This window comes from Streptomyces sp. CA-249302 (assembly GCF_050936785.1).
GTDB lineage: Bacteria > Actinomycetota > Actinomycetes > Streptomycetales > Streptomycetaceae > Streptomyces.
In genome coordinates this window covers 5685761-5914045 of record NZ_JBNJMG010000001.1, presented here as the reverse complement: position 1 = coordinate 5914045, position 228285 = coordinate 5685761, and the positions used below count along the sequence as shown (strand labels likewise).

Annotated in this window: 198 protein-coding genes, 3 tRNA genes and 5 pseudogenes (2 of these 206 only partly in view); 90 read left to right on the top strand and 116 right to left on the bottom strand. The window is 70.5% G+C overall.

Features of this window, described 5'->3' with window-relative positions; genetic code table 11:
• The 3 genes in view from ACQEWB_RS26615 to ACQEWB_RS26605 are tightly spaced (at most 2 nt apart) and all read right to left on the bottom strand, a layout consistent with a single transcriptional unit that may run on beyond the window.
• On the bottom strand, positions 1 to 1251 hold the 5' portion of the coding sequence (locus tag ACQEWB_RS26615; RefSeq protein WP_432835165.1) for an NAD(P)/FAD-dependent oxidoreductase. 345 nt of this gene lie to the left of the window's left edge; 1251 of the gene's 1596 nt are visible here — the first part of the coding sequence; the start codon lies at positions 1249 to 1251; its stop codon lies beyond the left edge, outside the window.
• Positions 1252 to 1253: 2 nt separating this feature from the next.
• Complete coding sequence (locus tag ACQEWB_RS26610; protein ID WP_432835163.1) at positions 1254 to 2693, bottom strand: DHA2 family efflux MFS transporter permease subunit; 1440 nt, start codon at positions 2691 to 2693, stop codon at positions 1254 to 1256.
• Complete coding sequence (locus tag ACQEWB_RS26605; RefSeq protein ID WP_242779453.1) at positions 2690 to 3271, bottom strand: NADPH-dependent FMN reductase; 582 nt, start codon at positions 3269 to 3271, stop codon at positions 2690 to 2692. Before ACQEWB_RS26605 ends, ACQEWB_RS26610 begins: the two co-directional genes overlap by 4 nt.
• A gap of 463 nt (positions 3272 to 3734) precedes the next feature.
• On the opposite strand from ACQEWB_RS26605, the gene ACQEWB_RS26600 reads away from it, so the two are divergent.
• Positions 3735 to 4670 carry a hypothetical protein gene (locus ACQEWB_RS26600; RefSeq protein WP_432835160.1) on the top strand — a complete coding sequence of 312 codons (936 nt, stop codon included), beginning with the start codon at positions 3735 to 3737 and terminating at the stop codon, positions 4668 to 4670.
• Between the two features lie 119 nt (positions 4671 to 4789).
• Here the strand turns inward: ACQEWB_RS26600 and ACQEWB_RS26595 are convergent, their stop codons facing one another.
• Genes ACQEWB_RS26595 through ACQEWB_RS26585 form a run of 3 tightly spaced genes read right to left on the bottom strand, consistent with a single transcriptional unit; the run spans position 4790 to position 8494 of the window.
• The gene (locus ACQEWB_RS26595) at positions 4790 to 6562 is read right to left on the bottom strand and encodes an acetyl/propionyl/methylcrotonyl-CoA carboxylase subunit alpha (protein WP_432835158.1); all 1773 of its coding nucleotides are present in this window, start codon (positions 6560 to 6562) and stop codon (positions 4790 to 4792) included.
• Between the two features lie 44 nt (positions 6563 to 6606).
• Positions 6607 to 7518: an NAD-dependent epimerase/dehydratase family protein gene (locus ACQEWB_RS26590; protein ID WP_432835156.1), complete on the bottom strand. Its 912-nt coding sequence runs from the start codon at positions 7516 to 7518 to the stop codon at positions 6607 to 6609.
• 43 nt (positions 7519 to 7561) lie between these two features.
• On the bottom strand, positions 7562 to 8494 hold the full coding sequence (locus ACQEWB_RS26585; protein ID WP_432835153.1) for a ScbA/BarX family gamma-butyrolactone biosynthesis protein: 933 nt from the start codon (positions 8492 to 8494) through the stop codon (positions 7562 to 7564).
• Between the two features lie 460 nt (positions 8495 to 8954).
• Between ACQEWB_RS26585 and ACQEWB_RS26580 the strand changes: the two genes are divergently transcribed.
• Together ACQEWB_RS26580 and ACQEWB_RS26575 are read left to right on the top strand one after the other, a co-directional pair.
• Positions 8955 to 9746: a response regulator transcription factor gene (locus ACQEWB_RS26580; protein ID WP_432835151.1), complete on the top strand. Its 792-nt coding sequence runs from the start codon at positions 8955 to 8957 to the stop codon at positions 9744 to 9746.
• A 143-nt stretch (positions 9747 to 9889) separates the two neighbouring features.
• The gene (locus ACQEWB_RS26575) at positions 9890 to 10600 is read left to right on the top strand and encodes a ScbR family autoregulator-binding transcription factor (protein ID WP_432835149.1); all 711 of its coding nucleotides are present in this window, start codon (positions 9890 to 9892) and stop codon (positions 10598 to 10600) included.
• 139 nt (positions 10601 to 10739) lie between these two features.
• On the opposite strand, the gene ACQEWB_RS26570 is transcribed toward ACQEWB_RS26575, so the two are convergent.
• From ACQEWB_RS26570 to bldG, 13 genes are all read right to left on the bottom strand, one after another.
• Positions 10740 to 11321: a TetR family transcriptional regulator gene (locus ACQEWB_RS26570; RefSeq protein WP_432835147.1), complete on the bottom strand. Its 582-nt coding sequence runs from the start codon at positions 11319 to 11321 to the stop codon at positions 10740 to 10742.
• 339 nt (positions 11322 to 11660) lie between these two features.
• A tRNA-Thr gene (locus tag ACQEWB_RS26565) sits at positions 11661 to 11737 on the bottom strand.
• A 108-nt stretch (positions 11738 to 11845) separates the two neighbouring features.
• Positions 11846 to 13429 carry an alpha/beta hydrolase gene (locus ACQEWB_RS26560; protein WP_432835145.1) on the bottom strand — a complete coding sequence of 528 codons (1584 nt, stop codon included), beginning with the start codon at positions 13427 to 13429 and terminating at the stop codon, positions 11846 to 11848.
• A 117-nt stretch (positions 13430 to 13546) separates the two neighbouring features.
• Positions 13547 to 14752: a DNA polymerase III subunit delta' gene (locus ACQEWB_RS26555; protein WP_432835143.1), complete on the bottom strand. Its 1206-nt coding sequence runs from the start codon at positions 14750 to 14752 to the stop codon at positions 13547 to 13549.
• Between the two features lie 130 nt (positions 14753 to 14882).
• Positions 14883 to 18245 carry a dTMP kinase gene (gene tmk / locus ACQEWB_RS26550; protein WP_432835141.1) on the bottom strand — a complete coding sequence of 1121 codons (3363 nt, stop codon included), beginning with the start codon at positions 18243 to 18245 and terminating at the stop codon, positions 14883 to 14885.
• A gap of 124 nt (positions 18246 to 18369) precedes the next feature.
• Positions 18370 to 21195, bottom strand: a complete 2826-nt coding sequence (topA, locus tag ACQEWB_RS26545) for a type I DNA topoisomerase (RefSeq protein ID WP_432835139.1) — start codon at positions 21193 to 21195, stop codon at positions 18370 to 18372.
• 249 nt (positions 21196 to 21444) lie between these two features.
• A complete protein-coding gene (locus tag ACQEWB_RS26540; protein ID WP_432835137.1) occupies positions 21445 to 21642 on the bottom strand; it encodes a hypothetical protein in 198 nt (65 codons plus the stop codon).
• Between the two features lie 154 nt (positions 21643 to 21796).
• Entirely contained in the window at positions 21797 to 24262 is a 2466-nt protein-coding gene (locus ACQEWB_RS26535; protein ID WP_432835135.1) for a serine/threonine-protein kinase, read from the bottom strand.
• Positions 24263 to 24480: 218 nt separating this feature from the next.
• Positions 24481 to 25998 (bottom strand): DUF7059 domain-containing protein, encoded by a 1518-nt coding sequence (locus ACQEWB_RS26530; RefSeq protein WP_432835133.1) that lies wholly within the window; start codon positions 25996 to 25998, stop codon positions 24481 to 24483.
• 89 nt (positions 25999 to 26087) lie between these two features.
• Positions 26088 to 26678, bottom strand: a complete 591-nt coding sequence (locus ACQEWB_RS26525; RefSeq protein WP_432835131.1) for a small secreted protein — start codon at positions 26676 to 26678, stop codon at positions 26088 to 26090.
• Positions 26679 to 26908: 230 nt separating this feature from the next.
• Complete coding sequence (locus tag ACQEWB_RS26520) at positions 26909 to 29317, bottom strand: sodium-translocating pyrophosphatase (protein WP_432835129.1); 2409 nt, start codon at positions 29315 to 29317, stop codon at positions 26909 to 26911.
• A gap of 326 nt (positions 29318 to 29643) precedes the next feature.
• The gene (locus ACQEWB_RS26515; RefSeq protein ID WP_432835127.1) at positions 29644 to 30075 is read right to left on the bottom strand and encodes an ATP-binding protein; all 432 of its coding nucleotides are present in this window, start codon (positions 30073 to 30075) and stop codon (positions 29644 to 29646) included.
• A gap of 120 nt (positions 30076 to 30195) precedes the next feature.
• On the bottom strand, positions 30196 to 30537 hold the full coding sequence (gene bldG / locus ACQEWB_RS26510; protein ID WP_003975386.1) for an anti-sigma factor antagonist BldG: 342 nt from the start codon (positions 30535 to 30537) through the stop codon (positions 30196 to 30198).
• 161 nt (positions 30538 to 30698) lie between these two features.
• Here bldG and ACQEWB_RS26505 point away from each other — a divergent pair, with 161 nt between their 5' ends.
• Positions 30699 to 33269, top strand: a complete 2571-nt coding sequence (locus ACQEWB_RS26505) for a DEAD/DEAH box helicase (protein ID WP_432835123.1) — start codon at positions 30699 to 30701, stop codon at positions 33267 to 33269.
• Here the strand turns inward: ACQEWB_RS26505 and ACQEWB_RS26500 are convergent.
• From ACQEWB_RS26500 to ssd, 7 genes are all read right to left on the bottom strand, one after another.
• Positions 33163 to 33615 carry an Rv3654c family TadE-like protein gene (locus ACQEWB_RS26500; RefSeq protein WP_432835121.1) on the bottom strand — a complete coding sequence of 151 codons (453 nt, stop codon included), beginning with the start codon at positions 33613 to 33615 and terminating at the stop codon, positions 33163 to 33165. The two genes, ACQEWB_RS26505 and ACQEWB_RS26500, sit on opposite strands and share 107 nt — an antisense overlap.
• A 107-nt stretch (positions 33616 to 33722) precedes the next feature.
• On the bottom strand, positions 33723 to 34091 hold the full coding sequence (locus ACQEWB_RS26495; RefSeq protein WP_432835119.1) for a TadE family type IV pilus minor pilin: 369 nt from the start codon (positions 34089 to 34091) through the stop codon (positions 33723 to 33725).
• On the bottom strand, positions 34078 to 34287 hold the full coding sequence (locus ACQEWB_RS26490) for a DUF4244 domain-containing protein (RefSeq protein ID WP_432835117.1): 210 nt from the start codon (positions 34285 to 34287) through the stop codon (positions 34078 to 34080). The genes ACQEWB_RS26495 and ACQEWB_RS26490 overlap by 14 nt, the downstream gene beginning before the upstream one ends.
• A 66-nt stretch (positions 34288 to 34353) precedes the next feature.
• Positions 34354 to 35142 carry a type II secretion system F family protein gene (locus ACQEWB_RS26485; RefSeq protein WP_432835115.1) on the bottom strand — a complete coding sequence of 263 codons (789 nt, stop codon included), beginning with the start codon at positions 35140 to 35142 and terminating at the stop codon, positions 34354 to 34356.
• A 299-nt stretch (positions 35143 to 35441) separates the two neighbouring features.
• Positions 35442 to 36302, bottom strand: coding sequence for a type II secretion system F family protein (locus ACQEWB_RS26480; RefSeq protein ID WP_432835113.1), 861 nt, complete (start codon positions 36300 to 36302; stop codon positions 35442 to 35444).
• Complete coding sequence (locus ACQEWB_RS26475) at positions 36295 to 37506, bottom strand: TadA family conjugal transfer-associated ATPase (RefSeq protein WP_432835111.1); 1212 nt, start codon at positions 37504 to 37506, stop codon at positions 36295 to 36297. The genes ACQEWB_RS26480 and ACQEWB_RS26475 overlap by 8 nt, the downstream gene beginning before the upstream one ends.
• A complete protein-coding gene (ssd, locus tag ACQEWB_RS26470) occupies positions 37503 to 38612 on the bottom strand; it encodes a septum site-determining protein Ssd (protein ID WP_432835109.1) in 1110 nt (369 codons plus the stop codon). Before ssd ends, ACQEWB_RS26475 begins: the two co-directional genes overlap by 4 nt.
• A gap of 559 nt (positions 38613 to 39171) precedes the next feature.
• On the opposite strand from ssd, the gene ACQEWB_RS26465 reads away from it, so the two are divergent.
• Complete coding sequence (locus tag ACQEWB_RS26465; protein ID WP_432835107.1) at positions 39172 to 40017, top strand: HAD family hydrolase; 846 nt, start codon at positions 39172 to 39174, stop codon at positions 40015 to 40017.
• 335 nt (positions 40018 to 40352) lie between these two features.
• Here the strand turns inward: ACQEWB_RS26465 and ACQEWB_RS26460 are convergent, their stop codons facing one another.
• Entirely contained in the window at positions 40353 to 41177 is an 825-nt protein-coding gene (locus ACQEWB_RS26460; RefSeq protein WP_432835105.1) for an oxidoreductase, read from the bottom strand.
• Positions 41178 to 41278: 101 nt separating this feature from the next.
• Here ACQEWB_RS26460 and ACQEWB_RS26455 point away from each other — a divergent pair, with 101 nt between their 5' ends.
• The gene (locus tag ACQEWB_RS26455; protein ID WP_432835103.1) at positions 41279 to 42259 is read left to right on the top strand and encodes an ATP-binding protein; all 981 of its coding nucleotides are present in this window, start codon (positions 41279 to 41281) and stop codon (positions 42257 to 42259) included.
• 35 nt (positions 42260 to 42294) lie between these two features.
• On the opposite strand, the gene ACQEWB_RS26450 is transcribed toward ACQEWB_RS26455, so the two are convergent.
• Positions 42295 to 43566 (bottom strand): hypothetical protein, encoded by a 1272-nt coding sequence (locus ACQEWB_RS26450; protein WP_432835101.1) that lies wholly within the window; start codon positions 43564 to 43566, stop codon positions 42295 to 42297.
• 337 nt (positions 43567 to 43903) lie between these two features.
• Between ACQEWB_RS26450 and ACQEWB_RS26445 the strand changes: the two genes are divergently transcribed.
• From ACQEWB_RS26445 to ACQEWB_RS26420, 6 genes are all read left to right on the top strand, one after another.
• Positions 43904 to 46453 (top strand): bifunctional SulP family inorganic anion transporter/carbonic anhydrase, encoded by a 2550-nt coding sequence (locus ACQEWB_RS26445; protein WP_432835099.1) that lies wholly within the window; start codon positions 43904 to 43906, stop codon positions 46451 to 46453.
• 190 nt (positions 46454 to 46643) lie between these two features.
• Positions 46644 to 48644, top strand: a complete 2001-nt coding sequence (gene acs / locus ACQEWB_RS26440; RefSeq protein ID WP_432835097.1) for an acetate--CoA ligase — start codon at positions 46644 to 46646, stop codon at positions 48642 to 48644.
• A 159-nt stretch (positions 48645 to 48803) separates the two neighbouring features.
• Positions 48804 to 50240: a Na+/H+ antiporter NhaA gene (gene nhaA / locus ACQEWB_RS26435; protein ID WP_432835095.1), complete on the top strand. Its 1437-nt coding sequence runs from the start codon at positions 48804 to 48806 to the stop codon at positions 50238 to 50240.
• A 40-nt stretch (positions 50241 to 50280) separates the two neighbouring features.
• Entirely contained in the window at positions 50281 to 50775 is a 495-nt protein-coding gene (locus tag ACQEWB_RS26430) for a phage holin family protein (protein WP_432835093.1), read from the top strand.
• Positions 50772 to 51725, top strand: coding sequence for an alpha/beta fold hydrolase (locus tag ACQEWB_RS26425; RefSeq protein ID WP_432835091.1), 954 nt, complete (start codon positions 50772 to 50774; stop codon positions 51723 to 51725). The genes ACQEWB_RS26430 and ACQEWB_RS26425 overlap by 4 nt, the downstream gene beginning before the upstream one ends.
• A 261-nt stretch (positions 51726 to 51986) precedes the next feature.
• The gene (locus tag ACQEWB_RS26420; RefSeq protein ID WP_432835089.1) at positions 51987 to 52166 is read left to right on the top strand and encodes a hypothetical protein; all 180 of its coding nucleotides are present in this window, start codon (positions 51987 to 51989) and stop codon (positions 52164 to 52166) included.
• A 4-nt stretch (positions 52167 to 52170) separates the two neighbouring features.
• Here the strand turns inward: ACQEWB_RS26420 and ACQEWB_RS26415 are convergent, their stop codons facing one another.
• The 3 genes from ACQEWB_RS26415 to nth form a co-directional block, all read right to left on the bottom strand.
• A complete protein-coding gene (locus ACQEWB_RS26415; protein WP_432835087.1) occupies positions 52171 to 53370 on the bottom strand; it encodes a MarP family serine protease in 1200 nt (399 codons plus the stop codon).
• 13 nt (positions 53371 to 53383) lie between these two features.
• Positions 53384 to 54079, bottom strand: coding sequence for an NUDIX hydrolase (locus tag ACQEWB_RS26410; protein WP_432835085.1), 696 nt, complete (start codon positions 54077 to 54079; stop codon positions 53384 to 53386).
• Between the two features lie 169 nt (positions 54080 to 54248).
• The gene (gene nth / locus ACQEWB_RS26405) at positions 54249 to 55130 is read right to left on the bottom strand and encodes an endonuclease III (RefSeq protein WP_432835083.1); all 882 of its coding nucleotides are present in this window, start codon (positions 55128 to 55130) and stop codon (positions 54249 to 54251) included.
• Between the two features lie 251 nt (positions 55131 to 55381).
• Here nth and ACQEWB_RS26400 point away from each other — a divergent pair, with 251 nt between their 5' ends.
• On the top strand, positions 55382 to 56056 hold the full coding sequence (locus ACQEWB_RS26400; protein ID WP_115906767.1) for a Crp/Fnr family transcriptional regulator: 675 nt from the start codon (positions 55382 to 55384) through the stop codon (positions 56054 to 56056).
• 47 nt (positions 56057 to 56103) lie between these two features.
• Here ACQEWB_RS26400 and ACQEWB_RS26395 read toward each other — a convergent pair whose 3' ends face one another.
• The 4 genes from ACQEWB_RS26395 to ACQEWB_RS26380 form a co-directional block, all read right to left on the bottom strand.
• Positions 56104 to 56934, bottom strand: coding sequence for an MBL fold metallo-hydrolase (locus ACQEWB_RS26395; RefSeq protein WP_432835080.1), 831 nt, complete (start codon positions 56932 to 56934; stop codon positions 56104 to 56106).
• Positions 56935 to 56971: 37 nt separating this feature from the next.
• The gene (locus ACQEWB_RS26390) at positions 56972 to 57889 is read right to left on the bottom strand and encodes an NUDIX hydrolase (RefSeq protein ID WP_432835078.1); all 918 of its coding nucleotides are present in this window, start codon (positions 57887 to 57889) and stop codon (positions 56972 to 56974) included.
• Positions 57890 to 57950: 61 nt separating this feature from the next.
• On the bottom strand, positions 57951 to 58418 hold the full coding sequence (locus ACQEWB_RS26385; RefSeq protein ID WP_432835076.1) for a RidA family protein: 468 nt from the start codon (positions 58416 to 58418) through the stop codon (positions 57951 to 57953).
• Entirely contained in the window at positions 58418 to 58576 is a 159-nt protein-coding gene (locus ACQEWB_RS26380) for a DUF4177 domain-containing protein (protein ID WP_019992579.1), read from the bottom strand. The genes ACQEWB_RS26385 and ACQEWB_RS26380 overlap by 1 nt, the downstream gene beginning before the upstream one ends.
• A 95-nt stretch (positions 58577 to 58671) precedes the next feature.
• Here ACQEWB_RS26380 and ACQEWB_RS26375 point away from each other — a divergent pair, with 95 nt between their 5' ends.
• Both ACQEWB_RS26375 and ACQEWB_RS26370 read left to right on the top strand, forming a co-directional pair.
• A complete protein-coding gene (locus ACQEWB_RS26375) occupies positions 58672 to 59649 on the top strand; it encodes an ArsA family ATPase (protein ID WP_432835073.1) in 978 nt (325 codons plus the stop codon).
• Positions 59646 to 60959 (top strand): ArsA family ATPase, encoded by a 1314-nt coding sequence (locus tag ACQEWB_RS26370; RefSeq protein ID WP_432835070.1) that lies wholly within the window; start codon positions 59646 to 59648, stop codon positions 60957 to 60959. The genes ACQEWB_RS26375 and ACQEWB_RS26370 overlap by 4 nt, the downstream gene beginning before the upstream one ends.
• Positions 60960 to 60973: 14 nt before the next feature.
• Here the strand turns inward: ACQEWB_RS26370 and wblA are convergent, their stop codons facing one another.
• Positions 60974 to 61312 carry a transcriptional regulator WblA gene (gene wblA, locus ACQEWB_RS26365; RefSeq protein WP_232649554.1) on the bottom strand — a complete coding sequence of 113 codons (339 nt, stop codon included), beginning with the start codon at positions 61310 to 61312 and terminating at the stop codon, positions 60974 to 60976.
• 408 nt (positions 61313 to 61720) lie between these two features.
• Between wblA and ACQEWB_RS26360 the strand changes: the two genes are divergently transcribed.
• Positions 61721 to 63988, top strand: coding sequence for a transglycosylase domain-containing protein (locus ACQEWB_RS26360; protein ID WP_432835068.1), 2268 nt, complete (start codon positions 61721 to 61723; stop codon positions 63986 to 63988).
• A 137-nt stretch (positions 63989 to 64125) separates the two neighbouring features.
• On the opposite strand, the gene ACQEWB_RS26355 is transcribed toward ACQEWB_RS26360, so the two are convergent.
• The gene (locus ACQEWB_RS26355; RefSeq protein WP_432835066.1) at positions 64126 to 64593 is read right to left on the bottom strand and encodes a GatB/YqeY domain-containing protein; all 468 of its coding nucleotides are present in this window, start codon (positions 64591 to 64593) and stop codon (positions 64126 to 64128) included.
• A gap of 154 nt (positions 64594 to 64747) precedes the next feature.
• Between ACQEWB_RS26355 and ACQEWB_RS26350 the strand changes: the two genes are divergently transcribed.
• From ACQEWB_RS26350 to ACQEWB_RS26330, 5 genes are all read left to right on the top strand, one after another.
• Positions 64748 to 65674 (top strand): metallophosphoesterase, encoded by a 927-nt coding sequence (locus ACQEWB_RS26350; protein ID WP_432835064.1) that lies wholly within the window; start codon positions 64748 to 64750, stop codon positions 65672 to 65674.
• A gap of 545 nt (positions 65675 to 66219) precedes the next feature.
• Entirely contained in the window at positions 66220 to 67014 is a 795-nt protein-coding gene (locus ACQEWB_RS26345) for a Pr6Pr family membrane protein (protein WP_432835062.1), read from the top strand.
• Positions 67015 to 67056: 42 nt separating this feature from the next.
• A tRNA-Pro gene (locus ACQEWB_RS26340) sits at positions 67057 to 67130 on the top strand.
• Positions 67131 to 67421: 291 nt separating this feature from the next.
• Complete coding sequence (locus ACQEWB_RS26335; protein ID WP_432835060.1) at positions 67422 to 67688, top strand: hypothetical protein; 267 nt, start codon at positions 67422 to 67424, stop codon at positions 67686 to 67688.
• Positions 67689 to 68267: 579 nt separating this feature from the next.
• Positions 68268 to 68879, top strand: coding sequence for a hypothetical protein (locus tag ACQEWB_RS26330; RefSeq protein WP_432835058.1), 612 nt, complete (start codon positions 68268 to 68270; stop codon positions 68877 to 68879).
• A gap of 1030 nt (positions 68880 to 69909) precedes the next feature.
• Here the strand turns inward: ACQEWB_RS26330 and ACQEWB_RS26325 are convergent.
• Together ACQEWB_RS26325 and ACQEWB_RS26320 are read right to left on the bottom strand one after the other, a co-directional pair.
• Positions 69910 to 70149 carry a hypothetical protein gene (locus ACQEWB_RS26325; RefSeq protein WP_432835056.1) on the bottom strand — a complete coding sequence of 80 codons (240 nt, stop codon included), beginning with the start codon at positions 70147 to 70149 and terminating at the stop codon, positions 69910 to 69912.
• Entirely contained in the window at positions 70146 to 70658 is a 513-nt protein-coding gene (locus ACQEWB_RS26320) for a hypothetical protein (RefSeq protein ID WP_432835054.1), read from the bottom strand. Before ACQEWB_RS26320 ends, ACQEWB_RS26325 begins: the two co-directional genes overlap by 4 nt.
• A 732-nt stretch (positions 70659 to 71390) precedes the next feature.
• Between ACQEWB_RS26320 and ACQEWB_RS26315 the strand changes: the two genes are divergently transcribed.
• Positions 71391 to 73229, top strand: a complete 1839-nt coding sequence (locus ACQEWB_RS26315; RefSeq protein ID WP_432835052.1) for a GmrSD restriction endonuclease domain-containing protein — start codon at positions 71391 to 71393, stop codon at positions 73227 to 73229.
• Between the two features lie 145 nt (positions 73230 to 73374).
• Here ACQEWB_RS26315 and ACQEWB_RS26310 read toward each other — a convergent pair whose 3' ends face one another.
• Positions 73375 to 74151 carry a TIGR03943 family putative permease subunit gene (locus tag ACQEWB_RS26310; RefSeq protein WP_432835050.1) on the bottom strand — a complete coding sequence of 259 codons (777 nt, stop codon included), beginning with the start codon at positions 74149 to 74151 and terminating at the stop codon, positions 73375 to 73377.
• On the bottom strand, positions 74148 to 75146 hold the full coding sequence (locus ACQEWB_RS26305) for a permease (RefSeq protein ID WP_432844027.1): 999 nt from the start codon (positions 75144 to 75146) through the stop codon (positions 74148 to 74150). Before ACQEWB_RS26305 ends, ACQEWB_RS26310 begins: the two co-directional genes overlap by 4 nt.
• A 640-nt stretch (positions 75147 to 75786) precedes the next feature.
• Between ACQEWB_RS26305 and ACQEWB_RS26300 the strand changes: the two genes are divergently transcribed.
• Entirely contained in the window at positions 75787 to 77706 is a 1920-nt protein-coding gene (locus ACQEWB_RS26300; protein WP_432844025.1) for a potassium channel family protein, read from the top strand.
• 42 nt (positions 77707 to 77748) lie between these two features.
• Here ACQEWB_RS26300 and ACQEWB_RS26295 read toward each other — a convergent pair whose 3' ends face one another.
• Positions 77749 to 79608 (bottom strand): S9 family peptidase, encoded by a 1860-nt coding sequence (locus tag ACQEWB_RS26295; protein ID WP_432835048.1) that lies wholly within the window; start codon positions 79606 to 79608, stop codon positions 77749 to 77751.
• A gap of 188 nt (positions 79609 to 79796) precedes the next feature.
• On the opposite strand from ACQEWB_RS26295, the gene ACQEWB_RS26290 reads away from it, so the two are divergent.
• A complete protein-coding gene (locus ACQEWB_RS26290) occupies positions 79797 to 80609 on the top strand; it encodes a class I SAM-dependent methyltransferase (RefSeq protein WP_432844024.1) in 813 nt (270 codons plus the stop codon).
• 79 nt (positions 80610 to 80688) lie between these two features.
• The gene (locus tag ACQEWB_RS26285) at positions 80689 to 81471 is read left to right on the top strand and encodes an SURF1 family protein (protein WP_432835046.1); all 783 of its coding nucleotides are present in this window, start codon (positions 80689 to 80691) and stop codon (positions 81469 to 81471) included.
• A 33-nt stretch (positions 81472 to 81504) separates the two neighbouring features.
• On the opposite strand, the gene ACQEWB_RS26280 is transcribed toward ACQEWB_RS26285, so the two are convergent.
• The 4 genes from ACQEWB_RS26280 to ACQEWB_RS26265 all read right to left on the bottom strand — a co-directional run bounded on the left by ACQEWB_RS26280 (position 81505) and on the right by ACQEWB_RS26265 (position 86100).
• A complete protein-coding gene (locus tag ACQEWB_RS26280) occupies positions 81505 to 82545 on the bottom strand; it encodes a hypothetical protein (RefSeq protein WP_432835044.1) in 1041 nt (346 codons plus the stop codon).
• A 113-nt stretch (positions 82546 to 82658) separates the two neighbouring features.
• The gene (locus ACQEWB_RS26275) at positions 82659 to 83234 is read right to left on the bottom strand and encodes a SigE family RNA polymerase sigma factor (RefSeq protein ID WP_432844023.1); all 576 of its coding nucleotides are present in this window, start codon (positions 83232 to 83234) and stop codon (positions 82659 to 82661) included.
• A 539-nt stretch (positions 83235 to 83773) separates the two neighbouring features.
• Positions 83774 to 84826, bottom strand: a complete 1053-nt coding sequence (locus ACQEWB_RS26270) for an aspartate-semialdehyde dehydrogenase (RefSeq protein WP_432835042.1) — start codon at positions 84824 to 84826, stop codon at positions 83774 to 83776.
• Complete coding sequence (locus ACQEWB_RS26265) at positions 84823 to 86100, bottom strand: aspartate kinase (protein WP_432835040.1); 1278 nt, start codon at positions 86098 to 86100, stop codon at positions 84823 to 84825. Before ACQEWB_RS26265 ends, ACQEWB_RS26270 begins: the two co-directional genes overlap by 4 nt.
• A 292-nt stretch (positions 86101 to 86392) precedes the next feature.
• Here ACQEWB_RS26265 and ACQEWB_RS26260 point away from each other — a divergent pair, with 292 nt between their 5' ends.
• The 4 genes from ACQEWB_RS26260 (at position 86393) to ACQEWB_RS26245 (ending at position 90414) form a co-directional block, all read left to right on the top strand.
• The gene (locus ACQEWB_RS26260; RefSeq protein WP_432835038.1) at positions 86393 to 87121 is read left to right on the top strand and encodes a tRNA-dependent cyclodipeptide synthase; all 729 of its coding nucleotides are present in this window, start codon (positions 86393 to 86395) and stop codon (positions 87119 to 87121) included.
• Complete coding sequence (locus ACQEWB_RS26255; protein ID WP_432835036.1) at positions 87111 to 88298, top strand: cytochrome P450; 1188 nt, start codon at positions 87111 to 87113, stop codon at positions 88296 to 88298. Before ACQEWB_RS26260 ends, ACQEWB_RS26255 begins: the two co-directional genes overlap by 11 nt.
• 68 nt (positions 88299 to 88366) lie before the next feature.
• Positions 88367 to 89065 carry a response regulator transcription factor gene (locus ACQEWB_RS26250; RefSeq protein ID WP_432835034.1) on the top strand — a complete coding sequence of 233 codons (699 nt, stop codon included), beginning with the start codon at positions 88367 to 88369 and terminating at the stop codon, positions 89063 to 89065.
• A complete protein-coding gene (locus ACQEWB_RS26245; RefSeq protein ID WP_432835032.1) occupies positions 89062 to 90414 on the top strand; it encodes a sensor histidine kinase in 1353 nt (450 codons plus the stop codon). The genes ACQEWB_RS26250 and ACQEWB_RS26245 overlap by 4 nt, the downstream gene beginning before the upstream one ends.
• On the opposite strand, the gene ACQEWB_RS26240 is transcribed toward ACQEWB_RS26245, so the two are convergent.
• Positions 90380 to 90889, bottom strand: a complete 510-nt coding sequence (locus tag ACQEWB_RS26240) for an SgcJ/EcaC family oxidoreductase (protein ID WP_432835030.1) — start codon at positions 90887 to 90889, stop codon at positions 90380 to 90382. The genes ACQEWB_RS26245 and ACQEWB_RS26240 overlap by 35 nt on opposite strands.
• A 135-nt stretch (positions 90890 to 91024) precedes the next feature.
• On the bottom strand, positions 91025 to 93112 hold the full coding sequence (locus ACQEWB_RS26235; protein ID WP_432835028.1) for an NB-ARC domain-containing protein: 2088 nt from the start codon (positions 93110 to 93112) through the stop codon (positions 91025 to 91027).
• Between the two features lie 47 nt (positions 93113 to 93159).
• Between ACQEWB_RS26235 and ACQEWB_RS26230 the strand changes: the two genes are divergently transcribed.
• Entirely contained in the window at positions 93160 to 93894 is a 735-nt protein-coding gene (locus tag ACQEWB_RS26230; protein WP_432835026.1) for a TSUP family transporter, read from the top strand.
• Positions 93895 to 93909: 15 nt separating this feature from the next.
• On the opposite strand, the gene ACQEWB_RS26225 is transcribed toward ACQEWB_RS26230, so the two are convergent.
• From ACQEWB_RS26225 to ACQEWB_RS26210, 4 genes and pseudogenes are all read right to left on the bottom strand, one after another.
• Positions 93910 to 94488, bottom strand: coding sequence for a Uma2 family endonuclease (locus ACQEWB_RS26225; RefSeq protein WP_432835023.1), 579 nt, complete (start codon positions 94486 to 94488; stop codon positions 93910 to 93912).
• Between the two features lie 50 nt (positions 94489 to 94538).
• Positions 94539 to 95480, bottom strand: coding sequence for a hypothetical protein (locus tag ACQEWB_RS26220; protein WP_432835021.1), 942 nt, complete (start codon positions 95478 to 95480; stop codon positions 94539 to 94541).
• Between the two features lie 294 nt (positions 95481 to 95774).
• Positions 95775 to 95957, bottom strand: coding sequence for a DUF397 domain-containing protein (locus tag ACQEWB_RS26215; protein ID WP_432835019.1), 183 nt, complete (start codon positions 95955 to 95957; stop codon positions 95775 to 95777).
• Positions 95954 to 96354, bottom strand: a pseudogene (locus ACQEWB_RS26210) (Scr1 family TA system antitoxin-like transcriptional regulator). The gene ACQEWB_RS26215 and the pseudogene ACQEWB_RS26210 overlap by 4 nt, the downstream one beginning before the upstream one ends.
• Here ACQEWB_RS26210 and ACQEWB_RS26205 point away from each other — a divergent pair.
• On the top strand, positions 96308 to 96532 hold the full coding sequence (locus tag ACQEWB_RS26205; RefSeq protein WP_432844413.1) for a hypothetical protein: 225 nt from the start codon (positions 96308 to 96310) through the stop codon (positions 96530 to 96532). The pseudogene ACQEWB_RS26210 and the gene ACQEWB_RS26205 sit on opposite strands and share 47 nt — an antisense overlap.
• 53 nt (positions 96533 to 96585) lie before the next feature.
• On the opposite strand, the gene ACQEWB_RS26200 is transcribed toward ACQEWB_RS26205, so the two are convergent.
• Genes ACQEWB_RS26200 through ACQEWB_RS26190 form a run of 3 tightly spaced genes read right to left on the bottom strand, consistent with a single transcriptional unit; the run spans position 96586 to position 98237 of the window.
• Positions 96586 to 97245, bottom strand: a complete 660-nt coding sequence (locus ACQEWB_RS26200; RefSeq protein ID WP_432835017.1) for a DUF5063 domain-containing protein — start codon at positions 97243 to 97245, stop codon at positions 96586 to 96588.
• Entirely contained in the window at positions 97238 to 97837 is a 600-nt protein-coding gene (recR, locus tag ACQEWB_RS26195) for a recombination mediator RecR (RefSeq protein ID WP_432835015.1), read from the bottom strand. Before recR ends, ACQEWB_RS26200 begins: the two co-directional genes overlap by 8 nt.
• A 55-nt stretch (positions 97838 to 97892) precedes the next feature.
• Entirely contained in the window at positions 97893 to 98237 is a 345-nt protein-coding gene (locus ACQEWB_RS26190; RefSeq protein ID WP_432844022.1) for a YbaB/EbfC family nucleoid-associated protein, read from the bottom strand.
• Positions 98238 to 98568: 331 nt separating this feature from the next.
• Between ACQEWB_RS26190 and ACQEWB_RS26185 the strand changes: the two genes are divergently transcribed.
• Complete coding sequence (locus ACQEWB_RS26185) at positions 98569 to 99324, top strand: SLATT domain-containing protein (protein ID WP_432835013.1); 756 nt, start codon at positions 98569 to 98571, stop codon at positions 99322 to 99324.
• A 14-nt stretch (positions 99325 to 99338) separates the two neighbouring features.
• Positions 99339 to 100499: a sensor histidine kinase gene (locus tag ACQEWB_RS26180; protein ID WP_432835011.1), complete on the top strand. Its 1161-nt coding sequence runs from the start codon at positions 99339 to 99341 to the stop codon at positions 100497 to 100499.
• A 6-nt stretch (positions 100500 to 100505) separates the two neighbouring features.
• Here ACQEWB_RS26180 and ACQEWB_RS26175 read toward each other — a convergent pair whose 3' ends face one another.
• From ACQEWB_RS26175 to ACQEWB_RS26155, 5 genes are all read right to left on the bottom strand, one after another.
• A complete protein-coding gene (locus tag ACQEWB_RS26175) occupies positions 100506 to 101897 on the bottom strand; it encodes a M20/M25/M40 family metallo-hydrolase (protein ID WP_432835009.1) in 1392 nt (463 codons plus the stop codon).
• A gap of 73 nt (positions 101898 to 101970) precedes the next feature.
• Entirely contained in the window at positions 101971 to 103518 is a 1548-nt protein-coding gene (locus tag ACQEWB_RS26170) for a PstS family phosphate ABC transporter substrate-binding protein (protein ID WP_432835006.1), read from the bottom strand.
• Between the two features lie 92 nt (positions 103519 to 103610).
• The gene (locus tag ACQEWB_RS26165; protein ID WP_432835004.1) at positions 103611 to 105530 is read right to left on the bottom strand and encodes a protein kinase domain-containing protein; all 1920 of its coding nucleotides are present in this window, start codon (positions 105528 to 105530) and stop codon (positions 103611 to 103613) included.
• Between the two features lie 86 nt (positions 105531 to 105616).
• Complete coding sequence (locus ACQEWB_RS26160; RefSeq protein WP_432835002.1) at positions 105617 to 106075, bottom strand: MarR family winged helix-turn-helix transcriptional regulator; 459 nt, start codon at positions 106073 to 106075, stop codon at positions 105617 to 105619.
• Complete coding sequence (locus ACQEWB_RS26155; protein WP_432835000.1) at positions 106072 to 106677, bottom strand: type 1 glutamine amidotransferase family protein; 606 nt, start codon at positions 106675 to 106677, stop codon at positions 106072 to 106074. Before ACQEWB_RS26155 ends, ACQEWB_RS26160 begins: the two co-directional genes overlap by 4 nt.
• 138 nt (positions 106678 to 106815) lie before the next feature.
• On the opposite strand from ACQEWB_RS26155, the gene ACQEWB_RS26150 reads away from it, so the two are divergent.
• The 4 genes and pseudogenes from ACQEWB_RS26150 (at position 106816) to ACQEWB_RS26135 (ending at position 112297) form a co-directional block, all read left to right on the top strand.
• A complete protein-coding gene (locus ACQEWB_RS26150; protein ID WP_432834998.1) occupies positions 106816 to 108171 on the top strand; it encodes an aspartate aminotransferase family protein in 1356 nt (451 codons plus the stop codon).
• Between the two features lie 138 nt (positions 108172 to 108309).
• Positions 108310 to 109011, top strand: coding sequence for a GntR family transcriptional regulator (locus ACQEWB_RS26145; RefSeq protein WP_432834996.1), 702 nt, complete (start codon positions 108310 to 108312; stop codon positions 109009 to 109011).
• A pseudogene (locus ACQEWB_RS26140) lies at positions 109008 to 111556 on the top strand (dolichyl-phosphate beta-glucosyltransferase). The gene ACQEWB_RS26145 and the pseudogene ACQEWB_RS26140 overlap by 4 nt, the downstream one beginning before the upstream one ends.
• Before the next feature lie 90 nt (positions 111557 to 111646).
• A complete protein-coding gene (locus ACQEWB_RS26135; protein ID WP_432834994.1) occupies positions 111647 to 112297 on the top strand; it encodes a hypothetical protein in 651 nt (216 codons plus the stop codon).
• Between the two features lie 9 nt (positions 112298 to 112306).
• Here ACQEWB_RS26135 and ACQEWB_RS26130 read toward each other — a convergent pair whose 3' ends face one another.
• Positions 112307 to 112597, bottom strand: a complete 291-nt coding sequence (locus ACQEWB_RS26130) for a hypothetical protein (RefSeq protein ID WP_432834992.1) — start codon at positions 112595 to 112597, stop codon at positions 112307 to 112309.
• A 153-nt stretch (positions 112598 to 112750) separates the two neighbouring features.
• Here ACQEWB_RS26130 and ACQEWB_RS26125 point away from each other — a divergent pair, with 153 nt between their 5' ends.
• The 3 genes from ACQEWB_RS26125 (at position 112751) to ACQEWB_RS26115 (ending at position 116457) form a co-directional block, all read left to right on the top strand.
• On the top strand, positions 112751 to 113605 hold the full coding sequence (locus ACQEWB_RS26125; protein WP_432834990.1) for an NAD(P)H-binding protein: 855 nt from the start codon (positions 112751 to 112753) through the stop codon (positions 113603 to 113605).
• A 162-nt stretch (positions 113606 to 113767) separates the two neighbouring features.
• The gene (locus ACQEWB_RS26120; RefSeq protein ID WP_432834988.1) at positions 113768 to 115069 is read left to right on the top strand and encodes a DUF3500 domain-containing protein; all 1302 of its coding nucleotides are present in this window, start codon (positions 113768 to 113770) and stop codon (positions 115067 to 115069) included.
• Positions 115066 to 116457, top strand: coding sequence for a HupE/UreJ family protein (locus tag ACQEWB_RS26115; RefSeq protein WP_432834986.1), 1392 nt, complete (start codon positions 115066 to 115068; stop codon positions 116455 to 116457). The genes ACQEWB_RS26120 and ACQEWB_RS26115 overlap by 4 nt, the downstream gene beginning before the upstream one ends.
• Positions 116458 to 116517: 60 nt before the next feature.
• Here ACQEWB_RS26115 and ACQEWB_RS26110 read toward each other — a convergent pair whose 3' ends face one another.
• Positions 116518 to 118338: a bifunctional metallophosphatase/5'-nucleotidase gene (locus tag ACQEWB_RS26110; protein ID WP_432834984.1), complete on the bottom strand. Its 1821-nt coding sequence runs from the start codon at positions 118336 to 118338 to the stop codon at positions 116518 to 116520.
• A 152-nt stretch (positions 118339 to 118490) separates the two neighbouring features.
• Positions 118491 to 119774, bottom strand: coding sequence for an adenylosuccinate synthase (locus ACQEWB_RS26105; protein WP_432834982.1), 1284 nt, complete (start codon positions 119772 to 119774; stop codon positions 118491 to 118493).
• Between the two features lie 196 nt (positions 119775 to 119970).
• Between ACQEWB_RS26105 and ACQEWB_RS26100 the strand changes: the two genes are divergently transcribed.
• Entirely contained in the window at positions 119971 to 120861 is an 891-nt protein-coding gene (locus tag ACQEWB_RS26100) for a diacylglycerol kinase family protein (protein WP_432834980.1), read from the top strand.
• Here ACQEWB_RS26100 and ACQEWB_RS26095 read toward each other — a convergent pair.
• The 3 genes from ACQEWB_RS26095 to ACQEWB_RS26085 are packed head-to-tail and all read right to left on the bottom strand — an operon-like array spanning position 120842 to position 123629.
• Positions 120842 to 121453 (bottom strand): Uma2 family endonuclease, encoded by a 612-nt coding sequence (locus ACQEWB_RS26095; protein ID WP_432834978.1) that lies wholly within the window; start codon positions 121451 to 121453, stop codon positions 120842 to 120844. The two genes, ACQEWB_RS26100 and ACQEWB_RS26095, sit on opposite strands and share 20 nt — an antisense overlap.
• 35 nt (positions 121454 to 121488) lie before the next feature.
• Entirely contained in the window at positions 121489 to 122247 is a 759-nt protein-coding gene (eutC, locus tag ACQEWB_RS26090; RefSeq protein WP_432834976.1) for an ethanolamine ammonia-lyase subunit EutC, read from the bottom strand.
• A complete protein-coding gene (locus ACQEWB_RS26085; RefSeq protein WP_432834974.1) occupies positions 122244 to 123629 on the bottom strand; it encodes an ethanolamine ammonia-lyase subunit EutB in 1386 nt (461 codons plus the stop codon). Before ACQEWB_RS26085 ends, eutC begins: the two co-directional genes overlap by 4 nt.
• 150 nt (positions 123630 to 123779) lie before the next feature.
• Between ACQEWB_RS26085 and ACQEWB_RS26080 the strand changes: the two genes are divergently transcribed.
• A complete protein-coding gene (locus tag ACQEWB_RS26080; protein ID WP_432834972.1) occupies positions 123780 to 125291 on the top strand; it encodes an APC family permease in 1512 nt (503 codons plus the stop codon).
• Between the two features lie 12 nt (positions 125292 to 125303).
• Here the strand turns inward: ACQEWB_RS26080 and ACQEWB_RS26075 are convergent, their stop codons facing one another.
• The gene (locus ACQEWB_RS26075; protein WP_432834970.1) at positions 125304 to 125798 is read right to left on the bottom strand and encodes a GbsR/MarR family transcriptional regulator; all 495 of its coding nucleotides are present in this window, start codon (positions 125796 to 125798) and stop codon (positions 125304 to 125306) included.
• A gap of 73 nt (positions 125799 to 125871) precedes the next feature.
• On the opposite strand from ACQEWB_RS26075, the gene ACQEWB_RS26070 reads away from it, so the two are divergent.
• The 6 genes from ACQEWB_RS26070 to ACQEWB_RS26045 all read left to right on the top strand — a co-directional run bounded on the left by ACQEWB_RS26070 (position 125872) and on the right by ACQEWB_RS26045 (position 130214).
• Positions 125872 to 126768, top strand: coding sequence for an ABC transporter ATP-binding protein (locus tag ACQEWB_RS26070; protein WP_432834968.1), 897 nt, complete (start codon positions 125872 to 125874; stop codon positions 126766 to 126768).
• Positions 126765 to 128333 carry an ABC transporter permease gene (locus tag ACQEWB_RS26065; RefSeq protein ID WP_432834966.1) on the top strand — a complete coding sequence of 523 codons (1569 nt, stop codon included), beginning with the start codon at positions 126765 to 126767 and terminating at the stop codon, positions 128331 to 128333. Before ACQEWB_RS26070 ends, ACQEWB_RS26065 begins: the two co-directional genes overlap by 4 nt.
• 71 nt (positions 128334 to 128404) lie before the next feature.
• Entirely contained in the window at positions 128405 to 128788 is a 384-nt protein-coding gene (locus ACQEWB_RS26060) for a DoxX family protein (protein ID WP_432834964.1), read from the top strand.
• Between the two features lie 30 nt (positions 128789 to 128818).
• The gene (locus ACQEWB_RS26055) at positions 128819 to 129730 is read left to right on the top strand and encodes an RNA polymerase sigma-70 factor (RefSeq protein WP_432834962.1); all 912 of its coding nucleotides are present in this window, start codon (positions 128819 to 128821) and stop codon (positions 129728 to 129730) included.
• A gap of 33 nt (positions 129731 to 129763) precedes the next feature.
• On the top strand, positions 129764 to 130012 hold the full coding sequence (locus ACQEWB_RS26050; protein WP_432834960.1) for a hypothetical protein: 249 nt from the start codon (positions 129764 to 129766) through the stop codon (positions 130010 to 130012).
• A gap of 16 nt (positions 130013 to 130028) precedes the next feature.
• The gene (locus ACQEWB_RS26045) at positions 130029 to 130214 is read left to right on the top strand and encodes a hypothetical protein (RefSeq protein ID WP_432834958.1); all 186 of its coding nucleotides are present in this window, start codon (positions 130029 to 130031) and stop codon (positions 130212 to 130214) included.
• Here ACQEWB_RS26045 and ACQEWB_RS26040 read toward each other — a convergent pair.
• Together ACQEWB_RS26040 and ACQEWB_RS26035 are read right to left on the bottom strand one after the other, a co-directional pair.
• Complete coding sequence (locus tag ACQEWB_RS26040; RefSeq protein WP_432834956.1) at positions 130211 to 131416, bottom strand: cytochrome P450; 1206 nt, start codon at positions 131414 to 131416, stop codon at positions 130211 to 130213. The two genes, ACQEWB_RS26045 and ACQEWB_RS26040, sit on opposite strands and share 4 nt — an antisense overlap.
• Positions 131417 to 131459: 43 nt before the next feature.
• Complete coding sequence (locus ACQEWB_RS26035; RefSeq protein WP_432834954.1) at positions 131460 to 132158, bottom strand: DinB family protein; 699 nt, start codon at positions 132156 to 132158, stop codon at positions 131460 to 131462.
• A 95-nt stretch (positions 132159 to 132253) separates the two neighbouring features.
• Here ACQEWB_RS26035 and ACQEWB_RS26030 point away from each other — a divergent pair, with 95 nt between their 5' ends.
• The gene (locus tag ACQEWB_RS26030) at positions 132254 to 132538 is read left to right on the top strand and encodes a hypothetical protein (protein ID WP_432834952.1); all 285 of its coding nucleotides are present in this window, start codon (positions 132254 to 132256) and stop codon (positions 132536 to 132538) included.
• Here ACQEWB_RS26030 and ACQEWB_RS26025 read toward each other — a convergent pair.
• Entirely contained in the window at positions 132494 to 132712 is a 219-nt protein-coding gene (locus ACQEWB_RS26025; protein ID WP_432834950.1) for a DUF397 domain-containing protein, read from the bottom strand. The two genes, ACQEWB_RS26030 and ACQEWB_RS26025, sit on opposite strands and share 45 nt — an antisense overlap.
• The gene (locus ACQEWB_RS26020) at positions 132709 to 133563 is read right to left on the bottom strand and encodes a helix-turn-helix domain-containing protein (protein ID WP_432834948.1); all 855 of its coding nucleotides are present in this window, start codon (positions 133561 to 133563) and stop codon (positions 132709 to 132711) included. The genes ACQEWB_RS26025 and ACQEWB_RS26020 overlap by 4 nt, the downstream gene beginning before the upstream one ends.
• A gap of 198 nt (positions 133564 to 133761) precedes the next feature.
• Here ACQEWB_RS26020 and ACQEWB_RS26015 point away from each other — a divergent pair, with 198 nt between their 5' ends.
• The 3 genes from ACQEWB_RS26015 to ACQEWB_RS26005 all read left to right on the top strand — a co-directional run bounded on the left by ACQEWB_RS26015 (position 133762) and on the right by ACQEWB_RS26005 (position 134839).
• Complete coding sequence (locus ACQEWB_RS26015; protein WP_432834946.1) at positions 133762 to 134175, top strand: ATP-binding protein; 414 nt, start codon at positions 133762 to 133764, stop codon at positions 134173 to 134175.
• Between the two features lie 62 nt (positions 134176 to 134237).
• Positions 134238 to 134528 carry a hypothetical protein gene (locus ACQEWB_RS26010; protein WP_432834944.1) on the top strand — a complete coding sequence of 97 codons (291 nt, stop codon included), beginning with the start codon at positions 134238 to 134240 and terminating at the stop codon, positions 134526 to 134528.
• On the top strand, positions 134525 to 134839 hold the full coding sequence (locus ACQEWB_RS26005; protein ID WP_432834942.1) for a hypothetical protein: 315 nt from the start codon (positions 134525 to 134527) through the stop codon (positions 134837 to 134839). The genes ACQEWB_RS26010 and ACQEWB_RS26005 overlap by 4 nt, the downstream gene beginning before the upstream one ends.
• Positions 134840 to 134862: 23 nt before the next feature.
• Here the strand turns inward: ACQEWB_RS26005 and ACQEWB_RS26000 are convergent, their stop codons facing one another.
• From ACQEWB_RS26000 to ACQEWB_RS25970, 7 genes are all read right to left on the bottom strand, one after another.
• A complete protein-coding gene (locus ACQEWB_RS26000; protein WP_432834940.1) occupies positions 134863 to 135528 on the bottom strand; it encodes a response regulator in 666 nt (221 codons plus the stop codon).
• Entirely contained in the window at positions 135525 to 136898 is a 1374-nt protein-coding gene (locus ACQEWB_RS25995) for a sensor histidine kinase (protein ID WP_432834938.1), read from the bottom strand. Before ACQEWB_RS25995 ends, ACQEWB_RS26000 begins: the two co-directional genes overlap by 4 nt.
• Positions 136899 to 137016: 118 nt before the next feature.
• On the bottom strand, positions 137017 to 137691 hold the full coding sequence (locus tag ACQEWB_RS25990) for a response regulator (protein WP_432834936.1): 675 nt from the start codon (positions 137689 to 137691) through the stop codon (positions 137017 to 137019).
• The gene (locus tag ACQEWB_RS25985) at positions 137688 to 139151 is read right to left on the bottom strand and encodes a sensor histidine kinase (RefSeq protein ID WP_432834934.1); all 1464 of its coding nucleotides are present in this window, start codon (positions 139149 to 139151) and stop codon (positions 137688 to 137690) included. Before ACQEWB_RS25985 ends, ACQEWB_RS25990 begins: the two co-directional genes overlap by 4 nt.
• Positions 139144 to 140352: an acyltransferase family protein gene (locus ACQEWB_RS25980; protein ID WP_432844021.1), complete on the bottom strand. Its 1209-nt coding sequence runs from the start codon at positions 140350 to 140352 to the stop codon at positions 139144 to 139146. The genes ACQEWB_RS25985 and ACQEWB_RS25980 overlap by 8 nt, the downstream gene beginning before the upstream one ends.
• A gap of 7 nt (positions 140353 to 140359) precedes the next feature.
• Positions 140360 to 141394: an alpha/beta hydrolase gene (locus tag ACQEWB_RS25975; protein ID WP_432834932.1), complete on the bottom strand. Its 1035-nt coding sequence runs from the start codon at positions 141392 to 141394 to the stop codon at positions 140360 to 140362.
• 165 nt (positions 141395 to 141559) lie between these two features.
• Entirely contained in the window at positions 141560 to 142561 is a 1002-nt protein-coding gene (locus ACQEWB_RS25970; RefSeq protein WP_432834931.1) for an alpha/beta hydrolase, read from the bottom strand.
• 386 nt (positions 142562 to 142947) lie between these two features.
• Here ACQEWB_RS25970 and ACQEWB_RS25965 point away from each other — a divergent pair, with 386 nt between their 5' ends.
• Together ACQEWB_RS25965 and ACQEWB_RS25960 are read left to right on the top strand one after the other, a co-directional pair.
• On the top strand, positions 142948 to 144936 hold the full coding sequence (locus tag ACQEWB_RS25965) for an FHA domain-containing protein (protein ID WP_432834929.1): 1989 nt from the start codon (positions 142948 to 142950) through the stop codon (positions 144934 to 144936).
• Positions 144933 to 145292 carry a hypothetical protein gene (locus ACQEWB_RS25960; RefSeq protein WP_432834927.1) on the top strand — a complete coding sequence of 120 codons (360 nt, stop codon included), beginning with the start codon at positions 144933 to 144935 and terminating at the stop codon, positions 145290 to 145292. Before ACQEWB_RS25965 ends, ACQEWB_RS25960 begins: the two co-directional genes overlap by 4 nt.
• Here the strand turns inward: ACQEWB_RS25960 and kynU are convergent.
• Positions 145273 to 146484, bottom strand: a complete 1212-nt coding sequence (gene kynU, locus ACQEWB_RS25955) for a kynureninase (protein WP_432834925.1) — start codon at positions 146482 to 146484, stop codon at positions 145273 to 145275. The two genes, ACQEWB_RS25960 and kynU, sit on opposite strands and share 20 nt — an antisense overlap.
• A complete protein-coding gene (locus tag ACQEWB_RS25950) occupies positions 146477 to 147328 on the bottom strand; it encodes a tryptophan 2,3-dioxygenase family protein (RefSeq protein WP_432834923.1) in 852 nt (283 codons plus the stop codon). Before ACQEWB_RS25950 ends, kynU begins: the two co-directional genes overlap by 8 nt.
• A gap of 164 nt (positions 147329 to 147492) precedes the next feature.
• Here ACQEWB_RS25950 and ACQEWB_RS25945 point away from each other — a divergent pair, with 164 nt between their 5' ends.
• The gene (locus ACQEWB_RS25945) at positions 147493 to 147912 is read left to right on the top strand and encodes a DUF3151 domain-containing protein (RefSeq protein ID WP_432834921.1); all 420 of its coding nucleotides are present in this window, start codon (positions 147493 to 147495) and stop codon (positions 147910 to 147912) included.
• 480 nt (positions 147913 to 148392) lie between these two features.
• Here the strand turns inward: ACQEWB_RS25945 and ACQEWB_RS25940 are convergent, their stop codons facing one another.
• From ACQEWB_RS25940 to ACQEWB_RS25910, 7 genes are all read right to left on the bottom strand, one after another.
• Positions 148393 to 149859: an MFS transporter gene (locus tag ACQEWB_RS25940; protein WP_432834919.1), complete on the bottom strand. Its 1467-nt coding sequence runs from the start codon at positions 149857 to 149859 to the stop codon at positions 148393 to 148395.
• Between the two features lie 63 nt (positions 149860 to 149922).
• Entirely contained in the window at positions 149923 to 150945 is a 1023-nt protein-coding gene (gene fbaA, locus ACQEWB_RS25935; RefSeq protein ID WP_432834917.1) for a class II fructose-bisphosphate aldolase, read from the bottom strand.
• A gap of 174 nt (positions 150946 to 151119) precedes the next feature.
• A complete protein-coding gene (gene pyrE / locus ACQEWB_RS25930) occupies positions 151120 to 151674 on the bottom strand; it encodes an orotate phosphoribosyltransferase (RefSeq protein WP_432834915.1) in 555 nt (184 codons plus the stop codon).
• Between the two features lie 10 nt (positions 151675 to 151684).
• Positions 151685 to 152473 (bottom strand): aldose 1-epimerase, encoded by a 789-nt coding sequence (locus ACQEWB_RS25925; protein ID WP_432834913.1) that lies wholly within the window; start codon positions 152471 to 152473, stop codon positions 151685 to 151687.
• Between the two features lie 37 nt (positions 152474 to 152510).
• Positions 152511 to 153356, bottom strand: coding sequence for an SRPBCC domain-containing protein (locus ACQEWB_RS25920; RefSeq protein ID WP_432834911.1), 846 nt, complete (start codon positions 153354 to 153356; stop codon positions 152511 to 152513).
• A gap of 141 nt (positions 153357 to 153497) precedes the next feature.
• On the bottom strand, positions 153498 to 154196 hold the full coding sequence (locus ACQEWB_RS25915; RefSeq protein ID WP_432834909.1) for a response regulator: 699 nt from the start codon (positions 154194 to 154196) through the stop codon (positions 153498 to 153500).
• Complete coding sequence (locus ACQEWB_RS25910) at positions 154193 to 155350, bottom strand: sensor histidine kinase (RefSeq protein ID WP_432834907.1); 1158 nt, start codon at positions 155348 to 155350, stop codon at positions 154193 to 154195. The genes ACQEWB_RS25915 and ACQEWB_RS25910 overlap by 4 nt, the downstream gene beginning before the upstream one ends.
• A gap of 210 nt (positions 155351 to 155560) precedes the next feature.
• On the opposite strand from ACQEWB_RS25910, the gene ACQEWB_RS25905 reads away from it, so the two are divergent.
• Positions 155561 to 156124 carry a peptidoglycan-binding domain-containing protein gene (locus tag ACQEWB_RS25905; RefSeq protein ID WP_432834905.1) on the top strand — a complete coding sequence of 188 codons (564 nt, stop codon included), beginning with the start codon at positions 155561 to 155563 and terminating at the stop codon, positions 156122 to 156124.
• A gap of 112 nt (positions 156125 to 156236) precedes the next feature.
• Here the strand turns inward: ACQEWB_RS25905 and ACQEWB_RS25900 are convergent, their stop codons facing one another.
• Complete coding sequence (locus ACQEWB_RS25900) at positions 156237 to 157880, bottom strand: polyamine aminopropyltransferase (protein WP_432834902.1); 1644 nt, start codon at positions 157878 to 157880, stop codon at positions 156237 to 156239.
• A gap of 208 nt (positions 157881 to 158088) precedes the next feature.
• Positions 158089 to 158631 carry a DUF2617 family protein gene (locus ACQEWB_RS25895; protein ID WP_432834900.1) on the bottom strand — a complete coding sequence of 181 codons (543 nt, stop codon included), beginning with the start codon at positions 158629 to 158631 and terminating at the stop codon, positions 158089 to 158091.
• An 846-nt stretch (positions 158632 to 159477) separates the two neighbouring features.
• Here ACQEWB_RS25895 and ACQEWB_RS25890 point away from each other — a divergent pair.
• Complete coding sequence (locus ACQEWB_RS25890) at positions 159478 to 160668, top strand: pyridoxal phosphate-dependent aminotransferase (protein WP_432834898.1); 1191 nt, start codon at positions 159478 to 159480, stop codon at positions 160666 to 160668.
• A gap of 67 nt (positions 160669 to 160735) precedes the next feature.
• Here the strand turns inward: ACQEWB_RS25890 and ACQEWB_RS25885 are convergent, their stop codons facing one another.
• A complete protein-coding gene (locus ACQEWB_RS25885; RefSeq protein ID WP_432834896.1) occupies positions 160736 to 161290 on the bottom strand; it encodes a Uma2 family endonuclease in 555 nt (184 codons plus the stop codon).
• An 83-nt stretch (positions 161291 to 161373) separates the two neighbouring features.
• Between ACQEWB_RS25885 and ACQEWB_RS25880 the strand changes: the two are divergent.
• A pseudogene (locus ACQEWB_RS25880) lies at positions 161374 to 161772 on the top strand (aminotransferase class I/II-fold pyridoxal phosphate-dependent enzyme); the annotation flags it as partial.
• A 106-nt stretch (positions 161773 to 161878) separates the two neighbouring features.
• Positions 161879 to 163081 carry a mannosyltransferase family protein gene (locus tag ACQEWB_RS25875; protein ID WP_432834894.1) on the top strand — a complete coding sequence of 401 codons (1203 nt, stop codon included), beginning with the start codon at positions 161879 to 161881 and terminating at the stop codon, positions 163079 to 163081.
• Between the two features lie 13 nt (positions 163082 to 163094).
• Here ACQEWB_RS25875 and ACQEWB_RS25870 read toward each other — a convergent pair whose 3' ends face one another.
• Positions 163095 to 163625 carry a YbjN domain-containing protein gene (locus tag ACQEWB_RS25870; protein ID WP_432834892.1) on the bottom strand — a complete coding sequence of 177 codons (531 nt, stop codon included), beginning with the start codon at positions 163623 to 163625 and terminating at the stop codon, positions 163095 to 163097.
• Positions 163626 to 163700: 75 nt separating this feature from the next.
• Complete coding sequence (gene clpB / locus ACQEWB_RS25865; RefSeq protein ID WP_432844019.1) at positions 163701 to 166298, bottom strand: ATP-dependent chaperone ClpB; 2598 nt, start codon at positions 166296 to 166298, stop codon at positions 163701 to 163703.
• Between the two features lie 113 nt (positions 166299 to 166411).
• On the opposite strand from clpB, the gene ACQEWB_RS25860 reads away from it, so the two are divergent.
• Positions 166412 to 166825, top strand: a complete 414-nt coding sequence (locus ACQEWB_RS25860; protein ID WP_432834890.1) for a pyridoxamine 5'-phosphate oxidase family protein — start codon at positions 166412 to 166414, stop codon at positions 166823 to 166825.
• Between the two features lie 148 nt (positions 166826 to 166973).
• Here ACQEWB_RS25860 and ACQEWB_RS25855 read toward each other — a convergent pair whose 3' ends face one another.
• The gene (locus tag ACQEWB_RS25855; RefSeq protein ID WP_432834888.1) at positions 166974 to 167309 is read right to left on the bottom strand and encodes a hypothetical protein; all 336 of its coding nucleotides are present in this window, start codon (positions 167307 to 167309) and stop codon (positions 166974 to 166976) included.
• A 296-nt stretch (positions 167310 to 167605) separates the two neighbouring features.
• Between ACQEWB_RS25855 and ACQEWB_RS25850 the strand changes: the two genes are divergently transcribed.
• A complete protein-coding gene (locus tag ACQEWB_RS25850) occupies positions 167606 to 168613 on the top strand; it encodes a helix-turn-helix transcriptional regulator (RefSeq protein ID WP_432834886.1) in 1008 nt (335 codons plus the stop codon).
• Positions 168614 to 168628: 15 nt separating this feature from the next.
• Complete coding sequence (locus ACQEWB_RS25845; RefSeq protein ID WP_432834884.1) at positions 168629 to 169606, top strand: helix-turn-helix transcriptional regulator; 978 nt, start codon at positions 168629 to 168631, stop codon at positions 169604 to 169606.
• Here the strand turns inward: ACQEWB_RS25845 and ACQEWB_RS25840 are convergent.
• Positions 169569 to 170609, bottom strand: a complete 1041-nt coding sequence (locus ACQEWB_RS25840; protein WP_432834882.1) for a LuxR C-terminal-related transcriptional regulator — start codon at positions 170607 to 170609, stop codon at positions 169569 to 169571. The genes ACQEWB_RS25845 and ACQEWB_RS25840 overlap by 38 nt on opposite strands.
• A 527-nt stretch (positions 170610 to 171136) precedes the next feature.
• Between ACQEWB_RS25840 and ACQEWB_RS25835 the strand changes: the two genes are divergently transcribed.
• The 4 genes from ACQEWB_RS25835 (at position 171137) to ACQEWB_RS25820 (ending at position 176058) form a co-directional block, all read left to right on the top strand.
• Positions 171137 to 172681, top strand: a complete 1545-nt coding sequence (locus tag ACQEWB_RS25835) for a circularly permuted type 2 ATP-grasp protein (protein WP_432834880.1) — start codon at positions 171137 to 171139, stop codon at positions 172679 to 172681.
• The gene (locus tag ACQEWB_RS25830) at positions 172678 to 173610 is read left to right on the top strand and encodes an alpha-E domain-containing protein (RefSeq protein WP_432834878.1); all 933 of its coding nucleotides are present in this window, start codon (positions 172678 to 172680) and stop codon (positions 173608 to 173610) included. The genes ACQEWB_RS25835 and ACQEWB_RS25830 overlap by 4 nt, the downstream gene beginning before the upstream one ends.
• A 1-nt stretch (position 173611) precedes the next feature.
• Positions 173612 to 174454: a transglutaminase family protein gene (locus ACQEWB_RS25825; RefSeq protein ID WP_432834876.1), complete on the top strand. Its 843-nt coding sequence runs from the start codon at positions 173612 to 173614 to the stop codon at positions 174452 to 174454.
• Between the two features lie 302 nt (positions 174455 to 174756).
• Positions 174757 to 176058 carry an RNA-guided endonuclease InsQ/TnpB family protein gene (locus tag ACQEWB_RS25820; protein WP_432834874.1) on the top strand — a complete coding sequence of 434 codons (1302 nt, stop codon included), beginning with the start codon at positions 174757 to 174759 and terminating at the stop codon, positions 176056 to 176058.
• A gap of 538 nt (positions 176059 to 176596) precedes the next feature.
• Here ACQEWB_RS25820 and ACQEWB_RS25815 read toward each other — a convergent pair.
• A complete protein-coding gene (locus tag ACQEWB_RS25815; RefSeq protein WP_432834872.1) occupies positions 176597 to 177706 on the bottom strand; it encodes a sugar ABC transporter substrate-binding protein in 1110 nt (369 codons plus the stop codon).
• Between the two features lie 308 nt (positions 177707 to 178014).
• Here ACQEWB_RS25815 and ACQEWB_RS25810 point away from each other — a divergent pair, with 308 nt between their 5' ends.
• Entirely contained in the window at positions 178015 to 179727 is a 1713-nt protein-coding gene (locus ACQEWB_RS25810; protein WP_432834870.1) for a fibronectin type III domain-containing protein, read from the top strand.
• A gap of 69 nt (positions 179728 to 179796) precedes the next feature.
• Here the strand turns inward: ACQEWB_RS25810 and ACQEWB_RS25805 are convergent, their stop codons facing one another.
• From ACQEWB_RS25805 to ACQEWB_RS25785, 5 genes are all read right to left on the bottom strand, one after another.
• Entirely contained in the window at positions 179797 to 180243 is a 447-nt protein-coding gene (locus ACQEWB_RS25805) for a heat shock protein transcriptional repressor HspR (protein WP_432844017.1), read from the bottom strand.
• Between the two features lie 5 nt (positions 180244 to 180248).
• Positions 180249 to 181427, bottom strand: coding sequence for a molecular chaperone DnaJ (gene dnaJ, locus ACQEWB_RS25800; protein ID WP_432834868.1), 1179 nt, complete (start codon positions 181425 to 181427; stop codon positions 180249 to 180251).
• A gap of 36 nt (positions 181428 to 181463) precedes the next feature.
• Positions 181464 to 182126, bottom strand: a complete 663-nt coding sequence (gene grpE / locus ACQEWB_RS25795) for a nucleotide exchange factor GrpE (protein WP_432834866.1) — start codon at positions 182124 to 182126, stop codon at positions 181464 to 181466.
• Entirely contained in the window at positions 182123 to 183967 is a 1845-nt protein-coding gene (gene dnaK / locus ACQEWB_RS25790; protein ID WP_432834864.1) for a molecular chaperone DnaK, read from the bottom strand. Before dnaK ends, grpE begins: the two co-directional genes overlap by 4 nt.
• A 94-nt stretch (positions 183968 to 184061) precedes the next feature.
• Positions 184062 to 185081: an MraY family glycosyltransferase gene (locus tag ACQEWB_RS25785; RefSeq protein ID WP_432834862.1), complete on the bottom strand. Its 1020-nt coding sequence runs from the start codon at positions 185079 to 185081 to the stop codon at positions 184062 to 184064.
• A 192-nt stretch (positions 185082 to 185273) separates the two neighbouring features.
• Between ACQEWB_RS25785 and ACQEWB_RS25780 the strand changes: the two genes are divergently transcribed.
• The gene (locus ACQEWB_RS25780) at positions 185274 to 187556 is read left to right on the top strand and encodes a (Fe-S)-binding protein (RefSeq protein ID WP_432834860.1); all 2283 of its coding nucleotides are present in this window, start codon (positions 185274 to 185276) and stop codon (positions 187554 to 187556) included.
• Between the two features lie 3 nt (positions 187557 to 187559).
• Here ACQEWB_RS25780 and ACQEWB_RS25775 read toward each other — a convergent pair whose 3' ends face one another.
• From ACQEWB_RS25775 to ACQEWB_RS25765, 3 genes and pseudogenes are all read right to left on the bottom strand, one after another.
• On the bottom strand, positions 187560 to 187880 hold the full coding sequence (locus ACQEWB_RS25775) for a VOC family protein (RefSeq protein ID WP_432834858.1): 321 nt from the start codon (positions 187878 to 187880) through the stop codon (positions 187560 to 187562).
• Between the two features lie 136 nt (positions 187881 to 188016).
• On the bottom strand, positions 188017 to 188343 hold the full coding sequence (locus ACQEWB_RS25770; RefSeq protein ID WP_432834856.1) for an antibiotic biosynthesis monooxygenase family protein: 327 nt from the start codon (positions 188341 to 188343) through the stop codon (positions 188017 to 188019).
• 156 nt (positions 188344 to 188499) lie between these two features.
• A pseudogene (locus tag ACQEWB_RS25765) lies at positions 188500 to 188708 on the bottom strand (VOC family protein); the annotation flags it as partial.
• A 106-nt stretch (positions 188709 to 188814) separates the two neighbouring features.
• Here ACQEWB_RS25765 and ACQEWB_RS25760 point away from each other — a divergent pair.
• A complete protein-coding gene (locus ACQEWB_RS25760; protein WP_432834854.1) occupies positions 188815 to 190104 on the top strand; it encodes an FG-GAP repeat domain-containing protein in 1290 nt (429 codons plus the stop codon).
• Positions 190105 to 190156: 52 nt separating this feature from the next.
• On the opposite strand, the gene ACQEWB_RS25755 is transcribed toward ACQEWB_RS25760, so the two are convergent.
• Complete coding sequence (locus tag ACQEWB_RS25755) at positions 190157 to 190888, bottom strand: dienelactone hydrolase family protein (RefSeq protein WP_432834852.1); 732 nt, start codon at positions 190886 to 190888, stop codon at positions 190157 to 190159.
• A 312-nt stretch (positions 190889 to 191200) separates the two neighbouring features.
• On the opposite strand from ACQEWB_RS25755, the gene ACQEWB_RS25750 reads away from it, so the two are divergent.
• The 5 genes from ACQEWB_RS25750 (at position 191201) to ACQEWB_RS25730 (ending at position 198373) form a co-directional block, all read left to right on the top strand.
• Entirely contained in the window at positions 191201 to 192604 is a 1404-nt protein-coding gene (locus ACQEWB_RS25750; RefSeq protein ID WP_432834850.1) for an FG-GAP and VCBS repeat-containing protein, read from the top strand.
• Between the two features lie 40 nt (positions 192605 to 192644).
• Positions 192645 to 194105, top strand: a complete 1461-nt coding sequence (locus ACQEWB_RS25745) for an FG-GAP-like repeat-containing protein (RefSeq protein ID WP_432834848.1) — start codon at positions 192645 to 192647, stop codon at positions 194103 to 194105.
• A 194-nt stretch (positions 194106 to 194299) separates the two neighbouring features.
• Positions 194300 to 195781 carry an FG-GAP and VCBS repeat-containing protein gene (locus ACQEWB_RS25740; protein ID WP_432834846.1) on the top strand — a complete coding sequence of 494 codons (1482 nt, stop codon included), beginning with the start codon at positions 194300 to 194302 and terminating at the stop codon, positions 195779 to 195781.
• A gap of 69 nt (positions 195782 to 195850) precedes the next feature.
• Complete coding sequence (locus ACQEWB_RS25735) at positions 195851 to 197284, top strand: FG-GAP-like repeat-containing protein (protein WP_432834844.1); 1434 nt, start codon at positions 195851 to 195853, stop codon at positions 197282 to 197284.
• A 96-nt stretch (positions 197285 to 197380) separates the two neighbouring features.
• Positions 197381 to 198373, top strand: coding sequence for a Yip1 family protein (locus ACQEWB_RS25730; protein ID WP_432834842.1), 993 nt, complete (start codon positions 197381 to 197383; stop codon positions 198371 to 198373).
• Between the two features lie 25 nt (positions 198374 to 198398).
• Here ACQEWB_RS25730 and ACQEWB_RS25725 read toward each other — a convergent pair whose 3' ends face one another.
• The 4 genes from ACQEWB_RS25725 to dcd all read right to left on the bottom strand — a co-directional run bounded on the left by ACQEWB_RS25725 (position 198399) and on the right by dcd (position 201788).
• Entirely contained in the window at positions 198399 to 199145 is a 747-nt protein-coding gene (locus tag ACQEWB_RS25725) for a DUF899 family protein (RefSeq protein WP_432834840.1), read from the bottom strand.
• 353 nt (positions 199146 to 199498) lie between these two features.
• Complete coding sequence (locus ACQEWB_RS25720) at positions 199499 to 199627, bottom strand: hypothetical protein (protein ID WP_432834838.1); 129 nt, start codon at positions 199625 to 199627, stop codon at positions 199499 to 199501.
• 1079 nt (positions 199628 to 200706) lie between these two features.
• Complete coding sequence (locus ACQEWB_RS25715; RefSeq protein ID WP_432834836.1) at positions 200707 to 201216, bottom strand: phosphoribosyltransferase; 510 nt, start codon at positions 201214 to 201216, stop codon at positions 200707 to 200709.
• Entirely contained in the window at positions 201213 to 201788 is a 576-nt protein-coding gene (gene dcd / locus ACQEWB_RS25710) for a dCTP deaminase (protein ID WP_432834834.1), read from the bottom strand. Before dcd ends, ACQEWB_RS25715 begins: the two co-directional genes overlap by 4 nt.
• A 574-nt stretch (positions 201789 to 202362) precedes the next feature.
• Between dcd and ACQEWB_RS25705 the strand changes: the two genes are divergently transcribed.
• Positions 202363 to 202433, top strand: a tRNA-Gly gene (locus ACQEWB_RS25705).
• 331 nt (positions 202434 to 202764) lie between these two features.
• Here the strand turns inward: ACQEWB_RS25705 and ACQEWB_RS25700 are convergent.
• The 4 genes from ACQEWB_RS25700 to ACQEWB_RS25685 all read right to left on the bottom strand — a co-directional run bounded on the left by ACQEWB_RS25700 (position 202765) and on the right by ACQEWB_RS25685 (position 205605).
• Positions 202765 to 203175 carry a PIN domain-containing protein gene (locus ACQEWB_RS25700; protein WP_432834832.1) on the bottom strand — a complete coding sequence of 137 codons (411 nt, stop codon included), beginning with the start codon at positions 203173 to 203175 and terminating at the stop codon, positions 202765 to 202767.
• Positions 203172 to 203393 carry a type II toxin-antitoxin system VapB family antitoxin gene (locus ACQEWB_RS25695; protein ID WP_432834829.1) on the bottom strand — a complete coding sequence of 74 codons (222 nt, stop codon included), beginning with the start codon at positions 203391 to 203393 and terminating at the stop codon, positions 203172 to 203174. The genes ACQEWB_RS25700 and ACQEWB_RS25695 overlap by 4 nt, the downstream gene beginning before the upstream one ends.
• Positions 203394 to 204044: 651 nt before the next feature.
• The gene (locus ACQEWB_RS25690; RefSeq protein ID WP_432844015.1) at positions 204045 to 204413 is read right to left on the bottom strand and encodes a hypothetical protein; all 369 of its coding nucleotides are present in this window, start codon (positions 204411 to 204413) and stop codon (positions 204045 to 204047) included.
• Between the two features lie 133 nt (positions 204414 to 204546).
• Positions 204547 to 205605, bottom strand: a complete 1059-nt coding sequence (locus ACQEWB_RS25685; protein WP_432834827.1) for a LacI family DNA-binding transcriptional regulator — start codon at positions 205603 to 205605, stop codon at positions 204547 to 204549.
• A gap of 150 nt (positions 205606 to 205755) precedes the next feature.
• Between ACQEWB_RS25685 and ACQEWB_RS25680 the strand changes: the two genes are divergently transcribed.
• The 4 genes from ACQEWB_RS25680 to ACQEWB_RS25665 all read left to right on the top strand — a co-directional run bounded on the left by ACQEWB_RS25680 (position 205756) and on the right by ACQEWB_RS25665 (position 209862).
• Complete coding sequence (locus tag ACQEWB_RS25680; protein WP_432834825.1) at positions 205756 to 206883, top strand: substrate-binding domain-containing protein; 1128 nt, start codon at positions 205756 to 205758, stop codon at positions 206881 to 206883.
• A gap of 108 nt (positions 206884 to 206991) precedes the next feature.
• On the top strand, positions 206992 to 208026 hold the full coding sequence (locus tag ACQEWB_RS25675; RefSeq protein ID WP_432834823.1) for an ABC transporter permease: 1035 nt from the start codon (positions 206992 to 206994) through the stop codon (positions 208024 to 208026).
• Positions 208023 to 208805: an ATP-binding cassette domain-containing protein gene (locus ACQEWB_RS25670; protein WP_432834821.1), complete on the top strand. Its 783-nt coding sequence runs from the start codon at positions 208023 to 208025 to the stop codon at positions 208803 to 208805. The genes ACQEWB_RS25675 and ACQEWB_RS25670 overlap by 4 nt, the downstream gene beginning before the upstream one ends.
• A gap of 16 nt (positions 208806 to 208821) precedes the next feature.
• Complete coding sequence (locus ACQEWB_RS25665) at positions 208822 to 209862, top strand: aldose 1-epimerase (RefSeq protein ID WP_432834819.1); 1041 nt, start codon at positions 208822 to 208824, stop codon at positions 209860 to 209862.
• A 679-nt stretch (positions 209863 to 210541) separates the two neighbouring features.
• Here ACQEWB_RS25665 and ACQEWB_RS25660 read toward each other — a convergent pair.
• Positions 210542 to 211314, bottom strand: a pseudogene (locus ACQEWB_RS25660) (alpha/beta fold hydrolase).
• 201 nt (positions 211315 to 211515) lie between these two features.
• On the opposite strand from ACQEWB_RS25660, the gene ACQEWB_RS25655 reads away from it, so the two are divergent.
• Entirely contained in the window at positions 211516 to 211938 is a 423-nt protein-coding gene (locus ACQEWB_RS25655; protein ID WP_432834817.1) for a universal stress protein, read from the top strand.
• 216 nt (positions 211939 to 212154) lie between these two features.
• On the opposite strand, the gene ACQEWB_RS25650 is transcribed toward ACQEWB_RS25655, so the two are convergent.
• A complete protein-coding gene (locus ACQEWB_RS25650; RefSeq protein WP_432834815.1) occupies positions 212155 to 215214 on the bottom strand; it encodes an FG-GAP-like repeat-containing protein in 3060 nt (1019 codons plus the stop codon).
• Positions 215215 to 215377: 163 nt separating this feature from the next.
• Here ACQEWB_RS25650 and ACQEWB_RS25645 point away from each other — a divergent pair, with 163 nt between their 5' ends.
• A complete protein-coding gene (locus ACQEWB_RS25645; RefSeq protein WP_432834813.1) occupies positions 215378 to 215737 on the top strand; it encodes a hypothetical protein in 360 nt (119 codons plus the stop codon).
• Between the two features lie 75 nt (positions 215738 to 215812).
• Here ACQEWB_RS25645 and ACQEWB_RS25640 read toward each other — a convergent pair whose 3' ends face one another.
• Positions 215813 to 217006 (bottom strand): serine hydrolase domain-containing protein, encoded by a 1194-nt coding sequence (locus tag ACQEWB_RS25640; RefSeq protein WP_432834811.1) that lies wholly within the window; start codon positions 217004 to 217006, stop codon positions 215813 to 215815.
• Positions 217007 to 217373: 367 nt separating this feature from the next.
• Between ACQEWB_RS25640 and ACQEWB_RS25635 the strand changes: the two genes are divergently transcribed.
• Positions 217374 to 218648 carry a M23 family metallopeptidase gene (locus tag ACQEWB_RS25635; RefSeq protein WP_432834808.1) on the top strand — a complete coding sequence of 425 codons (1275 nt, stop codon included), beginning with the start codon at positions 217374 to 217376 and terminating at the stop codon, positions 218646 to 218648.
• Positions 218649 to 218735: 87 nt separating this feature from the next.
• On the opposite strand, the gene ACQEWB_RS25630 is transcribed toward ACQEWB_RS25635, so the two are convergent.
• A complete protein-coding gene (locus ACQEWB_RS25630; protein WP_432834806.1) occupies positions 218736 to 219116 on the bottom strand; it encodes a hypothetical protein in 381 nt (126 codons plus the stop codon).
• Positions 219117 to 219409: 293 nt separating this feature from the next.
• Between ACQEWB_RS25630 and ACQEWB_RS25625 the strand changes: the two genes are divergently transcribed.
• The 8 genes from ACQEWB_RS25625 to ACQEWB_RS25590 form a co-directional block, all read left to right on the top strand.
• Entirely contained in the window at positions 219410 to 220780 is a 1371-nt protein-coding gene (locus tag ACQEWB_RS25625) for a diacylglycerol/lipid kinase family protein (RefSeq protein ID WP_432834804.1), read from the top strand.
• Positions 220781 to 220999: 219 nt separating this feature from the next.
• Positions 221000 to 222241, top strand: a complete 1242-nt coding sequence (locus ACQEWB_RS25620; protein WP_432834802.1) for a sensor histidine kinase — start codon at positions 221000 to 221002, stop codon at positions 222239 to 222241.
• Positions 222238 to 222936, top strand: coding sequence for a response regulator (locus tag ACQEWB_RS25615; RefSeq protein ID WP_432834800.1), 699 nt, complete (start codon positions 222238 to 222240; stop codon positions 222934 to 222936). The genes ACQEWB_RS25620 and ACQEWB_RS25615 overlap by 4 nt, the downstream gene beginning before the upstream one ends.
• Positions 222937 to 223067: 131 nt before the next feature.
• The gene (locus ACQEWB_RS25610) at positions 223068 to 223523 is read left to right on the top strand and encodes a hypothetical protein (protein WP_432834798.1); all 456 of its coding nucleotides are present in this window, start codon (positions 223068 to 223070) and stop codon (positions 223521 to 223523) included.
• A 28-nt stretch (positions 223524 to 223551) separates the two neighbouring features.
• Positions 223552 to 224313 (top strand): ABC transporter ATP-binding protein, encoded by a 762-nt coding sequence (locus tag ACQEWB_RS25605; protein WP_432844013.1) that lies wholly within the window; start codon positions 223552 to 223554, stop codon positions 224311 to 224313.
• Positions 224313 to 226925 carry an FtsX-like permease family protein gene (locus ACQEWB_RS25600; RefSeq protein ID WP_432834797.1) on the top strand — a complete coding sequence of 871 codons (2613 nt, stop codon included), beginning with the start codon at positions 224313 to 224315 and terminating at the stop codon, positions 226923 to 226925. Before ACQEWB_RS25605 ends, ACQEWB_RS25600 begins: the two co-directional genes overlap by 1 nt.
• Positions 226926 to 227071: 146 nt before the next feature.
• Positions 227072 to 227575, top strand: a complete 504-nt coding sequence (locus ACQEWB_RS25595) for an RNA polymerase sigma factor (RefSeq protein WP_432844011.1) — start codon at positions 227072 to 227074, stop codon at positions 227573 to 227575.
• 17 nt (positions 227576 to 227592) lie between these two features.
• A protein-coding gene (locus ACQEWB_RS25590; RefSeq protein ID WP_432844009.1) for a zf-HC2 domain-containing protein crosses the window boundary here: on the top strand, positions 227593 to 228285 show its 5' portion. Its footprint extends 156 nt past the window's final position; only the first 693 of its 849 coding nucleotides appear in the window; its start codon is at positions 227593 to 227595; its stop codon lies beyond the right edge, outside the window.

Genomic DNA, 228285 nt, shown 5'->3' with positions numbered 1-228285 from the left:
CAGGGTCACCGTCGGCAGGACGGTGGTCGACTCCCAGACACGGAGCACCGCGTTCCACAGGTCGTAGTGCCGGAAGGCGACGAAGGAGCTGTAGACGACGTCGTCGTGGACGTCGAACAGTCCCTGCTGGAGTACGTCGACGAAGGCGAAGCGCTCGGTCGACCAGTCGCCGTCCTTGGAGGCGGCTATCAGCCGCCAGGCGAGGGCGTTGACGACCTCCAGCGTGTTGGTCAGGCCGCGGGAGTACAGCGCGTCTATGAACCCGGCCGCGTGCGAGGTCAGGGTGAAGCGCTCGCCGACGGTGTCGTGGGCGGAGTACTGGAGCCGTCCGGTGCTGACCCAGGGACGTACCGCCTTGGCCGTCCGGAACTGTTCGGCGATCTCCGGGTAGCGGCGCAGGAAGTCGTCGAACTCCTCCTGGGCGGTGAGGTCCGTCTTGGGGAAGACCCGCTCGTCCAGGGTCAGACCGACGCTGCACAGCGGGTTGAGCGAGTCCTCCTCGTTGTCGAACGGGATGACCCACAGCCAGCCGCCGTCGAAGACGTGGTGCAGCGTGCCCTCGTGCCACGGGCTGCGGTGCCGGTGCGGCCGGGCGGCCTCGGCGTCGTCGAAGGGCGTCACCCCGACCATGTGGGTGAACATCGAGCGGGAGTGGTGGCGGGCCCGGGTCGGCACGTCGCGCAGGCCGAACTTGTCGGCGACCGGCGAGCGGAAGCCGCTGCCGTCCACGAGGTAGCGGGCGCGGAACTCCTCGCCCTTGTCCGAGCGCAGCGTGACGCCCTCGGCCGGGTCGACGTCGATGTCCTGGATGCGGGTGCCGCTGAGCGGCTCGACCCCGTAGGAGACCGCGAGGTGGAACAGGTAGGCGTCGACGTCCTGGCGGAACAGGTGGCTCTCGGTCCGCTGCCAGGCGGGGATCACCATCTGGTTGATCTGCTCGGGGTCGTGCGGGTGCCCCTCGCGGTGGTAGACGAAGCCGAAGTTCTGCTTCTTGCCGCACATCGGGGAGACCTTCTCGATGATCCCCTGGTGGCCGGCGAGCGGCTCCAGCTCCGGCACCGAGTAGCGCTCCGCGATGATCTTCGTGAGTACGGAGGTGTACGGAATCGTCGACTCGCCGACGGCGAACCGGGGATGGACGCCCGCGTCGATCAGCAGCACGCTGACGCCGTTGCGGGCGAGCACGGCCCCGAGCATGCCGCCGGCCATGCCCGAGCCGAGGATGGCTACGTCGTAAACGGTGTCACCCATGTTCAGGCCTTTCCTGGAGAGTGGGGGTGGGCCGGGGTCAGCGGGGCACCGGACACGCGCAGCGCGGCCCACAGCCCGATGGTGCCGAGCAGCGCGGCGACGGCCGTGCCGAACTGCCACCACAGGGCGGTGTGGAAGGCGTGCTCGGCCCCTTCGGACAGGCCGCGGGCGACGATCACCGAGAACAGGGCCGCGCCCAGGGCGCCGCCGATCCGGACCAGGATGTTGATCTGCGCGGTGGCGTCGGGCAGCCGGTCCCGGGGGACGATGCCGAACGCGGCGACCATCATCGGGGTGGTGGCGAGGCCGGTGCCCATCCCGAGCCCGAACAGCAGGAACTGCACGAACACCACGCCGGGGTTGTCGGCCAGCGCGAACGCGCCGGTGACCAGGGTGGTGAGGCCGGCGCCGAGCGCGGCGACGGGCCCTCCCGTGTACTTGTCGGTCAGCCGCCCGCCGAGCGGGAGCATGATCGCGGTGCCCAGGCCCAGCGGCAGCATCTGAAGCCCGGTGGCGACCACGCCGTCGGAGTGCAGGAGCTGGAAGTAGAGCGGGAACAGCAGCGCGCTGCCGAAGCTCAGCGCCCCGTTGAACATGAAGCCCGTGCAGGCCGCCACATAGCCGGGGTCGCGGAAGAGCCGCATGTCCAGCAGCGGGTGCGCACGGCGGGTGGCGTGCCGGACGAAGGCGGCCAGGCCCGCGACGCCGAGCGCGAGCGGCAGCAGCACCCGGGCGCCGTCCGGGGAGCCCAACTCGCCCCAGCTGGTGAGCCCGTACACGGCCAGCGGCAGGCCGAGGCCGATGTAGCCGTAGCCGATCCAGTCCGGCGGTGTGGTGGACGCCCCCTTGTCGAGCGGGAGGTAGCGCCGCCCCAGCAGGATGGCGATCACACCGAGCGGCACGTTGATCAGGAACAGCCAGCGCCAGGACAGCGAGTGCAGCATCAGGCCGCCGAGCGTGGGGCCCAGGGCCGGCGCCAGCGTGACCGCGATGCCGAGCCGGGCCATGACACGGCCGAGCCGGCCCGGTCCCACGGCCTGGCCGAGGATCGTCTGGCCGGTCGGGACGAGCAGGCCGGCGGTGAGTCCCTGGAACACGCGCAGGACGATCAACGACTCGATGTTCGGGGCCAGTCCGCACAGCGCGGAGATCACCGTGAACGCGGCCAGCGCCCACAGGTACAGCCGGCCGGCGCCGACCCGGCGGCCGAGCCAGGCGCAGATCGGCAGCGAGACGGCCAGCGCCAGCAGGTAGCCACTGGCGACCCACTGGGCGGTGCCGATGCCGGCATGGAACTCGCGCTGGATCGTCTCCAGCGCGATGTTGATGAGCGAGGTGTCCAGGCCGCCCGCGAACGCGCCCAGAGCGATCACCCCGGCGAGTCGCCAGATCGCCGGGGTGATCTCCTGGGGTGCTGCGGGCTCGGCCTCTACCCGGGTCACGCGCCCTCGCGCAGCGGCTTCAGCGCCTGCGCCCAGGAGACGGTCTCTTCGAGCATGGTGGTGAGGGTCTGCGCCTGGTGCGCGCCGGGGGTGAACTCGCCCGGCTCGGTCGGGTTGGTGATGGTGAAGTCACCGAAGAGCGACAGCCCGACCTGGGAGCGGACGGTGGCCACCTTCAGCTCGGACAGGATCAGCCGCAGGTGCTCGATGGCACGGGCGCCGCCCTGGAGCCCGTAGCCCACGAAGCCGGCCGCCTTGTTGTTCCACTCGTTGTAGACGAAGTCGAGCGCGTTCTTCAGCACGCCCGGGACCGAGCGGTTGTACTCCGGGGTCACGAACACGAAGCCGTCGAAGCCGTCGATGGCCTCGGCCCACTTCTGGGTGTGCTCCTTGCTGTACTTGCCGAACGCCGGCGGCTGCGGCTCGTCGAGGATCGGAAGGTTGAAGTCCGCGAGGTCGAGGACCTCGAAGACCGCACCCGGGACCTGCTCGGCACCGACCTTGGCCACCCACTCGGCGACGGCCTGGCCCCGGCGGCCCGGGCGGGTGCTGCCGAGGATGATTCCGATCTTGGTCATATGGTTCTGCCTTCTTCCGGTACTGATCCGCGCGGGATCGGCGAAAGGGAATAGATACGGGCGGCGCGAATCGGCGACAATTCAGCGACGTTAGGTTCCATGTTCTTCGCTTCCGACGACGCACTCAACAGTTCCGGATTCAGGATTCTGTGTACTTCGCCAACGGAAGTACAGGAGATACAAGGGAACGTCAGGCGAGGTACAGAGGAATGTCAAGTCCGGCCCCACCAGGTGCGTTTCAGCCAGTCCTCCGACATTAACGAGTAGCTTCTTCGCTTCCGGGGCCGTAGTCAATGCATTCTGTTTCAGGTGAACGTGAAACTACGTCAGGCGAACGAAAAGCCGCGTGCGGATCCCAGAAAAAGGTCAGGCCCTGCACAGGAGTCATTGGTTCCTGTTGCCCGGCCAATACCCTTCGAACTAGCTTTCCCGTTCAAGTGGACAACCACGAATGGGGGATCAAGTGGGGATTGCATCGACAGCAGAAGGAGCCTGTGCGGCCGCCGTCCGGGTGTGCGCGGGAGCGGGCTGCACCGGCAGCGGGGCGACCGGGCACGGCCGGCGCCTCGCGACCGCGGGCGGCCGGCTGTGCCCGGCGTGCCACGAACGGCTGGCCGCGGAACTGGGCCGACTGCCCGGCCTGTACGAGGCCTGCGGCCGACGGCTCGACGGCCGCACCAGTGACACCACCCGCCCGAGGACGTCCGGCGGCCCGCTGCCCGGCGGCATGCCCTTCAACGCCGGAGCGGCCGAGGTACGGGCGGAGGTCCTGGGCGTGCTCGGTTCCTGGGCGGGCGCCGTGGTCAAGGAGCGCCGGGTGACCCCGCCGCGCCGGGCGGTGCTCCCGCTGGCCGCCTTCCTCCACCGGCACCTCGACTGGCTCGCGGGGCACGACGCCGCGGGCGAGTTCTCCGACGAGGTGGCCCGCCTGGTACGGCGCGCCCGCCGGGTGGTGGATCCGGAGATACGTCATCAGGTCCCGATCGGCGGGTGCGTGGAGCCCGGCTGCACGGGCTCACTGGCCGCCGTGGTCAGGCCGCAGCAGCCGCAGCTCCCGGCCGCGATCCGCTGCGACCGCGACCCCGCACACCTCTGGCTCGGCCACGAGTGGCTCCAGCTCAGGCGCCGCCTCAACGGCACCGCCCACGCCGCGAGTTCCGCGTCCGAGGCCGGGCCCCAGGGTGAGGTGGCCCCGGCCGCCGAACGTCCCGCCGCCGCTGAGCCGGAGCCCGTGCGCTGGGTGAGCGCGGCCGACATCGCCCACCTCTGGGGCGTCTCGACCGGCAGCGTGTACCGCCACGCGAGCGAGTCCAGGTGGCGCCGCCGCAGTCGCCAGGGACGCACGTACTACCACGGCGGCGACGTCATGGAGACGCTGGGCGGGCGCGGCACCGCATAGAAGCGGCACCCCTTAGAAGGGGAGAAGGGCGAGGCGCCCGTTGGACCGACTGCTCCGGTCCGGCGGGCGCCTCGTGACATGCGTGCGGGTGCGGGTGGTGGGTGTGGGTGTGGGTGGTGTCAGTCCTTGATTTCGCAGATGGCGGCGCCGGAGCTGATGGAGGCGCCGATGTCGGCGGTCAGGCCCTTGATGGTGCCGGACTTGTGGGCGTTGAGGGGTTGTTCCATTTTCATGGCTTCGAGGACGACGATGAGGTCGCCTTCGTTGACGGGCTGGCCTTCCTCGACGGCGACCTTGACGATGGTGCCCTGCATCGGGGAGGCGAGGGTGTCGCCGGAGGCGAGGGGGCCGGACTTCTTGGCGGCGCGGCGTTTGGGGCGGGCGCCGGCGGCGAGGCCGGTGCGGGCCAGGGACATGCCCAGCGAGGACGGCAGGGACACTTCCAGGCGTTTGCCGCCGACCTCGACGACGACCGTCTCGCGGCCCGGCTCCTCGTCCGACTCGGTGTCGGTGGGGGCGGCGAAGGGTTTGATGTCGTTGACGAACTCGGTCTCGATCCAGCGGGTGTGGACCGTGAACGGCTCCTCACTGCCCGTCAACTCCGGTGCGAAGGCGGGGTCGGTGACGACCGCGCGGTGGAAGGGGATCGCGGTGGCCATGCCCTCGACGGTGAATTCGGCCAGGGCACGCGAGGCGCGCTGCAGGGCCTGTTCGCGGGTGTGGCCGGTGACGATCAGCTTGGCGAGCAGGGAGTCCCAGGCCGGGCCGATCACGCTGCCGGACTCGACGCCCGCGTCCAGGCGGACACCCGGGCCGGTGGGCGGGGCGAAGAGGGTGACGGTGCCGGGGGCGGGCAGGAAGCCGCGGCCCGGGTCCTCGCCGTTGATGCGGAACTCGAAGGAGTGGCCGCGCAGTTCGGGATCCCCGTAGCCCAGTGGTTCGCCGTCGGCGATGCGGAACATCTCCCGGACCAGGTCGAGGCCGGCGACCTCCTCGGTGACCGGGTGCTCCACCTGGAGGCGGGTGTTGACCTCCAGGAAGGAGATCGTGCCGTCCGCGCCGACCAGGAACTCCACGGTGCCCGCGCCGACGTAGCCGGCCTCGCGCAGGATCGCCTTGGAGGAGGAGTACAGCTGCTCGACCTGCGCGTCAGTGAGGAAGGGGGCGGGGGCCTCCTCGACGAGTTTCTGGTGGCGGCGCTGCAGCGAGCAGTCCCGGGTGGAGACGACGACGACGTTGCCGTGGCTGTCGGCCAGGCACTGGGTCTCCACGTGCCGGGGCTTGTCGAGGTAGCGCTCCACGAAGCACTCACCGCGCCCGAACGCGGCGATGGCCTCGCGGACCGCGGACTCATACAGCTCGGGGACCTCGTCGAGGGTGCGGGCGACCTTCAGGCCGCGGCCGCCACCACCGAACGCCGCCTTGATCGCGATCGGCAGGCCGTGCTGCTCGGCGAAGGCGACGACCTCGTCCGCGCCGCTCACCGGGTCAGGGGTGCCCGCCACGAGGGGGGCGCCGGCGCGCTGGGCGATGTGGCGGGCGGCGACCTTGTCGCCGAGGTCGCGGATGGCCTGCGGGGGCGGGCCGATCCAGACCAGGCCGGCGTCCAGGACCGCCTGGGCGAACTCGGCGTTCTCCGACAGGAAGCCGTAGCCGGGGTGGATGGCGTCCGCGCCCGCCTCGCGCGCCGCGTTCAGGACCTTCTCGATGTCCAGGTAACTGCTCGCCGGGGTGTCACCGCCCAGGGCGAACGCCTCATCCGCGGCGCGGACATGCAGAGCGTCCCGGTCCGGGTCGGCGTAGACGGCCACGCTCGCGATGCCGGCGTCCCGACAGGCACGGGCCACGCGGACAGCGATTTCGCCACGGTTGGCGATGAGCACCTTGCGCACGATGAACTACTCCTCAATTTCAGGCAGTTGAAGGGAGCGGCGCTTCAGGCCGCCTGCAAGGTCTTTCGATACCAGTGCGCCGAGCCCTGGAACCCGCGGTCGAAACCCGCCCCGGGAGCCCGGCCGAGGTCGGACCAGAGCGGGTCGCTGCCGAAGAAGTGATCGGTCGCCAGCAGGTCGAGCCCCGACGACGACCGGCCGTTCGCCGCGAGGATCGTGCGGGCCTGTTCGACCGTGAACTCCCGGTCCGGCCAGGGAGTTCCCGTGCAGTCGGCGACGGCCCGCAGGACGGTGCCCGCCGTGACGGGCACCGGGTGGGCCGCGTGATAGACCGGCGCGGTCAGCGCGGAGCGGGGTGCGAGGGCGGTGGCCACCAGGAGCCCGGCCAGGTCCCGCACCGCGATGACCGACATGAGCGAGGACCAGCCGCCGACCGTGCCCGGCAGGGTGCGCAGAATCCGGACCAGCCCGGGACCCACCCAGGTGTCGCCCTCCCCGTAGACCAGATGGGGCCGCAGGACGATGCCGCCGGCCGAGAGGACGGCGTCCTCGGCGACGGCCCGGGTGCGGGACGTGGGCGATCCGGGATTGCGGGTCAGTTCCTCGGGCCTGCTGCCGCGGAAGACTCCGCGGCCGTATACGGACGCCGTACTGAGATGCACGATGCGGGCGACTCCCGCGCGGCGCGCCTCCGCGACGAGGGCGGTCGTACCACGGGCGTTGACGGCCTCGTTGGCCTCGGCGGTTCCGCCGATCTGTGCGGCGCAGTGGATCAGTACGTCGACTCCGTCGCACACGCCGCGCAGGCTCGCGGGGTCGGCCAGATCACCCCGGACGACACGGCGGCCGGAGTCCGGCCCGGTCCGGCGGCGCGCCATGACCCGCAGGTCGAGCTGGAGCTGTTCCGCCTCGCGGACCACATGGCCGCCCACGAAACCGGACGCACCAGTGATCATGATGGTAGGCACTTCGCTACCCTCCCCCCGTCAGGTAGGCCACTCAGCGGGTGCGAGGGCTCAATATCATTTCGGCGCCGAAGACGGCCTCCCCCTGCTGCGTGCCGCGCACCCGCACCAGGACGTCGCCCGTCCCGCCGAGCCGCTCGGGGCGCGCCTCGATCCAGCACGGGGCGTCGAACTCGGCGTACCGCGTGAAGTCGCTCTTCAGTTCGAGCAGAAGAGCGTCGGGCATCCCGGTCGAGGCGTGCGCGGCCTGCCGGGCGGCCTCCAGCAGCACCATCCCGGGAACGTGGTCCACGGGGTGGTCGAAGTAGGTCGGATGGGCGGTGTCGACCCGCAGCTCCCAGCGGTTCGCGGTGCCGGGCGCCGGCTCGGCGAGGACGACGTGCCGGGTGCTGGTGTGGCCCACGGCGGCCGGAGCGATCGCCGGGCGCGGTGTGCGGTCGGTGGTGGTGGGACGTCCGCCGCGCAGCCGGCTGTGCACGCCCGGGCTGATGCAGCGGAAGCCGGCCCCGGCGGTGGCCAGCGCCTTTCCCTCGCGGAGCACGGTGACGCCGTACCGCATTCCGCAGAGGGAACGGCCCCGGCGGACGATGTCGCGGCAGACCGTGCGCAGTTCGACCTCGGTGGGGACGGCGTCGGCGACCAGGAGTTCGGGGGCGGCGGCGAAGGAGATGTCCTCCATCAGGAACTGGTACCCGAAGGGCACCCCGAACTCGGCGTGAGCCAGCAGGGAGCCGACCTGGCGGACGGACTCGATCACCAGCATCGGATCCTGGTAGCCGCCCTCCCGGGCGAAGAGCGAGTGGCTGCGCGGCCACTGGGCTCTGACCACGAAGCCCTCCTGGCCCTCGGGGCTCGGTATCTCGTCGGCTTCCCAGCCGGTGAGGAGGACTTCGGATACGGCGGCGCGATGGACGTACTCGCGCGGCACCGTGGCGGTCAGTCGAGGCAGAGTCTTCAGGTCCCGCATGTGCAGCACTCCTGTCTGTTTCCGGGCAGGGGGCAACACGCCGGACATCGGCACTCCCCCTTGGCCGACCTCTTCGGGCTCCAAGATACAGACAGGTCAGTTCGTTTTTTCAAGTAAAGATTTGACCCCGTAACCGGAAGCCACCCTTCGACACCGGCCGGCAGTAGAGATTTCGCCCGGTTCGCCCTGCCGGACCGGCAAAACAGGCAACTCAGTACGGTAGCGATGGAACTCCGCCATCACCGCCGCCCACCTGCCCGAATGTGGTCCGGTGGACCTGACCTCGACCGAAGCCCGGAAATGCCGTGCCGCCACAGGCCACGAGAGGCCGGGCGGACCCTGGAGCGGCGCCTCACGCGTGGGCTAATCATGGTTGACAATCAGACAAGTCTGTTTGGTATCTTCGCTGTTGTGAGCGTTCAGCAGTCTGTGATGACGAGGCTGTGACTCAGGAGGGGCAATGAATCTGCAGGCCACGGATGTACTCGACGCATCAGACGCATCATCGGAGCACCACCCGCCACACCGGCCCGCGCTCCCGTCGGCCCGGGGAACGACCGCCCCGCAGGGCACGACCCGGGAGGGCGTACTGCGGGTACTGGTCGTGGAGAACGACGCACGGGCCGCCGACACACTCCTCAAGGGCCTCCAGCGCCAGGGCTACGCCGCCCAGAGCGTGGGCACCGGAGCCCAGGCACTGCGCACGCATCACGACGCCGACCTGGTGCTGCTCGACCTCGACCTGCCCGACCTGGACGGCCTCGAGGTGTGCCGCGGCATCCGGGCGGTGAGCAACACCCCGATCATCACGGTCACCGCGCGCGGCTCCGAACTCGACCGGGTGCTGGGCCTGCAGGCCGGCTCCGACGACTACCTGGTCAAGCCGTACGGCTTCCGGGAGTTGCTGGCCCGGATGGACGCGGTGATGCGCCGCGTGCGCTCACAGGCGAGCGCGACCGCGAGGATCATCGACCACGGGCCTCTGCGGATCGACGCGGGCGCCCGGGTGGCCACGCTGGACGGCGAGCCGGTGGACCTGACCCGCAAGGAGTTCGACCTGCTGTACCTGCTGGCCTCGCAGCCCGACACCGTCGTCCCGCGGCGCCAGATCATGGCCCAGGTCTGGGACGACGCGTGGTCCCCGCACGGCCGCACCGTCGACACCCATGTCAGCACCCTGCGCGGCAAGCTCGGCGCGAGTGGATGGATCACCACCGTCCGGGGCATCGGCTTCCGGCTCGGGCGCCCGTAGCGCGCCCGGTCTCACCGGGCCCCCGCCCCGGAGCCCTTACCCGACCAAAATTTTCACCATGCTTGCTGCTGACGCCATATCTGACAGCCACCTAGACGCGATACAATACAGACTAGTCTGTTAATTCATGGTGAGGATCTGGCATGGCTCAACAGGAACGCGGTAAGCGGTCGCGGCAGTCGATCCTGGAGGCTGCGGCCCAGGTGTTCGACGAGTTCGGCTACGACGCCGCGAGCACCAACGACATCCTGGCCCGGACCGGCCTCACCCGTGGTTCGCTCTACCACCACTTCCCCTCCAAGGAAGCCATCGCGCTCGCCCTGGTGGCAGCGCACGGCGAGGCGCTCACGATCCCCGACCAGCAGGTGAAGCTCCAGGCCGTCATCGACCTGACCATGGAGTTCGCCAGGCGGCTCCAGACCGACCCGGTCCTGCGCGCCAGCGTGCGGCTCACCGTCGAGCAGACCTCCTTCTCCGCCCCTCCCGAGACCGCCTACGAGCAGTCCAACGTGGCCATTCTCGGCCTGCTGCGGGAGGCCGAGGAACGGGGCGAGATCCTGCCCGGCGTGGACGCCCGCGAGGCCGCCTCGACCATCGTCGGCGCCTTCACCGGCCTCCAGATCATGTCCCAGGCGTACACCAAGCGGGTCGACCTGCCGGAACGGCTCGGCGTCTTCTGGCGCTTCCTGCTACCGGGCCTGGCCATCCCCGGCCTGATCGGCCGCCTGCGCACCACACCACCACCGGCCACCACGGAGAGCCCGGTCACCGCGGAGAACCCGGTCACCGCGGGAAGCGCGGTGACTGCGGGTAGCCCGGTCGCCGCGGCAGGCTCGGTCGCCACCGAGAGCTGAGAACCATCCGGAACCCGGCCCACCACGCCCTGCCGGTCGACACGTATGGCTGAGGCCAAGTCGCCGGTCGGCGTTCCGGGTTGCCGCTCATAGGGGCGCAACCCGGGGCTAACGCCCGCCCCCGTCCCCTCCCCCGCATTTACTCACTCTCCCGCTCCTCGCCCTCCGGGCTGTACAGCGGACGCAGCAATCCCCACAACCGCCGCGCGGTCTCGGCATCCCACCAGACGCCGTCGCTGTATCCCAGCGACTCCAGCCCGGCGGCCACCACCACGGCCAGATCGGCGAGGTCGGTCAGCTTCTGCGCCGGCCGTACGGTGTCCCGGTGCGCGTCGGAGAGACGCTGGTGGACCATCTTCAGCAGATCGTCACGCAGCCGCGGCGGCCCCGCCGACCCGTCGGCCGCGAGCCGCATCCCCGCCCGGACGACCTCCTCCGTGCGCAGGGACTCGCCCAGCGCCGCGAGGAAACGCTCCGGAGCATCCGCCGCCGGCCCCTCGAACGCCTCTTCCGTCATGACGACGACCCGGCTGCGCGCCTGCTTGTACACGGCGGCGACCAGCGCCGCGGTAGAGGGAAAGTGATGGTAGAGAGCCCCTCGGCTGACGCCCGCCCGATGGCAGATGTTGACCAGTCCCGCGTCGGAGAGCTGGCCGTTCGCGATCAGCTCCGCCGTGGCACGGACGAGAGTCTGACGGGTGGTCTCGGACCGCGTCTGCATCAGGCTGCACCCGCCTACTCTTCCTCAAGCACGAGCAAAACATGAAAGAAACAACAAAACGGCAAGCCAAAGACACCCCAAGGGGCGCCCGGCCGACAACCATCGACGAACCTAAATCATACAACCATGCCTGTTTCAGAGGCAGCCCTCACACCACACCTCGCCCGAAGAGCCCCCGCGATTGCCCAAAGCGACACCCTGAACGCGCCACACGACCGAAGGGAACCCACCCACCCCACGCCCCGAACCAGATAAACCAGACCAGTCTGTATGTTGACGAGGCGGGCACCCTGAAAAACGAAAAAACCGCAGGTCAGATTCCTGACCTGCGGTTTCTCATGGAGCCGCCTTCGGGATTCGAACCCGAGACCTACGCATTACGAGTGCGTTGCTCTGGCCATCTGAGCTAAGGCGGCGTGCTGTCGGCACTCATGGTGCGTTCGGCAACGTCGGAAAGTCTACACAGTTTCCGGGGGTGCTCCGAACCAGCCCCGGAGGCGGGGACTCCGGGGCCGGTCGTACGGCTATGAGCAGCGCTTTCCCTTGGCCGGCGGCGTCCCGCGGAGCAGATACGTGTCGATCGCACCGTCGATGCAGTCGCTGCCCCGCCCGTACGCGGTATGGCCGTCGCCCTCGTACGTGAGCAGCCGGGAAGAGGACAGCTGCCGGGACAGGGACTGCGCCCAGCGGTACGGCGTCGCCGGATCGCGGGTCGTGCCGACCACCACGATCGGGGCCGCGCCCTTCGCCGCGATCCGGTGCGGTTCACCCGTCGGCTTCACCGGCCAGTACGCGCAGTTCAGGGACGCCCACGCGAGGCCGTCGCCGAAGACCGGGGACGCCTTCTCGAAGGAAGGGAGCGCCTTCTCCACCTGGTCGACGGTGGAGAAGGCCGCCGGGAGGTCGAGGCAGTTCACCGCCGCGTTGGCGAACATCAGGTTCGAGTAGCGGCCGTCGGCGTCGCGCTCGTAATAGCTGTCCGAGAGGACCAGCAGACCCGCACCGTCCTTCTCCTTCATCGCCGAGGTCAGCGACTCGCGCAGCTGCGCCCACGAGCCCTCGTCGTACATCGCCGCGATCACACCGGTCGTGGCCAGGGCCTCGCCGAGCTTGCGGCCGTCGGCGTCACCCGTGGCGATGGGGTGCGCGTCCAGCTTCTTGAAGAAGGCGCTGAGGTTCCTGCCGACCTGGGCCGGCGTGGTGCCCTTGTGGCCGAGCGGGCAGTCCGGCTGCTGCACGCAGTCCTTCGCGAAGGACTGGAACGCCGTCTCGAAGCCGGCCGTCTGGTCGAGGTTCAGGCGGCGCGCGGGCAGCGAGGGGTCCATCGCGCCGTCCAGCACCAGCCGGCCCACCCGCTCCGGGAACAGCCCGGCGTACGTCGCCCCGAGGAACGTGCCGTACGACGCCCCCACATACGTCAGCTTCTTGTCCCCCAGCGCCGCCCGCAGGATGTCCATGTCCCGGGCCGCCTCGACGGTGGACACATGCCGCAGCAGATTCGCCGAGCGCGCCCCGCAGCCCTCCGCGAACTTCTTGTAGGCGTCGACGAGTTCGTCGGTCTCCTTCTGGTCGTCGGGCGTCGTGTCCGTCTGCGTGTACGTGTCCATCTGCCGCCCGCTGAGGCATTCGACCGGCTCGCTGCGGGCGACCCCGCGCGGATCGACCGCCACCATGTCGTACCGGGCGCGGACCTCCGCCGGGTAGCCGATCCCGGCGTACTGCTGCAGATACCCGACCGCCGAGCCGCCCGGCCCGCCCGGGTTCACCAGCAGCGACCCGAGCGGCCTGCCCTTCCCGGTGGCCTTCTTGCGGGCGACGGCCAGCCGCACGTCCCCCGCCTCCGGGTGGGCGTAGTCCAGCGGCGCCCTCATCGTGGCGCACTCGAACCCGGGGACACCGCAGGTGCGCCAGCTCAGCTTCTGCCCGTAGTACGGCGCCAGGCCGGCCGGCGTCGACTGCGGCAGCGCGGCCAGCGCCACCTCGGCCGCGCCACTGGCGTCGCTCGCCGAGCCCGAGGAGGAGCAGGCGGAGACGAGCAGGGCGGCGGTGGCGAGGAGAGTGGCGGCGGTTCGGGACCGGCGGGGACGGGAGCTGCGCCTGGTGTACATCAGGCGAGCGTAACTCTGTGAAGTCGAAGGAATGCTGTCCGTGCACACCGTTGCCCGTACGAGTTACATGGTCAACCTCCGTTGATCGTCGGGATCCCTCTCGCCGCGCGGTCCGGCTCAGCCCGCTCTGAGTGCCATGGTCATCGCCTCCACCGCGAGGAGCGGGGCCACATTGCGGTCGAGGGCTTCCCGGCACGCGGCGATGGCCTCGATACGGCGGAGCGTGGACTCGGGGGAGCCGCCGCGGGCGAGGCGCTCCAGGGTGTCCTCGGCGTCCCCGTTGGCGAGGGCGATGCGGGAGCCCAGCTGGAGGGCGAGGACATCGCGGTAGAAGCCGGTGAGGTCGGTCAGGGCGAGGTCGAGGCTGTCGCGCTGTGTTCTCGTCCTGCGCCGCTTCTGCTTGTCCTCCAGGTCCTTCATCACGCCCGCCGTACCGCGCGGCATCCGGCCGCCCTGGACCGCGCCCAGCGCCGCCTTCAGCTCCTCGGTCTCCTTGCCGTCCATCTCCTCGGCGAGCTGCTTGGCGTCCTCGGCGGCGGCGTCCACGAGCTCCTGGGCGGCCTTCAGCGCGCCGCCGATCTCCTCGACCCGCAGCGGCAGCTTCAGCACGGCGGCACGGCGCTCCCGGGCGGCCGGGTCGGTGGCCAGCCGGCGGGCCCGGTCGACGTGCCCCTGCGTGGCCCGGGCCGCGGCGGCGGCGACGGGCGGCTCGATCCCTTCACGCCGTACGAGCATGTCGGCGACGGCGTCCACCGACGGCGTCAGCAGGTTCAGGTGCCGGCAGCGGGAACGGATCGTGGGCAGCACGTCCTCGATGGACGGCGCGCACAGCAGCCACACCGTCCGCGGCGCGGGCTCCTCCACCGCCTTCAGGACGGCGTTGGCCGACTTCTCGTTCAGCCGCTCGGCGTCCTCGACGAGGATGACCTGCCAGCGGCCGTTCGCCGGTGACGTGAACGACTTCCGTACGGTGTCCCGCATGTCGTCGGCGAGGATCTGCGCGCCGACCGCGGCGACGGTGGTGACATCGGCGTGCGTGCCGACGAGGGCCGTATGACAGCCGTCGCAGAACCCGCAGCCGGGCGATCCGCCGAGCGCGCGGTCCGGGGACACGCACTGCAGGGCGGCGGCGAAGGCCCGCGCGGCCTGAGTCCGACCCGAGCCCGGCGGGCCGGTGAAGAGCCAGGCGTGCGTCATCTTCGAGGCCTCGGGCGGCGGCGCGGCGGAGGCGGCCGCGGTGACGAGTGCGTCGGCGTCCCGGGCAGCCGCGTCGAGCTGCCCGGCCACCTTCTCCTGGCCGACGAGGTCGTCCCAGACGGTCATGGGTCACCCCGCCCTTTCGTCATGGTTCACGTTGCGGGATCCATTGTGCGGGGTGCCACTGACAACGGGACGCGGGCGGCGACTCCGTACGGCCACCACAGCCGCGCGCCGCCTGCCGGCCCGGCCGACCTCAGCGCCCGCGACGCCTGCCGCGCCCCGCGTCGTCGTCGCGCTCGTCGCTCCGCGGGCCGAGCAACTCGTCCGCCAGCGAAGGCAGATCGTCCAGCGGCGTCTCCTCGGCCCAGTCCGACCGGGCCCGTCGCCGAGGCGTCCCCTCCGCGTCGACCTGCGGCATCTCCCGCGTACGGTCCTCGCCCCGATCCGCCATCGCACCGGCCTGCTCGTCCCGGAAGTACCCCGGCGGCACCCGATCGGCAGGCCCTTCCCCGCGCACCGGAGGCAGCACGGAGGTCTCGTCCTCGGCCCCGGAAGACACGGGCGGCAGCACGGCAGTCTCGTCCGCCGCACCCGGCACCACAGGCGGCAGTACAGCCGTCTCGTCAGCGGCACGGGGAGCCACCGGCGGAAGGACAGCCGTCTCATCGGCCGCCCCCGGCTTCACGGGCGGCAGCACGGCGGTCTCATCAGCCGCCCCCGCAGGCACCGGCGGCTGCGGCAGCTTCGCCGTCACCTCGGATTCCGACTCACCGCCGGACCGCGCACCACCTCGGGCACCACTGGTACCACCGGCCTCACCCGCACCACGGGCATCACCGGCCCGACCCGCGCCGCCGCCCCCGTTCCCGCCGTCCCGAACCGGCCGCAGAACAGCCGTCTCCTCCGCCGGACCGCCGGACGCGTTCGTCGGCGTCACCACCGGCGTCGGCATGGTCGACGCCTCCGGCGGCACCGCGGGCGCCGTCGGCTGCCCGGGTCCCGCCTCCGCTGCGGCCGTGGCCTGCTCGGCGAGCCGCCTGGCCTCCTCCGCCCGCAGCAACGCCTCCTCGGCCTTGCGCTGCTTCTCCAGCCGCCGGGCCTCGGCCTCGGCGTGCAGCCGGGCCTCCTCCTCGGCCTGCCTGCGCCGCCGCTCCTCCTCGAGCTTGCGGCGGGCCTCCTCCTCGGCGCGCACCTTCTCCTCGGCGAGCAGCCGCTGCCGCTCCTCCTCGGCCCGCCGGTGCGCCTCCTCGGCCCGCTGCCGGGCCTCCTCCGCCTGCCGTTCGGCCTCGCGCCGCTGCGCCTCCTCGAGCTCGCGCCGCTTGCGCTCCTCCTCCTCGGCGCGCAGCTTGGCGAGCTGCTCCTGGCGCTCGCGCTCCAGCCGCTCCTCCTCGGCCTTGCGCGCGGCCTCCTCCTCGGCCTTGCGGCGGGCCTCCTCCTCGGCCTTCTTCCGCGCCTCCTCCTGGGCCTTCACCTCGGCCTCGGAGAGCGGCAGCATCTGGTCGAGCCGATGCCGTACGACGGTGGTGACGGCCTCGGGCTCCTGGCCCGCGTCCACCACCAGGTACCGCCCGGGGTCGGCCGCGGCGAGCGTCAGGAAGCCGGAGCGCACACGCGCGTGGAACTCGGCGGGCTCGGACTCCAGCCGGTCCGGCGCCTCCGTGAAGCGTTCGCGGGCGATCTCCGGGGAGACATCCAGCAGGACGGTCAGGTGGGGTACGAGTCCGTCGGTCGCCCAGCGGTTGATGCGGGCGATCTCGGTCGGGGACAGGTCGCGGCCCGCGCCCTGGTAGGCGACCGAGGAGTCGATGTAGCGGTCGGAGATCACCACGGCGCCGCGCTCCAGGGCGGGCCGGACCACCGTGTCCACGTGCTCGGCGCGGTCCGCCGCGTACAGCAGTGCCTCCGCCCGGTGCGAGAGCCCGGCGCTCGACACGTCCAGCAGGATCGACCGCAGCCGCTTGCCGACCGGCGTCGCACCCGGCTCGCGGGTCACCACGACCTCGTGGCCCTTGGCCCTTATCCACTCCGCAAGGGCCTCGGCCTGGGTGGACTTGCCGGCGCCGTCGCCGCCCTCCAGGGCGATGAAGAAGCCGTCGGCGGCGGGCGCCGTCACCGGGTCGTCGCCGCCGAGCAGCGCGTCCCGCAGGTCGTGCCGCAGCGGTACTCCGGAGCGGTCGTCGACCTTGGCCAGCACCAGCGCGGCCACCGGCAGCAGCAGCGCGCCGACCAGCATGAGGGTGAAGGCCGCGCCGCCGTGCGCGAAGACGAACCTGCCGTTCTCCAGGCGGTGCGGGCCGATCCCCGCGGCGACCACGGGCGCGATGACCGCGCCGAGCGCCACGGAGACCCGTACGACCGCGTGCAGATGTTCCGTCGTGCGCGTGCGCCGGTACTCCTCGGTCTCCTGGTCGAGGAGCGTGTGCCCGGTGTTGGCGGCCACGCCCGCGCCGACGCCGGCCAGCGCGACGATCAGCAGCACGGTGGTGACGTCCGGAACGAGCCCGGCGGCCAGCAGCGCGACGCCGGTGAAGGCGATCGCCAGCGCGAGCAGGCGGCGCCGGGACAGCGAGACCAGCACCTTGGGCGCCGTACGGATGCCGACGACGACCGCGCCGGTCAGCGCGAGCACCAGGAGCCCGTAGAGGACCGGGCCGCCGCCCAGGTCGGTGGCGTGCAGCACGGCCACGGAGACCGCGGCCGAGACCGCTCCGGCGATGGCGGCGCAGGCGAGGACGAGCAGCGGGATCGCTCCGGTGCGGCCCTTGTCGACGCCGGTGCCCGTCTTGGGGCGGCGCAGGCCTTCGAGCGGCGAACGCGCGCGTGGCGTGCGGGTGTCGGGCAGTTCCAGGAAGGTCAGCACGGAGAGCGAGGCGGCGAACAGCCCGGCCGCCACGTACGACCCGAGGGCCGCCTGGTGCTGCTCGAACCACGCGATCCCGGCGCCCAGAAGGTTGTTGAGCAGCCCGGCGACGACGAGCGCGGCGGCAGCCAGGGGGATCGCCACGAAGGAGGTACGCAGCGACAGGCGACGCAGCGCGTCCATGTGGTCCGGCAACGGCCGTACCGTCGCGCCCTCCAGGGGCGGGGCGGGCAGCAGCGCGGGCGCGGCGCTCTCGCGGGACACCGTCCAGAAGCGCTCGGCGACCCCGGTGACGAAGGCGGTGACCAGGAGGACCGCCAGTGCGTCGTCCGGCGTCCAGTCGATCCACAGCGGGGCGACGATGAGCGCGAGCACCCTGACGGCGTCGGCGCCGACCATGGTCCAGCGGCGGTCGAGGGGACCGTCCTGCGAAGTGAGCGAAGTCAACGGGCCGAGGAGTACGGCCCCGAAGAGCAGCGTCGCCAGGATGCGCACCCCGAAAACGGTCGCCACTGCGAATGCCACGCCGCGGTAGTCGCCGCCGAAGGAGCCCTCGCTGATCGCCGCCTGGAGTGCGAGGAGCACCAGCACGAAGAGGGTCAGGGCGTCGCCGATCGAGCCCACCAGGTGGGCGCTCCACAGCCGCCTCAGCTGCGGCTGCCGCAGCAGGGCGCGGACGGCGCGCTCGCGGGAGTCCGCTGCAAGGGCGTCGTCGGGGGCCGGCTGGTGGGCCGTTGGCTGCTCGGCTGGCGTCATGCTTTCAGCCTATCGGGAGCGACTGACAGCCCGCCGCACGCGCCCGAACGTGCGCACGCCCCGACACCAAAGCGATATCGGGGCGTTGGTTTCGCGAAGTCTCCGTGGCGGAACGAGCCTCGGCTCAGTCCTCCGACGCCGTCTTCGCAGCCGTCGCCTTCTTCGCGGTGGTCGTCTTCTTGGCGGGCGCCTTCTTCGCGGCCGCCGTCGTCTTCTTCGCGACGGTCTTCTTGGCAGCCGTCTTCTTGGCCGGGGCGGCCTTCTTGGCGGGCGCCTTCTTCGCCGTCTTCTTGGCGGGCCCCTTCGCCCGCTTCTCGGCGAGGAGTTCGAAGCCGCGCTCCGGGGTGATCTCCTCGACGCTGTCGCCGGAGCGCAGGGTCGCGTTGGTCTCCCCGTCGGTCACGTACGGCCCGAAGCGGCCGTCCTTGACCACGACCGGCTTCTCGCTGACCGGGTCGGTGCCCAGCTCCTTCAGCGGCGGCTTGGCGGCGGCCCGGCCACGCTGCTTGGGCTGGGAGTAGATCTCCAGCGCCTCTTCGAGGGTGATCGTGAAGAGCTGGTCCTCGGAGGTGAGCGAACGCGAGTCCGTGCCCTTCTTCAGGTACGGCCCGTAGCGCCCGTTCTGCGCGGTGATCTCCTGGCCCTCGGCGTCCGCGCCGACGACCCGCGGCAGCGACATCAGCTTGAGCGCGTCGGCGAGCGTCACCGTGTCCGGCGACATCGACTTGAACAGCGAGGCCGTACGCGGCTTCACGGCGTTCTTGCCGGTCTTCGGGGTGCCCTCGGGGAGCACCTCGGTGACGTACGGGCCGTAGCGGCCGTCGCGGGCGATGATCTGGTGGCCCGACTCGGGGTCGGCGCCGAGCTCGAAGTCGCCGCTCGGCTTGGCGAGCAGTTCCTCCGCGAGCTCGATCGACAGCTCGTCCGGGGCCAGATCCTCGGGCACGTCCGCCCGCTGGTGGCCTTCGGAGTCCTTCTCGCCGCGCTCGATGTACGGGCCGTAGCGCCCGACCCGGAGCACGATGCCGCTGCCCACCGGGAACGACGACACCTCGCGCGCGTCGATCGCGCCCAGGTCGGTCACCAGCTCCTTGAGGCCGCCGAGGTGGTCCCCGTCGCCGTTGCCGGCGTCGGCCGCGCCGCCCTCGCCGCCGCCCTCACCGAAGTAGAAGCGCTTCAGCCACGGCACGGACTGCGCCTGACCGGCCGCGATGCGGTCGAGGTCGTCCTCCATGCGGGCGGTGAAGTCGTAGTCGACGAGCCGCCCGAAGTGCTTCTCCAGGAGGTTGACCACGGCGAAGGACAGGAAGGACGGGACGAGTGCCGTGCCCTTCTTGAAGACATAGCCGCGGTCGAGGATCGTGCCGATGATCGAGGCATACGTCGACGGGCGGCCGATCTCGCGCTCTTCGAGCTCCTTGACCAGGCTGGCCTCGGTGTAGCGGGCCGGGGGCTTGGTGGCATGCCCGTCGACCGTGAGCTCCTCGGCGGTGAGCCGGTCGCCCTCGGCGACCTGCGGCAGCCGGCGCTCGCGGTCGTCCAGCTCGGCGTTCGGGTCGTCGGCGCCCTCGACGTAGGCCTTCAGGAAGCCGTGGAAGGTGATCGTCTTGCCGGACGCGGTGAACTCGACGTCCCGGCCGTCGGCGGCGGTGCCACCGATCTTCACGGTCACGCTGTTGCCGGTCGCGTCCTTCATCTGGGAGGCGACGGTCCGCTTCCAGATCAGCTCGTAGAGCCTGAACTGGTCGCCGGTCAGGCCGGTCTCGGCGGGCGTGCGGAAACGATCACCCGAGGGGCGGATCGCCTCGTGCGCCTCCTGCGCGTTCTTGACCTTCCCGGCGTACGTCCGCGGGCTCGACGGCAGGTAGTCGGCGCCGTAGAGCTGGGTGACCTGGGTGCGGGCGGCGGTGATCGCCGTGTCGCTCAGGGTCGTGGAGTCCGTACGCATATAGGTGATGAAGCCGTTCTCGTACAGCTTCTGCGCCACCTGCATGGTCGCCTTCGCGCCGAAGCCGAGCTTGCGCGAGGCCTCCTGCTGGAGGGTCGTCGTACGGAACGGGGCGTACGGCGAGCGGCGGTACGGCTTGGACTCGACCGAGCGGACCGCGAACTGCGTCTGCTCCAGGGCGGCGGCCAGGGCGCGGGCGTTCGCCTCGTCGAGGTGGAGGACCTGCTCGCTCTTGAGTTGTCCCAGGGAGTCGAAGTCGCGGCCCTGCGCGACCCGCCTGCCGTCGACGGTCTGGAGGCGGGCGACAAGGGACGACGGGTCCGACGAGTCCCCCGCGCGGCCGGTCGCGAAGGTGCCCGTCAGGTCCCAGTACTCGGCAGAACGAAACGCGATGCGCTCGCGTTCCCGCTCCACGACGAGCCGGGTGGCGACCGACTGGACACGGCCGGCCGACAGCCGGGGCATGACCTTCTTCCAGAGGACCGGCGAGACCTCGTAACCGTAGAGACGGTCGAGGATGCGGCGGGTCTCCTGAGCGTCGACCAGCTTCTGGTTGAGCTCGCGCGGGTTGGCGACGGCGGCCTGGATCGCGGCCTTGGTGATCTCGTGGAAGACCATCCGCTTGACCGGGACCTTGGGCTTGAGCACCTCCTGGAGGTGCCACGCGATGGCCTCGCCCTCGCGGTCCTCATCGGTGGCGAGGAAGAGCTCGTCGGAGTCCTTCAGCAGGTCCTTGAGCTTCTTGACCTGGGCCCGCTTGTCGGCGTTGACCACATAGATCGGCTCGAAGTCGTGCTCGACGTCCACGCCGAGGCGGCGGACCTCGCCGGTGTACTTCTCCGGCACCTCCGCGGCGCCGTTGGGGAGGTCGCGGATGTGCCCGACGCTCGCCTCGACGACGTAACCAGGGCCGAGGTAGCCCTTGATCGTCTTCGCCTTGGCAGGCGACTCGACGATGACGAGTCGGCGGCCGCCGTGTGCGGTCTCGCTGGTCGGGGACAACTTCGCTCTTCTCTCCGGTCGACACTGGGGCCTCCCCGGAGCCGCTTGGGTCCCGGGGCACGGTCATGGTGACGCTGCGGAGTGTGACGGTACATCCCGCCCCCGTGTCAAACGGGAAAAGCCCGCAACGGCCACTCGAACGGTAACCCGAGTCGCGCCATTCCTGCCGCCCGGAGTGCTCACCGGCCTTTTCGAGCCCATCCGGAACAGCGCCTCCCAATTATCGGAGCCGCAGCTCGGGGGCTGCTTTCAGACGCGGGTGAAGCACCAGGTTCCGAGGGCCAGCGCGATCACCGACGCAAGGCTCGCGAGGGTCACCGATGCGACGGGGTTCACACCGTGGGCGACGGGTTCGCCACGCCGTACCCGGGTCGCGGTCCACACCAGCAGGGCGCCGCCGAACAGGGCGAACACCACTCCCGCGAAGATCGCCGGTCCGCTCTCCATGGCTCCGCCTGCCCCTTTTCCGCCCGTCCGCGAGTGCCCCGCCCGGGGAGACTGGCACGCACGGAAGACGACCGGGCGAACCGGAGGTGAACGCGGAGCCGACGCGCCTGTGGACCGCCCGGCTCCGGCCGCGGGGCCCGCTTCCGGGGCCGGGTCAGACCGAACCCGGCGCGGATATCCTGCCGGTCGTCTGCTCGCCGTCGGACCGGCCCACCGTGCACACCGCCTTGTCGAAACCGAGGTCCCAGTCGTGCTGGTCCGCCACCCAGCCGTACACGACACGGTCGGGACCCGGCGCCCAGGTCGACTCGAATTTGTTGCTGCACAGCTTGTTCGCGTTGTCGATGCCCTTCTTGTAGCTCATTTTGTCGGGGGCTTGAACCGCCCCTATGACCTGGTAGTTGTGGAGTTTGGTGCAGTCGGTGAGCGGGGCTTTGTACTTGTCGCCGACCTGCTTGTAGACCCAGCAGTCACCGACGCTCATCTGGCCGACCCACAGATCCGAGCCCTCGTCCCGGAACCGGCCGACCTCGCCGCCTATCGCGGCATGCCGTCCCAGTACGAGACACGCCGTACCGCCCTTGGCAGCGGCGAACCCCTCCTTGGTCGGCAGGACCGCGTAACCGCCCGCGTCCGGCAGCGCGTCGACGACCGCCCGACTCTGGTTCTCGCAGCGTTTCGCGCCCTGGGCGCTGGCGTCGGCGTAGTCGGTGGCCGTGTCGACGCCGACGACCTGGCCGTCGGGCCAGTCGTCGGGGGTGCAGCCCACCACGCCGAGGTTCGGCGCCGACTTGAACGGCGTCCCCGACCAGACCGCCTTCACACAGTCGCCGGCCTCCAGGGGCGCGCTGAGCCCGACCACGCTTCCGTACGGCAGCACGGGCCCGGTCGGCGTCGGCGACTTCTGCGACGCGCCGGCCGACGGCGACTTCTTGGTCGCGGCGCTGTTCTTGTGGCCACCACCGTCGCTGGTCAGCACGTAGAACCCCCACGCCCCACCGCCGAGGACCAGGACGGCGGCCACGACCAACGCCACGACCGCGAGCTGCTTCTTGCCGGAGGGCGGGGCCGGGGGCCGCGGAGGAGGCGGGTACGACGGGCCACCGGTGCCGGGCGCGGTGGGGGCGGCGGCCCAGTTGGCGCCGGGGGCGGCGGTGCCGTAGGGCGTCGGCGGGGCGGCGCTCCCCGCGTACGGCGGCGGTTGCGCACCACCGGCTCCGCCGCCGGGCGTACCGGGGCCCTGGGCATAGGGGTTGGCCGAAGCAAAGGGATCCTGCGCGGCAGGCTGCCGCCAGACGTCGTACGCCGGCGAACCGGGCGCACCTGCCGGTGTGTCGGGCCCGCGCGCCGGGGTGTGCGGCGTGTTCGGCGTCGCCGGAGGACCACCCGGAGTCCCCGGCGCGGCCCCACCGCTCCAGCCGCCCGGCGGCGAACTCGCGACGTACCCCGGAGGCGGGCTCTCGCCGTACCCCGGAGGCGGACTGCCCCCGTACCCCGCGGACGGGCTCCCGACATACCCGGGCGGCACGCCTTCGCCCCCGCCTCCTGCGGGAGTTCCCGGACCGCCTGGCGTGGCACCACCGCCGCCGTGCCCTGCCGGTGTTCCCGGCCCACCCGGCGTGCCACCGCCACCCGGCCCAGCAGGCGTTCCCGGCCCGCCCGGCGGTGTCCCGTAGCCCGCGCCCGGTGTTCCGTAACCCCCACCGGGCGCTCCGTAGCCCCCGCCCGGCGGACCGAAGCCGGTGGCCGCAACCCCCTGCACCACCCGCTCCAGTCCCCGCGTCACCGCCTCCGGAGAAGACCGGCGCACGGGGTCCTTCACCAGCAACCCCTGGAGCACCGGCGCCAGTTCGCCCGCCCTCAGCGGTGGGGTGGGTTCCTCGCCGAGGAGGGCCGTGAGGGTCGCGTAGTCGCCGTGGCGGTCGAAGGGGCCGCGGCCCTCGACGGCGGCGTACAGCGTGGCGCCCAGCGAGAAGAGGTCGGCGGCCGGGGTCGGCGGCTCGCCACGCGCGCGTTCCGGGGCGAGGTAGCCCGGCGTGCCGAGGATGCCGGCCGTGGCGGTGAGGCGCGGCTCGCGGGACTCGGGCTGGAGGGCGATGCCGTAGTCGGTGAGGAGCACGCGCGCGTAGGGGTCGCCCGAAGCGTCCGACGCCAGAAGGATGTTGGCCGGTTTCACATCCCTGTGGAGGATGCCGATCCGGTGCCCGGCGGTCAGCGCGTCCAGCACGGCGAGCCCGATGCGGGCCACCTGGGCGGGCGGCAGCGGCCCGGAACGCCGTACCACCGCCTGGAGGTCGACCGCGTCCGGGACGTACTCCATGACGATCCAGGGCAGCCCCTCGTGCACCACCACGTCGTGCACCGTCGCCACATGGGGGTGCCCGCGCAGCCGTGCCGCGTGCCGGGCCTCGCTGCGGGCCCGCGCGATGCGCTGGGCGGGCTCGCCCGCGTCCGTCGGCACCTCCGGGAGCGCGATCTCCTTCATCGCGACCTCGCAGGCCAACTCCTCGTCGTGCGCCAGCCATACGCGTCCCATGCCGCCCGCGCCGAGCGTCCGCAGCAGCCGGTACCGCCCGTTGATGACCCTGCCTTCACCCTGCTCCGGCGTCTCCCCCGCCATCGTGCCTCCCCCGAGACGGCGCGCCTCCCCCGAGAACGCGCGAAGTTCGTCCCTCGAAGGTAGCTTCGCACCCACCACTGACAGGAGCCCTTTTCGGCACCAATCCCGCCAGACCGGACACATGGGCATCAGGGGCGCGGGCCTGCATCAGCCGTGACGCACGCCGGCCGGAAGGGGCGGCACCGCCCGGGCCCCACGCCCGGCCCGGGGGAATCACCTCACGCCGGCTCCAGGAACCCCTGCTCCACCAGCACCCTGATCTGCGCCGGCGTCCGGTCCCGCAGCAACACCGGGTCCTCGCCCACCAGTTGGGCGATGGCGTCCAGGATGCGCCCCGCGCTGAGCGAGCCGTCGCAGACGCCCGCGAAGCCCGCGCCGACCGTGTCCACCTTGGTGGCCCGGCGCATGCCGCGGTTCTGGCGCAGTACGACGTGCTCCGGGTCCTCGGCGCCGGGCAGACCGACCTGTTCCTGGACGACCTCGGAGGCGAGCCTGAAGTGGCCCTCCAGCAGGGCCGCGTCGTCGTGCGCCCGCAGGTAGTCCAGGCGGTCGAAGTGTGCCCGCACCGTCTCGCCGAGCGGCTGCTCGACCGGGTGCGGCCACTCCTCCACCGTGATCGAGGGCACCGCGGCCCCCGTCCGGCGCAGGGTGATCCAGCCGAAGCCGACCGCCTTCACCTTGCGCGCCTCGAACTCGTCCAGCCAGGCGTCGTACAGCGCCTGGTACTCGGCCGGGTCGCCCCGGTGGTCCCCGGCGTCCCGCAGCCACAGCTCGGCGTACTGCGTGACGTCCTGCACCTCACGCTGCACGACCCACGCGTCGCAGCCGCGCGGCACCCACGACCTGAGCCGGTCCTGCCAGTCCTCCCCTTCCACGTGCTGCCAGTTGGCGAGGAACTGCGCGAACCCGCCCTCGTTCAGCCGCTCCCCCGCCCCCTGAACGATCGAGCGGCACAGATCGTCCCCGCCCATCCCGCCGTCCCGGTAGGTCAGCCGGGCGCCCGGCGAGATCACGAAGGGCGGGTTCGAGACGATCAGGTCGTACGTCTCCTCGGCGCGGACGGGTTCGAAGAGGGAGCCCTCGCGCAGATCGGCCGCGGGGGCGCCGGAGAGCGCCAGGGTGAGCGCGGTGATGTGCAGGGCGCGCGGGTTGAGGTCGGTCGCCGTCACGCGCGTGGCGTGCCGGGAGGCGTGCAGCGCCTGGATACCGGAGCCGGTGCCGAGGTCGAGGGCGGCCGGGACGGGCGTACGGACCGTGATGCCGGCCAGGGTCGTGGACGCGCCGCCGACGCCCAGGACGACGCCCTCCTCGCGGCTGCCGATGCCGCCGGCCCCGCCGACGGCACAGCCCAGGTCGGAGACGATGAACCAGTCCTCGCCGTCGGGCCCGCCGTACGGCCGTACGTCCACGGTCGCGGCCACCTCGTCGGCGCCGGTCCGCACCAGCCACCCGCTCTCCAGACAGGCGTCGACCGGCAGAACGGCCGCCACGCGCGCGTGGAGCACGGGCTGCTGAAGCAGGAACAGCCGTACGAGCATCTCCAGCGGTGTGTCGCCACGGGTCGCCCGGAGCGCCGGCACGGTCTCGCTGCGGGCCAGCGCCGCGTACGCGGGGGCGCCGAGCAGTTCGAGCAGCCCGTCGGCGGTGAAGGACGCCCCGAGCAGGGCGTCCCGCAGCCGGGCGGCGACATCTGGGCGGTCGGAAGCGGGCAGGGCACGCAGGCCGGAGGTACTCACGCCCCCATTGTGGCCGGGACGGGCGGCCGCCTGCAGCTCTTGACAGGCTCCCGGTACGGCTCTTGGTCAGCTCCGGGTAGGGCTCCTGGTCAGCTCCCGGTCGCGGAGGCCGACGCGGACGCCGACTTGCAGCTGGCCTGCTTCGCCATCGCCTTGCCGACGTCGCCCTCCTCAAGGGTCTTCAGCGCGTCGTTCCCGCTCTGGCTCAGCTTGTCCAGCGAGGTGGCGATGTCCTTGAGGCCGTCGGCGAACTTCGCCTGGTCCTTGACGTTCAACTTGTCGACCTGCGTCTTCAGCGAGGCGTACGCGGCGGAGATGTCGTCGAGCTCCTTGACCGCGTTCTTCTGCTTCGTCGCGCCGTCGTCGACGTTCGGCGCCCCCGCGTTCTGCACCGCGGCCCCGATCGCCTTGTAGGCGTCGGACATGTCCTGGAAGGCCTGCGCGTCGGTCGTGCGGACGGCCGCCGGCGTGCTGTTGTCCGAGGTCTGCTTCTGGATCGCGGCGTTGGCGGCCTCGATCTTCTTGGCCTGCGGCTGTACGGCGTCGCAGACCTGCTTGGCCCAGGCATCCAGCTTGTCGTTGCCGTCGTCGCTGCTGCATCCCGACAGCGCCAGTACCAGTACCGCACCGCCGGACAGTGCGGCCGCGAGCTTCTTGTTCACCGGGTTGGTCCCTTCCATGGCTCTCGGCCCCGGAACATACACGGCGCACAGCCGCCAACCGCATGCCGAGCTTCCACTACGGACCCTTTTGAAGCCATTTGCACCAGGCGAGAGAAGGCTCACCGTGAGGCTGCACACATACCGCGCGCGGATACGAGAACGGGCGGGCGACGCGTCAACACGCGCCTCCCGCCCGCCCTTTGGGCCGAGCCTCGTGGAACTGCCCGGACCGGGTCCCGTAAGACCGCCTACGAAACCACCGCGGGATCCGTCGAATTGGCCACCCGCTCGCTCTTGCCCTCCTCGTCGCCGACGGCGATTCCGCGCCGCTTGGAGACGTAGACCGCCCCGACGATGACGATCAGCGCGAGGACCGCGATCGCGATCCGGACGCCGAGGTTCTTGTCGTCGCCGTAGGAGAACTTGATCACTGCGGGCGCGATGAGCAGCGAGACCAGGTTCATGACCTTCAGCAGCGGGTTGATCGCGGGACCGGCGGTGTCCTTGAAGGGGTCGCCGACCGTGTCGCCGATCACCGTCGCGGCGTGGGCCTCGCTGCCCTTGCCGCCGTGGTGGCCGTCCTCGACGAGCTTCTTGGCGTTGTCCCAGGCGCCACCGGAGTTGGCGAGGAACACCGCCATCAGCGTGCCTGTGCCGATCGCGCCGGCCAGGTACGCGCCGAGCGCGCCCACACCGAGCGTGAACCCGATGGCGATGGGCGCCATGACCGCCAGCAGACCCGGCGTCGTGAGCTCCCGGAGGGCGTCCTTGGTGCAGATGTCGACGACCTTGCCGTACTCCGGCTTCTCGCTGAAGTCCATGATCCCGGGCTTCTCACGGAACTGCCGGCGCACCTCGTAGACCACCGCGCCCGCCGACCGCGACACCGCGTTGATCGCCAGCCCCGAGAAGAGGAAGACGACCGCCGCGCCGGCGATGAGGCCGACGAGGTTGTTGGGCTGCGAGATGTCCATGGACAGGCTCAGCGGCGCGCCCGCGCCGGTGAGCTTCTCGCCGACGTCGTGCACGTTCGTCGTGATGGCGTCCCGGTACGACCCGAAGAGCGCCGACGCGGCCAGGACGGCGGTGGCGATGGCGATGCCCTTGGTGATGGCCTTGGTCGTGTTGCCGACCGCGTCCAGGTTGGTGAGCACCTGGGCGCCGGCGCCCTCGACGTCGCCGGACATCTCGGCGATGCCCTGCGCGTTGTCGGAGACCGGGCCGAAGGTGTCCATGGCGACGATCACGCCGACCGTGGTGAGCAGGCCGGTGCCGGCCAGCGCCACCGCGAACAGCGCGAGCATGATCGACGTACCGCCGAGCAGGAAGGCGCCGTAGACGCTGAGGCCGATCAGCAGGGCGGTGTAGACGGCCGATTCCAGACCCACCGAGATACCGGCGAGGACGACGGTGGCCGGGCCGGTCAGCGAGGTCTTGCCGATGTCCATGACAGGGCGGCGGTTGGTCTCGGTGAAGTAGCCGGTCAGCTGCTGGATGACCGCGGCCAGCAGGATGCCGATCCCCACCGCGACCACCGCGAGGATCCGCGGGTCGCCGTCCTTGGCCTTGATGGCGGCATCGGTGACGCCGTCGAGGTCCGCGTACGTGGACGGGAGATAGATGAAGACCGCCACCGCCACCAGCGCGAGCGAGATCACCGCGGAGATGAAGAAGCCGCGGTTGATGGCCGACATTCCGCTGCGGTCCGTACGGCGCGGGGCCACGGCGAAGATGCCGATCATGGCGGTGACGACGCCGATCGCGGGCACGATCAGCGGGAAGGCGAGACCGGAGTCGCCGAAGGCCGCCTTGCCGAGGATCAGCGCGGCGACCAGGGTCACGGCGTACGACTCGAAGAGGTCGGCCGCCATGCCCGCGCAGTCGCCGACGTTGTCGCCCACGTTGTCGGCGATGGTCGCGGCATTGCGCGGGTCGTCCTCCGGGATGCCCTGCTCGACCTTGCCGACCAGGTCGGCGCCGACGTCGGCGGCCTTGGTGAAGATGCCGCCGCCGACACGCATGAACATGGCGATCAGGGCGGCCCCGAGGCCGAATCCCTCGAGCACCTTCGGCGCGTCGGCCGCGTACACCAGCACCACGCAGGAGGCGCCCAGCAGACCGAGCCCCACCGTGAACATGCCGACGACGCCGCCCGTACGGAAAGCGATCTTCATTGCTTTGTGCGAGACGGCGGTGAGATCCTTTTCCGGCTCACCCTCCGCCGGGGTCGCTTCCCGGGCCGCGGCCGCGACCCGCACATTGCTGCGTACGGCGAGCCACATGCCGATATATCCGGTGGCCGCCGAGAACCCCGCGCCGATCAGGAAGAAGATCGATCGGCCGGCGCGCTGATTCCAGTCGTCCGCGGGCAGCAGCATGAGCAGGAAGAACACGACCACGGCGAATACGCCGAGCGTGCGCAGTTGCCGGGCCAGATAGGCGTTGGCGCCTTCCTGAACGGCTCCGGCGATCTCCTTCATGCTGTCGGTGCCCTCGCCCGCCGCGAGTACCTGGCGCACCAGGACTCCCGCGACCACGAGGGCGGCCAGTGCCACGACCCCGATGACCATCACGATGATCCGGTTGTCGTCGGTCAGGACTGCGGCTGCGAAGGTTGTGGGGTGGTCAAACTGATGAGGGGTAGAAAGCCCCGCCATTCGTCCTCCTTGACGCCTGTGCTGAGCTCAAGATGTGGACGGATTCTAGGTACCTCTTGCTGATCAAAACAGTCCGCGGTAAACGGAATTGGCCTTCTCGTGCTCTTCAGCAAATGATCGACGTCACGCTACAGAACCCGAAAGTGGTAATGCTTCAAAGCCATTGACGCCACCACTGACTTGATCGAATTATCCGGTGATTGATCGTGAAGGAATTCACGAAACCCATCGCACCTGACCAATGTAGGTGCGCGCTCCTGTGCGCCGACATGCCGAAGGGCCCTACGAGGTAGGGCCCTTCGGGTACAGACGTTCAGTGGTGAGGCTCAGGGAAGCACCGCGCTGGGCGGGGCGGTGGGCCAGGTCATCCGGATCTGCCCGCCGTTCTCCCCGGCGGTGACCTCGACGTCGTCGACGAGGCCGCTGATGACCGCGAGGCCCATCTCGTCCTCCTCGGCCTCCAGGTCGTCACCCGCCGCGCCCGGCGCCCGGTCTCCCGGAGCGGTACGCGGCGCCTCGTCGCCGACCTCGATGGAGAACTGCTTCTCCTCCTCGATCAGCTGCACCTTCACCGGCGCGGTGATGCCGGCGTTCTGATGCAGTCCCACGGCCCGCGTGCAGGCCTCGCCGACGGCGAGTCTGACTTCGTCGAGGACGGCCTCGTCCACTCCGGCCCTGCGTGCCACTGCCGCCGCGACCAGCCGTGCGGTCCTGACGTGCTCGGGCAGCGCGCTGAAGCGGAGTTCAACGGTGGCCATGCATCCCCCTCGGAACTACGGGCGTGCTGTCGGGGGACCGGGCCGCCGAAAGCCCGGACCCCCTGTTGGTACTTCTTCCGTCCCGGAGCGGTCTGGTCCCGCTCCCTGTGGGCCGGCCGATCAGTCGGTCGCCGCCACCGCTTCCTCGACCGAGGTGTGGATCGGGAACACCTTGGTGAGGCCGGTGATGCGGAAGATCTTCAGAATGCGCTCCTGGTTGCAGACCAGGCGCAGCGAGCCCTCATGGGCACGCACCCGCTTCAGGCCGCCGACCAGCACGCCGAGCCCGGTGGAGTCGAGGAAGTCGACGCCCTCCATGTCGACGACGAGGTGGAAACTCCCGTCGTTCACCAGCTCGACCAGCTGCTCACGCAGCTTGGGCGCGGTATATACGTCGATTTCGCCACCGACCTCGACGACCGTACGATCGCCGACGGTACGGGTCGACAGGGACAGGTCCACGGATCCTCCAGCACCTTGCTACTCGAGCGGTCGCCCCTCGGGACACCTCGGCAGAGCCCCCGGAACGGTTCGCCAGCCGCGATGGCATTCAATCACTTACGGCAGGCGTGCACGACGCCTTGGTCCCATTGTCCGTCACGCCAGTGACACACTCGGTGCCGATGGCCAAGAATCACCGATCCGATCGATCCCCGACGGAACCCGTTTCCCGGCTCGCACCGGGCACGGTCCTGGGCCGGCTCGCCTCCGGGCCGAGCCGGGCTTCGCGCATCACTCATACGGAGCACTTGCCCCCGCGCGAGGGTCGCCATGCCGTCTGGCCTGACCGGATTCGTTCGGAGGTCATCGCCGCCGTGCAGGCCTGTGGCATCGAGCACCCCTGGGCCCACCAGGCCCTTGCCGCCGAGCACGCCCTGGACGGCGACTCGGTGGTGGTCGCGACCGGCACCGCGTCCGGCAAGTCCCTGGCGTACCTCGTCCCCGTCCTCTCCAGGCTCCTGGACGGCTCTCAGGCCCCGAACGGCCGCGGCGCCACGGCCCTCTACCTGGCCCCCACCAAGGCCCTCGCGGCCGACCAGCGCAGATCCGTGAAGGAACTTTCACAACCGCTGGGAAATGCCGTACGTCCTGCGGTGTACGACGGCGACACCCCGTTCGAAGAACGCGAGTGGGTCCGCCAGTACGCCAACTACGTCCTGACCAACCCGGACATGCTGCACCGGGGCATACTCCCGTCCCACTCCCGCTGGTCCTCCTTCCTGAAGTCGCTGAAGTACGTCGTCATCGACGAGTGCCACACCTACCGGGGTGTCTTCGGCTCGCACGTCGCCCAGGTGCTGCGCCGCCTGCGCCGCCTCTGCGCCCGCTACGGCGCGTCCCCGGTCTTCCTGCTGGCCTCCGCCACCGCCGCCGACCCCGCGGTCGCCGCCCGCCGCCTCACCGGCCTCCCGGTGGTCGAGGTGGCCGACGACGCCTCCCCGCGCGGTGAACTGGTGTTCGCCCTCTGGGAGCCCCCGCTCACCGAGCTGCAGGGCGAGAAGGGCGCGCCGGTCCGCCGCACCGCCACCGCCGAGACGGCCGACCTACTGACCGACCTGACCGTGCAGGGCGTGCGCTCGGTGGCCTTCGTACGCTCCCGGCGCGGCGCCGAACTGATCTCGGTGATCGCCCAGGAACGCCTCGCCGAGGTCGACCGCTCCCTCGCCCGGCGCGTGGCCGCCTACCGCGGCGGCTACCTCCCCGAGGAGCGCCGCGCCCTGGAACAGGCCCTGCACTCCGGCGAGTTGCTGGGCCTTGCGGCGACCACCGCCCTCGAACTCGGCATCGACGTCTCCGGCCTGGACGCGGTGGTCATCGCCGGCTACCCGGGCACGCGCGCCTCCCTGTGGCAGCAGGCGGGCCGCGCCGGACGCGCCGGGCAGGGCGCGCTGGCCGTCCTGGTGGCCCGCGACGACCCCCTGGACACCTTCCTGGTCCACCATCCCGAGGCCCTCTTCGACCAGCCCGTGGAATCGACGGTCCTCGACCCCGACAACCCGTATGTCCTCGCCCCGCATCTGTGCGCGGCGGCGGCGGAGTTGCCGCTGACGGACGAGGACATGGACCTCTTCGGCCCCGCGACCGAGGACCTGCTGGGCCAGCTGGAGGCCGCGAAGCTGCTGCGCCGCCGTACGAAGGCCTGGCACTGGACGCGCCGGGAACGGGCCGCCGACCTCACCGACATCCGCGGCGAGGGCGGCCGACCGGTCCAGATCGTCGAGTCCGGCACCGGCCGCCTGCTCGGCACGGTCGACGCGGGCGCCTCGCACACCACCGTCCACGAGGGCGCGGTCCACCTCCACCAGGGCCGCACGTATCTCGTCCGCTCCCTGGACCTGGAGGACTCGGTGGCCCTGGTCGAGGAGGCGAGCCCGTCGTATTCGACGGTCGCCCGCGACACCACGGCCATCTCCGTCCTGGAGACGGACGTCGAAATCCCATGGGGCGAGGGCCGGTTGTGCTACGGCTCCGTCGAGGTCACCAACCAGGTGGTCTCCTTCCTCCGCCGCCGGCTCATCACCGGCGAGGTCCTGGGCGAGACGAAACTCGACCTCCCTCCGCGTACGTTGAGGACGCGGGCCGTGTGGTGGACGGTCACCGAGGACCAGCTCGACGAGGCCCGCATCAACCCCGAGATCCTCGGCGGCGCCCTGCACGCCGCGGAGCACGCCTCGATCGGCCTCCTCCCCCTCTTCGCGACCTGCGACCGCTGGGACATCGGCGGCGTCTCGATCCCGCTCCACCCCGACACACTCCTCCCCACGGTCTTCGTCTACGACGGCCACCCCGGCGGCGCCGGCTTCGCGGAACGCGCCTTCCACACGGCCCGCGCCTGGCTGACAGCCACCCGCGAGGCCATCGCCTCCTGCGAGTGCGACGCGGGCTGCCCTTCCTGCATCCAGTCCCCCAAGTGCGGCAACGGCAACGATCCGCTGCACAAGCGGGGGGCGGTACGACTGCTCACGGTGCTGCTGCGGGGGGCGCCGGAGGAGACCGGCGGGGAGGCGGAGGGGCGCGGTGGGGAGGCGGAGGGGCGGGGTGGGGAGCCGCCTGTGCGACCTACGCAGGAGGCGCCCGGCCAAGGGCTCAGGGAGCCGTCCCTGCGGGCGGCGCCGTCCGCAGGGGACCCGGAGGAGGTGCGGGCGGAAGGCCCGACGCCGGATCCGGCCCCGGAGGCCCCGCCCGTGCCCTGACCTCCGCCGCGAACGGGCCCCGGCCCGACGCCGCCGTCACGTCCGAGATATCGCCCACGACCACGCACCGCACCAGCCGCACGCCCTGCGCCCGCGCCACCCGCTCGGCCCGCTCACACGCCGCGCTACCCCCGTCCGCCCAGTGGTCCGCCGCGGCGAGCGCCGCGAGATCGGCCCCGCCGGCCGCCCGATGCCGGACCACGACGGCCTGCCCCAGGGCAAGCACGATCCCGAAGACCACACACAGCACGGCGATCGCCCCGAGACTCCAGACGGTGGCGGAGCCTCGGTCGGAACCCAACGCGGCGCCTCTACGGCGAGGCTCGGAGCCCCGGTCAGAACTCAACGCGGTGCTGATACGAGGGGACTCGGAGCCTCGGCCGGAACGCCATGCGGCGGTGATACGACGGCAGCCGGGCGCGGTCACCCGACATCGTCCCCAAGCACTTCCCCTCACGGGACCCTCACCCCCACCGTCTCCTCCGCCGCCGCCACAGCCTCCTCCCGTACCTCGAAGGGCAGGGCGTGCAGGGCCGGTGGCCTCGCCGTGACTGTCACCCGGACCTGGTCGCCCTCCCGGCTGACCGTGACCTTCGCGCCGCGCGGTGCCGCCTCCAGGGCCACCCCGACCACCGCGTCCGGCGGATCCTGGCGGGCCGCCGCCCGGGCCCCCGTCCTCGCCGCGTCCACGCACTGGATCTGCGCGGCCACCACCAGCAGCCCCCACACCAGCGCCGTGGCGAACATCACCAGCACGGGCAGCACCACGGCCGACTCCGCCGTCACGAACCCCCGGTCAGCGCCCCGCTCACATCCGCGCATCGAGCGCCCGCTTCACGATGCCCTCCAGCTCCGCGCTGACGGCCCCGCTCGTCACCACCTTGTAGAGAACCACCGCGAAGGCCACCGCCGCCACGATCCCCATCGCGTACTCGGAGGTGACCATCCCCGCGTCCCTCCGCGCCGCACGCGCCCTGCACACCAGGGCACGCAGCCGCGCCCGTACCGCCTCGTACATCTCAACCCCCGTGAGGTTCCGTTCCGTTGTCCGGTCGTCATCCGCTGCCCGTTCAGCCCTCCGCCGTCATCCGACACCTCCTCCCAGTACTCCGCCCGCGAGTCCGATCACCACGGGCAGTACGCCGACCGCGATGAAGGCGGGCAGGAAGCACAGCCCGACCGGGACGGTGACCATGACGGCCGCCCGCCGCGCCCGTGCCGTCGCGGCACGCCCCCAGTCGGCGCGGGCCTCCCCGGCCAGCCGGGCCACCGGTCCCGCGGCCGGGAGCCCGGACACGTCTGCCCGCTCCAGCAACCGGGCCAGGGCCCCGGCCCCCGGCAGCGCGGCCAACCTCCGCCACGCCTCGGCCGGTTCACCCCCGAGCCGCGCCTCGGCCGCGCCCCGGGCCAGCGCGTCCCCGACGGGCCCTCCGAGCGCCTCGCCCACGGCCTGCGCGGCGACCACCGGACCGGCCCCCGCGGCGATGCAGGCGGCCAACAGATCCGCCGCGAGCGGAAGTTGCCGTACCGCCTCGCCCGTATCGACGTCGTCCCCGACAACCACGGCCGCCTGCCTACGCCGCCAGCGCCACAGCCCGACCGCGCAAGCCAGCCCGACAAGAACCCCGCCGACCCCACCGACCAACACCCACCCGGCACACACCACACCCACCAGGGGCATCCACCGCCGCCCAGCCTCAAGCGCCGCCGCCCGACGAGCAGTTGCCGTCACTTCAGCGAGCGCCACCAACTCGGCAACCCGCCGCCGAACCCTCCGCTCCCGCCGCACCCCCGCCAGCCACCGAACCACCCACCCGGCGACCAACAACATCCCCACGGCCACCCCCAGCCTGTGGACAACTTCCGCACTCACACCAACCTCCATTCCTCGACCCACCCGACTCCTGCAACCAGGCCCGCCTCGCCCCACCCGCATCCCGCCGCAGGGCCCGCCGGCAAGCCCAACCCCTGCTGCCACGCTCGCCATGACGCCTTCAGCCCCGCCGCTCTCCTTCCTGACCCCACCCGACTCCCGCAACCACGCCCGCTTCCCGCAAGCCCGACCCGTGCCACGGCGCTCCCCATGGCACCTCTCTATCCCCGTCGGCCCCCCTTCCTCGGCCCGCCCAACCAACCGCCGCAGGCCTTACCTCGGCCCGCCCATCCCCGCCCTCACACCGCCTCCGCCCCACGCACGATCCACATCGCCCACCACACCCCCAGCCCCTCCAGCAGCGCCCCGACCCCCAGGCAGCCCAGCCCGGCCCCCGTGTGCAGCAGGACATGCAGCGGATCCGCCCCCAGTGCCGCCCCCAGCAGCAGCCCGACCACCGGCAACCCCGCGAGCATCAGTGCCGTGGACCGGGCGCCGGCCAACTGCGCCCGCAGATCCGCACGTTGGTCCCGCTCCGCCCGCAGCGCCCCCGCCAAACGGTCGAGTCCGACCGCGAGGCCCGCCCCCTGGTCCACCGCCACGCGCCAGCACGCCGCGAGCCCCAGCAGCCCCTCGGCGCCCGGTTGCCGTGCCGCCCCGGCGAGCGCGGCGGGGACGTCGCCGCCGAAGCGGGCCGCCGCCAGTACCGCCCCCTGGGCATCCCCGAGCCCGCCGGAGTCCCGCGCGGCGCGCAGCAGCGCCTCCTCCGGCTGCCGCCCGGCCCGGACCTCGCCGGCGACCGCCCCGCACAGCGCGATCACCGCGTCCGCCCGCCGCTCCCGCGCCCGCCGGGCCTCCCCGGCCAGCCGCAGCCTTCGCAGCACCGGCACTCCAGCCGCCCCCGCGACGACCGGCAACACCGAGGCGCCCAGCACCGCCAGCAGCAATCCGGCGGCGGGCGCCCACCACTCGGCCCGCAACCGCCCCCGAAACCGCCGTAGTTTCCGGGCCACCTCCTGCCAGGAAGTCGGCCCGCTCCCCACCACCCCACCGCCCGCGAGCATCAACTCCGCCCGCCGCGCACCGGAGTGCCATCCGCCGAGCAGCAGAGCCGCCGCCCCGACGCACAGCACGGCCGCCCCCATCGCCGTCTCACCCATGCCGTCCCCCTCCCGAGAACTCACCCCGAAGCAGCCCCCGCAGCCGCTCCCACCCCCGCTCGTACGCGAAGGCGTCCGTCCCCCAGCGCAGCGCCGGCACCGTCCGCACCAGCCCCGCCTGGTCCCGTTCCAGCACATGCACCTCGGCGATCCGCCGCCGTCCGGCCCGGTCGCGTACGAGGTGCAGGACCACCGACAACGCCGCCGCCAACTGGCTGTGCAGCGCCGCCCGGTCGAGGCCCGCCGCCGTCCCGAGGGCCTCCAGACGGGCCGGTACGTCGGCCGCCGCGTTGGCGTGGACGGTGCCGCACCCTCCTTCGTGGCCCGTGTTCAACGCGGCCAGCAGATGCACCACTTCGGGCCCGCGCACCTCGCCCACCACCAGTCGGTCCGGCCGCATCCGCAGCGCCTGCCGCACCAGGTCCTGAAGGGTGACCAGGCCCGCGCCCTCCTGGTTGGCCGGTCTGCTCTCCAGCCGTACGACGTGCGGATGGTCCGGCCGCAGCTCCGCCGAGTCCTCGGCGAGCACGATCCGCTCCCCCGGCCCGACCAGCCCGAGCAGCGCACTCAGCAGGGTCGTCTTGCCACTGCCGGTCCCGCCGCTGATCAGGAAGGACAGGCGGGCGTCGAGCAGCGCTCGCAGCACGCGGTCCCCGCCCGGCGGTACCGTCCCCGCCGCCACCAGTTCGGCGAGGGTGAAGGCTCGGGGTCGTACCACTCGGAGGGACAGGCAGGTGCAGCCCACGGCCACCGGTGGCAGCACCGCATGCAGTCGGGTCCCGTCGGGCAGCCGGGCGTCGACCCAGGGGCGGGCGTCGTCCAGGCGTCGTCCGGCCACCGCCGCCAGGCGCTGCGCGAGGCGTCGTACCGCTGCCGCGTCCGGGAAGGAGACGGCGGTCAGCTCCAGGCCGCCGCCCCGGTCCACCCAGACCCGGTCGGGCGCCGACACCAGTACGTCGGTCACCGACGGGTCGGCGAGGAGTGGCTCCAGCGGACCGCTGCCGACCAGCTCGGAGCGCAACTGCCGGGCGGCTCCGAGCACTTCGGCGTCGCCGAGCACCCGCCCCTGTTCACGCAAGGCCTGCGCCACGCGCGCGGGGGTCGGCTCCGCCCCGCTTTCGACGAGCCACTGCCGTACCCCGTCGAGCAGCCCCGGCGGCGCACTGGTGCCGCACCCCGCTTCGAGCTCCGCAGACGCGCTCATGCCGCACCCGCTTCCAGCAGCGCCCGCTCCCAGAACTCCCTGCAGAAGCGCGCCAGCGGCCCCCGTCCGGCCCCGGGCGGCACCCTGCCCTCCCCCGGCCGTGCCAGCCCCGCCTCGACCGGCACCTCGCCGGTCAGCGGCAGTCCGAGCAGCCGGGCCACCTCGCGGTCGTCGAGCCCGGGGGCGTACGGGCCGCGGACCGCCACCCGCAGGTCCCGAACCACCATCCCCACGGCGGAGGCCACCCGTCCGGCCGCGGCGACGGCGCGCAGTTCGCCGGGGACCACGAGGACCCCGAGGTCGAGCTGGGCGAGCGCCTCGGCGACCCCGTCGTCGACACGGCGCGGGAGATCGACGACGACCGTGCCACCGCGCCGTCTGGCCGCCGCGAGCACCGCCCGGACCGCCTGCGCGGGTACGGCGATGCGGTCGCCGCGGTCCCAGCTGAGGACCCGCAGGGAGTGCAGCTCGGGCAGGGACTCCTCCAGCGCGCCCCCGCCGACCCGGCCCCGGGAGGCCGCGAAGGCGGGCCAGCGCAGTCCCTCCGCGGTCTCGCCGCCCAGGAGTACGTCCAGTCCGCCGCCCAGCGGATCGGCGTCCACGAGCAGCGTGCGCAGCCCCTCGCGCGCCGAGGTGACGGCGAGGGCGCACGCGAGCGTGGACGCTCCGGCCCCGCCGCGGCCGCCGATCACGCCGACGGTGAGGGCGGGCCGGCCGACGCCCTCGGCCACGTCGGCGATCCGGTCGACGAGCCACTGTTCGCCGTCCGGCAGCATCAGGACGTGATCGGCGCCGATCTCGACGGCCCGGCGCCACACCCCGGAGTCGTCCTGGTCGCGGCCGACCAGCACCACCCCTCGTCTGCGCGCGGCCCCGCGCACCCGCCGGGCCGCGTCGTCGCCGACCAGGACGAGCGGTGCGGCCTCCCAGCCGCCCGCGCGCTCCGGCACCGAGTGGTGGACCTCCGGTGTCGCTCCGGCCGCGGCGCACAGCCGCAGCAGGTCGTCGAGGAGTTCGACGTCCTCCGTGACGATCAGCGGTCCGGCCTGCCGCCCCGAGGCGGCCGGTGGTGGTTCCTGTGTGACGGCTCCGGCCACGGTGTCCATCCCCCTTCGCTGCAACTCGCCGAGCCCCTGCGGCCCCGCGATTCCCAAACATGTGAAGAACCGGCAACCGGCCTCCATATGAACGGCCGATACGAACCGGCCAAACCCGCCCGACTAACCGAGTCCGCCCATGAACTCGGCGCGGCCGGGACGCGTTGGAATCACGGTGCAGCGATCCCGGAAATCGTGTGGATCTTGGTCGAAAACTGTGGACAACTCGGCGGTTGTGAATATCGCCGTCACCCATACCGGTGAGCCCTGTACCGATCCCTGTACGACTTCCGCGGAGCATCCGGACACTACACAGAGTGACGGATCATGAGCAGACGGAAGAGGCGGCCGCAGCCGCCTCGGGACGGTCGTACGACCGCGAAGAGAGAAGTGAAAACCCACCCGGACATGCGACGACCCCCACCGGGGGGGAGAGTGGGGGTCGTCTCCACGGCCGACTCGGGGGGGAGGAGCCGGACCGGGTTAGCACGGTCGCGAACGATCCGTGACTTCCATGGTGTACCCGAGAGCCCTCTCAGGCAAACCCACGCGCCACACCTTACGCCGAATGGGCTGCACCTATGCTCGGGGTGTGGAAAACCACTCCTTGCCTCGCACAGCGGCCTTCTTTGACCTGGACAAGACGGTCATTGCGAAGTCGAGCACGCTCACGTTCAGCAAGTCGTTCTACCAAGGCGGGCTGATCAACCGCAGGGCCGCCTTGCGTAGCGCGTACACCCAGTTCGTCTTCCTCGTCGGCGGTATGGACCACGACCAGATGGAGCGGACGCGCAAGTACCTCTCGCAGTTGGTCCGCGGCTGGAACGTCCAGCAGGTCAAGGAGATCGTCGCCGAGACGCTGCACGACCTGATCGACCCGCTCATCTACGACGAGGCCGCCTCCCTCATCGAGGAGCACCACACCGCCGGCCGCGACGTCGTCATCGTGTCGACCTCGGGCGCAGAGGTGGTCGAGCCGATCGGTGAACTGCTGGGCGCGGACCGGGTGGTGGCGACCCGCATGGTCGTCGGCGAGGACGGCTGCTACACCGGCGAGGTGGAGTACTACGCGTACGGCCCCACCAAGGCGGAGGCGATCAGGGAGCTGGCCGCGTCCGAGGGATACGACCTGGACCGCTGCTACGCCTACAGCGACTCGGCGACCGATCTGCCGATGCTCCAGTCCGTCGGACATCCGCACGCCGTGAACCCGGACCGCGCCCTACGTCGAGAGGCACTCGCGCGTGGGTGGCCGATTCTCGATTTCCACCGCCCGGTGCGGCTCAAGCAGCGGATCCCGGGATTCTCCGTACCGCCCCGCCCGGCCCTTGTAGCGGTCGCCGCCATAGGTGCCGCGGCAGCCACCGCGGGCCTGGTCTGGTACGCCAGCCGGCGCCGGGCGGCGACTGTCTGACAGCAATGCCCGTTTGAAACCAATTTGAGACTAAAAGTAAAGAAGTACAGCCGGGGGTTCCGCTTGCTTCGGTCCTGGAGTACAAAGGGTTTAACGGCCCGCGAGACCAAGGACATCCGAGAGGATCACCTTAATAACGCATTTGGCCCCACGGACCGATGCATGGACACCGAGCACCCACGCGACGTCGACCCGTCGATTACGGGCCAGCCGCACCAGGTGACGGGCAAAGTTCCCGGCCTGATGGGCGACATATCGAGGACGCTTGGTAACCCGGTGAGCATGCCAGCGGCGGTACGAATCCTCGTACCGCCGCATCCCTGTTCCGGACGTTCCTACGCCGCCCCGCGCTGGAGCGCCTCGCACACGGCCGTCGACTCGCGCACGCCCAGCTCGACGGCGCGGCCGCAGTGGGCGATCCAGGCGGCCATGCCCTCCGGGGTGCCGGACACATACCCGTCGAGCGCCGCCAGATAGGCCGCGCGCCCGAGTTCCGCGTGGCCGACCTCCGCCGGGCAGACCGACTTCGGGTCCAGACCGCTGCCGACCAGGACGATGCGCTCGGCGGTGCGCGCGACCAGGCCGTTGCGGGACGAGAAGGGGCGCAGCGCGAGCAGCTCGCCGTGGACGACGGCGGCGGTCACCAGGGCGGGCGCGGAACTGCCCGCGATGACCAGCTCGGCCAGGCCCTCCAGCCGGCCATGCACCTCGTCCGCGCCCGGCAGCGGCAGCTCGATCAGCGGCTCGTCGACCGGCTCGCCGGCCTGCCGCGGGCGCCCGACCTCGTCGCCATTGGTCGCCGCGGCCACCAGGTGCAGCCGGGCCAGCACCCGCAGCGGCGACTGCCGCCAGATGGACAGGAGTTGGCCCGCCTCGGCGGTCAGCCGCAGGGCCGCGCCGACCACGCGCGCGTCCTCGTCACCGCTGAAGTCGGTACGCCGACGCACCTCCTCCAGGGCCCAGTCGGCGCCGGACAGCGCCGCGGACCCGCGGGCGCCGCGCAGGGCCGCCTCGGAGGTGATCTCGTTGCTGCGGCGCCGCATGACCCGGTGCCCGTAGACCCGGTCCACGGCCTTGCGTACAGACTCCACGGACTCGGCCACACCGGGCAGCGAACCCAGGGTCGCGAGCGGATCGGCGGTCGCGCCTGTCGTACTCATGAGTACGACATTACGCACCTCGCGCGCGTGCCCCACGAATGAGTGGTCTTCTTCACGCACGCCTGCCACTTACAGCTATCCCCCGACTACCCTTCGTGAACATGAAAATTGCTTTCGTCGGGAAGGGCGGCAGCGGCAAGACGACCCTGTCCTCCCTGTTCGTCCGCCATCTCGCGGCCCTCGGGGCACCGGTCGTCGCGGTCGACGCGGACATCAACCAGCACCTGGGCCCCGCCCTCGGCCTCGACGAGGCGGAGGCGGCGGCACTGCCCGCGCTGGGCGACCGGCTGCCGCTGATCAAGGACTACCTGCGCGGCGCCAACCCGCGCATCGCCTCCGCCGCGACGATGATCAAGACCACCCCGCCCGGCGAGGGCTCACGGCTGCTGCGGGTGCGTGAGGACAATCCGGTGTACGACGCCTGCGCGCGGCCGGTGGAACTCGACGGCGGGGCCGTCCGTTTGATGGTCACCGGCCCCTTCACCGACGCCGACCTGGGGGTCGCCTGCTACCACTCCAAGACGGGAGCGGTGGAGCTGTGCCTGAACCACCTGGTGGACGGGCAGGGCGAGTACGTCGTGGTGGACATGACGGCGGGCTCGGACTCCTTCGCCTCCGGCATGTTCACCCGCTTCGACATCACGTTCCTCGTCGCCGAGCCGACCCGGAAGGGGGTCTCCGTCTATCGCCAGTACAAGGAGTACGCCCGTGACTTCGGCGTCGTACTGAAAGTCGTCGGCAACAAGGTGCAGGGTCAGGACGACCTCGACTTCCTCCGCGCCGAGGTCGGGGACGACCTGCTGGTGACCGTCGGGCACTCGGACTGGGTGCGCGCCATGGAGAAGGGCCGGCCGCCCCGGTTCGAGCTCCTGGAGGACGCCAACCACCGTGCCCTGCGCACACTCCAGGTCGCCGCGGACGCGACGTACGAGCTGCGCGACTGGGAGCGCTACACCCAGCAGATGGTGCACTTCCACCTGAAGAACGCCCGGAGTTGGGGCAACGAGCGCACCGGGGCCGACCTGGCGGCGCAGGTCGACCCCGGGTTCGTGCTGGGCGAGGGCCTGGTGGCAACCGCCTGACGGCGGCGGCCGGTTGGCCGGTGCGCGCCCGCCGGCTAGTGCTTGGCGGCCGGTGCCCCGGGCACACCCTTCGGGGCCGGGGCGGGGCGGCCCGTCAGGAAGGACGCCCAGCCCTGCTTCGGCGCCTCGCCGACGTTCAGGGTGCGCAGCTTCGCCAGGACCTGCGGGTCCTGGGCGTCCAGCCAGTCGGCCAGCTGGTGGAAGGAGACGCAGCGCACGTCGGGCTTGTTGCAGACGTTCTCGACGACCTCGTCGACGGCCCGCATGTAGGTGCCGCCGTTCCAGGACTCGAAGTGGTTGCCGATGACCAGCGGCGCGCGGTTGCCGTCGTAGGCCCGGTGGAAGCCGGCGAGCAGGCCGTCGCGCATCTGGTCGCCCCAGTAGCCGTACTTGTCGGGGTCACCCTGGGTCTGTGTGCCCGACTGGTTGACCATGAAGTTGTAGTCCATGGTGAGCTGCTCGTACGAGTGCCCGGGGAAGGGCACGAGCTGCATGGACAGGTCCCAGAGGTTTTCCTTCTTCTTCGGCCAGAGCTGGTCGTTGACCCCGCTGGTGTCGTAGCGGAAGCCCATCTGGCTCGCGGCCTTCATGAAGTTCCTCTGGCCCTCCAGACAGGGCGTGCGGGCGCCGATGAGCTCCTTGTCGTAGTCGAAGGGGAGCGGGGCGGCCTTCTTCATCCCGGCGTTTGTCTTCCAGGACTTCACGAACTGCTTCGCCTGGGAGATCTCGTCCTTCCAGTCCGCGACCGACCACTCGCCGACGCCGCCGCCCTTGCCGCAGAAGTGACCGTTGAAGTGGGTGCCCACCTCGTTGCCCTCCAGCCACGCCAGGCGCAGCTGCTTCACGGTGTCGGCGATGCCCTGCTCGTCGTTGAAGCCGATGTCGGAGCGGCCCGGTGAGTGCTGCGGCGGCTTGTAGAGGTCGCGCTTGTCCTCCGGCAGCATGTACACGCCGCTGAGGAAGTACGTCATCGTCGCGTGGTTGGCCTTGGAGACCTTGCGGAAGTGGGAGAACAGCTTCTGACTGTCCTCGCCCGCGCCGTCCCAGGAGAAGACGACGAACTGCGGGGGCTTCTGGCCGGGCTTGAGACGCTCGGCCCTGGGCAGGTGCGGCTGGGCTCCGGTGTACGCGGTGGAGCCGTCGCCGATCAGGCGGATCACGCTCCCCGGCGCGTGGACCGGCTTGGCCTTCTGCGGACCTGGAACACCTGCCTTGGAACCGTTGGAGCCGGTCGCGCAACCGGCCAGCGACGCGGCACAGGCCGCGGCGATGACGGCGCCCGCGGCGATCCTCTGGGTGGCGGTCATCTTCCGCCCACCTTCTTCCTTCTCTCAGGCCAACGCTGATGAGGGCGTTTTCTGGTGTTCTGCCGGGAAAGCCCGACAGCGCCGCCAAGGTCGCATGGGACCGAGAAGGAATTAGTACGACAAGCCGATCAAATAACCGCATCACTCATCCGAGTGACTCTTTACCCCATTTGCCAGAAAAGTCCATGCCTGGCCTTTACTCTGAATTACGATTCGTTTACCGAGCGTTGATTCATCCCGCCGCTGCACGCCGTGACCCACGGCCGCGACCCGAGCCCCGCCATCGACCGGGGACCACCTGTTCCGCGACCGCGCTGCCCCGGAGGAGACGGGAAACATGTCAGCCTGTGCACCCACCCGCGCGACCGACCCCACTCGGACCGAGCGCATGCATCAGCCCCACAGTCCGCCCCCGGCCCCGCACCGCCGCTTCCGCGTCGCGGGCGCCGACGTGTCGGCCTCCATCGCGGTCTTCCTGATCGCCCTGCCCCTGTCCCTCGGCATCGCCCTCGCCACCGGCGCCCCGCTCCAGGCCGGCCTGGTCGCCGCCGCGGTCGGTGGGCTCGTCGCCGGCCTGCTCGGCGGCTGCCCGCTCCAGGTGAGCGGCCCCGCGGCCGGCCTGACGGTCGTCACCGCCGACCTCATCCACCGCTACGGCTGGCGGACGACCTGTGCCATCACGGTCCTCGCCGGTCTCGCCCAACTCGGCCTGGGCTGCCTGCGCGTGGCACGCACCGCGCTCGCCGTCAGCCCCGCGATCGTGCACGGCATGCTCGCCGGCATCGGCGTCACCATCGCCGTCGCCCAACTGCACATCGTCCTCGGCGGCACCCCACAGAGCTCGGTCCTGGACAACCTCCGTGCGCTGCCCGCCCAGTTGGCGAACCTGCACCCGGCCTCCGTGACCGTCAGCGCGATGACCCTGACCCTGCTGCTGCTCTGGCCCCGCATCCCCGGCCGGGCAGGCCGTCTCCTGCGGAAGGTCCCGGCCGCGCTCGTCGCCGTGGCCGGCGCCACCGCGGCCGCCTCGCTCGCCGGGCTGAGCCTGCCCATGGTCGACCTGCCGTCCTGGAGCAGCCACGCCCTGGCCGGGCTGCCGGACGGCCCGGTTCTCGGTCTTACGGCGGCCGTCCTCACCACCACGCTGGTCTGCAGCGTGCAGTCACTGCTCGGTGCGGTCGCCACGGACAAGATGGCCGCCGCCCGGCCGGGGCTGACCGCCCGCGTCGGCCGCTCCGACCTGGACCGCGAACTGCTCGGCCAGGGCGCCGCCAACATCGTCTCCGGCGCGCTCGGCGGACTGCCGGTCGCGGGGGTGGCGGTGCGGAGTTCGGCGAATGTGAACGCGGGTGCGGTGAGCCGGAACTCCACGATGCTGCACGGCGTTCTCGTAGTAGTCGCCGCGCTGCTGATGGTCCCGATCCTCGAGCTCATCCCGCTCGCCTCGCTCGCCGCCCTGGTGATGGCCGTCGGCATCCAGATGGTGTCCCTGCACCACATCCGCACGGTGACCCGCCACCGAGAAGTGCTGGTGTACGCCGTCACCACACTCGGCGTGGTGTTCCTCGGCGTCCTGGAGGGCGTGACGCTGGGGGTCGCCGTGGCCGTCGCCGTCGCCATGAACCGCCTCGCCCACACCCGCATCACGCACGACGAGAAGGAGGGAGTCCATCACGTACACGTCCGAGGCCAGTTGACGTTCATCGCGGTGCCACGGCTCAGCCGGGCCCTGCACCTCGTGCCCCAGGGCGCCCACGCCGTGGTGGAGTTGGACGGTTCGTTCATGGACCACGCGGCGTACGAGTCACTGCAGGACTGGCAGAAGACGCACACCGCGCAGGGCGGCTCCGTCGACCTGACCGGCCGCCGCGCCGGGGTGAGCACCGCCGAGCCGGCAGCTCCCGCCGACGGGCACACCGACTCCACGACCGGCGCCGGAGCAGGCGGGTCCGGTGCCGGCAAAGGCGTGTCCGTTGCCGGAGCAGGCGGGTCCGGTGCCCGAGCCGATGTGGCCAAGGGCGAGCCGACCGCCTCCGTCGGCTGCCGCTGCCGCCCTTGGACGCCCTGGCGCAACCACCAGTGCGAGCGCCCGCACTCCGCGCCGCCCGCGGGGCACCCCGGTGCGCCCAGTGGGCCCGGCGGGACCGGCGGGACCGGCGGGACCGGTGCGTCCGACGGAGCCAGCACGGGCCACGGGACCGGCACGGGCCGCGGAGCCAGCGGGCACCAACTCGCGCGCGGCATCAGCGCGTTCCAGCGGAACACCGCGCCGCTCGTGCGGGGTGAGCTGGCCAGGCTGGCCCGGGAGGGGCAGCGCCCGTCGCAGCTCTTCCTCACCTGCGCGGACTCGCGGCTCGTGACGTCGATGATCACCTCCAGTGGTCCCGGCGACCTCTTCGTGGTGCGCAACGTGGGCAACCTCGTACCGCTGCCCGGCGAGGAGAGCGGCGACGACTCGGTGGCGGCGGCCATCGAGTACGCGGTCGACGTGCTGCAGGTGCGGTCCATCACGGTGTGCGGGCACTCCGGGTGCGGGGCCATGCAAGCACTGCTCAACTCAGAGCCGGGTGGCGCCCGAACGCCGCTCAAGCGGTGGCTGCGGCACGGGCTGCCGAGCCTGGAGCGTATGGCCGACGACGGGCGGCCGTGGGCGCGGCTCGCGGGCCGGGCACCGGCCGACGCGGTCGAGCAGCTGTGCCTGACCAACGTGGTCCAGCAGTTGGAGCACCTGCACACCCACGAGTCGGTGGCGCGAGCCCTGCGGAAGGGGACCCTGGAACTGCACGGGATGTACTTCCACGTGGGCGAGGCGCAGGCGTATCTGCTGGCCCAGGCGGATGAGGAGCAGGTGTTCGGCCATGTGGGGACGGCGGATCTGACCCCCTGAGAGGGACAGCGGGCGGGTGTGAAGGGGATTACATTCCTGAACCCCGCCCGGCCGGTCTCCGTGGGTACGGATGACCCTGGTTGCGGCAACCGAGGGCCCCTGATCGACTTTGCCGGTCGGGCGACCCGATGACAGGTCTAAACCAATTTTCGGACGACCCTTGTCATCGGCCCCTCGGGTCTGATGAGCTGTGGCCTGGGACACAACGGACACCCCGGGAAAGGCAGATGCCGTGAGCAACGAGAGCCTGGCCAACCTGCTCAAGGAAGAGCGCAGGTTCGCACCCCCCGCCGACCTGGCCGCGAGCGCCAACGTCACCGCGGAGGCGTATGAACAGGCCAGGGCTGACCGGCTCGGCTTCTGGGCCGAGCAGGCCCGCCGACTGACCTGGGCGAAGGAGCCCACCGAGACGCTGGACTGGACGAACCCCCCGTTCGCCAAGTGGTTCGCCGACGGTGCGCTCAACGTCGCCTACAACTGCGTGGACCGGCATGTCGAGGCGGGCAACGGCGACCGGGTCGCGATCCACTTCGAGGGCGAGCCCGGCGACCACCGCGCGATCACCTACGCCGAGCTGAAGGACGAGGTGTCCAAGGCCGCGAACGCCCTGCTGGAGCTGGGGGTTTCGAAGGGTGACCGAGTCGCCGTCTACATGCCGATGATCCCGGAGACCGCGATCGCGATGCTGGCCTGCGCCCGCATCGGCGCCGCCCACTCCGTCGTCTTCGGCGGCTTCTCCGCCGACGCCCTCGCGACCCGCATCCAGGACGCCGACGCCAAGGTCGTCATCACCTCCGACGGCGGCTACCGGCGTGGCAAGCCCTCCGCGCTCAAGCCGGCCGTGGACGAGGCGATCGCCAAGGTCGACAACGTCGAGCACGTCCTGGTGGTGCGCCGTACCGGCCAGGAGGTCGCCTGGTCCGAGGGCCGGGACGTGTGGTGGGACGACATCGTCGAGCGCCAGTCCGCCGAGCACACGCCCGAGGCGTTCGAGGCGGAGCACCCGCTGTTCATCCTCTACACGTCCGGTACGACGGGTAAGCCGAAGGGCATCCTGCACACCTCCGGCGGCTATCTCACCCAGGCCGCCTACACCCATCACGCCGTCTTCGACCTCAAGCCCGAGACGGACGTGTACTGGTGCACCGCCGACGTCGGCTGGGTCACCGGCCACTCCTACATCGTCTACGGGCCGCTCGCCAACGGCGCCACCCAGGTCATGTACGAGGGGACGCCGGACACCCCGCACCAGGGCCGCTTCTGGGAGATCGTGCAGAAGTACGGGGTGACGATCCTGTACACCGCCCCGACCGCGATCCGCACCTTCATGAAGTGGGGCGACGACATCCCCGCCAAGTTCGACCTGTCGTCCCTGCGGGTGCTGGGCTCGGTCGGTGAGCCGATCAACCCGGAAGCCTGGATCTGGTACCGCAAGCACATCGGCGCCGACAAGACACCGATCGTGGACACCTGGTGGCAGACCGAGACCGGCGCCATGATGATCTCCCCCCTGCCTGGCGTGACCGCCACCAAGCCCGGCTCCGCGCAGACCCCGCTGCCCGGCATCTCGGCGACCGTGGTGGACGACGACGCCAACGAGGTGCCCAACGGAGGCGGCGGCTACCTCGTCCTCACCGAACCCTGGCCGTCCATGCTCCGCACCATCTGGGGCGACGACCAGCGCTTCCTCGACACCTACTGGTCCCGCTTCGAGGGCAAGTACTTCGCCGGCGACGGCGCCAAGAAGGACGACGACGGCGACATCTGGCTCCTGGGCCGCGTCGACGACGTCATGCTCGTCTCCGGCCACAACATCTCCACGACGGAGGTGGAGTCGGCGCTCGTGTCCCACCCCTCCGTCGCCGAGGCGGCCGTCGTGGGTGCGGCGGACGAGACCACCGGGCAGGCAATCGTCGCCTTCGTCATCCTCCGCGGCACCGCCAACGCCGACGACGAGAACCTCGTCAACGACCTCCGCAACCACGTCGGCGCCACCCTCGGCCCGATCGCCAAGCCGAAGCGCATCCTCCCGGTCGCTGAACTGCCGAAGACCCGCTCCGGCAAGATCATGCGCCGGCTCCTGCGCGACGTCGCCGAAAACCGCCAGCTCGGCGACGTGACGACGCTGACCGACTCCACCGTCATGGACCTCATCCAGGTCAAGCTCCCCGCCGCACCCAGCGAGGACTGACCCAGCAGGGGACCCACTCCCGAAGGGGCGCCCGGCGCGGAAACGCGCCGGGCGCCCCTTTTAGGTAAACTAAGCAAAACAACGTGACCCCTAGAGGTGTGCCGGGAAGTCTGGTCGGCGAGTAGCCCTGCCCTGCCCACCGACCGGAGGTCTCCCCCGATGGCCGCGCCCCGCTCCCCCGCCCCCCGCAAGTTCCTCGGCCGTCTCTCCCTCCCCGAGCGGACCTTCGTCGCGGACGCGCTGCGCACCGAGACCGTCGGCGGTGTGCTGCTCCTCGTTGCCGCCGTCACCGCGCTGATCTGGGCGAACGTACCCGCCCTGCACGACAGCTACGAGACCGTGAGCCACTACCACCTGGGCCCCGGGGCACTCGGCCTGAACCTCTCCGTCGCGCACTGGGCCGCCGACGGACTGCTCGCGGTCTTCTTCTTCGTCGCCGGCATCGAGCTCAAGCGCGAACTCGTCGCCGGTGACCTGCGCGACCCCAGGGCGGCCGCGCTGCCGGTCGTCGCGGCCCTGTGCGGCATGGCCGTACCGGCGCTCGTCTACACACTCACCAACCTCACCGGCGACGGTCTGCTCGGCGGCTGGGCCGTGCCGACCGCCACCGACATCGCCTTCGCGCTCGCGGTGCTCGCCGTCATCGGGACGTCCCTGCCGAGCGCCCTGCGCGCCTTCCTGCTCACCCTCGCGGTCGTCGACGACCTCTTCGCGATCCTGATCATCGCGGTCTTCTTCACCAGCAGCATCGACTTCGCGGCGCTCGGCGGCGCCGTCGTGGGCCTGGCCGTCTTCTGGCTGCTGCTGCGCAAGGGCGTACGGGGCTGGTACGTGTACGTCCCGCTCGCGCTCGTCATCTGGGCGCTGATGTACAACAGCGGCGTGCACGCCACCATCGCCGGCGTCGCGATGGGCCTGATGCTGCGCTGCCACCGTCACGAGGGCGAGGAGCACTCCCCCGGTGAGCACATCGAGCATCTCGTACGACCCCTGTCGGCGGGCCTCGCCGTCCCGCTGTTCGCGCTGTTCAGCGCCGGTGTCACCGTCTCCGGCGGCGCGCTCGGCGATGTGTTCACCAGGCCGGAGACGCTGGGCGTGGTGCTCGGGCTCGTCGTCGGCAAGGCGGTCGGGATCTTCGGCGGGACCTGGCTGACGGCACGTTTCACCAGGGCGTCGCTCAGCGAAGACCTGGAGTGGGCGGACGTGTTCGCCGTCGCCGCCCTGGCCGGCATCGGCTTCACCGTGTCGCTGCTCATCGGCGAGCTCGCCTTCGACGGCGACGCGACGCTCACGGACGAGGTCAAGGCGGCCGTACTCGTCGGCTCGCTCATCGCGGCGACCCTCGCGACCGTGCTGTTGAAGCTGCGGAACGCCAAGTACCGCCGGCTGTGCGCGGCGGAGGAGCGGGACGACGACCTGGACGGCATCCCGGACATCTACGAGGAGGACGATCCGGCGTACCACCTGAGGATGGCGGAGATCTACGAGAACAAGGCCGCCGAGCACCGCCGGATCGCCGTGATCAAGGAAGCCGAACGACGCGCGCTTGCCGAAGTGGCGGGCGGGGCAGGCGACGAGGACGGCCGTCCGGCATGATCTGACGGGACGGTACAAAAAGACAGTGAGGGAGACCGCGATGAGCGCACCCGACGGCAGCCCGGTCGGCGCCGAACGCAGCATCGGCCAGCTGTTCGCCTCGGCGACGACCGAGATGTCCGCGCTGGTGCACGACGAGATCGCGTTGGCCAAGGCGCAGCTCAAGCAGGACGTGAAGCGCGGCGTGACGAGCGGCGGCGCGTTCACGGTGGCCGCGATGGTGCTGGTGTTCTCCCTGCCGATGCTCAACTTCGCGCTGGCGTACGGGATCCGGACCTGGAGCGACTGGAACCTCGCGATCTGCTTCCTGCTCTCCTTCGCGGCGAACGTGCTGGTCGCGGTCGTGCTCGCGCTGATCGGCGTGGTGTTCGCGAAGAAGGCCAAGAAGGGCCAGGGCCCGCAGAAGGTGGCCGCGTCCATGAAGGAGACGGCGAACGTGCTGCAGAAGGCCAAGCCGCACCCCCGCCCGGAGACGCCGGCCATCGAGGACCGGGCCCCCGCGGCCATCGAGGCTGTGGGACGCTCGACCTCATGACGGATCCCGCCACACCTTCGGCGCAACCGGCCTCGCTCGTACGACCGGACACCCTTCCCGACGGTACGAAGCTGACGCACCGCGACGTCGCCGCCAACGGCGCGCGCTTCCACATCGCCGAGGCCGGCGACGGCCCGCTGGTGCTGCTGCTGCACGGCTTCCCGCAGTTCTGGTGGTCCTGGCGGCACCAGCTGAGCACGCTCGCCGACGCGGGTTTCCGGGCCGTCGCCATGGACCTGCGCGGCGTCGGCGGCAGCGACCGCACCCCGCGCGGCTACGACCCCGTCAACCTCGCCCTCGACGTCACCGGCGTGATCCGCTCCCTCGGCGAGCCGGACGCCGCGCTGGTCGGCCACGACCTGGGCGGCTACCTGGCCTGGACGGCGGCCGTGATGCGCCCGAAGCTGGTACGCCGGCTCGCGGTCGCCTCGATGCCGCATCCCCGGCGCTGGCGCTCGGCGATGCTCTCCGACGTCCGGCAGACCCGCGCGGGCTCCTACATCTGGGGCTTCCAGCGCCCCTGGATCCCCGAGCGGCAGCTCACCGCCGACGACGGTGAGCTGGTCGCCGAGCTGATCCGGGACTGGTCCGGCCTGAACGCACCCGACGACGAGACGCTCACGACGTACCGCCGCGCGATGTGCATCCCCTCGACGGCGCACTGCTCGATCGAGCCGTACCGCTGGCTGGTGCGGTCGATGGCCCGCCCGGACGGCATCCAGTTCAACCGCCGCATGAAGCGGCCGCTGCGGGTGCCGACGCTCCATCTGCACGGCTCGCTCGACCCGGTGATGCGGACGCGGAGCGCGGCCGGATCCGGCGAGTACGTCGAAGCGCCGTACCGCTGGCGGCTGTTCGACGGGCTGGGGCACTTCCCGCACGAGGAAGATCCGGTCACGTTCACGACGGAGCTCGTCAACTGGCTGAAGGATCCGGAGCCCGACCGATGAGGCACACGTCGGCTGAGCCCGGCCGGGGGTCCGGGGGGTGTCCCCCGGGAAAGCACAGCCCGCACGAGGAGGATCCGGTCACTTTCTCCACAGAACTGGTCAATTGGCTGAAAGATCCCGAACCCGATCGGTGACCGAGCCTGTGCGCCCGGTATCCGGAACTGAACATCTGTCCTACGAACAGCCAATTGCCCGGCGCATAGGCCAATTGGGGTCCACGGGGGTGGTTATCGACCATGGGGCAGGGGCAGACGTCGGGGTATGGGCTGGACGCACGACTACAGTGACGCAGCACGCAACCGCCGCTCGGCCAACGGGCTGAGCCACCACCAAGGAGGCGCCCCGCAACTGCCGGGGACGGACCTCCGGGTGGGCATCCCGCGCATCCTGCGCCGCCGGGCCCGCTGGGTCTCGGTACGCCTGCGCCACCCTCGAGGCTGACGCCCTACAGGGCGCAGCTGTCGCTGTCCACCTGCTGGTTCGCGGTACGACCCTTGACGATGTCCTCCTGGATCTCGTCGGCGGTGAGCGCGTACCCGGTGTCGGCGTCGTCGAGCGACTTCGCGAAGACCACGCCGTACACCTTGCCCTCGGGCGTGAGCAGCGGGCCGCCGGAGTTGCCCTGGCGGACGGTCGCGTACAGCGAGTAGACGTCGCGGCGGACGGTGCCGCGGTGGTAGATGTCCGGGCCGTTGGCCGGGATGAGCCCACGCACACGTGCGGCGCGGACGTCGTACGAGCCGTTCTCCGGGAAGCCCGCGATGATCGCGCCGTCGCCGCTCCTGGCGTCCGTGGTGGCGAACTTGAGCGCGGGCGCCCTGAGGTCGGGCACGTCGAGTACGGCGATGTCGCGGTGCCAGTCGTAGAGGACGACCTTGGCGTCGTACTTCCGGCCCTCGCCGCCTATCTGGACGGTGGGTTCGTCGACGCCGCCCACGACGTGTGCGTTGGTCATGACGCGGCGGTCGCCGAAGACGAAGCCGGAGCCCTCCAGGACCTTGCCGCAGCTCGTGGCGGTGCCCATGACCTTGACGATGGAGCTCTTCGCGCGCGTGGCCACCGGGCTGTTCGCCAGGGCCGGGTCGGGGGGCTGCACGTCGGTGATCGGCTCGTTCGAGAACGGGCTGAAGACCTGCGGGAAGCCGTTCTGCGCGAGCACCGAGGAGAAGTCCGCGAACCAGGTGTCGGCCTGGTCCGGCAGCGCGCGGGAGACGCCGAGCAGCACCTTGGAGCTGCGGACCTCCTTGCCGAGGGTCGGCAGCGTGGTGCCGGCGAGGGCGGAGCCGATCAGCCAGGCCACGAGGAGCATCGCGACAACGTTGACCAGGGCGCCGCCGGTCGCGTCCAGGGCGCGGGCCGGGGACCAGGTGATGTACCGGCGCAGCTTGTTGCCGAGGTGGGTGGTCAGGGCCTGGCCGACGGAGGCGCAGACGATGACGACGACGACCGCGACGACGGCGGCTGTCGTACTCACTTCGGAGTTGTCGGTCAGCGCGTCCCAGATGACGGGCAGCGTGTAGACCGCGACGAGTCCGCCGCCCAGGAAGCCGATCACCGACAGAATGCCGACGACGAAGCCCTGGCGATAGCCGACGATCGCAAACCACACGGCGGCGACCAGCAACAGGATGTCCAGCACGTTCACGGCAGACACCCTGTCATGCCCGCCAGTCCAACGAGACCTGCTTGTCCCGGTCCCAGGGGCGCTCCCAGCCGGAGTAGTGGAGCAGGCGGTCGATGATTCCCGCAGTGAAGCCCCAGACCAGGGCCGATTCGACCAGGAATGCCGGACCTCGGTGGCCGCTGGGGTGGACGGTCACGGCGCGGTTGTCCGGGTTCGTGAGATCCGCCACGGGGACGGTGAAGACCCTCGCCGTCTCGTTCGGATCGACCACGCCGACCGGGCTCGGCTCGCGCCACCAGCCCATCACCGAGGTCACCACGAAGCCGCTGACCGGGATGTACAGCTTGGGCAGCACGCCGAAGAGCTGGACGCCGGCCGGGTCGAGCCCGGTCTCCTCCTCGGCCTCGCGGAGAGCGGCCCGCAACGGCCCGTCGGCCTTCGGGTCGCCGTCCTCGGGGTCGAGGGCACCACCGGGGAACGAGGGCTGGCCCGCGTGCGAGCGCAGCGAGCTGGCCCGCTCCATGAGCAGCAGCTCGGGCCCGCGCTCGCCCTCGCCGAACAGCACGAGCACCGCGGACTGCCGCCCCGCCCCGTCCTCGGGCGGCAGGAACCGGCTCAACTGCCGTGGCTCCACGGTCTCCACGGCCCGCACCACCGGGTCCAGCCACCCCGGCAGCCCCTCGGTGCTGAGCGTCACCGCCCCACCCTGTGTCTCACTCGCCCGCGTCATCGCCACCCCCGTCGTCTGCCCGATACAACGCCGGGCAGCTCCTTGATCGTTCCAGGCGACACCCCTGAGGTCGGCCCCGAGATCGACCCTGAGATCGCCCCTGAACCGACATCCGGGTCCCCGGCGAGGCCGGCCGACGCCGGCCCGACCGCCGCCTGCGACCAGGCTGTCATCCGGCCCCCAGCGGCGGAGCCGCCTTGCCACCCGCGTCCAGGTAGGCCTGCGGGGGCCGCAGGCGCTGGCCCGGGAAGCCGCCCTTCTCGTACTTGAGGAGCTTCTTCGCCTTCTCGGGATCCGTCTCGCCCTCGCCGTACGCCGGGCAGAGCGGGGCGATCGGGCAGGCGCCGCACGCGGGCTTGCGGGCGTGGCAGATACGGCGGCCGTGCCAGATCACGTGGTGCGAGAGGTCGGTCCAGTCACTCTTGGGAAAGAGCGCTCCCACCGCCGCCTCGATCTTGTCGGGGTCGGTCTGCTCGGTCCACCGGAACCGCTTCACCAGCCGCTGGAAGTGCGTGTCCACGGTGATGCCGGGGCGCCCGAAGGCGTTCCCGAGGACGACGAACGCCGTCTTGCGGCCGACGCCGGGCAGCTTGACCAGGTCCTCCAGCCTGCCGGGCACCTCGCCGCCGAACTGCTCCACCAACGCCTTCGACAGCCCTATCACCGACTTGGTCTTCGCCCGGAAGAAGCCGGTCGGGCGGAGGATCTCCTCGACCTCCTCGGGGTTGGCCGCGGCCAGGTCCTCGGGGGTGGGGTACTTGGCGAAGAGGCCCGGTGTCGTCTGGTTGACCCTGAGGTCGGTGGTCTGCGCGGACAGCACCGTGGCGACCACGAGTTGGAAGGGGTTCTCGAAGTCCAGCTCCGGGTGGGCGTACGGATACACCTCGGCGAGCTCGCGGTTGATACGGCGGGCTCGGCGGACGAGGGCCGTGTGCGACTCGCCCTTTGCCGGCGCGACCTTCTTCACCGCAGCCCTCTTTGTCGTTTTTGCCGGTTTCTTTCCGCCACCGGAGTCTTGTTCGCCCACAGCGGAATCACGACGTACAACCACCCGCCCAGCCCCCTTGGCCTGTGCTCTCACCGGCGATTTGGACACCCGGCCAGCCTAAAGCCCGGCACTGACATCCGCCCCGGACCCGGAAGATCAGCCCCCAATTGGACCCCTGCCGCTTACCTCGGGACACCTGTGCGGCATCCTTGTGACAGATCACACTGTTTGGACCGTCCGGCAAAATGGGGAGCACGGTCCCCTGGTACCAAGGGGAGCAAGATCCCCTGAGCAGGTCGACAAGGAGAGAACTCGTGGACGACGTTCTGCGGCGGAACCCGCTCTTCGCGGCGCTCGATGACGAGCAGGCCGCGGAGCTCCGCGCCTCCATGAGTGAGGTGACCCTCGCGCGCGGTGACTCGCTCTTCCACGAGGGCGACCCCGGTGACCGGCTGTACGTCGTCACCGAGGGCAAGGTCAAGCTGCACCGCACCTCCCCCGACGGCCGCGAGAACATGCTCGCCGTCGTCGGCCCGAGTGAGCTGATCGGCGAGCTGTCACTGTTCGACCCGGGTCCGCGGACGGCCACCGCCACCGCGCTGACCGAGGTCAAGCTGCTGGGTCTCGGCCACGGCGACCTGCAGCCCTGGCTGAGCGCGCGGCCCGAGGTGGCGGGCGCCCTGCTGCGCGCCGTCGCGCGCCGGCTGCGCAAGACCAACGACGCGATGTCCGACCTGGTCTTCTCCGACGTCCCCGGCCGAGTGGCCCGAGCGCTCCTGGACCTGTCCCGCCGCTTCGGCGTGCAGTCCGAGGAGGGCATCCACGTCGTCCACGACCTGACGCAGGAGGAGCTGGCCCAGCTGGTCGGCGCGTCCCGCGAGACGGTCAACAAGGCGCTGGCCGACTTCGCGCAGCGGGGGTGGCTCCGCCTGGAGGCGCGTGCGGTGATCCTCCTGGACGTCGAAAGGCTCGCCAAGCGGTCTCGCTGACGGGCCGTTCTCCGGCGCCTCCGCGCGGCCACGCGTGCGTGCACGGCCTAGATCAGGCCGTGTTCCTCCAGGTAGTCCAGCTGTGCGCGTACCGACAGCTCGGCCGCCGGCCACAGGGAGCGGTCCACGTCCGCGTACACATGGGCGACGACCTCGGACGGGGTGCCGTAGCCGTCCTCGACGGCCGTCTCGACCTGGGCGAGCCGGTGGGCGCGGTGGGCGAGGTAGAACTCGACCGCGCCCTGGGCGTCCTCCAGGACCGGGCCGTGGCCGGGGAGCACCGTGTGGACGCCGTCGTCGACCGTGAGCGAGCGCAGCCGTCGTAGCGAGTCCAGATAGTCGCCCAGGCGGCCGTCGGGGTGCGCCACGACCGTCGTGCCGCGGCCCAGGATGGTGTCGCCGGTGAGGACGGCCCGGTCGGCCGGGAGATGGAAGCAGAGGGAGTCCGAGGTGTGGCCGGGGGTCGGTACGACCCTGAGCTCCAGGCCGCCGACCGTGACCACGTCTCCCGCGGCCAGCCCCTCGTCGCCGAGCCGCAGTGCCGGGTCCAGGGCCCGCACCTTCGTGCCGGTCAGCGCGGCGAAGCGGGCGGCGCCCTCCGCGTGGTCCGGGTGGCCGTGGGTGAGGAGGGTGAGCGCGACGCGCTTGCCGGCTTTCTCGGCCGTGTCGACGACGTTGCGCAGATGGCCTTCGTCCAGCGGCCCGGGGTCGACCACGACGGCCAGCTCGGAGTCCGGCTCGGCGAGGATCCAGGTGTTCGTGCCGTCGAGCGTCATCGCCGAGGCGTTGGGCGCCAGGACGTTGACGGCCCGCGGGGTGGCGGGGCCGGTGAGGACCCCGCCGCGCGGCTGGCCGGGGAGGGCTGCGGCGTCCGTCATGCGAGGAGACCTTTCGGGGCGGCCGGAGCGGCGTCGGTCATGCGGAGGCTCCCCCGGCCGGGAGGTCGGTCGGAGCCTCCGCCGACGGTGCCGGCGAGCTGTCGGTCGGAATGTGCTTGGTGAACTCGTCGTGCCCCGGCCAGGTCAGCACGATCTCGTCGTCCTCCAGACGGGCCTTCGCCAGTACGGCGGTCATGTCGCGGTCGGGGGCCGCGGCGAGCGTCTCGGCGGCCGAGGCGTACGGGGCCAGTTGGCGCAGGGTCGCGATGGTGGGCGGCATCATCAGCAGCTCGCCCTTGTCGTAGCCGTCGGCGGCCTCTCCCGGCCGGGTCCACACCGTGCGGTCGGCCTCCGTGGAGGCGTTGCGGGTGCGCTGGCCGTGCGGGAGGGCGGCGACGAAGAAGAACGTGTCGTAGCGGCGGGTCTCGAACTCCGGGGTGATCCAGCGGGTCCAGGCACCGAGCAGGTCGGAGCGCAGGACCAGGCCGCGGCGGTCCAGGAACTCGGCGAAGGAGAACTCGCGGGCGACCAGGGCCGCGCGGTCCGCCTCCCAGTCCTCGCCCGTGGTGTCGCCGACCACGGAGTCGGCGGCGGGCCCGGCGAGCAGGACGCCCGCCTCCTCGTACGTCTCCCGGACGGCGGCGCAGACGATCGCCTGGGCGGCCGCCTCGTCCACACCGAGGCGCTGGGCCCACCACGCGCGCGTGGGGCCCGCCCAGCGGATCTGGTGCTCGTCGTCGCGCGGGTCGACGCCGCCGCCCGGATACGCGTACGCGCCTCCGGCGAAGGCCATGGAGGCGCGTCTGCGCAGCATGTGGACGGCGGGGCCGCCGTCGGTGTCCTTCAGGAGCATGACGGTGGCCGCGCGCTTGGGAACGACCGGGGTGAGCGTGCCCTCGGCGAGCGCACGGATGCGTTCCGGCCAGTCCTGCGGAAACCACTGCCCATTCGCCATGGGCGGAGGCTATCCCGTGGTGCGCGAATGTTCGAGAGGTGCCCGACGGCCGTACCAGGGCCTACGCCTCGGTGAGCTCCACCTGGATCTCGACCTCGACCGGCGCGTCCAGCGGCAGCACCGCCACGCCGACCGCACTGCGCGCGTGCACGCCCTTGTCGCCGAGGACCTGGCCGAGCAGCTCGCTCGCGCCGTTGATCACGCCGGGCTGGCCGGTGAAGTCGGAGGCCGAGGCGACGAAGCCGACGACCTTCACCACGCGCGCGATGCGGTCCAGGTCGCCGGTGACGGACTTGACCGCGGCCAGGGCGTTCAGCGCGCAGGTGCGGGCGAGCTCCTTGGCCTCCTCGGCGGTGACCTCGCCGCCGACCTTGCCGGTGACGGGCAGCTTGCCCTCGACCATGGGGAGCTGGCCGGACGTGTAGACGTACACACCCGACTGAACGGCCGGCTGATAGGCGGCCAGCGGCGGAACGACCTCCGGCAGGCTCAGCCCCAGCTCGCCGAGCCTCGCCTCGACGGCGCCCATTACGGCTTCTCCCGCTTCAGGTAGGCCACCAGCTGCTCGGGGTTGTTCGGCCCGGGCACGACCTGAACGAGCTCCCACCCGTCCTCGCCCCAGGTGTCCAGAATCTGCTTCGTGGCGTGGACGAGCAGAGGCACGGTTGCGTATTCCCACTTGGTCATGTGGCCGACTTTAGCCGCTGCCCGGGTACGTCCTGTGGTCGCGTTGTCCACAGGCTGTCGCTTGGTTGGCACACGGACTGGTTAGGCTCGAAGACGTGAGCAGGCTCCAGGTCGTCAGCGGCAAGGGCGGGACCGGAAAGACCACGGTCGCCGCCGCCCTCGCGTTGGCCCTCGCGACCGAGGGGAAGCGGACGCTTCTCGTCGAGGTCGAGGGCCGGCAGGGCATCGCGCAGCTCTTCGAGACGGAAGCGCTGCCCTACGAGGAGCGGAAGATCGCCGTCGCTCCAGGGGGCGGGGAGGTGTACGCCCTCGCCATCGACCCCGAACTGGCCCTTCTGGACTACCTCCAGATGTTCTACAAGCTCGGGAGCGCGGGCAGAGCCCTGAAGAAGCTCGGCGCGATCGACTTCGCCACCACCGTCGCGCCCGGCCTCAGGGACGTACTCCTGACCGGGAAGGCGTGCGAGGCGGTGCGCAGGAAGGACAAGGCCGGACGGTTCGCGTACGACTACGTGGTCATGGACGCGCCGCCCACCGGCCGCATCACGCGGTTCCTGAACGTGAACGACGAGGTGGCGGGCCTCGCGAAGATAGGGCCGATACACAATCAGGCGCAGGCCGTGATGCGGGTGCTGAAGTCCAAGGAGACGGCCGTGCACCTGGTCACGCTCCTGGAGGAGATGCCGGTCCAGGAGACCGCGGACGGCATCGCCGAGCTGCGCGCGGCCAAGCTGCCGGTGGGCCGGATCATCGTCAACATGGTGCGGCCCGAGGTGTTGGACGCGACCGATCTGGAACTCGTCCGGGGCGTGCCGCGTTCTTCTGTCGCGAAGGCGCTGTCGGCGGCGGGCCTGGGCGGCGCGCGGCGCGGTGGGAACGCCGAGAAGCTGGTCGCCCCGCTGCTCCAGCAGGCGGAGGAGTACGCCGAGCGGTACGCGCTGGAGCACGAACAGCGGTCGGTCCTCGCCGAGCTGGGCCTGCCGCTGCACGAACTGCCGCTGCTCGTCGAGGGCATGGACCTGGCGGGGCTGTACGAGCTGGCCACGGAGCTGCGGAAGCAGGGGATGTCATGAGTGCGAACCCGACAGGAGACCAGGACGGCGCCCGCCAGCACCGCCTCTCCCCCGCGCGCGTGCTCGACGTCGACCCGCTGATCGACGACCCGCAGACCCGGATCGTGGTGTGCTGCGGCTCGGGCGGGGTCGGCAAGACCACCACCGCGGCGGCCCTCGGGCTCAGGGCCGCCGAGCGCGGGCGCAAGGTGGTCGTGCTGACCATCGACCCGGCCCGCCGGCTCGCCCAGTCCATGGGCATCGACTCGCTCGACAACACGCCGCGCAAGGTGAAGGGCGTGGACGGCGACGGCGAACTGCACGCCATGATGCTCGACATGAAGCGCACCTTCGACGAGATCGTCGAGGCGCACGCGGACCACGAGCGGGCGGCCGCGATCCTGTCGAACCCCTTCTACCAGTCGCTCTCGGCGGGCTTCGCGGGCACGCAGGAGTACATGGCGATGGAGAAGCTCGGGCAGCTGCGGGCCCGGGACGAGTGGGACCTGATCGTCGTCGACACCCCGCCGTCCCGTTCGGCGCTGGACTTCCTGGACGCGCCCAAGCGGCTCGGCTCGTTCCTCGACGGCCGGCTGATCCGGCTGCTGACCGCGCCGGCCAAGCTCGGCGGCCGCGCGGGGATGAAGTTCCTGAACGTCGGGATGTCGATGATGACCGGCACCCTCGGCAAGCTGCTGGGCGGCCAACTCCTCAAGGACGTCCAGACGTTCGTGGCCGCGATGGACACGACCTTCGGTGGGTTCCGCACGCGCGCGGACGCCACGTACAAGCTGCTGCAGGCGCCCGGGACGGCGTTCCTCGTGGTCGCGGCGCCGGAGCGGGACGCACTGCGCGAGGCCGCGTACTTCGTGGAGCGGCTGGCGGCCGAGGACATGCCGCTGGCCGGACTGGTGCTCAACCGGGTCCACGGCAGCGGCGCCGACCGGTTGTCGGCCGAGCGTGCGCTCGCCGCCGCGGAAAATCTTGTGGACCCCCGCATTGTGGATCAGGACGGCGGGAAAGCTGGACTTCGTAACTCTCCCGACACGTACGGCAGTTCAGAATCTCCCGCATCCGAGCCCCACTCCCCCGGGGCGGATCGGGACGTCGACCAGCTCACCGCGGGCCTGTTGAGGCTGCACGCCGAGCGTATGCAGCTGCTCTCCCGCGAGCAGCGCACGCGCGACCGTTTCACGGCACGCCACCCCGAGGTGGCGGTGGCCGAAGTGGCCGCGCTGCCCGGCGACGTACACGACCTCGCAGGACTGCGGAACATCGGCGACCGGCTCGCGGCCAACCGGCCGGAGCTGCCCGAGGCTGCCGTCGAGTGAGTTGAGGGGTGGCCTCAGCTCACCGCCGCGTAGTTCTCGTACATCTCGTCGTCGTCGAGCGGCAGGATGCCCACGCCGCGCTCGTACTCCACACGAGCCGTCTCGAGCAGCCGGCGCCAGGAGGTGACGGTGGGTCGCCTGCGCAGCAGTGCGCGGCGCTCCCGCTCCGTCATGCCTCCCCACACGCCGAACTCGACGCGGTTGTCGAGCGCATCGGCCAGGCATTCGGTGCGTACCGGACATCCGGTGCACACCGCCTTGGCCCTGTTCTGCGCTGCTCCCTGAACGAACAGTTCATCCGGATCGGTAGTGCGGCAGGCGGCCTGCGCACTCCAGTCGGTTACCCAGCCCATACCGGCGCCGTCCTCTCCCGAATCGAGGCTCCCCCACGGCGGCAGCGGCATATTCACCGCCGCCAGTTGAGGACGTTACGGAAGGTGGGCACAGCGCAACACCCCCTTCGGGCCCAATCTTGAATGGCCCGAACGGACTATGCGTAAGCGGCAGATCACCCGGGGGAGTGAGCTGGTGACATGCGTGACCTTCCCGGCAAACCGGGACAGTTCCATGGAGTCACAACGGACACCGCCCGACACACAAGGCGGATTCGGACACGTCCCCACCAAAAAAGTTGGGGAACCTCCGGAACGATTCGGGGTCGCCGGACGTATTGATACGTGGCCCTACTGCTGTGACAGTTGAGAGCAGCTTAGGCCAAGGCCTTGACGTGTGTCCGGCGAATGAGAACGTAGGCTGCCCTCATGCCAAAGAAGCGCTCGGGCGGTGGTCTGTCGCCAACGCAGCAGGCCGCCAAGTTCCTCGGTGTCAGTGTGCTCGCAGGAGCCGTCATGGCCGGCATCGCGCTGCCCGCCTTCGGCGCGCTGGGGCTCGCGGCCAAGGGATCGGTGGAGAGCTTCGACGAGCTCCCGGCCAACCTCAAGACCCCGCCGCTGAGTCAGCGCACCACGATCCTCGACGCCGACGGCGGCCAGATCGCCACGGTGTACTCGCGCGACCGCACGGTGGTCCCCCTCAAGGACATGTCGCCGTACATGCAGAAGGCGATCGTCGCGATCGAGGACTCGCGCTTCTACCAGCACGGCGCGATCGACCTGAAGGGCGTGCTGCGCGCCCTCAACAAGAACGTGCAGAGCAGCGGGGTCGCCCAGGGCGCCTCCACGCTCACCCAGCAGCTCGTGAAGAACGTGGCCATCGAGGAGGCCGGCGACGACCCGACGAAGGTCGCGCAGGCCACCCAGCAGACCCTCGGCCGCAAGATCAAGGAGCTGAAGTACGCGATCCAGCTCGAGGAAGAGCTCGGCAAGAAGAAGATCCTCGAGAACTACCTGAACATCACGTTCTTCGGCGAGCAGGCCTACGGCGTCGAGGCCGCGTCCCAGCGCTACTTCTCCAAGCACGCCAAGGACCTCAACGTCCAGCAGGCGGCGCTGCTCGCGGGCATCGTCCAGTCGCCGACCCGGTACGACCCGGTCAACGACTCCACTGAGGCCACCAAGCGCCGTAACGTCGTGCTCCAGCGCATGGCCGACATGGGCGACATCTCGCAGGCGGAGGCCGACAAGGCCAAGAAGACGCCGCTGGGCCTGAACCCGAGCCAGCCGAAGAACGGCTGCATCACCGCGGTCAAGGGCGCCGGCTTCTTCTGCGACTACGTGCGCGAGGTCTTCCTGACCGACCCGATCTTCGGCAAGACCAAGGAAGCCCGGGCGAAGGTCTGGAACCAGGGCGGTCTGACGATCCGTACGACCCTCGACCCGCAGTCGCAGGAGTCGGTCCAGTCGTCGATCAAGGAGCACGTCTACAAGAGCGACGCGGTCGCCACCGCCGCCACCATCGTCGAGCCCGGCACCGGCAAGATCCTGGCGATGGGCCAGTCGCGGCCGTACGGCTTCGGCAAGCACGAGACGCAGATCAACCTGTCGGTCAACGCGTCGATGGGCGGTGGCGCCGGCTACCAGCCCGGTTCGACGTTCAAGCCGATCGTGGCCGCGGCCGCCATCGAGGGCGGCACGCCGGCGACGCAGCAGTACTCCTCGCCGTACGAGATGGACTACCCGGCGCCGGTCTCCGCCTGTGACGGCAGGACCTGGGACGAGAAGGGCGTCAAGCTCACGAACGAGAGCGAGTCGGAACACGGCCCGTACTCGATGAAGGAGGCGACCGCCAAGTCGGTCAACACCTACTACGTGCAGCTGATCAGCGACATCGGCATCTGCCCGGTGACCACGATGGCACAGAAGATGGGCGTCCAGCGGGCCGACGGCAAGACGCTCCAGCAGGCGCCCTCCATCGCGCTCGGCACCCAGGAGATGTCCCCGCTGACCATGGCGAACGCGTACGCGACCTTCGCCTCGCGCGGCATGTACTGCACGCCGATCGCCATCGAGTCGATCACCCAGACCGTCGGCACTCAGAAGAAGTCCTTCGAGGTGCCGAAGTCGACCTGCTCGCGCGCCATGTCGGAGAAGACCGCCGACACCGTGACGACGCTGCTGAAGGGCGTGGTCGAGGACGGTACGGGTACCCAGGCCGGCCTCAGCGACCGCCCGAGCGCCGGTAAGACCGGTACGACGGACAACCGCTACGCGGCCTGGTTCGTCGGCTTCACGCCGAACATGGCGGGCGCGGTCTGGGTCGGCGACCCGGCCCACGAGCGCCAGATGAAGAACATCACCATCGGCGGCGTCTGGAACGAGAAGGTCTACGGCGGCCAGGTCCCGGGCCCGATCTGGCGCGACATGATGACCGGCGCACTGGAAGGGCATGCGGTCGAGAACTTCAACCTCGTCAACATCCCCGACGCCAACAAGGGCAAGGGGAACGGCAACGACGACGGCGACAACGGTGACAACGGCGGCACCACCGACGGCGGCCAGAACGACGGCGGCACGGACACCGGCGGCACCGACACGGGCGGCACCAGCTTCCCGACGCCCACCTTCTCCATCCCGGACAACCTGTTCCAGGGCACCAGCAACGGGAACGGCAACGGGGGAGGGCGCGGCTAGCGCAGCGGCCGGCTCAGCAGGCGGCGGCGCGGCCGACGCCGTGCGTTGAATACGCCGACGGCCCCTTTCTCCTCGTAGAAGAGAAGTCTCTACGAGGAGAAAGGGGCCGTTCGTCTGCTCGTCCGGCCTCGGGTCGGTCAGCCGGCCAGGAGCCTCTTGACGACCGCGGCGACCCGGCCGCCCTCGGCCAGGCCCGCGACCTTCGGGTTCACGATCTTCATGACGGCGCCCATGGCCCGCGGCCCCTCGGCGCCGGCCGCCTTCGCCTCCTCGACGGCCGCGGCGACGATCCCGTCCAGCTCCTCGTCGCTGAGCTGCTTCGGCAGGTACTCGGCGAGGACCTCGCCCTCCGCCTTCTCCCGCTCCGCGCTCTCGGCACGACCGCCCTGCGCGAAGGCGTCGGCCGCCTCGCGGCGCTTCTTCGCCTCCTTGGTGATCACCTTGAGGACCTCGTCGTCGGAGAGCTCCCGCTTCTCCTTGCCGGCGACCTCCTCCTTGGTGATCGCGGTGAGCGTCAGCCGGAGCGTCGAGGAGCGGAGCTCGTCGCGCGCCTTGATCGCGGTGTTGAGGTCGTCCTGGAGCTTCGACTTGAGGGTGGTGGTCATGAGTTTGATTGTCGCAGGTGTACGAGGGCCGACGCCCGTTCATTTAAAGGGCCGTGGGGCGCCGGCTGGATCCTCGGCCGGATCCCCGGCTGGGGCGCCGGCGACGAAGGGGTGGTGGGCTCGGCCGGTCCCGCGGGTCTGACACGATGGAGATATGCGCGCTCGATACGGAGTACCTCTGGGGATCGCGGCGGCCGGTGCCGCCGGTGTGGCTTACGCGGCGGGGTTCGAGGCCCGTTCCTTCCGCCTCCGACGGGTCACGGTGCCCGTCCTGCCCAGAGGGATGCGTCCCCTGCGCCTCCTCCAGGTCTCCGACATCCACATGGTCGGCGGCCAGCGCAAGAAGCAGCGCTGGCTGCGCTCGCTGGCGGGCCTGCGCCCCGACTTCGTGATCAACACGGGCGACAACCTGTCCGACCCGGAGGGCATCCCTGAGGTCCTGGACTCGCTGGGCCCCCTGATGGAGTTCCCGGGCGCGTACGTCTTCGGTTCGAACGACTACTACGGCCCCAAGCCCCGTAACCCCGCCCGGTATCTCCTGGAGAAGGTCCAGGGCCGCCACGGCCTGAACGGCAACCCGCCGCCGGTCAACGTGCCCCGCAACCCCTGGGAGGACCTGCGGGACGGCTTCGACGCGGCGGGCTGGCTGAATCTGACGAACACGCGGGGCACGCTGAAGATCGACGGGATGTCGCTGGAACTGACGGGACTGGACGACCCGCACATCAAGCGCGACCGCTACACCCAGGTGGCGGGCGGCCCCTCGGCCGGCGCGGACTTCTCGATGGGCGTGGTCCACGCCCCGTACCTCCGCGTCCTCGACGCCTTCACGGCGGACTCGTACCCCCTGATCCTGGCCGGCCACACCCACGGCGGCCAGGTCTGCATCCCCTTCTACGGCGCCCTGGTCACCAACTGCGACCTCGACACGGACCGTGTGAAGGGACTGTCCCGGCATCGGGCGGAGGGCCGGACGTCGTATCTGCATGTGTCGGCGGGGTGCGGGACGAATCGGTATACGCCGGTGCGGATTGCTTGTCCGCCGGAGGTTACGTTGATGACGTTGGTGGAGCGGGGGTAGGTGGGGTCGGGCTTCGGGGTGCGGGTGGGGCTGCGCTTCGGGGTGGCGGGCCTGTGCTTCGGGGTGGGTGCGGCTGCGCTTCGAGGTGGCGGGCCTGTGCTTCGGAGTGGGTGCGGCTGCGCTTCGAGGTGTGAGGGGCAGGGTGTGTGGTGTGTTGGGTGTGAGGGGCGGAGCTCGGGTCGGCGGCGTGCCGGTGCGGGAGGGCGGGGTGTATGCGCCTCGCCGGGTGTGGGAGGGCGGGGGTACGCGTCCGGTGCGGGGCGCGGTGTGTACGGCGCCCGGTGAAGGAGGGCGGCGTGTACGGCGCCCGGTGCGGGGGCGCGGGATGTGCGGCACGCGGGGTGGAGGCACGCGGGGTGTACGGCGCGCTGGTGGAGGGTCGTGTGGGGTGTACGGCGTCGGGTGCGGGGCTTGAAACTCCGTGCGCGGGGCTTGAACGCGGTGCGAGGTTTGGACACGCTGCGGGGCTTGGGCACGGTGCGGTGACGTAACCCGCACGGCCCGCCCACGTCGCCCCATATGCCGGAGTTGCCTAGCTTGAGGGCATGACCGCCCCGATACCCAGGGACATCCCGGACCTCCCCGCGGTCCCGGGCGTGCCCGCGCTACTGCCCTCACCCGTCCCCGCCACGGCGGTGGTGGCCCCCGTACGGCGGCGCCTCGCCGCCTCGTACCGCCTCCTGGTCGCCCTCGCGGCGGCTGCGGCCGTGACGATCGAGCTGCTGCTCGGCAGCCCAGTCCGCGTCCTGAGCTACTTCACGATCCAGAGCAACATGCTCCTGGCCCTGATCCTCACCCTCTCGGCGCGCCGCGCCTGGACGGCCCGCCGCCCACTCCCGTCGGCCGTGACGGGCGCGGCCCTCCTCTACGTGGTGATCACGGGGTTGGTGTACCACTTCCTCCTGGCGAACGCCTCGAGCCCCTTCTCCATGACAACTGGGCCGGGCGAGACGGCTCCCCCCACCGGCTGGCACTGGGTCACGAACCAGGTCCTGCACACGGCGGTCCCGATCGCCGCCGTACTGGACTGGCTCCTCCTGACCGCCCCCGGCCACCTGCACCTCCGCCAGGCAGCGACCTGGCTCCTCTACCCGCTCGCCTACCTGGCCTTCTCCTTCGGGCGAGGCGAGCTGATCCTCCCCGGCACGCCAGGCCGCTACCTGTACCCGTTCCTGGACGTGGATCTACACGGCTACAAGAGCGTCCTGGGCAACGCCCTCCTCCTCGGCCTCGCCCTCTACGCCCTGGCCATCCTCCTGATCGCCCTCGACCACGCCCGCCCGAACCCCGTCCGCCACCGCGCCAAAACCGGATTTCGCCTACAGCCACCGGTGGGCTAAAGTAAACGACGTCGCCGCGACAAGCAGCACCAGCAGCGACATCGGGGTGTAGCGCAGCTTGGCAGCGCGCTTCGTTCGGGACGAAGAGGTCGTGGGTTCAAATCCCGCCACCCCGACGCTGGTCAGAGGGCCAATCGCATGATCGCGATTGGCCCTCTGTCATGCTCGGGGGCCAAACGGGGGGCCAAACGAAGCAGATCAAGATCAGCATCACTTCAGCCACCGGAAGCGCGGGGTCCCCCCGAACGCTTCGAGTGCTGCGGCCAACAGTTCAGCTTCGGCAGACAAATCCTCACCCTCGGCCTCGCGCGGGCCCGCCGTGCCGACCACATGGGATCGTCATCCGGCGGCCGTCCAGAGGTCCGGACAGGTCCCTTGAGCCGTTCGCTTGTCTGAAGGCGAACGGCGTGTATGAGAACATCACGAGCCTCTTCGATCGGGCGGCGCAACTCAAGCCATGCGTCCTGCCCCATCCGGTCTCCGCGAATGTCCCAGTCGGCACGCCAGAACGCTTCGTCAAGGGCGTAAGCCGCCTCGACAACGGGTTTCTTGCATACGAAAGCGACCTCGGCCAGCGCCTGATTCCATGGGGCCCAATGCAGATCGGGCATCTGGTAACGGCGTATAAGCGCCATAGCGTCGTATATAAGGGCGTACTCCTTCATAAGGTGTGAGCAGGCTTTCACCTGTTCTGCCCGTGTCCACTGGCGATCCCCGCTTCGAGCCGTGAGCCAAGCCCCAACCATGACGCCGACAAGCGCGAAGCCGCTAGTTAACAGTGCTGGAGCCACCTTGCCCATCTGAACATCCCTCGCCCCACAGCAACCGTCTGGAAACGTAGACAGCGTCCTTCGCCATTCGGAGCCGCTCCCACCGAAGCTGATCCGAATGGCGAGCGAAGACCAATATCACTAACAGGCCTGTGCCCAGTGCATTGAGACGAAGGGTCCTAGGCCACTGTGCCATCATCGTCAATAGCGAAGATCTCGTCCATGGCTTCGGCTCCCTGTGTAATGACCGGCCGTAGTTGCTTACGGTAGACAGCTTCCGTCGTCGCCTGACTCGTGTGCCCGACAAGCTGAGCGATGCGCTCCAACGGGATGCCGTGATCGGAGAGCGGCTGGCTCGCCCTACTCGTCGGCTGCGTCGAGTACGACACAGGCGCACGCCACGCTGCCGAGTCGACGCGACAGGCAGCGCTCTCGCTCGCGACCGAGGCCGACCACGCGGAAGTCGCCGGGTGGGCACACGAGATGCGAGCATGGTTCGCACTCACGACCGGCGACTACCGCGGCGTTATTGCGGCGGCACGCGCCGGAGCCGAGACGGCGCAGCACCACAGCGTGGCCGTGCAGCTCGCAGCCCAGGAGGCCAAAGCGTGGGCAAGGATCGGCGACCGCCGCCAAGTCGAGGTGGCCTTGGACAAGGGCCGGCAGTTGCTCGAAGGGATGCCCTACCCCGAGAACCTGGACAACCACTTCGTGGTGGACCCAGCCAAGTTCGACTTCTACGCAATGGACTGCTACCGCCTGGTCGGTGAGGACAAGCTCGCGCGCACGCTCGCCGAAGAAGTGCTGAGGGCGGGAACAGACTTCGACGGCACAGAGCGCTCGCCAATGCGCAACGCGGAAGCGCGGGTCACGCTCGGAGTCACTGCGGCACGTGAGGGCGACTTGGAGCAGGCACTCATCATGGGCGAACGAGCCCTCGAAGGGGACCGGCAGTCAGTGCCATCGCTCATCATGACCAGCCGCGAACTCGCTGCCGAGATGCGGCGCCGATACAGCTCGGAACCAGCAGCGCAGGACTACCTCACTCGGTTGCGTACGCTCGCCGAAGAAAAACCTGGGTTCTTGCCGCGTTGAACTGCTGTCACTGCTATCACTGCAGCATTGCGGTCGGGCTCACGGCCTTCGAGCCCCGCCCCTCAGAAGAGGAGCTTGAGTCCTGGCTCAACCCGCCGCCTACTGTCATGCTGGGGCCTAGCCAGTGCGACCCGATGAAATCAAGGGGGCGGGGCACATGGTGCTTTGGCAGGCATGTATATGGGGCCTTGTGGGCGCTGGTGCCGTCGAGGCATGGGACCTACACACGGCAATTCGCCAGGCGAAGGGCTTCCCGTGGAAAGGGAAGGATCCCCTCACACTCGCTGAGTACCTCGTCTCAGTAGTCATCCGGATGGGCCTAGGCGCTGGCTTAGGCGCCGCTTTCGCGCAGACCGGGCAAGTATCGGGAGCCGTGGGTTTCGTCGCCATCGGTGTTGCGGCCCCAAAGGTCCTCGAACAGCTCGGCGTTCAGGGGCACTCTCAGTCCGCAGCAAGAAATCCCTCCCCGCAGATCGACCGAGATGCCATGTCGCCAGCGCTGGCCTTGGGGGGCGTCGCTACGGCATCAGAGGGTACTGTATCAGCCGATTTGAGAGAGGGAGAATCTACCAATGCCCGTTGATCGTGGTTCTTTCCCCGCCAATGTATGGGCAAACGTCACTCGATCGGGTGGCGTGTTTGGTCAAAACGTAAGTTACCAAGGCGGGCTAAGCGAAGAACTTTCTGGGCGTCTAGCTGAACTTCGACAGCTACTGATGGAGCACCGAGAAGGAGTAGCCGATAGAGAGCAGATGCTAGACATGATTTCCGAGCTAGAGAATCAGCTAACAGACCCGCAGCCAAACCGGACTGTCATTCACAGCCTCCTAACCGCGTTGGTGGCCGGATCAGAAGGCGTTTCCGCGGTCGTTGCATCTGTGAGCGGTATTACCCAACTCGTTTCGAGGCTGCTATAGGAATCTTCGCTTTCCGCCGACCTCGTTGGCGCGAGGACTTAAGGCACATCCGGGCGCATCGTGAACCCAGACGGATTCTGTAGATAATACCTGTTAAGGACACCTGACAAGAATCAGTCATCAGGAGATGACCGCGTGGTGTCGATCGCTTCATCCTGCGTCTTCTCATTGACATGCTTTTGCGTTAGTCGCCTGATACGTTCCGCTTCCATTTCACGGACATGTCGCTCCACATCTTGTTGGGCCTGCTTGCTTGCCCTGGTGGAAAAATAAATGGTTATCAAGGCCCCAATTGCCGCAACCAGACTCGCCCCAATAGTGCCGAGTAGCGACACATACTCCGTAAGCTTCACGGCGTCGCCTCCAGTTCACAGAGATACGTGCTGAACCCGGTACTTACGAGAGTAACAATCAATAGAATCAGAGACTGCACGCCAAGCGCATGCGTATCAACGCCTTGCTGGTCGGTGCCAGCGGCGAGAAATGTAACCAAGGCAAGCATCACAATATTGAAGACGCTCCAGAACTTAAGCGCTCCCGGCATCTTTCCTTCTGTACGCATGAGTGCTTGCCCGATAGCCGTAGCAGTTAACCCCATACAAACAATGTAAAGGTCTGCCCTGCTGGCCAGCTCAAACAGGCCGAGATTTTTATGATTCTTCTGAGTTAAATCCTGAAGGAATCTTGCAACCGTCGGAAGTACAGCAAAAATGACGGCAAATACAAACCACATGCCAAGCTTCTCTAGGGCAATTTGGCGTGCCGATTTATCCTGTTCCTGTACACCCTCACCGGGGGTGCTTGGTTCAGCGGTGCCCGCCTGGGCGCCTTCTCCTGACGGCGACGTTGACGCGGTTGACATACGACCCCCGCTACCCCCTACCTGCAACTGCCCAAAACGAGACAGCGTTGGACTTAGCAGCATAGCGGCAGAGGGCCCGCGACCGGACCCACATCAAGGAGGTTCCAACGCCGATTGAAGCCCTGCTGCTGAGCCCTACAGACCGTTCCCGTGGGGGCCAAACAGGGGGCCAAACGGTGCAGCCGCACGAGGACCGTCCCGGACAGTAATGGACTGATCCGAAGGCGAACGAGCAGGTCAGTATCCTCGAAGCAAGGTCAAAAAGGGCCCGATCGCGTTCGGGACGAAGAGGTCGTGGGTTCAAATCCCGCCACCCCGACAGTGAAGTACCAGGTCAGGGGCCTGATCCGCTTAGCGGGTCGGGTCCCTGAGTGGTTTCGAGGGTGTTTGGGGGGCGCCGACTGCTTCCAGAGTCTGCCGGCGTCGTCCCGGGCTGGTTACGAGAGCGGCCGTGGCGTGGTCTGCTCTGCGTTCCAGATGCGATCGCGACCAGGGGACGATCTTGATGAGTCGGCGCCCATCGGGGCCCGGCTCTGGTCTGGAGGGGCCCACTGGCTCACATCCCGAGTGTGCCAGGAAGAGGGGTGCTTACTGGGGCTTCTGGCCCTGGTCGCGGCTGCAGTTCGTTCTGGAACCCAGGCAACCGCGGCCATGACGGCTAGTAATTTGGTTGTGACACGGAACAGTTGGCCTCGGGCGCCCCTCGATGGCCCGCCGCCCCAAGGAGCCCATGTGGCCGACGAAGCGTTCAGCATCGACAAGAGACCCCTGCGCGATCTGTTGCAACAGGTCGAGGTCGGCAAGGCCCAACTCCCCGAGTTCCAGCGCGGCTGGGTGTGGCCCTACCCGAACATCGCGAGCCTCCTGGCGTCGATCTCGCTGAGCTATCCCGTCGGCACCGTCATGTTGCTGAAGGCCGGCGGCGACGTCCGGTTCAAGTACCGGCCGATCGAGGGAGCCGCCCCGGTCGGTGATCCCGAGCCGGATTCGCTCGTGCTCGACGGCCAGCAGCGGCTGACCTCGCTGTTCCAGTCCCTGAAACTGAAGGGCCCCGTGGTCACTCAGGACTTGCGCAAGCAGCAGGTGTCGGGGTGGTTCTACGTCGACATGGTCCAGGCTCTCGACGAGAACGGCGACCGTGAGGACGCCATCCGTTTCCTGCCCGAATCACGGAAAGTGGTCAACTTCCGGGGCGAGGTAATCGAGGACTACTCAACTCCCGAGCGTGAGTACGAGGCACACCTCTTTCCACTCCACGCGGTCTTCGACGGCGGCGACTGGGGCGACGAATTCACTGACTACTGGGACGGCGACAAAGTCAAGCGCAAGCTGTGGCGCGAGTTCAGCAAGGAATTCGTTCGTCCCTTCGACCTGTATCACGTCCCGGTCATCGAGCTGGGGCAGACGACCCCACGCCAGGCCGTATGCCAGGTCTTCGAGAAGGTGAACACCGGCGGTGTCACCCTGACCGTCTTCGAGCTGCTGACCGCCACCTACGCAGCCGACGAGTTCGATCTGCGCAACCACTGGGAACAGGAGTGTCGGGCCGCCTGGAAGGCGCCCGAGTACCGCATCCTTCGCGAAGTCTCCAACACCGACTTTCTCCAGGCGGTCACTCTGTTGGCCACGGCCGAGCGGCGTAGGCGTGAGGCCGAAGGCGGGACGGAGGAGGAACGGCTGCCGCGCATCGGCTGTAAGCGCAAAGACATGCTCGCCCTCTCGCTGGAGGACTACGTACGCTTCGCCCCGTCCGTCATCACCGGGTTCAAGACGGCGGCGAAGTTCCTGCATCAGCAGTTCCTCTTCGACACGAAGTTCCTGCCGTATGGAACTCAGTTGATACCTCTGGCAGCGATCCTGGCCTTGGCCGGCGATACCGCGCAAAGTGCGGGAGCCCAGCACAAGCTCGCCCGCTGGTACTGGTGCGGAGTGTTCGGTGAGCTCTACGGCGGTTCGACCGAGACCCGCTTCAGCCAGGATCTGCCGGACGTCGTCGACTGGATCCACGGCGATACGGCCGAGCCCCGGACAGTCACTGCCGCACAGTTCTCCCCCGGGCGGCTGCTGACCCTCCGGACCCGTAACAGCGCAGCGTACAAGGGCATTTATGCGTTGCTGCTGAAGGCGGGTGCCGTGGACTGGCGCACCGGCGAGAAGGCCGAGGTCACCGGGTACTTCGACGAGTCCATCGACATCCACCACATCTTTCCCAAGACCTGGTGCGAAAAGGCTGGTTACGACCCCGCCATCTACAACTCGATCATCAACAAGACCCCGTTGACTGCCCGGACGAACCGAATCATCGGAGGCGTGGCCCCCTCCGAATACCTGGGACGGCTGGCAAAGGCCGCGGAGACCGCTCAGGAAGGCGTCGCCGAGCGCGTCCGTTCCCACCTCGCGCACCCGGATCTCATGTCCGCCGACGACTTCGATGGGTTCTTCGCCGCCCGCAAAGCGGCACTGCTCGGAAGCATCTCAGCCGCGATGGGAAAGGTGATCCTGGACGACGAATCAGCCCCAGGTGATCCGGGGATCAGCCTCGACGTCTCGGATGACACCGACGATCTGTGATCACTGAGCCTGTTCCATCCTCACTTTGGGCTGACCCAATGGAGGCCGAGGACAGCTTGGCTGGCGTCGGCCTCGATGACGTACCGGTAGACGTCGAAAGCTCCGATCGCCTCATTGCGCCCGGGGAGGAGTGAGGGGCCAGGTGTCAGTTGTTCCAGCTCTCGTCGTACGGGTCCTTGGGGACGGGGACTGGGGTTGCTGACGTCACCTGGAGGAACGGGATCGGGCCGTTGTTGACCGGGTCCTTGGTTTGTTTGGTGGTGTAAGTGCCTGTTACCTCCAGCCACTTGTCCGGCTGGAGAACCGGGGGGATCTTGCCGGTCAGGGCGATTTTTACCGGCTGGGCGTCTGCTGCGCAGCAGTTGAGGGCCATGCGGACCAGGTAGGGGGCGCCGGAGTGGTCCAGGGCCACGAAGCCGGTGATCTTTATGCGGCGGTCGGTGAGGTGGCGGCCGTGGTCGTAGACCGCTCGGGTCGCGTAGTCGACCACCGTGAGGCTGACGGGGTTGCCGGTTGGCAATGCGTTGTAGCCGTACGGCTGTTGGAGGGCCGTTCCCGTGCGCATCGCGCTGTACGAGCCCAGGGCCGGTGGGGCCACCAGGATGAGGGCGAGGAGGGGGAGGACCAGGAGCCAGGAGATGCGGGGTTCGCGGTGAACGTGGACGTGGTCGTCGCCGTCACCGTGGCCAAGCTCGTCGCCGTGGGCCCCGGCCACTGCCGCCGCCGCGGTCGCCGGCGTCTTTCGGTCCCGCCACTCGTACCAGACCGTCGCCAGTGCCGTCGCGATCAGGACCGCTCCCGACGCCAGCAGCAGGGGTTGGAGGCCCGCCTTGACGTAGCGGAGGTAGAGGTCGGTGACGCCGGCGTGGAGCAGGGCCGCGCCGGTCAGGAACAGGACCGCTGCCTGGGCCTGGCGGTTCACAGGAGGACCGTCCCGGTCACGACCGCGCCGAGGATCGCCAGGGCGAACGTGGCGGGGGCGAAGCGGAGGGCGAAGGTGCGGCCGAAGGTGCCCGCCTGCATCGCGAAGAGTTTCAGGTCGATCATGGGCCCCACCACCAGGAACGCCAGTTTGGCTGTGAGGGAGAACTGGGTCAGCGACGCCGCCACGAACGCGTCCGCCTCCGAGCAGATGGAGAGGAGTACGGCCAGGACCGCGAGGGCGAGGATCGCCACGAACGGGTTGTCCGCCGCCGTGCGCAGCCAGCTCGCCGGGGCCACCGCCTTCAGCGTCGCCGCGGCCATCGCGCCCACCACCAGGAAGCCGCCCGCGTGCATCACGTCATGCCGGACCGAGCCCCAGAAGGCCTCGCCCTTGGTGGCGCCCTCGTAGTGCGGGCGCTCCGGTGGACGCAGCCAGTCCGTGCGGCCCAAGCGGTGCCAGAGCCAGCCCATCGTGCAGGCCACGAGGAGGCTGGCCACGAAGCGGGCCAGGACCATCTCGGGGTTGCGGGGGAAGGCCACGGCGGTGGCGGTCAGGACGATCGGGTTGATCGCGGGCGCGGAGAGGAGGAAGGCCAGGGCCGCGGCCGGGGTGACGCCCCGGCGGACCAGGGCGCCGGCCACCGGGACCGACGCGCACTCGCAGCCCGGCAGTACGGCGCCCGCCATGCCCGCGACCGGGACGGCCAGGGCGGGGCGGCTGGGCAGCGCCCGGGCGAAGAACGACGGCGGGACGAACACGGCGATCGCCGCCGAGAGCAGCACACCGAGCACGAGGAACGGCAGCGCCTGCACCAGCACGGCGACGAACACCGTCATCCAGCTCTGCATCACCGGCGCGGACAGGGCACCGCGGATGGGGCCCTGGAGCAGCACCAGGAGGAGCAGGAGCATGGTCAGGACGAGGGGAGACCGCGACTCGCGACGGCCGACCTCCGCGTGCCCGCCGACCTCCGCGTGCCCATCGGCCTCCAGCCGCCCGCCGACCTCCACATGCCCGTCGACCTCCGCATGCCCGTCGACCTCCGCATGCCCATCGGCCTTCAGCCGCCCGTCGGACTTCGGCTGCCAGTCGACCTTCGGCTGCGACCCCGTCGGCTTCGACTCCGCCCGCTCCCGATCCGCCAGCCTCAGCCCCGCCGACTTCACCCCCACACGCTCGCGAGCCGCCGGCTTCGACCCCGTCGACTTCGGCGCCGGTTCGGCCCGCTCCGGCTCGGATTCGGACGTCGTGCCGGTCGCACGCCCCGCCCGCTTCCCGGACGACCTGTCCGGCACATGCCCGGTCAGGTGCTCGACCAGCTTGTCGGCGGTCTGCTCGGCGCTCCCCTCGAGCGCCTCCTCAGTCACCGTCCCGCCCCGTTCCGGCGCGCGGGTCGTCGGCTCATCGCTGTCCTCCCCCGTGGGGGCTGGTCTGGTGATGGCCACGGGCGTGGTACCTCCGGTGGTGCGGAAGGGCGCTGGTTTCCCTCCCCTTCGGTACGGCGGGGAAGGCGTGAACGTTCAGTGGGTCCGGCCGTTCGTTGGTGGAACCACGCGTCCCGGTGCGGCACTCTTTCCCCTCGTGGGGAGCGTGCCGAATCAGGGACTGCCGGACGGTGATCCGTCCGCGCACATGGTGGTGTGCGGCGACGACGGGCTGGCGCACCGGCTCGCCGCCGAACTGCGCGGGGTGTACGGCGAGCAGGTCACGCTCGTCGTGCCCCCGTCCGAGCGGAGTGTGCGGACGCCGGTGGTCGGACGGGCCCGGGCCACCACGGCCGCGCTGATCGACCGGGTGAGCGCGGCCGTGAACCGGGGCAACGGCAACGGTGAACCCGTCGGCGGCGAACGCCTGGTGGCGGCCGCCGAGCCGACCGAGGAGGTGCTCGGCTCGGCGGGCGTGGCGCGGGCCGCCGCGCTGGCGCTCGTCTATGACGACGACGAGACCAACATCCGCGCCGCCCTCACCGCCCGCCGACTCAACCCCCGGCTGCGGCTCGTGCTGCGCCTCTACAACCGGCGGCTCGGCCAGCACATCGAGGAACTCCTCGATCAGGCAGCCGCGTTGGCCGCGGGCGCCGGTGACGGATCCAACTTCGACGCTTCTACGACCGTGCTGTCCGACGCCGATACGGCCGCACCGGCGCTGGTCGCCACCGCGGTCGCCGGCACCAGCAAGGTCGTACAGACCGATGGGCTGTTGTTGCGGGCGGTGGAGCGGACGCCGCGGCCGGGGCAGGTGGCCGAGCCCGGGCTGGCCACGCTGGCCGTGCTGTCGGCGCCCGGCGTCGGACCCGTCGGTCCCGTCGGTCCCGTCGGCGCAGATGATCCCGAACTCGGCGTGGAGGAAGGGCCGTTGCTGCTGCCGGACGCGGCGGCGGTGGAGGGGGCGACGGGGCGCGGGACCGTGGTCCTCGAGCAGGTGTCCTACTCCGGGCCCGCGCTGCCCCCCGCGCGCGGGGCCGTACCGTTCGCCTCGTTGTTCTCGCGGCGGCTGCGGTGGTCGTTGGCGGGTATGGCGGCGTGTGTGATCGCGCTCGCGGTGGCCCTGTGGGTGGTCACCGGGATGCATCCGCTGAGTGCCTTCTACCTGACGCTGCTCGATCTCTTCGCCATCGACGATCCCGCGATCGGGGCGCCCGTGGGGCGGCAGGTTCTCCAACTCCTGTCCGGGCTCGTCGGGTTGCTGATGCTGCCCGTGCTGCTGGCCGCCGTGCTCGAAGCGCTGGGTACCTTTCGGTCGGCCTCGGCCCTGCGGAAACCCCCTCGGGGGCTGGGTGGGCATGTGGTCCTCCTCGGGCTGGGCAAGATCGGTACGCGGGTGCTGACCCGGCTGCGGGAACTGCACATTCCGGTGGTGTGCGTCGAGTCCGACCCGGAGGCTCGGGGACTGGCCACGGCTCGGCGGTTGCGGGTGCCTGTGGTGTTGGGGGATGTCACTCAGGAAGGTGTGCTGGAGGCGGCCAAGATTCATCGGGCGCATGCGCTGCTGGCCGTGACCAGCGCGGACACGACGAATCTCGAGGCCGCCCTGTACGCGCGGTCCGTGCGGCCGGATCTGCGGGTGGTGCTGCGGTTGTACGACGACGACTTCGCGACCGCCGTTTACCGGACGCTTCGGGCCGCGCATCCTCGGGCGTCCACGCGGAGTCGGAGTGTGTCCCATCTGGCCGCGCCGGCTTTTGCCGGGGCGATGATGGGGCGGCAGATTCTGGGGGCGATTCCGGTCGAGCGGCGGGTGTTGTTGTTCGCCGCGGTGGATGTGGGTGGGCATTCACAGCTGGAGGGGAAGACCGTGGCGGAGGCGTTTCGGGCGGGGGCGTGGCGGGTGTTGGCCTTGGATACGGGGGTGCAGGGGGCCGGGGGTGGTCAGGAGCCCGCGGTCGAGGAGGCGTACGAGGGCGGGCGGGGGTCGGGAGCGGGAGCCGGGCTCGTGTGGGATCTGCCGGATACGTATGTGCTGCGGGCGGAGGATCGGGTGGTGCTGGCGGCTACGCGGCGGGGGTTGGCGGAGTTGCTGGGACGGCGTCCGCGGGAGCGGGCGGGGGCGTGACGGGTACCCGGCCCGGACCCGCAGACGGCGAGGCGTTACAGGCTACGGAGCTGTCGTCCCCAAGTGCCTCTCCGCGAAGTCCAGTTCCAGGCGGACCTGCTTGATGCGTTCGTCGACGACCAATGAGCCGTGGCCCGCGTCGTAGCGGTACACCTCGTGGGTCGCCTCTCTGCTCTCCAGGCGTTTCACGTAGTTCTCGATCTGGCGGATCGGGCAGCGGGGGTCGTTGACGCCGGCCGAGATGTAGACCGGGGCCCTGACCTTGTCCACGTACGTCAGGGGGGACGAGGCCTCGAAGCGGTCGGGGACCTCCTCCGGGGTGCCGCCCAGGAGCGTGCGGTCCATGGCCTTCAGCGCTTCCATCTCGTCGTGGTACGCCGTGACGTAGTCGGCGACCGGTACCGCCGCGATGCCCAGGGTCCACGCGTCCGGCTGGACGCCGAGGCCGAGGAGGGTGAGGTAGCCGCCCCACGAACCGCCGCTGAGGATGAGGCGGTCGGGGTCCGACAAGCCCGAACTCACCGCCCAGTCGCGGACCGCGGCGATGTCCTCGAGCTCGATGAGTCCGACCCGGTGCTTCAGGGCGTCCGTCCACTCGCGGCCGTAACCCGTGGAGCCGCGGTAGTTGACGCGGACCACCGCGTAGCCGTGGTCCACCCAGGCCGCCGGGCCCGCCGCGAAGGAGTCGCTGTCGTGCCAGGTGGGGCCGCCGTGGATGTCGAACACGGTGGGGACGGGGCCCGTCACTCCCGCCGGCTTCTGGACCAGCGCGTGGATGCGGCCGCCGGGCCCCTCCACCCAGACGTCCTGCACCGGGACCGAGCCCGGGGACTTCATGCCCGGCGGGTCCAGGACGACCTTGCCCTCCCCCGCTGCCTCACGGGCCTGGGAGGTGCCCCCGGTCGAGCGGACCGTCGACGGCTCCGCGGCCGAGGACCAGAGGTACTCCACGCTGCCGTCGGGGCGGGCCGTCGCGCCGGAGACCGTGCCGGGCGGGGTCGGGATCTTCGCCAGGGCGGCGCTCTCCAGGTCGTACCGGAAGAGCTCGCTGCGGGCCTCGAAGCTGTGCGCGATGAGCAGGCCCGTGGCGTCCGGGTACCACTCGGCGCCTACGTCGCCGGGCAGGTCCAGGGCGAGGTCGGTCTCCTCCCCCGTCGCCACGTCCCACACCAGCGGCTCCCAACGGCCCCGGCGCTGATGGCCGATGAGCAGGCGGGTGTCGCCGTCGACCGGGGCGAAGCCCAGGACTTCCAGGCCCAGCTCCTCCGTGCCGCCCTTGGTGTCGTCGAGTTCGGCGACCGCCGTGCCGTCGGGGCGCAGGACCCGCAGCGCGGAGTGCATCGCGTCCCCGTGCTCGGTGTGCTCGACGGCGATCAGCGTGCCGTCGTGGGAGAGGTCGCCGACGCCCGCCGACTCGCGGTGGCGGTAGATCTCCACGGGCTCGGAGTCGGTGCGCGCGAGGTGGATCGTCGTACCCTCCTCGTCCGTGGAGCGGCCGACGATCGCCGTGCGGCCGTCGCGGCCCAGGGCCAGGCCCGCCGGGTAGGAGGCGTCCAGGCCGGGCGCGGCGAGGTCGTCCGGGCCGCCCTCGAAGGGCTGTCGGCGCCAGACGCCGAACTCGTCGCCGTCCTTGTCGTCGAACCACCAGATCCACGCGCCGTCCGGGGAGAGCACGCCGTCCGTCGTGCCATTCGGCCGGTCCGTCACCTGGCGCTGCTCGCCGGACGCCCGGTCCCAGGCGTACAGCTCGTACGTCCCCGTCGCGTTCGACACGAACAGGGAGTGGTCCGGTGCGTCCTCCGCCCAGTCGGGCAGCGACACCCGGGGCGCCCGGAAGCGCCTCTCCCAGTCCGGCATCTCCTCGTTCCGCTTGGGCGAAGCGGACCCGTTGCTCTCAGTCATGGCCCCATAGTGCCTGTCCGCACAGACAATTCGCTGGCGAGGTCCTCAGGCTGTGGATAACTTCTACCGGTCACTTACCAAGCGCCCCTCTGAGCAGGCGGAAAAGGTTAGGCAGGCAGACCGTGTCCTCCCCCGTCCCCTCCCCGGCATCCGCCACCCCCGCCGACTGGCGCGAGGCCAACCGCGCCCTGTGGGACGAGCGGGCGCCGCTGCACGCGGCCGGCGGTTTCTACGATCTCGACGGCTTCCGCGCGGGCGCCGAGGCCCTGCGCCACTTCGAACTGGCCGAGGTCGGCGACGTGACCGGCCGGTCCCTCCTCCATCTGCAGTGCCACATCGGCACCGACACCCTGTCCTGGGCCCGGCACGGCGCCGCCCGCGTCGTCGGCCTCGACTTCTCCGAACCCGCCCTCGACGTCGCCCGCGGTCTCGCCGCCGATCTCGGGTTCGGGCCGGAGCGGGCGGCCTTCGTGGCGTCCGACGTGTACGACGCGGCCGCCGCGGTGCCGGAACCCTCGTACGACATCGTCTACACCGGCACCGGCGCCCTGTGCTGGCTGCCCGACCTCGGGCGCTGGGCCGAGACGGCCGCGTCGCTCGTCGCGCCGGGCGGGTTCCTCTATCTCTCCGAGTTCCATCCGCTGACCGACGTGCTGGACGACGAGACCGGCTCGCGGGTGGTGCGGGACTACTTCGACCGCGGGGCCCAGGAGTACGACGAGCCGGGCACGTACGGGTCCGAGGAGACCGGCACGGTCAACAACCGCAGCGTGGAGTGGCAGCATCCGGTCGGCGAGGTGGTCTCGGCGCTGGCCGCGGCCGGGCTGCGGATCGAGTTCCTGCACGAGCACGACGTCTCGCTCTTCCGGCGCTTCGAGAGCTTCGAGCGGCGGGACGGGTACTACCGCTTCCCGGCGGACCGGCCGCGGATCCCGCTCATGTACTCGCTGCGGGCCCGCCGGGACCGACCCGCCCAGCGAGGGCGTTCACACAGCTACTGAGCCGGCGTACCGCACCGAGCGGTGCCGACGGTCCGACCCCCCGGCCCGCCCTCGCGGAGCGCCCCGTACCTTTGATGGCGTGTACCGGTTTCTGCTGACGTCCCGCTGGTGGGGGATCAACGTCTTCGTGCTGCTCGCCATCCCCTTCTGCGTCTTCATGGGGTCATGGCAGCTGAGCCGGTTCGAGGACCGGGTGCAGGACCACCGTGACGCGACCGAGCAGATCTCGCAGGACCGGCACGAGGCGGCCCGTCCGCTGCGGCAGATGCTGCCCGTGGACAAGACGACCTCGGGCCGGCAGGTCACCGCGACCGGGCGGTACGGCAAGCAGCTGCTCGTCCCCGACCGTCAACTCGACGGCCGGAACGGGTACTACGTGCTGACGCTGCTGCGCACCGACGGCGGCAAGGCGCTGCCGGTCGTGCGCGGCTGGCTGCCGGGTTCCGCGAGCGCCGCGAAGGCGCCCGCCGCGCCGACCGGTGAGGTCACCGTCACCGGTGCGCTGCAGGCGTCCGAGACGCCGGGGGACAACGGGGTGAGCGCACAGGGCGGGTTGCCGGACGGGCAGACCGCGGCGATCAGTTCGGCGTCGCTGGTGAACCTCGTGCCGTACGACGTGTACGACGCGTGGGTCACGCTGGACAAGGGCGACACCGGGATGACGGCCGTGCCGGCGACGGTACCCGCGGGCTCCGGGCTGGACCTGAAGGCCTTCCAGAACCTTGGCTACACCGGGGAGTGGTTCGTCTTCGCCGGCTTCGTGGTGTTCATGTGGTTCCGGCTGCTGCGCCGCGAGGTGGAGTTCGCGCGGGACGCGGAGATGGGCCTCGTGACGGAGGAAGAGGAGAAGGTCGCCGTCTGACGCCGGTCCGCGTACCTCCCGTCCTCGGCTCCGTCACGTCCCGGCCAGCACCCCGGTGTAAATGACAGTCCCCGCGCACGCGTCGGACACCGTCGCCGAGACCGTCGGTGAGCCCGCCTCCGTGGTGTGCGACACGGTGACGCTGCCGTCCTGGGTTCCGTCCTCCGTGACCAGCTGCGTGGTGACGCCGCTGTCCGTGCCGGAGGAGGTGGAGCCGGAGGAGCTGGTGTCCTCGGTCGGGGTCGGGCTCGCGGTGGAGCCGCCGTCCGTCGTGCCGCCCGAGCTGGTGCCGGTGCTGGGGCAGGACTCCGAGGGGACCCAGGCGAACTTGACCTCGTAGGCCGAACCCGGCGCCAGCAGGAGCGAGGTGACCTCGGTGGACGGGTCGGGCAGGCCGGACGCCGCGTCCCCGGACACATGGCGGGCCAGGATGATCTTCGTGGCGTCCGCGGCGCCCGCCGCCTGCGTGCTCACCGAGCCGGGGCCGCCGACCGTGCAGGAGGAGGTGGAGGTGTTGACGACGCGGAAGGTGCCGTAGACGGTGTTGGCGGAGTCGGGGGCGTCCACGGTGCCGGTGGGCGAGCCGAGCTGGTCGGCCGTGCAGACCGGGGCCGAGGCGCTGGTGGTCGACGGGTCGGTGCCCGCACTGCCGCCCGTGGCCGTACCGGTGTTCTTGCCCGTGCCGTCGCCCTTGGTGTCGCCCTTGCCCTTGCCCGGCGAGGTACCGGCGCTGCCGCCGGCGGTGCTCTCACTGCCGTCGGCGTTTTTTCCCTGGCTCGACCCGCCCTGGGCCTGGGAGGCCTGGCCGACGGCCGAGGGGTTGACGTCGGAGCCGGTGGAGTTGGACACGTGCACGAGGGCGGGGACGGCGGTGCCGATGAACAGGGCGGCGGCCGCCATGCCGACGACGGCCTGCCGCTTGCGCGCCCGCCGGGCGGGGACGGCCTTGCGCAGGTGGTCGAGGGTGCCGTCGCGCGGCTCGACCGTCTGCACCGCCTGGTGCAGCATCCTGCGCAGCGCCAGCTCGTCCGAGTCGAACCCGTCGGGGTTCCGGTCGTCCTGGCCGTGGTTCACAGTTCCGTTCCCAGCGTGCGATTGCGTGTGCTCTTGTTCGTGCGGTCTCGTCGGCTCGTGCCATGCGTAGGGCTCATGGCGGTCATGGGAGTCACGCCCCTCGCCGTCCTTGTTCATGCCGGCGCCTCCATCGCGATGCGGAGCGCCGCGATGCCGCGGGAGCCGTACGCCTTCACCGAGCCCAGCGATATGCCGAGCGTCTCGGCGACCTGGGCCTCCGTCATGTCCGCGAAGTAGCGCAGCACCAGGACCTCGCGCTGGCGGCGCTGGAGGCCCTTCATCGCCTTGATCAGGGAGTCGCGCTCCAGCTGGTCGTACGCACCCTCCTCGGCGCTCGCCATGTCCGGCATCGGCTTGGACAGGAGCTTGAGGCCCAGGATGCGGCGGCGCAAGGCGGAGCGGGAAAGATTGACGACCGTCTGACGCAGGTAGGCGAGCGTCTTCTCGGGGTCGCGGACGCGTTTGCGCGCGGAGTGCACGCGGATGAAGGCCTCCTGGACGACGTCCTCGCAGGAGGCGGTGTCGTCGAGCAGGAGGGCGGCGAGACCCAGCAGCGAGCGGTAGTGCGCGCGGTAGGTCTCGGTGAGGTGGTCGACGGTCGTCCCGGCCGCCGCTATGTCATCGGCGCCGTCGCGCTGATTCGGTATGCGGGTAGGCCGCGCTGCGGGCATGGGCGCGATCACCGGCATGCCGCCGCCGGGCACACCGGGCATGCGGGGTCGGAGCGACGGGCGGGGCGGCCGTAGAGCCGTACCGCGGGTCGCTGCTTGGAAGTCGAGAACCTCTGCCACGCCAGTTGGACACGCTCCCCCCGTCAGGGTTGTACGTGCCGGGCGTCACTTTTGCGTCATGTGCCGCAGCCGGCCGTCTGGTGTCAGGCAGCACAACCGACCGTGCGTCAAGCGCCCTCATGCCTACCCGCTCTTCCCCTATGTCCTGAATGACCGAGGCGTCCCCACGCCTCACCAAGCATCCCCGCACCCCCGAAGGGCGTTCGCAAAGACGCTCCCCGCCCTTCGCGCGGTTGCGAAGGGCGGGGAGGGAAATCTTCGGACGCCGAGGCGGCACGGGGCAAGTGGTCCGGACTATTGGCCCGACCACACGTCGCCCACAGATCCTACAAACCGTTGAGCCCACAGCCAGGGCTTTTCCGGGGGTAACCCCTTACTCGTGCATGTGTTACAGGCAACACGGCACGTCATGGGAGCGCGACCACGGTCACCTGGTGTCACGCGAACTCGGTGGCCACCAGCTCCGCGATCTGCGCGGTGTTGAGGGCCGCGCCCTTGCGCAGGTTGTCCCCGCAAACAAAGAGTTCCAGGGCCGTCGGATCGTCCAGCGCCCGCCGCACCCGGCCCACCCAGGTCGGGTCGGTGCCCACCACGTCGGCGGGTGTCGGGAACTCGCCGGCGGCCGGGTCGTCGAAGAGGACGACCCCGGGCGCGGTGGCGAGAATCTCACGGGCCCCGTCGACGGTGACCTCGCCCTGGAAGCGGGCGTGCACGGTGAGGGAGTGCGTGGTGACGACCGGGACCCGTACACAGGTCACGGCGACCGGAAGGTTCGGCAGCCCGAGGATCTTGCGGGTCTCGTCCCGCACCTTCATCTCCTCCGAGGACCAGCCGTCCGCGCGCAACGACCCGGCCCACGGTACGACGTTCAGCGCGACCGGCTCCGGGAACGGCCCGGTGTTGTCGCCGACGGCCCGCCGCACGTCACCGGGGTGGGTCCCCAGCTCCGTGCCGGCGACCAGCGCCAGCTGCTGCCGCAGCGTCTCGACGCCGGCCCGCCCCGCCCCGCTGACCGCCTGGTACGAGGAGACCACCAGCTCACGCAGCCCGAACTCGGCGTGCAGCGCGCCCAGGGCCACGATCATGGAGAGCGTCGTGCAGTTCGGGTTGGCGATGATCCCGCGGGGCCGTAGGCGCGCCTTGTGCGGGTTGACCTCGGGCACCACGAGCGGCACCTCGGGGTCCATCCGGAAGGCGCCCGAATTGTCCACCACCACCGCGCCCTTGGCGGCGGCGATCGGCGCCCACTGCGCGGACACCTCGTCGGGTACGTCGAACATGGCGACGTCGACCCCGTCGAAGGCCGCCTCGGTGAGCGCCACCACCTCGACCTCCGCACCGCGCACGGCCAGCTTGCGGCCGACCGAGCGCGGCGAGGCGATCAGACGGATCTCGCCCCAGATGTCCGCGTGCTGCGACAGGATCTGGAGCATGACCGTGCCGACGGCTCCGGTCGCACCCACGACCGCGAGCGTCGGTCGTACGGTCATCGCCCGGTGCCGCCGTACACGACCGCCTCGGCGGTGTCGGAGTCGAGGCCGAAGGCGGTGTGGACGGCCTGGACGGCCTCCGGGACGTCGTCGGCGCGGGTGACGACCGAGATGCGGATCTCGGAGGTCGAGATCAGCTCGATGTTCACGCCCGCGTCGGAGAGCGCCTCGAAGAAGGAGGCGGTGACGCCCGGGTTGGTCTTCATGCCGGCGCCGACCAGGGAGATCTTGCCGATCTGGTCGTCGTAGCGCAGCGAGTCGAAGCCGATGATCGTCTTCGCCTTCTCCAGGGCGTCGATGGCCTTGCGGCCCTCGGTCTTGGGGAGGGTGAAGGAGATGTCCGTCAGCCCGGTGGACGCGGCGGACACGTTCTGCACGACCATGTCGATGTTGATCTCGGCGTCGGCGATGGCGCGGAAGATCGAGGCGGCCTCGCCCGGCTTGTCCGGCACGCCGACGACCGTGACCTTGGCCTCGGAGGTGTCGTGCGCGACACCGGAGATGATGGCCTGCTCCACCTTCTTGTCCCCTTGCTCGATCGGTTCGCTGCTGACCCAGGTGCCCTGCAGTCCGCTGAAGCTGGACCGGACGTGGATCGGGATGTTGTAACGGCGGGCGTACTCCACACAGCGGTGGAGCAGCACCTTGGAACCGGAGGCGGCGAGTTCCAGCATGTCCTCGAAGGAGATCCAGTCGATCTTCTTCGCCTTCTTCACCACGCGCGGGTCGGCGGTGAACACGCCGTCGACGTCGGTGTAGATCTCGCACACCTCGGCGTCGAGGGCGGCCGCGAGCGCGACGGCCGTGGTGTCGGAGCCACCACGCCCGAGCGTGGTGATGTCCTTCTTGTCCTGGCTGACGCCCTGGAAGCCGGCGACGATGGCGATGTTGCCCTTGTCGAGCGACTCGCGAATCCGGCCGGGCGTGACGTCGATGATCCGGGCTTTGTTGTGGACCGAGTCGGTGATGACGCCTGCCTGGCTGCCGGTGAACGACTGGGCCTCGTGGCCCAGGTTTTTGATCGCCATGGCCAGCAGTGCCATGGAGATACGCTCTCCGGCGGTCAGCAGCATGTCGAACTCACGCCCGGCAGGCATCGGGGATACCTGCTCGGCGAGATCGATCAGCTCGTCCGTCGTGTCGCCCATCGCGGAAACCACGACAACCACTTGGTTGCCGTTCTTCTTGGCTTCGACGATCCGCTTGGCGACGCGCTTGATGCCCTCGGCATCGGCTACGGAGGAGCCTCCGTACTTCTGCACGACAAGGCCCACGTGCGCTCCTCGCTCGGTCTGTTGTGTCGGCTCAGTTTAACGAGCGTCCGAAAACGACCTTGGGGGTATCGGATCGTGAGATACGGACACTCGGGGTGGTCTCTGCCCGGTGAGGGGCGGGGGATGCCGGTTAGTGGTACAGGTCACTCGGGGGGCTGAAGGCTCTCACGTAGTGGCCGCCCGGCTTCCGCCATTGACGCTCTCCGTAATCGCCAGCTAACTTCGCGTCGTCGTCGCCACACCAGGAGCACTCGGCTCCATCGGGACTAGCGACGCGAAGGATTCTCCTTCCTTGACGACTGCGACCGTTTCCGAGATCCAGCACGTCACTCCCGCCGACCGATTCCGGGTCCGGCCCTTCACCCCGCACTGCGAGGTCATCCGCACCGCCGCCGACCACGCGGTGATCGGCGTCTCCCCGGGCAACAGCTACTTCTCCGCCCGCCGGGTCCTCGACCTGGCCCGCTGGGGGCTCGCGCTCTTCGAACGCGTGGACTTCGTCTACACCGACCTGCACGTGGCCGAGATGTACGAGGCCTCCGGCTATACCGCCGACGACGCGCGCCGCAAGGCGGTGAAGAACCTGCGCGGCGTACGGGCCAAGGTGCTCGGCGCCGTCCAGGCCGCCGACCCCGGCGGCCGACGGCTGCGGGCCCACGCCATGTCCGACTTCCGTGACAACGGCTCGTACCGCGAGATCCACCAGGACCTGCGGGCCCGCCTCGCCACCGACGACGAGTTCCGCACGACCTGCGAACAGCTCGTCGACGGCTTCCTCGCCACCAAGGACCAGCAGGTGAGCGAGGAGCAGCGCCGGGTCTGCATGGAGTACGTCACCGCCGAGGCGCCCCTCTTCCTCGACACCCCGGCCATCCTGGACGTCCCCTCCTCCCTCAACTGCTACCACCAGCTCCTCCCGATGGCGGAGTTGCTCTACTCCCCCGGCGCCGGCCTGCGCGCCTCCCGCAACCAGGGCCACGCCATCGTCACGCCCGCACAGGAGGTCGACGATGAGCGCTGAGACCCCGCTCGACTTCCCGTTCTCCTGGCGCGGCGACCAACTCCCCGAGGAAGTCGAGGAGTTGCGGGCCACGACACCGGTGCGGCGCGTGCGCACCATCGCCGGTGACGAGGCCTGGCTGGTCTCGTCGTACGAACTCTGCAAGCAGGTCCTCGAGGATCCGCGGTTCAGCCTCAAGGACACCTCCGCGCCGGGTGTGCCCCGCCAGTACGCGCTGACGATCCCGCCCGAGGTCGTCAACAACATGGGGAACATCACCGGCGCCGGCCTGCGGAAGGCCGTACTCAAGGCGCTCAGTCCGAAGAGCCCGGGGCTCGTGGAGTGGCTTCGGGGGTACGCCGGTGAGCTCGTCGACGGGCTGGTGGGTGAGGGTGCGCCGGTGGATCTGCGGGCCGGGTTCGCCGATCCGTACGCGGCGGGGCTGCACTGCCGCATCCTCGGCATCCCGCGCGGCGACGCGCCCCGGCTCATGCGCAGCCTGGACCTCGCGTTCATGAACTCGGCCTGTCCGGTCACCGGCGCACGGCTCAACTGGGACCGCGACATCGCGTACATGGCCGAGCGGCTCGACGACCCGGCCACCACCGGGCTCATGGCCGAGCTCGCCGCCCTGCGGGCCGACCCCGACTACGCCCACCTCACCGACGAGATGCTCGCGACGGTCGGCGTGACGATGTTCGGGGCGGGGGTGATCTCGACGTCCGGCTTCCTGACCATGGCGCTGGTGTCGCTGATCCAGCACCCGGAGCTGCAGAAGGAGCTGGTCGCCGACCCCGGGAAGATCCCCGCGGCCGTCGACGAGTTGCTGCGCGTCAACCTCTCCATCGGGGACGGGCTGCCGCGGCTGGCGCTGGAGGACGTACGGCTGGGAGATGTCGAGGTGCGGGCGGGTGAGCTCGTGCTCGTCCTCGTCGAGGGGGCGAACTTCGATCCGGCCGTCTTCCCCGACCCGCACACCGTCGACCTCTCCCGCGCCAACAGCACGGCCCATCTCTCCTTCGGCGGCGGCCGCCACTACTGCCCCGCCACCGCGCTCGGCCGCAAGCACGCCGAGATCGGGCTTGCGGCGCTGCTGGAGCGGATGCCGGGGCTGCGGCTCGCGGTGCCGATCGAGCAGTTGGTGTGGCGGACGGGGTTCATGAAGCGGATCCCGGAGCGGCTGCCGGCCATGTGGTAGCCGCCGTTTCCACCGGCTGAGGGCTCGGTGACCGGCCGTCTTTAAAGTTCAAGCATTAGGGTTCGCCTGTGCGCGTACTGCTGGTGGAAGACGATGAGCCGGTCGCCGAGTCCCTGCGCCGTGGCCTGATCCGCTACGGCTTCGAGGTCGAGTGGGTCACCACGGGCGGCGCGGCGCTGCGCCACGAGGGCCCCTACGACGTCGTACTCCTCGACCTCGGCCTGCCCGACACCGACGGGCTCGACGTCTGCAAGGCGCTGCGCGAGCGCAGCGACGTGCCGATCATCGTGATCAGCGCGCGCAGCGACGAGACGGACCGGGTGGTGGGCCTGGAGCTGGGCGCGGACGACTACGTGTCCAAGCCGTTCGGGGTGCGCGAGGTCATCGCGCGGATACGAGCGGTCATGCGGCGCGTGCAGCCTCGTAACCCTGGATCGGAGAGCCCGTCCGACGGCGGTCCGGAGCGTTACGGCGCCCGGCTCACCGTCGACCGCAAGGCCGCCCGGGTCCGGCTGGACGGCGAGGAGGTGGCGCTCGCGCCGAAGGAGTACGACCTGCTGTCCTTCCTCACCGAGGAGCCGGGCGCGCTGATGTCGCGCGAGCAGATCATGGAAGCGGTCTGGGACGCGAACTGGTTCGGGCCGACCAAGACGCTGGACGTGCATGTGGCGGCACTGCGGCGGAAGCTCGCGGGGGCGATCACCATCGAGGCGGTGCGGGGGGTCGGGTTCCGGCTGGAGATCGTCCAAGCTGACGGACCGTCATGAACCGGCAGCTCATCAGGAGTTACATCCTGCTGGTCGCGGTGGCGATCTTCCTGTTCACGGTGCCGGTGGCGTTCACGCTGACGAAGCAGCTGCGGGACGACACCTCGGTGTCCGTGCGGCGTGAGGCCAACACCATGGCGCTGCTGCTCGGCAACGGCGACCGGACCTCGTGCGCCGCGCTGGAGAAGGTGGCCGAGGCGTACGGCGAGGAGACTCCCGGCGCCGTCCAGGTGACCCCCATCGGCGGCTGCGCGCCCGACCTGGCGGCGCCCCGGGCCGACGCGGCGCTGACCCGGGCCGTGGCGAAGAACGAGGAGACGACCGACTGGGGCTCCGACTTCATCTGGGGCAGCCATCTGACGGTCACCGTCCCCGCCGAGGGCGACGCGGCGGTACGGATCGTCTACTCGACCTCCGACATGACCACCCGCCTGTGGCAGATCTGGGGCTTCCGGGCCGGCCTCGCCGTCCTGGTGCTGGCGGCCGCCGCCGCGATCGGCGCCTACGCGGCCCGCCGTATCACCGCGCCCCTGCGTGAACTCAACTCCATGGCAAGCAAGTTCAGCGACGGGGACCTCACCGCCCGCTCCCCCGTGACCGGTCCGCCCGAGACGCAGACGCTCGCGCGCACCCTGAACCAGGGCGCGGAGCGGCTCGACACCCTGGTCGCCTCGCAGCGCATCTTCGTCGCCGACGCCTCCCATCAACTCCGTACGCCCCTCACGGCGTTGAGGCTGTCCCTGGACAACATCGCGGACGGGGTGGACGACGAGTTCGTGCGGGAGGACGTGGAGCAGGCGACCGCGGAGGTGGTCCGGATGAGCCGCCTGGTCAACGGCCTGCTGGTGCTGGCGCGGGCGGAGGCCAAGGTGACGGCGGCGGAACCGCTGTCGTTGACGGACATCGTGCGGGAGAGGCTGTCGGTGTGGAGACCGGCCGCCGACGAGCGTGGAGTCACCATCACGCTCAGGGGGAGTGCCGACGGCCGGCCGACCGTGCTGGCCAGCCCCGGTCATCTCGACCAGGTGCTGGACAACGTGCTTTCGAACGCCCTGGAGGTGTCACCCGACGGCGGCACGATCACCGTGGGGGTGGAGTCGAAGGCCGACGAGGTGGTGCTGTCGGTCCTCGACGAGGGTCCGGGCATGTCCGACGCGGAGAAGTCCCGCGCCTTCGACCGCTTCTGGCGCGGTCAGGGCCTGACGGGGCGCTCGGGTTCGGGCCTCGGCCTGTCCGTCGTCAAGCAACTGGTGACGGACGACGGCGGAACCGTGACCCTGCGAGACGCCCCCGACGGCGGCCTCTGCGTCTCGATCACCCTTCGGGCATCTTCGAGGAGTGGTGGTTGACGATCAGCCACTCGCCGCCCCGCTTCTCGTACTCGTACGTGTAGCGGGCCTCGACGGTGCTCTTCGCGCCGGTCTTCGGGTCGGTGAGCGTGAACTCGTAGACACCGGTGTCGATCGCGGAGTTCTTGTCGAGCACGTTGACTATGGTCTGGATCTTCTTGCCGACCGGCTTGTTCTGCAGGAAGTGCTCGAAGTAGTCGACGATGCCGGCGTGGTCGGTACGGACCTTGTTGGAGACGGTGGGAAGCAGCACCGCGTCCTTCGCGTACAGGTCCGCGACCTTCTCCGGGTCGCCGGTCTGCAGCGTTCTGTTCCAGTTGTCGAACAGCCCGGCGATCTGCGCCTTGCTGGGCTTGGCGTTGCCGTCCTTGGGCCCGGCGGTGGCGGCGACGGTGCCGACGGTACCGAGGGTGAGTACGGCGGTGGCGGTGACGACGGCTGCGCGCTTGCTGATGCCGATGGATCGACGGGTCATCGCAACTCCAGTGCGGTGGCGGGTCCTTGTGTCTCTGAACTGACTCCAGACTCGCTTTTCACTGGTTAGGGGCCGTGCAGGCGACGTACAGCGCGGATACAGGAAGCGACCAACTCACGTGGAGTGACCGCTGTATCACTTCTCGTTACGCAGGAGACAGGGCGAGGTGAGGAGGGGGGCGTAGATCCGCTCGAGTTGTCGGACGTACGGGTCGTCGCCGAGGAGTCGGCGGCTGTCGGCGATGAGGGAGACGGCCAGGTCACGTGCCCGGTCCGGGTCGTCGGTCTCGGTCCAGAGAAACGTGACGAGCGCCCCACGACTGTTCATCGTGACCCTGCTGGTCCCACCGTAGAGACGCACCCTGCGCGCGACGCTCTCCTCCATGAGGGCCGTGGCCCTGACGTTGTCGCCCGCCTCGCTGCAGACCCAGATCAGATCCCAGTGAACGGTGTCGTAGATCTTGCTCTCCGTACCCTCGACGGCCTCGATCCTGGAGAGCAACTCCTCGATGGCATCAACCGCCCTGACAGCCGAGAAGTCGTCGACGGCCTGCTCGGCCGAATACCGCAGCGCCCTGCTCCAGACTGACCAGGCCCCCAGGACTACGGGATGGTCCCGCCCCAAGGCCCGTTCAGCGCTCTCTGCGTTCCCCTTCGCCATCGACAGCCCGTCCGTGAGCCGCCCGGCGTCCAGCATTTCCTCGGCCAGTGCGGCCCGGGCTTCGAAGGTCCGCTCGTTGCCGCGCCCCAACTCGCTTATGTGGTCGGCCAGATTCCTTTCCATGAGTCGGATCGCCTGCTCCGGGTCACCCGCGACTCCGTAGGCATGAGCCAGATCCGACCGTAAGGTGAGTGTGATCTCGTGCCGTGGTCCAAAAGAGCGTGCCGCCGCGGCCGCCGCCCGTTCGTGCAGTTCCGTCCTGCGGGCGGGGTCGGCCGAAGACGTCTTGTGACCTCCCATGTTGAACAGCCAGGCTTCGTCCCTGCCGTCGGCCTCCGGGTCGGTGTGGCCGGCCAGTGCATCGAGTTGCGTGAGCCACACCTTCTCCGCGTCAATGCTGCGGAGCGTCCAACTGCTGTGCAGCAGCGGTACGACAGCCTCACGGCACCCACCCGGCGCCTCCGCCCGCGTCACCGCCTGTACCAGCCGATGCACCGAGATCGTGTCATCGTCATGCAGCCTGATCAGACTGTGCGCGGCCAGGCGTCGGACGGCATCCGTGACCTCGACAGGACCGCCCGTTTCCGCCAGGTACCCCCGCGGGATCCCCTCCGGCGCCCACCAGGCGACGACCCCCAGAATCCGCTCCGCGAGCGGCGTGTCCGTCAGCCGGTCCATCGACACCCGCCACACCCGCGCGACCGTCCGCGCCTGGTCGGTCCCCTCCGCCGACTGCGCGAAGACCTCCTGCGGATACGCGGCCAACAGCTCCCGGTACCGCCCCGCCGTGATCCCCGCCTCCGCGCAGTACGCCGCCGCCTGCTCCACGGCCAACGGCAGGAACCCCAGCTCCCGGCAGAGTTCCTCGATGTCCTCGCCCGGCCCGTCGATCCGCTCGAACAGCTCGATGGCCTCCGCAGGTTCCAGCACGTCCAGTGACAGCGACTCCGCGACCTTGTGCCACCCACTGGCCCGCCGCGTGGTGATCAGGAACCGCCCACCCGTGGCCCGCCCGAGCAGCGGCTTCACATCGGCCGGGTCTGAGACATTGTCCAGAACCAGCAACCACCCCTCATGCCCCGCCAGCCACTGAACGGCCCGCTCCCGCAAGGCCTCCCGGGACAGCACGTCCCGCAACGCCGGTGCCAGCGCCACCGCCAGCTCCGCGAGCCCCGCGTCGAGATCGGCGGACGTCTCCGCGGTGATCCACCAGACCGGGTTGTACGAGGCCACCCGCCCCGCCGCCCAGTGCGCCGCCAGCGTGGACTTCCCGATGCCGCCGAGGCCGTGCACGGCCTGCACGACGACTCCGCGCGCTTCGCTGAACGCGGCGTCGAGAAGGGCGAGTTCACGCCCACGACCGACGAACAGGGCTGTCCTGTCCGGCAGGTTGACCAGCCCTGCCGGTGCCGACTCGGGCAGCGCGAACGCCTCCGGCGGCAACACCGTCGAGTTCTCCGCGTACATCGCGACGGAGCCGTCGCCGCTGAGTGCCTGCCGTATCCCCCGCGCCGAGGCGATCGCCCGCTCACCGGACGCCTCGGTCTTCGACTCCCCCGTCATACGACCATGATGGCGCGCGAGACGGCGGAGGCGCAGGATGCGGAGTCATGACGACTCACGGCTGGCCCGGAGACGCACTGCTCGCGGCGATCGTCCTCCTCGGCTCCTCCGTCCAATGGCTCACCGGCATGGGCTTCGCCCTGGTCGCCGTACCCGCGCTGGTGCTGTTGCTGGGACCGGCCCAAGGGGTCGTCCTCGCCAACTGCGCGGCGGGAGCGATCAGTGTCGTCGGCTTGGCGGGTGGTTGGCGGCGGGTGCGGCTGGCCGCGATGGTGCCGCTGTGCGTGGCGGCGGCGTGCACGGTACCGGCAGGGGCGTGGCTGACCCGCCAACTCCCCGAGCCCACTCTCCTGTTGGTGATGGGCGGGCTCGTCACGGTGGCCGTCCTGCTCGTCATGCGCGGCGCCCGGGTGCCGGCCCTGCGGGGCACGAAGGGGGCGGTCGCCGCGGGTGCGGCGGGTGGGTTCATGAACTCCGCGGCCGGGGTGGGCGGGCCGCCGATCTCCCTCTACGCGCTCAACGCGGGTTGGACGGTACGGGAGTTCGTGCCGAACGCGCAGTTCTACGGGGTGGTCGTGAACGCCTTCTCGGTGGCGGCGAACGGGGTACCGCGGCTGGGCGGGGACCAGTGGGGGTCGGTCGTCGGCGCGATGGTGGTCGGGGCGGTCATCGGCCGGGGGCTCGCCGAGCGGATACCCGAGCGGCGAGCCCGCCTGCTGGTGCTGCTGCTGGCGCTGACGGGTGGGGTCACGGCCGTGGCGAAGGGGCTGTGGGGACTGTGACCGGCAGCGGTCGGCTCAGTCCGCGAACTCCTTGAGGGGCTCGGTGTCGAGGGTGATGTTCACGGGTTCGGGAAGCTTCACGGTCGCCCCGAACGGAAGCTTCTCCTCGTGCCGGTAGCGACCGTCCTCAGGTTGGTTGAACACGACGACCGAGCAGTCGTCCCGGTCGATGAGGAGGTAGACGGGGATGCCCGCAGCCGCGTAGCCGTCGGGCTTCTCGACCCGGTCACGCTGATGGGTGTCGGAGTCGTGGGACGTCACCTCCACGGCCATAAGTACGCCTTCCGCGTCGGACCAGTCCCCATGCCCTTTCGCGAACCCGAACGGCGCGAGGACACCGTCGGGACGGGCTCGGCCCTTCCGGTACTCCTCGACCTTCATGCCACGATCGCCGTACAGCCAGAGCTCAGGACGATGCTGCATGCACAGTCTCTGCAACCAGGCGATGATCGTGTCGTGGTTGCCGTCCGTCACGCCTTTGACCTGGACCCTTCCGTTGATGAACTCCAGCCGCACCGTCTCCGGGGCATGGCGTTCAAGCTCCTCGAACTCCTCGACGGACATTTGCGGCTGCTGCTCGGTCCTGGGGGTCATGGCGTCGCCTCCTCGACTCCATGGTGCCCCGACCGGTGCCTCCTGCACGCTCACAACAGCCCCGCCGCGCGGCGAAGGGCGTCCACGCGGTCGGTGACGTCGATGACCTCGTCCGCGCCGGGCGGGGGACCGTCGCCGCCGCGCGGAGTGGGGAGGAACGTGTCGGGAACGGGGTCCTGGTACACGTACACCGGCCCTTCCGCCTCGATCTCCGCCAGACATTCGCCGCACAGCCCGTTCACGATCTCGGTCGTCCGTTCGTCCGCGTCGCACAGCCCGCATGCCATGATCACTCGGGTCACACGGGCCTTTCGGGCGGCCTTCTGCCGGATCTTCGCCTTCTTCGGGGGCATCTTGTTCTCCAGTCGTTTGCGGGCGAGTCCGCCCGGATTACTGACGTCGGGCGGGAGCCCGTCCGTCAGGGCCTTGGTGATGTCCTGGGGCGTGGCGCCTCGGTACAGCCACTCGGCGGCAAGGAATTCGAGCGAGCGGCAGTCGCCGTCGGAAAGCGGCATCCGGGAGTCGACGGCGGGCACCTCGGCGAGGGCCTGGTATGCCTCGCTGGGCTGCTCAGCGGACTCGGCGGGCTCCAGTGCTTCCTCGGCCCGAGCCAGCCCCGGCATGTACTCCTCGGTCACGTCCTTGCCGTGACGGTCCCGCGTGAACTCCGCCCACCACTCCGGTGACCTGGGGGTTCGTGACCAGTACGTACGCGTCACCCACCGCATCGAGTCGTCCTCGACGGTGATGTGCTCCTTGATCCAGCGCAGGTGGCCGGCGACGGCGATACGGCCCATCGAGGTGCGGACCGCCTGCTGGCCGTACATCGGGTGTTCTGCCGCGATCGCCTTGTAGCCCATCGCGTGACCCTCTTCGAGATGGTCCACGAAGACGGCGATCTCGCGGTCACGGGGGCTCAGGTGTGCGAAGTCCGGGTCGGCGTGCGGGTCTTCGTCACCGGCGGGGCGTTTGCCGTAACCCGTTTTGGCCATGGGGTGGGTCGGAGACGGCAGGGCACAGATAGGCTGGGCGTAAGCCACGATCGAAATTCCTCTTCGATCCAGGTCAGGCCCCGGAGCCGGTGTTGGCGCACCGACCGGGGCCGAACTATTTGCTTGTTTGCCGCGAACCTAGAGCGATCTCGCGCTCCGAAGCAAGCCGATCACCCAACGTCACCCTTTCGGATTACGACGCCTCAACTCACGTACAGACATGGTTGGTTGGGTGGGATTTCAACCAACCCAGAACCCAGAAAACCCGGTTTGGAAGAGCTCGAAGCCCGAGGCTCAAGCTGCGGGCTGAACTGCGGAGATGAGCGCATTCCAGGCGGAGGCCGTGACGTGGAGCTCGGGGCTCGCGGGGAGCTTGGAGTCACGAACGTGGATGGCGGTGGCGAACGCGACTTCGACGCAGGCGCCGCCTTCGCTGTCGCTGTAGCTCGACTTGCACCACTCCAGCTGGTCGCTCACGGCTGATCCACCATCCGTTCGATGAAGCGGGCCGACTCGTCCGGGTCGAGAGCCCGCGTGCGGATCATGCCAAGCCGCTCGGTCACACGGCTGACAACCCCCGGATCCGCCGAAAGCTCGCTGACGAACGAGCCTTCCGCGAAGGCGAATCGCTCGTGGTCACGGGTCTCCAGCAGCACCATGGGTCCCATGAGCGCAGCAGGAATGGCACGTTCGAATCCGTGAGGATGGCCTGTCGCTCCATTCGCGCCGCGACCCTCTCCTCCACCGTCTCGTCGTCCAGCGGCGGAATGCGGTTGTCGATGAGTGCCCGCGCGTAGCCCCTCGTCTGCAACAGGCCAGGGATGTAGGTGACTTCGTACCACCAGATACTGGTGGCGTCCCTCTCCCGGTTCATGAACTCCTTCGCGGCGCTCAACATCCCCTTCGCATCGCAGAGTTCGTCCGCGATGTCGAGGACACGGGAGGTGTGCGCGACCGCACCGTCGCCCGTGAGCGCCTGCCGGACCGACCCGGCCGCAGCGATCGATCGCTCCCCGGACGCCTTCGACTCCCCCGGCCTCATACGGCCATGATGACGCCCGGTACCGACAACCGTCAGGAAACCGACCTCACTTGCCCCCGGCCACTACCCCTGCTGCAACCCCAGCGGCCCCGCGATCTCCTCCTGCATGACCCGTCCCGCCTCGAACTCCAGCGTCTCGTCCCCCATGCCCGGCTGGTCCGTGTCCAGGCCGTCCAGTTCCTCCAGGGGCTGGTTCAGGCGGACGTGGATCAGGACCGACTGGAGGGCTCGGAGGGCGGCGGACGCCGTGGGGCCCCAGTTGGAGAAGTAGGAGAACTGCCACCACCACAGGGCCTCCGTGGTACGGCCCGCGCGGTAGTGGGCCATGCCGTGGCGGAGGTCGGTGATGATGTCCGAGAGGTCGTCGGAGAGGCGGGCCGGGACCGGGGCCTTGCGGGGCTCGTAGGGGTCGAAGACCTCGGAGTAGACGTCTACCGGGTCGAGGAGGCGAGCCAGGTTCTCGCGGAGTTCGTCCACGTCGGCGTCCGGGCCCGTGTCGGGCTCGTAGCGCTCATCGGGGACGATGTCCTCGTGCGCGCCCAGGCGGCCGCCGGCGAGAAGCAGCTGGGAGACCTCCAGGAGGAGGAAGGGGACCGCCGAGTCGGGCTCGTCTCCCTTGGCCACCTCGGCGACGGCCACCAGGAAGCTCTCTACCTGGTCCGCGATCTGGACCGCGAAGTCGTCCGGGTCCTGGCTCGTGGCATGCAGCGTGGCGTCAGACATCTAGGAGTCGTCTCCCCTCGAAGGCGCGACCGAGGGTCACCTCGTCCGCGTATTCCAGGTCGCCACCCACCGGGAGGCCGCTGGCCAGGCGGGTGACCTTGAGGCCCATGGGCTTGATCATGCGGGCGAGATAGGTGGCGGTGGCCTCGCCCTCCAGATTCGGGTCCGTGGCCAGGATCAGCTCCGTGACCGTACCGTCGGCCAACCGCGCGAGAAGTTCTCGTATACGCAGGTCGTCCGGTCCGACACCCTCGATCGGGCTGATCGCGCCGCCCAGCACGTGGTAGCGGCCGCGGAACTCGCGGGTCCGCTCGATCGCCACCACGTCCTTCGGTTCTTCCACCACACAGATGACGGTGGCGTCGCGGCGGCTGTCGCGGCAGATGTTGCACAGCTCTTCCTGCGCCACGTTGCCGCAGGTCGCGCAGAAGCGGACCTTCGCCTTGACCTCCATCAGGGCCTGCGCGAGCCGCCGTACGTCGGTCGGCTCCGCCTGGAGGATGTGGAAGGCGATGCGCTGGGCGCTCTTGGGACCGACGCCGGGCAGCCGCCCCAGTTCGTCGATGAGGTCCTGCACCACGCCTTCGTACAACGGACTGCCCTTTCTGGAGTCTTGCAGTACGTACGGTAGTTGGCTCCGGGGCCGATTAGAAAGGCAGGCCGGGAATGCCGCTGCCGCCGCCCAGGCCCTGGGCCAGCGGGCCGAGCTTCTGCTGCTGGAGGTTCTGGGCGTTCTCGTTGGCCGCCTGGACCGCCGCGACGATCAGGTCGGCGAGGGTCTCGGTGTCCTCGGGGTCGACCGCCTTCGGGTCGATCTTCAGTGCGCGCAGTTCTCCGGAACCGGTGACGGTGGCCTTCACCAGGCCTCCGCCGGCCTGCCCGTCGACCTCGGTCCGTGCCAGTTCCTCCTGCGCCTTCTGCAGGTCCTGCTGCATCTTCTGGGCCTGCTGGAGCAGCTGCTGCATGTTGGGCTGGCCACCACCGGGAATCACGATCAGCTCCTGGTTTCGTCGTCTCATCAGTCGTGCACCGGCCGTGCGTCGGTCGTGCATCGCTCGTGTTCGTCCGTTGTGGACGAGCCTACGTGGTCCGCGCAGCCATCGCCCCAGCACTCTTTCGAGTGAGATGCTGCCGAGTCCTATACCTGATCAAGACCCACTTCCGGGCGGAAAAGAGGTGAAACCCGGGGCTTCGCCACCCATTGGGCGGTAGGAAGGGTCGCGGCGCATGAGCAGACGCACGGTCATCAGCAGTCGCTCCACGCGTCACGCTGTCACGCAACGTGATCGGTCGGATCAGGTCTGGATCAGTAGGGAGTGCCGGGTGGGTCAGCCGGAGATGCAGCCCGAGGGTCCGCCTCAGGACGGGCGGGGCGACGGTGCGGCCGGGCTGCGGCCGGGCGATCTGATCGGGCGGACGTTTCCGCTCGGGGACTGGGGCGAGCCGGCCCTGCGGCTGCACGAGCTGTACCGCTGGGCGGAGCGCGGGGCGCTGGAGACGGCGGCCTGGTATCTCGCCGACCGGGTGTGGAAGCGGCGGGGCGCACGGGTGCTGCGCGGCGGGGCCGCGGCGGGGGCGGTGGTCGGGGCCGCGCTGCCGCTGCTGGATCTGACCGGGGCGGTCGGCGGGGTGGCCGCCTGGGGGTACCTGGCGCTGCTGCTCGCGGTGGCGTGCGTGGCCGTGGACCGGTTCTTCGGGGTCACGTCCGGCTGGATAAGGGATGTGGCCACGGCACAGGCGGTGCAGCGGCGGCTTCAGGTGCTTCAGTTCGACTGGGCCTCGGAGAGCGTGCGGGAGGTGCTCGGACCGACGGACGGGACGGCCGGGGAGGCCGCGGAGCGGTGTCTGGCGGTGCTGCGGAGGTTCTCGGAGGACGTGACCGAGCTGGTGCGTACGGAGACGGCGGACTGGATGGTGGAGTTCCGGACCGGGAACGCGCCGATGGGGATCCAGTCGGCGGGGGCCGGGCACGTCGGGCGGCAGGAGGGTGGGGGCGGGCATGGGCGGTTCCCGTTGCCGCCGGGGACGAACAATGCGCGGCCGAACATGCCGCGGCAACGGCCGCCTGAGCCCAGGTAGGCGACAATGCCGACGTGAGTGAGAGGGGTCTGGGGAGTTTTCGGCGGTACACCTGGTGGGCTGTGCCCGGCACCGTCGTGTGCGTGATGGTGCTCGCTTACGGGAGCTGGGCTCTCGATGGTGATGTGCCGCTGTGGGCTCGGGTGCCGGTCGTGCCCGCCGTCGGCTTGCAGGCCGTCGCGAGCGTCGTGCTCCTGAGTGAGGGGCTTGCCGAAGAACGGCGGCGGCCCTCGACCGGCTGGCTGGTCCTCGCCGTCGCCGCCTCCCTCGTCCTCGCCGTCTTCCCGCTCGCCCGGCACAACTACGGGCTGTGGGCCGTCGCCCCGGCCGTCACCGTCGCCATCGGAGCGAGCCTCCTCTCGCCCCGCCCCCGCAGCGCGCTCGTCGCCGGTGCCGTGGTCCTCGCGCTCGTGCCCGGCGGCGCCGTCAGTCTCGCCGCCGGTGACGGGGACACGGCCTACGCCGTCCTCTTCCCGGCGGGGCTCGTCGCCTTCACCGTCTGGACCGTGCTCGGGCCGCTGTGGGCCTGGCGGATCGCGGGGCGGCTGGACAGGGCGCGGCTGCTGGAGGCGGAGCTGGCGGTCAAGGACGAGCGGCTGCGGTTCGCCTCCGATCTGCACGACATCCAGGGGCACCATCTCCAAGTGATCGCACTCAAGGCGGAGTTGGCGTCCCGGCTGACCGAGACGGACCCGGCACGCGCCGCGGCCGAGATGCAGGAGGTACGGCAGCTGTGCGCGGACGCGCTGCGGGACACCCGGGCCGTGGTGAAGGGCATCCGACGTACGACCCTCGACGACGAGGTCGCGGGTGCCGCGAAGGTGCTGGCCGCAGTCGGCATCGACGCCCGGCTGGACTTCGAACCGGCCGCGGAGGCGGCCCAGTTGGACGACCGGGCGCGCGAACTGCTGGGCCTCGTCGTGCGCGAGGCCACCACCAACGTGCTGCGGCACAGCACGGCCCGCCGCGCCGAGCTCGACTACCGCGTCACCGGCGGGCATGTCCGGCTGCGGATCAGCAACGACGGGGCCCGGGCGGCCACCGGTGACGGCGACAGCACGGGGCTGCGCGGGCTGGCCGACCGACTGCGCGCGGCGGGCGGGGAGTTGACGTGGGAACGGGTCGACGGAGGCCGGTTCCAGGTGACGGCGGCACTACCGGTGCAGAAGTCCTAGGGGGACCTACGACTGCGGGTCCGGGAAGGCCACCGGGCTGCGCAGGCCCTTCGCGTCGACCGCCCGCACCCCGAAGAAGACGTTGTCCTTCGAGAGGTCGACCTCGTACGTCGTCACGTCACCGACCGGGATGACATGCGTCCACTCCGGTGCCGTCGTCTCGCGCCACACGATCTCGTAGCCCGCGAGGTCGGGTTCGCCGCCCCGAGTCCACACCAGGGTCGTGGAGTTGGTGAGCGCGGCGGTCAGGATCTTCGCACCCTTCGGCGTCCCCGGCGCCTGCGCCAGCGTCCACAGCGCGGCCGCGTTGACCTTCGCGACCCGCGTGACGAAGCCGAAGTCGCAGAACTCCGGCAGGTCGCCGTACTGCTTGCCGTTCTCGTCGACGCGGACGTTCTGGTGCTGGTGGGCGAAGTCCTCGGCCGGTTCGGTGAAGCGGGCGGCCGGGTAGGCGCGTTCAAGGAAGGGGATGTGGTCGCCGCCGCGGAGGTAGCGGTCGCGCCGGTAGATCACGCGGACGTTCATGCCGGTCGCGTCGTTGTCGGCGACGTCCCTGACGAAGCGGGCGAGTTGGCGGGTCGCGGAGTCGTTCTCGCCGCCGACCGACTTGCGGACAGCGGCCTGCGCCGGGGTCTCCGAGGAGGGGACGCCCTCCGCGAACAGACGGATGGTGTACGGGTCCTTCGTGCCGTCGTCGGCGGTCGGACTGCCCACGATGTCGTTGGTGAACATGCCCTGGACGTCGGTGCCGGCCGCCTTCAACTGCTGGGCCAGGTACGTCGATCCGTACAGCCCCTGCTCCTCGCCGGCCACCGCCGCGAACACGATCGTCGCGGCCGGCCGGCGCTTCGCCATCACCCGGGCCAGCTCCAGGACCACAGCCACCCCGGACGCGTCGTCGTCCGCGCCCGGCGCGTCGGAGGTGGCGTCCATGACGTCGGTGACCCGGGAGTCGTAGTGCCCGGAGACGACGTACACGCGCTCGGGCGTCACCGAACCACGCAGGGTCGCCACGACGTTGGTGATCCTCGTGGCGGTGGGGATGCGGGAGGCCGGTTCCTGGACGTACGACTGGAGTTCAGCCGTCATACGGCCGCCGGAGCCGGCGGCGACGGAGCGGAGTTCGGCGAGGAGCCAGTCGCGGGCGGCGCCGATGCCGCGGGCGGGGTCGTCCTGGGCGGAGAGGGTGTGGCGGGTGCCGAAGGAGACGAGCCTGCGGACCGTCGCCTCGATGCGGGCCGGGTCCAACTCCCTGAGCAGGGCGCGGAGTTCACGGGAGGGGGGCTGGGTGGTCGCCGGTGGTCGGCTGCCCTGCGGGGCGGCTTCCGCCGTACCCCCCGTCGCCAGTGCGGCCGCGCCCGCCGCTGCCGTCAGGACCGTTCTCCTGGTGGGACGCATGTGTCCTCCGTGGCTGCCGATGCCTGGGCCTCCCACATCGTCATGCACACGCCACGACACGGCAAGGGGCCCTTCAGTCCCCCGCGCACAACCCCGAGGCCACCGTCGCCGAGCAGGGCAGATGGCCGCCCGCGCGGATGACGTTCTCGCTGACGCCCTCGCCGAGGTAGGCGAGGAACGCGGAGGCCAGGGAGCCGGCGGGGGCGCGGCCGTAGGTGTAGGCGTACTCCACACCGCGGTACGGGTAGTCGCTGCGGCCGTACTCGATGTCTTCCACGGAAGGGGCCGCGCCGTCGAGCGGGACCGTGCGCAGGCCGCGGTGTCCGGAGGCCAGGGTGAGCTCGGAGTAGCCGATGGCGCCGGGGAGTTGGGCGACCTTGCTCAACACATCCTCGGTGGCGTCGAGTTCGCAGCGCATGACCGGCGCGGAGGCGTCGTCCTTGTGCACGCAGTCCAGCGAGGTGCTGGCCACCCGCTCCCAGCTGACCAGCACCCGGCGCTGGAAGATCTGCCGGGTCCCGGAGTCGGCGTTCCGGCTGACCAGCACGATCGGGAGGTCGGGGAGGGAGGGGTCGAGCTGCTTCCAGCGGGTGACCTCGCCCCGGTAGATACGGCGTACGTCGGTCAGCGACAGGCCGGTCGGAGGCAGCTGGATGTCGTCGTTGACGACGAGGGTGAAGACGGAGAGCGCGACGCGCTGACCGACCAGTGCGCTCGACCCGCCGATCGCGGGGCCGTCGGAGAAGGCGATGAGATCGCGGGCGCCGTTCTTCGACTCGCCGCCGAGGGCGGTGAGTTCGTTGACGCCGGCCGAACTGCCGTGGGCGTCCACCGTGATGTGGGCGTCCGGGCACTTCTTCTCGTACTGCTTCGCGAGCTCCTCCACCACCGGCTTGAACGCGGTCGAGCCGGTGACGCGCAGGCTGCCGGTCTCGCAGCCGATCGGGGGCGGGTTGTCGTCGCGGGCCACGACGATGGTGGCGAGGGCCAGGACGCTGAGGGTGAGCGTGATGGTGATCAGGCGCGCGGCCCGGCTGAACAGCGGCGGCTTCTCGTCCGGGGTCGCACTGCGGTTGGGGTGCACCTCGCCCTCGCGGATGCCGCCGATCAGCCGTATCGGACTGCCCACGTCGCCGCCGGACAGCAGCACCAGCAGCTTGAAGTGGTCGCCGTGGTTGAGCGGGACGCGCGGGATGCGGAGGGTGTTGCCGTCGTAGCCGAAGCCCCGGGACGGGGTGAAGTGGTCCATCAGGTGGTCGGTGTCGGAGGGCTGGGTGACCGAGACACCGCGGATGGTGCGGTCGGTGAACACCACGGTCAGGCCGTGGACTTCGGGGCTGGTGTAGTCGTCGCGGTCGATGCCCTGCGAGCCGTCGTTCTCGATGCGGAGCAGCACGAGGGTGGCGTCGGACATCTCGGGCGTCTCGTCGAACAGACCCAGTCGTACGTTGGCTCTGCCCAACCGGACGTCGTCGCCTATCGGGTTGTCCATCTGGACGCGGTAGCCCACGCGCTTGCGGCGCGGCACCCGGCGCTCGTACCAGACCATGATCCCGGACGCGACGATGCCGAGGAAGGCGGTGCCGACGGCGACGACGTTCTCTGCGCTGAACCACTGCACTGTGGGTGCCCCCGCAACTCCCCGGAGCGGAACAAGGCAGTCACCGTACGGCTGTGCGAGAGCAACAGCCTTATGTGCAGGGGTACTTGGGGTTACTGTCGGGTGTACTCCAGCTTCTCGCCGTTGCTGGTGTTGACCCGCTGGAGGCTGCCGTCGGGGAGCAGGCTGATCTCGGTGGGGTCGCCGGGTTTGCAGTAGCCCGCGTCGCCGCTCCGCACGGCCGACGGGCCGATCTCCAGCGGGCCGGCGGCGCCCGGGTCCTGGGTGAGGACGGCCTGGAAGACGCAGTGGTAACTGCCGCTGCTGGTCGGCCCGTCGGCGACCATCGACAGCACCGTGTCGCCCACCTCGCCCTGCTGGATGGTGAGTTGGCGGGTGTTCTCGCCGTCCTTGTTGGTGATGGTGGCGGTCCAGGTGCCCAGGTAGCCGGTCGGGATCGCGCCGTCCGAGGGCGCGGAGGTGGTCGGCGAGGCGCTGGTGGGGGACGGCTGCGGGGTGGTCGGGCCGGGTGACCGGGAACCGGTGACGGTCGGAGTGGGGCTGCCGTTCTTGGCGTCGGAGTCGCCGTCCCCGCCACGGTTCATGAGCGCGTAGACCGAGCCGCCGGCGCCGAGCGCGACGACCAGGGCGACGAGGACGAGGGTCGCGGTGGAACGGCCGCTTCTGCGCGGCGGCTCCTGCGGGGTGAGCGGGGGCCCGCCGAAGGGCGGCGGGGTGGCGCCGGGGTATGTGGGGCCGTAGGGCGGGGTGGAGCCGAGGGCACCGTGGGGGCCGGGGTGCTGGGGGTAGCCGTAGGCGCCGGGCTGCTGCTGTTGCGGGTAGCCGTACGCGGGCTGTTGGGGATGCTGTGGCGGGTAGCCGTAGGCCGGGTGGCCGGACGGGGGTGTCTGGTCGTGCGAGGGCGAGGGTGAGGTCGAAGGTGGCGGCGCCTGCGCTGCACCCGCCCCGCCGACCGCCGTCGGCAGATGGTTCAGCGGCGCCTCGCCGCCCGGCTGTCCCACCGGCGGCGGACCGGCCGGCGTACCCGCGGACGCGTGCTCCGGCGAAGCCTCCGCCTCCCCCGGCTTGCCCAGGGGTACCTCACCGGTCCGCTCCGGGTTCTCGGTGTCCAGCAACTGCACCGCGTGCCGCCCGAGTTGGGCGACCAGCGCGCTCGGCAGCCACGGGTCCCGGGACCGCCCGCCCAGCACCGTGTCCTCGGCGCCGGTCCGCTCCAGTACCTGGTCCAGCGTCGGCCGGGCCGCCGGGTCCTTCTTCAGGCAGTCCCGTACGAGGTCGGCGATGCCCTCGGGCACCCCCTCCAGGTCGGGTTCCTCCTGGGCGATCCGGAACATCAGCGCGTGCACACCGCTGTTGGCGGTGCCGAAGGGGAGGGCGCCGGTGGCGGCATAGGCGAGCACCGACCCCAGGCAGAAGACGTCGCACGCCGTGGTGATCCGGTCCCCGCGCACCTGCTCGGGCGCCATGAAGCCGGGCGACCCGACGAGCGCACCGGTCCGCGTGAGCCCCCCGTCCGTCACGGTCTCCAGCGCCCGCGCGATCCCGAAGTCGATGACGCGAGGCCCGTCGATCGTCACCAGCACGTTGGAGGGCTTCAGATCCCGGTGGATGATCCCGGCGGCGTGAATGTCCGTCAGCGCGTGCGCGAGCCCGGCGGCGAGAATACGGACCGAGCGCTCGGGCAGCGCCCCGTGGTCGTGCCCGACGACCTGCTGGAGGCTCGGCCCGGCGACGTACCCGGTGGCGACCCACGGCACCGCGGCCTCGGTGTCGGCGTCGAGGACGGGGGCCGTCCAGTGCCCGCCGACCTGCCGGGCGGCCTGCACCTCCTGCCGGAACCGCGCCCTGAACTCCTCCTGCGCGGCGAGCTCCTGCCGCACCAGTTTCACGGCGACGGTACGGCCGCGCTCCGACCGGGCGAGGTAGACGTACCCCATCCCGCCGGCCCCGAGCCGCGCCAACAGCCGGTACGCCCCGATCCGCTGCGGATCACCGGCCCCGAGCTTCTCCATCGCAGACCCCCCGAAATCCCCCGATACGCCCCTGTGCGACAGCCCAACGATAGTGCGGGCGCACGGGGAGCGGCGGGGAGCGGTGTCTACGGTTCCGTAACAGGCGTTCCGACCTGGTCCAGCACCTTGGACAGCCGTTCCAGTACCTGTACGGCGACGACGAGCTCGTCGTCCCCGAAGGCCTCGGCGAGCCGGTCGGCGAAGGTGGCGTGCCCGGGGTTGATGCGCCGGACGGCGGCCCGCCCTTCCTCGGTGGGCGCGAGGAGCTTGGCGCGGCGGTGGGCGGGGTTGTCGCGGTACTCGGCGAGCCCGCGCGCGACGAGCAGGTCGGCGATCCGCTGCACGCTCTGCCGCGTGATCCCCATGACCCGCGCGATCCCGGACACGGAGAGCGGCTCCCCGAGCACCGCGCCGAGCACCTGCCACCAGGCGGCGGTGAGACCGGAGGGGTTGGCCAACTCCTCGGCGACGGCGAGGAATTGGCCGTTGAGCCGAAAGACCCCGAGCGCGCTGCGGCTGAGCAGTTCCTGGCGCTCCCGGCTCACCGCGAGCCGGCCTGCTGGAGCACGGCGTAGGCCTCGGGATCCGAGTCGTGGAACAGCCGGTACCAGGCGTCGAGCACCTCCCCCTCGTACACCCCGAGCATCCGGAACACCTCCCGGGCGAAGGCGACGGGTTCGGTGGGCCCGGCGGTGACCAGCCCCCCGTCACTCACGGCATCCGCCTCGACGTACCGCTCACCGCCCTGGTACCCGGTGGCGGCGAGATAGAAGGAGACGGCGCTGGTGTGGTCCCGCCCGTCGAGCAGCCCTTCCCGGGCGAGCCCGGCGGTGGCCCCGCAGATGGCGGCGACGGGCGTCCCGGCATCGAGAAACTCCCGCGCCTTGCGGGCGAAGGGCGCGAGATCGTCGCCCGTGTCCCAGAGATCGGCGCCCGGGAGGATGAACAGGGAGCTGTCCTCGGGGCGCAGCTCGTCGAGCGTGAGGTCGGGGCGGATGCCGAGGCCACCGATGGACCGGACGAGGTCACGGGTATGGCCCACCGTCCGGACCTCATACCCGGCACGGGCGAGATACGCGGTCGCGTGTCCCGTCTCCCAGTCGGCGAGCGTGTCGTACACGGCCAGATGCACGAACTTGGAGTTCATGACAGCATGCTGACACTTAGACAGGATGCTGTCAATATTGCCCGTGACCCCGCTGTCGACAACCTGTCGCGGAAACCCCCCGACCGCAGACAGGACGCCGATATCCCTTCCGTATCGCGGACATTTACGCTCGCCCGCATGACCCCTCAGCCAAACCCCGAGGTCGGCGCCGCCGTGAAGGCCGCGGACCGTGCTCATGTGTTCCACTCCTGGTCCGCTCAGGAGCTCATCGACCCGCTCGCCGTCGCCGGCGCAGAGGGGTCGTACTTCTGGGACTACGACGGGAAGCGGTACCTCGACTTCACCAGCGGGCTCGTCTACACCAACATCGGCTACCAGCACCCGAAGGTCGTCGCCGCGATCCAGGAGCAGGCCGCGACCCTGACCACCTTCGCGCCCGCCTTCGCCGTCGAGGCCCGCTCGGAGGCCGCGCGGCTGATCGCCGAGCGGACGCCGGGGGACCTCGACAAGATCTTCTTCACCAATGGTGGGGCGGACGCCATCGAGCACGCGGTGCGGATGGCTCGGCTGCACACCGGGCGGGCCAAGGTGTTGAGCGCGTACCGGTCGTATCACGGCGGTACCCAGCAGGCCATCAACATCACCGGCGATCCCCGCCGTTGGGCCTCCGACTCCGCCGCCGCCGGTGTCGTGCACTTCTGGGCGCCCTTCCTCTACCGCTCCCGTTTCTACGCCGAGACGGAGGAGCAGGAGTGCGCCCGCGCCCTTGAGCACCTGGAGACGACCATCGCCTTCGAGGGGCCCGGGACCGTCGCCGCGATCGTGCTGGAGACGGTGCCGGGGACCGCCGGGATCATGGTTCCGCCGCCCGGATACCTCGCCGGCGTCCGTGAGATCTGCGACAAGTACGGGATCGTCTTCATCCTCGACGAGGTCATGGCCGGGTTCGGGCGGACCGGCGAGTGGTTCGCCGCCGATCTCTTCGACGTCACCCCTGACCTGATCACCTTCGCCAAGGGCGTCAACAGCGGCTACGTGCCGCTCGGCGGCGTCGCCATCTCCGGCGCGATCGCCGAGACCTTCGCCAGGCGGCCCTACCCGGGCGGCCTGACCTACTCCGGCCACCCGCTCGCCTGCGCCGCCGCCGTCGCGACGATCGACGTCATGGCGGAGGAGGGGGTCGTGGACAACGCCAAGCAGCTCGGGGCGGCCGTCGTCGGCCCCGCCCTGCGCGAGCTCGCCGAGCGCCACCCCAGCGTCGGCGAGGTCCGTGGCGTCGGCATGTTCTGGGCGCTGGACCTCGTCAAGAACCGCGAGACCCGCGAGCCGCTCGTGCCGTACAACGCGGCCGGCGAGGCCAACGCCCCGATGGCCGCCTTCGGTGCCGCCGCAAAGAAGCACGGCATCTGGCCCTTCATCAACATGAACCGCACCCATGTGGTGCCGCCGTGCAACGTGTCCGAGGCCGAGCTGAAGGAGGGCCTCGCCGCCCTGGACACGGCCCTCTCCGTGGCGGACGAGTACACGGAGTAACCGCTTGCCGCCGCTCAGCTGCCGCACCGGCCGCCCACAGCTACGCGGGTAAACGCGCGGAACCCGAACGCGTAAGGTGGCGTGCTCGTAGGTAAGGACGTGCACGCCACCCGACCGCTTCGAGGAGAGCCCCCGACGATGCCCGGCAGCAGCGGTAACGGCTCCGTCACCCGCAGCACCCTGCGGCAGCAGATCGCCGACGCGCTTCGCGACGAGGTGCTGGCGGGACGGCTCCAGCCGGGGCAGGAATTCACCGTCAAGGAGATCGCCGAGCAGTACGGCGTCTCCGCCACTCCGGTGCGCGAGGCGCTGGTCGACCTGTCCGCGCAGGGGCTGCTCGACGCCGACCAGCACCGGGGTTTCCACGTCCACGAGTACTCCGTCGCCGACTACCGGGGCATCGTCGAGGCCCGCAGTCTCGTCACCGAGGGCATGTTCCTCGCCCTGGAGGACGACGAGGGCCGCTTCCCGCCGCACGACGAGCCCCGTGCGGTCGCCGCCCTCGCCGGGGTCCGGCGGCGCGGCGAGGAGGCGCAGCGGGCCTCGCTGGCCGGCGACCTCACCGTACTCATCGGCTACGACCTGCGCTTCTGGCACGAACTCGGCGGCCTCTTCGGCAACCCCTACCTCGCCGACTTCCTGCACCGGCTGCGCGTGCAGTCCTGGGTGTGCGCGGTGCAGCATCTGCGCCGGCTCACCGATCTGCGCGGCGCCCTGTGGTCCGACCACACCGATCTGGTCGACGCCCTGTCGCGCCGCGACACCACCACGGCGCGGTCGATCGTCGCCGGGTACAACGCGCACGCCCTGGCCCTGATCGAGCGCCTGGCGGACGGATGAGCACCCTCGACGACGCGCCCCTCACCGGTGCGGCGGGGAGCGCCGGGGCCGTGGACCTGTCGGTCGTCATCCCCGCGTACAACGAGGAAGCGCGGCTCGGTCCGACGCTGGACGCCGTCACCGCCTATCTCGACGGCGACGACGAGGGCCGCTGGGGCGAGTGGGAGGTGATCGTCGCCGACGACGGCTCGACGGACGGCACCGGCGCACTGGTCACCGCCCGCACCGACCCCCGCATCCGCCTCGTCACCGCCGACCGCAACCGCGGCAAGGGCCAGGCCCTGCGCCTCGGCGTAGCCGCCTCCCGAGGCCGCCGCGTACTGATCACGGACGCCGACCTGGCGACCCCGATAGAAGAACTGGCCGAACTTGATAGGGCCCTGAGCACAGCCGCGCCCCATAGGGGCGCGGGGCTGCATGAATCAGCGGCTCCGCCGCGGGGCGCGACCAGCCACAGCGAACCCGCAGCCGAACAACCACCCCCGCAGCCATCGGCTCTCGCGCAATCCCCGGCGCCACCATCGGCGACCGCCAGCACCGAATACGCGAACTCCTCGGCCGCGCCGGGAACTTACTCATACGCCGGACCGCCGTGCCCGGCATCCGGGACACCCAGTGCGGCTTCAAGCTGTTCGACGGCGACCGCGCCCGCGAGGCCTTCGCCGCCTCCCGGCTCAACGGCTGGGGCATCGACGTGGAGGTCCTGCGCCACTTCCACCGCTCCGGCCTGCGGATCGCCGAGGTCCCCGTCCGCTGGTCGCACCAGCCCGGCTCCAAGGTCCGCAACCTCGACTACGTCCGCGTCCTCGCCGAACTGACCCGCCTGCGCGTCCGATCGCTGCGCCCCGCCGACCTCTTCGCCACGCTCCTCTTCCTGCTGATGGCGATGGCCCTGTACTCGGGCCGCCTCTTCGACCCGGCCCACCGCTACCTCCCCGACTCCCTCCAGGACCAGAACCAGTGGGAGTGGTTCTTCGACGTCACCGCCCACAACCTGGTCCACCTCCACAACCCGCTCTTCTCCGACCTCCAGGGCTTCCCCGACGGCGTGAACCTCATGGCCAACACGGTCATGCTCGGCCTGTCCGTGCCGTTCGCCCCGCTCACCCTGTTCGCGGGCCCGGCGGTCTCCCTGAGCATCGCGATGACGCTCGGCATGGCCGTCACCGGCCTCGCCTGGTACTGGCTGATCGTCAAGCGCGTCGTCGCCCGGCGCGTCCCGGCCTTCGTCGGCGCCACCCTGGCCACCTTCGCGCCGCCGATGGTCAGCCACGCCAACGCGCACCCCAACTTCGTGGTCCTGTTCATGATCCCGCTGATCATCGACCGCGCCCTGCGTCTGTGCGAGGGCGAGCGGGTCGTCCGGAACGGGATCGTGCTCGGCCTGATGGCCGCGTACCAGGTCTTCCTCGGCGAGGAGCCCCTCCTCCTGTCGATGATCGGCATGGTGCTGTTCGCGGGCGCCTACGGTGTCGTACGACCGGATGCGGCGAAGGCCGCCTGGCGGCCCCTGCTCAAGGGGCTCGCGATCGGCGCCGCGGTCTGTCTGCCTCTCGTGATCGCCCCGCTGATCTGGCAGTTCGCGGGTCCGCAGAGCTACCAGAGCGTGCTGCACGGCGACAACGCGGGCAACAGCCCCCTCGCCCTGCTCTCCTTCGCCGAGCGCTCCCTGATCGCCGGCAACGAGATCCGGGCCGACTCCCTGTCCCTCAACCCCACCGAGCAGAACGCCTTCTACGGCTGGCCGCTGGTCCTCGTCGCCTTCGCGATCGTCGTACGGCTGTGGGAGGACCGCCTGGTCAAGGCGCTGGCGTTCACCGCGGTGGGCGCGGCCGTGCTCTCCCTCGGGCCGAAGATCCGTATCCCGATGACCGACGACGTCTACCCGGGCCCCTGGGCGCTGCTCGCCAAGGTCCCGCTCTTCGAGTCGGTCATCGAGGGCCGGGTCGCGATGGTCTGCGCGCCCGCGCTGGGCATGCTGCTCGCCCTGGCGCTGCAACGGCTGATGGCGACCAGGAAGCTGGGCACGCAGTACGTCGGCCTGCTCGGCCTCTGTCTCGCGCTGATCCCGCTGATCCCGGCCCCGCTCAGGACGGTCGAGCGGCCGGTGACGCCCGCCTTCTTCACCGACGGGACCTGGAAGTCGTACGTCCGAAGCGGCGAATCCCTGGTCACCGTTCCGCTGCCCGATCCCGGCAACGCGGAGGCCCTGCACTGGCAGCAGCAGGCCGGCCTCGGCTTCAAGCTGCCCGGCGGCTACTTCAACGGCCCCTACGGCCCCGACCGCATCGGCATCTACGGCGCCTCGCCCCGCTACACCTCCAACATGCTGCGTGACGTCCGCTACACCGGCCTGGTCCCCACCATCGGCAAGAACTGGCGGGCGCAGGCGAAGCGGGACTTCGCCTTCTGGAAGGCGGGCGTGCTGGTGGTGGCCCCGCAGCCGCACGACGACGCCCTGCGCAAGGCCGTGACCGAACTGGTGGGCCGCGACGGGAAGTGGGTGGACGGCGTGTGGGTATGGGACCTCCACAAGGGCAGCTGACCCGGTCGAGCGGGGTCCACCGCGGGGCCGTACCGACTACCCTTCCTTGACCACCTTGCTCGCCCCGACCCGCTGTACGAGGAGCCTTCTTTGGCCTGTGACCTGTGGCTGGTACCGCTCGTCGACGTGTTGTGCCACACCCCCGACAATCCCTTCGCCGAGGAACTCGCGCAGTACAACAACGTGCTCACCGCCGCCGGTCTGCCGCCGGTGCCGGTCTACCAGTACATGCCGGGCCTGTCCGGCGAGGTCGCCCCGGTGGCCGGCTTCGACTACGACGCGCTGCACTTCCTGCGCCGCGTGTACCTGCTCCAGGTCTGCGGGCTGCCCATGACGCCCGTCGACGAACTGGGCGGCGACTACGAGCAGTTGCTGGAGATGTTCGAGGCCACGGCCCAGCAGTCCCACCTGGTCTGGCACTACGACCACGCGGGCGCGTACGTCCCGGTGGACTTCCCGCAGCCCCTCTCCAGCGACGAACTGCTCGCCGGCGGCGGCCCCCTGGGCTCCTCCCAGGCCCTGCTGCGCGAGCTCGAGTACGTCGCCCCGTCGATCGGCATCGACCCGGCCAACCCGCCGGCCGCCCCGCAGCCGCCCGTCTCGCCCACCGAGTTGGAGGAACCGGCCGTCCCGGCGCCGTACGATCCCAGCCCCTTCGCCCGCGAACGGCACGTCTGGCTGGGCCTGCACGCGGCCGCGACGCGGAGTCTGGCGCAGGGGTCGATGATCGTCTTCAGCTGAGTACGGGCGTCACCGCAGCTGCGAGAGGCCCTTCTGCAGGTCCTCGGGGTTCATGACCGGCGTCATGTCGATCTCGGCGTCCAGGTCCATGAAGAAGGGCTCGCCGATGGGGGGCATCTGGGAGCTGTCCTTGAGGTCGAAGACCAGGTAACAGGTGCGGACACCGTGGTCGAGGGTGAAGTAGGCGGCCTCGGGCTTGATGTTCTCCATGGCCTCCTGCATCAGCTGGGGCATCTTGCCGGACCGTATGACCTCGTTGGCCTTCTCCGTGTTCAGTGAAGCCTTCAGCAGCACGCGCATGGCACTCACCTTCCCTGATAGACCGATACGCGGCATCTACATGGTATGCCCGACATATTCCGTACTCCTCTCGGAGGACGGCGGGATTCTCCCCTCGCACGACGACCCGTGAGGGCCCCGTGCGCACGCTGGAACCCACGAAGGGAGACGGCGATGACGATCCTGGTGACCGGCGCGACGGGACATGTGGGCGGCGAGCTGGTACGGCAGCTGGCGGCCGCGGGACATCCGGCACGGGCGATGACCCGCCGCCCGTCCGGGGCGCGGCTGCCCGAGGGCGCCCGGGCGGTGTACGGCGACGCGGACGACCCGGCGAGCCTGGACGCGGCCTTCGCGGGCGCCGAGGGCGCCTTCCTGATGTCGGCCCAGGGGGTGGGTACGGCCCCCGGCCCGACGCACGACCTCGCGCTCGCGGAGGCGGCGGCGCGGGCGGGAGTACGGCGGGTGGTGAAGCTGTCGGTGCTGGACGGCGGGGCGGGCTCCGACGTGATCGCCCGCTGGCACTCGGAGGCGGAGGCGGCCGTAACAGCGCGTGCCTGGTCCTGGACGCTCCTGCGCCCGGGCCGGTTCATGTCCAACGCCCTTCAGTGGATCGGCCAGTTGAAGGCGGGCGACTCGGTCTCGATGCCCTTCGCGGACCGCCCGGCGGCGAGCATCGACCCGGCGGACCTGGCGGAGATCGCGGCCCGGGCGCTGACGACCGACGGCCACGCGGGCGCGACCCACGAGCTGAGCGGGCCCCAGTCCCTCACGCCGGTCGAGGAACTCGGGGTCCTCGCGGGCGTGTTGCACCGCGACCTGCGGGCCGTCCCGCTGCCCGCGGAGGCCGCCCGGGCCGGCATGGAGCGGTACGGGTTCCCGGCCGAGGTCGTCGACGCGATCATGCGGCGCACGCTGGAGAGCGACCGGGGCGCGGAGGTCCTGCCGACGGCGCAGAAGCTGCTCGGGCGCCCGGCGCGGACGTTCGCGCAGTGGGCCGGAATTCACGCGCACGCCTTCCTTAAATGAGCCATAGGAATTTCCTGTCAATTCCATATGCGAATTCGCCAAACATAAGCCTGCGGATTGCATTGAGGTGTCAACAAAAGCGTTGGTAATGTCCTCATCAATCGCGCAGGCCAGGCTCAAGTGCCTGTAGCGCGCCCGAAATTCGCCCATAGGGAGCGATTCGTGAGTAAAGAGAGAACCCGCCAGGTCCGCTCGAGGCGGACCCGGCGGACCATCGCCGGAGCCGCCACCGCGCTGGTGCTTGTCGGTGGTGGATTCGCCGTAGCAAACGCATCGACGAGCGGCGGCGGAACGCAGAAGACGGTCGGCACGCAGCGCCCCGTCAACAAGAACGCCAAGGGCGTCGCGGCCGTGGTCAGCGCCGCCAACGCGTTCCTGAACACCCTGGACTCCGACCAGCAGTCGTCGACGCTGGTCGACTTCTCCCAGGCGAACGCGACCGCCTGGTCGAACCTCCCGTGCGCCGGCACCTGCCGCCCCGGCATCGACTTCGGCTCGCTCACCGACGACCAACTGGCCGCCGCCGAGCACCTGTTGAAGCTGGCCCTGGGCAGCGGCAAGAACACCGGCTACGAGCACGTCCTGCAGACCATGAAGGCCGACGACGTCCTCGCGGCGGCGGAGAGCAGCAGCTCCTCCTCGGCCGCCCCGACGGACAGCGCGTCCAGCGAGCCCTCGGCCACCGACTCCGCCACGGCCACCGCCACCGACTCCGCCTCGGCCTCCGCGGACCCGAGCGCGACCTCCACCGACGCCCCGACGGGCACCCCGCCCTCCGGCGGCACGGGCGGCGGCCCCGGAGGCTTCTCGTACGGCAGCGGCTACTACTACCTGGCGTTCCTGGGCACCCCCTCGGCGGACGGCACCTGGCAGCTGCACTTCGGCGGCCACCACCTCGCCGTGAACATCACGTACAAGGACGGCAAGGTCGAGGGCGCGAGCCCGTTCTTCACCGGTGTCGAGCCGACCACCTGGACCGCGGACGACGGCACCACGTACTCCCCGCTGGCCAAGTTCCGCAGCGGCCTGCTGAAGCTGACCGGCAGCCTGAGCACCGAGCAGCTGGCCACGGCCAAGCTGTCCGAGTCCTTCGGCGACGTGCTGCTCGGCCCCGGCAAGGACGGCGACTTCCCGGAGACCAAGGAGGGCATCAAGGTCAGCGAGCTCTCCCCGAAGCAGAAGAAGCTGGTCCTGGCGGCCATCCACCCCTGGGTCGCCGACGTCGACGACGCCACGGCCGCGCAGCTCATGAAGACGTACGCCAAGGAGCTCGACGAGACCTACGTCTCGTACTCCGGCAGCACGGACCTGACCACCCAGGGCGACTACGTCCGGATCGACGGCCCCAGCGTCTGGATCGAGTTCGTCTGCCAGAACGGCGTGGTCTTCCAGGACCAGATCCACTACCACACCGTGTACCGCGACCACACCCGCGACTACGGCAACGAGTTCTCCTTCTCATGACCGGACCGCGAAACTGGCTGACCACAGCGCTGCTACGCCTGGTTGCCGGGATCGCGATCGTGGTACCGGCGACGCTCCTGCTCGGGGCGTCGCCGGCCGCCGCGCATCCGATGCCGCACTCGGTGGTGCAGCTGGACGTGTACCGGACCTCGGTCGCCGCGCGCCTGGAGCTGCCGGTGGGCGAGCTCGCGCGCGCCAGCGGCATCGACCTGACCGAGACCACGGCGGCTCAACTGCCCGCCAGGGCCGAGGCCGTTCGTGCCTACCTCCTCGAACACATCCGCCCGACCACCACCGCCGGCAAGGCCTGGAAGGTGGCCATCGGCGCGCTGAGCCTCAGCCGCACGCAACAGACCTCGACCGGCCCGTACCGCGAGCTGGTCGCGAAGGCGGTGCTGACCCCGCCGGCCGGGGCCGACGTACGCCACTTCACCTTCGACTACGACGGGATCGTGCACCAAGTCGTCACGCACGTCGCCCTGGTGACGGTACGTCAGGACTGGGCCGCCGGCCGGGTCGACGGCAAGGGCACCACGCAGGTCGGCACGATCGCGCTCGACACCCGGCACATGAAGGTCCCGGCCCTGAAGGTCGACCTCGGCGCCGGCAGCGCCTGGCGCGGCTTCGTCGCCATGGTGAAACTGGGCGGCGACCACATCCTCACCGGCACGGACCACCTGCTGTTCCTGCTGATCCTTCTCCTCCCCGCGCCACTGGCCGCCACCGCCGGCCGCTGGAACGGCGTCGTCGGCGCCCGTTCCGCACTCGCCCGCATCGGCCGCGTCACCCTCGCCTTCACCGCCGGCCACTCGGTCGCCCTGGCCGTCACCGCGCTGGGCCGTCTGGGCATCCCTTCCCGGCCGGTGGAGGCGTTCATCGCGGCGAGCATCCTGGTCGGCGCGGTGCACGCGATCCGCCCGCTCTTCCCGGGCCGGGAGGCGATCGTGGCCGGAGTCTTCGGCCTGGGCCACGGCATGGCGTTCTCGTTCGTCCTCGCGGAGATGCACCTGTCCACGGGGCAGTTGGTGACCAGCCTCCTGGGCTTCAACCTGGGCATCGAACTGGTCCAACTCCTGCTGGTCTGCCTGGCGTTGCCGACCCTGCTCGTCCTGGCCCGCCTGCGCGTCCAGCCCTGGCTCCGCCTGACCGGCGCGATCCTCACGGCGACGGCGGCGGTCGGCTGGCTCCTGGACCGCCTGGGCCTGCCCAACCCGGTCGCGCGGGCGGCGGACAGCGCGGGATCCCATACGACACTGATGCTGGCCGCACTGACGGCGACGGCATTGGCGGCGACGGCCTGGACGCTGGCCACCCGCCACCGACCGGGGCCCGAACCGTCGGAGCCTGCGGAGCCGTCCGCCGACCGGAACTCGGCGCTCGTCGGCTGAGGGGAGGGGGCCCGGCGAGAGCCCCCTCCCCCTTTCCTGCTTTCCTGTGAAGCCTTCCGGCTAGAACACCGCCGTCCCGTCCTGCGTCAGCTTCCAGTTGGTCGCCGCGAAGGTCGTCGGGTCGATCGTGCCCTTCGCCGTCGCGTAGGCGATCATCAGGTCGCGGACCTGGTTGGTGGAGCTGTAGGCGGACTCGGCGGCGGCGATGTGCGGGTAGCCGCTGCCGCCGTTGGCGCGGTAGTTGTTGACCGCCACGACGAAGACCTGGTCGTCGGCGACGGCGGCCCCGTTGTAGGTGAGGTTCTTGATCCTGGACCCCTCGGCCGCCGCGATGTCGATGTCGTAGGAGACGCCGGCGGCCGTGTCGTACATGTAGTCCCAGAAGCTGTTGGCGTTGGTGACGGTCGAGGTGTCGACCTTCGTGCCCGACGGCACCTGGTGGTAGTACTTCGCCGCGAACTCCAGGTAGTCCTTGAGCTGGGCGCCGGTGAGCTTCTTGCCGTACAGGGTGTTCTCGTAGATGTAGAGCCCGGCGACGTCGCGGATCGTCACGTCGCCCTTCGGGATGTCGGCGGTGCGGCTGAAGCAGGCGGCGACGGAGATCAGCGGGAGGGCCGCGTCCGCCGTCGACAGTCCGGCCTTCACCGTCTCCATCTGCACCTGGTGGATGAAGTCGATGGCGGGCACGTCCTTCCAGCAAGCCTCCGCCGTCGACATGTCCTCGGTACAGGTGCCGATCGCCGTGTTGACGTACTTGACCACCAACTCGTGGTCGGCGGTGAGGAGTTCGGTGATCCGCGCGTCCTCCGCGACCGTGTTGCTGTTGAGCGTGGTCGCCTTCTTGCTCGTCACCTTCCAGCTGCCGTGCTGGAGTTCGAGCTCGAAGTCGAAGACCGAGAGGCGGTAGCCGTAGCAGTACGGCTCGGAGAGGAGGACGTCCTCGCCGGTCTCCTCGTTCTTCACCGTGTAGGTCGGGACGTCGACGTGCGTGTGCCCGACGAGGATCGCGTCGATGCCGGGCACCTGCTCGGCGACCAGGTTCGACGCGTTCTCCACGTACGGGAGTTCGTCGCCCCACGAGGTCGAGCCGTCGAGGCCGGAGTGGTCGGTGAGGAAGACGACGTCACAGCCGAGGGCGCGCAGCCGGGGGACGTACTTCTTCGCCTGCTCGACCAGCCCCGTGAAGGTCATCTTGCCGGAGACGTTGTCCTTGTCCCACAGCGCGATGCCCGGGTTGGTCAGGCCGAGGATGCCGACCTTGATGTCCGGCGCGCCCGGCACGCGCACGCACTTCACGGTGTACGGCTGGAAGGCGGGCCGGAGGGTCTTCGCGTCCAGCGCGTTGGCACCCAGCAGCGGGAAGTGGCACTGCTGCTCGAACTTGCGCAGCACCTCGATGCCGTAGTTGAACTCGTGGTTGCCGAGCGCGGCGGCGTCGTACCGCATCTCGTTCATGGCGATGGCCATGGGGTGCTTGGGGCCGCGCTTGCCGTCCTTGCCCGTGATGGGGTCGACGTTCGCGTAGTAGTACGCCAGCGAGGTGCCCTGGATGATGTCGCCCGCGTCGACGAGCAGGACCCGGTCCTCGCCCTTCTCCGCGCGCAGGTTCTTGACCAGGGTCGCGATACGGGCGATGCCGTAGGTGTCGCCCTTGGAGCTCACCGGGGCCGCGTTGGTGTAGTAGTCCCAGTTGAAGACGTGGCTGTGCAGGTCGGTGGTGCCCAGGATGGAGAACGACCAGGTCTTCGGCGTCTTCCCGGGCCTGTGCTGCTCGGCGGCCTGCGCGGTACCGGTGCCGACGGCTCCCGCGGCGGCGACGGCCGCCCCGGTGACGGCCGACTTCTTCACGAACTCCCGGCGGTTCAGGGGACTGACAGGCATACGGAACTCCTGGGACTGGAGAAGAACTGGAGACGGACGGGACTACCCGCGTAGATAGTTGCGTCCCGCCAGTTCCGTACGGAACCAGGAGCAAGCCATGGGCCGGTCAAGGATGTCCATGACCGGCCCAACAGCTGCGGGATATAAGGGATTTACAGGAACGAGTTGATCTCGATCGTCTCGTCCCGCCCGGGTCCGACGCCGATGGCGGAGATCGGCGCGCCCGACATCTCCTCCAGCGCCTTCACGTAGTTCTGGGCGTTCTTCGGGAGGTCGGCGAAGGACTTCGCCTTGGTGATGTCCTCGCTCCACCCGGGGAGGTACTCGTAGATCGGCTTCGCGTGGTGGAAGTCGGTCTGGGAGTACGGCAGCTCCTCGACGCGCTCGCCGTCGATCTCGTACGCGACGCAGACCGGGATCTCCTCCCAGCCCGTCAGGACGTCGAGCTTGGTGAGGAAGAAGTCGGTCAGGCCGTTCACGCGGGTGGCGTACCGGGCGATCACCGCGTCGAACCAGCCGCAGCGGCGGTCACGGCCGGTGGTCACGCCCCGCTCGCCGCCGATCCGGCGCAGCGCCTCGCCGTCCGCGTCGAACAGCTCGGTCGGGAACGGGCCCGAGCCGACCCGGGTGGTGTACGCCTTGAGGATGCCGATGACCCGGCTGATCTTCGTCGGACCGACGCCGGCGCCGGTGCAGGCACCGCCCGCGGTGGGGTTCGACGAGGTCACGAACGGATACGTGCCGTGGTCGATGTCCAGCAGCGTGCCCTGACCGCCCTCGAAGAGGACGACCTTGTTCTGCTCCAGGGCGTTGTTGAGCAGCAGGACCGTGTCGGCGACGTACGGCTTGAGCCGGTCCGCGTAGGTCAGCAGCTCGTCCACGACCTGGCCGACCTCGATGGCACGGCGGTTGAAGACCTTGGTGAGGAGCTGGTTCTTGCCGTCCAGCGCCGCCTCGACCTTCTGGGTGAGGATCGACTCGTCGTAGAGGTCCTGGATCCGGATGCCCACGCGGTTGATCTTGTCGGCGTAGGTCGGCCCGATCCCCCGCCCCGTGGTCCCGATCTTCCGCTTCCCGAGGAAGCGTTCCGTCACCTTGTCCACCGTCACGTTGTAAGGCGTGATGACGTGCGCGTTTCCGCTGATGAGGAGCTTGGAGGTGTCGACGCCGCGTTCGTTCAGTCCGTTCAGCTCGGAGAACAGGACCGAGGGATCGATGACAACGCCATTGCCGATGACCGGGGTGCACCCCGGGGAGAGAATTCCGGAAGGGAGCAGGTGCAGTGCGTACTTCTGGTCGCCCACGACGACCGTGTGGCCGGCGTTGTTGCCGCCCTGGTATCGCACTACGTAGTCCACTGAGCCACCGAGCAGGTCGGTCGCCTTTCCCTTGCCTTCGTCACCCCACTGAGCACCGAGCAGCACAAGTGCGGGCACGCGCGTACACCCCTTCCGGGCGGGGCATGTCCAAGGTCAGGGGCGTACGCGGCACGGCATGTGCCTCGTACACCGGCGACCTCCGTTGGCCGCAACCCGTCGGACCGGATGCCCCGGAATAGACGAAGCCCCTGGCGCAATAGCGCAAGGGGCTCTTGCACAAAGATGCTACCCGAGGAAGCGAGGCAGGACCGAGGTGGCGACTTCCGCGACTTCCGAGGCGCACTCCGATCAGCTGCTGGTGGTCATCGATCCGGTGGCCCGCCGGACGGACGGAGAGTCCGTCCGAATCGTGAAAGACGTGCTCAGCGCGGGTGCGGCGACGAAGGTGTGCCTGCCGGAGGACCCCGAGGAGTTCGCCCGGGTACTGGCCCGGCGGGGCTCGCGCCGCCCGGTGGTAGTCGGCGACGACCGGACCCTGCTGCGGACGGTGTCCCTTTTGCACCGGCAGCGGGAGCTGGCCGGATGTGCGCTGTCGATGGTGCCGGTGGGCGGCGCGCTGACCCTGGCGTCCGCCCTCGGGGTGCCCACAGGGACCGTGGCGGCGGCTCGGGCGGTGCTCGACGGCGTCGTACGGCGGATGGACCTGCTCGTGGACGACAGCGACGGGGTGGTCCTGGGCGCGCTGCGGCTCCCGTCCCTCCCGGCGGGTCGGGAGGCTCCGCCGAAGGAGCGGATGCCGTCACCCGCCTCCGACGCGGGGCACGCGTCGTGGCTGCGGACATGCCAGTCGCTGGTACGGACCCTGGTGCCGGCGCGCTCCCTGCGCGAGCCGCTCGCCGTGGCCCCCCGCCGGCCCGGCCCCGCCCGGCTACGGGTCGAGGTCGACGGCGTCACACTGGTGGACCTGGATCAGCCGGTGGAGGCCGTCTCGGTCACCCCGGGGACATCGGGCCTCGCGACGGTGGAGGTACGCCCGCTCTCGGTCGGCGCGGAGGCGTCACCGCTGTGCGCGCGGGGGCGGACGGTGAAGGTGTCGGGCGCGGATTTCCGGTACCGGGCGGACACAGTGCTGGCGGGGCCGGTGCGGACGCGGACGTGGGTGGTGCGGGAGGGGGCTTGGGGGCTTACTTTGCCGGTGGGGTAGGGGGGCGCTGGAAGCCGGTGGTGTCGAGCATGCAGTCGAACGGGGCCGGGATGTGGATCTTCTCTCCGAACGGCTTGGTGGAGCGATCCTCGTATCCCTTGGCAGAGGGAGATCCGTAGACGATGGCCTGCTCCTCTTGCATGTCGAGGATCAGATACACAGGAACGCCCGCCTTGGCGTAGACCTCGACCTTGTCGGTCAGGTCGTCTTTCCGAGTGGAGGGCGAGGTGAGCTCTGCGACGAAGGACAGAGCTTCGCCGTCCAAGTGGTTACTCGTATGCCGACTGACGCTTCGGTGCGCCGCATGAATGTCGGGACCATAGGCACGTTCCGAACCCGGAAACACGTACAGGAACGGATTGGCACTGATCCGATGCCCTTCGGGAAGGTGGGGCCTCAGTTGATCGCACACCAGCTCCAGGACGTCGAAGTAGTAGGCCTTCGACCACGGCGTCACGACGATGCTCCCCCTGATGATCTCGGCTTTGTAGCCGTCGGGCACCTGCAGCTCGTCGAGGACCTCCAGGAGTTCCTCGAAACCGCCACTCGGCTCGATGTCGCTGATCACCGGTCGCTCTGCCATGAGTGTCATGATGCGCTCTCCCGTTGATGTGAACCAGCCGCAACTCAGAGTAGCCGGTCGCATACACCCCCGTGATCGCTTTCGTCCTTCAGCCCCACCCCCGTAACCCCCAGCTCACGCCCCCTCCCCATCAACCCCGCCAGCTTCCCCGCCGCCGTCTCATACGTCAGCCCCAGCGGCGGCCGGATGTTGCTCAGGCAGTTGCGATCCGCGTCCGTCGTCACTCCCGGCGTCGGCCGGTACGTCAGATAAGCCCCCAGCGAGTCCGCCGCCGACATCCCCGGCCGTTCCCCCACCAGCACGACCACCATCGCCGCACCCATGGCATGCGCCACGTCGTCGCCGAGGGCCACGCGGGCCTGTTCGGCCAGGACCACCGGCGCGATGGTCCACCCCGCCAGCCGCTCCGCCGTCGCCCGCACCATCGCCGCCGCGTGCTCGTGCACCGCCCGGCTGGACAGCCCGTCGGCGACCACGAACACCATGTCCCAGTCGCCGGTGGGCAGATGGGCCCGGTCCGCGGGATCGAGGCGGCGGCCCAGGTCGGGGCGCTGGAGATACGTCAGCCGGTCACCCGCCGCGCTGCGCACCCGTACCGTCGGCATCCCCGCCAGCCCCGCCGCCACCGCGTCCGGCTCGAACGGCGAGTGCACGGCGTCCCGGGCGGCCGCGTGCGCGGTCTGGAGGGCGAGGCGGTGGCGGGTGGGGAGCGCCGAGCCCGCCCGGCCCAGGCCGATCCGGGCCTGGGTGCGGCTGCGCAGCACCGACCACAACTCACCGCCCGGCAGGGTCACTTCACTCATGCCGCCAGTTCCCTTCCGATCGCGGTCAGGGGATGCGCCCCGGACGCCTCCTTGATGGCCCCCCGCTCGTCCAGCAGCCCGATCGACTCCAGCCACGCCTCGAACTCCGGCGCCGGCCGCAGGCCGAGGACCTCGCGCAGGTACAACGCGTCGTGGTACGAGGCCGACTGGTAGTTGAGCATGATGTCGTCGCCGCCCGGCGTGCAGATCACGAACGAGGCGCCCGCGACGCCGAGCATGGTCAGCATGGTCGCGATGTCGTCGTCATCGGCGTCGGCGTGGTTGGTGTAGCAGATGTCGAGGCCCATGGGCAGGCCGAGCAGCTTGCCGCAGAAGTGGTCCTCCAGGGCGGCGCGGAGGATCTGCCGGCCGTCGTACAGGTACTCCGGGCCGATAAAGCCGACGACGGTGTTCACCAGCAGGGGGTCGTAGCGGCGGGCCACCGCGTACGCCCGCGCCTCCACCGTCTGCTGGTCCACCCCGTGATGCGCGTCGGCCGAGAGCGCGCTGCCCTGGCCGGTCTCGAAGTACATGACATTGCGGCCGACGGTGCCGCGGTCCAGCGCGAGGGCCGCCTGGTGCGCCTCGTCCAGCAGGTCGAGGGTGACGCCGAAGGAGGCGTTGGCGGCCTGGGTGCCGGCGATGGACTGGAAGACCAGGTCGACGGGGGCGCCCTGGGCCATCAGTTGCACGCTCATTGATATATGACATAGCACTGAGCTCTGGGTGGGAATCGAGTACCGCCCGATCACCCCGTCCAACAGCTCCAGCAGCCCCCGCACCGCCTTCGGGCTGTCCGTCGCCGGGTTGATGCCGATCACCGCGTCGCCGGAGCCCAGCAGCAGACCGTCGAGCAGCGCGGCCGCCACGCCCGCCGGGTCGTCGGTGGGGTGGTTGGGCTGGAGCCGGGTCGCCAGCCGACCCGGCAGCCCGATCGTCGAACGGAACGCCGTCACCACCCGCACCTTGCGCGCGACGGCGACGAGATCCGCGTTGCCCATCAGCTTGGAGACGGCCGCGGCCATCTCGGGCGTCAGCCCCGGCGCCACCGCCGCCAGGGCCGGGCCGTCCGCCGCCAGCAGCCACTCCCTGAGCTCCCCGACCGTCATCCCCGCCACCGGCGCGAAGGCAGCCGCGTCATGCGTGTCGAGGATCAGCCGGGTGACGTCGTCGGTCTCGTACGGGATCACCGGCTCGGTCAGGAAGGTCGCCAGCGGCACCTCCGCGAGGGCCCAGCGGGCCGCCACCCGCTCCTGGGCGCTCGCGGCTGCGAGCCCGGCGAGGCGGTCGCCGGAGCGCTCGGGGCTCGCGGCGGCCAGCAGGCGCGCGAGGGAGTCGAAGCGGAAGCTGTGGCCGCCGACGGAGGAGGAGTACGAGCTCATGGCGGCGACCGTACGAGTGACGTGTTGCCGCCAGATTTCTAAAGGTCTGGTTGACAAACATTTAACGCCCCGAGACCCTTGCTCGACTCATTCGGCCTACAGAGTTCCGGTTCAGCGCACCAGCCGATCACCAGGAGAGGGGCCAGCCCGATGGCAGTGGACGAGGGAGTCGCCCCGGCGACGAAATCCGACGGCGACAGCACGGTTCACCGGCTCAAGCCCAACGCGGTGGGCCTGCTCGGCGTGGTCTTCATGGCCGTCGCCACCGCCGCCCCGATCACCGCCATGACCGGCAACGTGCCCTTCATGGTGTCGTCCGGCAACGGCATCGGCGCCCCGGCGAGCTACCTCGTCGCAATGGTCGTACTGGCAATCTTTTCCGTCGGCTTCACGTCGATGGCGAAGCACATCACCTCCACGGGCGCCTTCTACGGCTTCATCTCCTACGGCCTCGGCCGCACCGCCGGGCTCGCCTCGGGGCTGCTGGCCACCTTCGCGTACGCCGTGTTCGAGCCGGCGCTGATCGGTATCTTCTCGACCTTCGCCACCGGAACCCTCAAGGACCAGACGGGACTTGACATCCCGTGGTGGGCCTTCGCGCTCGTCATGCTCGCCGTCAACTCGGTGGGCACCTGGTTCGGCGTCTCGGTCGCCGAGAAGCTCCTCGTGGTCCTGCTGGGCACCGAGGTGACCGTCCTCGCGGCGATGGCGATCTCGGTCGCCCTGCACGGCGGCGGCCCGCACGGCTTCACCTTCGGCCCGGTCAACCCGGTCAACGCCTTCAAGGGGACGTCCGCCGGTCTCGGCCTCTTCTTCGCCTTCTGGTCCTGGGTCGGCTTCGAGTCGACCGCGATGTACGGCGAGGAGTCCCGCGACCCGAAGCGGATCATCCCCAAGGCGACGATGATCTCGGTCCTCGGCGTCGGCGTCTTCTACGTCTTCGTCTCCTGGATGGCCATCATCGGCAACGGCGAGACGGAGGCCGTCAAGGTCGCCTCCTCGGCGAACCCGCTCGCGCTGTTCTTCAACCCCACCGAGCACTACGTCGGCCACTGGGCGGTCGACCTCATGCAGTGGCTGATGATCACCGGCTCGCTGGCCTGCGGCATGGCCTTCCACAACTGCGCAGCCCGCTACATGTACGCGCTGGGCCGCGAGGGCGTGCTGCCGAAGCTCCAGCACACCGTCGGCCGCACCCACGCCAGGCACGGCTCCCCGCACATCGCGGGCCTGGTGCAGACGGTGATCAGCGCCGTGCTGATCCTCGCGTTCTGGGCCACCAGCAAGGACCCGGCCAACGCCCTCTACGTCCTGCTCGCCATCCTCGGCACGATGGCGATCCTGATCGTGCAGGCGGTCTGCTCGTTCGCGGTGCTGGTCTACTTCCGCAAGCACCACCCCGAGAGCCGGCACTGGTTCCGGACCTTCACCGCCCCGCTGGTCGGCGGCGTCGCGATGCTCGCCGTGGTCGTGCTGCTGGTGTCCAACATGAGCGTCGCGGCCGGCTCGGAGTCCGGTTCGCTGCTCCTGAAGGCGACGCCGTGGCTGGTGGCGGCGGTCGCGGCGACGGGCGTCGGCTACGCGCAGTACCTCAAGCGACGCTCCCCCGAGCGCTACCTCCTCCTGGGCCGGACGGTCCTGGAGGAGACCAAGGAGCGGTGACCCCCCGGGGGTTCAGCCGCCGAAGAGCTTGTCCCGGTGGATCCGCCACCGCTCCATCATCATCGCGACGTCCTTCTCGATGAACTCGAAGAACGCGAGGGTCTCGGCCAGCCTGTGCCCCGCCGGTGTCCCGGCGCCCAGGCTGGCCACACCCTCGCGCAGGGCGTCCTCCCACCGCTTGATGACCGCCTCGCGGTTGGCGAGCGCCTGGTACCACTGGTCACTGTGCACCCGGTACCGCTCCCGCCGCGATCCGGGCTCCCGCTCGCGCGAGAGCATGTGCACCTGCGCGAGATAACGCACCGCGCCGGACACGCCCGCCGGGCTGATCCGCAGTTGCTCACTCAGCTCGGCGGAGGTGAGGGCGCCGCTGTCGGAGGCGAGCAGCGCGGCGAAGACCCGGGCCGGCATGCGCGGCAGACCGGCTTCCACGAGTTGCGCCGCGAAACGCTCGACGAACCGCGAGACCGCCTCCGGATCCCGCCCCACCGCCTTCGACTCCGTCATGCCACCACCCTAACCGGGGTTCATACGCTTCCTTAACTTCACAAATTTCTGAAAGAAGCGTACGTTCGGAACCATGACGAAGGCAATCACGGTCGCCGGACTCCACAAGTCCTTCGGCCGGACCCACGCGCTGGACGGCCTCGACCTGGACGTCGAGACCGGTGAGGTGCACGGCTTCCTCGGCCCGAACGGCGCCGGGAAGTCCACCGCCATCCGCGTCCTGCTCGGCCTGCTGCGCGCCGACTCCGGCGCCGCGCAGGTGCTGGGCCGCGACCCGTGGCGGGACGCGGTGGAGGCGCACCGCCGGATCGCGTACGTCCCCGGGGACGTCACCCTGTGGCGGAACCTCTCCGGCGGCGAGGTCATCGACCTGTACGGCCGCCTCCGCGGGGGACTCGACGCCGGCCGCCGGGCCGAGCTGATCGACCGCTTCGAGCTGGACCCGACGAAGAAGGGGCGGACGTACTCGAAGGGCAACCGGCAGAAGGTCGCCCTGGTCGCCGCCTTCGCCTCGGACGTGGACCTGCTGATCCTCGACGAGCCGACCTCCGGCCTGGACCCGCTGATGGAGGAGGTCTTCCAGCGCTGCGTCGAGGAGGAGCGCGACCGCGGCCGTACCGTCCTGCTCTCCTCGCACATCCTCAGCGAGGTCGAGGAGCTCTGCGACCGGGTGAGCATCATCCGCAACGGCCGCACGGTGGAGACCGGTTCGCTGGCCGACCTGCGCCACCTGACGCGGACCAGCGTGACGGCCGAACTCGCGGGCCCGCCCAACGGGTTGGCCCAGCTGCCCGGCGTGCACGACCTCGACGTACAGGGAAAGCGGGTGAGGTTGCAGGTCGACACGGACAAACTCGACGCGGTGCTACGGCAGTTGAGCGAGTCCGGCGTGCGGTCCCTCACCTCGACGCCGCCCACCCTGGAGGAGCTGTTCCTGCGCCACTACCAGGAAGAGGGAGCGGCGCGATGACCTCCCTCACGGGCACCGGCGTGCTCCTGCGCTTCTCGCTGCGCCGGGACCGGGTGATGATCCCGGTGTGGGTGGCGGTCAACGCCCTGATGATCCTCTCTATGCCGAGCACCCTGAAGGGCCTGTACGGCACCGCGTCCGAGCGCGCCGACCTGCTGCACCAGGTCGCCACCAACGCCTCCTTCCGCGCCCTCATCGGCCCCGTCTTCGACGACTCCCTGGGCGCACTCACGGCCTGGCGCGTCGGCGTCTTCGCCGGGGCGCTCGCCGCCGTCACGTCCCTGCTGGTCGTCGTACGCCACACCCGGGACGAGGAGGAGAGCGGCCGGCAGGAGCTCATCGCCTCCGGCGCGGTGGGCCGGCGGGCCTCGCTGACGGCGGCCCTGCTGGCGGCGGCGGTCGCAAATGCCGTACTGGCGCTGCTGGTTGTGGCCGGCCTGGCCGGACAGGGGGTCGCGGGCGCGGTGGCCTTCGGGCTCGGGATCGCGGCCGTGGGAATGCTCTTCGCGACGATGGCGGCGATCGTCGCCCAGCTGACGGAGAGCGCCCGGCTGGCCCGCGGGCTCACGGCGGCCGTACTCGGCGCCGCTTTCGTACTGCGCGCGGCGGGCGACTCGGCCTCGACCGACGGTTCGTCGGTGCTGACCTGGCTCTCCCCGCTCGGCTGGCTGGAGAACCTGCGGCCGTACGCGGACGAACGCTGGTGGGTGCTGCTGCTGTTCGCGGCGGCGGTGGGCGTACAGGCCTTCGTCGCCTACGAGTTGGCGGGCCGCCGGGATGTCGGCATGAGCTTCCTGCCGACGCGGCCGGGACCGGCCGTCGGGCGGCTCGGCACGGCGGGTGCGCTGGCCTGGCGGCTCCAGCGGGGCGGTGTGCTGGGCTGGTCGGCCGGCTTCTTCCTCGCCGGGGTCGTCTACGGCGGACTCACCGACGGCGTGGCCGACCTGGTCGGCGACAACGAGAACGCCCGCGAGGTCTTCGAACGGATGGGCGGCCAGAGCGGGTTGACGGACGCGTTCCTCGCCTCGATGGTCGGGATGCTGGGCCTGATCGCGGCCCTGTACGTCGTCGCGTCGGTGCTGCGGCTGCACGGCGAGGAGACGTCGTCGCGCGCGGAACCGGTGCTGGCCAACGCCGTTGGCCGCCTGCGCTGGGCGGCCGGCCACCTGACGATCGCCTTCGCCGGATCCGCCCTGATCATGCTGCTCGCCGGCCTGGGCTTCGCGGTCGGCTACGGCAAGCAGGTCGGCCCGATCCTCGGCGCCTGTCTGGTCCAGCTCCCGGCGATCTGGGTGATCGGCGGCCTGACGGTCCTGCTGTACGGCCTCGCGCCCCGACTGGCACCTGGCGCCTGGGGAGTCGCGGTGGCCGTCCTGCTGATCGGCTGGGTGGGCCCGGCCCTCGACGCCCCGCAGCTCGTTCTGGACCTCTCACCCTTCGGCCATCTGCCGAAGCTGCCGGGCGGCGGGATGGAGTGGGGGCCGGTGCTGGTGCTGCTCGCGCTGGCCGTGGGGCTGGTGGGGGCCGGCCTTGCGGGGCTGCGGCGGCGCGACCTGACCACCTGACGTACGGATGTCACAGACGAGGCCGCTCTCTCGTCTCGGGGACGCAGGCAACCCCGATCAAGGAGTGGACGATGAACCTCGCACTGTGGATCGCCGCCGGACTGCTGGCCGTGGTGGCCCTGACCGGCGGCGTCACCAAGACGTTCGTGCCCGTGGAGAGGCTGGCCGCGCTGCACGGCGGCGGCTGGACCGCGGACGTGGGCGTCGGCTTCGTCAGGACGCTGGGCGTGCTCGAACTCCTCGCCGCGGCGGGCCTGGTGCTGACCGCCGCCCTCAGCATCGCGCCGGTGCTGGTGCCGGTGACGGCGATCTGCTGGATCGTCCTCATGCTCGGTGCGATGATCACCCACGGACGCAGGGGAGAGTTCGCGCTCGTCGCGGTGAACGTGGTCTATCTGGCACTCGCGGTGTTCGTCGCGTGGGGCCGCTTCGGCCCGGAGTCCTTCACCGGCTGACCGGTGCGCAGGGGGCCAGGAGGAGCCGACTTGGGCAGGACCGAGGAGTTCCAGGAGCTGCGGCCGCTGCTGTTCTCCATCGCCTACCGGATCCTCGGCAGCGTCTCCGAGGCCGAGGACGCCGTACAGGAGACCTGGCTGCGTTACGAGGCCGTACCGACCGAACCCCGGTCGGTGAAGGCCTACCTGTCGACCACCGTCACCCGGCTCGCGATCGACGTGCTGCGCTCGGCGCGGGTCCGGCGGGAACGGTACGTCGGCGAGTGGTTCCCGGAACCCCTGCTCGACGACCCCTACCAGGACCCGGCGCGGGCGGCCGAGCTGGCCGACTCGGTGTCGCTGGCGGCCCTGTTGCTGCTGGAGCGGCTCAGCCCGCTGGAGCGTGCGGTGTTCGTGCTGCGGGAGGTGTTCGACTTCGGCTTCCCCGAGGTGGCCGCGGCCGTGGACCGCTCGGAGTCGGCCTGCCGTCAGCTGGCGGTACGGGCGCGACGGCACATGGCGGAGGGACGGCCCCGTTTCGAGGCGGACCGTGCGGAGCGGGAGAAGCTGGCGGCGCGCTTCTTCGACGCCCTGCGCGAGGGGGACGTGGACGAGTTGCGGGAGCTGCTCGCCGCCGATGTGACGATGGCCGGCGACGGGGGCGGCAAGTCGCCGCAGCTGGCCAGGATCCTGACCGGCGCCGAGAACGTGGCCAAGGTGGTGGCCGTCGCCTTCCCGCGGATGGCCCGGATCGGCATCACCTGGCAGCCGCACGAGCTCAACGGCCAGCCCGGCGCGATCTTCCGCGACCGGGACGGCAGGGTGGTCAGCACGATGACCCTCGACATCGCCGACGGCCGGGTCCGGACGGTCCGCACGGTGATCAACCCCGACAAGCTCGGGCATCTGGGGCCGGTGGCGGACGCATGGGCGCTTCACCGCGAGATGCGGCGGTCGAATTGAACCGCGGGCGGGGAAGATCGCGTCCCTTCGGGCATGGAACGAACCGAGGTGGACAGGGTGACCTGCGGCGGCTGTGCGCTGTCCGCGGTGGGGGCCGTGGCGGCCCCGCTGTGGTGGCTGTCCATGCCCCGCACCCAGCGCCACCTCGGCGGCGGCTTCGAGGGCGAGGGCATGGACTACACCGTCCTGCTCACCGAGCTCCCCTTCGTGATCCTCGGGGGAGCCTTCGTACCGCTCCTCGTGTTCATGCTGCTGACCCGGGTGCGGAACCGAAAGAACTGACGCAGAGGTGGGGAACGTGATCCTTCTGGTACTGGTGGGCGTCCTGGTGCTCGTCATCGGCGGCTGCGCGTGCGTGGTGTGGGCGTCCCGCGGCGGGCCCCGCTGGGTCCGTGCCGTGGCGACGGTGACGCTCGCGGCGGGCGAGGTGGTGCGCCGCTCCGAGCGCGGGACACGGCGCCGGGACGGCTCCGACGACGCCTAGGGACAGACCACCCGCAACCCCTCAAGGCCCCTGATCACGAAGTTCGGCTTCCGCTTCGGCTCCTCGGCCAGGGCCAGGGTCGGGGCCGTCTCCAGCAGGGCCGTCATGGAGGCGGCCAGTTCGATACGGGCCAGGGGTGCGCCGATGCAGTAGTGGATACCGGCGCTGAAGGAGATGTGCGGGTTGTCCGCGCGGGTGAGGTCGAGGCGCCCGGGGTCCCGGAAGACCTCGGGGTCGTGGTTGGCGGACCCGAAGAGCATGGCGATCTCGGCACCCCGGGGCACGGTCGTCCCGTCGATCTCGATCTCGTCCAGCACCCAGCGCTCGAAGAGCTGGAGCGGGGTGTCGTACCGCATGAGCTCTTCGACGGCCTGCGGTACGAGCGAGTGGTCCGCGCGCAGCGCGGCGAGCTGCTCCGGATGCCGGAACAGGGCGTACCACCCATTGACGGTGGCGTTTACGGTCGCCTCGTGACCGGCGTTGAGGAGCAGCACGCAGGTGGAGATCATCTCCTGCTCGGTGAGCCGGTCGCCCTCGTCGTGCGCGGCGATGAGCCCGGAGATGAGGTCGTCGCCGGGGTTCTTCCGCCGCTCGGCGATGAGCCCCCGCAGATAGTCGGAGAACTCGACCGAGGCCTGTACGGCCCGGGCCGCCACGTCCTCCGGCGGATTGAGCTCGTACATCCCGCAGATGTCTGCGGACCACGGCCGCAACGGCCCCCGGTCCGCCTCCGGAATACCCAGCATCTCGGCGATCACGGCGACGGGGAGCGGCTCGGCGACGTCGGTGAGCAGATCGCCGCCACCGGCCTCGACCAGCTGGGTGACGAGTTCTCCGGCGAGGTTCTGGACGTACGGCTTGAGCTGTTCGACGGTGCGCGGGGTGAACGCCTTCGAGACGAGTCTCCGGATCCTGGTGTGGTCCGGCGGTTCGAGGTCGAGCATCCCGTGGTCGTTGAGCGTGTGGAACGGCTCGTGCTCGGCCGGGGGTGCGGTCCGCCCGAAGTCCTCGTGCGTGAACCGGTGCTGGTACGTCCGCCCGAGCCGGCGCTCCCGCAGCAGCGCCGAGACGTCCGCGTGGTGCGGGATCAGCCACTGGTCCGTGGGCTCGTAGTAGTGCACGCGGCCCTTGGCGCGGAGTTCGTCGTAGGCGGGGTAGGGGTCGGCGAGGAACGCCGGGTCCCAGGGGTCGAAGGCTGCCATGAGCGGACGCTAGCCCGGCGGACCGGCGTCTGACCAGGGGGTCTCACTCGGCGCGGGCGCGCCACAGGTCGCGCAGGACGGCGATCTCGGCCATGTGGTGGATGAATTCGAGGTTGCTGCCGCCGAGCACGTCGACGAAGGCGTCGTCGGGGTCGGAGCCGTACGGGTACTGGGAGAAGCCGACGGTGTCGAGCTGCTCGTCGGTGACGTCGGCGACGCTCTCGCGCCACCGGTCGACGTCCGCCCAGAACCGTTCGACCGCGAGGGAGGCGGAGGGGGTGAAGTCGACCATCAGCTTGGGATCCCGCCGCCGCTCACCGAAGGCCCACTCCCAACCACCCGCGAACTGGAAGTGCAGATGCCCGAGGCGCCACGCGATGGTGGTGACATGGGTCGGGTCGGGCTCGGGCTCACCTTTGTGTGCAAGCACCTCCTCCACCCGCTCGACGCTCACGCTCCAGTCGACGGCGATCTTCTCGACGCTCATGCCACTGGCGGCCTGCCGGGCGACCTCGCCGTACTCACTGGCCGGAATGTCCGCGGCCCCCAGGTCCATGACCCACTCCCCCGGCCCGAACGCCCTGGGCGTCAGGGCCTCCCCCCGCCGCCGCAGCGACCAGCACCCGGGCACGGGCTCCCACAGGAACTCCTCGTCCGCGATCCCCGTCAACCGCACCTGGGCCATGTCCCTGGCCTTGTCGAACTGCCCCAACAGCAACTCCAGCCGACCGGTCGTCCCCATACCGAGCTCCCTCACGACAACTTGGCACACGCTGAGGGAAGTTAGCGTCTGGGAGCACGAGACTGCGAACGATTTCTGGGCAAGGGGGAAGACCTATGGCGGTGGGGAGGGCGGCTCGCCGAGCGGAGCGCAGGGCGAGCGTCGAGGTGGCGTTCGGAAGGAAGCGGACCGAGGCGGCGCTGGATCTGCTGGAACTGCTGGAGTTGGCGTGGCACGACTGCTACGCCGAGATCACGCCGGACGACCAGGTGATCGCCGACATCCTGACGTGCGCCGAGGGCGACCTGGCGCGGCTGATCCGCTACACCCGCCTGGCGGTCGAGGACTACCGGGATCTACGAATGTGCGCCGACGCCGTCAGATCCGGCGAGAATCGCTGAGGGATGCTCCTTCAGGTGATCCACGAGGGCCGTGAAGGCGGGGGCGGGGAAGGTGAGGGTGGCTCGGGCCGGGGCCTTGGAGTCACGGATGGCTATGTGGGCGGGGAGAGTGGCTATTTCGACGCAGGTGTCGCCCGCGCCGCCATCGGAGTACGTCGACTTACGCCACTTCATGAGAGTTCCTTCGCCAGACGGTGGATAAAGTCACGGGACGCCGCGGGGTCCAGTGACGCGCTCTCCACCCTACGGAGCAAGGCCCGAAGTTGATTCAGCTGGGGTTCGGCATCGATGAACGCGACCCCGGTGGGTGAGTCGCGCAGCCCGGTGTCGAGCCGAGGAACAGGTCCGCCCAGGTACATCATCGAGGCCCCGGACCCGGCGAAGCCGTCCTGGTCGGTAGGGATGACACGCACGGCGGCATGACCCTGCTCCACCAGGTCCAGAATCTGGCCGAGTTGAGCACGCGAGGACTGGCGGTCCGACACCCGCAGTCGCAATGCCACCTCGTGGATGATCGCCTCGTACGGGGTGGGGTTGTCCCCCTCGATGACGACACGACGCCTCATCCTGTGCTCCACCATGAGGTCCACCTCGTCCGAAGGCAGCCCCGGGTTCATGTAGGCGAACACCGCGCGGGCGTAGTCCGGCGTCTGGAGAAGTCCAGGAACACGGGTGATCACGATTTCTCGAAGGTACGTCGCGTGGTGTTCAGCCTCGGCCGTGTCCAGGAACACCGGCATCAGCGCTCCCCGGTACTCCTCCCACCAGCCACGAGTACGATCGGTCGCCATCGCCACGAGCGCGTCGATCAACTCCGCGTCCACGCAGCCGTAGTGCGCCGCGAGCCGCCGCACCCGCTCCTCGCTGGCCCCGGAGAGGCCCAACTCCACCTGGCTTATCTGGGCCGAGGTCGAATTCAGCAGTTCAGCCACTTCGCGCGCCTTCAGGCCGGCCGCCTCCCGCAGGCGACGCAGCTCGGCGCCCAGCCGCACTTGCCGCGCAGTGGCGTGAGTCCTCGGCGCCACGCTTCCTCCTCAACAGACCTTCGGTGATGCCTCGTTCGGGGGTCAGACTATGCCAACCAGTTGCGTCAGGAGTAATTACTCCTCTACCGTCGGTGACGCAACGCACACGCTGCGGAAGTGCACCGCTCCGCCTTGCCCTGCTCTGACGGTCGCGGCGATGCCACCGCCAATCCCCCACCAGCGAACCGGAGTTGCCGCATGCCCGAAAACGAACCGGAACCCTGGGAGTACTCCCTCCACATCCCCAACGACCCCCGCGCCGTCACCGTCTGCCGCCGCACCCTCCGCCTGATCCTCACCCTGCACGGCCTGATCAGCCTGGTCGACACAGCAGAGCTGCTCGCCGCCGAGCTGGTCTCCAACGCCGTACGCCACACAACGGGCCCCGCGGCACTACGGCTCCGCTGGTCCGGCGGCGTGCTGCGGATCGGCGCCTGGGACGCGGACCCCGAACCGCCCGACCCCCCACTCGCGCTGGAACAGCTCACCTGCGCCGAGAACGGCCGCGGCCTCGCCCTGGTCCGCGCCTGCTCCGATGTATGGGGCTGGCAGCCGCAGTCCAGAAACGGCAACCGGGGCAAGTACGTGTGGTGCGAACTGGCTGCCGCGTGAGAGTCACCGCGCGGAACCGTCCGGGTACGGTGAAAGCGACACCGCGAAAGGGAGCCGACGCCATGACCACCCAACCGGCAGAGTCCGGCCACCCCCACCTCCCCCCCATGCGCACCATCGGGGAGCTCCGCGCCGCCCTCACCATGGGTTACGGCTTCCCCGGCGACGCAGACGACTTCGAGGCCGAGCTGGCCCGTGAGATCAACCATGCCGATCCCGCAGATCTCTCCGGGGTCGTCCGACTCGTCGAGGAGTTCCGCGGCCGGGTCGCCGCACGTCAGGACCCGGGTTTCGACTCGGCCGTCGCTGCCGCCGTCGCCGAAATCCGCACGGCTCGGGGCAACGATAGGTGAGCGACGACAGGCAGCCGACCGTCGCCGAGATCACCCGCGAGGCCCAAACACGCTGCCTCGCCATCGGCAGCGGGGCCCTTGAGGCCGTCGAAGCCCTGAGGGCAGAACTGGAGAAGAACCCGACGCTTGGTCGGCGAGCGCAAAGTGCCGTCGGAGGCATGAAGATCTATACGACGCGCCTCGAAGCCACATACATCCGCCCCGCGCTCACAGTCACCTACGTCTACGACGCCCCTCCTCCCGAGCCCGGCCTGATCCGCATCGCACTCGTGTCACCCGTACGTTTCGCCGGTGGAGGCAGCGAACTCTGAATCGGCGGCCACAGCCATCCACATCACCCCGGCGTAACCAGCCGAGCCTCATAAGCGAACACCGCTGCCTGTGTCCGGTCCCGTAGGCCCAGTTTGACCAGGATTCTGCTGACGTGGGTCTTGATCGTCGACTCGGCCACCACCAGGCGTTCCGCTATCTCCGCGTTCGACAGGCCCTGGGCGATGAGGACCAGGACCTCCGTCTCGCGGTCGGTCAGGTCGCCGTAGGCCGCGTGGGCGGACTGCATGGGGCGGGGGGTCTGGGAGAGCTTGGAGAACTCCGTGATCAGGCGTCTGGTGACCGAGGGGGCCAGGAGGGCCTCGCCGGAGGCCACCACCCTTACGCCGTCCGCCAGTTGGCGGGCCGAGGCGTCCTTGAGCAGGAACCCCGACGCTCCCGCCCGCAAGGCCTGGTAGACGTACTCGTCCAGGTCGAAGGTGGTCAGGACCAGGACCTTTGCCGTGGTGTCCGTGGCGACGATCTCGCGGGTCGCCTCGATGCCGTTCAGCTCGGGCATGCGGATGTCCATCAGGACGACGTCCGGGGAGAGTTCACGGACCCGGTCCACCGCCTCGCGGCCGTTGACCGCCTCGCCGACCACCTCGATGTCCGGCATCGCGTTCAGCAGGACCGAGAAGCCCTCGCGCACCATCATCTGGTCGTCCGCGACGAGTACGCGGATCGTCATGCCTCTCCTTCGCCCACGGCTGCCACCGGCAGGAACACCGCCACCTCGTAGCCTCCCTCGTCCGTGCCGCCCGCCGTCATCTCGCCGTTCAGCATCGTGACGCGCTCCCGCATCCCGGTGATGCCGTGGCCGGCGCCGGGTGATGGCTTCACCAGGGACGGGGTGGGTGTCGGGCCGTTGACTATGCGCAGGCCCAGGCCGCCGAGGACGTAGGCGACCTCCACGCGGGCGCCGGCGCCGGGCGCGTGCCGCAGGGTGTTGCTCAGGGCCTCCTGCACTATGCGGTACGCGGACAGCTCGACGCCCTGCGGGAGTTCGCGCACCGCTCCGGTCACCGCCTTGTCGACGCTCAGCCCGGCCTCCCGCACGTTGGCCAGCAGCCGGTCCAGATCGGCCAGGGTGGGCTGCGGGGCGTCCGGGGCCTCGTAGTCCTCGGCGCGGACCACGCCCAGGACGCGGCGCAGCTCGGTGAGCGCCGCCACCGCGTTCTCCCGGATCGTGGCGAACGCCTTCTCCAGCTCCGGCGGCGGGTTCTCCACCCGGTAAGGGGCGGCCTCCGCCTGGATGGCGACCACCGACATGTGATGCGCGACCACGTCGTGCAGCTCGCGGGCGATCGTCGTGCGCTCCTCGAGCAGCGTGCGCCGGGACCGCTCGTGCTGAGTCACCGTCTGCTGGGCGGTCACCTCCTGGTGGGCCTCCCGGCGGATGTGCCGGACGGTCACGGCGAGGAGGGCGATCGCGGAGACGAACAGCAACTCCATGGTGTTCGAGCCGAAGTAGTGGCCGCGGTTGCCGCCGATGCTCTGCGCCGCGAGGCCGTACACCCCCGTCAGCACCCACATCCAAGCCGCCGTGCGCGGCCGGGTCCGTATCGCCACGATCGTGAGCACCATCAGCTGGCAGGCGAAGGCACCGGGCAGCCACGGCCACTCGCCGTCCCATTCGGTCGCCATGAAGGCGGTCACCGGGGTCGCGATCATCGACAGCCAGAACGCGGCCACCGGACGGATCATGGTCAGCAGGACCGGCACGAGGGCGAGCAGGCCGAGGAAGAAGTTCAGTCCGGCGCCATGGACGCTGCTGTTGGCCGCGATGAGCATCGCGAGCACGGCGCCCGCGGTGATCACGGCGTGCGGCGTCCAGGCCGCGTACCCGCGCAGCCGGCCGGACAGGCGGCGGGTGACGGGGCCGTCGACCGCCATGCGGGGCAGCGGACGGTAGGCGAACACGTCGTGGAACAGGTCCTGCCGCAGCCCGCGCAGGGCGTCCGCAGCCGCCCGGAACTCCGGGCTGCGCGGCTGGTACGGCTCGAAGGCGCCGTCCGGCGGCTCCGGTGGCATCGACTGCGTCTGGGTCGTCTCGGTCACGTTGAAAACGGTAGGCGGAGGCCGGGGCCGCGGTCGTCACCAGTGAGGATGGTCCTCCGCCCTCCCTCTCAGGTACTACGGGTACGGGCGACCGGATCCCCCGCGGCCCGTGTCCAGGTCAGTACCCCGACGGCCGTACCAGCCCCGACTCGTACGCGAACACCGCCGCCTGCGTGCGGTCCCTCAGGCCCAGCTTGACCAGGATGCGGCCGACGTGGGTCTTCACGGTCTGTTCGGCGACGACCAGGCGCTCGGCGATCTCGGCGTTGGAGAGGCCCTGGGCGATCAGCGCGAGGACCTCCGTCTCGCGCTCGGTCAGGTCGCCGACCCGGTCCTTCAGCGGGGCGCGGGGTCTGTCGTCCAGGCGGGAGAACTGGGCGATCAGCCGCCGCGTGATGCCGGGCGCGAGCAGCGCGTCGCCGGCCGCCACCACCCGTACCGCCTCGGCGAGCTTCTCCGCGGAGGCGTCCTTCAGCAGGAACCCGGACGCGCCCGCCCGCAGCGCCTCGTACACGTACTCGTCGAGGTCGAAGGTGGTCAGCACCAGCACCCTGATGTCGGGGCGCTCGCCGGTGATGCGGCGGGTGGCCTCGATGCCGTTCAGCTCGGGCATGCGGATGTCCATCAGGACGACGTCCGGGGAGAGTTCACGGACCCGGTCCACCGCCTCCTGGCCGTCCACCGCCTGGCCGATCACCTCGATGCCGGGCTGGGTGTTGAGCAGCACGGTGAAGCCCTGCCGGACCATCTGCTGGTCGTCGGCGATGAGTACGCGGATGGGGCTGCTCGTCATGCGGTGTCGTCCTCGGAGTCGGAGGGGTCGGAGGAATCGGAGGCGTCGGAGGCGTCGGAGGCGTCGGAGGTGTCCGAGGCGTGGGTGGGGATGATGGCCCGGACGGTGTACTCCCCGTACTCCCCGGAGTACTCCAGGCCTTCGGCGAGCGGGTAGACCGGGAGGAACGCGGTGACCTGGTAGCCGCCCTCCTCCGTCGGGCCGGCGCGCAGCTCGCCGCCGAGCATCGAGGCGCGCTCCCGCATCCCGAGCAGCCCGTGTCCCGCGCCCGGTGACTCGGGGGCGGGCCGGTCGGGCCGGGTGTTGGTGACCGACACCCGCAGTCCGGGGGTGTGGTACTCGACCTTGACCTCGGCACTGGCGCCCGGCGCGTGGCGCAGGACGTTGCTCAGCGCCTCCTGGACTATCCGGTACGCCGACAGCTCCACACCGGGCGGCAGCGAGCTTCTCATGCCGACGATCAGGACCTCGACGGTCAGCCCGGCCGCCCTGGTGTTCTCGACGAGCGTCTCCAGCCGGGCCAGCGTGGGCTGCGGGCTGTGGAGGTCGGTCCCGGGGGCGGCCGGCGCGTCCATGTCCGGGCTCTCCGAGCGCAACACGCCCAGGACCCGGCGCAGTTCGGTCAGCGCCTCCAGGGCGTTCTGCCGGATGCCCTCAAGGTTCTCCCGCAGCTCCGCGGGCGGGTTCTCCACGAGGTGCGGGGCGACCTGGGCCTGGATGGAGATGACGGACATGTGGTGGGCGACCACGTCGTGCAGTTCGCGCGCGATCCGGCTGCGCTCCTCCAGCAGGGTGCGCCGGGCCCGCTCCTCGGCGGTGAGCGAGGTCTGCCGGCCCAGCTCCACGCGTGCCTCGCGGCGGCCGCGGACGGCGATGCCGAGCACCACGACGACCGTGGACAGGGCGACGGCGATCACACCGGTGGGCTCGTAGTGCGACGCGCCCCACACGCCCTCCAGGAGGTAGGTGACCAGTGCGGTGATGACGAGCGCCTCGACGGACACCCGGGTGCGGGCTCGCAGGGCGAGCAGCAGCAGCACGAGCAGGTGCGTGATGATCCCGGCCGCGGTCCAGGGCCAGGTGAACCCGGACCCGCCGTCCATGCCCAACTTGCCGTTCACGGCAATGGCACCCACGACCGTGGCCCCCGTCGACAGCCACCACGCCGGGATCGGCCGCCACATCGCGAGAACCACGGCGCCGCCCTGCGCGAGCGCGATCAGGAAGCCGTTCACGCCCAGATGCCCGTTGTCCTGGAGCTGCGCCGTGCCGCCCAGCACGATGCCGAACGCCGCCAGGCACAGCACGCCGTGCGGCAGCCATCTGAGCCACTTGGACGGGAGCAGCGGATCCGCGCGGACGGTGCACAGGTCGTCGCGCACCACCCGCAACCCGCGCACGGCCCGGCTCGCGAGCATGCGCTGGATCCCCGTCTCCGTCACACGCAACACCCTAGACACGACGCGCCCTCACCGGCGCCGCCCGGTCCGCCGAGCGGTGCGCCCGGACGATCCGCGAACCGCCCGGCCGACCGGTGCGGCCGTGCTCGTAGGACCGAAAGGCGGCCCAGCAGACGGCGAGCACCAGGGCGAAGACCGGGAGCCAGGCCAGTCGGTACGCCACCCAGACGAGACCGTCGGGGACCGTGTGCAGGCCGGGCAGGTGCCCCGCGAGGAGGCCGGTGGCGGTGGTCGCCATCAGGGCCGTCTGGTGCCACAGGAAGATCGTCATCGCGGAGAGGTTGACGAAGGCCACGGCCGCCCAGGCCAGCGGGCGTCGCATCGTACGGCGCAGCCGGTCGCGCAGCAGCAGGGCGAGGCCGCACTGGGCCAGGCCGAAGGTGACGGCGGCCAGGGTGGGCGGGTTGAGGTTGGAGACCGAGGCGCCGGGGACGCCGACCATCGAGGCCGGGTAGCCCGCCCAGGCAACCAGCCCGGCCGTCGTCGCCGTACCGCCGATGAGCAGGATCCAGCCCGAGCGGCGGCGCTCCAGTTCGCCGCGGGTCCAGGCCGCGCCCAGGGTGTACGGCACCAGCCAGCCGGCCGCGAGGTTCAGCCAGCCGAGGCTCTGCGGGGCGCCCAGGCCGAAGCGGAGCAGGTCCACATGGAGGACGACGGCCAGCGGCCACAGGGGGTTGAGCCGGGTGACGAGCGGGGTCGCCGCGGTCAGGGCGGCGAAGACCACGAGGAACCAGAGCGGGGACAGGGCGAGTTTGGCGAGCGTGCGGACCGTCTCGAACTCCGTGCCCGTCAGGAGCAGGGCGGTCGTCGTGATCGTCCACAGGGCCAGGACCGCGGCGACCGGTTTGAAGAGCCGGGACAGCCGGGCGGTCAGCCAGACGCGGTACGGCGTCCCCTTGGCGCCGGCCGAGGCGTAGCTGCGGGTCGCCACATGGCCGCCGACCAGGAAGAACACCGCCAGGGTCTGGAAGGCCCAGGAGATCGGGGCCAGCCACGGCATGTGCTGGAGCGGGCTCGCGGTGTGCAGGGTGCCGCCGTCCGCGACCAGGGCCGTGACCAGCCAGTGGCCCATGACCACGCCGAGGATGGCGAAGGCGCGCAGGGCGTCCACGGCGCGGTCGCGCCCCGGCGGGCTGGCGGCATCGACACGGTCGGCGCCGTGCCGTATGCCCTGCCGTGCTCCGGCCCATGCGCGGCGCATGCTCGACTCAGCCACGGCCGACCTCCTTCGTCTCGCCGAGCACGATCCGGGCGAGGTTGGTCAGGGAGACCGAGCCCGGCCTGAAGTAGTCGCTGTGGCCGCCGGCGCCCGCCGCGAAGACCCGGGCGCCGAAGGTGGGGGACACGGGGTCGGTACCGAAGCCGACGGTCGTGCCGAAGAAGTCGGTGCGGACGTGCGGGACTTCGGCGATCCAGTCGTCGGCGCCGCGGGCCGCCCAGACGCGGGCCGCCGTGTGCAGGTCGGCGGCCTTGTCGGCGCCGGTGCCGGGGCTGCCTACGAGGGCGATGTCGGAGACGTCGAGGCGGCGGGCGGCCTGGCCGCAGACGACCGTGCCGTAGGAGTGGCAGAGCAGGGATATGCGGGTGAGCGGGCCGGTGATTCTGTGCAGGTCGGCGACGAAGTCCCGTAGCTGCGGGGCGGCTTGGGCGGCGCGGCCGGAGGTGAGGACGGTGGGGCTGATCGTGGCGGGGGTTTCGTAGCCGAGCCAGGCGATCACCGCGGTGCGGGTGTTCTTGGGGGCGGTGTTGTCGAGGCGCTGGTGCAGGGAGAGGGCGGTGGCGCGGAAGCGGTCGTAGGTGTCGATGGAGGTGTCGGAACCGGGGACCAGGACGGCGACGCGGGTCGCCTTCGCCAGGTCGCCGAAGACCTCCGTGATCCGGCCTGCGCCTCGGCCGTCGAAGTGGAGGAGGTGGTGGGAGGGGGAGGCGAGGGTGTCGTCCGCGGCGGCGCGCTTGTGGTCGCCGTGGGTGGTGGCCATGGCGGCGGCTTCGGTGGCGTTGGTGCGGTTGGCTTTGTAGGTCGAGTCGAGGGTGGTCGCGGTGAGGGGGGCGAGGGTGGGTGGGGGTGGGGCGGGGATGGTGGGGCGGGTTGCCGCGGAGAGGGGGAGGACCACGGCGGCGGCTATGAGGGCGGCGAGGGTGGTGCGGGTGGTGCGGCGCCGGCGGTTCCGTTCGGGGCGGGGGGTGGTTGGCGTTGCAGGCTGGGTGAGTAGTTGGTTGTCTGCCCCCGTCGTGCGCCCCATGGTCGTCCTCCCCGTCCAGTTCGCCCGGCCATCGGGCTTGTCTGGATGGGAAGTTACGGAGCGTGGGGTGTCGTCCGCGTCCCGCCTGGGAGCTCTTCTGGGATGTAGCTCTCAGGTACTACGGGTATGTGGGGGAGGCCCCGAGAGGTCGTGCGAAACCACGGCTCACCAGGCCAGTTGGGCGATCTCCTCCGCCACCACCGCGCACGCGTCCGCCGCCGGGTCGATCAGCGGGAAGTGGCCGACCTCCTCCAGCAGAGTCACCCCCACCACCTCGCCCGCCTTCGCCGCCGCGTCCGCGTACGACTCGGCGACCGCCTCCGGGACGACCAGGTCCGACCGGCCCTGCACCAGCGTCGTCGCGATGCCCGTGGGGAGCAGGAACGCCGGGTCGGCGTACGGACGGCGTTCCGCGAAGTGCGCCTCGCCGCCCATGAGTTGCAGCGCCGCGCCCCCGCAGACGTTCAGCTTGTCGGCGACCTCGAAGTCGGCGATCGGGGCGAGCGCGACGACCCCGCGCAGGTGCGCGGGGCGGGCGAGGCGCCAGGGCGAGTCCTCGGGCAGGACATGCCGGGCCGCCGCCCACAGAGCCAGGTGCCCGCCGGCCGAGTGCCCGGTGATCACCATGCGCCGCGGATCGCCCTGCGGGAGGTTCTCCCGTACGAGCGCGGGCAGCGCGTCCATCGCCGCGGCGACGTCGTCGAAGGTCTCCGGCCAGCGGCCCGCGACCGCACCGGCGCTGCGCCCGCCGCCACCCTGCCCGCCATCACCCGCGCCGCCCGAGCCGTCACTCGCGCCCGCACCGCCCGAGCCACCATTCGCGCCGCTTCCGCCCGAGCCACTCCCCTGCGCCGGAATCGCAACGCCCTCCTCCCCCGCCCCCCGCCGGTACTCCACGCTCGCCACCGCGAACCCCCGTCGTGCCAGGAAGTCGGCGAACGGAGAGATGTGGCGGCGGTCGTACGGGGCCCGCCACGCGCCGCCGTGCAGGACGACGACCAGCGGGGCCTGCACGCCGGAAGGCTCCCGCACGCGTGGGGCGTAGAAGTCGATCAGCTGGTCGGGGTGGTCGCCGTACGCGGCGGTCGCGTCGGGGTCGACCGCCGGGTGCCCGAACGCAGACTCCTCCTCGGCGGCGGCCCTGGCTGCTGCGGCGTCGTCCGGCATGCTCCAACCTCTCAGCGGCGTAACGGTATTGGCGGACCAGGTGAGGAAATAGGCCGTTGGCGGGGACGGTACCAGGCCCGTGACGTGCGCGGACACGGGGATGTCACGCTCGGTGAGGGGCAAACGGTTCTGCTGGCGGGCGCCGCGCACCGTATGTTCCGGGGCGTCTACGGCGCGTGTCCGTGCGGGGCGGCCCGCCTCGGCCTCCGCCCGGTCGCCGTGTAGCGCGGAATCCACCCTTCCACCACCCTCAAATTTGACGAATTGCGGTGTACGCGGGCGCGTAAGGACGATGGATGCAATCCCCCGGAATCCGGGCTTCGGGGACACCAGGAGACGGGGACACGGGGGAAAACGGGGGACACGGGGGAAGGGGTGGATGCCCCATGGCAGGGAGCACGGCGCCGGCGGGCGCCGGCGGCGGGGCCGGTGTGCCCTGTCTCGTCGTCGAACAGCCGGCGCATCTCGCGGGCACCCGCTGGCCGTTGACGCGGTCCGCGCACATCGTGGGGCGGTTCGGGGACATCCGGCTGAGCTCGCCCGACGTCAGCAAACGCCATGCCGAGCTGCGGCAGGGCACCGACGGAGTGTGGCTGAACGACCTCCACTCCAGCAACGGCGTACTGCACAACGGGCGACGGCTGGAGCCCGGGGTGCCCGTGCGGCTGCGGGACGGGGACCGACTGCGGTTCGGGTCACTGGAGTTGACGTTCCATCAGCCGCAGGCCGGTGGCCGGCGGTCCACGCCGGATCCGGCGGGCGCGGACACCATCACGGACGTCACCCACCTGCACTCCTACCGCAACCGGCGTACGGGCCGGGCCGATCCGGCCGCCGCCCCGCCCCCACCCCTGCCGGATCCGCCGCCGCGACACGCGCCGCCGCCTCCGATCTCCGACGACGCCCGTTCGGAAACCACCCGCTACCTCGCCGCGGCGACCCAACTCGACCCCGATTTCGCCGACTTGGTCGTACGACAGGTCGTCGACGAGCCGTATCGCGCGCTGGCGCCGGTCTTCGGCGCCGACCTCGGCGTGGTGACGCGCTGGGCGCTGTCCGCGCGGCGGCGCCGGCTGGCGCGTGATCTGACGCTGCTGGGCGTGCTGTTGACGCTGCTGGCGACGGTCGCGCTGGGTGCGCTCGAGCATCGGGAGGAGCTCGGGTCCGGGGACCTCGGGGACTGGTGGCAGCAGTATGCGGTGCTCGCCGGGATGGTGCTGGGGGTCGGATGGCTGGTTCTCGCGGTGGACTTCTGGGTGGCCGAACACCGGGTGCTGCGGCAGAAGATGAAGCACGGGCGGTTCGAGCCGACCCAGGCGCCGGAGGCGCTGGGCGGGCGGGCGCGGGCACGGCTGGCGGCAGTGGCAGCGGCACAGCGCCCAGCCCCGTGGAACGTGATCGTCTGCTCCCACTACTCGCCGTTCGCGGGCAGCGGCTACCTCCTCGACCAGTGGGACACCCCCATCGACATCCGCCGCGGCATGTTCCTCCCGGACGGGGACGGCCGACGCCGCGCCCCGCAGCGCTTCACCAACGGTGAGCTCTACGAGGTCCTCGTCACCGCCGCGCGACGGATGGGCCTCGCCGATCTGCGCGTCGAGGAACGGCTGTTCGTCGACGGCCAGAACGTGGCCCGGGACCGGAACCTGCTCCCCGACCCCCTGCGCCCGCCGGTGACCCACATTCCCGTCCCCCTCATGCGCGACATGCCGGACGGGCTCAGTGCCACCAGACGGTCGTACGTGAGCATCGAAGTGCCCGCCTGGAGCGGCCAGTTGGTGCTCACCATGTACATGCGGGCGGTGCAGGTGCAGGGCACGCTGTACCTGGAGTGGTCGGCGCACGCGCTGGTGCCGATGCGGAACGAGTACTACGCCGTCGACCACCTGCCCCGCCGCACGGCCGTCGGCGCGGCGCTGCGGGCCCTGGTGTCGGCGCTGTTCCGGGTGCCGTCCGCGCTGCTGTGGTCACCTCGGGGCGTGCTGCGCCGGGTCCGGGCGGCGCTGGCCGCGTCCGCGTACCGGGGGCGGCAGCGGCGCACGATCCGCGGGAAGTACGTCTTCGACTACGGCGCCGAGCACAGCGTCCGGGAGCTGGCGTGCGGCGAGGAGTTCGGCCATCACTTCGTGGACCGGGACGCGAGTCGGATCATGCAGACGACCGAGCAGCACCTGATGAACACGATCGGCGACTTCCTGGAGTCCAAGGGGATCGACTCGGAGAGCTTCCTGCGGTTCCAGCAGAACGTCACCAACAACTACGACCAGCGGGACCAGAGCTTCCGCGCCGGGAACATCAACAACCACGGCAACCTCGCCGCGGGCCACGGTGCCCGAGCGGGCGGGCCGGCACCGAAACGGGGAGGCAGGACATGAGCGACGACCGAGGATTCCGGGTCGGCGACGTCAACAACCAGGGCAACCTCGCCATGGGGCACGGCGCCCACGCCGAGGGGAACGTGTCCATCGGCGGTTCGGCGGAGTCGTACGAACTCCACCGCCGTATCGACGAGTTGCAGCAGCTGCTGACCCAGTACGCCGACCGGCTCCCGGACCCGGACGAACTGCGGGCGGTCACCGGGGAGTTGCGCAGCCAGCTACAGAGCCCGCGCCCCAACCGGGTCCTCGTGGGCAGCCTCCTGACCGCCCTGACGGCGGGAGCCGGCGGGGTCAACGCCGTGCTCGCCGCCGTCAACGGCATCGGGCAGCTGGTCAGCCGTGTGCTGACCTGAGCGTCTCCGCCAGCACCCGCGCCGCCCGCTCCACGTCCGCGAACCCGACGTACAACGGCGTGAAGCCGAAGCGGAGGACGTCCGGGTGGCGGAAGTCGCCCACCACGCCCTGCTCGATCAGCCGCTCCATCACCTCGCCGGCGTCCGCACACCGCAGCGCGACCTGGCTGCCCCGTTCCTCGTGCGCGGCCGGCGTCAGGGACTCCACCCGGCCTTCCGGCACGTACTCCGCCACGCACTCCAGGAAGAAGTCCGTCAGAGCAAGGGACTTGGCTCGTACGGCGGCGATCGGGACGTCGTCCCAGACCTCCAGCGCCGCCTCCAGGGCCAGCATCGAGAGGATGTCCGGCGTGCCGACGCGCCCGCGCAGCGCGCCCGCCGCCGGTTCGTAGTCGGCCCGCATCCCGAAGGGCTCGGCGTGGGAGTTCCAGCCGGGCAGCGGGGAGTCGAAACGGTCCTGGAGGTCGTGGCGGACGTAGAGGTACGCCGGTGAACCCGGGCCGCCGTTCAGGTACTTGTAGGTGCAGCCGACCGCCAGGTCGACCCCGTGCTCGTCCAGGCCCACGGGCAGCGCGCCCGCGCTGTGGCACAGGTCCCAGACGGCGACAGCGCCGGACGCGTGGATCGCCGCCGTGAGGGACGGCAGGTCGTGCAGGCGCCCGGTGCGGTAGTCGACGTGGTTCAGCAGCACCGCCGCCGTACGGCCGGACAGGACACCCGGCACCTGCGACGGGGTGACCGGACGGAGCGTGCAGCCGGTCAGGCGGGCCGCCGACTCGGCGATGTAGCCGTCGGTGGGGAAGGTCGTCGCGTCCACGACGATCTCGTCCCGCACCCCGGCATCGGACGCGAGCCGAGCCAGCCGTACCGCCCCCACAAGTGCCTTGAAAACGTTGACACTTGTCGAGTCGCCGACCACGATCTGCCCGGCCGCCGCACCGACCAGCGGGGCGATCCGGTCGCCGATCCGCTCGGGCGCCGTCCACCAGCCGCTCTCGTCCCAGGACCGGATACGGAGGGAACCCCACTGGCGTCGTACGACGTCCGCGACCCGATCGGGGACGGCGGCCGGCAGGGCGCCGAGGGAGTTGCCGTCCAGGTAGACGGTCGTGTCGAGGACGAACTCGGCGCGCTTGGGGGCCAGTTCGTCGATCGCGTCCAGCTTCTCCGCACGTACCACGAGCTCAGACATGGGACCTCGCCGTCCACAGCTCGGGGAAGACGTTCTTCTGGGCGCGCTTCTCCAGCCAGGCGACCCCGGCGGAGCCGCCCGTGCCGGGCTTGGCGCCCATCGCGCGGCGGGTGGCGACCAGGTGGTCGTTGCGCCAGCGCCACACCAGTTCGGCGACGTCGGTCAACGCCTCTCCCAGGCGGGCGAGTTCGGCGTTCTCGTCGCCCGCGTAGATCGCGGTCCAGGCCTCCTCGACGGCCTCGTCCGGCTCGTGGCGCCGCGTGACGTCGCGCCGCAGGACCGCGTCAGGGATGGCGCAGCCGCGCCGCGCCATCAGCCGCAGCACCTCGTCGTAGAGGCTCGGTTCGGCGAGGGCCTTCTCCAGTTCGGCGTGGACGCGGGGCGCGCCGCGGTGCGGGACCAGCATCGACGCGGACTTCTCGCCGAGCAGGAACTCCATCCGGCGGTACATCGCCGACTGGAAGCCGGAGCCCTCGCCGAGGGCCGAGCGGTACGAGTTGAACTGGGCCGGGGTGAGCTGTCCGAGCGGCCGCCAGGAGGCGTTCAGCGCCTCCAGTTCCCGTACGGACCGCTTGAGGGCGTCGATCGCGACCGGCACCCGGTCCTCGCGGAGCGCCCGCGCGGCGGTCTCCCACTCGTGGACGATGACGGTGAACCACAGCTCCATGACCTGGGTGGTGACCAGGAAGACCATCTCTCCGGGATCGTCGGAGAGGGTGTGCTGGAGGTGGGTGAGCACGTCCGCCTTGACGTAGTCCTCGTACGGCGTGGTGCCGGCGAAATCGAGATGCGGGGTCTCGGGCTCCTGTGATTCCTGCGATTCCTGAGCCTCGTGGGACGACATCGCTGTCTCCTGCTGTACTCCGGGTGGCGGTCCGCCCCTGCCGTTACCGACACGGGGGCCCCGGTCCCCACCGGCATCCTCCGCAATCCGGCCGCCCACGGCAAGCTCGACCACGTCACACAGGGGGCGGCCGGGGTGTCGGTGCGCGGTGGCAGACTGCACCCATGACCACTCACACGAACCTGCTCGGCGGCCCGGACCCGACCCACCTGCCGGAGAACGAGGAGGCGTACCGCCTGCTCGGCGAGGAGTCCCGCAGCCCGGCCGAGGTCGCGGCCAAGTACCCCACGTTCTCGCTCGCCTGGGCCATGCTCGCCGACGACGCCTTCGAGGCGGGCCGCGTGGTCGAGTCGTACGCCTACGCCCGTACCGGCTACCACCGCGGGCTGGACGCGCTGCGCCGGGCCGGCTGGAAGGGCCACGGCCCGATCCCCTGGAGCCACCGCGCCAACCGCGGCTTCCTGCGCTGCCTCGCGGCCCTCGCACGGGCGGCGGGCGAGATCGACGAGAAGGACGAGGCGGAGCGCTGCCGGCAGTTCCTGAAGGACAGCAGCGAGGAGGCTTACGCCGAGCTGACGCGGTAGCGGACGGCGCGCGGCGGGCGTGACCGGAGGACGCGCGGCGGGCGTGACCGGAGGGCGAGGGCGTCCGGCGGATCGTCCGGGCACCGAGGGCTCGGCGGTTCGGCGGGCTCGGCGGTTCCGCGGGCTCCGGGGATTCGGGGGCTCCGGGCGCTCCGGGGATTCGGCGGGCTCCGCGGGCTCCGCGGGTTCGGCGGGGCTCCGCAGGGCTCCGCAGGCTCCGGGGGGAAACGCCCCCCCGATCGGCAGCAGGGCCTGGCGTCTGTCGGGCCGCGGCTTCAGGCGAGCCGGGCTGGCTGCGACGGGGGCCGATCGGCACCGGCTCCCCAACCGCGTCAGCCGATCCGCTTCCCTGCCCGCTCCCCAACCGCGTCAGCCGATCCGCTTCCCTGCCCGCTCCCCAACCGCGTCAGCCGATCCGCTTCCCTGCCCGCTCCCCAACCGCGTCAGCCGATCCGCTTCCCTGCCCGCTCCCCAACCGCGTCAGCCGATCCGCTTCCCTGCCCGCTCCCCCTCCAGCGGCGGTGCCGTGATCGAGCCGTGGGTGCGGCATTCGGGGCGGCGGCAGCCTGGCGGCAGGGAGCGTACCGTCGCGAAGGCCACCGCCGAGCCGAGCACCAGCACCCCGGCGCAGATGAGCATCGCCTTGTGGAAGGCGTCGTCGAAGGCGTCGGGCGAGCGGTAGGCGTCCGGGCCCATCCCGGCCAGCAGCGGCAGCGCGGCCACCGCGATCAGGCCGGCCGCGCGGGCCGCCGCGTTGTTGACACCGCTGGCCAGCCCGGCCCGGGCCGTGTCCACCGAGCCCAGCACGGTGGAGGTCAGCGGCGCGACCAGGGTGACCATGCCGGCGCCCAGGACCAGCAGGGCGGGCAGTACGTCGGTGACGTAGGAGGCGCCCGGCCCGACCCGCAGCATCAGCAGCATCCCGGCCGCGCAGAGGAGCGGGCCGACCGTCAGCGGGATACGCGGGCCGATCCGGTCGGCGAGGGCACCCGAGCGGGCCGAGAACAGCAGCATCATCGCGGTCGTCGGCAGCAGCGCCGTACCGGCGGCGAGGGCCGACCAGCCGACCGCGACCTGGAGCTCCAGCGCGGCCAGGAAGAAGAAGCCGCCGAAGGCCGCGTACACGCACAGGGTGACCAGGTTGACGGCCGTGAACTGGCGGGACGCGAAGATGTCCAGCGGCATCATCGGATCCGCGCTGCGCTTCTCGACGTAGACGAAGGCGATCCCCGCCACGACCCCGGCGACCGCGCAGAGCGCGACGACCAGGGAGCCCTCCCGGGCCTCGATCAGGGCGTAGGTGAGGAAGGCGAGGGTGAGCGCGCCGAGGACCGCGCCCGGCACGTCGAAGCGGCCGTGGCTGCGTCCGTCGGCGGATTCCGGAACATGGCGTACGGCGACGGGCGCGCAGAGCAGGGCGAGGGGGACGTTGAGGAGGAACACCCAGCGCCAGCCGGGGCCGTCCACCAGCCAGCCGCCCAGGAACGGGCCGACGGCCGCGCCGATTCCGCCGAAGCCGGACCACAGGCCGACCGCGCGCCCCCGGTCGTCCGGGTGGAAGGACGCCTGGATCAGGGCGAGGGAGCCGGGCGTGAGGAGCGCGCCGCCCACCCCCTGCAACGCACGCGCGGCGATCAGCACACCGGCGTTCGGCGCGAGCCCGCACAGCAGGGACGCCGAGGCGAACCACACCACGCCGATCACGAAGATCTTCCGCCGGCCGTAGTGGTCGCCCAGCGAACCGCCGAGCAGGATCAGCCCGGCCAGCGTCAGCATGTACGCGTTGACCGTCCACTGGAGGGCCGCGAGCTGGGCGTCCAGGTCACGGCCGATGCGCGGGAGGGCGACATTGACGACGGTCGAGTCCAGCATCGCCATGCTGGAGCCGAGGACGGTGGTGAGCAGGATCCACTTGCCCTGCGGTGAGGCCAGCCGGACGTCGGACATGGACCCAGGTATACAGCGAGCCCGGCGCCGTAGCACCGGGCTCACCGAAGTCCGAAGAACCGGCTACTTGATCCGCGTACCCGCCGAGCGCAGGTTCTGCGTGGCCTCGACCACGCGCGCGGCCATGCTCGCCTCGGCCAGCTTGCCCCAGGTCCGCGGGTCGTAGGTCTTCTTGGAGCCGACCTCACCGTCGACCTTCAGGACGCCGTCGTAGTTGCGGAACATGTGGTCCGCGACGGGGCGCGTGAAGGCGTACTGGGTGTCCGTGTCGATGTTCATCTTCACGACGCCGTTCTCCAGCGCGGTGCGGATCTCCTCCTCCGTGGAGCCGGAGCCGCCGTGGAAGACGAAGTCGAACGGGGAGGCCTTGCCGAACTTGGCGGCGACGCCCTCGTTCAGCTCCTTCAGCAGCTCGGGACGGAGCACGACGTTGCCCGGCTTGTACACACCGTGCACGTTGCCGAAGGAAGCGGCGAGCAGGTAGCGGCCCTTCTCGCCCAGCCCGAGCGCCTCCGCCGTACGAATGGCGTCGTCGACCGTCGTGTAGAGGGAGTCGTTGATCTCGTGCGAGACGCCGTCCTCCTCGCCGCCGGTCGGGGTGATCTCGACCTCGAGGATGATCTTCGCGGCGCGGGCCCGCTCCAGGAGCTCCTGGCCGATGGCCAGGTTGTCGGCCAGGGTCTCGGCGGAGCCGTCCCACATGTGCGACTGGAAGAGCGGGTTGCCGCCGGCCTTGACGCGCTCCTCGGATACGGCGAGCAGCGGCCGCACGTAACCGTCGAGCTTGTCCTTCGGGCAGTGGTCCGTGTGCAGGGCGACGGTGACCGGGTACTTCTCGGCCACGATGTGCGCGAACTCGGCGAGCGCGACGGAGCCCGTCACCATCTCCTTGCTGTACTGACCGCCCAGGAACTCGGCGCCACCCGTGGAGATCTGGATGATGCCGTCGCTCTCCGCCTCAGCGAAACCGCGCAGGGCCGCGTGCAGGGTCTGGGTCGAGGTCACGTTGATGGCCGGGTAGGCGAACTTGCCTGCCTTCGCCCGGTCCAGCATCTCGTTGTAGACCTCGGGAGTTGCGATGGGCATGACCGCTCCTTGGTATGTGCGGGTTGGCGTTCTGCGTACTACGGCCCTGACCTAGACCTTGGGGGTGACGTCGTCGTCGGCGCCATCTTTCCAGACTCGGCCGGATGCTTTGCCCGCCGTGTCCGGCTTGTGGACAACAGGCCCGAGGTACTCGGGAGTAGGTCAGTGAGCAGGTCAGTCGAGACCGAGATCGTCCTTGGAGTAGGCGAAGAGGTACGGCACTCCGGCGCCCTCCTGGATCTTCTCGGCGGCACCGGTGGCACGGTCGACGATCGTCGCGACGGCCACCACCTCGGCACCGGCCTCACGCACCGCCTCGACCGCGGTCAGCGGGGAGCCGCCGGTGGTGGAGGTGTCCTCGACGACCAGCACCCGGCGGCCCGCGATCTCCGGACCTTCCACCCGCCGCTGAAGCCCGTGCGCCTTGGCCGCCTTGCGCACGACGAAGGCGTCGACGCGCTTCCCGCGGGCGGCGGCCGCGTGCAGGATCGAGGCGGCGACCGGGTCGGCGCCCATGGTCAGCCCGCCCACCGCGTCGAACTCCAGATCGGCGGTCAGGTCCAGGAGCACCTGCCCGACCAGCGGAGCGGCCTCCCCGTCGAGGGTGATCCGCCGCAGGTCGACGTAGTAGTCCGCCTCCAGACCCGACGACAGGGTCACCTTGCCGTGCACCACGGCCTTGTCCTTGATCTGCCGCAGCAGCTCGCCACGTACGTCTACGTCACTCATGCGAGTCAGCTTAAGGGCGCTGCCAGGTCCAGGTGGTCGTCGCTTCCAGCGGCTCCAGCGGCGTGACCAGCCGGGGCAGGCTGTTCAGGCCGTCCGGCGGCCCGGTCTGCGGCTCCACGCAGACGGCGGCCTCCTGCTCGTCGTACACCACGACCCATTCCTCACGGCTGGCGACCTTCAGCTCCAGCTGCCCCGGCCAGGTCAGGGTCACGTCGACCCCGTCCGGCATCCCGAAGCAGTCGTCCCAGGGCCCGGGCCGCGGATCGACCCGCCGCCCGGTGGGCAGATGATCGTCCCCCCGCTCCTCCTGCCACCCGGCCGTGAAGCCGACGCGCACGTCCTCGCCGCCCAGGTTCCGGTTGAACCAGGGGTGCCAGCCGATCTGGGCGGGGAAGGAGGAGTCGTACGTCTCCACGGACATCGTCAGCGTCAACGAGTCCGGAGTCAGCGCGAACTGCTGTGTGACGCGCCCCGGGTAGGGCCAGGGCTCGACCAGGTCGTACGTGATGACGGCCTCGTCGGCGCGGACGCGGGCGGTGCGCCAGGCGCCGTCGCGGGCGGTGCCGTGGATGGCGTGCGGCGGGGAGTTGAGCGGCATCTGGTGCACGGTGCCACCGTCCCGGAACCGCCCGTCACGGATCCGCCCGCACCAGGGAACCATCGGGAAACACCCGAACCGCTCCCCCTGCCGCAGCAGTTGACGCCCCCCGACGACGAGCCCACCGACCCGCCCGCCGTTCCCCGGCAGCACGGTCACCTCCGCGTCACCCGCGGTCAGCGTGATGTCTTCGTTACTCACGGGACGACCCTACTGGGGTGATCGTGGGCGGCGGGACCTACCGTCGGCGCCGCAGCACTCGCCCCGCGACGATCGCCGACGCCAGTACGAGCGCTGCCGCCGGAGCCGCCCATCGCAGCGGTGATCCGTGGGCGATCGTCTGCGGAGCGGGAACCGGCGCGTAGCGGCCCCGAGGCGGTGCGTGGTCCACCTCTTCCGCGCTCCGCCCGATCATCGTCCGCCGGGCGTGGGCCGCCTCGGCGGGCGGCTCGGTGTAGTCGTCGTCCGGCTCGGGAGCCCTCTCCTCGGCCGAGGGATCGAGCGACGGCGGCGGAACCTCCGTGTCGAAGACCGAGGCGGGGTCCGCCGACGTGTCGGCCGGTACCGGCTCGTCGTCCGCGTCCGGCGTCGTCTCGAAGTCGCTGGTCGCCTTGGCCTCGAACTCCTGCGCCGCCACGGGCTCGGGTTCCTCGGCCTCCGCCTCCCCCGCCGCCCCCAGCTTCTCCGCGAACCGGTCCAGCAGCCGCGTGACCGCCGAGGCCACCGACTCGGCCGACAGCTCCGTGAGCCGCCCGTCCGCGGAGGCCGTCCCCTCGAAGGCGAGCGTCGAGCCACCCTCGGCGTCCGAGACGCGCAACGTCAGCGCCAGCTTGACCGAGCCGGTCCCGCGGGTCTCCGTGGCGTCGCCCTCCGCGACGTACGAACCGTCCTCCCGCGCGGTCAGCCGTACGTTCCCCCGATAGGTCACGGAGTGACTGCCGACGCGCAGCTTCAGCCGCCCGGCGACGGGCTCCGCACCGGCGTCCTGCTGAAGCCCCGGGACCGCGCGAGCGACCTGTGCGGGGTCGGCGAGGATCTCCCTCAGCCGCTGGGCCGGAACCGGAACGAACGCGTCATGCTCCATGCCGAGCGAGCCTACCCAGCGGGCCGGTTCCTGTGCCCCCGTTGGCCGAAAGTGGGCGCGCGTCGTGCCCTGGGGGCTGCCGCCCCCAGACCCCCGCTTCGGCCCTGAAGGGGCCTTGTCCTCAAACGCCGGACGGGCTGGTCATGTCCCGGGCGTCACCAGCCCCGTCTCGTACGCCACGACCACCACCTGTGCCCTGCTGGCCAGCCCCAGCTTCGTCATCGTTCGGTTCAGATGGGTCTTCACCGTCGCCTCGCTGATGAACAGGCGGTCCGCCGCCTCCGAGTTGGTCAGGCCCCGGGCGACCAGCTTCAGGACCTCGACCTCGCGGGTGGTCAGGGCGGCAAGCCCCGGCGGGGGTTCCGCCCCGGTCGACGCGCCGTCCGTCACCCGGGTGAAGGCCTCGACCAGGCGCCGGGTCACCACCGGTGCGAACAGCGCGTCGCCGCCGTGGACCGCGGTCACCGCGGCGAGGAGGCGTTCGGGGCCCGCGTCCTTGAGGAGGAAGCCGGAGGCACCCGCGCGCAGGGCGCCGTAGACGTACTCGTCGAGGTCGAAGGTGGTGAGGACGAGGATGCGGGGCGGCGGGTCGGTGGCCGCCGCGAGGATGCGTTCCGTCGCCTCGATGCCGGTCGCGCCGGGCATGCGGATGTCCATCAGGATGACGTCGGGGCGGGTCTTCGCGGCCAGCCCCACCGCTTCCTCGCCGTCCGCCGCCTCACCGACCACCTCCATGCCGGGCGCGGCGCGCAGCAGGGCGACCAGTCCGCTGCGTACGAGGAACTGGTCGTCGACGACTAGGACTCTGATCGCCCGTTGGTCGTTGCCGGTGTCGGTCATTCCGCGACGGCGTCTCCCCGGCGTGCGGCCGGTACGGACGTCGGCAGGGTCAGATGCACGCCGAAACCCCCCTCGCTGCGCGGGCCGACGACGATCGTCCCGCCGTAGAGCTTGGCCCGCTCGCGCATCCCGATCAAGCCATGGCCGCCGCGCTCCTGCTTTCTGGCCGGATTCACCCCCTTCCCGTCATCATTGATGGAGAGCGTCATCTCGCCTGCCCGGTACGCGAGTTGGACGGTCGCGTGCGCCCCGGGGGCGTGTTTGAGGACGTTGGTGAGGGCCTCCTGGACGACCCGGTAGAGGCAGAGCTGGACGCCCGGCGGCAGGGGGCGGGCCTCGCCCGTGATGCGGAGGTCGACGGGGACGCCGCCGGCGCGGACGCGTTCGACCATGTCGGCGAGCTGGTCGAGACCGGGGGCGGGGGCGCCGTCGGCCGCGCCCTGGACGCCGTCGGCGCGCAACAGGCCGAGCATGCGCCGGAGTTCGGCGAGGGCCTCGCCGCTGCTGCCGGCGATGGTGTCGAGGGCCTCGCGGGCGGTGCGGGCGTCGGAGGTGAAGACGAAGCGGGCGAGGCCGGCCTGGACGTTGATGACGGCCATGTGGTGGGCGACCACGTCGTGCAGCTCGCGGGCGATGCGGACGCGTTCCTCGGCGACCTCGCGGCGGGCGCGTTCCGCCTGTTCGGCGCGGAGTTGCCGGGTGAGGTCGGCGGTGCGGCGGGCGGTGTGCCCGAACCACCACAGGACCACCGGGTAGGCGACGGACTGGGCGAGGACCGAGGCCATGGAGCTGTCGGCGGTCACCAGGCCGGCGTAGATCCACACGGCGGTCATCAGGGCGGCGCAGGCCGCGGTGGTGCGGGCCGGGCGCAGCGAGGCGACGGTGTAGAACGCGAGCATCGGGCCGAAGGAGTTGACCACCGGCCAGTCGCCGCGGCTGACGTACACGACGGCCACCGCGTGCACGAAGAGGCAGACCGTGACCGGGGCCCTGCCCCGCAGGACGGTCGGCAGGTTGGCGAGGGCGACGAGGATCCAGGCGGGCGCGTCGAGTTCGGTCCATCCCTGGGCTGCGGCCTCCCTGCCGAGCAGGACGGCCACGGTCGTGTGCGCGGCGGTGATGAGGCCGTCGACGACGAGGGGGTGGATCCGCATCGCCGCAGCGTAACCCGGGTGCGCGAGGTGGGGCGTCAACCTCCTGCGGTACCGCGGAAGTTGCAGGAACCGCGCGGTTACCGCGGGAGTTGGCGCCGGGATCAAACCGGTGCCGGATTCGGCGCGGGGTGCGTCGCCCGTAGCTTTCGAACCGCGGGGAACACGGGGCCCAACGGGGGACCCCGGCCCGCGGTTGAGAGGGGACACCACATGTCACGCAGCTCCAGGACCTGGCGCCGCAAGGCCGTCGCGGTCGCGCTCGTCGCCGCCGCGCTGGGCGGAGGGGCGATCACCCTCGCCGAGCCGGCCTCCGCCAGCGTCTCGCAGGGGTACATCGCGGGGACCGGCAATGCGTGGGACGACTTCAAGGACGAGGGCACCCTGTCCTCCACCAGCCACGCGAAGAGCAACGCGACCGCGCTGGTGCAGGTGCTGCTGTGGGCGGACGGCGCCAAGGAGAAGGACGGCTCGACCTTCGACTACGCCGACATCGACGGCAAGTACGGGCCCAACACCACGGCCGCGGTCAAGTCCTGGCAGAAGCACCTCAACAGCGAGTTGGGCAGCCATCTGACGGTCGACGGAAAGGCCGGTCCCAAGACCCTCGACGTGGCGGGGGAAGCCGCGCTCGAGAACGCTTCCAGCACCACCGTCACCTACTACGGCTGGAAGCACCAGGTCGTCTTCAAGCGCACCAGCGGCAAGTACTACCTGAAGGTCAACAACGCCCACGGCTGGAAGCTCGCCTCCTACAGCACGTTGAACGTCGTCTGAGCCACGGCGGGGGGCAACGGGGGAAGCGGGGGCAACGGGGGAAGCGGGGGAGATACGGCGGTCCGTCACACCCGGGGAAGCGGCGGACCGCCGTCCACGCGCGCGTGCACGCTCAGTTCGCGTACCGGGGATGGACGAGCGTCGACGGCGGCAGACCCGTGAGGCGGGTGCGGGCCGCCGCTCGCGCGTCCGCCGCGAGGGCCGCGGGGGTGAGGGTCCGCAGGTGCGGTGCGTAGGGGTCCAGGCCCAACTGCGGGCGGGATTCGGCCGCGGCCAGCACGAACCCCCAGTCCCGCGGCGCCCGGGAGGCCTCCGTCGTACGGTCGGGCCCCGCGGCGAAACCGGCGTCGCGGCCGCCGACCCGGTAGGGGACGCCGTACAGCCCGGCCGCGCGCAAAGTCGCGTCGACGGTCCAGAACACCCGCCGCCGGTCGGCGAACGGCCCCGCGTGCACCACCAGCCGCCCGCCCGGCGCCAGCACCCGGCGGGCGAGGCCGTAGAACTCCTCGGAGTAGAGCTTGGTGCTCACCGTGATGCCCGGGTCGGGCAGGTCCGAGATGATCACGTCGTACGAGGATGTGCGCGCCGTGCGCAGCCAGCGAAAGGCGTCCGCCGTCGTCACGCGCACGCGCGGGTCGTCGTAGACATGGCCGTTGAGCCGGGACAGCCCCGGGTCGCTGCGGGCCAACCGGACGACCCCGGCGTCGAGTTCGACGATCTCGACCCGCCGTACGCCCGGATGCCGCAGCACTTCACGCGCGGCCAGCCCGTCGCCGCCGCCGAGGACGAGCACGCGCGCGTGGGGGCCGTTCATCGCGGGGTGTACGAGGGCTTCGTGGTACCGGAGTTCGTCGCGGCCGCTCACTCTCAGCCGGCCGTCGAGGAAGAGGTCGAGGGGGCGGCCGTGGGTGCCGCCGGTGAGGACGACCTCCTGGGTGCCGGTCTGCCGCGCCACCCGAACGTCCCCGCCGTAGACCGCCTGCCGGGCGGCCCGCTCGAAGTCGTCGACCAGGACGGCGGCGGAGGCGAGGATGGAGAGGACGGTGAGGTTGGCGATCAGCAGCAGCCAGCGGGCGCGGCGGGTGAGGTCGCGGCGGAACAGGCCGAGAACCAGGGTGCCGCCGGCGATCGCGTTGACCGTGCCGGTGATCAGCGCGCCGGTCAACTGGCCCAGCAGGGGCAGCAGCAGGAACGGGAAGGCGAGGCCGCCGACCAGCGCGCCGACGTAGTCCGCCGCGAACAGGTCGGCGACCGCGCCGCCCGCGTCCTGGCGCCGGATGCGCTGGATCAGCTCCATCAGCAGCGGCACTTCGGCGCCGATCAGCAGGCCGATGGTGAGCGAGAAGGCGACCAGCAGCCAGCGCGGACCGCTGCCCCACAGGCCTCCCCAGTCGCCGGTCCAGGCGAAGACGGCGTACAGGGCCATCGCGCTGCATCCGCCGACCAGGGCGAGTATCGCCTCGATCGCGCCGAAGCCGGCCGCCGCGAGCCGGCGCAGCCGCTTCGCGGCGAGCGAGCCGATGCCCATCGCGAACACCATCACCGACAGGACGACCGAGGCCTGGGTGACCGAGTCGCCGATCAAGTACGAGGCCAGCGCGACGAGTTCGAGCTCGTACACCAGTCCGCAGGCCGCACAGACGAAGACGCACGCGAGCACCAGGAACCGCCCGGTGGCCGGCCGCACCGGAAGCCGCGCGGGACCGGCCCAGGCGGGTGGGGGGCCGGGCGGGGCGGGGGCGTGCGGCTCGATCACGACTGCGACGTTACGTCACTGCGACGTCACCCTTGGTCACCCACACGTGTGGAACTGACGGTCAACCCGCCACCCCGCGTTTGAATCGGACGCCGAAGGAACCGATGGATCGGACACCGAGGACTCCGATGAATCAGACGCCGAAAGAACTGACGAAGTCAGACGCCGAAAGAACTGACGAACTCAGACGCCGGAGGGATCGACGAAGTCAGACGCCGGAGGGACTGAGCTGCGCGGCCTGCACCCGCACCCCCGCTCCCACCCTCGTCCGCGTCGCCACCAACTGCCCGTCCTGCGGATAGGCGTGCCAGGTGCGCCAGTGCACCTGGCCCTCGTGGCGCTGGGCGAGCAGCGCGGTGAAGGCGTGCGGGCTGCCGGGGAAGACCCCCGCCAGGCCGTTCGGATGGTCGGAGACCAGGGCCAGCAACTCCTGCGCCCGGCCCGCGAAGGAGCCCGGCGAGAGGACCTCGACGCGGGCCGCGAACTCGTACTCCCAGTCGCCGATGCGCTTGGCGACGCCGAGCGGCAGCGGGGTGCTGCTGCCGGGGATGCACGCGACCGTCTCCGAGCAGCAGCCCCGCTCCTCCTCCAGAAGTACCTGGTGGGACGCGCCGAGAAGTCTCAACTGGAGCTTTGCCCCGGCCAGTTCGAGGTCGAGGGTGGCCAGTGCGGGAAGCGGCTCACGCCCCAGTGCCCAGGCGAGATCGGCCGCGCGCGTGTCGGTGTACGAGGTGTTCAGGGTCGTGAGCATGGGTCGGCTCCGCTGGCACGCAAAGAAAGGTGAGGTGTGGGGTCCGGAACACCCCGGTCGACACCGGGGGAACGGCCCGGTCGGCCCAGTCGGGAGGTCAGGAAAGGTGTCGTCCGCAGAACGTCCGAGGGGCCGCGTCGGTGCTTTAGAGGGAATCATGAACTCTGGCAATGACACAGCGTTTTTACCCAAGTTCGTGGGGTTTCCATCCCTCAGAGGGCTTCACTGCTCAACTGTTCAACCACGGCGTACGCCACGGCGGCCATGGCGCACGCCGGAGCGCGCGAGCTCCCGCCGGGGCGTGGATCCCGGCGGGAGCTCTACGGAAGTGACGTACGGGAATGCGGCTCCCCCGTCCCGAAGGCCGGCCGCCCCAGGTCAGCTGCCTCCTCCACCGCATCCACCGCCGCCACCACAGGACGACCCGCCTCCGCAGGACGAGCCGCCCCCACACGAGTGCCCGCCCCCGCAGGAGTGGCCACCGTGATGCCCCCCGTGGTGTCCGCCGGACGACGACCCCCCACCGTCGCCGGCCCACCAGCTGTTACTGCTGTTACTGCCGCTGTCGCTGTTCCCGCTCCGGTTGTTGCTGCCGCCGCTGCGGCTGTACGAGCGCCGGTACCCCTGCTCCCGCTGCCGGCGCCCGGCCCCCACGATCGCCGCCATGAGCAGCGCCAGAAAAAGAACCAGCAGGATGATGCCGAAGGCCATGGGCATGACGTCACCCTCCTTCCAAGTCCCCCGAAGCGACCCCCCGTGGGCGCCTCGCGTCGTACGTGAACGGGGGATGCCCGGCCGTCTCACCGGCCAAAGCAGAGTTGAGGAACTCCAGAGCTTCGGCGCAGGATGGCCCGCATGACCTCCAGTAACCGCCCCTTCCTCAATCGCCGGCTCGCCGAGTTCGGGACGACGATCTTTGCCGAGATGTCGGCGCTGGCCCTGCGGACCGGTTCCATCAATCTGGGCCAGGGATTTCCCGACACCGACGGCCCCGAGGAGGTCCGTGAGGCCGCCGTGCGGGCCCTGCGGGACGGGCGCGGCAACCAGTACCCGCCGGGGCCGGGCGTTCCCGAGCTGCGCGGCGCGATCGTCGCGCACCAGGCGCGGCGATACGCGCTGTCGTACGACCCCGACACCGAGGTGCTGGTGACCGCGGGCGCGACCGAGGCCATCGCCGCGTCGCTGCTCGCGCTGCTCGAACCCGGCGACGAGGTGATCGCCTTCGAGCCGTACTACGACTCCTACGCGGCCTGCATCGCGATGGCCGGCGGCAAGCGCGTGCCGGTGACCCTGCGGCCGGACGGAGGCAGCTTCCGGCTCGACCTCGACGAGCTGCGCGCCGCCGTCACCGACCGCACCCGGCTCCTCCTCGTCAACACCCCGCACAACCCCACCGGCACGGTCCTCACCCGCGAGGAGCTGACCGCGATCGCCGAGCTGGCCGTCGAGCGCGACCTCCTGGTGATCACCGACGAGGTCTACGAGCACCTGGTCTTCGACGAGGCCGAGCACCTCCCCCTCGCCGGTTTCCCGGGCATGCGTGAGCGCACGGTCACCATCGGCTCGGCCGGCAAGACCTTCTCCTTCACCGGCTGGAAGGTCGGCTGGGTGACCGGTAAGGCGGAACTCGTCACCGCCGTACGCTCCGCGAAGCAGTTCCTGACGTACGTCGCCTCCGGACCGTTCCAGTACGCCGTCGCCGAGGCCCTGCGCCTGCCCGACGCGTACTTCGACGAGTTCCGCGCGGACATGCAGGCCAAGCGGGACCTGCTCGCGGGCGGCCTGGAGGAGGCGGGCTTCAAGGTCTTCCAGCCGGCCGGCACATACTTCATCACCACCGACATCCGCCCCCTCGGCGAGAACGACGGCTTCGCCTTCTGCCGCGCGCTGCCGGAGCGGGCCGGGGTCGTCGCCATCCCGAACGCGGTCTTCTACGACCACCGGGAGGCGGGCGCCCCGTTCGTGCGGTTCGCCTTCTGCAAGCAGACGGCCGTGCTGGAGGAGGCCACGGCCCGGCTCAAAACGCTCGGAAGCTGACTGGCAGAGCGAGGTTGTCGAGGGCGCCGACGCCTTGTCGCGTTCCCCGTAGATGGGGAGCTCTTCGTCAGCGAGCGTCCGTCTCGGGCTCCGGGCGCGGGAGTTCGTCGAGGTCGAGGGTGAAGGTGCGGCCGTCGGCCAGGGGGATGGGGAGCTTGCCCGTGCCGTACGCGCGCTTGAGCGCCGTGCTGTAGCCGTTCGCGGTGGGTTCGGTATGCAGGACGACTTCCCCGGCGTAGGGGTCCACGACCAGGTAGATCGGGATTCCGTAGCGGCCGTACTTCGCGGTGCAGTCGTCGTAGTCCTTGCGCGCGGAGGAGGTGGAGACGACCTCGGAGATCAGCAGGACGTCCTCGAAGCTGTAGCGCTTGCCCTCCCGGCGGGCGTCCTCGCGGAGAATCGCCAGATCGGGGGCGGAGTTCTCGTCGGCGGGGAAGTCGATGTAGACGTCCGAGGCAGTCTTCGCGTGGCGTCCGAGGGACACGACCGTGTCGTATTGCATCGACTTGATCGTGCTGGAGTGCTCGAAGCTCTGCGGGGTCATGATCACCTTTCCGTCAGCTCCGAACAGGACCGTGTACCCCTTGGGGAACTCGGTGTGCACGATCGCGTCGACGCTCATGGACGGCTCCTTCCCGTGTGCGGTCAGGATACGACGGACAGTGTCGTGCCATCGAGCCTGGCAATACGGCTGTGAGCTCCACACCACCTCTGGTCACCGCCGTGCGGTCGGCGACCTACGTCAGCGCGGGCCCCTTCCAGTACGCCGTCGCCGAAGCACTGCGCCTGCCGGACTCGTACTTCGACGACTTCCGGGCCGACATGCAGGCCAAGCGTGAGCTGCTGGCGGGTGGCCTGGAGGAGGCGGGCTTCACGGTCTTCCGCCCGGCCGGCGCACACTTCATCACCACCGACATCCGCCCCCTCGGCGAGAACGACGGCTTCGCCTTCTGCCGCGCCCTCCCGGAACGCTGCGGGGTGGTCGCGATCCCCAACGCGGTCTTCTACGACCACCGGGAGGCGGGCGCGTCCTTCGTGAGGTTCGCGTTCTGCAAGCAGACCGGGGTGCTGGAGGAGGCGGTGAAGAGGCTGAAGGCCCTCGCACTACCCGGGGACCGGAAGTCACGTCGCCACGCCGTGCGGCCCGAATCCCTACCCGCCCGGCCGCACAGCGCTCGCAATCCCCCGTTTCACCCTGCAATGTGCCGGTGTGACCCAAGCCAGTACCCTCCCCCGCCCCTCCGTCACGGGGCCGCGCCCCGGCGCACAGGACCGCGCCCGGCTGCCCGTGGCGGCGGCCATGGGCGGGGCCCTCGGACTCTTCCTCGCCGCCCGGCTGCTCGGGGTCGCGGCGCTCGCCGTGGTCTCCTGGGCGGCCGGCCGCAATCCGCTCGCGCTGCTCGGACGGTCCTGGGACTCCGTGTGGTACCTGGGGATCGCCGCCCACGGCTACGGCCGCGTGCTGCACCACCACCCCGACGTCGTCTACAACGACCTGGCGTTCTTCCCGCTCTACCCGGCCCTGGTCCGCGCCGCGACCGTCCTGGGCCCGCTCAGCGCCGGCGCCTCGGGGCTGATCGTGTCGTGGACGGCGGCCGCGGTGGCCGCCTGCGGGATCTACGCGGTCGGCGCCCGGCTGCACGGCCGGGCCGTCGGCACCGCCCTGGTGCTGCTCTGGGGCCTGCTGCCGCACTCGGTCGTGCTGTCGATGGCGTACACCGAACCGGTCCTCGCCGCCTTCGCCGCCTGGTCGCTGTACGCGGTGCTCAGCGGCCGCTGGCTGTGGGCGGGCGCGCTGGCCGCGCTGGCGGGCGCCGCCCGGCCCAACGGTTTCGCGGTCGCCGCGGCGGTCCTCGCGGCGGCTGCGTACGAGATCTGGCGGTGCCTTGAAGAGCGCCGAAAAGTTTCCCACAGGCTGTGGACGGGCGCGGCGCTCGCCCCGGCCGGCTGGGCCGGGTACGTGCTGTGGGTCGGTCACCGCAGGGGCGACCTGCTGGGCGGCTATTTCGAAGTGCAACGCCTGTGGGGCTCGCGCTTCGACTTCGGCGAGGGCTCCCTGAGGTTCATCCGCCACCTGCTCCTCCACGGCGACCGCTTCGTCTTCCCGATGACCATGGTGATCGTCGCGGCCGCGGTCGTGCTGTACGCCCTGCTCCTCGCCGACCGCGCCCCACTCCCCCTGCTGGTCTACAGCGGCGTACTCCTGCTGATCGCCGTGGGCGGCTCCGGGTTCTTCGAGTCCAAGCCGCGCTTCCTGCTCCCCGCCTTCCCGCTGCTGCTGCCGCTCGCCCGGGCCCTGGTCCGAACGGCGAGAGCCCGGCCCGGGCACGCGACCGTGGTGGTCGGCGCCCTGGCCGGGCTCTCGTTCGCTTACGGGGCGTATCTGGTCGTAATCGCCCATACACCTCTCTGAGGCGGCGGAGGATCTACTCCTCGTCGTCCTCGGGCTTGTCCGCCTCGTTGACCTCCTGCTCGAGGCCGAGCTGCTCGACGAGCCACTTGTCGAACTCGATGGCGGCGCGCACCCAGCTCACCGTGGAGGACACGAAGTGCTCCAGGGCGACGCCGGTGCCGATCAGCATCTGCGCCTCACCGATCAGACGGACGGTGCCGTCGTCATGGGTGTGGCTGTAGACCTTGGGCCACAGGGTGCGCCGGTTCCAGTCGTCGATGGACTCCAGGAGCAGCGGCTTCTCGTCGATCTTGTGGGGCCGGTCGTAGAACGTCCGCACCGAGAAGACCTGCTGGTCGTCCTCGCCACGGAACATGAAATACGTACGGAACTGCTCCCACGGCGCCGCGAGGTCCCCCTCGTCGTCGACGACATACTTCAGCTCCATCTGGTCGAGGAGCTGCTTCACGAGGTCCTGATCCGGGACGACGGGGCCCGCCGGTCCGCCGGGCTGCGGCTCGGGCTGGCCCCCGAAGTTCGGAATCGAGGACGGGTCGATGGTCACCGTGAATTTCCCTTCGTACGGATGCCGCCATCCTCTCCCATCCGGGGAGGGGGGTGGCAAGCCCGGCACCTTCCGTTACAGGCTCTTACCCGTGGCCCGCCCCACGATCAGGCCCTCGCCGAAGGTGTCCACCCGGACCGTGTCGCCGTCCTTGATCTCGCCGGCCAGGATCTCCTTGGCCAGGCGGTCGCCGATGGCGGTCTGGACCAGGCGGCGCAGGGGGCGCGCGCCGTAGGCCGGGTCGTTGCCCTCGTCGGCGAGCCAGGCCAGGGCCGCGTCGGTGATCTCCAGGGTGAGCCGGCGTTCCGCGAGCCGCTTGGCCAGACGGTCGATCTGGAGGCGCGCGATACGGCTCAGCTCGTCCTTGGAGAGGGCCGAGAAGACCACCAGGTCGTCGAGCCGGTTCAGGAACTCCGGCTTGAAGGAGGTCCGGACCACCTCCAGCACCTGCTGCTTCTTCTCCTCCTCGGTCGTCATCGGCTCGACGAGGAACTGGCTGCCGAGGTTGGAGGTGAGGACGAGGATCGTGTTCCGGAAGTCGACGGTACGGCCCTGACCGTCCGTCAGCCGGCCGTCGTCCAGCACCTGGAGCAGGACGTCGAAGACTTCGGGGTGCGCCTTCTCGACCTCGTCGAGCAGGACGACGGTGTACGGGCGCCTGCGCACCGCCTCCGTGAGCTGGCCGCCCTCCTCGTAGCCGACGTAACCGGGAGGCGCGCCGACCAGGCGGGCCACGCTGTGCTTCTCGCCGTACTCCGACATGTCGATGCGGACCATCGCCCGCTCGTCGTCGAAGAGGAAGTCGGCGAGGGCCTTGGCGAGTTCGGTCTTGCCGACGCCGGTCGGGCCGAGGAAGAGGAAGGAACCGGTGGGGCGGTCGGGATCGGCGATGCCGGCGCGGGTGCGCCGTACCGCGTCGGAGACCGCCTGCACGGCCTCCGCCTGTCCGATCAGACGGCGGCCCAACTCCTCCTCCATGCGCAGGAGTTTCTGGGTCTCGCCCTCCAGGAGACGGCCGGCCGGGATGCCGGTCCAGGCGGCCACGACGTCCGCGATGTCGTCGGAGCCGACCTCCTCCTTGACCATGGTGTCCTTGGAGGCCTCCTCCTCTGCTTCGGAGGCGGCTTCCAAGTCCCGTTCCAGCGTGGGGATCTCGCCGTACAGCAGCTTGCTGGCGGTGTCGAAGTCGCCGTCGCGCTGGGCGCGTTCGGCGGTGCCCCGCAACTCGTCGAGTTTTTCCTTCAGTTCACCGACGCGGTTGAGGGACTGCTTCTCCTTCTCCCAGCGGGCGGTCAGGCCCCGCAGCTCCTCCTCGCGGTCGGCGAGGTCGCGGCGCAGCTTCTCCAGGCGCTCGCGGGAGGCCGGGTCGGTCTCCTTCTCCAGCGCCAGCTCCTCCATCTTCAACCGGTCGACGGAGCGCTGGAGTTCGTCGATCTCGACGGGCGAGGAGTCGATCTCCATGCGGAGCCGGGAGGCCGCCTCGTCGACCAGGTCGATGGCCTTGTCGGGGAGGAAGCGGGAGGTGATGTAACGGTCGGAGAGGGTCGCGGAGGCGACCAGCGCGCTGTCCGCGATCACGACCTTGTGGTGGGCCTCGTACCGCCCCTTGAGCCCGCGCAGGATCGCGATGGTGTCCTCGACCGTCGGCTCGGCGACCAGCACCTGCTGGAAGCGGCGCTCCAGGGCCGGGTCCTTCTCGATCCGCTCGCGGTACTCGTCGAGGGTGGTCGCGCCGACCATGCGCAGCTCGCCACGCGCGAGCATGGGCTTCAGCATGTTCCCGGCGTCCATGGCCGAATCCCCACCGGCGCCGGCCCCCACGACCGTGTGCAGCTCGTCGATGAAGGTGATGATCTGGCCGTCGGAGTCCTTGATCTCGGCGAGAACGGTCTTCAGCCGCTCCTCGAACTCACCCCGGTACTTCGCACCCGCGACCATCGCCCCGAGGTCGAGCGCGACCAGCCGCTTGTCCTTGAGGGACTCGGGCACGTCGCCCTTCACGATCCGCTGGGCGAGCCCTTCGACGACGGCGGTCTTGCCGACGCCGGGCTCGCCGATCAGGACGGGGTTGTTCTTGGTACGGCGGGAAAGCACCTGCACCACCCGCCGGATCTCCTGGTCCCGGCCGATGACGGGGTCGAGCTTCCCGTCCCGGGCGGCAGCCGTGAAGTCGGTGCCGAACTTCTCCAGGGCCTTGTACTGCCCCTCCGGGTCGGCTGTGGTCACCCGGCGTCCTCCCCTCGCCTTCTGGAAGGCCTCCTGCAGCTTCTTCGCGCCGGCCCCCTGCCCGGACAGTACGTCACCGGCCGCGCCGCCCTTCGCGGCGATGCCGATCAGCAGGTGCTCGGTGGAGAGGTAGTCGTCGCCGAGGGCCTTCGCCCGCTCGCCGGCGTCCGCGATCACCGCGAGCAGCTCGCGGCTGGGCTGCGGGGGCGCGACGGTGGAGCCGGTCACGCTGGGCAGCGCGGCGAGGACCTTCTCGGCACCCGCGCGCACGGCCGCCTGGTCGGCGTCGACTGCGGCGAGGAGATCGACGATGTTCTCGTTGTCCTGGCCCTGGAGCAGGGCGAGCAGCAGATGGGCGGGGGTCAGGTCCGCGTGCCCTCCGGTCACGGCCCGCTGCTCGGCCGCCCTGATCGCGTCCCTGCTCCGGTTGGTCAGCTCGGCGTCCACGTATCCGTTCTCCTCCTGGCTTCCGCCCTCATCCGCTGTCACGGTGTGACTTGAGCAACGTACACAAAGTTGAGTCTATTCCACTCAAGGTGCGAACGGATACCGTCCTTCCCATGGCCCCTTACCCCCAGGACCCCGGCGCTCCCGACCCCGCGTACCTCAGCTTCTGGCGGGAGCGGCATCTGTGCACACTGACGACCCCGCGCCCGGACGGCAGCCCGCACGTCGTGCCCGTCGGGGTCACATACGATCCGGAGGCCCGGCTGGCTCGGGTGATCGCGAGCAAGTCCAGTACGAAGGTGGCCAATGTGCTGGCGGCCGGGCCCGAGGGGGCACGGGTGGCCGTGTGCCAGGTGGACGGGCGGCGCTGGGCGACGCTGGAGGGGCGGGCGGTCGTACGGACCGGGCCCGAGCAGGTCGCGGAGGCGGAACGACGCTACGCCGAGCGCTACGAACGCACCCCGTCCCCCAACCCGTCACGCGTCGTGATCGAGATCGAACTGACGAGGGCCATGGGGCGTGGGTGACGGTTTTCGGCCACTGCGAAGTGGCCGACGACTCGGTCGATACCCTGAAATGTCCCCAGAAACTGCAGCGGCGTCACCGTGTTCAGGTCACGGTGACGCCGCTGCGGGGGGAAGCACCTGAGCGAACTGTTACGACGGGGGATTCGCGTCAGGCACTGCGGGGGGTGGCTGAGATGGTCCGTACATTGGGGGTTTCCGGCTCCACCAGCCTGTGGTCTCGCTGGTCCAGGTTCACAAAGATCATTCCGTACCGAATGGCACACCGCACGGGCTGCGGCGCCCCCCGAGGCCGCCGCAGACACCGGTACGCCCGGACGTCCTCTTCGTCGTCCCGCGTCACGACGACCGGCTCACCGAAGACGGTCACCATCAACGAGTCACCGGCGTGGGGGATCGCGGTGACCAGGTCGATGAAGTGCCAGCCGGAGCGGTAGGCGGTGGCCATTTCCCTGCGGAACGAGCGGTCGTCGGGCGGCGTTGTCACGTCAGCTCCTCACCGTGGTCTTGCCGACCGCCGATGTACCGCCGTCAGCAAGCGTCCCCTGCTGGGCCACCGCCGGCCAAGCACTGTCCGCCCGGTTATCACTCTTCTCACCGACGTGACCACTCAGCGCTCCGAAGGTCACAACGACGGAGAAGGCTGCGACAAGCACCGAGCGAAGCATTCTCTTACCCATAGTCGGCTTCGTCCTCACTTGAAGGTCCCTCTTCCCCCGTCGGATACGACGATGGCTCATTCGGGCACGTCATGGCCACACAATCGGTGCATCATGTTCCTGCATGTTCAGGACCCTGGGGGGTGGAGATTTGACATCGAATCGGACCAAAGGGGCACATCCCCATTCGGTCACCGAGATGTGCGAGGAAGGTGGCCGTCTTTACGCGAACGCCCTGCGCACAGGACGAATCGCCCGAGCCGATGTGGAATCCGCTCCCTGTCTGATGGAGTTCGCCCTGCTCCATCCCGATCCGGACGACGAGAACTGGCTGCGCCCCGTCCCTCCCGCGGTCGCCCTGGCGCAGCGGCTCAATCCGATCGAGCACGAGATCACCGAGCAGCGGCGCCTGTCGATCCGGCTCTCCGATGCCTTCGAGCCATTCATGGCCCTCAGTACCCAGGTCATGACGACCACGGACTCGATCACCGTGCTGGAGGGCGGCGAACGGATCAACGCGGCACTCAACCTGGCCACGGCCCAGAGTCAGTCCGAGATGCTCACGATCCAGCCAAGCGGCAACCGTCCGGAACGCAGCCTGCTCCAGGGTCTGGACCGCGACCGGCTGCTGATCGAACGTGGTGTGAGGATCCGCACCCTGTATCAGCACACGGCACGTCACAGCCCCGAGAAACTCGCGTACGCGGCACAGCTGTCGAACGGCAAGGCGGAGTACCGCACCATCGACGAACTGGTCGAGCGGCTGATCATCTGCGACGAGAGTGTCGCCTTCATCCCCGCCCGCGACGATCAGCAGGTGGCGCTGGAGCTTCGGCACCCCGGCCTCATCCGCTACCTGATCAAGCTCTTCGAGTTCCTGTGGGACAGGGCGGTCCCGCTGAGCACCGGCCCCTACGAGACGGCCTCCGACGGCATCTCGGAAATCCAGCACTCCATAGCCAAGCTCCTCGTCGAAGGCCATGTCGACGAGGCGATCGCCCGGCGTCTGGGCATGAACGTCCGCACCTGCCGGGCCCACATAGCCAAGCTGGCGACAGCGCTCGGCAGTGGCAGCCGGGCCCAACTCGGCTATCTCATAGCTCAGTCGGGGATCCTGAAGCAGGAGGACTGAACGGGAGGTAGTGCGGTGACCCCGGCGAGGCATCCGGAACACGGCCCGGAGGGTCTGTGCGCGGCCGGTACGAGACTGTACGAACGCGCTCTGCGCGAGGGGCATGTCACCAGCGCCGACGCCGCTGCGGCACCCTGCCTGGTCGACTTCGGGCTGCTGCACCCCGCCCTCACGGACCTCGACCGACTGGAGCCGGTGGCGCCGGCCGTCGCCCTCCACCGGCTGCTGCGGAGCGTGGAAGAACGCATCGCCGACGAGCGGCGGCGCGAGCAACTGCTGACCGAGACCTTCGAGCCGCTCATGCGGATGGACGGCCGCCGGACCGGCGCGGACGAGTTCCCGACGGCCAGCGTCCTCAGTGGTTACGGCCGCATCGGGCGCGCCATCACCCGGGCCATGGCCGACAGCTCCGGCGAGTTGCTCACCATCCAGCCGCACGGTCAGCGACCTCCGGAGGTCCATGCCGAGGCGCTGGCCCGCGACCAGGCCCTGCTCGACCGCGGTGGCCGTATCCGCACTCTGTACCCGCACACGCTCCGCCACTCGCTCGCCGTCATCGCCCGCTACGAGCAGTTGAACGGCGACGTGGAGGCCCGCACTCTCGACGAGGTGACCGACCGCCTCATCGTCATCGACCGCTCGGTGGCCTTCATCCCCGCCAGCAAGGACCGCAAGCTCGCCCTGGAGATCCGCCACCCCGCCATCGTCGGCTACCTCGCCACCGCCTTCGACCGCCTCTGGCGCCTGGCCACCCCCATGCACCCCCAAGCCGTCCGCCAACCCACCCTCAACGGCGTCACCCCCCGCCAGCACGCCATCGCCGCCCTCCTCGTCGAAGGCCACACCGACGCCGTCATAGCCGACCGCCTGGGCATGAACATCCGCACCGCCCGCGTCCACATCGCCAAACTCGCGGCGACGCTGGGGAGTGAGAGCCGGGCCCAGCTCGGCTATCTCATCGCCCGGTCGGGGATTCTTGACCGGGAAGAGTGACCGGGGTCGCGTCCGCCGGCTGACGGGGGGCGTCCAGGCCCACCTGGGCTATGCGGACGCCCAGTTGGGTGCGGCTGGCCGCGCCGAGGGTTTCCGAGAGGCGGGCGATGTGGGCCCGGCAGGTGCGGACGCTTATGCCCAGGCGTTCCGCGATCACCGCGTCCTGGTGGCCTTCCGCCAGGAGCGCCGCGATGGACTGTTCTCGGTGGGAGATGCCCTCGATGCCCGTGTCGGGGAGGGGGGCCGTGAGAGGGATCGCCAGGCGCCACAGGCGTTCGAAGACCGTGACCAGGTATTCCACCAGGGCCGGGTGGCGGAGTTCCAGGGCCAGGGTGCGGTCCGCGTTCGCGGGGATGAAGGCCACCGTGCGGTCGAAGAGGATCAGGCGGTCGATGACCTCGTCCAGGGTGCGGGCCTCCACCGAACCGCCCATCAGTTCAAGGTAGTTCAGAAGGCCCTGGCCGTGGCGGGCCACGTGGGTGTACAGGTCGCGCATGCGGACGCCTCGGCCGCGCAGGGCGAGTGCCCGGTGCAGGCCCTCGGTGAGTTCGTGCTCGGGGCGGATGCCGCCCGGCTGCACCGTGAGGACCTCCGTCGTGCACGCGTCCGTCGCCTCGTCCATCGCCGCCTGGATGCGGGACAGACCGTCCAGGACCCGCAGCGCGGTGCCCTCCGCGCCGCCCGACTGCTGGGTCGACGGCCCGAGACCGGCGTACCACTCGAAGGCGGCGACCGCCGAGCCCACCCGTCGCTGGCTGGAGCTGACCTCGTCGTAGACCCCGCGCAGCAGCCGGGTCATGACCTCCTGCGGGGAGGTCGGGACCAGCCAGTCCATGTCGTCGGGGTCGGGGTGCAGCAGGGCCAGTTCGAGCAGGCAGGGCACCTGATCGGCGTCCACGCGGGTCACCCGGCCACGGCGGACGGCCCGGGAATAGACGCGGTCACCGGCCTCGCACAGTCGGTCGGCACCGTGTGGATGCTCCTGGGTCCCGTGCCCGGCCATCGCCCATCCCACCCCCGGTTTCCAGCCTCTTGTGCAGGCGTATGTGCAGGCGTACTCCTACGGTTCGCCGCGGTTCTCGCGCGCTTCCGCAGCGCAACTATGCGCGGACACAACCGGCTCCGCAACACGGCTTCCTCCATCAAGGCCGTCGCAATACACCTTTACGTCCGACTTTTTCCAGGCCTCCACCAGTCGACTTGCAACAAGCTGACGGTGGTGTGCGCGGGCGCCTGCGGGCATCGTGGAGCCGCTTCCCCCCGGGTGCCGCTCCCCGGCAGCGCCCCGGTCGGGCACCCCCCTGCCCGGCCGGGGCCGCGGAAGCGGTGGCCTCCCGCCGAGGGGCGCGGGAAGCCGGGCCACGTCCGGCCCACGGGGCCGGGCACGGCTGCGACCGCGCACCGCGACGGCATGCGGACCGCCCGGTCGCACCACTCGGCGGGACGTCGCCGCGGAAGCCCGCGCTCCGCGCAAGCTCCCGGAAATGCCGTGGTGATCACCGCGTTACGCGCCGCCTCTAACGTCCCCTCATGGCGGACATATTTGACGCATACGCGTTGGCCGACGCGTGGGACGAGATGTTCGAGCGGCCGGGTGAGGTCAGGGCCGCCTATGAGCCGGTGCTGGCGGCACTTCAGCCGATCGAGCCGAGCGAACTCCGGTTCCGGGCCGACCAGATGGCCCGGGCCTTCACCGACCGGGGCGTGACCTACGCCTTCGCGGGCGAGGAGCGGCCCTGGCCGCTGGACCTCGTGCCCAGGATCCTCGACGGCCTGGAGTGGGATCTCATACAACGGGGCGTCGGGCAGAGAGTCAGGGCCCTGGAGGCCTATCTCGCCGACGCCTACGGGCACTGCCGGGCCTTCGAGGACGGTGTCGTGCCCTGGCGGCTGCTGCTCAACTCGCCGCATTTCCACCGGGCCGCGCACGGGGTCGAGCCACCGGGCGGGGTACGGATCCACGTCGCCGGCATCGACCTGGTACGGGACGAGGCCGGGGACTTCCGGGTGCTGGAAGACAACGTGCGGGTGCCGAGCGGGGTCTCGTACGTCATCGAGAACCGGCGCGCGATGACCCGGATCTTCCCCTCCCTCTTCGCCGAGCAGCATGTGCTGCCCGTCGACGGGTACACCCAGCGCCTCCTCGCCGCGCTGCGGGCCGCCGCGCCCGACGGGACGGCCGATCCGCGGGTCGTCGTCCTCACCCCGGGTCCCAACAACGCCGCCTACTTCGAACACGCCCTGCTCGCCCGGCTGATGGGCGTGCAGCTGGTCGAGGGGCACGACCTGGTGTGCCGGAACAACCGGGTCTGGATGCGTACGACCCGCGGCGAGGTGCCCGTCCATGTCGTATACCGGCGCCTCGACGACGACTTCCTCGACCCGCTCCACTTCCGCCCCGACTCGGTGATCGGCTGCCCCGGCATCATGGGCGCCGCGATGGCGGGCAACGTCACACTCGCGAACGCCGTGGGCAACGGGATCGCCGACGACAAGCTGCTCTACACGTACGTCCCCGACCTCATCCGCTACTACCTCTCCGAGGAACCGATTCTGCCGAATGTGGAGTCCTACCGGCCGGATGAACCGGGCCAGTTGGAGGCGGTCCTCGACCAGATCGACAAGCTGGTCGTCAAGCCGGTCGACGGGGCCGGCGGGCAGGGCATCGTCATCGGGCCGAAGGCCGACGCCGACACCCTCGAACGCACTCGCAAAGCCGTGATCGCCGACCCGCGCGGCTTCATCGCCCAGCGCCCGGTCGCCCTGTCCACCTCCCCCACCCTCGCCGGTGAACGCCTGGCCCCGCGCCACATCGACCTCAGACCCTTCGCCGTGAACGACGGCAACGATGTCTGGGTGCTGCCGGGCGGCCTGACCCGCGTCGCCCTCCAGGAGGGCAACCTGATCGTCAACTCCAGCCAGGGCGGCGGCTCCAAGGACACCTGGGTGCTCGCGGAGGGCCCGGCCGAGCAGCCGGCGCCCGAGCCGGACGCCGTCCTGCCCGCCGTGGCCCCGCGCCGGCTCGGACCCGACGGCACCCGTGCCGTCGTACAGGAAGGGGCGCAGCAGCAGTGAACGACGTGATCCTCTCCCGGATAGCCGAGGCCCTGACCTGGACCGGCCGTTACGTCGAGCGCGCCGACGCCACCGGCCGCATCCTCGACGCCTATCTGCACCGCATGCTGGAGGACCCCTGGCGCGACGAGGACGTGGCCTGCCGCTCGCTGTACGCGATCCTCGGCATGGACGCGGGCGGCGAGCCCGTCGACATGCAGCAGGTCCTCGACCAACTCGCCTTCGACGCCCGCTCGACGGGCTCGATCGAGGGCGCGCTGGGCGCGGCGCGGCTGAACGCGAGGAGCGCGCGTGAGGCGGTCTCCTCGGAGATGTGGGAGTGCCTCAACTCCACCTGGCACGCGCTCGCCGACCAGCGCCTCGCGGCGCGGCGGACGGGCCCGTACGCGTACCTGGAGCTGGTACGGGCCCGGGCCGCGCTGTTCTTCGGGCTGGCCGACTCGACGATGAGCCGGGACGACAGCTGGCGGTTCGTGGTGCTCGGCCGGAGCCTGGAGCGGGTCGACATGACCGTACGGCTGCTGGCGGTACGGGTGTTGGACGCCGCCCACGCGCCCGACTGGCCGACCCTCCTCAGCGCGTCCGGCGCGGACGAGGCCTTCGCCCGGGTCTACGGCGGTTTCGGCGACACTTCCCGGGTGGCCGAATTCCTGCTCCTCGACCGGGACTTCCCGCGCTCCGCGCTGCACGCGCTGACCACGGCCGAGGAGTGCCTCACCGCGCTCGGCCGCCCCCGCCAGGACCCGGCCCGCCGCCCGATCGGCCGCCTGCGCACCCGCCTCGAATACCTCGACACACACGCCCTGGAGGACCAACTGCCGGTCCTGCTACGTGACCTGCAGCAGGCCTGCATGGCGTCCGCCGACGCGGTGGCGGAGCGGTTCTTCCCGTACCAGGGGCCCGTCGAGTGGGCCCAGGAAGGGGCGTGACATGGCTCGTCGCCTCCGTATCAAGCACACCACCCGGGTCTCCTACGCGCAGCCCGCGGCCTCCTCGCACAACGAGGTCCGCATGACCCCGCTGACCCTCCCCGGCCAGACCACCCTGGACGCCCGCGTCACCGTCAACCCCACCACCCCCACCTGGTCGTACTGGGACTACTGGGGCACCCAGGTCACCGGCTTCGACCTGATGGACCCGCACGGCCATCTCACCATCACCGCCTCCAGCCTGGTCGAGACCGCCCCGCCGGGCCCGCTCCCGCAGCCGCCGGAGTGGCCGGAACTGGCCGAACAGGTCGCGAACTCCCGCCTGTTGGAGTTCGCGGGCCCGACGGGTCGTACGACCGTCCCGGCGAAGCTGGTCAAGAAGGCGCGGAAGGCCGCGGCCGGACTCGACCCGCACGACACCGCGGTCGCGGTCTCCGCCCTGGTCGCCGGCCGGGTGTCGTACCTGCCGGGCGCGACCAGCGTGAACACCTCCCCTGCGGAGGCCTGGGAGCAGGGCGCGGGCGTCTGCCAGGACATCACGCACCTGACGATCGCCCTGCTGCGGGGAGTCGGGCTGCCCACGCGCTATGTCTCCGGCTACCTCCACCCCGAGCGCGAGGCGGAACTCCACCGACCGGTCGCCGGGCAGAGTCACGCCTGGATCGAGTACTGGGCGGGCGACTGGTGCGGCTACGACCCCACCAACAGCACCCGCGCCGACGAGTCCCACGTGGTGGTGGCCCGCGGCCGCGACTACGACGACGTGACCCCGCACAAGGGCATCTACCGGGGCGTGGCGGGGGGACCGCCGCAGGTGTCGGTGGAGTTCACGCGGGTGGCGTGAGGGCGGACGTCACCCTCCCCCGGTACCGCCCTTCTTTCCGGGCGGGGTGCCCGGTCGTTCACGCCGGGGTGAATGCCCCGCTCCCGCGTAACGGGGGCAAGGGTGGCCGGATCGCCGCCAGGTCGATCCGGTGGGTCGGGCCCCAGACGGCGCTGGGGCCGACCTCAAGCAGGTGCGGCAACTCGGAGTTGAGGAAGCGGCGGCCGGTGGCCGGTGAGGGCGGTGGCCGGAGTGATCACTCGGACGGGTGATGATGATCGATGACGTGCGCGGTCGGGGAACGCGCGGGCTAGGTTCGCGGCATGGCACGTTTCCGGATGTATCCGACGCGCGAGCAGGAAGAGCAAATGCTCTTGCACTGCGCGCACGCCCGGTACGTCTGGAACCTGGCCGTCGAGCAGCACGCACACTGGCGTAAGGGCCGCAAGAGTGCGCCCGGATTCGCCGAGCAGTGCCGCCAGCTCACCGAAGTCCGCGCCGAGAACGAGTGGCTGCGCGCGGGGAACGCCGACGTGCAGCAGCAGGCGCTGAGGGACTTCGCCAGGGCTAAGAACGCCCGCTTCACCTCCGGGTTCGGTGAGCCGACCTGGCGTAGGAAGTTCCGCCACGAGGGCTTTCGTGTCATCGGTACCGACCGTGTACCGGAGTTCGAGCCGGACGGCTCGCCGAAGCTGAACGCCAAGACCGGCAAGCAGGTCATGAGCCGGTCCGTTGTGGTGCACAAGCTCAACCGGCGGTGGGCCCGGGTCAAGGTGCCCGGCTGCGGCTGGGTGCGGTTCCGGCTCAGCGTCAGGGGCAAGGGCGCGCGGCTGCCCGACGCCAAGACATTCCGCGTCACCTTCCGCAACGGGCACTGGCACATCGCCTTCGCCGTAATCCCCGAGCCGATTCCCGCACCCGGCACAGGCGAGGTCATCGGCATCGACCGGGGCGTGACCATCACGGCCGCCCTGTCGGACGGCCGCACGCTGAACTGCCCGCAGCTCACCGTCAAGGAACGCGCTCAGATCCGCAAGCACCAGCGGCGCGCGGCACGGGCGAAGAAGAACAGCCCCGAAAAGGCGGCCGAGTACGCAAGGGTCGCCAAGCTCAAAGCCAGGGAGGCGAACCGGCGTAAGGACTGGTGCGAGAAGACCAGCACCACGCTCGCCCGCACCTGCGACCTGATCCGGTTCGAGAAGCTGAACATCAAGAACATGACCCGCTCGGCGAAGGGAACCGTCGAGCAGCCCGGCAAGAACGTGGCACAGAAAGCCGGGCTGAACCGGTGCATCCTCGCTCAGGGCTGGGGCCTGCTGCGGCAGCGCACCGAGCACAAGGCCCCCGGCCGGGTCGAAGACGTTCCCGCCCCCTACACGTCTCTGCGGTGCAGTGCCTGCGGATGGATCGAGAAGAAGTCGCGCAAGAGCCAAGCCGACTTCGAGTGCGTATCCTGCGGCTTCACCTGCAACGCGGACACCAACGCAAGCATCAACGTCGCGGCAGGACAGGGCGGGATCCCCCGCCCCCGGCGCTCAGCCGGTGCCGGAGGGACAACACCGCCCACACAGCGGTCGAGTGTCCGTGAACCTCAACCCACCTGGGTTGGAATCCCCCTCTTTTGAGAGAGGGGGAGGATGTCAAACTGGTAACTACGCCGTGGAGAGCAAGCAGGTTCACGGCCCCGGGGGAGTGGGAACCATGGACGTTCTACTGGGACTGACGCCGGACGGCGAGGTGGACGCGGAAAAGACCGATCGGCTGAGTCCGGCTGCGGGCCGCGCTACGCGGGCTCGACGTCGACGCACTGCGCGTGCTGCCGGACAGCACTCCGCCGCCGGGATCCAAGGCGGTGGACCCGCTCACCGTAGTGCTGGCCCTGAGCGCACTGGACGGCGGGGCTGGTCGCGCTGGTCGGCACGCGCCAGGACTGGCTCGGCCGGCAGTCCGCCCGGCGCCACGTCTCGGTCACGATCGGCGGCGACACGCTGGAGCCGGAGCGGGCAACGCCCGAGGATCGCCACAAGCTGATCGAGGCGTTCGTGCGCCGGCACGGGGCAGCCGGTGCGGTCTTCCTCCCCCCTGCTGACAGTCTGGTGTGCGTCGGCAGCGACAACGGCAACCTCTACGCCATCGAAGCCGCCGACTGACCCCTCGTACCCGCTAGTTCAGCCCGATCGCCGCGCACTCCGACTTGAACGCGCTGGTGCAGATGTCCGACAGCTTGTAGATGCCGTCCGCGATCACCGTCGACTTGATGTTCTTCCTCGTCAGCGCCGTCACCGTCACCAGCTGTGCCGGGATGTCCTTGTCGGTCGGGCTGTCCACCGAGTCCTGGGTCAGCGCGTCGAACTGGATGTCGTGGCCCTGGACCTTGGCCACCGCCATCTGCGCGGCCGCCTCCGCCTCCTGCGGGTACGACTTGTAGACGCTCATGTACTGCTCACCCGCGACGATCCGCTGCACGGCGGCGAGTTCCGCGTCCTGGCCGGTGATCGGCGGCAGCTTGGTGACGCCCGCGTTCTCCAGCGCCTTGACGATGCCGCCCGCCATGCCGTCGTTCGCGGAGTACACCGCGGCGATGTTGTCCTTGCCGATCTTGTTGATCGCCTGGGTCATGTTGGCCTGGGCGTTCTCCGGCTTCCAGTCCTTCGTGTCGAAGGAGTCGGAGATCGTCACCTTGCCGTTGAGCTCGGACAGCGCCCCCGCCTTGAACTGCTTGGCGTTCGGGTCGGTCGGCGAGCCGTTCATCATGACGATCTTGTCGGAGGTGTCGGCGTCCGAGCCGAGCGCCTCCAGCAGGGAACGCGCCTGCACCTCGCCGACCAGCTCGTTGTCGAAGGAGATGTACGCGTCGATCGGGCCCTCGGCCAGCCGGTCGTAGGCGATGACCGGGATGCCCGCGTCCTTGGCCTTCTTCACCTCGGTCGCGATGGCGTGCGAGTCGACCGCGTCCAGCAGGATGATGTCGACCTTGTCGTCGATCATCTGCTGCATCTGCTGCGCCTGCTTGTCGGCGTCCTGGTCGGCGTTGGCGTAGTCGACCTTGCCCTGCTTCTTGGTGAGGCTCGACACCTGTTCCTTGATGATCGGGTAGTCGAAGTCCTCGTAGCGGGTGTTGGCCTTCTCCGGCAGCAGCAGCCCGACGGTGACGTCGTTGCCCTTGGTGGGGCTCGCCGTGCTGCTGTCCCCCGACACGTTGAGCACGCCGCAGCCTGCCAGCGCGAGGGACATCGTGGTTGCGGCCACGGCTACGGCGGTACGACGACGCATGGGACTGCTCACTGGGCTGCTCACTTCTGGTGCCTTCGGGACACGGGCGCAGCGTTGCGACCCGGATGACTGAAAAGCCAACGCGGAGGCGCCCCCGGGCGTCAAGCGGAACTACTTAACGAGTGCGCAACGCCACGCTCCGCTTGTCCTGTGAAGAGTTGGCGTAACCCCCTCCAAACACTCTTTACGGACCCTCCATGCAACGTCTGGCAATCGCCCGGCAAAGATCCGTACAACCAACCCGATTCCTCGCGAGTCGTGATCATGACGGCCTCCGACGGCCGTTCCCGAACCGACCAGAGGATCGAATGAAGCCAGCCAGACGTACGACGGTCACGGCCACCTCCGCCGTCGTCCTCGCCACCGCCGCCGGTCTGCTCTCCGCGACGGCCGCGCCCGCCTCGGCTGCGACCTCCTGCGCCTCCCCCGTCTTCAAGCGGCAGTTCTTCGCGAACACCGCCTTCTCCGGCACTCCGAAGAAGACGGACTGCGACAGCGCGATCGACCAGAACTGGAAGACCGGCGCGCCCGCCTCCGGCCTGCCGAAGGACAACTTCGGCGTCCGCTGGACCGTCACCCGCGACTTCGGCTCCGGCGGTCCCTTCGCGCTCGCCGCCTCGGGCCTTGACGGCATCCGCGTCTACGTCGACGGCACCCGGCGGATCGACCTCTGGAAGAACGTCTCGTCGACGGTGAAGAAGACCGTCGACGTCACGATCCCGGCCGGCAGGCACACGGTCCGCGTCGACTACGCCAACTGGACCGGCTCCGCCGCGGTCACCGTCACGTACACCCCGCGCACCACCGCCGACGTCGACAAGGTCAAGCCCCTTGTCCCGACGGGCACTTCGGCGTCGTACGACGCGACGACCGGCAAGGCCAAGCTCACCTGGTCGAAGAACAAGGAGCTGGACCTCGCGGGCTACCGCGTCTACCGGCGGCTGAAGGGAGGGTCCTTCGGGAGTACGCCGATCGCCACGACCGCCTCGACGACCTACACCGACTCGACGCTCCCGGTGACCGGCGAGACGTACTACTACGAGGTGCGGGCCTACGACCGGGCGGGCAACGAGTCGGGCGGTACCGCGGACCAGGGGGTGACCACCGCCGACCGGGTGGCGCCGGGTGTGCCCGTCATCACCAAGGCGACCGGGGAGGTCACGCCGGAGGGCGGTACGGGCGGGCTCGAGGTCGGCTGGGACGCGGTCGCGGACGCGGTGTCGTACCGCGTGTTCCGGGCGGCGAGCGAGAACGGCACGTACAGCGCGATCGGCAGCACCAACGGGCTGTCCTACCTGGACACTTCGGCCGCCGAGAGCGTCGTCTACCACTACCGGGTGTCCGCCGTCGACGCGGCGGGCAACGAGTCGGCCCGGTCGGCTTCACAGCGCGGCAAGATCTGGGACAACGATCCGCCGGCGCTCGTCACCGGGCTCGACGTCACCCCGACCGAGTACGGCTTCCACCTGAAGTGGGACAGGAGCGCGGCCACGGACCTGAAGTACTACACGGTCTACTGGGGCGAGCTGGTGGGCGACGACCCGGACGACCAGGTCTGCTACGGCAGCGCGTCCGACTACGTCTCCCCCACCACGACCTCCTACGACTACACCACGCTCCCGGACGGCGACGAGGTCTGCTTCTTCCTCGACGCCGTGGACGACGAGAACAACTCCGCCATCCAGTGGAACGGCCCGACTTCGGCGGTGATGGCCACCGAGCTCGACATGACGCCGAGCGTGGCCACTCCGGAGACCTCGCCGGTCCGTCTGACGGCGAGCCCCGCGGGGACGGACGTGGCGCTGTCCTGGAACGCCGTGGCCGACGCCACCGGGTACCAGGCCTACCGCTGGAACCCGGTGACCAAGGCCTACGAGAAGCTGGGTGACCCCACCACCGCGACCTCGTACACGGACACCACCGCGGCCACCGGCACCACCCACTACTACTGGGTGACCGCCCTGTACGCGGACGGCACCGAGTCGGCGGCCGGCGGCGACTACGCGGTCCTGGCGCCCTGAACACGCGGAAGGGGCCCGGAGGTTCGTCCTCCGGGCCCCTCTCGCATGCCGGTGCGCCCAGCGCCTGTCCTAGTCCTTGGCCTTCTTGGGCCGCCACACCACCAGCGCGCTGGTCTGCTGGACCTCCTGGTACGGGACCAGGTCGCGGCGGTACGACGCGTGCACCGCCGCCTCGCGCTGCTGCATGGCCGCCGCCGCACCCTCGACCGCCGTCTGGAGCTCGGCGACGCGCTGCTGGAGCGCGGCGACCTGGTTCTCCAGCTCGATGATCCGCTTGATGCCGGCCAGGTTGATGCCCTCGTCCTGCGACAACTGCTGCACGGTGCGCAGCAGTTCGATGTCGCGGGCCGAGTAGCGCCGGCCCCGCCCGGCCGTGCGGTCCGGGGAGACCAGGCCGAGGCGGTCGTACTGACGCAGGGTCTGCGGGTGCAGACCGGAGAGCTGGGCCGCCACCGAGATGACGTAGACCGGCGTCTCCTCGGTCAGTTCGTACGGGTTGCGTCGACGGCCGTCCATCGTGGTCATGCTCCCTTCGCGGCCTGGAACAGCTCCGCCCGCGGGTCCTCGCCCGCGGTCGCCTCGCGATACGCCTCGAGTGCGTCACGAGCCTTCCCCGTCACGTCCTTCGGGACACTCACCTCGACGGTGACCAGCAGGTCCCCGCGGGTGCCGTCCTTGCGGACCGCGCCCTTGCCACGGGCGCGCATGGTGCGGCCGTTGGGCGTACCCGGCGGCAGCTTCAGGGTGACGGGCGGGCCGCCCAGGGTGGGGACCCTGATCTCGCCGCCGAGCGCGGCCTCGGCGAAGGTCACCGGGACGGTCACCGTGAGGTTGTCCTCCCGACGGCCGAACACCGGGTGCGCGGCGACGTGCACGGTGACGTACAGATCGCCCGACGGACCGCCCCGCTCGCCCGGCGCGCCCTTGCCGCGCAGCCGGATGCGCTGCCCGTCGGACACCCCGGCCGGGATGCGGACCTGCATGGTGCGCGAGGACTTGGCGCGTCCCGAGCCCTTGCAGACGTCACAGGGGTTCTCCGCGATCAGGCCGCGGCCCTTGCAGTCCGGGCAGGGGTCGGTGAGCGAGAAGCCGCCGCCGGAGCCCCGGGCCACCTGGCCGGTGCCGACGCACGTCGGGCAGACCCGCGGGTTGCCGTTCGCGTCGCCGGTGCCGGAGCAGGCCTTGCAGGGCGCCTGCGAGGACATGCGCAGCGGGACCGTCGCCCCCTCGATCGCCTCGGTGAAGCTGAGGCTGACCTCGGTGTCGACGTCCTGGCCGCGCCGGGGCTGCACCCGGGTCGTACCGGAGCTGCCGCGGTTGAACAGGCCCCCGAAGACGTCACCGAGTCCGCCGCCGAAGCCGCCGGAGCCCCCTCCGCCCTGGGCGCCGCCTCCGAAGAGGTCGCCCAGGTCGAAGTTGAAGTTGCCGCCGCCCGCGCCCGGCCCCGGGCGGAATCCGCCGTTGCCGAAGAGGGCGCGTGCCTCGTCGTACTCCTTGCGCTTCTTGGGGTCGCCGAGCACGTCGTTGGCCTCGGAGATCTCCTTGAAGCGCTCCTCGGCCTTGGCGTTGCCCTTGTTGGCGTCCGGGTGGAACTCGCGGGCGAGCTTCCGGTACGCCTTCTTGATCTCGGCCTCGGTGGCGTCCTTGGGGACGCCGAGGACCTTGTAGTAGTCCTTCTCGATGAAGTCCTTGGTGCTCATCCCCGACGCCCCTCCTCTCGATCAGTCCTGGTGACCTCAGCCCTCCTCAGGGCCGTTGTCCTTGTCGTCGCCGGCCGCCGGAGCCTCGTCGGCACCCTCGGCCTTGACCGTCTGCGCCCCGGGCTGGGGCTCGGCGACGGCCACCCGCGCGGGGCGGATGGTGCGCTCGCCGATGCGATACCCGGGCTGCAGGATCGCCACGCAGGTCGTCTCGGTGACGTCCGGCGCGTACGAGTGCATCAGGGCCTCGTGGATCGTCGGGTCGAAGGGCTCGCCCTCCTTGCCGAACTGCTGCAGACCCATCTTCGCCGCGACGGTCTCCAGCGACTCCGCGACGGACTTGAATCCGCCGACGAGTTCGCCGTGGTCCCGGGCGCGGCCGATGTCGTCGAGCGTGGGCATGAGCTCGGTCAGGAGGTTCGCGACGGCGATCTCCTTGACCGCGATCCGGTCGCGCTCGACCCGGCGGCGGTAGTTCTGGAACTCGGCCTGGAGCCGCTGGAGGTCCGCGGTGCGCTCCTCGAGCGCCTTGCGCACCTGGTCCAGCTGGGCCGTCAGGCCTGCGATCTGTGCTGCGTCCCCGGCCGGGGCCGCCCCCTCCCCCGTGGAGGAGGAGGCGGCCTTCGGCTCGGCGTCGTCGGGGGTGGCGCCGGAGGGGACGTCGGGCTTCTCGTCGAAACCCGGGGTCTCCTCCGTCACGCGGCACCGTCCTTACGGTCCTCGTCGACGATCTCGGCGTCGACGACGTCGTCGTCGGCCTTCGGGGCCTCGGCACCGGCGGAGTCGCCACCGGCGGCCTGCGCGGCCTGGGCGTCGGCGTACATGGCCTGGCCCAGCTTCTGCGAGACGGCGGCGACCTTCTCAGTGGCCGTGCGGATCTCGGCGGTGTCCTCGCCCTTGAGCGCGGCCTTCAGCTCCTCGACGGAGGCCTCGACCTCGGTCTTGATCTCGCCGGGGACCTTGTCCTCGTTGTCCTTGAGGAACTTCTCCGTCTGGTAGACGAGCTGCTCGCCCTGGTTGCGGGACTCGGCGGCCTCGCGGCGGGCGTGGTCCTCCTCCGCGTACTTCTCGGCCTCCTGGCGCATCCGGTCGACCTCGTCCTTCGGCAGCGAGGAGCCGCCGGTGACGGTCATCTTCTGCTCCTTGCCCGTGCCCAGGTCCTTCGCGGTCACGTGCATGATGCCGTTGGCGTCGATGTCGAAGGCGACCTCGATCTGCGGGACACCGCGCGGGGCCGGCGGCAGACCGGTCAGCTCGAACATCCCGAGCTTCTTGTTGTACGCCGCGATCTCGCGCTCGCCCTGGTAGACCTGGATCTGCACGGAGGGCTGGTTGTCCTCGGCGGTGGTGAAGATCTCGGACCGCTTGGTCGGGATCGTCGTGTTCCGCTCGATGAGCTTGGTCATGATGCCGCCCTTGGTCTCGATGCCGAGGGACAGCGGGGTCACGTCGAGGAGCAGGACGTCCTTGACCTCACCCTTGAGGACACCGGCCTGGAGCGCGGCGCCGATGGCGACGACCTCGTCCGGGTTGACGCCCTTGTTGGCGTCCTTGCCGCCGGTCAGCTCCTTGACGAGCTCGGCGACGGCGGGCATACGGGTGGAGCCACCGACGAGGACGACGTGGTCGATCTCGTTGATGTTGACGCCGGCGTCCTTCATGACGTTGAAGAACGGGGTCTTGCAGCGCTCCAGCAGGTCGGCCGTCAGCTGCTGGAACTGAGCCCGGGTGAGCTTCTCGTCCAGGTGCAGCGGGCCCTCGGCGGAGGCGGTGATGTAGGGCAGGTTGATCGAGGTCTCGGTGGAGCTGGACAGCTCGATCTTGGCCTTCTCGGCGGCCTCGCGCAGACGCTGGAGCGCCATCTTGTCCTTGCCGAGGTCCACGCCGTGGCCGGCCGCGAACTGCTTGACCAGGTAGTCGACGATGCGCTGGTCCCAGTCGTCACCACCGAGGTGGTTGTCGCCGTTGGTGGCCTTCACCTCGACGACGCCGTCGCCGATCTCCAGGAGGGACACGTCGAAGGTGCCGCCACCGAGGTCGAAGACGAGGATCGTCTGGTCGTCCTTGTCGAGGCCGTACGCGAGCGCGGCCGCGGTGGGCTCGTTGACGATACGGAGGACGTTCAGACCGGCGATCTCGCCGGCCTCCTTCGTCGCCTGACGCTCGGAGTCGTTGAAGTACGCGGGGACGGTGATGACCGCGTCGGTCACCTTCTCGCCCAGGTAGGACTCGGCGTCGCGCTTCAGCTTCTGCAGGATGAACGCGCTCATCTGCTGCGGGTTGAAGGTCTTCCCGTCGAGCTCGATCTTCCAGTCCGTGCCCATGTGGCGCTTCACGGAGCGGATGGTCCGGTCCACGTTCGTGACCGCCTGGCGCTTGGCGACCTCGCCGACGAGCACCTCACCGTTCTTCGCGAAGGCGACGACGGACGGCGTGGTCCTGGCACCCTCGGCGTTGGTGATGACGGTGGGCTCGCCGCCTTCGAGAACGCTGACGACCGAGTTGGTCGTGCCCAGGTCGATGCCGACCGCACGTGCCATGGTGAATTCCTCCAGCTGACTTGAGTGGAACGGACTCAAGTGTGCATGACGTCCGCGAATGGGTCAACAGACCTGAGTCGCGGCGACTCAACTCTTATCCGTTCCTTACACGCAACTGGCCTGTGACCTGCGGCGACGCAGGCCCCCTAGGGGAAGAACCAGGGATCCGCAGCAGCGCCACCACGACCCCGAGCACCCCCGCGCCGACCCACAGCACCCCCGATTCGGCGACCCACCCCACATGCACGAGCACCCCGACGAGCACCCCGGAGAACGCTCCGAGCCCGAGCAGCACGGTCACCCCGGCGGGCGTCAGCCCCAACCGCCGCAGCCGGTGCGCGAGATGGTCGGGCCCACGGCGCAGCAGAGGCCGCCCCCCGAGCCGCCGCGCCAGCACCACCAGGATTACGTCCGCACTCGCGACGGCCGTGAGCGAGAACAGCACCCCCGCGCTGGACGCGAGCCCGTACCCGGCCCGCGTGAACACGGCGGCGGCCGCGAGCACGAACCCCGTGAACAACGACCCGCAGGCCCCGAGCCCGACCCGCGCGGGATGCCAGTTGTGCATGAGGAACCCGGTGAGCGCGGCGGCGAGCACGCTCAGCAGCACCGCGAGCCCGTCCATCACCTCGGCGGCGGCACAGGCCCCCACCCCGAAGGCGGTGACGACCCCGACGGTCCCGGCGAGCGCGTCGGCGTGATCGAGGGCCCGGAACCCGAGGGCGACGAAGGTGACCCACCCGACCGCGAGCAGCCCGCCCCCGATCCCGGTCTCCCCGTACGGCACGACGCAGGCGGCCGCCACGGCCGTACCCACCACGAGCACCCGGGCCTTCACCCGCCGCACGTCGGCGACGAGCCCCAGCAGGGCGACGGCCACCCCCGCGACGACCAGCCGCCCGACCTCACCCCCGAGCCGGGCGACCCCCGCCCGGTCCCCGGCGACCACGACCACACACGTGGTGAGTACGACCGCGACACCCCCGAAGAGCGGCAGCGGCCGCTGCCGACGCCGGTCGACGACGCCGAGGCGCAGGGCGGGCGCCCGGCCGAGGGCACTGAGGACGGCGGCGACGAGCAGGGCGGAGGTGGCGGCGACGATCCCGTAGAGCACGGATCTAAATTAGGGGCGAATGTATCAATTTGGTACGAATAACACGTTCAGATCTTTCCGGATCTTAAGGCAACCCTCAGCGATCCAGATCACTGCACGCCTGGCTACAGTGCGATGGAAGATAAGGGTAGTCTCAGACGGACTGCATAAGTTACCGCTTAGTAATAACCTCGCAGGCCCGAGGAGCCCCCAATGCAACTCGCCGCGATCATCGTGTCGCTGGTTCTGACCGTGGTCGGCGTCGCGCTGCTCGCACGCGCCATCGGTCAGTTCGTCCGGTACTTCAAACTCGGCCAGCCGGTACCCGCCGGCAGCCGTACCGACAACCCCTACCAGCGCAGTGTGACGCTGGTGAAGGAGTTCCTCGGGCACACCCGGATGAACCGCTGGGGCATCGTCGGCTTCGCCCACTGGTTCGTGGCCGTCGGCTTCCTGACGCTGCCGCCCACCCTGGCGCAGGCCTTCGGCCAGCTCTTCCAGGCGGACTGGACGCTGCCGATCGTCGGCGAGTGGCTGCCGCTGGAGATGTACACCGAGTTCATCGGTGTGATGACGGTGCTCGGCATCGCCGTACTGATCGTGATCCGCCTGCTGAGCCTCCCCTCCCGCCCCGGCCGCAAGTCCCGCTTCGCGGGCTCCAAGTCGGGCCAGGCCTACTTCGTCGAGTACGTCATCCTCACCATCGGCCTCGCGATCTACACCCTGCGCGGCCTCGAGGGCGCCATCCACCACGTGGACGGCTACGAGGCCTCGTACTTCGCGTCGTACCCGCTCGTCGCGGCCTTCAAGGGGCTGAGCGTCTCCGCGCTGCAGAACCTGATCTACCTGGTCGCGATGATCAAGATCAGCGTCTCGTTCATCTGGATGATCGTGGTCTCGCTGAACACCAACATGGGTGTGGCCTGGCACCGCTTCCTCGCCTTCCCGAACATCTGGTTCAAGCGCGAGTCCGACGGCGGTACGGCCCTGGGCGCGCTGCAGCCCATGACCTCCGGCGGCAAGCCGATCGACTTCACCGACCCGGGCGACGACGACGTCTTCGGCGTCTCCCAGGTCGAGCAGTTCTCCTGGAAGGGCCTGCTCGACTTCTCGACCTGCACCGAGTGCGGTCGCTGTCAGTCGCAGTGCCCGGCCTGGAACACCGGCAAGCCGCTCTCCCCCAAGCTGCTCATCATGTCGCTGCGCGACCACGCGCACGCCAAGGCGCCGTATCTGCTGGCCGGTGGCGGCAAGAACATGGAGGGCGAGGAGAAGGCGAGCGAGGAGCAGCTCAAGGACGTTCCCGCCGCCGCGCTCGCCGAGGCCGAGCGGCCGCTGATCGGCACTCTCGAAGACAACGGCGTCATCGACCCGGACGTCCTCTGGTCCTGCACCACCTGCGGCGCCTGCGTCGAGCAGTGCCCGGTCGACATCGAGCACATCGACCACATCGTCGACATGCGCCGCTACCAGGTGATGATCGAGAGCGCCTTCCCGTCCGAGGCCGGGACGATGCTCAAGAACCTGGAGAAGAAGGGCAACCCCTGGGGCCTGGCGAAGAAGCAGCGCCTGGAGTGGCTCAAGGAAGTCGAGTTCGAGGTCCCGGTCGTCGGCCAGGACATCGAGGACCTCACCGAGGTCGAGTACCTGTACTGGGTCGGCTGCGCGGGCTCGCTGGAAGACCGCGCCAAGAAGACGACGAAGGCCTTCGCCGAACTCCTCCACATCGCGGGCGTCAAGTTCGCGATCATGGGCGGCGACGAGAAGTGCACGGGTGACTCCGCCCGCCGTCTCGGCAACGAGCCCCTCTTCCAGGAGCTCGGCATGGAGAACGTCATGGCGCTGAACATGGCGTTCGGCGAGGAGCTCGACGACGACGGCAAGGTGGTCCCCGAGTCCGCCAAGCCCAAGTCGGCGAAGAAGATCGTCGCGACCTGCCCGCACTGCCTCAACACCATCGGCAACGAGTACCCGCAGCTCGGCGGCGACTACGAGGTCATCCACCACACCCAGCTGCTCCAGCACCTGGTGGATGAAGGCAAGCTGGTCCCGGTGACGCCCGTCGAGGGCATCATCACCTACCACGACCCCTGCTACCTGGGCCGCCACAACAAGATCTACACGCCCCCGCGCGAGATCATCGCGGGCGTCCCGGGCCTGCGCAACGAGGAGATGCACCGCCACAAGGAGCGCGGCTTCTGCTGCGGCGCCGGCGGTGCGCGGATGTGGATGGAGGAGCGGATCGGCAAGCGCATCAACAACGAGCGCGTCGACGAGGCCCTCTCCCTCAACCCCGACATCGTCTCGACGGCCTGCCCCTTCTGCCTCGTCATGCTGACCGACTCGGTCAACGGCAAGAAGAACGACGGCAAGGCCAAGGAGTCCATCCAGGTCGTGGATGTCGCTCAGCTGCTGCTGGAGTCCGTCAGGACGCCGGTGGACCCGGCGGGCGACGAGGCGACGGAGAGTGCACCGGAGCCGGAGCCGGTGAAGTAGGTTCTACGGCCGTCGCGACGCCCCCATGTCCTGCGTGGACGTGGGGGCGTCGGCGTTTCCCGCCGGAGCCTGTCCAGAGAACGCCAGGCGGCGGCTGACGGGCTCGATCTCGAAAGGCTCGCCGCCGAGGTCCACGCCGCGCTTTGCGAGTTCGGCGCGTGCCGCGTCCACGTCGTCGACGTGCACGGGGCCCGCGAGCAGCTCCACGTGGAACTCATCGTCGTCGGGCGGGCAGAGACAGGCGAGTCGGATGCCGACGTGGTGCCCGCCGAGCGAGGCGAACGGGCTGGTGGGGTTCCTCGGCGGATGTGCGGCCATGGGCATCGCGGTCGCTCCCGTCCGGTCCGGCCGTTCGGCGGCTTGCGGCTTGCGGCTTGCGGCTTGCGGCTTGCGGCTTGCGGCTTCGTTGAAACGCAGGGGGCGGCCCTCCACCGCCCATGGCCCGCCCACCCGTTGGCGGCTACGCGCCCTTCGGCGCCGCCGACTGCACCACCTCGAAGGACCACAGCGTCGCCCCGGACGCCGCCGGCTTCGGACGCTCGGCGCCCTCGCCGCCGCCCTGGTGCGCGGACTTCATCGACCCCTCCATCCAGGCCTTGAACGACTCCTCGTCCCGCCAGCGCGTGTACACGAGGTACTGGTCGGTGCCCTCGACCGGCCGCAGCAGCTCGAACCACTCGAAGCCGTCTGAGCCCTCCACGGCACCGGCCCGCGACGCGAACCGCTTCTCCAGGACCTCCCGCTGCTCGGCGGGCACGGTCAGCACGTTGATCTTCACTACGCTCATGGGCCTATCCTCGCCCACCCGCGATCCGGCTCAGTAGGCGGCCGTGAAGAGACAGGCCGACAGGACGGGGGCGAAGCCGCCTCCGGCGAGCAGCCGGGACAGCGTGGCGGGCTCCTGGCCGAGCAGGATGAGGGACCGTCCTCGGTCCCGGAGGGCGAACACCACCCCGCGCAGCCGCAGTTCGGCCACGACCGCCTCGACGTCCTCGACCTCCCAGCCCATCTGCGTGAAGGTGCCCGGCGAGGCGCCCGTGGACTGGAAGAGCGCGAAGTTCACGCCCCGCACCGGTGGAGCAGCCCGCCCGGCCGCTCGTCCACCGGCTCCATACCTCCACTGTGCCGCGCCCCACCGACACCGGCATCCACCCGACACCAAGGGTGCCGTCGGGAGCGGCCGGTCCGGGACTGTCCCCGGCCCTCGAACGCGGGCATCATTGCCCAGTCGTTGTCGACGGTACGGACGAGGTGAACGGTGCGCTTGCGAAGACGCGGGACGGGTACGACGACGGCCCTGTGCGGCGCCCTGCTCCTCGCCGCCTGCGGACCCGGCACCCACGCCTCCGCCGCCAAGCACACCCCCGTACGGATCGCGAACGCCCCCGCCAAGCTCCCCGTCCCCCGCGGCAAGGGCAGCAAGGTCGCCGACGACTTCAACGGCGACGGCAACCGCGACCTCGTCCTCGACGACCTGGTGAAGGCGCACGCCCACGCCGACGACGCGGGCATCGGCGTCGTCTACGGCAGCGGCCGCGGACTGGCCCCCGGAGCAAGGCAGTTGCTGAGCCCCGCCAGGTACGCGGCGCGCACCGAGGGCCAACTCCCCGCCGTCTTCGACGCGGAGGCGAGCTGCGACCTGAACAAGGACGGCTTCACGGACCTCGTCGTCTCCACCGATCCGCCCTACGACGGCCAGGGGCAGCCCCCGGTCCCGCTCCAGCTCCTCTTCGGCTCCCCCACCGGCCTGACCCGCGCCGTCCACCTCACCGTCCCGGCCGCCGCCCGCTTCGGCAACGACTGGCCCGACCAGCCGGTCTGCGGCGACTTCGACGGGGACGGCGCGGAGGACCTCGTACTGCACGCGTCCGCCGGCCGACTCACCTATCTGCGCGGCCCGTTCAGCCGTAAAGGCGCCCCTCACGCGACCACCGCGCCCATTCCCTCCCCCGGCGAGGTCCCCACCGCCCCGGCCGCCGACGTCGACCGTGACGGTTACGACGACCTGGTCGTCCGTGCCGCGGAGGGCACCGGCAAGGCGTCCGTGGTCCTCGGCGGCCCGGACGGCCCGACCCGCACCGGCACCACCCTCCCGTCCGGCATCGACGTCGCCCTCGGCCGCTTCGGCAGGGGCGGCGCGCTGGACGCGGCGGTCGGCGGCATGGGGGAAACGTCCCTGCGGTACGACCTCCCGGCCCCGACCCGCGCCACCCTCGCCTCCGCGGGCTCCATGCTCGACACGGCCGACTTCGACGGGGACGGGCTGAGCGAACTCGTCTCCAGCGGCTCGCGGCTACGGGTGTTCCGAGGCCGTACGACCGGACTGTCGACGACGGGCATGGTCATCGTCGAGCCGCCCGCCCGGGGGACGACGAGGGTGATCGCGGTGGGGGACTTCGACGGCGACGGGCGGGCGGACCTGGCGGTGCGGACGTACCGGGGAGAGACCAAGGACACCGTGGCCGTCTATCCGGGGGTGCGGAAGGGGCTGGTGGCGGAGGAGCCGGCGGTCACCTTCTCCAGTTCGGAGTTCCTGGCGGACGGGTGACGGGGTACGGCCCCGAGCACCCGGTCCTCAGCAGGTGACCGCCGGCCCGGTCTCACTTCAGGTGCCGGCCGAAGAAGCGGTCCCCGTCCACCAGCTCGAACCGCGGGGTGCCGAGGTGGCCGCCCAGGTTGGCGTGCAGCGTCTTCTCCTTGCTGCCGAAGGCGTCGAACAGGTCGAGGGCCCGTTGCCGGGGGTTGCCCTCGTCGTCCCACTGGAGCAGGAACAGCAGCGGGACGGTGACCTGGCGGGCCTCCTCGCGCTGGGCGCGGGGCACGTAACCCCCGGCGAAGAAGCCGACGGCCGCGATGCGCGGCTCGACCGCCGCGAGGCGGATGCCGAGGGCGGTCCAGCTCGTGTACCCGACCGGGCCCTCGATCCCGGGCAGTTCCAGGACGGCGTCCAGCGTGGCCCGCCACTCCGGGACCGCGTTCTCGACCAGCGGGCCGACGAGGGACTCGAAGATCTCGTCGATCCGGTCGACCGGATCGCCGGCCCGCATCGCCCGCCCGAGCTCGGCGCGGGCCTGCTCGGCGGCGGCGGAACGGGGCCGGTCACCGCACCCGGCGGCGTCGATGCTCACCACCGCGTAACCCTGCGCGGCGGTGTACCGCGCCCGGGCCACCAGCCGCGCCTCGCGCCGGGGCAGGCCGTTGTTGTGGGACATCAGGATCAGCGGGACCGGTCCGGCGGACTCGGGCGTCCACAGGGTGCCGGGGATCTCGCCGAGGGTGAACTCGCGCTCGAGGACGCCGTCGTCGAGGCGTTGTTCGGAAGTGAAGTGCATGGTCGTGCCCTTTCGGGAGTGCGCTGGAACGGCGCTCCCGGACGACGACCTATCGCCCGACCGCGACCCCGGAGGGGAGCACCCATGTCGATTCTGCGTTCACGGGTACCACCTCCTCTTACTCCGGCACGGCCACCGGCACGGTAGCAGCGGCCGCCACGGGCCGCCAACGGGTTTTCGCGGGCGTACGGAGAAGCAACAGGAGTCCCGGAAGTTCTTCGAACTCCCGTACAACCCAAGCCGCTTGCCGGGTGTCTCCTCATCGCGCGCACCGCGCGATGCCCGGGATCGACCCGACCCTTGGAGCCCCTCTTGACCACCCGTACCGGCACGGGCCTGCTGGCCGCCGCCCTCCTCGCCGCCACCCTGACCCCGCTCGCCCTGGCCGCCCCGGCCTCCGCGGCGGCGGCCAAGTACGCGGACGACTTCAACGGCGACGGCTACCGCGACCTCGTCCTCGGCGACCGCAGCGCCGCGGTGGGCGGCAGGTCGGAGGCGGGCGCGGTCGTGGTGGTGTGGGGTACGGCGTCGGGGCTGGACCAGACGAAGCGCACGGTCTACACGCAGAACAGCCCGGGGGTGGAGGGCTCGGCGGAGGCCCGCGACTTCTTCGGCGCGAAGGTGACCACGGCCGACCTGAACAAGGACGGCTACGCGGACGTCATCGCCACCTCGCCCGGCGAGGAGTCAGGCTCCCGGTACGGCATGTTCACCGTCCTGTGGGGCGCCAAGTCCGGCCTGACCAGCGGTAGTTCGTACACCATGGGCGGCGACGACATGTTCGCCAAGGACGTCGCGGTCGGCGACTTCAACGCGGACGGCAAGCTCGACGTGGTCGCCGTCGGGGACAACTACGTCTGGTACGTGCGCGGCCCGTTCACCAAGTCCGGCTCCCGCGGCACCGCCACCAACCTGGACCCGATCGACGGCGAGGACATCAGGCCCGAGCTCGTCGTCTCCGGCAAGGTCACCAAGGACGCCACCGCCGACTTGGCGGTGATCGGCTACGACGTGGACACCCGCACCAACCGCGTCTGGTTCTACCGGGGCAGCGGCAGCGGGCCGGTCAGGCCGCCGAAGAAGTACGGCCTGCCCGCCTCCGCCGACCTGGTCGGCTCCAGTGCCGTCATCGCCGACTTCGACAAGAACGGCTACGGCGACCTGGCCGTCGGCGTCTCCCGCTCCGGCAAGGGCGGCGCGGTCCACGTCCTCAAGGGCACGTCGACCGGCTTCAGTACGAGCATCAAGTCGCTCAGCCAGGACACGGCGGGCGTGCCCGGCGTCCGCGAGTCCGGCGACTACTTCGGCTACGACGTCTCGGCCGGCGACACCAACGGCGACGGCTACCCGGACCTCGCGGTGGGCGTGCCGAACGAGACCCTCGGCAGCGAGTTCTGGCGAGCGGGTGCCGTCACCGTCCTGCGCGGCGGCGCCTCCGGCCTGACCGGCACGGACTCCCGCCAGTACGACTACACGGCGGCCGGCTTCCAGCGCCCGACGGACGAGAGCGACTCCTGGTTCGGCGCCTCGGTCCTGCTGCGCGACCACAACCGCGACGGCCGCGCCGAACTCGTCGCCACCGCCCCGGAGATCGGCCGCCTGCACTTCTTCCCCGGCACCTCCTCCGGCCCCACCGCCACCGGTTCGAGCACGCTCACCGTCAAGCAACTGGGCCTGGGCACCCGCACCTACTTCGGCGCCGTACTCGCCGACTGACCAACTCCCGTACACAGACCACTACTTGGAGTCCCGGAACGTGAAGCACCCCCTGCGCACCACCACGGCCCTCGCCGCCCTGACCGTCGCGGGCCTCGCGCCCCTGACCCTGGCCGGTCAGGCCGCCGCCGCGCCCTCCGGCCTCTCCGGCGACTTCAACGGCGACGGCTACCGGGACGTGGCGATCGCCGCGCCCGCCGCCACCGTCAGCGGCAAGAAGTGGGCCGGGCAGGTCGCAGTCGTCTACGGCACGAAGAGCGGCCTCGACCCGGCCAAGCGCAAGGTGATCAGCCAGAACACCGCGGGCATCCCGGGCTCGGCCGAGACGGACGACGAGTTCGGCGACCAGGTCGCCGCCGCCGACCTCAACCGGGACGGCTACAGCGACCTCGTCGTCGGCGCCCAGCACGAGAAGACCGGCTCCGCCGAGGACGCGGGCACGGTCGTGGTCGTATGGGGTTCCGCCTCAGGCCTTTCCGGCGGTACGACGGTGAAGAACCCCCAGACGCTGTACGGCAGTTACTTCGGGCTGAGCATCGCGGCCGCCGACTTCACCGGCGACGGCAGGCCCGACCTGGCGATCTCCGCGCAGAGCGACTCGGAGAACCCGTCCTCGTACCGGGTCCGGCTGATCCGCGGCCCGTTCACCAAGTCCGGCTCCACGGGCGCCGTATCGACGTACTCCCCCGGCATCGACCGCCCCGTCCTGACCGCGGGCCGGGTCAGCGGCGACACCAAGGCCGACCTGGTGGTCACCGGGCAGAAGCCGAACAGCGACCACCTCGCCACCGCCGTCTACTACAAGGGCACCGCGAGCGGCCTGAGCAAGGCCGGCACCCTGCGCGCCGCGGCGACGGCGGCCATCGGCGACCTGGACAAGGACGGATACGGCGACATCGTCCTCGGCAACCCCGAGGACCCGGAGAGCGAGCCGTCCGCCTCCACCGGCGGCAAGATCCACGTCATCTACGGCACCGGGTCGGGGCCGAGCGCCAGCCGCCGGGTGTCGTACACCCAGAACACCGCGGGCGTGCCCGACTCCGCCGAAGTGGGCGACCGGTTCGGGGAGGCGCTGGCGATCGGCGACTTCGACAAGAACGGGTACGCGGACCTCGCGGTCGGCGCGCCCGGCGAGTCCTTCGGCGACGACAGCGACTACATCTCCTCCGCGGGCGCGATCACGCTGCTGCGCGGCTCGGCCTCGGGCCTGACCACGACCGGCGCCGTGTTCCTCACGCAGGAGAGCACCGGCGTCCCCGGCGCGAGCGAGGCCGGCGACAGCCTCGGCGCCACGCTGCTCGCCTCCGACGTCAACCGGGACGGCCGCGCCGACCTCACCGCGATCGGCGCGCAGGAGAACGACCCCGCGGGCGCGGCCTGGTTCCTGCCGGGCGCGGCGTCCACGCTCTACTCCACCACCGCGTCCAAGTCCTTCGGCCCGACCGCGCTCGGCCTCTCGACGGCGCAGGGAGGGGCGTTCGGCACCGATCTGGCGGGCTGAGCAGGCACTCCGGTCACGACAGCCGCGGAAATTTACCGAACGCACGTACAACCCTTACGCCTCGGCGAGGGTCTCCTGTTCGCGCCGTCCGGCCCGTGAATCCGAGGAGAACTCCCGGAGAACACGGGCCGGTACCGCACACCATCGACTGCGGATGCCCGCCAGGCATCCCCCGCATGCCGCAGGAGACCCGCATGCACAAGCCTCTGCGACTCGCCCTCGCGACGGCCACGGCCGCCGCTCTGACGGGCGGTCTGCTCACCTTCTCGGCCGTGTCGGCCACGGCCGCGGACTCCATGCACGTCCCGCAGGCCGACTTCAACGGCGACGGGATCGGCGACGTCGCCTTCTCGGCCGCCACCGCGTACGTCAGCGGCCACAAGAGCGCCGGCCAGGTCGTCGCGCTCTACGGCACCGCCACCGGCGTGTCCTCGGCCAAGCGCTCCACCATCAGCCAGAACACCGCCGGCGTCCCGGGCACCGCCGAGGCCGGCGACGAGTTCGGCTACGAGCTCGCCTACGCCGACTTCAACGGCGACGGCTACGACGACCTCGCGGTCGCCTCCCCGGACGAGAAGGTCGGCACCGACACCAACGGCGGTGCCCTCGCGATCCTCTGGGGCTCGGCGAGCGGCCTCACCGGCAAGAGCATCGACGTCCCGGACCCGGCCGCCGGCTCCCACGACTACTGGGGCAAGAACCTGGCCGCCGGCGACTTCGACGGGGACGGCAAGGCCGACCTCGCCGTCGGCAACTCGACCAGCACGATCTACGTCTACAAGGGCGGCTTCAGCACCTCCGGCACCCCCGGCGGCCGTACCACCATCAAGCCCCCGATCAGCTCGGGCACCAACTCCTTCCCGTACGGCCCGATGCACCTCACCGCCGGTGACGTCAACGGCGACGGCCGGACCGACCTGATCGTCGACGGGTACGAGACGAACACCTCGTACGGCTGGAACACCAACTACTACATCCCCGGCACCGCGAGCGGCCTGAGCGTGGCGTCCGCGTCGGTGCTCAAGACCGGTCTGGTCACCGGTGTCGGTGACATCAACGGCGACGGCTACGGCGACATCGTCAGCGGCGCCTCCTGGGACGCCAAGACCGGCGACGGCACGACCATCCCGGACTCCGCCAAGGGCGGCAAGGTGAACATCACCTACGGCACCGCGTCCGGGCCCGGCGCCACCACCGGCGTGACCCAGAACACCGGGAACGTGCCCGGCACTTCGGAGACCGGCGACGGCTTCGGCTGGGACCTCGACCTCGGTGACGTCAACGGCGACGGCTACGCCGACCTGGTCGTCGGCGCCCCCAACGAGGACATCGGCTCCGTCACCAACACCGGCATGGTCACCGTCCTCTACGGCTCGGCCTCCGGCCTGAACACCTCGACCGGCATGCAGGCCCTCGCCCAGTCCACGGCGGGCGTGCCCGGCGACGACGAGAAGGCCGACCTGTTCGGCGCCGACGTGAAGCTCGACGACGTCAACGGCGACGGCAAGGCCGACCTGCTGGTGGGCTCGTACGAGAACGCCGGCAACGGCGCGGTGACCTACCTGCCGTCCGGCGGCACGAAGATCGCCACGGCCGGTTCCCGCACGGTCTCCCCGAGCACCTCCGGCGTCTCCACCACGGGCAGCCCGCAGTTCGGCGCCCTGTTCGCCGACTGAACCGTCTTCCCCGGCCGGGCCCGCACGTCAGGGCCCGGCCATCCGCCTCCCTCTCCCGGAGCCTCCACCTTGCGCAAGCGCACCCTTCTGCTGACCACCGCCCTCACCAGCGGCCTGCTCACCGCCTTGCCCTTGACCACGGCCTCCGCAGCCCCCTCGGGCCTGCCCGGCGACTTCAACGGCGACGGCTACCGCGACCTGGCCGTCTCGGCCCCGCTGGCCGCCTCCGGCTCCGCCGACCACGCCGGCGCCGTGCTCGTCACCTACGGCTCCGCGAGCGGACCGAAGGCCGCGGGCGCCAAGGTGATCTCGCAGAACACGAGCGGCGTCCCCGGCACCTCGGAGTCCGGCGACTCCTTCGGCGCGACCACCGCGACGGGCGACTTCAACAGCGACGGCTACGCCGACCTCGCCGTCGCCGCCCCGAACGAGACCACGACCGCGGGGTCCGTCGCCGGTGCGGTGACCATCCTGTGGGGCTCCAAGTCCGGGCTGTCCGGCGGCACTTCGCTCACCCCGCCGACCGCGGACAAGCCGAAGTACTTCGGCCGGACCCTCGCCGCGGGCGACTTCGACGGCGACGGCCGCACCGACCTCGCCGTCGGCGCGGACAACTACACCGGCATCTCCCTCTACCTCGGCGGCACCGGCAAGGGCGCCACCTTGTCCGGCCGTACCGGCTTCTCGCCGGGCACCCTGGTCAAGACCACCGGCATCCGCAGCCTGACCGCCGGCGACATCAACGGCGACGGCACGGACGACCTGGTGATCGGCGGTGACGGCGGCCAGACCTACCGGCAGCTGGTCTACCTGTCCCCGGGCGGCTCCGCACGGACCTACGTCGGCGATGCCGCCCAGGGCGGCTCCGCCGCGGTCGGCGACGTCGACGGCGACGGCTACGACGACATCGTCACCGGCCTGTACGGAGACTCGCGGGCCGACCAGCCCACCTCCCGGCTCGGCGGCAGCGTCACCGTGACGTACGGCTCCGCGAACGGCCCGGACACCTCCCGCACCCCCGTCACCATCTCCCAGGACACGCCCGGCGTGCCGGGCGCGGGCGAGGCGGGCGACTGGTTCGGCGACTCGGTGGCGCTCGGCGACATCAACGGCGACGGCCGCGCCGACCTCGCCGTCGGCGCCCCGCACGAGTCGATCGGCAGCGCGACCGACGCCGGTACGGTGACGATCTTCCCGGCGACCTCGAAGGGGCTGTCGCCCGCCACCTCGTACAGCTACGGCCAGAACACCGCGGGCGTGCCGGGCACCGCCGAGCGGGGCGACCACTTCGGCACCGCGGTCCGGCTGGCCGACACCAACCGCGACGGCAGGGCCGACCTGGCCGTCGGCGCTCCGGGCGAGAACGCCGGTGACGGCACCCTGCTGTTCCTGCGGGGCGCCTCGACCCGGCTGACCACGAAGAACCTGGTGGGCTTCGGCGCGGGCTCGGTGGGCCTGGGCGCCCACCCCCAGCCGGAACTGGGTTCGCCGATCACCGGCTGACCGGCGCCCGGCGGACGGACGTACCCGAAGAGCCCTGTGGCAACCCCTCGGGCCCCTGAGAGATCCCGCGCAGAACCCCCATGGGGCCCCTAGGGGATGTCACAGCTCAGCAGCAAAGCCGGGCCCGAAACGCCGGGCCCGGCACGTCACTCTCCGGGACCAGGTACGTTCGAAGGCGTGGCAGGATTCAGGATCGGACGCGGCGGCCGGAACAACGGCGCTCCGCAAACGCGACCGCAACACCCCCCGTACGGACAGCAGACGCCGCAGGGCCCGTCGTACGGCTACCCGCCGGCGCCGCAGCCCGGGCCGCAGCAGTACGGCAACGGGGCCGGCGGCGGCCAGTGGCCGCAGGGCGGCAACGGGGGCGCCCAAGGGGAGCCGGAGTACTTCGGCGACGGCGGCGGCTACCCGCCGCAGGGCGGCCCGGACCCGTACGCGGCCAACAACCCGGGCCACACCCAGGCGTTCTCGGTCGGCCAGGACCCGTACAACCAGGGCGGCACGTACCGCGCCGGCTCGGCCCAGGCGCCGTCCGGCCCGATCGGCCCGCGCCTGCACTGGAAGGACCTGCTCCGGGGCATCGTCCTCGCCCCGAACCAGACCTTCCTCCAGATGCGGGACTACACGATGTGGGGCCCGGCCCTCATCGTCACCTTCCTCTACGGCCTCCTCGCCGTCTTCGGCTTCGATGGCGCCCGCAAGGACGCCATAGACGCCACCCTCGCCAACGCGGTGCCGATCGTCCTGACCACCGCGGTGGCGATGGTGCTCTCCGCCTTCGTCCTCGGCGTGGTCACCCACACCCTGGCCCGCCAGCTCGGCGGCGACGGCGCCTGGCAGCCCACGGTCGGCCTCTCCATGCTGATCATGTCCCTCACGGACGCCCCCCGCCTGGTCGTCGCCATGTTCTTCGGCGGCGACGCGAGCTTCGTCCAGCTGCTGGGCTGGGCGACCTGGGTGGCGGCGGGCGCCCTGCTGACGCTGATGGTCTCCAAGTCCCACGACCTTCCGTGGCCGAAGGCCCTGGGCGCGTCGGCGATCCAGCTGATCGCGCTGCTGTCGATCGTGAAGCTGGGTACCTTCTAGCGTCTGCTTCTAGCGTCTGGCGACGTCAGTGGCAGTGCCCGCGTCGGCCGAGGGTCTCTTCGGGGCCCGCGCCGGGGCGGGTCCACTGCGGCACGGGGCGGCTGGTCGGCCCCCAGCCGGCGTTCCCGTCGGCGTCCGAACGCCAGGACCAGCAGGCGTCGCGGCCCTCGGGCCAGCCTTCCGGCTTGTCCTCCCACCTCTCGCCACGGCCGTACGGCGTCATGTCGAGCAGCCCGAGCGCCCCGTTGACCCGCTCGTTGCCGCGGCCCGTCGTGGAGTAGGTCAGGAAGACGCGGTCGCCGTCGCGCAGGTAGGAGGTGAGGTACCCCATGCTCCCGCCGGCCGGCCCGTCCACGCCGCGCACCGAGTACCAGGGCTGCGGGTAGCCCATGAACTGGACGTAGTCGGCCACCTCGTCCCACGGCCCGGTGGTCAGCACGGCGAACGACACCCCGCGGGCGTTGAGATAGACGGCGTCCTGCAGATGCCAGGCGGTGGTGGTGCAGCCCTCGCACTGTCCCTGGTGCGGCGCACCGTCGTACCACATGTGCTTGTACACGACGAGCTCGTCCCGCCCCTGGAACAACTCCAGGAACGGCACCGGCCCCTGGGCCCCGACGACCTCGACGGCCCCGTCGAACTCCACCATCGGCAGCCGCCGCCGGGCCGCGGCGATGGCGTCCCCCTCACGGGTGTGCGCCTTCTCCCGAACCAGCAGCTCGTCCCGGGCGGCCTGCCAGGTGTCGAGGTCGACGATGGGCGGGTTACTCATGGTGTCCTCCGACAAAGGTCTCGACGCTCTACGACGGTCACCGTGCTCGACGCTCTACGACGGTCACCGGAACAGACTCCCGCCCCGGCCGAAACTCATCGCGGACCCGAAACCGAACACCGAAGGACTGGACGCGCCCCCTCAGCTCAGAGCGCTTCCTTGTTCACCTTGACCGACTCCCCGGACCGGCTCACGGGCGGCAGCACACTCCAGGCGTCGTTGACCGAATGAGGGAAGTCGCAGGCGCTGCATTACGCGGGTCGGCTGTGTAGCCCCACCAGCGAAAAGACCCCCGGATCATCGGTCCGGGGGTCTTTCGACACCAACGGCTGACACCAACCGCCAGGGCCGCGTCAGGTGGCGTGAAGCGGGCACCGCTCGTCGGCTGCCAGGTGAACGGCCCCCTGCCAGACGTAGAAGCCGCCGTCCAGCCATCCGGTGCCTCCGCAGGCGCAGAGGGCGGGGTCGAGAGAGAGGCGCACGCCAACGCTGTAGTGCGCGCCCTCAGGGGCCTTGCTGGAGTCGTTGGAGCAGGAACAGGGGACAGACTCGCCGGGCTTTCCGGTCACGGAACCATCATCGGTCGTTAGGCAGGTGCCGGAACAGGTCGGGCAAGGCTCTTGTACGAGGGCGAGGGCGGATCGACTCGACATGGCTTCGACTCCTTCGAATCGGACGGGCCAACTTTCACTGCTCTGCGCTCTTGCCCCAACGGGCCACGGTCGCGCGGGAGATCCCGGTGAGCTCGGCAAGGCGGCGATAGGGGACGCCGGCACTGACGGCTTCGAGGATCAGGGGGCGGAGACTAGCGTCCAGTCGCTCCAACTCAGCGGCGAGACGAACGCGTTCTTGTCCAGGTTCGACGAGCTGCCGTACGGCCTTGGCCCGCGAGTCTTCGGGGGTGGTAGGAGGCTCGTCCGCTGCGGGGAGCTGGGCTGTATGGGGCGGTCGTTGTGCGATCTTGGGCCGTTGCCGATTTCGACGGGTGGACATGTCTCCATGTTGCCATACTGTCTCACCTGAGACAATACGTCGCACTGAAGACGTATATGCCAATTTGGGATGCCGGTAAAAGCCCAGCTCGGAGAGATGCCGTCTTCCTCTGCAGGCCATGGAGCATGAGAACTGTTACAGGTTTCTTTACCTCATCAAGGGCCCGCGCAAGCGCGGGCTGGCCCCTTGGACCCGGCCCCTCTGCGCCTTCGGCGCCGGGGCCGTGCCCCTGGGGCCGCAAGCGAGTTCCGGCCCTGAGTAGAAACCTGAACGGGCAAGACCACGGTCAGAACGATGCCTCCGGCGGGGGATCGGCCGGCACCGGGATGGAGGGGGCGCCGTTCGCGAGCGCGGGTCCGTAGTGGCGTGCGCGGGGAGCTCCCATCCCGTCCGCCATCGACCCAGGCAGAGCCGAGCAGACGCGGCCCATGGCGTCCAGGTCGTTCGTACAGTGGCGCGCTCCACCTGGACGCCATGAACCACGCCCGCTCCACATGCGTGTGGGTCGACGGCGGACGGGATGGGAGCTGGGGAGAGTGGTGGGTGGAGGGAGTGGCGTAGGTGCGAGTCAGAACGCTTCTTTAGACGGAGTGATCGGCTCGCCCGACTTACGCACTACAGGCAAAACGCTCCACGGGAAGTTGATCCAGTCGTCGGTCCGCTTCCACACGTACTCGCACTTCACCAGCGACTGCGACTTCTCGTAGATGACGGCGGAGCGGACTTCCGCGACCGTGTCGAGACAGAAGTCCCGTACCAGCTTGAGCGTCTTGCCCGTGTCGGCGACGTCGTCGGTGATGAGGACCTTCTTGTCGGAGAAGTCGATGACGTTCGGGACGGGCGCGAGCATCACCGGCATCGAGAGGGTGGTCCCGACGCCCGTGTAGAACTCGACGTTCACGAGGTGGATGTTCTTGCAGTCCAGGGCGTAGGCGAGCCCGCCGGCCACGAAGACGCCGCCCCGGGCGATGCTGAGCACGATGTCGGGCTCGAAGCCGTCGTCGACGATGGTCTGCGCGAGTTCGCGTACGGCGGTGCCGAAGGCCTCGTAGGTGAGGTTCTCGCGGACGGCGCTCATACCTGCGTCCGGTGGAAGTTGAGGTAGGACCGGGAGGCGGTGGGCCCGCGCTGCCCCTGGTACCGGGAGCCGTACCGGTCGCTGCCGTACGGGAACTCGGCCGGCGAGGAGAGCCGGAACAGGCACAGCTGCCCGATCTTCATGCCCGGCCACAGCTTGATCGGGAGGGTGGCGAGGTTGGAGAGCTCGAGGGTCACGTGACCGCTGAAGCCGGGGTCGATGAACCCGGCGGTGGAGTGCGTGACGAGCCCGAGCCGCCCGAGGGAGGACTTGCCTTCGAGGCGTGAGGCGAGGTCGTCGGGAAGCGTGATGACCTCGTACGTCGAGGCGAGCACGAACTCACCGGGGTGGAGGATGAAGGGCTCGTCGCCCTCCGGCTCCACGAGCCGCGTCAGATCCGCCTGCTCGACGCTCGGATCGATGTGCGGGTACCGGTGGTTCTCGAACACCCGGAAGTACCGGTCCAGCCGCACGTCAACGCTCGACGGCTGCACCATGGTTTCGTCGAAGGGATCGATCCGCACTCGCCCGGCGTCGATCTCGGCCCGGATGTCCTTGTCTGAGAGAAGCACGCCCCGAGGATACGCAAGACGCGCGGACCGAGGACAATCGCCTGATCCGCGCGCCTTGATGTGTATTGCCATCTATTGGCAACTATCGCCGGTGGTTACGACTACTGCCGCCACCGCATCCGATCGCTACTGCTTCTGATCGCTAATGCTTCTCAAGGCTGACCGGCACGACGCTGCGAAGCCGGGCACACCGTGGGCACCTCACCAGCCGACCAGGGCCGAGCCGCTCGGCCTGCTGCATCGGGAACGACGCGGTGCTGAACACGTGCCCATCGGCACAACGGACGACGGTGCGCTCCATCAAGTCCATGAGTCCCTTCCCCAAGAGCCCCGTCCGACTGCTCTCCAGCGGACGACAAATGCCACATTACGGGATCAAAGGAACGACTCTCCAGGCGGCACTCCGACCTCGCCCGGACCCTCTCCCACGTCTCCACCGTACGCCCCAACTCCGGCCCCCCGCAGCCCTGTCACACCCCCTTAACGCACCCAGACCCCACGGCTTCAGCGCCGGGGGTCTGGCATGAGGTAAGGTGACAACGCGTTCCGACACCGGTCCCGACCGGCGTCTTACGCGGGTGTAGTTTAATGGTAGAACATCAGCTTCCCAAGCTGAGAGCGCGAGTTCGATTCTCGTCACCCGCTCTTTTTGAAGCCCCAGGTCAGCGGCCTGGGGCTTGTGCGTTGGCGGAGGGTTTCTCCGCAGGAACAGGCCGGTGGGTACACGAAGATTGGGCACGTGGAGGGCACGGGTTCTCGGCGGTCATGGCAGCCTCACCGGATCTGACCGCGAACGGCACCTTTGACCTGCGGTTTCACCGCATCAACCACATCGGTCCCGGCTGCGAGCCCTCAGCCTGCCCATCCCTCTGCAAACGCGACGGATGGCGTGTGCGGACATCACAGCCCTGTTGGTTGCCCAACTCGTGCCCGGTGGACAGGACTTCAACGATCCGGCCGCGGTACAGCACCCCGCTCAGGCGATGTCGTGGATGTTGTGCTCGGTCAGGTCGGATGCGTGCCGGGAAATGGCGCGGTAGTCGGCGTCGTCGTGCAGGACGGCCAGTCCGTGATGGGCTGCGGTCGCGGCGATGACAAGGTCCACCGCCGAAGCGCTGCGGTGCTCCCCGGCCCGAGCCATCCGGTGTTGCACTGCGCTGATCCAGCGCCCCGCGTTCTTCGGTACCGACACATCGGGGTACAGGTCGGTGAACATCTCCGCGATCTCGTCGTACTCGCGTCCGTTCCGGGCGCTGTGGAGGAATTCGGCGCGCTGCACGTAGCAGGACGCGATGGCCCCGGCGTCGATCGCGTCGTACCAGGCCGATTGCAGTTTCGGGTCGCGGAGCAGCCGGACCAGGCACGATGTGTCGAGCAGGTAGATCACCGGCTGTTCTTCTCCGCCTGGTGCAGGCGCTCGGCGTCCTCGACGGCACCCCACTCACGCGCACGTTCGAAATGGCGGCTGATGCGCGCGGCACGCTCCTGCTGCTCGGCGTAGAAGTGCAGAGCGAGATTGACGGCCTCCTTCTTCGTCCTGACCTTGGACAGAGCCATCGCACGTTCCAGGGCGTCATCGTCGATGTCGATCTGGGTTACAGACATACATCGCCTCCCTTGCAATGTTGGTGATGTACATAGAAGGGTATGTCACCAACATTCGCGGGTCCAGGCATGCATGTCGGATCCCGGCATGCACAGCTGCGAAGGACGATGGAGCCCGCAACCCGATCCATGCAACCAGCCCAGGAAGAAGCCATCTGCACAGGTCAGAGCCGTAGAGCCTGCCCAAGCGCCGTCGCTTCCCAAGCTGCGCGGGTTCGATTCTCGTCACCCGCACCAGCAAAACCCCCAGGTCATCGGCCGCGGGGGGGGGGTGTTGTCCAGGCCAGCCTGGAGTTGCCGTGGCGGGCGTCCGTTCTCGTCACCGTCCACGACCGCGTCTGTGCTGCCCCGTTGACCGGGCAGAGCCAGCGGCGCCGCACCGCTCGTCCGGCCGCTCTGGAGGTCGAGGGTGTGCTCTGCCGTCCAGAACCGGCGGGATAACACCTTCTGCTCGTCCGCCATCGCTTCCCAAGCTGAGAGCGCGAGTTCGATTCTCGTCACCCGCTCTTATGAAGCCTCAGGCCACCGGTCTGGGGCTTGTGTATTGGTGGGCCGTTTCGGCGTTCTTGCCGGCGCCCTTGGATCCGAATGGGCGCGTGGAGGGCACGAGCACCTTGGGCGGAAGGGGACGGACGTTCGGGTCGTAGCCGATCAGTGCCGTACCACTGGCGCGCAGCCGTCGAACGGTGGCATGGATGCGCTCACTGGCCGGTGGTGTCCAGGAGGCGACCGAGTCGAAGTTCGGTACGGCGGTCTCCGGGGGAACGTGGGCGGCCTCGACCTGCGTCCACTGCCAGTCTGCGGTGCCCTCCAGGTAGAAGCGGTGCCCTCCAGGTAGAAGGCGTAACTCGCCTGCCCCTCCGCGTCCATGGAGACGTCAGCCGGCGTGGTGGGTTCGGTCGCTGCGGAGACGTACGCCAGGTCGATGCCCTCGGCGGTGGTGTGGGCACGCAGGATCCGGCCGAAGGCGTTGTCGGCCAGCCGTGCCATGAGGGCGCAGCGGTGTCCCAGCCGGGCCAGGCCGACGGCGACGTTGAACGGGCTGCCGCCGGGCCGGGCGCGGTAGTCGCCGGGCGCGCCGAGTTGGACCGGATCGATGAGGGCCTACCCGATCACGGTCACGGCCGGGCGCCGTCCCGTTGCCTGGTCCGGTTCAGTCGTGGCGGGGGCCTCCGGCCGGGATCTCGCCGGAGCCCCGCTGGACCAGCCGGGTCGGCACGGTGACGGTGCGGGTGGGGGCCGGGTCGCCGTCCAGTCTGCGGAAGAGCATCTCGGCGGCTGTCCTGCCCATCTGCTCGACGTCCTGGGCGATGACGGAGATGCCGGGGCTGAGGATGTCGGCGAGGGGGAAGTCGTCGAAGCCGAGATGGGCGACGGTGTCTTGCAGGCCGAGGCTTCGCAGTGCGCGGACGGCCCCTATGGTGACGAAGTTCTGGCTGGTGAACAGTGCCGTGGGTGGGTTCGGCAGGGAAAGGAGGTGCTCGGTGGCAGCGACGGCCGCCGCCTCGCTGGACCCCGTGTGTCGGACTATCCCGTCGTCGTACTCGATGTGTGCGACTTCCAGGGCGTGCCGGTAACCGTCGAACCGCTGGGCGGCGGTGGGGATGGACGCCCGGTCGCCGAGGTAGGCGATGCGGCGGTGGCCGCCCTTCAGCAGGTGGTTGACGGCGGTGACGGCGCCCTGCCGGTTGTCGGAGACGACGGCGTCCGCGGCGAGCAGGCCGGCCTCGCGGTCGACGAAGACCATGCAGGTGCCGGTGTGCTGCTCGCTGATCAGGTAGCTCTGGTCGCGTCCCGCAGGGACGATCACGAGCCCGTCGACCCGCCGGTCGATGAGTGCCCTGGCCAACTCCCGTTCGCGGGCCGGGTCCTCGTCGAGGCTGCCGACGAGGACCAGCACTCCGCGTTCCCGTGCCACGTTCTCGACGGTGCGGGTCAACACGGCGGAGAAGGGGTTGGCGGCGTCCTCGACGAGCATGCCGATGGTGGCTGTACGGCCGTCCCCGCGGCGCAGGCTGCTGGCGGTCAGGTTGGGTCGGTAGCCCAGTTTGTCGGCTGCCTCGCGGACCCTGGCCACGATCGCCGGATCGACGGTGGGGACGCCGTTGACCACGCGGGAGACCGTCTTGATGGCCACGCCGGCCAGCGCCGCCACCTCACGCATGGTGGGGCGGCTGCGGGTCGACCGGGGCGGCGACTCGCCCTGAGTCATCGTTGTCTCCAACCGGGTACGCGTTACCTACTCGTTGCGGACGCATGTCTATCAGCCCCTTGACGCCCTCGTCCATACGGGCCCAGTATCCCGTCCAGTCAACGTTGTCTCAGCGTCGGCCAAGGGCCGGGCTCCGAAAGGGATCACGCTATGACCATCTCAATCAGCCAGGTGCCGGGCCGCCGCCGTCGACGTACCCGGGCGGCGGCGATCGGCGTCACCGTGTGCCTCGGCGCCACGCTGGCAGCCTGCGGCTCCTCCGACGGAAGCTCCTCTTCCTCCGCCTCGGGCGGCAGCGGCAAGGTGGGGGTCTCGCTGATCCTGAAGACGCTCACCAACCCGTACTTCGTGAGCATGGAGAAGGACGCCAAGACGCAGGCCGCCAAGGACAACGTGGGTCTCACGGTGGCGGCGGGCAACACCGACGGCGACACCCAGACCCAGATCACCGCCATCGACAACGCCATCGCGCGCGGCGACAAGGGCATCCTGATCACCACCAACGGCGACGCGGTGAACACCGCGCTGAACCGCGCCAAGCAGTCCGGCCTGTTCGTGATCGCCCTGGACACCGCGCCCAACCCGGCGAGCGTCGCGGACATCACCTACGCCACCGACAACGAGCAGGCCGGCAAGCTCGACGGCCAGTACGCCGCCGCCGCCCTGAACGGCAAGCCCGCGGTCATCGCCATGCTCGACCTGTTCAACAACCAGGTCGTCTCCGTCGACATCAACCGCGACCACGGCTTCCTGGAAGGCATGGGCATAGACCCGGGCAGCAAGACCGAGAACGGCAAGGAAGCCAAGTCCGGCAAGTACACGGGCGGCAAGGGCGGCACGTACACCGTCGCCTGCCACCAGCCCACCCAGGGCGCCATCGACGGCGGCCGCACCGCGATGGAGAACTGCCTGTCGGCCAACCCGAACATCAACGTCGTCTACGCGATCAACGAGCCCGCGGGTGAGGGCGCGTACAACGCGCTGAAGGCGGCCGGCAAGGAGAAGAACGTCGCGATCTACGCGATCGACGGCAGCTGTGCCGGCCTGAAGAACGTGACCAGCGGTGAGTTCGCCGCCGACGCGGTGCAGTACCCGGGCAAGATGGCGGCCCTCGGCGTCAGCTCGATCGCCAAGCTGGCCCGCGGCGGCAGCAAGCCCAGCGTGACCAACGGCAAGTCGTTCTACGACACCGGCACCGCGCTGGTGGCCGCGAAGTCCCTGGACGGCCTGACCGTGCAGTCCCCGTCGCAGGCCGCCTCCGCCTGCTGGGGCAGCTGACACCGCCTGAGCCCGGTGCGACGCCGGAACCCGGCACGGCGCCGGCGTCGCACCCGCTCCGCCCGAGCCCATGAGCCCGTACCGGGGACGAAACCGGAAGGACCCCCTGTGACCACTCACGTGGACAGTCAAGCCACACCGGCACCGGCGGAGGAGTTCCTCAACCGGCCCGCCACCCCCGCCCAGCGCATCCACTCGGTACTGCACCGTCAGCCGGCCCTCAGCCCGGCCATCGTCCTGGTGCTCGCCGCCGTCGTGTTCTCCCTGGTGAACGAGCGCTTCTACGCGTTGCAGAACCTGTCGCTGGTCGTCCAGCAGGTGGCCGTCATCGGTTCGCTGGCCGTCGGGCAGACGGTCATCATCCTCACCGCCGGCATCGACCTGTCGATCGGCGCGGTCATGGTGCTCGCCTCGCTGCTGATGTCGAAGCTCGTCGCGGACAACCACTGGCCCGGGGTGTTCGCCCTGCTGGCCGGGGCGGTCGTCGCGATAGCCGCCCAGGCCGTCAACGGGTTCCTGGTGACCAAGGTCAAGCTGCCGCCCTTCATCGTCACACTCGGCACACTCAGCGTCTTCACGGCGATCACCCTGATCTACGCCAAGGGCCAGACCGTCTCCCTGCAACCGGGCAACATCCTCATGTGGAGCGGCGAGACCGTCTCTCTCGGGCAGCTGAACCTGACCAACGGCGTCCTGCTCATGATCGCCCTGTACGCGGTGGTCGGCTACGCCCTGCGCTACACCGCCTGGGGACGCCACCTGTACGCGGTCGGCGATGACATCGAAGCCGCCCGCCTCGCCGGCATCTCCGTCAACCGTGTGCTGCTCAGCGCCTACATGCTGGCAGGGTTCACCATCGCGGTGGGCGCCTGGGTCCTCATCGGAAGGGTCGGCGGCGGCGACCCCAACAGCGGCCTCAACGCCAACCTGCAGTCCATCACCGCCGTCGTCATCGGCGGCACCAGCCTGTTCGGCGGACGCGGCGTGGTCTTCGGCTCGCTGATCGGCGCGCTGATCGTCCAGGTCTTCGTCAACGGCCTCGCGCTGGCCGGCATCGACCCCAACTACCAAGTCCTCGCAGTCGGCGTCCTGGTGATCGCGGCTGTCTCCGTGGACCAGTGGATCCGGAGTGTGAAGTCGTGACGACCGCCACCGCCCCCGTTCTCGAAGCCAAGGGTCTGGTCAAGGTCTTCGGCCGGGTCGTCGGCCTGAACGACGTCGACCTCAGCCTCCACCCCGGCGAGGTCCTCGCCGTCATCGGCGACAACGGCGCCGGCAAGTCCACCCTGATCAAGTGCCTTTCCGGGGCCCTCGTCCCGGACCGGGGCAGCATTCTCGTCGACGGCAAGGAGGTGAACTTCAAGCGCCCGCAGGACGCCCGCGACGCCGGCATCGAGACGGTCTACCAGACCCTCGCCGTGGCCCCTGCCCTGGACATCGCCAGCAACCTCTTCCTCGCCCGCGAGATCCGCCGCAAGGGCGTGCTCGGCTCGGTGTTCCGGATGCTCGACAACGGCGAGATGAAGAGGCAGGCCGCCGACCACATGAAGCGGCTCGGCATCGGCACGCTGCAGAACATCGGCCAGGCGGTGGAGACGCTCTCCGGAGGCCAGCGGCAGTCCGTGGCGGTCGCCCGGACGGCGGCGTTCGGCGGTCGCGTGGTGATCCTCGACGAACCCACCGCCGCCCTCGGTGTCCGTGAGACCGGACAGGTCCTCAAGCTCATCCGCGACCTGCGCGACCAGGGTCTGGGCGTCATCCTGATCAGCCACAACATGCCCAACGTCTTCGAGGTCGCCGACCGTATCCACATCCAGCGGCTCGGCGGCCGTGCGGGTGTCATCACCCCGCAGTCGCACTCCATGGAGGACGCGGTGGCCATCATGACGGGCGCGAAGAAGCTCGCCCCCGAAGCGAGCTGAAGGGGATACCAGGGGAATGACCGCCGAGTACCGGATCGCCGAGGACCGTCTCGGCGGCGAACCCACCCTTGTCGTCTCCGCGCCGGACGGTTCCACGTGCGCCGTCCTCGCCCTGCGCGGCGCGACGCTGCTGAGCTGGCAGGTGAGGGACGGAGCCCGGCTGCGGGAACTGACGGACGGCTACCGCGACGAGAAGGAACTGCTGTCCCAGGACGGCGTACGGGCCGGCCTGCTGGCCCCGTTCCCGAACCGCGTCGCCGACGGCCGCTACCGCTACGACGGACACGACCACGACCTGCTGCCCGGCCGCCGTACGGACCGCCTGATCTACCACGGTTTCGCCCGGGAGACGCCGTTCGAACTCGTCCACACCACCACGACGGCCGACTCCGCCCGCCTGCTGCTGCGGAGCACGAGCATCAGACCGGGGCGCTACCGCGGTTACCCGTTCGCCCTCGACCTGGAGGTGGAGTACACCGTCAGCGGCCGGGAGTTGAGCGTCGTGATCCGCGCGACGAACGTGGGCGACACCACCGCCCCCTACGCGGCGGGCTGGCACCCCTACTTCACCCTGTCGTGTCCCGTCGACGACCTGGTCCTGCACATCCCCGCCCACACCCTGATCCGCACCGACGCGTCCCTCGTCCCCCTGCACGGCGAGGACGGCCGGATCCCCCTGGACCGTTGCCCCGACATGGACTTCCGGACGCCGAGAAGACTGGGCGACGCGGTCATCGACGCCTGCTTCGCACACCTTTCCCCAGGCCCCGACGGCCGGACCGAGACCGTACTGAGCGACCCGGCGACCGGTGCGGAACTACGGGTGTGGCAGTACGGCGGCTACCTGCACGTCTTCACCGGAGACACCCTGGCACGAGACCGCCGCACCTCCATCGCCCTGGAACCCGTCGAGGCCACGACCGACGCCTTCAACCGCCCGGAACACGCCGCCGGCCTGGCCCTGGAACCCGGCCGACACCGCCTGTTCCGCTTCGGCGTCAGGTACGCGTCCTCGGGAAACGCGCATCCGCGAAACGGCCGGCCGTCGACTTCGTGATCGAGACGGCACCGCACGCACAGAGCCTCGGTACTCGACGGAAACGGGCTGTCGCCTTGCCTCGGGCACCAGGCTGCACGCCGCGGAGATCGAAGCCGGCCTCACAGGTGAGGCTCTTCGTGACCTTTCGAATCGGCGTAGAGGCCAGCTACCCGTGTGCAGTCGCGACGGCTCCGCTCAGCCCTTCAGGGCGGACAACCACGGTCGGCAGCGGCGCCACCAGGCCCCCACACGAGTAGCAGTTCAACGGATCTGCGCAGGCCAGAAGGTACGAGGCCGCCCAAGCGCCGTCGCTTCCCAAGCTGAGAGCGCGAGTTCGATTCTCGTCACCCGCTCCACTGTGAACCCCAGGTCAATGACCTGGGGTTTGTTTGTTGTTCAGCCCAGTTCGAGGGCGGCGTGGGCGATGAGCCTGCCGTTCTCGCCCAGTGCCTTGCCCTCGGCTGTCTCGTGCGGCGCCCGAAGGCGCCCACTCCCAGGGCGGAGCGATGTGATCACTGCGGTGCTACGGAATGCGGAGCAACGGCGCGGGACATCGCCGGTCGAGCCGGCGGGCGTGACGGCTGCCGAAGTGGTGGGCATTCGCGCGCAGCACCGTGCCGTGGCGCATTCGTGGCGGGACGTCCGGCACGGTCCGGATCTCCGCATGCGCTGCCCCTCAAGCCGGAGCTCCTGGTGGTCAGGCCGCCGCGTTCAGCAGGTCGGCCGGCATGTCGGCCGGTTCCAGGGCGATGAAGTGGCCGGCCTTCGGGACCTGTGTGAAGTCGGCGGTCGGCAGCAGCCGCTTGTTGGCCTCCGGGTCGGAGGGCCTGGACCAGTCCTTCTCGCCGTAGACGAGGTGGACGGGGCCTTGACCTCGGGGTAGCGCGAGCGGGCCGCGATGAGGCTGGGCAGGGCCTGGTACACGCCTCGCGCGACGGTCGGGTAGCCGGGGCGCCCGCCGACCTTCAGGAGTTCGCCCACGCCGGGCGCGAGGACACCGCCGACCACCACACGGACGAGGAGACCGGACCGGGCGATTCCGCCGGGGAAGTCGTAGGTGTTGACCGCGGCCACGCGCCGTACCCGCTCCGGCAGATCGGCCGCGCTGGTCAGGGCGAGCACCGCCCCCATGGACTCTCCGACCAACGTCACGCCGTTCAGGTCGAGTTCGGTCAGGAGCCGCTCGATGCCCGCGCGCATGGCCGGCTCGTCGTACGACGCCCCGGGCACGATCTCGGAGTAGCCCATCCCCGGCAGGTCGAGGGCGTACACGGTCTACCGGTCCGCGATCAGCGGGATGAGGTGGCGGAAGTGCTCGGCCTGCGTGCGCACGCTGTGCAGCAGAACAACGGGGGCTCCGGTGCCCGCCTTGAGGTAGCACAGCTGGCCCTCGCGCCGACTCCTTGTGTGCGATGGGGCACCAAACGGCCACGGCTCTCCCCGGAGAACGAGAAACCGATCGCCTTCCATCAAGGAAAACCGATCAGTTTCCGAGCGTGAGCCGAACCGCCGAAGACCACGAGCAGCTCGCCGGCATCCGTGCCATCCACCCGCCCGCGCAGGCGGACCTCGGCGCCGTCGAGATCACACCCTCAACCCGCGGACCTCACCGCACTGGCGCACGTGCGCCATGTCTTCCCCCGGGTACCGACCGGGCGCACACTGCGTCGTGTGTTCCGCCGAATCCTGGTCGCCTACGACGACTCCCCAGGCGCACGCACGGCGCTGGAGCGGTCGGTCGGGCTGGCGCGCCTGTACGGGAGTGAGCTGATCGCCGTCGCCGTGGAGGCGCATCTGCCGTATGACGAGGAGCCGGCCGAGGGGACGGCGGGGAACCTGGCGATCGAGGCACGTGCCTGTCACCGCTGGCTGGCCGACGCCAGGCGGTACGCCGCGGGGCACGGGGTTGCCTTCGACGGCGAGACCCATGCCGGGCACCCGGCTCAGGAGATCGTCCGCGCCGCCGAGCGGCACCGGGCGGACCTGATCGTCGTCGGGCACAGCGGCCGCTCCTCGGTCTGGGGCCGGTTCTTGGGCTCCACCGCCGAGAAGGTCAGCCGCCACTCGCCTTGCTCGGTGCTGATCGTGCGCTGAGAGTCTTGGCCTCAACGGTGCCGCCAATCCCGCACAACAACCGGGAATCAGCGGATCTTCTCAGGTCAGATTGCATACGACTACGAAAGCGCCGTCGCTTCCGAGGTCGAGAGCGCGAGTTCGATTCTCGTCACCCGCTGCCGTCCAGACCTTTCTGACGACTACACGCCTCGGGACAGGGTCGTCCCGCCGAGGAAAGGAGGCTTGCGGAGTGAGTCAGAACACGCCCTTGTAGCTCTGCCAGCCGGTGGCGAGTTCGGTGCGGCCGCCGAAGGAGCCCTTGCCGTTGCCGTTGTTGCGGTAGAGGACACCGGAGGTGTCGCGGGAGACGAGGTCGGCCCTGCCGTCGCCGGTGATGTCACCCACGCCGACGATGACGTTGTACGAGGCTCCCCAGTCGTTGAAGACCTTCACCCGGCTCTTGAACTTGCCCGTCGCGGTGCCGTCGTAGCGCCACAGCTCGTTCGACTTGTCCTGCGCCAGCAGGTCGCCGTGACCGTCGCCATTGAGGTCGCCGGCACCCACGATCTTCTTGTAGCCGGTCCACTTGGACGCGATCTTCGCGCGCGCCGACAGCTTGCCCGTGCTCGTCGCCTTGTACAGGTAGACGTCCCCGGTGGATGCCTGACGGACGATCAGGTCCGCGCGGCCGTCACCGCTGACGTCCCCGGGCGAGGTCAGCACGTCGTACTGTGTCCAGCCGCTGGTGGCCAGCGAGGTGTACGGCGTCGACGGGGTCACCGCCGCCCCGCAGGCAGGCCGGTAGGCGCGCAGCGCGCCGCTGCCGTAGCGAACGAGGACGTCGTTGCACCGGTCGCCGTTCAGGTCGCCGAACGGTACGAACTTGGCGCTCGTCGGCCAGCCGGAGCCGGTCTTCTTGCCGTTCAGTGTCCCGGTGCCGGTGCCGTACCGGTACGTCAGTCCGCCCGAGCCGTTGAGGGTGAGCACCTCGCCGAAGCCGTCCGCGGTGGCGAAGTCCCGTCGGACCGGGGTCGCACCGGTGACCTTCAGGGTGCCGGTCTTCGTCAGGGCCGCGCCCTCGCCGTCGGCCGGGGTCGCGGTGAGCGTCCAGGCGTAGGCCCCGTTGGCGACCAGCCTGCCGGCCGTGTCCTCGCCGTTCCACGACGCCTGGAGCACACCCTGTGCGGTGCCGCCGGTCAGGGTGCGGACGGTCGTACCGGTGGCCTTGTTCTTCAGGACCAGCTTCCAGGAGGCGGCCGCCTTCGACAGCCACCAACGGGGGTTCCAGGCCGCGCTCTTGACGTCGACCGAGCCGGCTGCGGAGGTGTCGAGCTGGGTCAGTGCCGAGACAGGGACGCCGCTGGACACCACGTGGGTGTTCTGCTTGCTGTCGACGTACGCGATCAGGCCGGTGTACGGGTCGACGTCCCAGGGCTCCCCGCCGGAAAGAGTGGCCACGGAGTGCGTCACCGGTGTGCCGCCGCGGACGTCGGTCACCTTCAGCTCGCCGCCCGCCTCGGTGACGACGAACCCGTCGCCGAGCCCGGCGGTCCCCCAGGCGCCCTCGGTGAGGGTCAGCCTGGTCTTGGTGACGGTGTCGTAGACGCCCTGGCCCTCACCCGAGCCGACGCAGGACCACAGCAGCCAGCGCCCGACCGCCTGCAGGTTCTCCAGCAGGCACTTCGAGAACCAGACCGGGTCGCCCTTGGCGCCGGTGCGGACGTCGACCGGAACAGCGCCGTCATTGCCATCCCGCACCCACAGGGTGGTGCCCCACATCGTCATGCCGTGGGTCGCCGAAGTGCGCACGGTGGCACCGGTGTCGAGGTCGACCACCCTGGTCTCCGAACCAGCGGCGTCGGTGTACTCGGTGGCCATCGCGACATGCCGGCCCTTGGCGTCCCAGACCCGGACGTAGTCGTGTGTGGCGTCGACGGCCGTGCCGGGGGTCGAGCCGGTCGGCTGGACGGCCCTGGGGACCGGGTCGCCGTCGGTCTCCCACACGTTCCAGATCACCGTACGGCCGTCCCCGGTGCCCAGGAGGTAGGGCGAGGCGTCGGTGCTGACCCCATGGGAGGTGCGGGTGCCGGCCGTGAGGGTGTCGCCGGTGGTGCCGATGTCCCGGCTGTACAGGTAGGTGCGGCCCTGGTCGCGGTCGAGTTCCGTGACGGTCAGGCGGCCGTTGTCCAGGGTGAGCCGCTGCACCGGGTCGGCGATCGGGCTCAGCACGGAGGAGGCGATCTTCTGGGCCACGGGGGTGCCGTCGGCGCCCGCGCGGACCAGGGTCACGCCGAAGTCGGCGGTGTCAGCGGCGCTGCCGGGCACCAGCAGGCCACCGTCGGGGGTGGGGACGGCGAGGGCGAAGCTCCGCGAGCGGGCCAGCACGGTCTTGGTGGTCGAGCCGTCGGGGGCGAGCGCGTCGACGCGCCAGACGGGCAGGCCGCCGTCCTGGGCACCGAGCGAGGAGTCGTAGCGGGAGACCAAAAGCTGGTCACCGACCATGCCCAGAAGATGGGTCGCGACGTCGGCCTGCAGCGGCACCGTGCGGACGGCGGTGGTCAGGTCGTCGCGGGAGTACACGGAGACGGTGCCGGAGCCGTCCCACGCCACCAGGTGGGTGGCGGTGAGCACCGTGCGCCCCGTGGTGCTGATGGTGGGGTTGTACGGCAGCTCGACCAGCCTGCCCGCGTCGGCGTCGAGCCAGCCGCTGCGCAGCTTGCCGTCGATCCAGTACTGGACGACCACGCCGTGGGCGTCGCCCACCGGGGAGTTGCCGGAGTTCAGCATGGTGATGCCGTCCGGGACGCCCACCGCCGCGCGGTCGCGCACCGTGCCGTCGTCCTGAAGGTCGAGCAGGTGGAACTTGTAGCCGCTCGACGAGGCGGTGGTGACGACGGTCCGCCCGAGCGTCCCCTGGTAGGTGTGGCCGGTCGGGAGCGCGATCGTCGTGGCTGCCCCGCCCGCGCCCATGTCCCGCAGGGTCACGGTCCGCGCGTCCTCGTCGTAGCGGGCGACGACATCCGAACCGGCGCCGAACTCCGGCATGCCCCGGACCTCGGTGGCCGAGGCGTCCACCACCGTGTCCTCACCGACGTAGGTGGTCCACACATGGCCGCGCCCGGGTTCGTAGCGTAGGAACCCCGACGGGCCCGCGCTGAACAGATAAGTGCCGGGGGCCAGGGACGTCGACGCCGGGATGACCGCCTCGGTGCCCGCGGCCGCGTGCGCGTCGAGGGCCAGCGGTCCGAGACCGACGGCCAGGGTGAGCGAGATGGCGGCGGCGATACCGCCACGAATGAGGGCACGTCTGCCCACTTGGTTCCTCCACGGGAGTGCAAAGAGAGGACACTTGCACGATCAAGACTCGGCAAAGGGCGACAAGGTTGTGGTCGCAGAAAGGTCAGAAGGACGTCAGCTCAAGTCGCCCCTGGACTTCCCCGCGCACCCGAGTGTCAGACCCTTCCGTCATGCTCTGCCCATGCTGATTGCGACCAACGGCCGGGGCGATGTGGTGCAGAGCCCCTCGGAGCCGGCCATAGGAACGATGCTCGCCGGCCTGGAGCAGGGCGATCACCTCATCCTTGAGCGGCAGGACGAGAGCCAGGACGGCCACTGGTACATCCAGGTCTGGTTCCGCGACCACGACACCTACCAGCTCGAGTACCGCGACGGCGTTCCCGCGGAGCACTACCAGACACAGGCGGAGTCGCAGGACGAGGTTCTGCAAGCACTCCTCAGCTGGGTGGCCGGCAAGCCCGCCCGGCAGGAGGGCTTCACGTGGACCAACATCGGCCACTGGTTCACGCCAGACCCCGAAGGCGAGTGTCCGACTGCGTGACAGCGCACCGCGCTGTCGGACCATCGAGTGTTCAGACCTTCAGCATGTCCTCGCCCGCGTCACCTCGGGCGTGTGTCAGTTCTGGTCGGACGCGTCGCCGTAGACGTTGCCGGGGCTGATCACCTGGGTGATGGCCCGGCCGAGCAGGGTGCTGGGATTCTCGCCGTTCGAGGGGATGTCGGTGTTGAGCAGGATCACCATCGTCGCCTTCTGGGCGGGCAGGTAGACCGTCAGGCTCTGGTAGCCGGGCAGGGAGCCCGCGTGGCCGATCCACCCGTGGTTGATGTCGATGCCCAGCCCGTAGGCGTCACCCGGCGCTCCGGTGGGCTGCGCGTCGAGGCGCTCCGCCTGGGTCTGCGGGGTCAGCAGTCCGCCGGTCGCGGCGTTCTCCGCCCAGGAGCGCATGTCGTCGAGGTTCGAGATCATCGCGCCGGCCGCCCAGCCCCAGCTGGGGTTGAAGTGCGTGGCATCCGCCACCGTGCCGTCCGGTGTCTGGTCGGTGTAGCCGTGGGCGTGCGGCCGCGGGAACTCCGCCGCCTTGGGCAGGAAGGTGTGGTCCAGGCCGCTCGGCCGCGTGATCAGGTGCCGGATCACGTTCCTCAGGGGGCGGTGGGTGACCTTCTCCACAACCAGGCCGAGCAGCACGGTGTTGGTGTTGGAGTAGTCGAACTGCGTGCCCGGGGGGAACAGGTTGGGGTGCTCGAAGGCGATGCGGAGCAGCTCACGCGGCGACCACTGGCGGTGCGGCTCGGTCGCCAGCAGGTGCTGGAAGTCCTCGTCCTTGGTGTAGGCGAACAGGCCGCTGCGCATGTTCGCGAGCTGACGCAGCGTGATGTGCTCCCCGTCGGGCACTCCGTGGACGTACGCGGAGATCGGGTCGTCCAGGCCGACCTTGCCGCGGTCGACGAGCTGGAGCAGCGCGGTGACGGTGAAGGTCTTGGTCTCGCTGCCGATCCGCATGTTCAGGTCGGTTCGCATCGGGGCGCGGTCCTTCGTGTCCGCGACGCCGAAAGCCCGCACGTAGCGCGGCTGTCCGGGCTTCCAGACGCCCACGATCACTCCGGGGACACCGGCGTCGGCGGCCGTCCGCCGGATCACCCGGTCCAGTTTCGCCGCGGTCGCTTCCCAGGGCTGTGACGCGGCGACGGATTCCCTGGGAACCGGTACGGCCGCCGCGGGAGTGGCAATCGGGGGCAGAGCGGCCGCCGCGCAGGCAGAGATGACCATGGCGATGCTGAGCAGGGCAGTTCGGCCCGTCCGGATGCACATGCGTTCCAGGTAAGTTCCTCCGGGTCCTTGCCCGCAGCGCCACGCCGCCCCCCGGCGATCATTCATCCGAACGCCTCGGGCCTGCTCCGCGGAGAACTCCCACAGGCCCCGGGCTGATCTACGTCGGACGACTCCGGACCCCGAAACGCCACGCGACCACCTGCGCGCCTGCGCATACGTGCAGCGCCCCGAAGCGCCCGTGAGGTGGGGAGCCGGTGGTCGATGCGGCTGGACGGGTGCAGTTCGGCGGCCGAGTCCGGCGACCTCCGACCGGAGCGACGCGCCGCCGGATTATATGAGTCTGCGTCTCGGCGCGGGGCGTGCCGGCGTCCTCCATGGCCCCGGATCCGACGAATGAAAGAGCGCAATGGCAGAGCGCGACCCTCGCAACCGCACTGGCCGCCGCCCGCTACTACGCGGGCTCGCCGCTGCCGTGCTCGCGGCCGGCATGCTGGTGGCCTCGGCGGGACCGGGACACGGAGCCGGCGCGGCCACTGCGGCGCCCGGCGCACAGTTCACGCCGTTGACGGCGGCCGTGATGACCGAACCGACGCCGTTCGTCGCCACGGACGGCAGGACGCACCTCTCGTACGAACTGCTCACCACGAACGCACTCTCCAGCAGCACGCCGGTGCGGCTCGACCGTGTCGACGTCCGAGACGCCCACACGCACCGGGTCGTCGGCTCGCTGAGCGGGCAGGCGCTGGCCGACGCCGCCAATCCGGTGGGCGACCCCCTGCCGGGTGCGGACGCGTACACCCCGGCGCCCCCGGGGCCGACACCGACCGTCATCCAGGGCTCCCAGAAGTGGATCATCTGGCTCGACCTGGTCCTCGACCGCGGTCAGCCGGTGCCCAAGGTCCTCGAACACCATCTCTCGGGTGCCGTCCTGGTCCCCTCAGGCCCCTCCGCGTTCGAGGAGACGGTGCAGGCCACCCGGACCGGCCGCACCCCGCCGTTGAACCTGGACCCGCCGGTCCGCCCCGGCACCTGGTACGCCAGCGAGTCGTGCTGCGGCAACACCCACCACCGGCGCGGCCTCGGCCCGATCAACGGCCGCTTCTACGTGCCGCAGCGCTTCGCGATCGACTGGTACCGGGTCGGCAGGCAAGGGCAGACCTGGGAAGGCGACCCCGCTCGGCTCACCAGCTACCTGAGCTACCGGCAGCCGGTCGTGGCCTCGGCCGGCGGCCGAGTGGTGGAGGTCCAGGACGGGGTCCCGGACAACACGCCGCCCCTCACGCCGCCCATCCCGCCGATCGAGAACACGGTCGGCAACCACGTCACCGTGGAAGTCGCGCCGGGCCGCTATCTGCTCTACGCCCACATGAAACCCGGCTCGCTCAGGGTTCGGGAGGGCGATCACGTCGAAAGCGGCCAGGTCCTCGGGCTGATCGGCAACAGCGGCAACTCGACCACGCCGCACCTGCACTTCCAGGTGATGACCACGGCCGAGTTCTTCCCGACCGACAGCCCGCCGTTCACCTTCCGGCAGTTCCGCGTCCTCGGCCAGGTCGAACCCCGGCTCTGGGACGACAACATGGGCGTGCAGCCGACCGGCGTCCTGCCGATCACGCCCTCGCCGTACGAGGGCCGTCACCAGGCGCGGTATCCGCTCGACCGCGAGGTACTGGAGTTCTGAGCAGGCGAAAGCGAGAGCCCGGCCGATGAGTGGGCGGGCTCTCGCTTTCGGGGCTTCGGGGCGTTCGGGGCGGAGGGGTGGTCGCCGTTACGCGGGCAGCGCCGCCTCGCGGCGGGCGCGGCGGCCGGCGATCAGGCCGCCCAGGGCGCCGAGGGAGACCAGGCCCATGCAGGCCGCACCGATGATGCCCTTCGCCCCGTCCATGGTGAAGTACAGGGCCGCGGCGGTACCGCCGTTGAAGAGGAACAGGAACCACAGGGTGCCCGGGCGGCCCAGGAACGCCTTGATCTTCGGCTTCTTCGTGATCCGCGAGCCGGCGATGAGCGCGACGACGCCACCACCGATGGTGGCCGCCGTCTTGGCCGTGCCGTCGAAGACGGCTCCCGCTCCGCCCGCGCTCGCCGCGAGGCCCACGGCGAAGAAGCTCCAGAGAATCAGGTCGGCGACGAACTTCTTGACGGTGGCCATGGGATGTTCCTCTCGGGCACGGCGTATGCGGGGCGGTGGGCGGATCCCTCTTCGATCCGCTCACTACGATCCCGTCTCCCGCCCGGCCCGCCGAGGGTGTGCCCTCCCGAGGCCATGGTGTAGCGGGCTACACCATTTCGCCTCGACCGCCCCGCTCGGGGACCCTGACTGGCAGGATCCGCTTCCGTCCGGATCACAGACGGCACATGCCCCGAAAGCATGTCCTGGAAGGCGGAGCAGCGTACGTGCGCACATGGATGAGCTTGGGTGTCGGTCCGGGGACGGGCCGGGGAATGGACGAGCGCGCGCACGCGCGGCAGCGGTGGGCGGCGCGGGTCTCGTTGACGAGTGCGGGGCTGGCACTGATCGCGCCGCTCGGAACGGCTCCGTCCGGCGGAGTGGCGCTCGTGGCGGCCGGGGGAGTGTCGGTCGCCGTGAGTCTGGTGGCGGTGTGGTGGGCGCTCACCCGCCGCGGGTGGTTCCGGACCGCCGCGGTGGGGCTGGCCGTCGCCGCCCCCGCCGCCGCGATCGCACTCTTCGTCGCGGCGCATCTGCTCTGGCTCCTCTTCCTGCTGCTGGGGCTGTGGGGGCTGGCCGTGTGGGCCGGCAGGTTCGCGCTGTCCAGCACGCAGTCGCAGGTCGTACGGGTCGTGGAGTACGAGACGCCGCCTCCCGCGCGGCCGTTCCTCATCATGAACCCGCGGTCGGGAGGCGGGAAGGTCGAGCGGTTCGGGCTCGCGGCGAAGGCGGAGAAGCTGGGCGCCCGGGTGCATCTGCTCGACCCCGCCCGGCCGGACGGCCCGGAGGACGTCGCCGCCGTCGCACGGGACGCGATCGCCGGGGGCGCCGACCTGCTCGGCGTGGCCGGCGGGGACGGGACGCAGGCGCTGGTCGCGGCGGTCGCGGCGGAGCACGACATACCTTTCCTGGTGATCTCCGCCGGTACCCGCAACCACTTCGCGATGGATCTCGGGCTCGACCGGGACGACCCGTCGACCTGCCTGGACGCGCTCACCGACGGCGTCGAGATCCGCGTCGACCTCGGCTTCGCGGGCGGCAACCCCTTCGTGAACAACGCGTCGTTCGGGGCGTACGCCGCGATCGTGCAGAGCGCGGAATACCGCGACGACAAGGTGCGTACGACGCTGGATCTGCTGCCCGAACTGCTCACCCGGGAGAAGGGTCCCCGGCTCACCGCGCATCTCGCCGGCACGGCCGACCCCGCCGGCGTCGTCCTCGACTCGCCCCAGGCGGTCCTCGTCAGCAACAACCCCTACCGCATGGACGACATCGCCGGTCTCGGCAGACGCGAGCGGATGGATCTGGGGGTGCTCGGCGTACTCGGCATCAAAGTGGACGGCGCGGCCCAGGCCGTCGGGCTGCTGCGCGGGCGCCAGGCCGAAGGGCTCACCTCGGCCACCGCGCGGGAGGTCGTGGTGGACGCCGACCAGGACGCCATCGCGGTCGGTGTCGACGGCGAGGCCCTGATGCTCACCACCCCCGTCCGCTGCCGCGTCGAGCCGGGAGCCCTGCGGGCACGCGTGCCGCGCACCCGTCCCGGCGTACCGGCGGCCAAGCCGGCCCTGGACTGGCGCCGGCTGCGCAAACTGGCGGCACGGGTCGGGCGTACCGCGCTCCCCCGAAACCGGTGGGCCCGACGATGAAGTCCCGGTCCGGTGGCCGACGTCGACGACGACCGTGCGGGCGGTGACCGGCAACACCCCGCTGCGGCAGCCACCGGCATGGGTACGGCCACGACGCCGCGCCGGCACTTCGACCGCACCGTCGGCGATCCCACGGCGGCTGAATTGTCCGGCAACTGCGTTCCGCCGCGCGGGAATTGCCGAATTGTCGTCGCGCACCGGTGCCGTAGCCTGTGGCGCATGGTGCGCCGGATACTGGCCTTGCCGTGGGTCCACACGGCGTACGACATCGCTCTCGCGGTGCTGGTGGTCTGCACGGCCAACGGCTACGACATGTTCTACGACCAGCCCATCGGGTGGTCGATGGCGCTGGCCGTGCTGTTCCGGCGCCGGTGGCCGATGGCCGTGATGGCCGTGGTCGCCGGGCTGGCGCTCGTGCAGTACCTGCTGGCCGAGTACCCGGCCGAGCCGCTGTCGTCCGGTGCCGCCGCCTACGACGCGGCGCTGCTCATCGCGATGGTCTCGGTGGTCACCCACGCCCGGCGGACCTGGCAGATCTGGGCGTCGGGGGCGATCCTGCTGTTCGGCGTCGTGCTGGAGAGCGGATTCGGGCTGCCCGGCGCCCGGGACCAGTACGTCGACCTGGTCAACCTGGCGATCAACGGCGGTGTCTTCTCGGCCCTTTGGCTGACCGCCATGGTGCTGCGCACGCGCCGGCTGTACGTGGCGAGCCTGGAGGAGCGGGCCGCCACCGCCGAGCGGGAGCGCGAGCACCTGGTGCGGCTCGCCGCCGCCGAGGAACGGGCCGAGATCGCACGGGAGTTGCACGATGTGGTGGCGCACAGTCTGGCCGTGATGATCCTTCAGGCCGACGGCGCCGGTTACGTCCTCAAGTCCGATCCGGAGAAGGCGACTTCGGCGCTGAAGGCCATCGGCGACACCGGGCGGGACGCGCTGGAGGACATGCACCGGATCGTGAAGGTGCTGCGCACCGGACGGTCCTCGGTCGGGCCGGACGAGGCGGCGGACACGGAGGCCGCCCGGCGCCGGGTGTCGCTGGACGACCTGGAGACGGTCGCCGAGCGGGCCCGGGCGGCGGGTCTGGACGTGGATCTGGTGGTCGAGGGCGAGCGGGGCGGGCTGTCCACGGCCGACGGACTGACCGTGCTGCGGATCGTCCAGGAGAGCCTGACCAACGTGCTGCGGCACGCCGGACCCGGCGCCCGGGTCTCGGTCACCCTGCGGTTCGAGAAGCAGGTCGTGCGGATCGGCGTGGTCGACGACGGGGCCGGTAGGCTCACCGGCTCGCGGGCCGTGACGGACCGCGGGAGCGGCGGGAACGGGCTGGTGGGGATGCGGGAACGGGTGGAGGTGTCGGGCGGCACGTTCGCCGCCGGGCCGCGGCTGGGCGCGGGGTGGCAGGTCGACGCGGAGATCCCCGTCAAGGAGGCCAAGGAGGCTTCGGTGAGGACGGCGGTATGAGCGACGGGACGAGGGACCGCATGACGGACGCCGGTGGGCCGATACGGGTCGTCGTCGTGGACGACCAGCCGCTGATCCGGGCGGGGTTCGCGATGGTGCTGGCCGCGCAGGGCGACATCGAGGTCGTCGGTGAGGCCGAGAACGGTGCCGACGCCCTCGCGCTGCTGGCCCGTACCCGGGCGGACGTCGTCATCATGGACATCCGTATGCCCGTCATGGACGGCGTCGAGGCCACCCGGCGGCTCGGCGAACGCCCGGATTCCCCAAGGGTGTTGGTGCTCACCACCTTCGACACCGACGAGGACGCGTTCGCCGCGCTCCAGGCCGGGGCGAGCGGCTTCCTGCTGAAGAACACGCCGCCGGAGGAGGTCGTGGCGGCGATCCGGGTGGTGTCGGCCGGCGAGTCCGTCGTGTCGCCGCGCGTCACCCGCCAGTTGCTGGACCGGTTCGCCGGCCGGCTCGCGCCCACGGACCGCACCGACGAGCGGCTGGCCCAACTGACCCTGCGCGAGCGGGAGGTGCTCGGCCTGGTCGCCGAGGGCCTGTCCAACGGCGAGATCGCCACCGAACTGTTCATCGCGGAGGCCACCGTGAAGACCCACTTCGGGAAGATCCTCACCAAGCTGGACCTGCGGGACCGGGTGCAGGCCGTCATCTTCGCCTACGACTCGGGGCTTGTCAGCCCACGGTCGTAGTCCCCGCCTGCCACCGCGGTGGCAGACGCGCGGTGCACGGATCAGTTCACGATCCGATGTGCCGGACGGCCCGGTTTTCGAGAATTCCATGCGTACGAGAAACACATCGCATCGCATTCCCGGAGGCCACCATGTCTGTTTCCACCACGTCTGTTTCCACCGTGCCCGGTTCCGCCCGCCCGCGTCGCCGCACGGCGGTCCTCGTCGGCTCGCTCGCCTTCGTGATCCTCGCCGGCGCCGGCATCGGCGGCGGTTACTGGTGGCACGAGCACAATCTGCCCAGCCAGGCCTCGAAGGCCGACTGCGCGCTGGCGCAGCAGATCATCGACGGGGCGCAGAAACTGCCCGCCGGTGACAAGAAGGCCATCGACCAGTGGGCACAGGACACCGCGAAGACGCGTCGGGCGCAGATGAAGGACGGCTACCTCGGCTACAACATCGCCCAGTACGAGGGGTGGGTGACCACGAAGGCCAAGGGTGAGGCCGGGGAGCTGACGCAGAAGCAGATGGTGCACATCGCGGACCAGGCCAACTCCCACTGCACGGACGCCAAGGTCACGCTCGCCTTCCCGTCGCTGAACTCCTGAGCCGGGGAAGGGGGTTCACCTCATGGCCATCGCGCACGCGACGGACGGCTCCGCCACCCGCGACCGGATCGCCTCGGCCGTCGACCTGGTCAGGACCTACCGGCAGGGGCAGGCGGAGATCAGGGCCCTGGACTCGGTGACGGTCGGCTTCGACCGCGCGCGGTTCACGGCCATCGCCGGCCCCTCGGGCTCGGGCAAGTCCACGCTCATGCACTGCCTGGCGGGGCTCGACTCGGCCACCTCGGGCCGGATCTTCCTGGGCGACGACGAGTTGACCGGCATGTCCGACCGCGAACTGACCCGGGTACGGCGGGACAAGGTCGGCTTCGTCTTCCAGTCCTTCAACCTGCTGCCCCAGCTGACGGCGCTGGAGAACATCGTCCTGCCCGTCACCCTCACCGGCCGCCCCCTCGACCGGGAGTTGCTGGACCACCTCGTCGGCGTCCTCGGCATCGGCGACCGCATGTCCCACCGGCCGTCCGAACTCTCCGGCGGCCAGCAGCAGCGGGTGGCCCTGGCCCGCGCGCTGCTCGGCCGGCCCGTCGTACTGTTCGCCGACGAGCCCACCGGCAACCTGGACTCGCGCTCGGGCGCCGAGGTCCTCGACTTCCTGCGCCGCTCGGTGCGCGACCTGGGCCAGACCGTGGTCATGGTGACGCACGACCCGAGCGCCGCCGCCCACGCCGACCGGGTGCTCGTCCTCGCCGACGGCCGGATCGTCGACGACGTCGACGCGGCGTCCGGCGCCGACGTCACGCGGGCCCTGCGGGCCCCGGGGAGGGCCGCCTGATGAGCACCCCCCGGCAGCAGGGCACCCGCACCCCGTGGCGGGCCGGTGTGCTCGGCTCGCAGCTCGCCGAACTCCTGCGCCGTCCCGGCCGGTTGGTGACGACGGGGCTGTCGGTCCTGGTGGCCGCGTTCGTGGTCTTCGCCACGATCATGGCCCAGCAGATCACCGTGAACACCACCCTCGACAACTTCCGCGGCACCCCGAAGGCCGTGGACCTGGTCGCCACGGCCGGGGAGAGCAACATCAGCGCCGCGGCGCTCCGGAAGATCCGCGCGCTGCCGGGTGTGGCGGAGGCCGTCGGACGGGTCAACTCCGGCGCCCCGGTCGCCGGTCCGTCCGAGCACTGGCTGGAGCTCCGCTCCGACCCCGGCACCGGACCGCTCTCGCAGGTCGAACTGGTCGAGGGCGGCTACCCCGACCGCGCCGGCGAACTCGCCGTGAACCGCCGGGCCGCCGAGGAACTGGGGCTCGCCCCCGGCACCCGGACGAGCCTGAAGGTCCCGGACCCCGAGGACGCGGAGAAGACCGTCAAGATCCCCGTCACCGTCACCGGCGTGGTCCGCAGCGCCGCGACCGCCGAGCAGCAGTCCGGCGGCTACACCACCGACGCGTTCATCGCCTCCTTCGCGGACCTGCCGGGCTACGACCACATCGACATCGACGCCAAGTCCGGTGTCCCGCAAGCCGAGTTGAGGGGCCAGGTGCGTGCCGCGCTCGACCGGGCGGGCAAGGAGTCGGCCAAGGCGAAGCTCGTCGACGGGGGTGCCGTGCGGGCCGCGGAGGAGCGGGAGGCCGTCGGCGGGGATCTGCGGGAGCTGTTCCAGCTGATCTCCGTGTTCCTCGCCGTCGCCGTCGGGGCCGCCGCCCTGGTCGCCACCTCCGCCTTCCGGATCGTCTTCGCCCAGCGGCTGCGGCAGTTGGCGCTGCTGCGCGCCATCGGCGCCCCGCAGTCCCGGTTGGTGGCCGCGCTCGCCGCCGAGGGCACCCTGGTCGGCGCGGTCGCCGGCTCCATCGGGGTACTGCTCGCGCTGGGCGCCGGCCGTCTCGCCCCGACGGCCGCCCGCGTCCTCGCCGGACAGCGGCTGTCGGCGCCGGGCCTGCCCGTCACGGACGCCGCGCTGGTCGTCGTGGGAACCATGCTCGTCAGCGTCGGAGCGGTCCTCGCACCCGCCCTGTCGGCGGCCCGGGTCTCGCCCTTGCAGGCCCTGCGCAGTGCGAGCACCGTCGCGGGGGAACGCCGGATCGGGGCCGGCCGGCTCACCGTCGGCGTCGTCCTCGCCGCCGCGGCCGCCGGACTCGCCGTACTGCTGCTCGGCAACCTGCCCGAGCCCGGCGAGCAGGACTACGACGCGGGCCTCGGCATGCTGACCACCGTCGCCTCGGCGGGCCTGGCCTTCCTGGCGCTTATCGCCCTGGGCCCGCTGCTGGTCCGGCCCGTCCTCGCGGTGACCGCCTGGCCGCTGCGCCGGCTCGGCACCACCGGCCGGCTCGCCGTCAGCGGCATCGGCGGCACCCCGCGCCGGGCTGCGGCGGTCTCCGTCGTCGTCGCGCTCGGGGTCGCCCTGGTGTCCGGCGCCCTGGTCGCCGTCGCCTGTCTCACCGGCTACGACCAGCGCACCGAAGCCGTCGACTCCCCCGCCGACTTCCGGGTCACGGCCGAGACCAAGGGCCTGGACCCCGCGATCGTACGGCGGTTGGCAGCACTGCCCGAGCTCACCCACGTGACCGCCTACCGGACCGTCGAAGTCGCCGCCGGACCCAAGGAGTTGCACGTCAGCTACGAGGTGTCGGACCTGGACCCGGACGCCCTGCCGACGGGCCGGAACGTCGACACCGCCACCGGGTCGCTGTCGGCTCTGGGCCCCGGCCGCGCGGTCGTCTCGTCCGGCGTGGCCGACGCACTCGGCGTGCGCGCGGGCGACGCGTTCACCGTCGGCTCCAGCCGGGGGAAGGTCCGGCTGACCGTCGCCGCCACGCTGCCCGCGGACGGCCCGGGACAGGCCGACATCCTCGTGGTCCCCGCCGACCTGAACCGCATGGGCGCCGCCCAGCGCGCGAGCGGCGTCCTCGCCGACGCCGCCACGTCCGGCCTCGCCGCCCGCGGCAAGGCGCAGCGGGCCGTCGAGGCGGTGATACGGGACCTCGTCGCGGACCCGGACGAGGTCACCCTCAGCGTCCTGGCGGACGACCGGGACCGCAGCCGGGCCACCATCGAGACGATGGGCGTCACCGCGCTCGGCCTGGTCGCCCTGACCGTCCTCATCGCGGTCGTCGGCGTCACCGCCACCACCAGCCTGACCGCGATCGAACGCGCCCGCGAGTTCGGCCTGTTGCGCGCGCTGGGCCTGGGCGGCGGAGCACTGCGCCGCACGATCACCATCGAGGCCGGGCTGTACGGCGTCCTCGGCGCCTCCCTCGGACTCGCGCTCGGGGTGCCGTACGCCTGGCTGCTCGTCCGCGTCACCCTGGCCAACGCGCCGCTGGCCCTGCCGGGGGCCCGACTCGCCCTGGTCTTCGGTGCCTTGGCCGCCCTGACCGCACTGGCCGGCCTGCTCCCGGCCCGCCGCGCGAGCCGCGTGACGCCGATGAGCGTCCTGGGTGACGCCGAATGAAGCCCGCGCACACCGCCATGCACGTGACGTGGATCACGTAAAAGAGAAAACCGGCGGTCCGGGCCGGGCGTCTAGCGGGTGTGAGATCAGTCGGGAAGCTACGGAAGGCACCGGGCGAGCCGGACGAGGAGCGTCTCGTCCGGCTGGTGGCCACGGGTGACCGCGCGGCGTTCGAGGAGCTGTACCGGCGCACCGCGCCGTGGATGGCGGTACGGCTGCGCCGACGCTGTGCCGACGAGCAGATCGTCGCCGAGGTCATGCAGGAGACGTATCTGGCGGTGTGGCGCGCGGCGGGCGCGTTCGCGGGGGCCTCGGTCGGCGGGACGGCCGTCGGCTGGCTGTGGACGATCGCGGCGCGCCGCCTCGTCGACGCCTTCCGGCGCCGGGCCCACCACGCCGAGCCGCCGCCGTCCGCCGCGCTCGCCGCGGTGGCGCCCGCCGCCGAGGAGGAGGCGCTCGCCGTGACCGTCGGCGGGGACGTCGGTGACGCGCTGCGGCGGCTGGCACCGGAACTCAGGCAGGTACTTCAGGCCTTGGTGCTCGACGGGCTGTCCGTCCGGGAGACCGCCGTCCTGCTCGGGCTGCCCGAGGGCACGGTCAAGACCCGGGCCCGGCGGGCCCGGATCGCGATGCGGAAGGCGCTGACATGAGAGCGGGAGACGCCGGCATGGGCATGGAGCACGCGTCGGTGCGGATCATCGACGGTTACGTGCGCGGCGGCGCGGACGACAGCCTGGCCGCCGACGAGGTGTGGGCCCTGGAGGCCCATCTGGAGACGTGCGGGGTGTGCCGGGACCGGCTGTCGGCCGTTGTCGCGGCGCAGGTGCCGGACGTGACGGCGCTGGTCGACACCGTGTGGTCCGGCCTCGAACCCCAACTGGGCGCCGTCGCCCCGGTGTCGCGCCGACGGCACCGCTCGGTGCGGCTGTCGGGCTGGCTTACGCCGGTGATGGCGCCGTGGCTGGCCATGGTCCTCAGCGTGACGCTGCTCGCGCTGCTGCTCGACCTGGCCGACACCGGCACCGGCTTCGGCACCGGCTTCGGCTTCGGCCATGTGTCGCTGGTGCTGCTGCTCGCCCCGGTCCTGCCGGTGCTCGGCGTCGCGGCCTCGTGGTCGCGCGGCCTCGACCCGGCGTACGAGCTGACGGCGTCGGCGCCCCGGGCCGGGCTCCACCTGGTGCTGCGGCGCACGGCGTCCGTGCTCGCCGTGGTCGTGCCCGCGCTGCTGGTGGCCGGCTGGGTGACGGGGGTGACGGCGGCGCAGTGGCTGCTGCCCTGTCTGGCCTTCACCTCGGCGACCCTGGCGCTCGGCGGTGTCGTCGGGGTGACCCGGGCGGCCGCCTCGCTGGTGGCCGTGTGG

Coding starts and splice junctions, on each gene's coding strand:
- ACQEWB_RS26605 (WP_242779453.1), bottom strand. CDS start 3,271: ATGACCAAGATCGGAATCATCCTCGGCAGCACCCGCCCGGGCCGCCGG.
- ACQEWB_RS26590 (WP_432835156.1), bottom strand. CDS start 7,518: ATGATCACTGGTGCGTCCGGTTTCGTGGGCGGCCATGTGGTCCGCGAG.
- ACQEWB_RS26585 (WP_432835153.1), bottom strand. CDS start 8,494: ATGCGGGACCTGAAGACTCTGCCTCGACTGACCGCCACGGTGCCGCGC.
- ACQEWB_RS26580 (WP_432835151.1), top strand. CDS start 8,955: ATGAATCTGCAGGCCACGGATGTACTCGACGCATCAGACGCATCATCG.
- ACQEWB_RS26575 (WP_432835149.1), top strand. CDS start 9,890: ATGGCTCAACAGGAACGCGGTAAGCGGTCGCGGCAGTCGATCCTGGAG.
- ACQEWB_RS26570 (WP_432835147.1), bottom strand. CDS start 11,321: ATGCAGACGCGGTCCGAGACCACCCGTCAGACTCTCGTCCGTGCCACG.
- ACQEWB_RS26560 (WP_432835145.1), bottom strand. CDS start 13,429: ATGTACACCAGGCGCAGCTCCCGTCCCCGCCGGTCCCGAACCGCCGCC.
- ACQEWB_RS26555 (WP_432835143.1), bottom strand. CDS start 14,752: ATGACCGTCTGGGACGACCTCGTCGGCCAGGAGAAGGTGGCCGGGCAG.
- tmk (WP_432835141.1), bottom strand. CDS start 18,245: ATGACGCCAGCCGAGCAGCCAACGGCCCACCAGCCGGCCCCCGACGAC.
- ACQEWB_RS26540 (WP_432835137.1), bottom strand. CDS start 21,642: ATGGAGAGCGGACCGGCGATCTTCGCGGGAGTGGTGTTCGCCCTGTTC.
- ACQEWB_RS26535 (WP_432835135.1), bottom strand. CDS start 24,262: ATGGCGGGGGAGACGCCGGAGCAGGGTGAAGGCAGGGTCATCAACGGG.
- ACQEWB_RS26525 (WP_432835131.1), bottom strand. CDS start 26,678: ATGGAAGGGACCAACCCGGTGAACAAGAAGCTCGCGGCCGCACTGTCC.
- ACQEWB_RS26520 (WP_432835129.1), bottom strand. CDS start 29,317: ATGGCGGGGCTTTCTACCCCTCATCAGTTTGACCACCCCACAACCTTC.
- ACQEWB_RS26515 (WP_432835127.1), bottom strand. CDS start 30,075: ATGGCCACCGTTGAACTCCGCTTCAGCGCGCTGCCCGAGCACGTCAGG.
- ACQEWB_RS26505 (WP_432835123.1), top strand. CDS start 30,699: ATGGCCAAGAATCACCGATCCGATCGATCCCCGACGGAACCCGTTTCC.
- ACQEWB_RS26495 (WP_432835119.1), bottom strand. CDS start 34,091: ATGCGCGGATGTGAGCGGGGCGCTGACCGGGGGTTCGTGACGGCGGAG.
- ACQEWB_RS26490 (WP_432835117.1), bottom strand. CDS start 34,287: ATGTACGAGGCGGTACGGGCGCGGCTGCGTGCCCTGGTGTGCAGGGCG.
- ACQEWB_RS26480 (WP_432835113.1), bottom strand. CDS start 36,302: ATGGGTGAGACGGCGATGGGGGCGGCCGTGCTGTGCGTCGGGGCGGCG.
- ACQEWB_RS26475 (WP_432835111.1), bottom strand. CDS start 37,506: ATGAGCGCGTCTGCGGAGCTCGAAGCGGGGTGCGGCACCAGTGCGCCG.
- ssd (WP_432835109.1), bottom strand. CDS start 38,612: ATGGACACCGTGGCCGGAGCCGTCACACAGGAACCACCACCGGCCGCC.
- ACQEWB_RS26465 (WP_432835107.1), top strand. CDS start 39,172: ATGGGCTGCACCTATGCTCGGGGTGTGGAAAACCACTCCTTGCCTCGC.
- ACQEWB_RS26460 (WP_432835105.1), bottom strand. CDS start 41,177: ATGAGTACGACAGGCGCGACCGCCGATCCGCTCGCGACCCTGGGTTCG.
- ACQEWB_RS26455 (WP_432835103.1), top strand. CDS start 41,279: ATGAAAATTGCTTTCGTCGGGAAGGGCGGCAGCGGCAAGACGACCCTG.
- ACQEWB_RS26450 (WP_432835101.1), bottom strand. CDS start 43,566: ATGACCGCCACCCAGAGGATCGCCGCGGGCGCCGTCATCGCCGCGGCC.
- ACQEWB_RS26445 (WP_432835099.1), top strand. CDS start 43,904: ATGTCAGCCTGTGCACCCACCCGCGCGACCGACCCCACTCGGACCGAG.
- nhaA (WP_432835095.1), top strand. CDS start 48,804: ATGGCCGCGCCCCGCTCCCCCGCCCCCCGCAAGTTCCTCGGCCGTCTC.
- ACQEWB_RS26430 (WP_432835093.1), top strand. CDS start 50,281: ATGAGCGCACCCGACGGCAGCCCGGTCGGCGCCGAACGCAGCATCGGC.
- ACQEWB_RS26425 (WP_432835091.1), top strand. CDS start 50,772: ATGACGGATCCCGCCACACCTTCGGCGCAACCGGCCTCGCTCGTACGA.
- ACQEWB_RS26420 (WP_432835089.1), top strand. CDS start 51,987: ATGGGCTGGACGCACGACTACAGTGACGCAGCACGCAACCGCCGCTCG.
- ACQEWB_RS26410 (WP_432835085.1), bottom strand. CDS start 54,079: ATGACGCGGGCGAGTGAGACACAGGGTGGGGCGGTGACGCTCAGCACC.
- ACQEWB_RS26395 (WP_432835080.1), bottom strand. CDS start 56,934: ATGACGGACGCCGCAGCCCTCCCCGGCCAGCCGCGCGGCGGGGTCCTC.
- ACQEWB_RS26390 (WP_432835078.1), bottom strand. CDS start 57,889: ATGGCGAATGGGCAGTGGTTTCCGCAGGACTGGCCGGAACGCATCCGT.
- ACQEWB_RS26385 (WP_432835076.1), bottom strand. CDS start 58,418: ATGGGCGCCGTCGAGGCGAGGCTCGGCGAGCTGGGGCTGAGCCTGCCG.
- ACQEWB_RS26380 (WP_019992579.1), bottom strand. CDS start 58,576: ATGACCAAGTGGGAATACGCAACCGTGCCTCTGCTCGTCCACGCCACG.
- ACQEWB_RS26370 (WP_432835070.1), top strand. CDS start 59,646: ATGAGTGCGAACCCGACAGGAGACCAGGACGGCGCCCGCCAGCACCGC.
- wblA (WP_232649554.1), bottom strand. CDS start 61,312: ATGGGCTGGGTAACCGACTGGAGTGCGCAGGCCGCCTGCCGCACTACC.
- ACQEWB_RS26360 (WP_432835068.1), top strand. CDS start 61,721: ATGCCAAAGAAGCGCTCGGGCGGTGGTCTGTCGCCAACGCAGCAGGCC.
- ACQEWB_RS26355 (WP_432835066.1), bottom strand. CDS start 64,593: ATGACCACCACCCTCAAGTCGAAGCTCCAGGACGACCTCAACACCGCG.
- ACQEWB_RS26350 (WP_432835064.1), top strand. CDS start 64,748: ATGCGCGCTCGATACGGAGTACCTCTGGGGATCGCGGCGGCCGGTGCC.
- ACQEWB_RS26345 (WP_432835062.1), top strand. CDS start 66,220: ATGACCGCCCCGATACCCAGGGACATCCCGGACCTCCCCGCGGTCCCG.
- ACQEWB_RS26330 (WP_432835058.1), top strand. CDS start 68,268: ATGCGAGCATGGTTCGCACTCACGACCGGCGACTACCGCGGCGTTATT.
- ACQEWB_RS26320 (WP_432835054.1), bottom strand. CDS start 70,658: ATGTCAACCGCGTCAACGTCGCCGTCAGGAGAAGGCGCCCAGGCGGGC.
- ACQEWB_RS26300 (WP_432844025.1), top strand. CDS start 75,787: ATGGTGGTGTGCGGCGACGACGGGCTGGCGCACCGGCTCGCCGCCGAA.
- ACQEWB_RS26295 (WP_432835048.1), bottom strand. CDS start 79,608: ATGACTGAGAGCAACGGGTCCGCTTCGCCCAAGCGGAACGAGGAGATG.
- ACQEWB_RS26275 (WP_432844023.1), bottom strand. CDS start 83,234: ATGCCGGTGATCGCGCCCATGCCCGCAGCGCGGCCTACCCGCATACCG.
- ACQEWB_RS26270 (WP_432835042.1), bottom strand. CDS start 84,826: ATGACCGTACGACCGACGCTCGCGGTCGTGGGTGCGACCGGAGCCGTC.
- ACQEWB_RS26255 (WP_432835036.1), top strand. CDS start 87,111: ATGAGCGCTGAGACCCCGCTCGACTTCCCGTTCTCCTGGCGCGGCGAC.
- ACQEWB_RS26245 (WP_432835032.1), top strand. CDS start 89,062: ATGAACCGGCAGCTCATCAGGAGTTACATCCTGCTGGTCGCGGTGGCG.
- ACQEWB_RS26240 (WP_432835030.1), bottom strand. CDS start 90,889: ATGACCCGTCGATCCATCGGCATCAGCAAGCGCGCAGCCGTCGTCACC.
- ACQEWB_RS26235 (WP_432835028.1), bottom strand. CDS start 93,112: ATGACGGGGGAGTCGAAGACCGAGGCGTCCGGTGAGCGGGCGATCGCC.
- ACQEWB_RS26230 (WP_432835026.1), top strand. CDS start 93,160: ATGACGACTCACGGCTGGCCCGGAGACGCACTGCTCGCGGCGATCGTC.
- ACQEWB_RS26225 (WP_432835023.1), bottom strand. CDS start 94,488: ATGACCCCCAGGACCGAGCAGCAGCCGCAAATGTCCGTCGAGGAGTTC.
- ACQEWB_RS26220 (WP_432835021.1), bottom strand. CDS start 95,480: ATGGCCAAAACGGGTTACGGCAAACGCCCCGCCGGTGACGAAGACCCG.
- ACQEWB_RS26200 (WP_432835017.1), bottom strand. CDS start 97,245: ATGTCTGACGCCACGCTGCATGCCACGAGCCAGGACCCGGACGACTTC.
- ACQEWB_RS26175 (WP_432835009.1), bottom strand. CDS start 101,897: ATGCGTCCCACCAGGAGAACGGTCCTGACGGCAGCGGCGGGCGCGGCC.
- ACQEWB_RS26165 (WP_432835004.1), bottom strand. CDS start 105,530: ATGGAGAAGCTCGGGGCCGGTGATCCGCAGCGGATCGGGGCGTACCGG.
- ACQEWB_RS26155 (WP_432835000.1), bottom strand. CDS start 106,677: ATGAACTCCAAGTTCGTGCATCTGGCCGTGTACGACACGCTCGCCGAC.
- ACQEWB_RS26150 (WP_432834998.1), top strand. CDS start 106,816: ATGACCCCTCAGCCAAACCCCGAGGTCGGCGCCGCCGTGAAGGCCGCG.
- ACQEWB_RS26145 (WP_432834996.1), top strand. CDS start 108,310: ATGCCCGGCAGCAGCGGTAACGGCTCCGTCACCCGCAGCACCCTGCGG.
- ACQEWB_RS26130 (WP_432834992.1), bottom strand. CDS start 112,597: ATGCGCGTGCTGCTGAAGGCTTCACTGAACACGGAGAAGGCCAACGAG.
- ACQEWB_RS26125 (WP_432834990.1), top strand. CDS start 112,751: ATGACGATCCTGGTGACCGGCGCGACGGGACATGTGGGCGGCGAGCTG.
- ACQEWB_RS26115 (WP_432834986.1), top strand. CDS start 115,066: ATGACCGGACCGCGAAACTGGCTGACCACAGCGCTGCTACGCCTGGTT.
- ACQEWB_RS26110 (WP_432834984.1), bottom strand. CDS start 118,338: ATGCCTGTCAGTCCCCTGAACCGCCGGGAGTTCGTGAAGAAGTCGGCC.
- ACQEWB_RS26095 (WP_432834978.1), bottom strand. CDS start 121,453: ATGACACTCATGGCAGAGCGACCGGTGATCAGCGACATCGAGCCGAGT.
- eutC (WP_432834976.1), bottom strand. CDS start 122,247: ATGAGTGAAGTGACCCTGCCGGGCGGTGAGTTGTGGTCGGTGCTGCGC.
- ACQEWB_RS26085 (WP_432834974.1), bottom strand. CDS start 123,629: ATGAGCTCGTACTCCTCCTCCGTCGGCGGCCACAGCTTCCGCTTCGAC.
- ACQEWB_RS26080 (WP_432834972.1), top strand. CDS start 123,780: ATGGCAGTGGACGAGGGAGTCGCCCCGGCGACGAAATCCGACGGCGAC.
- ACQEWB_RS26075 (WP_432834970.1), bottom strand. CDS start 125,798: ATGACGGAGTCGAAGGCGGTGGGGCGGGATCCGGAGGCGGTCTCGCGG.
- ACQEWB_RS26070 (WP_432834968.1), top strand. CDS start 125,872: ATGACGAAGGCAATCACGGTCGCCGGACTCCACAAGTCCTTCGGCCGG.
- ACQEWB_RS26065 (WP_432834966.1), top strand. CDS start 126,765: ATGACCTCCCTCACGGGCACCGGCGTGCTCCTGCGCTTCTCGCTGCGC.
- ACQEWB_RS26060 (WP_432834964.1), top strand. CDS start 128,405: ATGAACCTCGCACTGTGGATCGCCGCCGGACTGCTGGCCGTGGTGGCC.
- ACQEWB_RS26050 (WP_432834960.1), top strand. CDS start 129,764: ATGGAACGAACCGAGGTGGACAGGGTGACCTGCGGCGGCTGTGCGCTG.
- ACQEWB_RS26040 (WP_432834956.1), bottom strand. CDS start 131,416: ATGGCAGCCTTCGACCCCTGGGACCCGGCGTTCCTCGCCGACCCCTAC.
- ACQEWB_RS26035 (WP_432834954.1), bottom strand. CDS start 132,158: ATGGGGACGACCGGTCGGCTGGAGTTGCTGTTGGGGCAGTTCGACAAG.
- ACQEWB_RS26030 (WP_432834952.1), top strand. CDS start 132,254: ATGGCGGTGGGGAGGGCGGCTCGCCGAGCGGAGCGCAGGGCGAGCGTC.
- ACQEWB_RS26025 (WP_432834950.1), bottom strand. CDS start 132,712: ATGAAGTGGCGTAAGTCGACGTACTCCGATGGCGGCGCGGGCGACACC.
- ACQEWB_RS26015 (WP_432834946.1), top strand. CDS start 133,762: ATGCCCGAAAACGAACCGGAACCCTGGGAGTACTCCCTCCACATCCCC.
- ACQEWB_RS26010 (WP_432834944.1), top strand. CDS start 134,238: ATGACCACCCAACCGGCAGAGTCCGGCCACCCCCACCTCCCCCCCATG.
- ACQEWB_RS26000 (WP_432834940.1), bottom strand. CDS start 135,528: ATGACGATCCGCGTACTCGTCGCGGACGACCAGATGATGGTGCGCGAG.
- ACQEWB_RS25990 (WP_432834936.1), bottom strand. CDS start 137,691: ATGACGAGCAGCCCCATCCGCGTACTCATCGCCGACGACCAGCAGATG.
- ACQEWB_RS25980 (WP_432844021.1), bottom strand. CDS start 140,352: ATGCGCCGCGCATGGGCCGGAGCACGGCAGGGCATACGGCACGGCGCC.
- ACQEWB_RS25975 (WP_432834932.1), bottom strand. CDS start 141,394: ATGGGGCGCACGACGGGGGCAGACAACCAACTACTCACCCAGCCTGCA.
- ACQEWB_RS25970 (WP_432834931.1), bottom strand. CDS start 142,561: ATGCCGGACGACGCCGCAGCAGCCAGGGCCGCCGCCGAGGAGGAGTCT.
- ACQEWB_RS25965 (WP_432834929.1), top strand. CDS start 142,948: ATGGCAGGGAGCACGGCGCCGGCGGGCGCCGGCGGCGGGGCCGGTGTG.
- ACQEWB_RS25960 (WP_432834927.1), top strand. CDS start 144,933: ATGAGCGACGACCGAGGATTCCGGGTCGGCGACGTCAACAACCAGGGC.
- kynU (WP_432834925.1), bottom strand. CDS start 146,484: ATGTCTGAGCTCGTGGTACGTGCGGAGAAGCTGGACGCGATCGACGAA.
- ACQEWB_RS25950 (WP_432834923.1), bottom strand. CDS start 147,328: ATGTCGTCCCACGAGGCTCAGGAATCGCAGGAATCACAGGAGCCCGAG.
- ACQEWB_RS25945 (WP_432834921.1), top strand. CDS start 147,493: ATGACCACTCACACGAACCTGCTCGGCGGCCCGGACCCGACCCACCTG.
- ACQEWB_RS25940 (WP_432834919.1), bottom strand. CDS start 149,859: ATGTCCGACGTCCGGCTGGCCTCACCGCAGGGCAAGTGGATCCTGCTC.
- fbaA (WP_432834917.1), bottom strand. CDS start 150,945: ATGCCCATCGCAACTCCCGAGGTCTACAACGAGATGCTGGACCGGGCG.
- pyrE (WP_432834915.1), bottom strand. CDS start 151,674: ATGAGTGACGTAGACGTACGTGGCGAGCTGCTGCGGCAGATCAAGGAC.
- ACQEWB_RS25920 (WP_432834911.1), bottom strand. CDS start 153,356: ATGGAGCATGACGCGTTCGTTCCGGTTCCGGCCCAGCGGCTGAGGGAG.
- ACQEWB_RS25915 (WP_432834909.1), bottom strand. CDS start 154,196: ATGACCGACACCGGCAACGACCAACGGGCGATCAGAGTCCTAGTCGTC.
- ACQEWB_RS25910 (WP_432834907.1), bottom strand. CDS start 155,350: ATGCGGATCCACCCCCTCGTCGTCGACGGCCTCATCACCGCCGCGCAC.
- ACQEWB_RS25905 (WP_432834905.1), top strand. CDS start 155,561: ATGTCACGCAGCTCCAGGACCTGGCGCCGCAAGGCCGTCGCGGTCGCG.
- ACQEWB_RS25895 (WP_432834900.1), bottom strand. CDS start 158,631: ATGCTCACGACCCTGAACACCTCGTACACCGACACGCGCGCGGCCGAT.
- ACQEWB_RS25890 (WP_432834898.1), top strand. CDS start 159,478: ATGGCCCGCATGACCTCCAGTAACCGCCCCTTCCTCAATCGCCGGCTC.
- ACQEWB_RS25885 (WP_432834896.1), bottom strand. CDS start 161,290: ATGAGCGTCGACGCGATCGTGCACACCGAGTTCCCCAAGGGGTACACG.
- ACQEWB_RS25860 (WP_432834890.1), top strand. CDS start 166,412: ATGGCCCCTTACCCCCAGGACCCCGGCGCTCCCGACCCCGCGTACCTC.
- ACQEWB_RS25850 (WP_432834886.1), top strand. CDS start 167,606: ATGTTCAGGACCCTGGGGGGTGGAGATTTGACATCGAATCGGACCAAA.
- ACQEWB_RS25840 (WP_432834882.1), bottom strand. CDS start 170,609: ATGGCCGGGCACGGGACCCAGGAGCATCCACACGGTGCCGACCGACTG.
- ACQEWB_RS25835 (WP_432834880.1), top strand. CDS start 171,137: ATGGCGGACATATTTGACGCATACGCGTTGGCCGACGCGTGGGACGAG.
- ACQEWB_RS25825 (WP_432834876.1), top strand. CDS start 173,612: ATGGCTCGTCGCCTCCGTATCAAGCACACCACCCGGGTCTCCTACGCG.
- ACQEWB_RS25820 (WP_432834874.1), top strand. CDS start 174,757: ATGGCACGTTTCCGGATGTATCCGACGCGCGAGCAGGAAGAGCAAATG.
- ACQEWB_RS25815 (WP_432834872.1), bottom strand. CDS start 177,706: ATGCGTCGTCGTACCGCCGTAGCCGTGGCCGCAACCACGATGTCCCTC.
- ACQEWB_RS25810 (WP_432834870.1), top strand. CDS start 178,015: ATGAAGCCAGCCAGACGTACGACGGTCACGGCCACCTCCGCCGTCGTC.
- ACQEWB_RS25805 (WP_432844017.1), bottom strand. CDS start 180,243: ATGGACGGCCGTCGACGCAACCCGTACGAACTGACCGAGGAGACGCCG.
- dnaJ (WP_432834868.1), bottom strand. CDS start 181,427: ATGAGCACCAAGGACTTCATCGAGAAGGACTACTACAAGGTCCTCGGC.
- dnaK (WP_432834864.1), bottom strand. CDS start 183,967: ATGGCACGTGCGGTCGGCATCGACCTGGGCACGACCAACTCGGTCGTC.
- ACQEWB_RS25780 (WP_432834860.1), top strand. CDS start 185,274: ATGCAACTCGCCGCGATCATCGTGTCGCTGGTTCTGACCGTGGTCGGC.
- ACQEWB_RS25775 (WP_432834858.1), bottom strand. CDS start 187,880: ATGCCCATGGCCGCACATCCGCCGAGGAACCCCACCAGCCCGTTCGCC.
- ACQEWB_RS25770 (WP_432834856.1), bottom strand. CDS start 188,343: ATGAGCGTAGTGAAGATCAACGTGCTGACCGTGCCCGCCGAGCAGCGG.
- ACQEWB_RS25755 (WP_432834852.1), bottom strand. CDS start 190,888: ATGCACTTCACTTCCGAACAACGCCTCGACGACGGCGTCCTCGAGCGC.
- ACQEWB_RS25740 (WP_432834846.1), top strand. CDS start 194,300: ATGCACAAGCCTCTGCGACTCGCCCTCGCGACGGCCACGGCCGCCGCT.
- ACQEWB_RS25730 (WP_432834842.1), top strand. CDS start 197,381: ATGTCACAGCTCAGCAGCAAAGCCGGGCCCGAAACGCCGGGCCCGGCA.
- ACQEWB_RS25725 (WP_432834840.1), bottom strand. CDS start 199,145: ATGAGTAACCCGCCCATCGTCGACCTCGACACCTGGCAGGCCGCCCGG.
- ACQEWB_RS25715 (WP_432834836.1), bottom strand. CDS start 201,216: ATGAGCGCCGTCCGCGAGAACCTCACCTACGAGGCCTTCGGCACCGCC.
- ACQEWB_RS25695 (WP_432834829.1), bottom strand. CDS start 203,393: ATGTCTGTAACCCAGATCGACATCGACGATGACGCCCTGGAACGTGCG.
- ACQEWB_RS25685 (WP_432834827.1), bottom strand. CDS start 205,605: ATGACTCAGGGCGAGTCGCCGCCCCGGTCGACCCGCAGCCGCCCCACC.
- ACQEWB_RS25680 (WP_432834825.1), top strand. CDS start 205,756: ATGACCATCTCAATCAGCCAGGTGCCGGGCCGCCGCCGTCGACGTACC.
- ACQEWB_RS25665 (WP_432834819.1), top strand. CDS start 208,822: ATGACCGCCGAGTACCGGATCGCCGAGGACCGTCTCGGCGGCGAACCC.
- ACQEWB_RS25645 (WP_432834813.1), top strand. CDS start 215,378: ATGCTGATTGCGACCAACGGCCGGGGCGATGTGGTGCAGAGCCCCTCG.
- ACQEWB_RS25640 (WP_432834811.1), bottom strand. CDS start 217,006: ATGTGCATCCGGACGGGCCGAACTGCCCTGCTCAGCATCGCCATGGTC.
- ACQEWB_RS25635 (WP_432834808.1), top strand. CDS start 217,374: ATGGCAGAGCGCGACCCTCGCAACCGCACTGGCCGCCGCCCGCTACTA.
- ACQEWB_RS25630 (WP_432834806.1), bottom strand. CDS start 219,116: ATGGCCACCGTCAAGAAGTTCGTCGCCGACCTGATTCTCTGGAGCTTC.
- ACQEWB_RS25625 (WP_432834804.1), top strand. CDS start 219,410: ATGGACGAGCGCGCGCACGCGCGGCAGCGGTGGGCGGCGCGGGTCTCG.
- ACQEWB_RS25620 (WP_432834802.1), top strand. CDS start 221,000: ATGGTGCGCCGGATACTGGCCTTGCCGTGGGTCCACACGGCGTACGAC.
- ACQEWB_RS25615 (WP_432834800.1), top strand. CDS start 222,238: ATGAGCGACGGGACGAGGGACCGCATGACGGACGCCGGTGGGCCGATA.
- ACQEWB_RS25610 (WP_432834798.1), top strand. CDS start 223,068: ATGTCTGTTTCCACCACGTCTGTTTCCACCGTGCCCGGTTCCGCCCGC.
- ACQEWB_RS25600 (WP_432834797.1), top strand. CDS start 224,313: ATGAGCACCCCCCGGCAGCAGGGCACCCGCACCCCGTGGCGGGCCGGT.